General features: G+C 54.0%; 213 protein-coding genes, 1 tRNA gene and 1 riboswitch (2 of these 215 cut by a window edge). Of the genes, 116 read left to right on the forward strand and 98 right to left on the reverse strand.

The features are described 5' to 3' along the window. The 4 genes from GN111_RS05875 to GN111_RS05890 form a co-directional block, all read right to left on the reverse strand. Positions 1 to 319: the 5' end (the start) of an Mrp/NBP35 family ATP-binding protein gene (locus GN111_RS05875; protein WP_231715683.1), read on the reverse strand. It extends 530 nt beyond the left edge of the window; only the first 319 of its 849 coding nucleotides appear in the window; the start codon lies at positions 317 to 319; its stop codon lies beyond the left edge, outside the window. Between the two features lie 121 nt (positions 320 to 440). Continuing rightward, complete coding sequence (locus GN111_RS05880; RefSeq protein WP_155302862.1) at positions 441 to 860, reverse strand: DUF134 domain-containing protein; 420 nt, start codon at positions 858 to 860, stop codon at positions 441 to 443. A gap of 107 nt (positions 861 to 967) precedes the next feature. After that, positions 968 to 1,417, reverse strand: coding sequence for a hypothetical protein (locus GN111_RS05885; RefSeq protein WP_155302863.1), 450 nt, complete (start codon positions 1,415 to 1,417; stop codon positions 968 to 970). Between the two features lie 44 nt (positions 1,418 to 1,461). Beyond that, positions 1,462 to 2,145: a LysM peptidoglycan-binding domain-containing protein gene (locus tag GN111_RS05890; RefSeq protein WP_155302864.1), complete on the reverse strand. Its 684-nt coding sequence runs from the start codon at positions 2,143 to 2,145 to the stop codon at positions 1,462 to 1,464. Positions 2,146 to 2,458: 313 nt separating this feature from the next. Between GN111_RS05890 and GN111_RS33325 the strand changes: the two genes are divergently transcribed. Both GN111_RS33325 and GN111_RS05900 read left to right on the forward strand, forming a co-directional pair. Further along, on the forward strand, positions 2,459 to 2,710 hold the full coding sequence (locus tag GN111_RS33325; protein WP_170302153.1) for a cytoplasmic protein: 252 nt from the start codon (positions 2,459 to 2,461) through the stop codon (positions 2,708 to 2,710). Between the two features lie 140 nt (positions 2,711 to 2,850). After that, the gene (locus GN111_RS05900) at positions 2,851 to 4,050 is read left to right on the forward strand and encodes an aminopeptidase (protein WP_155302865.1); all 1,200 of its coding nucleotides are present in this window, start codon (positions 2,851 to 2,853) and stop codon (positions 4,048 to 4,050) included. Here the strand turns inward: GN111_RS05900 and GN111_RS05905 are convergent. The 4 genes from GN111_RS05905 to GN111_RS05920 all read right to left on the reverse strand — a co-directional run bounded on the left by GN111_RS05905 (position 4,040) and on the right by GN111_RS05920 (position 6,925). After that, positions 4,040 to 4,456, reverse strand: a complete 417-nt coding sequence (locus tag GN111_RS05905) for a response regulator (protein ID WP_155302866.1) — start codon at positions 4,454 to 4,456, stop codon at positions 4,040 to 4,042. The two genes, GN111_RS05900 and GN111_RS05905, sit on opposite strands and share 11 nt — an antisense overlap. A gap of 254 nt (positions 4,457 to 4,710) precedes the next feature. Further along, complete coding sequence (locus GN111_RS05910; protein WP_155302867.1) at positions 4,711 to 5,208, reverse strand: bifunctional nuclease family protein; 498 nt, start codon at positions 5,206 to 5,208, stop codon at positions 4,711 to 4,713. A 16-nt stretch (positions 5,209 to 5,224) separates the two neighbouring features. Continuing rightward, the gene (gene miaB, locus GN111_RS05915) at positions 5,225 to 6,619 is read right to left on the reverse strand and encodes a tRNA (N6-isopentenyl adenosine(37)-C2)-methylthiotransferase MiaB (protein WP_155302868.1); all 1,395 of its coding nucleotides are present in this window, start codon (positions 6,617 to 6,619) and stop codon (positions 5,225 to 5,227) included. A gap of 18 nt (positions 6,620 to 6,637) precedes the next feature. Next, positions 6,638 to 6,925 (reverse strand): DUF4911 domain-containing protein, encoded by a 288-nt coding sequence (locus tag GN111_RS05920; protein WP_231715684.1) that lies wholly within the window; start codon positions 6,923 to 6,925, stop codon positions 6,638 to 6,640. A gap of 98 nt (positions 6,926 to 7,023) precedes the next feature. On the opposite strand from GN111_RS05920, the gene recJ reads away from it, so the two are divergent. From recJ to GN111_RS05935, 3 genes are all read left to right on the forward strand, one after another. Beyond that, the gene (gene recJ, locus GN111_RS05925) at positions 7,024 to 8,742 is read left to right on the forward strand and encodes a single-stranded-DNA-specific exonuclease RecJ (RefSeq protein WP_155302870.1); all 1,719 of its coding nucleotides are present in this window, start codon (positions 7,024 to 7,026) and stop codon (positions 8,740 to 8,742) included. Between the two features lie 158 nt (positions 8,743 to 8,900). After that, on the forward strand, positions 8,901 to 9,320 hold the full coding sequence (locus GN111_RS05930) for a hypothetical protein (RefSeq protein ID WP_155302871.1): 420 nt from the start codon (positions 8,901 to 8,903) through the stop codon (positions 9,318 to 9,320). Positions 9,321 to 9,328: 8 nt separating this feature from the next. Then, positions 9,329 to 10,330: a ribonuclease Z gene (locus GN111_RS05935; RefSeq protein WP_155302872.1), complete on the forward strand. Its 1,002-nt coding sequence runs from the start codon at positions 9,329 to 9,331 to the stop codon at positions 10,328 to 10,330. A gap of 235 nt (positions 10,331 to 10,565) precedes the next feature. Here the strand turns inward: GN111_RS05935 and GN111_RS05940 are convergent, their stop codons facing one another. From GN111_RS05940 to GN111_RS05960, 5 genes are all read right to left on the reverse strand, one after another. Next, positions 10,566 to 11,339 carry a class I SAM-dependent methyltransferase gene (locus tag GN111_RS05940; RefSeq protein WP_155302873.1) on the reverse strand — a complete coding sequence of 258 codons (774 nt, stop codon included), beginning with the start codon at positions 11,337 to 11,339 and terminating at the stop codon, positions 10,566 to 10,568. 2 nt (positions 11,340 to 11,341) lie between these two features. After that, complete coding sequence (locus GN111_RS05945; RefSeq protein WP_155302874.1) at positions 11,342 to 12,088, reverse strand: alpha/beta fold hydrolase; 747 nt, start codon at positions 12,086 to 12,088, stop codon at positions 11,342 to 11,344. Between the two features lie 9 nt (positions 12,089 to 12,097). Next, entirely contained in the window at positions 12,098 to 12,832 is a 735-nt protein-coding gene (locus GN111_RS05950; protein ID WP_170302154.1) for an alpha/beta hydrolase, read from the reverse strand. 439 nt (positions 12,833 to 13,271) lie between these two features. Then, entirely contained in the window at positions 13,272 to 14,924 is a 1,653-nt protein-coding gene (locus GN111_RS05955) for a DUF6178 family protein (protein ID WP_155302876.1), read from the reverse strand. Continuing rightward, positions 14,924 to 15,460, reverse strand: coding sequence for a GNAT family N-acetyltransferase (locus tag GN111_RS05960; protein WP_155302877.1), 537 nt, complete (start codon positions 15,458 to 15,460; stop codon positions 14,924 to 14,926). The genes GN111_RS05955 and GN111_RS05960 overlap by 1 nt, the downstream gene beginning before the upstream one ends. A gap of 713 nt (positions 15,461 to 16,173) precedes the next feature. Between GN111_RS05960 and GN111_RS05965 the strand changes: the two genes are divergently transcribed. From GN111_RS05965 to GN111_RS05985, 5 genes are all read left to right on the forward strand, one after another. Then, on the forward strand, positions 16,174 to 17,130 hold the full coding sequence (locus GN111_RS05965) for a methionine ABC transporter ATP-binding protein (RefSeq protein ID WP_231715685.1): 957 nt from the start codon (positions 16,174 to 16,176) through the stop codon (positions 17,128 to 17,130). Beyond that, on the forward strand, positions 17,120 to 17,791 hold the full coding sequence (locus GN111_RS05970) for a methionine ABC transporter permease (RefSeq protein WP_155302879.1): 672 nt from the start codon (positions 17,120 to 17,122) through the stop codon (positions 17,789 to 17,791). Before GN111_RS05965 ends, GN111_RS05970 begins: the two co-directional genes overlap by 11 nt. A gap of 4 nt (positions 17,792 to 17,795) precedes the next feature. Next, a complete protein-coding gene (locus GN111_RS05975) occupies positions 17,796 to 18,602 on the forward strand; it encodes a DUF169 domain-containing protein (protein ID WP_155302880.1) in 807 nt (268 codons plus the stop codon). 97 nt (positions 18,603 to 18,699) lie between these two features. Further along, positions 18,700 to 19,452 carry a MetQ/NlpA family ABC transporter substrate-binding protein gene (locus tag GN111_RS05980; RefSeq protein WP_170302155.1) on the forward strand — a complete coding sequence of 251 codons (753 nt, stop codon included), beginning with the start codon at positions 18,700 to 18,702 and terminating at the stop codon, positions 19,450 to 19,452. Positions 19,453 to 20,059: 607 nt separating this feature from the next. Then, positions 20,060 to 20,824, forward strand: a complete 765-nt coding sequence (locus tag GN111_RS05985; protein ID WP_155302882.1) for a hypothetical protein — start codon at positions 20,060 to 20,062, stop codon at positions 20,822 to 20,824. A gap of 56 nt (positions 20,825 to 20,880) precedes the next feature. On the opposite strand, the gene mqnC is transcribed toward GN111_RS05985, so the two are convergent. The 10 genes from mqnC to guaB form a co-directional block, all read right to left on the reverse strand. Continuing rightward, positions 20,881 to 21,999, reverse strand: coding sequence for a cyclic dehypoxanthinyl futalosine synthase (gene mqnC / locus GN111_RS05990; RefSeq protein ID WP_155302883.1), 1,119 nt, complete (start codon positions 21,997 to 21,999; stop codon positions 20,881 to 20,883). A 221-nt stretch (positions 22,000 to 22,220) separates the two neighbouring features. After that, complete coding sequence (locus GN111_RS05995) at positions 22,221 to 22,997, reverse strand: menaquinone biosynthetic enzyme MqnA/MqnD family protein (protein WP_155302884.1); 777 nt, start codon at positions 22,995 to 22,997, stop codon at positions 22,221 to 22,223. Beyond that, the gene (locus GN111_RS06000) at positions 22,994 to 24,076 is read right to left on the reverse strand and encodes a radical SAM protein (RefSeq protein WP_155302885.1); all 1,083 of its coding nucleotides are present in this window, start codon (positions 24,074 to 24,076) and stop codon (positions 22,994 to 22,996) included. The genes GN111_RS05995 and GN111_RS06000 overlap by 4 nt, the downstream gene beginning before the upstream one ends. Positions 24,077 to 24,244: 168 nt before the next feature. After that, positions 24,245 to 26,017 (reverse strand): UbiD family decarboxylase, encoded by a 1,773-nt coding sequence (locus GN111_RS06005; protein ID WP_231715778.1) that lies wholly within the window; start codon positions 26,015 to 26,017, stop codon positions 24,245 to 24,247. Positions 26,018 to 26,022: 5 nt separating this feature from the next. After that, positions 26,023 to 26,601: a UbiX family flavin prenyltransferase gene (locus GN111_RS06010; RefSeq protein WP_170302157.1), complete on the reverse strand. Its 579-nt coding sequence runs from the start codon at positions 26,599 to 26,601 to the stop codon at positions 26,023 to 26,025. A gap of 25 nt (positions 26,602 to 26,626) precedes the next feature. Continuing rightward, positions 26,627 to 27,469 carry a 4-hydroxybenzoate octaprenyltransferase gene (locus tag GN111_RS06015; RefSeq protein WP_155302888.1) on the reverse strand — a complete coding sequence of 281 codons (843 nt, stop codon included), beginning with the start codon at positions 27,467 to 27,469 and terminating at the stop codon, positions 26,627 to 26,629. After that, positions 27,466 to 28,101: a 5'-methylthioadenosine/S-adenosylhomocysteine nucleosidase family protein gene (locus GN111_RS06020; protein ID WP_155302889.1), complete on the reverse strand. Its 636-nt coding sequence runs from the start codon at positions 28,099 to 28,101 to the stop codon at positions 27,466 to 27,468. The genes GN111_RS06015 and GN111_RS06020 overlap by 4 nt, the downstream gene beginning before the upstream one ends. A gap of 2 nt (positions 28,102 to 28,103) precedes the next feature. Continuing rightward, positions 28,104 to 28,913, reverse strand: coding sequence for a 1,4-dihydroxy-6-naphtoate synthase (locus GN111_RS06025; RefSeq protein ID WP_197740501.1), 810 nt, complete (start codon positions 28,911 to 28,913; stop codon positions 28,104 to 28,106). Positions 28,914 to 29,071: 158 nt separating this feature from the next. Beyond that, a complete protein-coding gene (gene dnaE, locus GN111_RS06030) occupies positions 29,072 to 32,614 on the reverse strand; it encodes a DNA polymerase III subunit alpha (protein ID WP_155302891.1) in 3,543 nt (1,180 codons plus the stop codon). Further along, positions 32,614 to 34,080: an IMP dehydrogenase gene (gene guaB, locus GN111_RS06035; protein ID WP_155302892.1), complete on the reverse strand. Its 1,467-nt coding sequence runs from the start codon at positions 34,078 to 34,080 to the stop codon at positions 32,614 to 32,616. The genes dnaE and guaB overlap by 1 nt, the downstream gene beginning before the upstream one ends. A 393-nt stretch (positions 34,081 to 34,473) precedes the next feature. Here guaB and GN111_RS06040 point away from each other — a divergent pair, with 393 nt between their 5' ends. Then, positions 34,474 to 35,079: an L-threonylcarbamoyladenylate synthase gene (locus GN111_RS06040; RefSeq protein ID WP_155302893.1), complete on the forward strand. Its 606-nt coding sequence runs from the start codon at positions 34,474 to 34,476 to the stop codon at positions 35,077 to 35,079. 239 nt (positions 35,080 to 35,318) lie between these two features. On the opposite strand, the gene GN111_RS06045 is transcribed toward GN111_RS06040, so the two are convergent. From GN111_RS06045 to GN111_RS06095, 11 genes are all read right to left on the reverse strand, one after another. Beyond that, complete coding sequence (locus GN111_RS06045) at positions 35,319 to 35,615, reverse strand: hypothetical protein (RefSeq protein ID WP_155302894.1); 297 nt, start codon at positions 35,613 to 35,615, stop codon at positions 35,319 to 35,321. After that, positions 35,575 to 36,375: a ParA family protein gene (locus GN111_RS06050; RefSeq protein WP_155302895.1), complete on the reverse strand. Its 801-nt coding sequence runs from the start codon at positions 36,373 to 36,375 to the stop codon at positions 35,575 to 35,577. The genes GN111_RS06045 and GN111_RS06050 overlap by 41 nt, the downstream gene beginning before the upstream one ends. 6 nt (positions 36,376 to 36,381) lie before the next feature. Further along, entirely contained in the window at positions 36,382 to 37,278 is an 897-nt protein-coding gene (gene sppA, locus GN111_RS06055; RefSeq protein WP_155302896.1) for a signal peptide peptidase SppA, read from the reverse strand. A 95-nt stretch (positions 37,279 to 37,373) separates the two neighbouring features. Next, positions 37,374 to 39,116, reverse strand: coding sequence for a 30S ribosomal protein S1 (locus tag GN111_RS06060; RefSeq protein ID WP_155302897.1), 1,743 nt, complete (start codon positions 39,114 to 39,116; stop codon positions 37,374 to 37,376). Positions 39,117 to 39,228: 112 nt separating this feature from the next. Beyond that, a complete protein-coding gene (cmk, locus tag GN111_RS06065) occupies positions 39,229 to 39,894 on the reverse strand; it encodes a (d)CMP kinase (RefSeq protein ID WP_155302898.1) in 666 nt (221 codons plus the stop codon). Between the two features lie 20 nt (positions 39,895 to 39,914). After that, positions 39,915 to 41,006, reverse strand: coding sequence for a histidinol-phosphate transaminase (hisC, locus tag GN111_RS06070; protein ID WP_155302899.1), 1,092 nt, complete (start codon positions 41,004 to 41,006; stop codon positions 39,915 to 39,917). A 98-nt stretch (positions 41,007 to 41,104) separates the two neighbouring features. Further along, positions 41,105 to 41,641, reverse strand: a complete 537-nt coding sequence (locus tag GN111_RS06075; RefSeq protein ID WP_155302900.1) for a 2-oxoacid:ferredoxin oxidoreductase subunit gamma family protein — start codon at positions 41,639 to 41,641, stop codon at positions 41,105 to 41,107. A 17-nt stretch (positions 41,642 to 41,658) separates the two neighbouring features. Continuing rightward, complete coding sequence (locus GN111_RS06080; RefSeq protein WP_155302901.1) at positions 41,659 to 42,396, reverse strand: thiamine pyrophosphate-dependent enzyme; 738 nt, start codon at positions 42,394 to 42,396, stop codon at positions 41,659 to 41,661. A 56-nt stretch (positions 42,397 to 42,452) separates the two neighbouring features. Beyond that, positions 42,453 to 43,523: a 3-methyl-2-oxobutanoate dehydrogenase subunit VorB gene (vorB, locus tag GN111_RS06085; protein WP_155302902.1), complete on the reverse strand. Its 1,071-nt coding sequence runs from the start codon at positions 43,521 to 43,523 to the stop codon at positions 42,453 to 42,455. 22 nt (positions 43,524 to 43,545) lie between these two features. Beyond that, complete coding sequence (locus GN111_RS06090) at positions 43,546 to 43,770, reverse strand: 4Fe-4S dicluster domain-containing protein (RefSeq protein WP_155302903.1); 225 nt, start codon at positions 43,768 to 43,770, stop codon at positions 43,546 to 43,548. A gap of 28 nt (positions 43,771 to 43,798) precedes the next feature. Then, a complete protein-coding gene (locus GN111_RS06095) occupies positions 43,799 to 44,509 on the reverse strand; it encodes a cobalamin biosynthesis protein CbiA (protein ID WP_155302904.1) in 711 nt (236 codons plus the stop codon). A 243-nt stretch (positions 44,510 to 44,752) separates the two neighbouring features. Here GN111_RS06095 and GN111_RS06100 point away from each other — a divergent pair, with 243 nt between their 5' ends. Next, entirely contained in the window at positions 44,753 to 45,925 is a 1,173-nt protein-coding gene (locus GN111_RS06100) for an exo-beta-N-acetylmuramidase NamZ family protein (protein ID WP_155302905.1), read from the forward strand. A 24-nt stretch (positions 45,926 to 45,949) separates the two neighbouring features. Here GN111_RS06100 and GN111_RS06105 read toward each other — a convergent pair whose 3' ends face one another. Then, complete coding sequence (locus tag GN111_RS06105) at positions 45,950 to 46,267, reverse strand: hypothetical protein (protein WP_155302906.1); 318 nt, start codon at positions 46,265 to 46,267, stop codon at positions 45,950 to 45,952. A 353-nt stretch (positions 46,268 to 46,620) separates the two neighbouring features. After that, the gene (locus GN111_RS06110; protein WP_155302907.1) at positions 46,621 to 46,902 is read right to left on the reverse strand and encodes a hypothetical protein; all 282 of its coding nucleotides are present in this window, start codon (positions 46,900 to 46,902) and stop codon (positions 46,621 to 46,623) included. Positions 46,903 to 47,065: 163 nt separating this feature from the next. On the opposite strand from GN111_RS06110, the gene GN111_RS06115 reads away from it, so the two are divergent. The 5 genes from GN111_RS06115 (at position 47,066) to GN111_RS06135 (ending at position 53,139) form a co-directional block, all read left to right on the forward strand. Then, a complete protein-coding gene (locus tag GN111_RS06115) occupies positions 47,066 to 47,248 on the forward strand; it encodes a hypothetical protein (RefSeq protein ID WP_155302908.1) in 183 nt (60 codons plus the stop codon). Positions 47,249 to 47,417: 169 nt separating this feature from the next. Then, positions 47,418 to 49,892, forward strand: coding sequence for a 1-acyl-sn-glycerol-3-phosphate acyltransferase (locus GN111_RS06120; RefSeq protein WP_170302158.1), 2,475 nt, complete (start codon positions 47,418 to 47,420; stop codon positions 49,890 to 49,892). Then, positions 49,889 to 51,613: a sugar phosphate nucleotidyltransferase gene (locus GN111_RS06125; protein WP_155302910.1), complete on the forward strand. Its 1,725-nt coding sequence runs from the start codon at positions 49,889 to 49,891 to the stop codon at positions 51,611 to 51,613. Before GN111_RS06120 ends, GN111_RS06125 begins: the two co-directional genes overlap by 4 nt. Before the next feature lie 69 nt (positions 51,614 to 51,682). Further along, positions 51,683 to 52,513, forward strand: coding sequence for a dihydrodipicolinate reductase (gene dapB / locus GN111_RS06130; RefSeq protein ID WP_155302911.1), 831 nt, complete (start codon positions 51,683 to 51,685; stop codon positions 52,511 to 52,513). A 164-nt stretch (positions 52,514 to 52,677) separates the two neighbouring features. Further along, complete coding sequence (locus tag GN111_RS06135) at positions 52,678 to 53,139, forward strand: chemotaxis protein CheX (RefSeq protein WP_155302912.1); 462 nt, start codon at positions 52,678 to 52,680, stop codon at positions 53,137 to 53,139. 3 nt (positions 53,140 to 53,142) lie between these two features. Here GN111_RS06135 and alaS read toward each other — a convergent pair whose 3' ends face one another. From alaS to GN111_RS06160, 5 genes are all read right to left on the reverse strand, one after another. Then, entirely contained in the window at positions 53,143 to 55,767 is a 2,625-nt protein-coding gene (alaS, locus tag GN111_RS06140) for an alanine--tRNA ligase (RefSeq protein ID WP_155302913.1), read from the reverse strand. A 62-nt stretch (positions 55,768 to 55,829) separates the two neighbouring features. Further along, positions 55,830 to 56,873: a recombinase RecA gene (gene recA, locus GN111_RS06145; protein ID WP_155302914.1), complete on the reverse strand. Its 1,044-nt coding sequence runs from the start codon at positions 56,871 to 56,873 to the stop codon at positions 55,830 to 55,832. Between the two features lie 79 nt (positions 56,874 to 56,952). Further along, positions 56,953 to 57,525 (reverse strand): RNA 2',3'-cyclic phosphodiesterase, encoded by a 573-nt coding sequence (gene thpR / locus GN111_RS06150; protein ID WP_155302915.1) that lies wholly within the window; start codon positions 57,523 to 57,525, stop codon positions 56,953 to 56,955. Between the two features lie 37 nt (positions 57,526 to 57,562). Continuing rightward, positions 57,563 to 58,732 (reverse strand): homocysteine biosynthesis protein, encoded by a 1,170-nt coding sequence (locus GN111_RS06155; protein ID WP_155302916.1) that lies wholly within the window; start codon positions 58,730 to 58,732, stop codon positions 57,563 to 57,565. Between the two features lie 17 nt (positions 58,733 to 58,749). Beyond that, positions 58,750 to 60,120, reverse strand: a complete 1,371-nt coding sequence (locus GN111_RS06160; RefSeq protein ID WP_155302917.1) for a M23 family metallopeptidase — start codon at positions 60,118 to 60,120, stop codon at positions 58,750 to 58,752. 164 nt (positions 60,121 to 60,284) lie between these two features. Here GN111_RS06160 and kdsA point away from each other — a divergent pair, with 164 nt between their 5' ends. The 14 genes from kdsA (at position 60,285) to GN111_RS06230 (ending at position 69,926) form a co-directional block, all read left to right on the forward strand. After that, the gene (kdsA, locus tag GN111_RS06165) at positions 60,285 to 61,073 is read left to right on the forward strand and encodes a 3-deoxy-8-phosphooctulonate synthase (RefSeq protein ID WP_155302918.1); all 789 of its coding nucleotides are present in this window, start codon (positions 60,285 to 60,287) and stop codon (positions 61,071 to 61,073) included. 9 nt (positions 61,074 to 61,082) lie between these two features. Then, positions 61,083 to 61,601 (forward strand): KdsC family phosphatase, encoded by a 519-nt coding sequence (locus GN111_RS06170; RefSeq protein WP_155302919.1) that lies wholly within the window; start codon positions 61,083 to 61,085, stop codon positions 61,599 to 61,601. After that, positions 61,598 to 62,167, forward strand: coding sequence for an LPS export ABC transporter periplasmic protein LptC (gene lptC / locus GN111_RS06175; protein WP_155302920.1), 570 nt, complete (start codon positions 61,598 to 61,600; stop codon positions 62,165 to 62,167). The genes GN111_RS06170 and lptC overlap by 4 nt, the downstream gene beginning before the upstream one ends. After that, entirely contained in the window at positions 62,148 to 62,717 is a 570-nt protein-coding gene (lptA, locus tag GN111_RS06180) for a lipopolysaccharide transport periplasmic protein LptA (RefSeq protein WP_170302159.1), read from the forward strand. Before lptC ends, lptA begins: the two co-directional genes overlap by 20 nt. 33 nt (positions 62,718 to 62,750) lie before the next feature. Continuing rightward, positions 62,751 to 63,473 carry an LPS export ABC transporter ATP-binding protein gene (gene lptB / locus GN111_RS06185; RefSeq protein ID WP_155302922.1) on the forward strand — a complete coding sequence of 241 codons (723 nt, stop codon included), beginning with the start codon at positions 62,751 to 62,753 and terminating at the stop codon, positions 63,471 to 63,473. Position 63,474: 1 nt separating this feature from the next. Next, positions 63,475 to 64,905: an RNA polymerase factor sigma-54 gene (gene rpoN, locus GN111_RS06190; RefSeq protein ID WP_155302923.1), complete on the forward strand. Its 1,431-nt coding sequence runs from the start codon at positions 63,475 to 63,477 to the stop codon at positions 64,903 to 64,905. Between the two features lie 122 nt (positions 64,906 to 65,027). Then, positions 65,028 to 65,552 carry a ribosome hibernation-promoting factor, HPF/YfiA family gene (gene hpf / locus GN111_RS06195; protein ID WP_155302924.1) on the forward strand — a complete coding sequence of 175 codons (525 nt, stop codon included), beginning with the start codon at positions 65,028 to 65,030 and terminating at the stop codon, positions 65,550 to 65,552. Positions 65,553 to 65,631: 79 nt separating this feature from the next. After that, complete coding sequence (locus GN111_RS06200) at positions 65,632 to 66,090, forward strand: PTS sugar transporter subunit IIA (protein WP_155302925.1); 459 nt, start codon at positions 65,632 to 65,634, stop codon at positions 66,088 to 66,090. A gap of 63 nt (positions 66,091 to 66,153) precedes the next feature. After that, the gene (gene rapZ, locus GN111_RS06205; RefSeq protein ID WP_155302926.1) at positions 66,154 to 67,020 is read left to right on the forward strand and encodes an RNase adapter RapZ; all 867 of its coding nucleotides are present in this window, start codon (positions 66,154 to 66,156) and stop codon (positions 67,018 to 67,020) included. Positions 67,021 to 67,074: 54 nt separating this feature from the next. Continuing rightward, complete coding sequence (locus tag GN111_RS06210; RefSeq protein WP_155302927.1) at positions 67,075 to 67,488, forward strand: PTS sugar transporter subunit IIA; 414 nt, start codon at positions 67,075 to 67,077, stop codon at positions 67,486 to 67,488. 197 nt (positions 67,489 to 67,685) lie between these two features. Then, positions 67,686 to 68,690 (forward strand): type I glyceraldehyde-3-phosphate dehydrogenase, encoded by a 1,005-nt coding sequence (gene gap / locus GN111_RS06215; RefSeq protein WP_155302928.1) that lies wholly within the window; start codon positions 67,686 to 67,688, stop codon positions 68,688 to 68,690. 16 nt (positions 68,691 to 68,706) lie between these two features. Next, positions 68,707 to 69,471, forward strand: a complete 765-nt coding sequence (tpiA, locus tag GN111_RS06220) for a triose-phosphate isomerase (RefSeq protein WP_155302929.1) — start codon at positions 68,707 to 68,709, stop codon at positions 69,469 to 69,471. Between the two features lie 24 nt (positions 69,472 to 69,495). Then, a complete protein-coding gene (gene secG / locus GN111_RS06225) occupies positions 69,496 to 69,822 on the forward strand; it encodes a preprotein translocase subunit SecG (RefSeq protein ID WP_155302930.1) in 327 nt (108 codons plus the stop codon). A gap of 17 nt (positions 69,823 to 69,839) precedes the next feature. Next, positions 69,840 to 69,926 (forward strand) — tRNA-Leu (locus tag GN111_RS06230). A 129-nt stretch (positions 69,927 to 70,055) separates the two neighbouring features. On the opposite strand, the gene GN111_RS06235 is transcribed toward GN111_RS06230, so the two are convergent. Beyond that, positions 70,056 to 70,706 (reverse strand): site-specific integrase, encoded by a 651-nt coding sequence (locus tag GN111_RS06235; RefSeq protein ID WP_197740502.1) that lies wholly within the window; start codon positions 70,704 to 70,706, stop codon positions 70,056 to 70,058. Between the two features lie 102 nt (positions 70,707 to 70,808). Here GN111_RS06235 and GN111_RS06240 point away from each other — a divergent pair, with 102 nt between their 5' ends. Beyond that, positions 70,809 to 71,948 carry an AAA family ATPase gene (locus GN111_RS06240; RefSeq protein WP_170302160.1) on the forward strand — a complete coding sequence of 380 codons (1,140 nt, stop codon included), beginning with the start codon at positions 70,809 to 70,811 and terminating at the stop codon, positions 71,946 to 71,948. 296 nt (positions 71,949 to 72,244) lie between these two features. Here GN111_RS06240 and GN111_RS06245 read toward each other — a convergent pair whose 3' ends face one another. Beyond that, entirely contained in the window at positions 72,245 to 73,456 is a 1,212-nt protein-coding gene (locus tag GN111_RS06245) for a hypothetical protein (protein WP_155302933.1), read from the reverse strand. A 515-nt stretch (positions 73,457 to 73,971) separates the two neighbouring features. On the opposite strand from GN111_RS06245, the gene GN111_RS06250 reads away from it, so the two are divergent. The 3 genes from GN111_RS06250 (at position 73,972) to GN111_RS06260 (ending at position 78,130) form a co-directional block, all read left to right on the forward strand. Then, positions 73,972 to 74,400, forward strand: a complete 429-nt coding sequence (locus tag GN111_RS06250; protein WP_155302934.1) for a hypothetical protein — start codon at positions 73,972 to 73,974, stop codon at positions 74,398 to 74,400. Positions 74,401 to 74,656: 256 nt separating this feature from the next. After that, complete coding sequence (locus GN111_RS06255; RefSeq protein ID WP_155302935.1) at positions 74,657 to 76,312, forward strand: hypothetical protein; 1,656 nt, start codon at positions 74,657 to 74,659, stop codon at positions 76,310 to 76,312. Positions 76,313 to 76,498: 186 nt separating this feature from the next. Further along, a complete protein-coding gene (locus GN111_RS06260; RefSeq protein ID WP_155302936.1) occupies positions 76,499 to 78,130 on the forward strand; it encodes a tetratricopeptide repeat protein in 1,632 nt (543 codons plus the stop codon). Between the two features lie 61 nt (positions 78,131 to 78,191). Here the strand turns inward: GN111_RS06260 and GN111_RS06265 are convergent, their stop codons facing one another. Further along, entirely contained in the window at positions 78,192 to 78,431 is a 240-nt protein-coding gene (locus tag GN111_RS06265) for a hypothetical protein (protein ID WP_155302937.1), read from the reverse strand. A 23-nt stretch (positions 78,432 to 78,454) separates the two neighbouring features. Here GN111_RS06265 and GN111_RS06270 point away from each other — a divergent pair, with 23 nt between their 5' ends. The 9 genes from GN111_RS06270 (at position 78,455) to GN111_RS06310 (ending at position 84,554) form a co-directional block, all read left to right on the forward strand. After that, positions 78,455 to 78,676 (forward strand): hypothetical protein, encoded by a 222-nt coding sequence (locus GN111_RS06270; RefSeq protein WP_155302938.1) that lies wholly within the window; start codon positions 78,455 to 78,457, stop codon positions 78,674 to 78,676. A 120-nt stretch (positions 78,677 to 78,796) separates the two neighbouring features. Further along, positions 78,797 to 80,155 (forward strand): ISNCY family transposase, encoded by a 1,359-nt coding sequence (locus GN111_RS06275; protein ID WP_155302183.1) that lies wholly within the window; start codon positions 78,797 to 78,799, stop codon positions 80,153 to 80,155. Positions 80,156 to 80,247: 92 nt separating this feature from the next. Next, on the forward strand, positions 80,248 to 81,468 hold the full coding sequence (locus GN111_RS06280; RefSeq protein WP_155302939.1) for a hypothetical protein: 1,221 nt from the start codon (positions 80,248 to 80,250) through the stop codon (positions 81,466 to 81,468). 15 nt (positions 81,469 to 81,483) lie between these two features. Then, a complete protein-coding gene (locus tag GN111_RS06285) occupies positions 81,484 to 81,906 on the forward strand; it encodes a hypothetical protein (protein ID WP_155302940.1) in 423 nt (140 codons plus the stop codon). A gap of 8 nt (positions 81,907 to 81,914) precedes the next feature. Then, complete coding sequence (locus tag GN111_RS06290) at positions 81,915 to 82,826, forward strand: major capsid protein (RefSeq protein WP_155302941.1); 912 nt, start codon at positions 81,915 to 81,917, stop codon at positions 82,824 to 82,826. Between the two features lie 66 nt (positions 82,827 to 82,892). After that, positions 82,893 to 83,300, forward strand: a complete 408-nt coding sequence (locus GN111_RS06295; protein WP_155302942.1) for a hypothetical protein — start codon at positions 82,893 to 82,895, stop codon at positions 83,298 to 83,300. A gap of 191 nt (positions 83,301 to 83,491) precedes the next feature. Then, positions 83,492 to 83,824, forward strand: a complete 333-nt coding sequence (locus GN111_RS06300) for a hypothetical protein (protein WP_155302943.1) — start codon at positions 83,492 to 83,494, stop codon at positions 83,822 to 83,824. Next, complete coding sequence (locus GN111_RS06305; RefSeq protein ID WP_155302944.1) at positions 83,821 to 84,198, forward strand: hypothetical protein; 378 nt, start codon at positions 83,821 to 83,823, stop codon at positions 84,196 to 84,198. Before GN111_RS06300 ends, GN111_RS06305 begins: the two co-directional genes overlap by 4 nt. Beyond that, positions 84,195 to 84,554 carry a hypothetical protein gene (locus GN111_RS06310; RefSeq protein ID WP_155302945.1) on the forward strand — a complete coding sequence of 120 codons (360 nt, stop codon included), beginning with the start codon at positions 84,195 to 84,197 and terminating at the stop codon, positions 84,552 to 84,554. Before GN111_RS06305 ends, GN111_RS06310 begins: the two co-directional genes overlap by 4 nt. Before the next feature lie 202 nt (positions 84,555 to 84,756). Here the strand turns inward: GN111_RS06310 and GN111_RS06315 are convergent, their stop codons facing one another. Together GN111_RS06315 and GN111_RS06320 are read right to left on the reverse strand one after the other, a co-directional pair. Beyond that, positions 84,757 to 86,295: a hypothetical protein gene (locus GN111_RS06315; RefSeq protein ID WP_155302946.1), complete on the reverse strand. Its 1,539-nt coding sequence runs from the start codon at positions 86,293 to 86,295 to the stop codon at positions 84,757 to 84,759. A gap of 635 nt (positions 86,296 to 86,930) precedes the next feature. Then, positions 86,931 to 87,128, reverse strand: a complete 198-nt coding sequence (locus GN111_RS06320; protein ID WP_155302947.1) for a hypothetical protein — start codon at positions 87,126 to 87,128, stop codon at positions 86,931 to 86,933. 13 nt (positions 87,129 to 87,141) lie between these two features. Here GN111_RS06320 and GN111_RS34585 point away from each other — a divergent pair, with 13 nt between their 5' ends. The 8 genes from GN111_RS34585 (at position 87,142) to GN111_RS06360 (ending at position 94,985) form a co-directional block, all read left to right on the forward strand. After that, positions 87,142 to 87,495: an SEC-C metal-binding domain-containing protein gene (locus tag GN111_RS34585; RefSeq protein ID WP_155302948.1), complete on the forward strand. Its 354-nt coding sequence runs from the start codon at positions 87,142 to 87,144 to the stop codon at positions 87,493 to 87,495. Positions 87,496 to 87,903: 408 nt separating this feature from the next. Continuing rightward, entirely contained in the window at positions 87,904 to 88,848 is a 945-nt protein-coding gene (locus GN111_RS06330; protein ID WP_155302949.1) for a threo-3-hydroxy-L-aspartate ammonia-lyase, read from the forward strand. A gap of 400 nt (positions 88,849 to 89,248) precedes the next feature. Then, positions 89,249 to 89,821, forward strand: coding sequence for a type IV toxin-antitoxin system AbiEi family antitoxin domain-containing protein (locus tag GN111_RS06335; protein WP_269433847.1), 573 nt, complete (start codon positions 89,249 to 89,251; stop codon positions 89,819 to 89,821). After that, entirely contained in the window at positions 89,821 to 90,732 is a 912-nt protein-coding gene (locus GN111_RS06340) for a nucleotidyl transferase AbiEii/AbiGii toxin family protein (RefSeq protein WP_155302951.1), read from the forward strand. Before GN111_RS06335 ends, GN111_RS06340 begins: the two co-directional genes overlap by 1 nt. 771 nt (positions 90,733 to 91,503) lie before the next feature. Beyond that, positions 91,504 to 91,830 (forward strand): PilZ domain-containing protein, encoded by a 327-nt coding sequence (locus tag GN111_RS06345; protein ID WP_170302161.1) that lies wholly within the window; start codon positions 91,504 to 91,506, stop codon positions 91,828 to 91,830. Positions 91,831 to 91,854: 24 nt separating this feature from the next. After that, positions 91,855 to 92,526 carry an SOS response-associated peptidase gene (locus GN111_RS06350; RefSeq protein ID WP_155302953.1) on the forward strand — a complete coding sequence of 224 codons (672 nt, stop codon included), beginning with the start codon at positions 91,855 to 91,857 and terminating at the stop codon, positions 92,524 to 92,526. 639 nt (positions 92,527 to 93,165) lie between these two features. Further along, on the forward strand, positions 93,166 to 94,032 hold the full coding sequence (locus tag GN111_RS06355) for an HNH endonuclease (protein WP_197740503.1): 867 nt from the start codon (positions 93,166 to 93,168) through the stop codon (positions 94,030 to 94,032). A gap of 455 nt (positions 94,033 to 94,487) precedes the next feature. Continuing rightward, positions 94,488 to 94,985: a hypothetical protein gene (locus GN111_RS06360; protein ID WP_155302954.1), complete on the forward strand. Its 498-nt coding sequence runs from the start codon at positions 94,488 to 94,490 to the stop codon at positions 94,983 to 94,985. On the opposite strand, the gene GN111_RS06365 is transcribed toward GN111_RS06360, so the two are convergent. From GN111_RS06365 to GN111_RS06395, 7 genes are all read right to left on the reverse strand, one after another. Beyond that, the gene (locus GN111_RS06365; RefSeq protein WP_170302162.1) at positions 94,969 to 95,850 is read right to left on the reverse strand and encodes a phosphate/phosphite/phosphonate ABC transporter substrate-binding protein; all 882 of its coding nucleotides are present in this window, start codon (positions 95,848 to 95,850) and stop codon (positions 94,969 to 94,971) included. The two genes, GN111_RS06360 and GN111_RS06365, sit on opposite strands and share 17 nt — an antisense overlap. A 422-nt stretch (positions 95,851 to 96,272) precedes the next feature. Then, positions 96,273 to 97,844, reverse strand: a complete 1,572-nt coding sequence (hisF, locus tag GN111_RS06370) for an imidazole glycerol phosphate synthase subunit HisF (protein WP_155302956.1) — start codon at positions 97,842 to 97,844, stop codon at positions 96,273 to 96,275. Between the two features lie 118 nt (positions 97,845 to 97,962). Further along, positions 97,963 to 98,853 carry a CBS domain-containing protein gene (locus tag GN111_RS06375; RefSeq protein ID WP_155302957.1) on the reverse strand — a complete coding sequence of 297 codons (891 nt, stop codon included), beginning with the start codon at positions 98,851 to 98,853 and terminating at the stop codon, positions 97,963 to 97,965. Positions 98,854 to 98,876: 23 nt separating this feature from the next. Further along, entirely contained in the window at positions 98,877 to 99,344 is a 468-nt protein-coding gene (locus GN111_RS06380; RefSeq protein ID WP_155302958.1) for a CBS domain-containing protein, read from the reverse strand. Positions 99,345 to 99,486: 142 nt separating this feature from the next. Continuing rightward, positions 99,487 to 100,170, reverse strand: a complete 684-nt coding sequence (locus GN111_RS06385; protein WP_170302163.1) for a Smr/MutS family protein — start codon at positions 100,168 to 100,170, stop codon at positions 99,487 to 99,489. A gap of 45 nt (positions 100,171 to 100,215) precedes the next feature. After that, complete coding sequence (locus GN111_RS06390) at positions 100,216 to 100,671, reverse strand: NUDIX domain-containing protein (protein ID WP_155302960.1); 456 nt, start codon at positions 100,669 to 100,671, stop codon at positions 100,216 to 100,218. 1 nt (position 100,672) lies between these two features. Continuing rightward, the gene (locus tag GN111_RS06395) at positions 100,673 to 101,023 is read right to left on the reverse strand and encodes a cupin domain-containing protein (protein WP_155302961.1); all 351 of its coding nucleotides are present in this window, start codon (positions 101,021 to 101,023) and stop codon (positions 100,673 to 100,675) included. Positions 101,024 to 101,301: 278 nt separating this feature from the next. Here GN111_RS06395 and GN111_RS06400 point away from each other — a divergent pair, with 278 nt between their 5' ends. After that, positions 101,302 to 103,242, forward strand: coding sequence for a GNAT family N-acetyltransferase (locus tag GN111_RS06400; RefSeq protein WP_155302962.1), 1,941 nt, complete (start codon positions 101,302 to 101,304; stop codon positions 103,240 to 103,242). A gap of 10 nt (positions 103,243 to 103,252) precedes the next feature. Here the strand turns inward: GN111_RS06400 and gtfA are convergent, their stop codons facing one another. The 6 genes from gtfA to GN111_RS06425 form a co-directional block, all read right to left on the reverse strand. Next, complete coding sequence (gtfA, locus tag GN111_RS06405; RefSeq protein WP_155302963.1) at positions 103,253 to 104,701, reverse strand: sucrose phosphorylase; 1,449 nt, start codon at positions 104,699 to 104,701, stop codon at positions 103,253 to 103,255. Between the two features lie 3 nt (positions 104,702 to 104,704). Continuing rightward, the gene (locus GN111_RS06410) at positions 104,705 to 106,894 is read right to left on the reverse strand and encodes an HAD-IIB family hydrolase (RefSeq protein ID WP_155302964.1); all 2,190 of its coding nucleotides are present in this window, start codon (positions 106,892 to 106,894) and stop codon (positions 104,705 to 104,707) included. Next, a complete protein-coding gene (locus tag GN111_RS06415; RefSeq protein WP_155302965.1) occupies positions 106,884 to 107,789 on the reverse strand; it encodes a carbohydrate kinase family protein in 906 nt (301 codons plus the stop codon). Before GN111_RS06415 ends, GN111_RS06410 begins: the two co-directional genes overlap by 11 nt. Beyond that, the gene (locus GN111_RS34140; protein ID WP_269433816.1) at positions 107,786 to 107,911 is read right to left on the reverse strand and encodes a hypothetical protein; all 126 of its coding nucleotides are present in this window, start codon (positions 107,909 to 107,911) and stop codon (positions 107,786 to 107,788) included. Before GN111_RS34140 ends, GN111_RS06415 begins: the two co-directional genes overlap by 4 nt. Before the next feature lie 17 nt (positions 107,912 to 107,928). Continuing rightward, positions 107,929 to 108,261, reverse strand: coding sequence for an inorganic pyrophosphatase Ppa (locus tag GN111_RS06420; RefSeq protein ID WP_155302966.1), 333 nt, complete (start codon positions 108,259 to 108,261; stop codon positions 107,929 to 107,931). Between the two features lie 65 nt (positions 108,262 to 108,326). Continuing rightward, on the reverse strand, positions 108,327 to 108,608 hold the full coding sequence (locus GN111_RS06425) for an acylphosphatase (protein ID WP_155302967.1): 282 nt from the start codon (positions 108,606 to 108,608) through the stop codon (positions 108,327 to 108,329). 376 nt (positions 108,609 to 108,984) lie between these two features. Here GN111_RS06425 and GN111_RS06430 point away from each other — a divergent pair, with 376 nt between their 5' ends. The 3 genes from GN111_RS06430 to GN111_RS06440 are packed head-to-tail and all read left to right on the forward strand — an operon-like array spanning position 108,985 to position 112,748. Continuing rightward, complete coding sequence (locus tag GN111_RS06430) at positions 108,985 to 110,235, forward strand: arginine deiminase (protein WP_197740504.1); 1,251 nt, start codon at positions 108,985 to 108,987, stop codon at positions 110,233 to 110,235. Positions 110,236 to 110,280: 45 nt separating this feature from the next. After that, on the forward strand, positions 110,281 to 112,173 hold the full coding sequence (locus tag GN111_RS06435) for a thiamine pyrophosphate-dependent enzyme (RefSeq protein ID WP_155302968.1): 1,893 nt from the start codon (positions 110,281 to 110,283) through the stop codon (positions 112,171 to 112,173). Further along, a complete protein-coding gene (locus GN111_RS06440; protein ID WP_155302969.1) occupies positions 112,170 to 112,748 on the forward strand; it encodes a 2-oxoacid:acceptor oxidoreductase family protein in 579 nt (192 codons plus the stop codon). The genes GN111_RS06435 and GN111_RS06440 overlap by 4 nt, the downstream gene beginning before the upstream one ends. A gap of 81 nt (positions 112,749 to 112,829) precedes the next feature. Here the strand turns inward: GN111_RS06440 and GN111_RS06445 are convergent, their stop codons facing one another. Further along, complete coding sequence (locus GN111_RS06445) at positions 112,830 to 114,206, reverse strand: aspartate ammonia-lyase (protein ID WP_155302970.1); 1,377 nt, start codon at positions 114,204 to 114,206, stop codon at positions 112,830 to 112,832. Positions 114,207 to 114,432: 226 nt separating this feature from the next. On the opposite strand from GN111_RS06445, the gene GN111_RS06450 reads away from it, so the two are divergent. From GN111_RS06450 to lpxB, 12 genes are all read left to right on the forward strand, one after another. Beyond that, complete coding sequence (locus tag GN111_RS06450; protein ID WP_155302971.1) at positions 114,433 to 114,930, forward strand: FKBP-type peptidyl-prolyl cis-trans isomerase; 498 nt, start codon at positions 114,433 to 114,435, stop codon at positions 114,928 to 114,930. Positions 114,931 to 115,272: 342 nt separating this feature from the next. Beyond that, positions 115,273 to 116,772 (forward strand): lysine--tRNA ligase, encoded by a 1,500-nt coding sequence (gene lysS / locus GN111_RS06455; protein WP_155302972.1) that lies wholly within the window; start codon positions 115,273 to 115,275, stop codon positions 116,770 to 116,772. A gap of 67 nt (positions 116,773 to 116,839) precedes the next feature. Next, a complete protein-coding gene (locus GN111_RS06460) occupies positions 116,840 to 118,078 on the forward strand; it encodes a lipoprotein-releasing ABC transporter permease subunit (RefSeq protein ID WP_155302973.1) in 1,239 nt (412 codons plus the stop codon). After that, on the forward strand, positions 118,071 to 118,808 hold the full coding sequence (locus tag GN111_RS06465; RefSeq protein WP_155302974.1) for an ABC transporter ATP-binding protein: 738 nt from the start codon (positions 118,071 to 118,073) through the stop codon (positions 118,806 to 118,808). The genes GN111_RS06460 and GN111_RS06465 overlap by 8 nt, the downstream gene beginning before the upstream one ends. 148 nt (positions 118,809 to 118,956) lie before the next feature. Beyond that, positions 118,957 to 121,608, forward strand: coding sequence for an outer membrane protein assembly factor BamA (gene bamA / locus GN111_RS06470; protein ID WP_155302975.1), 2,652 nt, complete (start codon positions 118,957 to 118,959; stop codon positions 121,606 to 121,608). Positions 121,609 to 121,747: 139 nt separating this feature from the next. Further along, a complete protein-coding gene (locus tag GN111_RS06475; RefSeq protein WP_170302165.1) occupies positions 121,748 to 122,284 on the forward strand; it encodes an OmpH/Skp family outer membrane protein in 537 nt (178 codons plus the stop codon). Positions 122,285 to 122,298: 14 nt separating this feature from the next. Beyond that, entirely contained in the window at positions 122,299 to 123,348 is a 1,050-nt protein-coding gene (gene lpxD / locus GN111_RS06480; RefSeq protein ID WP_231715687.1) for a UDP-3-O-(3-hydroxymyristoyl)glucosamine N-acyltransferase, read from the forward strand. 15 nt (positions 123,349 to 123,363) lie between these two features. After that, on the forward strand, positions 123,364 to 123,804 hold the full coding sequence (gene fabZ / locus GN111_RS06485; RefSeq protein WP_155302977.1) for a 3-hydroxyacyl-ACP dehydratase FabZ: 441 nt from the start codon (positions 123,364 to 123,366) through the stop codon (positions 123,802 to 123,804). Position 123,805: 1 nt separating this feature from the next. Beyond that, positions 123,806 to 124,576 carry an acyl-ACP--UDP-N-acetylglucosamine O-acyltransferase gene (gene lpxA, locus GN111_RS06490; RefSeq protein WP_155302978.1) on the forward strand — a complete coding sequence of 257 codons (771 nt, stop codon included), beginning with the start codon at positions 123,806 to 123,808 and terminating at the stop codon, positions 124,574 to 124,576. A gap of 31 nt (positions 124,577 to 124,607) precedes the next feature. Beyond that, on the forward strand, positions 124,608 to 125,426 hold the full coding sequence (locus GN111_RS06495; RefSeq protein ID WP_155302979.1) for an LpxI family protein: 819 nt from the start codon (positions 124,608 to 124,610) through the stop codon (positions 125,424 to 125,426). A gap of 42 nt (positions 125,427 to 125,468) precedes the next feature. Further along, positions 125,469 to 126,425 (forward strand): Gfo/Idh/MocA family protein, encoded by a 957-nt coding sequence (locus GN111_RS06500; RefSeq protein ID WP_155302980.1) that lies wholly within the window; start codon positions 125,469 to 125,471, stop codon positions 126,423 to 126,425. Positions 126,426 to 126,443: 18 nt separating this feature from the next. Beyond that, positions 126,444 to 127,589, forward strand: a complete 1,146-nt coding sequence (lpxB, locus tag GN111_RS06505; RefSeq protein WP_155302981.1) for a lipid-A-disaccharide synthase — start codon at positions 126,444 to 126,446, stop codon at positions 127,587 to 127,589. Between the two features lie 113 nt (positions 127,590 to 127,702). Here lpxB and GN111_RS06510 read toward each other — a convergent pair whose 3' ends face one another. From GN111_RS06510 to GN111_RS06525, 4 genes are all read right to left on the reverse strand, one after another. Next, on the reverse strand, positions 127,703 to 129,589 hold the full coding sequence (locus GN111_RS06510) for a fibronectin type III domain-containing protein (protein WP_155302982.1): 1,887 nt from the start codon (positions 129,587 to 129,589) through the stop codon (positions 127,703 to 127,705). 61 nt (positions 129,590 to 129,650) lie between these two features. Beyond that, positions 129,651 to 129,740: riboswitch (cyclic di-GMP riboswitch) on the reverse strand. A gap of 269 nt (positions 129,741 to 130,009) precedes the next feature. Next, entirely contained in the window at positions 130,010 to 131,338 is a 1,329-nt protein-coding gene (locus tag GN111_RS06515; protein WP_155302983.1) for a two-component system sensor histidine kinase NtrB, read from the reverse strand. Between the two features lie 145 nt (positions 131,339 to 131,483). Further along, positions 131,484 to 132,689 carry a type II secretion system F family protein gene (locus tag GN111_RS06520; RefSeq protein WP_155302984.1) on the reverse strand — a complete coding sequence of 402 codons (1,206 nt, stop codon included), beginning with the start codon at positions 132,687 to 132,689 and terminating at the stop codon, positions 131,484 to 131,486. A gap of 81 nt (positions 132,690 to 132,770) precedes the next feature. Beyond that, on the reverse strand, positions 132,771 to 133,634 hold the full coding sequence (locus GN111_RS06525) for a radical SAM protein (RefSeq protein WP_170302166.1): 864 nt from the start codon (positions 133,632 to 133,634) through the stop codon (positions 132,771 to 132,773). A 289-nt stretch (positions 133,635 to 133,923) separates the two neighbouring features. Here GN111_RS06525 and GN111_RS06530 point away from each other — a divergent pair, with 289 nt between their 5' ends. Further along, positions 133,924 to 136,614: a CBS domain-containing protein gene (locus tag GN111_RS06530; protein ID WP_155302986.1), complete on the forward strand. Its 2,691-nt coding sequence runs from the start codon at positions 133,924 to 133,926 to the stop codon at positions 136,612 to 136,614. Between the two features lie 184 nt (positions 136,615 to 136,798). Beyond that, positions 136,799 to 137,791, forward strand: coding sequence for a tryptophan--tRNA ligase (trpS, locus tag GN111_RS06535; RefSeq protein ID WP_155302987.1), 993 nt, complete (start codon positions 136,799 to 136,801; stop codon positions 137,789 to 137,791). Between the two features lie 64 nt (positions 137,792 to 137,855). On the opposite strand, the gene GN111_RS06540 is transcribed toward trpS, so the two are convergent. Then, entirely contained in the window at positions 137,856 to 138,032 is a 177-nt protein-coding gene (locus GN111_RS06540; RefSeq protein WP_155302988.1) for a hypothetical protein, read from the reverse strand. Here GN111_RS06540 and GN111_RS06545 point away from each other — a divergent pair. The 10 genes from GN111_RS06545 (at position 138,019) to GN111_RS06590 (ending at position 153,654) form a co-directional block, all read left to right on the forward strand. Further along, positions 138,019 to 138,777 (forward strand): segregation and condensation protein A, encoded by a 759-nt coding sequence (locus GN111_RS06545; protein WP_231715688.1) that lies wholly within the window; start codon positions 138,019 to 138,021, stop codon positions 138,775 to 138,777. The genes GN111_RS06540 and GN111_RS06545 overlap by 14 nt on opposite strands. Continuing rightward, entirely contained in the window at positions 138,777 to 139,427 is a 651-nt protein-coding gene (gene scpB / locus GN111_RS06550) for an SMC-Scp complex subunit ScpB (RefSeq protein WP_155302989.1), read from the forward strand. The genes GN111_RS06545 and scpB overlap by 1 nt, the downstream gene beginning before the upstream one ends. A 351-nt stretch (positions 139,428 to 139,778) precedes the next feature. Next, positions 139,779 to 140,024, forward strand: a complete 246-nt coding sequence (locus tag GN111_RS06555; protein WP_155302990.1) for a hypothetical protein — start codon at positions 139,779 to 139,781, stop codon at positions 140,022 to 140,024. A gap of 50 nt (positions 140,025 to 140,074) precedes the next feature. After that, a complete protein-coding gene (locus GN111_RS06560; RefSeq protein ID WP_155302991.1) occupies positions 140,075 to 140,335 on the forward strand; it encodes an SMC-Scp complex subunit ScpB in 261 nt (86 codons plus the stop codon). A 286-nt stretch (positions 140,336 to 140,621) separates the two neighbouring features. After that, on the forward strand, positions 140,622 to 141,188 hold the full coding sequence (locus GN111_RS06565) for a PEP-CTERM sorting domain-containing protein (protein WP_155302992.1): 567 nt from the start codon (positions 140,622 to 140,624) through the stop codon (positions 141,186 to 141,188). A gap of 234 nt (positions 141,189 to 141,422) precedes the next feature. After that, on the forward strand, positions 141,423 to 143,357 hold the full coding sequence (gene parE, locus GN111_RS06570) for a DNA topoisomerase IV subunit B (protein ID WP_155302993.1): 1,935 nt from the start codon (positions 141,423 to 141,425) through the stop codon (positions 143,355 to 143,357). Positions 143,358 to 143,780: 423 nt separating this feature from the next. Next, positions 143,781 to 146,081, forward strand: coding sequence for a DNA topoisomerase IV subunit A (gene parC, locus GN111_RS06575; protein ID WP_155302994.1), 2,301 nt, complete (start codon positions 143,781 to 143,783; stop codon positions 146,079 to 146,081). Positions 146,082 to 146,655: 574 nt separating this feature from the next. Next, a complete protein-coding gene (locus GN111_RS06580; RefSeq protein WP_155302995.1) occupies positions 146,656 to 148,083 on the forward strand; it encodes an MBOAT family O-acyltransferase in 1,428 nt (475 codons plus the stop codon). 79 nt (positions 148,084 to 148,162) lie between these two features. Further along, positions 148,163 to 151,003: a sialate O-acetylesterase gene (locus tag GN111_RS06585; RefSeq protein WP_170302167.1), complete on the forward strand. Its 2,841-nt coding sequence runs from the start codon at positions 148,163 to 148,165 to the stop codon at positions 151,001 to 151,003. A gap of 38 nt (positions 151,004 to 151,041) precedes the next feature. After that, a complete protein-coding gene (locus GN111_RS06590) occupies positions 151,042 to 153,654 on the forward strand; it encodes a 1-acyl-sn-glycerol-3-phosphate acyltransferase (RefSeq protein ID WP_155302997.1) in 2,613 nt (870 codons plus the stop codon). 167 nt (positions 153,655 to 153,821) lie between these two features. Here the strand turns inward: GN111_RS06590 and GN111_RS06595 are convergent, their stop codons facing one another. Together GN111_RS06595 and GN111_RS06600 are read right to left on the reverse strand one after the other, a co-directional pair. After that, positions 153,822 to 154,694: an SAM-dependent methyltransferase gene (locus tag GN111_RS06595; protein WP_155302998.1), complete on the reverse strand. Its 873-nt coding sequence runs from the start codon at positions 154,692 to 154,694 to the stop codon at positions 153,822 to 153,824. Positions 154,695 to 154,720: 26 nt separating this feature from the next. Continuing rightward, positions 154,721 to 155,299 carry a TetR/AcrR family transcriptional regulator gene (locus GN111_RS06600; protein ID WP_155302999.1) on the reverse strand — a complete coding sequence of 193 codons (579 nt, stop codon included), beginning with the start codon at positions 155,297 to 155,299 and terminating at the stop codon, positions 154,721 to 154,723. 269 nt (positions 155,300 to 155,568) lie between these two features. Here GN111_RS06600 and GN111_RS06605 point away from each other — a divergent pair, with 269 nt between their 5' ends. Then, positions 155,569 to 156,114: a hypothetical protein gene (locus GN111_RS06605; RefSeq protein ID WP_155303000.1), complete on the forward strand. Its 546-nt coding sequence runs from the start codon at positions 155,569 to 155,571 to the stop codon at positions 156,112 to 156,114. 188 nt (positions 156,115 to 156,302) lie between these two features. Then, positions 156,303 to 157,784: a protein adenylyltransferase SelO gene (locus GN111_RS06610; RefSeq protein WP_197740505.1), complete on the forward strand. Its 1,482-nt coding sequence runs from the start codon at positions 156,303 to 156,305 to the stop codon at positions 157,782 to 157,784. 142 nt (positions 157,785 to 157,926) lie between these two features. On the opposite strand, the gene GN111_RS06615 is transcribed toward GN111_RS06610, so the two are convergent. Further along, positions 157,927 to 159,411 carry a sensor domain-containing diguanylate cyclase gene (locus GN111_RS06615; protein WP_155303001.1) on the reverse strand — a complete coding sequence of 495 codons (1,485 nt, stop codon included), beginning with the start codon at positions 159,409 to 159,411 and terminating at the stop codon, positions 157,927 to 157,929. A 152-nt stretch (positions 159,412 to 159,563) separates the two neighbouring features. Then, complete coding sequence (locus tag GN111_RS06620; protein ID WP_155303002.1) at positions 159,564 to 160,271, reverse strand: HNH endonuclease; 708 nt, start codon at positions 160,269 to 160,271, stop codon at positions 159,564 to 159,566. A 755-nt stretch (positions 160,272 to 161,026) separates the two neighbouring features. Here GN111_RS06620 and GN111_RS06625 point away from each other — a divergent pair. After that, on the forward strand, positions 161,027 to 162,520 hold the full coding sequence (locus tag GN111_RS06625) for a hypothetical protein (RefSeq protein ID WP_155303003.1): 1,494 nt from the start codon (positions 161,027 to 161,029) through the stop codon (positions 162,518 to 162,520). Continuing rightward, a complete protein-coding gene (locus GN111_RS06630) occupies positions 162,499 to 163,170 on the forward strand; it encodes a VWA domain-containing protein (protein ID WP_155303004.1) in 672 nt (223 codons plus the stop codon). Before GN111_RS06625 ends, GN111_RS06630 begins: the two co-directional genes overlap by 22 nt. 51 nt (positions 163,171 to 163,221) lie before the next feature. Here GN111_RS06630 and GN111_RS06635 read toward each other — a convergent pair whose 3' ends face one another. Next, positions 163,222 to 164,664: a trimethylamine methyltransferase family protein gene (locus GN111_RS06635; protein WP_155303005.1), complete on the reverse strand. Its 1,443-nt coding sequence runs from the start codon at positions 164,662 to 164,664 to the stop codon at positions 163,222 to 163,224. Between the two features lie 247 nt (positions 164,665 to 164,911). Here GN111_RS06635 and GN111_RS06640 point away from each other — a divergent pair, with 247 nt between their 5' ends. The 7 genes from GN111_RS06640 (at position 164,912) to GN111_RS06670 (ending at position 172,564) form a co-directional block, all read left to right on the forward strand. Next, entirely contained in the window at positions 164,912 to 166,033 is a 1,122-nt protein-coding gene (locus GN111_RS06640; protein WP_170302168.1) for a trans-sulfuration enzyme family protein, read from the forward strand. A gap of 64 nt (positions 166,034 to 166,097) precedes the next feature. Further along, the gene (locus GN111_RS06645) at positions 166,098 to 167,294 is read left to right on the forward strand and encodes an MFS transporter (protein ID WP_155303007.1); all 1,197 of its coding nucleotides are present in this window, start codon (positions 166,098 to 166,100) and stop codon (positions 167,292 to 167,294) included. Between the two features lie 221 nt (positions 167,295 to 167,515). Beyond that, the gene (locus tag GN111_RS06650; protein WP_170302169.1) at positions 167,516 to 169,294 is read left to right on the forward strand and encodes an ATP-binding protein; all 1,779 of its coding nucleotides are present in this window, start codon (positions 167,516 to 167,518) and stop codon (positions 169,292 to 169,294) included. Continuing rightward, entirely contained in the window at positions 169,275 to 170,654 is a 1,380-nt protein-coding gene (locus tag GN111_RS06655) for a sigma-54-dependent transcriptional regulator (RefSeq protein ID WP_155303009.1), read from the forward strand. Before GN111_RS06650 ends, GN111_RS06655 begins: the two co-directional genes overlap by 20 nt. 297 nt (positions 170,655 to 170,951) lie before the next feature. Further along, a complete protein-coding gene (locus GN111_RS06660) occupies positions 170,952 to 171,476 on the forward strand; it encodes a Spy/CpxP family protein refolding chaperone (protein ID WP_170302170.1) in 525 nt (174 codons plus the stop codon). 71 nt (positions 171,477 to 171,547) lie between these two features. Then, a complete protein-coding gene (locus GN111_RS06665; RefSeq protein ID WP_197740506.1) occupies positions 171,548 to 171,910 on the forward strand; it encodes an SHOCT domain-containing protein in 363 nt (120 codons plus the stop codon). A gap of 126 nt (positions 171,911 to 172,036) precedes the next feature. After that, positions 172,037 to 172,564, forward strand: coding sequence for a SoxR reducing system RseC family protein (locus tag GN111_RS06670; protein ID WP_170302171.1), 528 nt, complete (start codon positions 172,037 to 172,039; stop codon positions 172,562 to 172,564). Positions 172,565 to 173,314: 750 nt separating this feature from the next. On the opposite strand, the gene GN111_RS06675 is transcribed toward GN111_RS06670, so the two are convergent. The 4 genes from GN111_RS06675 to GN111_RS06690 form a co-directional block, all read right to left on the reverse strand. Continuing rightward, on the reverse strand, positions 173,315 to 174,112 hold the full coding sequence (locus GN111_RS06675; RefSeq protein WP_155303011.1) for a substrate-binding periplasmic protein: 798 nt from the start codon (positions 174,110 to 174,112) through the stop codon (positions 173,315 to 173,317). Between the two features lie 207 nt (positions 174,113 to 174,319). Beyond that, positions 174,320 to 174,907, reverse strand: a complete 588-nt coding sequence (locus GN111_RS06680; protein ID WP_155303012.1) for a YkgJ family cysteine cluster protein — start codon at positions 174,905 to 174,907, stop codon at positions 174,320 to 174,322. A gap of 97 nt (positions 174,908 to 175,004) precedes the next feature. Continuing rightward, entirely contained in the window at positions 175,005 to 176,918 is a 1,914-nt protein-coding gene (locus tag GN111_RS06685; protein ID WP_155303013.1) for a sensor histidine kinase, read from the reverse strand. Beyond that, a complete protein-coding gene (locus GN111_RS06690; protein WP_155303014.1) occupies positions 176,915 to 177,613 on the reverse strand; it encodes a response regulator transcription factor in 699 nt (232 codons plus the stop codon). Before GN111_RS06690 ends, GN111_RS06685 begins: the two co-directional genes overlap by 4 nt. Before the next feature lie 195 nt (positions 177,614 to 177,808). On the opposite strand from GN111_RS06690, the gene GN111_RS06695 reads away from it, so the two are divergent. The 5 genes from GN111_RS06695 to GN111_RS33840 all read left to right on the forward strand — a co-directional run bounded on the left by GN111_RS06695 (position 177,809) and on the right by GN111_RS33840 (position 183,688). Then, positions 177,809 to 179,233, forward strand: a complete 1,425-nt coding sequence (locus GN111_RS06695; RefSeq protein ID WP_155303015.1) for a vWA domain-containing protein — start codon at positions 177,809 to 177,811, stop codon at positions 179,231 to 179,233. A gap of 16 nt (positions 179,234 to 179,249) precedes the next feature. Further along, a complete protein-coding gene (locus GN111_RS06700; protein ID WP_155303016.1) occupies positions 179,250 to 179,810 on the forward strand; it encodes a PspA/IM30 family protein in 561 nt (186 codons plus the stop codon). Next, entirely contained in the window at positions 179,807 to 180,352 is a 546-nt protein-coding gene (locus GN111_RS06705) for a hypothetical protein (protein WP_155303017.1), read from the forward strand. The genes GN111_RS06700 and GN111_RS06705 overlap by 4 nt, the downstream gene beginning before the upstream one ends. 57 nt (positions 180,353 to 180,409) lie before the next feature. Continuing rightward, complete coding sequence (locus GN111_RS06710; protein ID WP_155303018.1) at positions 180,410 to 180,898, forward strand: L,D-transpeptidase family protein; 489 nt, start codon at positions 180,410 to 180,412, stop codon at positions 180,896 to 180,898. Positions 180,899 to 181,063: 165 nt separating this feature from the next. Beyond that, positions 181,064 to 183,688, forward strand: coding sequence for a mechanosensitive ion channel family protein (locus GN111_RS33840; RefSeq protein ID WP_231715689.1), 2,625 nt, complete (start codon positions 181,064 to 181,066; stop codon positions 183,686 to 183,688). A 130-nt stretch (positions 183,689 to 183,818) separates the two neighbouring features. On the opposite strand, the gene GN111_RS06720 is transcribed toward GN111_RS33840, so the two are convergent. The 4 genes from GN111_RS06720 to GN111_RS06735 all read right to left on the reverse strand — a co-directional run bounded on the left by GN111_RS06720 (position 183,819) and on the right by GN111_RS06735 (position 187,890). Then, a complete protein-coding gene (locus GN111_RS06720; protein WP_155303019.1) occupies positions 183,819 to 184,637 on the reverse strand; it encodes an NTP transferase domain-containing protein in 819 nt (272 codons plus the stop codon). An 81-nt stretch (positions 184,638 to 184,718) separates the two neighbouring features. Beyond that, positions 184,719 to 186,737: a CHASE2 domain-containing protein gene (locus GN111_RS06725; RefSeq protein WP_155303020.1), complete on the reverse strand. Its 2,019-nt coding sequence runs from the start codon at positions 186,735 to 186,737 to the stop codon at positions 184,719 to 184,721. 8 nt (positions 186,738 to 186,745) lie between these two features. Then, positions 186,746 to 187,366, reverse strand: coding sequence for an OmpA family protein (locus GN111_RS06730; RefSeq protein WP_170302172.1), 621 nt, complete (start codon positions 187,364 to 187,366; stop codon positions 186,746 to 186,748). Positions 187,367 to 187,449: 83 nt separating this feature from the next. After that, positions 187,450 to 187,890 carry a FecR family protein gene (locus GN111_RS06735; RefSeq protein WP_170302173.1) on the reverse strand — a complete coding sequence of 147 codons (441 nt, stop codon included), beginning with the start codon at positions 187,888 to 187,890 and terminating at the stop codon, positions 187,450 to 187,452. A gap of 534 nt (positions 187,891 to 188,424) precedes the next feature. Here GN111_RS06735 and GN111_RS06740 point away from each other — a divergent pair. Continuing rightward, positions 188,425 to 188,784: a Dabb family protein gene (locus GN111_RS06740; RefSeq protein ID WP_155303023.1), complete on the forward strand. Its 360-nt coding sequence runs from the start codon at positions 188,425 to 188,427 to the stop codon at positions 188,782 to 188,784. 203 nt (positions 188,785 to 188,987) lie between these two features. Here GN111_RS06740 and GN111_RS06745 read toward each other — a convergent pair whose 3' ends face one another. Together GN111_RS06745 and GN111_RS06750 are read right to left on the reverse strand one after the other, a co-directional pair. Further along, positions 188,988 to 191,246, reverse strand: a complete 2,259-nt coding sequence (locus GN111_RS06745; protein WP_170302174.1) for a hybrid sensor histidine kinase/response regulator — start codon at positions 191,244 to 191,246, stop codon at positions 188,988 to 188,990. 112 nt (positions 191,247 to 191,358) lie between these two features. Continuing rightward, positions 191,359 to 192,705, reverse strand: a complete 1,347-nt coding sequence (locus tag GN111_RS06750; RefSeq protein WP_155303025.1) for an NAD(P)/FAD-dependent oxidoreductase — start codon at positions 192,703 to 192,705, stop codon at positions 191,359 to 191,361. A 293-nt stretch (positions 192,706 to 192,998) separates the two neighbouring features. Between GN111_RS06750 and GN111_RS06755 the strand changes: the two genes are divergently transcribed. The 14 genes from GN111_RS06755 (at position 192,999) to GN111_RS06820 (ending at position 207,333) form a co-directional block, all read left to right on the forward strand. Beyond that, positions 192,999 to 193,793, forward strand: a complete 795-nt coding sequence (locus tag GN111_RS06755; RefSeq protein WP_155303026.1) for an IclR family transcriptional regulator — start codon at positions 192,999 to 193,001, stop codon at positions 193,791 to 193,793. A 33-nt stretch (positions 193,794 to 193,826) separates the two neighbouring features. Next, positions 193,827 to 194,678 carry a 3-methyl-2-oxobutanoate hydroxymethyltransferase gene (gene panB, locus GN111_RS06760; RefSeq protein ID WP_155303027.1) on the forward strand — a complete coding sequence of 284 codons (852 nt, stop codon included), beginning with the start codon at positions 193,827 to 193,829 and terminating at the stop codon, positions 194,676 to 194,678. Positions 194,679 to 194,738: 60 nt separating this feature from the next. Continuing rightward, positions 194,739 to 195,689: a hypothetical protein gene (locus GN111_RS06765; protein WP_155303028.1), complete on the forward strand. Its 951-nt coding sequence runs from the start codon at positions 194,739 to 194,741 to the stop codon at positions 195,687 to 195,689. A 48-nt stretch (positions 195,690 to 195,737) separates the two neighbouring features. Further along, a complete protein-coding gene (locus GN111_RS06770; protein ID WP_155303029.1) occupies positions 195,738 to 196,910 on the forward strand; it encodes a pyridoxal phosphate-dependent aminotransferase in 1,173 nt (390 codons plus the stop codon). A 28-nt stretch (positions 196,911 to 196,938) separates the two neighbouring features. Next, on the forward strand, positions 196,939 to 198,114 hold the full coding sequence (locus tag GN111_RS06775) for a M24 family metallopeptidase (protein ID WP_155303030.1): 1,176 nt from the start codon (positions 196,939 to 196,941) through the stop codon (positions 198,112 to 198,114). 13 nt (positions 198,115 to 198,127) lie between these two features. Continuing rightward, on the forward strand, positions 198,128 to 198,859 hold the full coding sequence (locus GN111_RS06780; protein ID WP_155303031.1) for an aspartate/glutamate racemase family protein: 732 nt from the start codon (positions 198,128 to 198,130) through the stop codon (positions 198,857 to 198,859). Positions 198,860 to 198,922: 63 nt separating this feature from the next. Next, entirely contained in the window at positions 198,923 to 200,152 is a 1,230-nt protein-coding gene (locus tag GN111_RS06785; protein WP_155303032.1) for a M20 metallopeptidase family protein, read from the forward strand. 53 nt (positions 200,153 to 200,205) lie between these two features. Beyond that, positions 200,206 to 201,240: a TRAP transporter substrate-binding protein DctP gene (gene dctP, locus GN111_RS06790; protein ID WP_155303033.1), complete on the forward strand. Its 1,035-nt coding sequence runs from the start codon at positions 200,206 to 200,208 to the stop codon at positions 201,238 to 201,240. A 99-nt stretch (positions 201,241 to 201,339) separates the two neighbouring features. Continuing rightward, on the forward strand, positions 201,340 to 201,918 hold the full coding sequence (locus GN111_RS06795; RefSeq protein WP_155303034.1) for a TRAP transporter small permease: 579 nt from the start codon (positions 201,340 to 201,342) through the stop codon (positions 201,916 to 201,918). Between the two features lie 75 nt (positions 201,919 to 201,993). Further along, positions 201,994 to 203,613, forward strand: a complete 1,620-nt coding sequence (locus tag GN111_RS06800) for a TRAP transporter large permease (RefSeq protein WP_231715690.1) — start codon at positions 201,994 to 201,996, stop codon at positions 203,611 to 203,613. 9 nt (positions 203,614 to 203,622) lie between these two features. Further along, positions 203,623 to 204,060 carry a universal stress protein gene (locus tag GN111_RS06805; protein ID WP_155303035.1) on the forward strand — a complete coding sequence of 146 codons (438 nt, stop codon included), beginning with the start codon at positions 203,623 to 203,625 and terminating at the stop codon, positions 204,058 to 204,060. Positions 204,061 to 204,119: 59 nt separating this feature from the next. Further along, on the forward strand, positions 204,120 to 205,115 hold the full coding sequence (locus GN111_RS06810) for a threonine/serine dehydratase (protein ID WP_155303036.1): 996 nt from the start codon (positions 204,120 to 204,122) through the stop codon (positions 205,113 to 205,115). Next, entirely contained in the window at positions 205,112 to 206,101 is a 990-nt protein-coding gene (locus tag GN111_RS06815; protein WP_155303037.1) for a cyclodeaminase, read from the forward strand. Before GN111_RS06810 ends, GN111_RS06815 begins: the two co-directional genes overlap by 4 nt. A gap of 47 nt (positions 206,102 to 206,148) precedes the next feature. Beyond that, positions 206,149 to 207,333 (forward strand): M24 family metallopeptidase, encoded by a 1,185-nt coding sequence (locus tag GN111_RS06820; protein WP_155303038.1) that lies wholly within the window; start codon positions 206,149 to 206,151, stop codon positions 207,331 to 207,333. A gap of 129 nt (positions 207,334 to 207,462) precedes the next feature. Here GN111_RS06820 and GN111_RS06825 read toward each other — a convergent pair whose 3' ends face one another. Beyond that, positions 207,463 to 208,536: an Lrp/AsnC ligand binding domain-containing protein gene (locus GN111_RS06825; RefSeq protein WP_155303039.1), complete on the reverse strand. Its 1,074-nt coding sequence runs from the start codon at positions 208,534 to 208,536 to the stop codon at positions 207,463 to 207,465. After that, a complete protein-coding gene (locus GN111_RS06830; protein ID WP_155303040.1) occupies positions 208,529 to 209,128 on the reverse strand; it encodes a metallophosphoesterase family protein in 600 nt (199 codons plus the stop codon). The genes GN111_RS06825 and GN111_RS06830 overlap by 8 nt, the downstream gene beginning before the upstream one ends. Positions 209,129 to 209,301: 173 nt before the next feature. On the opposite strand from GN111_RS06830, the gene GN111_RS06835 reads away from it, so the two are divergent. Then, positions 209,302 to 210,108, forward strand: a complete 807-nt coding sequence (locus GN111_RS06835; RefSeq protein WP_155303041.1) for an alpha/beta hydrolase — start codon at positions 209,302 to 209,304, stop codon at positions 210,106 to 210,108. Between the two features lie 83 nt (positions 210,109 to 210,191). Here the strand turns inward: GN111_RS06835 and GN111_RS06840 are convergent, their stop codons facing one another. The 9 genes from GN111_RS06840 to GN111_RS06880 form a co-directional block, all read right to left on the reverse strand. Continuing rightward, complete coding sequence (locus GN111_RS06840) at positions 210,192 to 210,380, reverse strand: hypothetical protein (protein ID WP_155303042.1); 189 nt, start codon at positions 210,378 to 210,380, stop codon at positions 210,192 to 210,194. Positions 210,381 to 210,749: 369 nt separating this feature from the next. Then, the gene (locus GN111_RS06845; RefSeq protein WP_170302175.1) at positions 210,750 to 213,974 is read right to left on the reverse strand and encodes an MMPL family transporter; all 3,225 of its coding nucleotides are present in this window, start codon (positions 213,972 to 213,974) and stop codon (positions 210,750 to 210,752) included. 244 nt (positions 213,975 to 214,218) lie between these two features. Continuing rightward, positions 214,219 to 215,646, reverse strand: a complete 1,428-nt coding sequence (locus GN111_RS06850) for a helix-turn-helix domain-containing protein (RefSeq protein ID WP_170302176.1) — start codon at positions 215,644 to 215,646, stop codon at positions 214,219 to 214,221. A gap of 68 nt (positions 215,647 to 215,714) precedes the next feature. After that, entirely contained in the window at positions 215,715 to 216,233 is a 519-nt protein-coding gene (locus GN111_RS06855; protein WP_155303045.1) for a gamma carbonic anhydrase family protein, read from the reverse strand. Positions 216,234 to 216,264: 31 nt separating this feature from the next. Beyond that, positions 216,265 to 217,035 (reverse strand): DUF169 domain-containing protein, encoded by a 771-nt coding sequence (locus tag GN111_RS06860; RefSeq protein ID WP_155303046.1) that lies wholly within the window; start codon positions 217,033 to 217,035, stop codon positions 216,265 to 216,267. A 154-nt stretch (positions 217,036 to 217,189) separates the two neighbouring features. Continuing rightward, the gene (locus GN111_RS06865) at positions 217,190 to 217,696 is read right to left on the reverse strand and encodes a CBS domain-containing protein (RefSeq protein ID WP_155303047.1); all 507 of its coding nucleotides are present in this window, start codon (positions 217,694 to 217,696) and stop codon (positions 217,190 to 217,192) included. A 354-nt stretch (positions 217,697 to 218,050) separates the two neighbouring features. Further along, complete coding sequence (locus GN111_RS06870; RefSeq protein ID WP_155303048.1) at positions 218,051 to 218,830, reverse strand: substrate-binding periplasmic protein; 780 nt, start codon at positions 218,828 to 218,830, stop codon at positions 218,051 to 218,053. A 674-nt stretch (positions 218,831 to 219,504) separates the two neighbouring features. Beyond that, complete coding sequence (locus GN111_RS06875) at positions 219,505 to 220,074, reverse strand: nitroreductase family protein (protein WP_155303049.1); 570 nt, start codon at positions 220,072 to 220,074, stop codon at positions 219,505 to 219,507. 50 nt (positions 220,075 to 220,124) lie between these two features. After that, positions 220,125 to 221,006, reverse strand: a complete 882-nt coding sequence (locus GN111_RS06880; RefSeq protein WP_155303050.1) for an alpha/beta fold hydrolase — start codon at positions 221,004 to 221,006, stop codon at positions 220,125 to 220,127. Between the two features lie 988 nt (positions 221,007 to 221,994). Here GN111_RS06880 and GN111_RS06885 point away from each other — a divergent pair. The 3 genes from GN111_RS06885 to GN111_RS06895 all read left to right on the forward strand — a co-directional run bounded on the left by GN111_RS06885 (position 221,995) and on the right by GN111_RS06895 (position 223,681). Continuing rightward, complete coding sequence (locus GN111_RS06885) at positions 221,995 to 222,537, forward strand: DUF2975 domain-containing protein (protein ID WP_155303051.1); 543 nt, start codon at positions 221,995 to 221,997, stop codon at positions 222,535 to 222,537. Between the two features lie 11 nt (positions 222,538 to 222,548). After that, positions 222,549 to 222,758 carry a helix-turn-helix domain-containing protein gene (locus tag GN111_RS06890; RefSeq protein WP_155303052.1) on the forward strand — a complete coding sequence of 70 codons (210 nt, stop codon included), beginning with the start codon at positions 222,549 to 222,551 and terminating at the stop codon, positions 222,756 to 222,758. A 296-nt stretch (positions 222,759 to 223,054) separates the two neighbouring features. Next, positions 223,055 to 223,681, forward strand: coding sequence for a PAS domain-containing protein (locus GN111_RS06895; protein ID WP_155303053.1), 627 nt, complete (start codon positions 223,055 to 223,057; stop codon positions 223,679 to 223,681). Positions 223,682 to 223,779: 98 nt separating this feature from the next. Here GN111_RS06895 and GN111_RS06900 read toward each other — a convergent pair whose 3' ends face one another. The 6 genes from GN111_RS06900 to GN111_RS06925 form a co-directional block, all read right to left on the reverse strand. Then, positions 223,780 to 224,328 carry a GNAT family N-acetyltransferase gene (locus GN111_RS06900; RefSeq protein ID WP_155303054.1) on the reverse strand — a complete coding sequence of 183 codons (549 nt, stop codon included), beginning with the start codon at positions 224,326 to 224,328 and terminating at the stop codon, positions 223,780 to 223,782. A 122-nt stretch (positions 224,329 to 224,450) separates the two neighbouring features. Beyond that, positions 224,451 to 224,765, reverse strand: coding sequence for a DUF2845 domain-containing protein (locus GN111_RS06905; RefSeq protein WP_155303055.1), 315 nt, complete (start codon positions 224,763 to 224,765; stop codon positions 224,451 to 224,453). 51 nt (positions 224,766 to 224,816) lie between these two features. Beyond that, positions 224,817 to 225,614 (reverse strand): transglutaminase-like domain-containing protein, encoded by a 798-nt coding sequence (locus GN111_RS06910; RefSeq protein ID WP_155303056.1) that lies wholly within the window; start codon positions 225,612 to 225,614, stop codon positions 224,817 to 224,819. Positions 225,615 to 225,883: 269 nt separating this feature from the next. After that, positions 225,884 to 226,516, reverse strand: a complete 633-nt coding sequence (locus tag GN111_RS06915; protein ID WP_155303057.1) for a LysE family translocator — start codon at positions 226,514 to 226,516, stop codon at positions 225,884 to 225,886. A 70-nt stretch (positions 226,517 to 226,586) separates the two neighbouring features. After that, positions 226,587 to 226,979 carry a DUF488 domain-containing protein gene (locus GN111_RS06920; protein WP_155303058.1) on the reverse strand — a complete coding sequence of 131 codons (393 nt, stop codon included), beginning with the start codon at positions 226,977 to 226,979 and terminating at the stop codon, positions 226,587 to 226,589. A 21-nt stretch (positions 226,980 to 227,000) separates the two neighbouring features. Beyond that, positions 227,001 to 227,549 carry a DUF2846 domain-containing protein gene (locus tag GN111_RS06925; protein ID WP_155303059.1) on the reverse strand — a complete coding sequence of 183 codons (549 nt, stop codon included), beginning with the start codon at positions 227,547 to 227,549 and terminating at the stop codon, positions 227,001 to 227,003. Between the two features lie 1,124 nt (positions 227,550 to 228,673). On the opposite strand from GN111_RS06925, the gene GN111_RS06930 reads away from it, so the two are divergent. Next, on the forward strand, positions 228,674 to 229,885 hold the full coding sequence (locus GN111_RS06930) for an MFS transporter (RefSeq protein WP_231715691.1): 1,212 nt from the start codon (positions 228,674 to 228,676) through the stop codon (positions 229,883 to 229,885). An 89-nt stretch (positions 229,886 to 229,974) separates the two neighbouring features. On the opposite strand, the gene GN111_RS06935 is transcribed toward GN111_RS06930, so the two are convergent. Continuing rightward, on the reverse strand, positions 229,975 to 230,686 hold the 3' portion of the coding sequence (locus GN111_RS06935) for a 4Fe-4S binding protein (RefSeq protein ID WP_155303060.1). It continues 143 nt past the right edge of the window; 712 of the gene's 855 nt are visible here — the last part of the coding sequence; the start codon falls outside the window, past its right edge; the stop codon is at positions 229,975 to 229,977.

The following is a 230,686-nucleotide window of genomic DNA, read 5'->3' on the forward strand; positions in this document are numbered from 1 at the left end:
CCGCACTCAGGTTCTTCGAATAGGGCATAGGGTTGAGTTTACGATTGGGGCCTAGGTCCAGCATTCCGGACAGTCCCAGCATCCTGGGTATATCCGGCCCGTGAAGATCGACATCCATAATGCCCACACGATGTCCCAGTTCCGACAGCGCCAGGGATAGATTCACCGAGGTGCTGGTTTTTCCGACGCCGCCTTTGCCGCTCATGACGATGAATTTATGTTTGATGCGCCCTAAGGTGCTCTTGATTTCTTTGTCTCTTTCTTCTTGTGGATTGGCCTGTTTTTTGGCCGAGTCCATGCTGCTTTGAATCTGTACCATGGTATCCTTGAACCGATCCTCTCGTTGTGCAGTCAGGCGTCCGCCTTCATTTCAACCTTGCAGATAATCGCTCGAACGGGTCCAGCCCGTCGAAATTTACGGTATCGGGCCGACTGTATTTTTATTCTTCGCTCAAAAAGCGGTAGAAGTCATCCATACCACATTCCGGGCATGCTTCCGGGCGCCCTGTTCCCAAGGGCTCTTCCCATTGGTACTGGCATTTACGGCAGGCGAACCGGCGTTTCTCTTTCACCATTTTATAGTTTCCGCCGTCTATTTTAATGGCCTTGCCATTGATCAGGGCATTGGCCACGGTCTGGCGCGCCTTGTGCAGAATGCGACCGAAAGTGGCCCTCGAAACGCCCATGCACTGCCCGGATTCTTCGTGCGACAGGCCATCTAAATCTGCCAGACGCAACGCTTCCCGTTCATCCACAGTAATGCATACCTCGGAAAGGTCAACCATGGGGATGCCCCGTGGTTTGAAATAGCTGATTTTCGGATTAACCGCCACCAAACGATCTTTTCTAGGTCTTCCCATGACTCCTCCAACATAGCATATGCTCTTTAATTAGCCCTTCTTTTCTATGCCCACTTTCCTCGATTGACCCTTGCATCCCGATTTTTTATGGGTTGCAACCGATGCCATCATTTTGGAAGGTCGGAACCTGCCTTTGGATCCAAAGGATCTTTCGATTCATCTTTTGGATTGACCTGGCTGAAATACGTGCGCGAATCTTTCGCAAAGAGCCAGTAGGTGCCGAAAATCGCAAACAACACCACGCCGACACACAGGAGGCTCAGCACTTTGTTTGAAGGTGAAATTGCAAGGACAAAGATATCGTAAACGACGATGAAGCAGTTGCCCATCACCACCAGGGCCCTGGCCCATTTTTTGATAAGGAACAAAAGCAAAGCCAGGCATCCGCTGACGACCGCCATCCGTAAAATGACGCCTTCCGCCTGAGTAACCGCCTGATTGAAAAAAAAGAAGGCATAAATATAGATCGGGTGGATCGCCCAGGCGACGACCAGCATTGTAAAGCCTTTTTTAAAACTTGCTGGAGCGTTCGTGAAACGGGCAAAATAATCGTTCATAAAGGCACGCTATATTTCCTGATTACAAGCCAAACGTTGGCTTTTTATTCGGCCGGTGCACTTACGGTCAGCTTCTGTCCGACATGGATCACCGCCCCTTCGGACAGTTTATTGAGCGCTTTGAGTTTATCGACGGGCAGGTTATAGCGCCGGCTGATGCTGAACAGGGTGTCTCCGGCAACCACGGTGTGGATCTTGACGGTCCCTTTTCCACCGGCCGCCGGTTTGGCGGCAACGACTTTTTTAGCCGGCTGTTTTTCAAGAGCATCCACTTTTGCGAGCGTTTCATCGGTTTTTTTCTGCAGCGCATCCAGGCTCATGGCCAGATGGTCCATTCTCAGGGACATGGAAGCCTCGGAGCGATCGAAGCGGGTCTTGAATTTTTCGAAAGCTTTGGCCTGTTCCCATATTCGGGTGACTTTTTCGTCAATGCCTTCGTACTTGCTCAGCCGTTGCTCTAATTTCTGGATGGTTTCTTCCATCTCTTTGATACGGGTCAGATCGGCGGACTCGTTGATGTTGGAAAACAGCAGCACCACCAGCAGGACCACACCGGCGACGACGGCGATGCCCAGCCCCCAGTACAAATAGCGAACCGGATTGCCGGATAGAATAGTCGCTTTAGGGCCTCCTTTTTCCTTGAACGACGCGTAGCCGTCATTCTCGTAGTAGGGATCGTTCGTGTCCGGATCTTTACCGTTTGCGCTTTCCGTGTCTTTCCACTTCATATTCGTGCCTCCATCCCGTGCGGCACCCGGTTGAATAAACTTGTTGAATGCTCAATGAATTTACTCTTCTATAAACTAAAAGGGCGATTGACATCAAGCCCAAAACCGGTGTTTTTCCATATGCGGGCGTCGTTGGCTATCGTTCGGCAGCGCACCGGGCCTAACAGTGGACTTTTTACGGGTCTCCAAACAAATGGGTTTTTGTCGGATTGCAGGTCGGCGTTGGGCGCTCCGGTTGGCCATCGTATTGACCCGGTCTTGCATTTCATTTATTGTGCAAGCATCTTTTCCAATACCCTGGCAGGTGAAATATATGAACAGCCATTCGCACCGCTTTATCGAAGAATTTGACGGATTCGTAGGATTCGGGCTCAACCGCGAGTCCGACAGCGATACAGTGATTTACTATCTTCAAAAATTTTCCGATGACGATTTGATGGCCGTTTTGCGAAAGCGCCTGACCGACGAAGATCGTCAGGCAATTTTCGATTTGCTGTCGGGCCTTTTGCGAAAGCATCTCAGTGAACCGGAGTATCATCGCTACTTTCTTAAAACCGATCATTAACAGCGTCGTAAAAAGTTCGAGATCAAGGATTGCGAGTCCCGAGGAACGGAGACGTAATTATAGCTACTCCGTATTGACGAGGCACGAAGCGTAACGCAGGTACCGGGCTTTTTACGACGCTGTTCAAAAATGGAGGGTGTATGCTCAACGAGACCCAACTGGAACGTTACGCCGAAGTCCTGCTGTGGGGGCTGAAAACGGCACGCAACCAACCCTTTAAAAAAGGCGATGTGGTCCTGGTGCGCTTCAACCTGGACGCCGTCCGTCTGGCCGAAATTCTTGAAAGCCGCTTGCTGGAGATGGGAATGAATCCGGTTCGCCGCCTGAACCCGACCCCCTTGATGGAAAAAAATTTTTTCCAGCAGGCCAATCGCAATCAGCTAGTCTTCGATCCACCGGGAGAAGAGGCGCTCTACCGCAGCCTCAACGGCTCCATTTTTCTGCACGCCCCGGCATCGATCACCCATCTGAGCGCCATCGATCCCAAAAAAATCGGTCGCTTCACCCTGTCCAAAAAGCACCTTCGGGATATCCTCGACCAGCGCGAACAGGCCGGTGAATTTGGCTGGACCCTCTGCATGCTGCCTACGGCCGAACTGGCCCGCCATGCCGGTCTGGACGAAGCGGACTACGCCAAGCAAATTGTAAAGGCCTGCTTTTTAAACCGGCGCGATCCCGTGGCACAATGGAAAACCGTTTTTAAAAATGCCGCCTCCATCAAACGCTGGCTCAACGGCATGGACGTCAAACACTACCAGGTCGAATCCGCCAACGTCGACCTGAAAATCACCCCGGGAAAGCAGCGGCAATGGATCGGCATCTCGGGGCACAACATCCCCAGTTTCGAACTTTTTGTCTCGCCCGATTGGCGCGGCACCAGTGGAACCTATTATGCGGATCAGCCTTCCTACCGAAGCGGCAACCTGGTCCGCAGGGTACGTCTGGAGTTTAAAAAGGGCGTTGCCGTCGACATCCGGGCCGATGAAGGGGTCGACTTCGTCAAAAAACAGTTGAAGATGGACCGCGGTGCCTCGCGTCTCGGCGAATTCTCCCTGACCGACAAACGCTTTTCCAAGATCGATCGGTTCATGGCCAACACGCTGTTCGACGAGAATTACGGGGGGCGCTGGGGAAACTGCCACGTGGCGCTGGGTGCCAGCTATGCGGACACCTTCAGCGGCGACGGCAAGACGCTCACCAAAGCGCTCAAGACCCGCCTGGGGTTCAACGACTCGGCGCTTCATTGGGATCTGGTCAACACGGAGAAAAAACGCGTCGTGGCCCATCTGCAAGATGGCCGTCGAGAGACGATTTACGAAAATGGTCGGTTTAAGTGCTGAGCCTCGGTTTGACGGAATCTTCGGAAAGGGCTGCAACGTAGGACGAGCCGGGTTGGCACCGGCCGGCAGTTAACGATCTGGTGGTTTTCATGAGTTGGTCGATGCCGAAAGGTTTGGACAGCACCTCGTCGAAACGATGATTGTTCAGGTTCCAGGGGGTGCCAGACATCCCGATCACCGGCGTTCCCCTGTGCTCCGAATTTCTGATGTGGTTCACGACCTGGTGACCGTCCGCCTCGGGCATGCAGACGTCCGTAATGACAAGATCGTAACGGTCCGTATCGAATTTGGCGATGCCGGCCATTCCGTCCTGCGCCGTCTCCACGGCGTAGTCCAACATTTGGAGGGCTTGTTTGACGAGATTGCGGATCATCCCCTCGTCATCGATCACCAAAACTTTGCACATGAAATTCACCTGGGAAGAATGTCTTGCAGTTGTGGATCTGATACCTCAATCGAAGACTTGTGTCAACACCATCTGGTAGTTCTTCCCACAAAAAACCACCATATGTGGTAAACCACTTGTATTTCTGGAAATTTCGATTCAGTGTCGTTGCAGCCCATGCCAACGGGTTCACCGCTGCCAAAAAACAGATCAGGCCCGGCGCTTTACCGTCGGGCCTGCTGTGTTTTTTCGCGTTGTCGATCAGGGGCTTTTACTTAAACTTTGTACTTGCCAAAATCTTCAGGGGAAAGCTTTTCAAGATACTCGGCCCACTTTTTCCCTTCCTCGCTTTCGTCAAGCGCTTCTCCGGGTTCCTGTCCGAGCTGGGACTTTTCGATCACGCGGTCGTCCACAAAAATCGGCGCCTGGTATCTCAGGGCCAGGGCAATGGCGTCGCTGGGCCGGGCATCCATGGTGAACGATTTTTCTTCGGAGGCAAAATGGATTTCGGCGAAAAAAGTGTTGTCCCGCAGGTCGCAGATATCCACCCGATTGATCTGAATGTTCAACATCTGAGTCAGATTTTTGAACAGGTCGTGGGTCATGGGGCGGTCGAACTGAATGTCCTGCAGGGCCGACGCAATGGAAGTGGCCTCCAGCAAACCGATCCAGATGGGAAGGGTTTTCTCCCCCTCCTCGGTTTTGAGAAGGATGATCGGGGTATTGGATGCCGGGTCCATGGCCAGGCCTGCGATGTTAACCTTATGCAGCAAAATCGGGTTCTCCTTTTTACGGTTCGGCGCCCATCGATCCCTGGACGCGTCGGCCCCACAGCGAGTGGGCGTAAGCTCCTTCTATCATGATATCCGCAAACTCCCCTGTCAATATTTCTTTGTTTGCCGAATGTGCGTCCGAGGCGCTGAAATGGACGATATGGTTGGACGAGGCCCGACCGCTCCACCGTATCTTGGGACTGCCGCCTGCGCCGGTCGAATCGTCAAGGCCCCGACTGGGTCCTTCGACCAGCACGGTGCGGACCCGGCCCACCATGGCTTCGTGTTTTTCCCGGGTAATGGTCTGCTGCAGATCCAGCAGCGCCTGAAGCCGCTCTTTTTTTACGCTTTCGGAAACCTTGCCGGAAAACTTGGCCGCCGGCGCGTTGGGCCGGTCTGAGTACATAAAGGCGAAAAGCCCGTCGTAGCGAACGGCTTCGATCAGTTCCAGGGTCCGCTGAAACTGCCTGTCGGTTTCGCCGGGAAAGCCCACGATAAAATCCGAAGTAACGGCGATGTCCGGACAGACCTGTCTGAGCCGTGCAAGTTTTTCCAGGTAAGCCGAACTCGAATACCTGCGGTTCATGCGGCTGAGGATGTCGTCGTCGCCGGACTGCACTGGCAGATGAATATGGCGGCACAGTTTGTCCAGTTTCCCGAAAGCCTGAATCAGTTCATCGGATAAGTCTTTGGGGTGCGAGGTCGTAAATCGAATCCGTCCCAATCCTTCGATGGCGTTTACCCGCTCCAGCAGCTCGGCGAAGCTGCAAAGCCCCTCCTTGTTCCCATAGCTGTTCACGTTCTGCCCCAGCAGGGTCACTTCGCGGATTCCCCGGTCCACGCGCATGCGAATCTCTTCTATGATGCGGTCCGGGTGGCGGCTGGCCTCCCGGCCGCGAACGTGAGGCACCACGCAATAGGTGCAGTAATTGTCGCAGCCGCGCATGATGGTGACAAACGCCGAGACCTGGCCTTCGTTAAGGGGTCCGTCGACCGGCCGATCCGTTTCGATGGTTTCCGACAGACGGACATCCACGATGCGACAGTGCGAAGACTCGATGCGTCGGACCATCTCCGGCAGACGAAAAATGGCATGGGTGCCGAAAACCAGGTCCACATGGGGCATGCGCTTTAATACCGCCTCGCCTTCCTGCTGGGCCACGCACCCGCCCATGGCGACGATCAGCGAAGGCCTGGCGGCCTTGATTTTTGCCAGGCGCCCGAGAAAACTGAAGGCTTTCTGCTCGGCTTTCTCCCGGATGGTGCAGGTGTTGACAACGACCATGTCCGCCGATTCTATGGCATCGGTTTGCGTATATCCCAATGGCGCCAGAACACCGGCAATCTGGCCGGCATCGTAAACGTTCATCTGGCAGCCGATGGTATTGATATAAAGCCGTTTCACTTTCATGTCTGACGAAAAACCCTTCTAATCCGAATTCGATCCTTTTTTTCCTGCGTCACAGGCGCAGTGCTCCGACTCTGCCAAAACCGTGGCAGCGGCGTCATCGACCACGGTCATTTCGAACTCACGGGAAAGATCGGCCACGATGCCGTCCACAAGCGTTTCACAGCCTGGTGCAATACGAAGCTGTACCAGTCCACGACGGGCATCCACGGTGGACAGCACGGCCACGTTGTCGTAGGCTTCGAGAATGAACTTGACGAAGCTGATCCGGCTTCGGTCCACTCGATAGCAGCGACTGCTTGTTTCCAATTTCACCTATCACCGGACCTTTCCCGTTTACAACCCCAACTTGCGTCGCAGTCGGTTTGGCTCTTGTTCCATTCTTTATAATAAGATATGCCCCCTGAATGGAAAAACAATGGCAGATGCTGCATCCCGACGAGAAAACCGTTCGCCTTCTGGAGCGTGAGGCAGGCTGCCCTCCCCTGATGGCCAGGCTTTTGGCCATTCGCGGCATTCGCACCCGCCGCCAGGCCAGACGATTTTTGAATCCCCTACTGCGTGATCTCACTTCGCCGCTGGAAATGACCGGAATGCCCGCGGCGGTGGACCGGATCCGACGCGCACTGACGGCCCGGGAAAAAATCCTCGTCTTCGGCGACTACGATGCCGACGGGGTTACCGCCACCGCGGTACTGGTCTCTTTTTTAAGACAATGCGGTGCGCAGGTCGTATATCACATCCCCTATCGCATGGCGGAAGGGTATGGACTGGGAACCGATTTTATCCGCGGACGGGCCCGCAGCATCGGCGCGGACCTGATCGTTACCGCGGACTGCGGGTCGAGCAGCCATGAAGCCGTTCACCTTGCCAGCGAACTCGGCATCGATACCATTGTTACCGATCACCACCCCGTTGACCGGGCGCCGGAATCGGCCGTTGCCGTAGTCAATCCATCCAGCCCGGAGGGTCAGACCGATTTGGCGCACCTGGCCGGCGTCGGCGTGGCCTTTTACCTGGTCGTCGCCCTGCGGGCCCATCTGCGAGAAAAAGGCTTTTGGAAAACCCGCCCGGAGCCCAACCTGAAGCAATTGTGCGACCTGGTGGCCCTGGGTACGGTTGCCGATGTCTCCCCCCTGATTCTCGACAACCGGACATTGACGGCAACCGGTCTTGAGCAGATCAACGCCGGTTTGCGTCCCGGCATCCGGGCGTTGATGCGCACCAGTGGTGCGCCCCAGGCATCGGCGGATGCGGAAACCATTGCCTTTAAATTGGCCCCCCGAATCAACGCCGCCGGACGCGTGGCCCACGCCCGCATCGCATGCGAACTGCTGCTGACCGACGACCACCGCAGGGCCAATCGCCTGGCGGCAGCCCTGGGCAGGCTTAACGGCCGCAGGCAGGCCATGGAGAGCGACGTGCTGCAATCGATCCTGTCCCGGTTTGATCGTCGTCCTGAACTGCTCGACCGCCCGGCTCTGGTGGTCCACGGAAACGGCTGGCACGAGGGCGTTCTGGGCATTGTCGCATCGCGCCTCGCCAGGCAGTTTCACCGTCCCTCGATCGTGCTGGCAACGGGCAACGGAACCGCCAAGGGTTCGGCCCGCAGTGTCGAAGGCATCGACATATCGGTGGCCCTGAATCGCTGTGAAGATCTGCTGGATCGTTTCGGCGGCCATCCGTTGGCCGCCGGTCTCAGTCTGGGCACCGACCGCCTGGCGGATTTCGCCGCCTGTCTTGAAACCGCGGTTGAAGCGTTGGCGGCCCGGCGTGAAGCGACGCCGACGCTTTCCATCGACGCCCGTCTGCCGCTGGACGATGTAACGCCCGAACTGATGGACGGATTGGCGCGTCTGGGCCCCTTTGGCCAGGGCAATCCTCACCCGCTGTTCGTGGATACCGGCATCCGGGTGAAAGACTGCCGGATCGTGGGGGATAACCACCGCAAAATGGTTCTTGAAAGCGGTTCGAGCGGCAACGGTGCCCGGCCAGCCATCCAATTCAATGTGCCCGGCGATCTGCCGGTCGCCGATCGCTTCGAAAAAATCGCCTATCGTCCCCAGTGGAATCACTGGAACGGCAAAAAACATCTGCAGATCGTCATTGAAGACGTGGTTCGGTGACCATGAGGGTTCAAATGCATCGGCGCGCTCCGCTGTTTCCCTTCCTGCAAATTCTTCGCCTCAACCCTCTTTTTAACTTGCATTGCCCGGCCTATCTTTCCTATATAGAGCCATAACAGATGGACTGGTAAAAGCGACCCAAAGACAGGTGAACCTCCATGGCCAAAGTTTTCAGACCCAGCAACCGGGAATCGAGCATTCTGTCCAGAATCGAATCCTCTAAAGAACACGCACGGCGGACAGCCATCAACATGGTAAGGGAAGACCCGGTTCGGTTCGCCAATCCCATCGCCATGAAACTCGTGGAGGAGCACCTGGTGGAAACCACCAACAAGAACACGTTGGAGGAGCAGATCGCCAAGTGCTTGGAAACCCTTACCCACGCCGATGAATTCGACGTGGATTACCAGATTGCGCCCTTTCGCAACCTGGTCCAGCAGCCCAACGTCGTCAGTCTCTACGTTACCGCCTTCGTCATCGAGAAATTGATCGACCACAAGTGCGTGGTGGACATTTACGGATCGGATGCCGACATCTACCTGTGCATCCACAAACAGGTCGCCAAGCTCCTGCCCTGAGCTGCGGCATGGGCCCGACGTTTCTCCCCCGGCTGGTCAACGGGCCCTTTGACGACCCGGCCCTGTTCATTCCCCTGCGAAACGAGAAGCGGGCCCTGCTCTTCGACCTGGGCGATATCACGGCCCTGGCCTCCCGGGAAGTTCTCAAGCTCAGCCACATCTTCGTCACCCACACCCATGTGGACCATTTCATCGGTTTCGACCGTGTCCTGCGCCTGCTTCTGGGCCGCGACAAGGATCTTTACCTGTATGGTCCCCAGGGGTTTCTGGACAACCTGGCGGGAAAGCTGGCCGGCTACTGCTGGAACCTGGTGGAGAACTACGAAAACCGGTTCACCCTGCATGCCGTGGAATTGCATCCCGACCGGGCGCTTTGCCGCAGCTACACCTGCCACAAACGGTTTGTCGCCGAAGGCGTTCGGGAGATCCCCTTTGACGGGGTTGTGCTCGACGAGGCGTCCCTGTGCATCCGGGCCATTCACCTCGACCACGGAATTCCCGTGCTGGCCTTTCGCCTGGACGAACGCTTTCACATCAACATCATCAAAACGGCGCTGGTAGAAATGGACCTTGCCCCCGGCCCCTGGTTGAACCGGTTTAAGAAAATGCTCTATGAGGGTGTGGATTTGGATGCGACCATTGAGATTCCAGGCCCTGCGCCGGGAGCGCTACCCAGACGATTATCTGTGGGGGTCTTGAAAACACGCATCGTTCGCATCTCTCCCGGCCAGCGATTAGCCTACGTTGCCGACGCGGCCGGCACCCCGGACAACCTGGAGAAAATCGCGTCGTTCTGCCGCGATGTCGACCACCTTTTCGTGGAGGCGGCTTTCTCTGACCGGCATCGGGACGTCGCCTTGCAGAAACTGCATCTCACCGCCCGCCAGGCCGGCGAACTGGCGCGGGCCTGCCGGGTAAAACAGTATAGCCTTTTCCACTATTCACCGCGCTATTCGGATTGTCCGGAATTATTGGAAGAAGAAGCGGCCCGTTCGTTTCTCAACGAGTAATGGGCCGCCATCGTGGGTTTCCCGATTCCGCTGCGCAGATGGGTTGGATGAACAGCAAGATACTCAGAAGCTATCTTAAAAATAAGATTGCGGTTCAAGATCAAGGCGGATTCGCGTTTCGAACCGCAGGTGCCCGAAGGAAATGCCCTTGGGGTGCATATTAGCAATATGTTGAGGATTTGAAACGCTAATCCAACACCGATATTGAGCTGGAAGATATTTTTAAGATGGCTTCTCAGATTTTCTTTCCTATATAAAATACATATCCGTAGTAATGCTTATATTTGCTATACAGCACAGCTTCATAGCGTTGGTATTCGATAAAGTCTTCGGCCGCTTTATTGCCGGCATATTTTTTTAAGAAGTTTTCCTGTACAGAACGTTGTGGCGTATAAAAACGATCCGTCCAACAGTTTTCAGGCAGGACAAAAGTAGCGACTGGAATATATCCGGCCTTTTGAATCTGTCTCACTTTTTGCGGAATCGTGTCGATCTCCGGATAGGCGTTTACCCAGAAATCTTCGATTTCGGCAGGCCGCTCATCCGTGAACCACGATGCCTCCGAAACGGCGATAAAGGCTCCGGTCTTCAGGAACTTGCGCCATTCGTTGATGCCTCGTTCAAACCCGATGTTGTAGATGGCGCCTTCGGACCAGATCAGATCCAGTTCTTCATCCCGAAAATGAAGATTATCCATTGAGCCAACGACGCCAGTCACCTTGTCCTGAAGGTTCAGTTTCTGACATCTCGCATTGAAGATGTCGATGAACGTTGGAAACAGATCGACACCTGTAATTTGGCTGGGGGTGTTATTTGCCAGCACCATCGTCTGGCCGCCGGTTCCGCAGCCGATGTCGGCAATTTTCGATTCGGCCGTTAGATTTTCAACAAAGCTCAAGGCCTTAACCGTCACGTTCGGACTTCCGGGGCCTTGCCGCTCCATGTTTGAAAAATACTCACAGATTAAATTACGTTCGAACTCATGGATAGACGTGTTTTCACCACTCATTATTAAAATCCTTTTTTTAAAAAGTGCCCGGAAACAGACCGAAAATCGTCGGGGCAGGTCCACATGAAAGGGTGGTCACCATCATTGCTTAAAAAGGTGCTGCTGCCCTGAATCTGTTCAGCCATATGAATGTTCTGCTTGCCGATGTCAGGAATAAAGGAATCTTTCAGACTGCCGGTAAAAAGAACAGGGCACATTATGGCGCCCAGTCTTCCCTTGAAAAGATCCCCTCCCCTGTCCGCAAAATCCATCAACAGGTTGCTGTCCTGGTTCACGACCTCTTCCCAGTCATCCCCGTTTGCGTATTTCCAGAACGCGATCTGTTCTTGCGTACGCACTTCCCGGTTCGCAACTTCGCTACGCAGATTCTCCGGAGCAAACCGCTCGGCACAGCTGTCGGCAATGACGCCCGAGACTTTTTCCGGATACTTGATCGCGAGAAGCAGTGCGATACTCGCGCCGCCGCTTGTTCCCATAACAAAGCAGCGCCGCCGGTCCAAATGGTCGATGAGCGCTGCGGCATCATCGGCGCATTTTTCCCACCAGTCATCCGGCCATGATGCCAACCGCTGGGACCGACCCGTCCCCCGGAAATCCAAAGACACGGCGTGAAAATCTTTTCCAAAATATTCCAACTCTCCCGCATGACATGCACAAGAAGCTGTATTTCCGGGAAGTATCAGCAAAAGCGGCCCGGAGCCTGTTTCATCGTAAAAAAGAGACAGATCGTCATTTATAAATGTCGGCATAAAACCCTCTCATTGTATATTTAACTGCTTTTTTACAAATCCGCATATCTCTCGCATCGCCATTTTGGCCTCTGGAAACAGCGGTGACAATACGGGAAATGCGTGAACCATTTTCAGCCACTGGCTGAACGTTACGTCGACCCCGTGCGCTTTTGCCTTTGCGGCAACGTCTGCACAATCATCGTAGTGGATTTCGTGCGTGCCCACACAGATGTGCAGCGGCGGAAGGCCTTTATAGTCGCCCATCAGGGGCGATAACAGGGGGGACACAGGGTCATTGCGCCCGACATAATAACTTGTCCACACAGCCGAAGCGTTGATCGGTGCGATGTCATTTTTGGCGTTATATTCGAACGACGCGGCCTGACATCGCAAGTCCGTGACCGGAGAAATGGAAAAGGCCGCTTTAGGCAACGGGATCTTTTTCTCTTTCAACGCCAGCAGCAGCGAAAGGGTCAGGGTACCGCCGGCCGATTCCCCGCCGACGACAATGTCATCCGACCTGTATCCCTCTTCCAGCAGCCAGCGATATGCGGCAACACAGTCATCGAGTCCAGCCGGGAAAGGGTGTTCGGGGGCAAGCCGGTAGTCAAACACCAATGCTTTTAACCGGCAGCCCAGGGCGAACTTGGCAACGATGGCACGGTGCGTCCGGCAGGAACCTGAAATAAAACCGCCGCCATGAATATACAGCAGCACTTTACCTTCCGTTGGGTTTGCCGGAATAATCCATTCCGCGGCCATGGCGTTCACGTTTTGTTTTTTTGTGGTTACCCCTTTGGGCATTTTGAATTTCGATGACGCCCGAGCCACTTCTTTTCTGAAATTGGCCACTGAAAAACTGTCGTCAATCACTTCGGGTTTCAGCTTCATCTTGAACAGATGCCTGTTTTTTATCAGCCCGATGATGATTCTGCTTCGAATCCTCTGCATGTTAATAGTTCCTCCACGGCGTGCGTCGGGGCGATCGGCCGGTCGCCCCTACTGCGGCAGCTGCCTTCAATCTGCGGCAAGCTGACCATCGCCTGATTCAGGTTAATTGGTTAAATTTGACAGACTCGCAAAAAATCGCAAGACATGTCATTCCCGCGCAGGCGGGAATCTATAACTCCATGGAAATACGAGGTTCCCGCTTGTGTGGAAACGTCACCAATGGGCCAAATTTGACTATTTTGCGACTTCGTCAAACTTCCTCCTCCGCATCGAAATGTAAAATTTGTTTCAAAAATTCTCGTATGGTTCGGATATGCGCCCGGGACCCGACAAAAGCGGAATGGGGGTGCCGGCCCTGTTTGCAAAGCGCTTCGGGCAGGATTGGGCATTCTCGCAGCAGTGCCGTCAGTGCTGCCATGGTTTCCGAGTCCAGGCAGGCATAAAGTTGATCCAGTTGACCATTAAATTCCCAGGGCCTGCCGGATGAGATATCGGTTTGCAGTACATTGGCCATCCGGCCCATTGCTTGTGCCTGCCCGTCATCATGCAACTCGGCCCGTTGACGATCGAGGAATTGCAGCAGGGCCTTGGCAGCGTACCGCACAACATCGTCATTCAACACTTTCCAGCCCACCTGGAAACATTTGGCAAGACCCTGTTCCGCCAAAAGATCTGACAGGGTTTGAACGGACGGGCTGTCCGCTTCCCCCGTCCGGGGTTCCAGGAGATACTCGCTGCCGAGGTTGCACACCGATATTGCCGCTTCCGCTGCTTCCGCCGGCCTGAACGAACGCCCTTGAAACCCCCATCCTGAAATCAGGATGTTGGAGAGGCAGGTCAGTTCCGTCAAATATTTCGAGGCTATCGTGGGTTCCGTCCGTTTTATGGTGCGCAGGGCATTGACAAGCGGCAGATGATCATCAACCGATCCCTCCAATTCGCCCAGTCTCTGTTGATATGGCCCTGGCAGGACCGCTGCGGCTCGCAGGGTTTGAAGAAAAGGCATGACTTTTTCAGCGGCCCGTTCCCGGGATGCGTTACCGGTAGGTCTGTCATCTTCCGACACCTGTCCATTATGACGCCCCTTCTCACCTGTCGATCTGAAGATGGCGCGCGTTACCGGTTCCAGCGTCTTTGCGCGCACAATTTTGCCAAGATCGGTCAATCGCACCCAATTCAGGAAATAGCGCGCATTGGAAGGCGCAACGAACCCCTCGGCTTCCCGACGGGTCTCGCGATCGGCCGCGAGATCGGATTCGAGCATCTCTTCGGAGGTGAGAACATCGAAAAGGCCTCCATTATCCTCTATATACTCGAAGGAAATCCGGTGGCAGCGATCCAGCAGACGGCTAAGCGTCGTATGATCCAATTCGTCGAGTTCCACCAGAAGCGCCTGGACGGCATCCCAGTGCCAATCGCTTTTCGCGAGCACCAGATAGTCATCGAATTCCTGGCTGAGGGTACTTTCGAGAATTTTGTCCAGCATATCGTCCCGGATCGAGCGCTGCGGATTGCTCAAATTAAGTGCAAGCTCATCCAGGTTCACCACCAGAATGAGCTTGCACAAGCCCAGGGTCAGCAAGCCTTCATCCAGCTCGATAACTTTGCGGGCGGCGAACGCGGCGTTGGTTTCAAGCAGAATCTCCAGCCACAGGCCAAAACGGTCGGCATCAAACACTTCATCCTGACCGGGAGCATCGCTATGCCAGAGGTCTTCATCCAAAATGCATTTCAACTGGTCTGCATTCGCGAGAGAAATAATTTCCGCCGAATCTTCCAGACCGATATGGCGAATCAGCCGGATCAGCACGCCGGCATCCAGACTTCGAATGATGGCTGGCAATTCTGGCTGATCGAGAATGCTGTTGAGCAAGTCATGGGTTTGTTTTCGTTCAAGTCTCATTACTCTCTCCAATGCTCGGGTTTGTTCAGCGCATCCGCGCAAACAACCTTTCCGCTCACGCCGCCAATCACTCCCGGCCGAAGCGCCTGGACCATCCATGCGTTCGCATGTTCCTCCGGTATGGGATATGGGGCGTCAAATCCGAGACATCCGGCTGGTGCGAATCCAAAGCGGGGATAGTAGTCCGGGTGTCCGAGCACGAATACCAGATCGACCTTCGATCCGGACAACAGCGACAGTCCGTGCCGGATGAGCTTACCGCCGATTCCCTGCTGTTGCGTATCGGGGACGATGGCCAGGGGTGCCAAAATTACGATGGAAACCGCATCCTTGGTCCCGGACAGTCGCGCCGCGGTGAATAAAATGTGTCCCACCGCACGATCCTTTTTGAAAGCGAGCAGAGACAGAAGTGGTTTTGCACTGGGATCGCGCAAAAGTTCGCCCACCAGGTTCGCCTCTTTATCGTAGCCGAACGCCAGGCGTTCGATGGCCAATACGTCGTTCAGGTCTGTTTTCAATGCCTCTCGTATTTGCATTTTCTATCTTCCTTGTATTTTCAATGGCTTTACCGGCATTGCCTGGTAAAGGGCCATAGGAACAGCCAAAGAGCCTGCCGGCAAAATTTTGAATATAGGGGTATTTAATCGATAAAATTGCTACTGACGGAGGGAACAGTTCTAACGGCGGAGTCTCAAGAAGGAGTCTGCGGAGATGAAGATTTTGCTTATTGCAGAACCGCTTGCGATCAATCAGCCACCGTAGGGCTAATCCCCTGGCCGGTAACGATTGACACAATATCCATTGATTTTCTGGACAAAAAAACCTCTTTCACATGGTTTGATAAAAGAAGCGCTCTGATATTATAGCCAACCTGTTGCTGTCAAGTTATTTACGAAACGCCTCAAGGATTTTTTTCAAAATCTCATTGAATTACTTCAATTTTGGCTCGCTCAGTTCCATATCGAATATTTAAATTTGAGAAATATTTTTGATAAATATAATCAATTTGACTTTCCTTTGCCCTTCTCAATGATGGCCACGTTTGTCTGTAGATGTTTCGCGGTTTTTCGCGGCTTGAGCTATCAGTATAAAAAGATATGATTACCGCTCGTTTTTCTCAGGTTGATCATTTAGATCGGAGCGAAACGGTAGTTCTGATCGGAGCGTTTAAGGTTCATGATGGAAGCGTGTACGGGGTATTTTGGTGATTGAGATTCGGGGACTGACCAAACGCTTTGGTGAAGATACGGTGCTTGATTCTGTAAGTCTTACCGTTGAAGAAGGAAAAATTTTGGGCTTGGTCGGGAGAAGCGGCGCGGGAAAATCCACGCTGCTTAGATGCATCAACCGTCTTATCCCGATAGACGGGGGTGAAGTTCTCGTTGACCGGGTGAACATAGCCTCTCTGTCAAAACCTGCAATCAAGGAACTCCGGAGAAATATCGGAATGATTTTTCAGAGTTTCTCCCTTCTTAACCGGTTGACGGTTTATGAAAATATCGCCCTTCCCCTGAAATGCTGGAAATACTCCAAAAAGCATATTCGCCACAAAGCTAGTGAATTGATGGAAATGGTCGGGATAAAGGGGAAAGCGAACGCGAGGCCCATGGAATTGTCCGGAGGACAGAAGCAAAGGGTTGCCATCGCCAGAGCCCTGACAATGAATCCCAAGATTCTTCTGTGTGACGAAGCAACGTCGGCCCTGGACCCCCAAACAGCGAATTCCATCCTTTCTCTTCTCTGTGATATCAATGAAAACCTGGGGATCACCATGGTTATCGTAACCCACCAGATGGAGGTACTTACCGCAGTCTGCGGAGATATGGCAATTCTTGAAAAAGGTAAAGTTACAACGGCCGGAAAGGTGAAAGATATCTTCATGGAGAAGCCTCCCGCCCTTCGCAGTCTCATAGGCAATCGGGACATCGTTGAACTGGAAGATGGGGTCAATATAGAAATCTTTCTGGAGCAGGAGACCTTTTCCTATCCGGTCGTTTCAAGGTTGACCCGTGACTTGGGGATAGACTGCAGGATCGTTGGCGGGGATCTTATCAATTACAGAAAGACCCCCATTATTTCTTTATTGATCAATGTCCCGGAGAAGGATGTCAACCGGGTGACTGCCTTTTGCAGAGCCGGCGACGTCCGATGGATTCTCAGAAAGATGAAGGCGTCACAATCGGGAGGTGCGTGCAATGGAATATGAGTTTCTTGACTTATTGATCAAGTACTTTGACCGGCTGATTCTGCCAGCCACGATAGCTACACTGAGGATGGTGATGTTCACTATGGCCTTTGGATCTCTTTTTGGTTTTGGAATGGCCGTTCTGTTAACGCTCTATGGTCCAAAGGGGCTTGATCCCCATGACAGAATATACCGGATTCTTGATTTTGTCATTAATACCATCCGTTCATTTCCAACGCTGATTCTCATTGTGGCCATGATTCCGGTGACTCGGGCTCTGGTTGGTTCCATTATCGGCGAGAAGGCTGCAATCGTGCCCCTGGTCGTCGTCGCAACGGCCCTCATCGGAAGGCTTCTGGAAAACAACTTCAAAGAGGTGAATCCCCAGCTTATCGAAGCAGCCCGTTCCTTCGGGGCCTCCAATTTTCAGATCATGTTCAAGGTGATCATCCGGGAATCCATTCCAGCCATGGTTTCGTCTCTCACATTTACCACCATCATCATCATATCCGGTACCACCATAGCTGGCGTGGTCGGAGGGGGCGGTTTGGGCTCCATTGCAATCAATTACGGTTATCAAAGCTTCAACAACTACATCCTATACAGTTGCGTAGTCATCCTGGTGATCATGGTCATTGCTACCGAGTACACGGGAAAATTTTTTTACAGGAGGCTCAAATAGAACCATGGACAACCAAGAAAAGGCCTCACTCCTGCTTGACGCCCTGCTCCAGATGAAGCGGAAACCGGTAGGCATCAAATTTCTTTTAGACGCCGAAAGCTATGAAACCTCTCCGTTAACACCCACATCGCGGATGGCTTCTTACTGCACCTTTGTAAAGCAGGCTTGCAAGGGCAGGGTCGTCAAACTAACGCTCGACAATTTATCCTGCATGGGTGGCGCCATGGCGCTGGGTTTTGTGAAGCCCCGCAGTTCTGTAGTTTCCGGCCAGAGACGTTACGCCAACGGATCGTATAAAGACCTATGTATCAGCCGGAACATTTCCAGGAACATGCTCTACTGCCAGCAGGAGCTTTATGGCGTGGCCGTCGCTCCCCTGGAATCCTACCGGGAGCCACCTGATATCGTCATACTCGTGACAAATGCCGTTGATGCCATGCGGGTTCTTCAGGGAAATGCCTATCATAACGGTAATGACACCAGACCCAGGCTGGTGGGAATGCAGGCGATTTGCCATGAGTGCACTTCTTATCCCTTTGAGACCAATACCATCAACCTCTCCATGATGTGCCCCGGGACCAGGATGCTGGCCAACTGGGACGACGATGAACTGGGCATAGGCATCCCTTTTAATAAATTGGATACATTGATCGACGGCATCAGGAGCACGGTAAATCCTTTTGAGCGCAACAGGGCCAAAGCACGCATCGAGGAACGGCTGGCCCGAAGCAACCTCCAGGATGTACTGACCATCGTGTATGACAAGAATTATGATGACGGTGCGTACACGGGTATTTCAAAACAAAAATGAAACGACGTCCGTTTAATTATAAACAATAAAAACAGGAGAAAGAGAAAAAATGATTAAGAAAAGGGCACTTATATTTTTTGCGGTGGTTGTGATAGTAATGATTGGGGCGATTGGCCAGACCCAGGCCGGTTCCAGCAAGACCAAGTTCACCTTGGGGTGCATGCCCTTGAACCTTCCCACCGTGGAGTTGATCAAGGAATTTTTAATTCCTCCTTATGAGATGGAGATCGTGGTTTTCGATGCCAACCACCTGCCTGCAATGGCGCTAATAAACGGTGAAATCGATTCCCTGATTTTGAACCACAATGTCTGGATCGATACCTTCAACGAACAGAAGCATACCAATCTGACAATGGTGAAACCCTATTTTTACCATTCCATTTTTGGTATTTACTCCCTGGCCTGCAAAGATATCTCCGAATTGCCCCAAGCCGGTATAATCGCTATTCCAGGGGATCCGTCGAATATGGACAAGGCCCTGCGTCTGATGAATACCAGCGGCCTGATTCAACTTGGAAAGAAATCCGGTGCCTTTTATTCCCTTCTGGATGTGGACGCCAATCCAAAAAATTTCAAGTTCCACGAGATGGAGGTAACAGCCACCATAAGGGCCATACGTGATTGCTCGGCAATCCTCTCCTACTCCAGCCAGTTGAAACAGGCAGGGTTCATTCCGGAGAAATTCAGGATCTATGAGGACCCCGATCACTATGACACTGGTATCGTGGTCATGCCGGAGTCGGAAGACGCGGCTTGGGTCAAAGCTGTCGTTGAGACCGTGGGACTCGAAAGCTTTAAAAAGCGGTTCAATGATTTCTGGCAGGGAGCCTATGTGCTTGTCAATCCTTAAACGACTGGTTCCTTGAGCCGGTTCGCGTTCGCGGTTGCAGCATGTTCGTGGGCAGACTGGCGACAGCCGGTTACAAAATAACTCCCTGCTTTTAAACGCATAACGCCAGTCCAACCATTCATTGGCTTGGGCGAGTAAGAATAAGTCTGCCCCTGACTCATGACATGAGTTAGGGATAGATTTGATCCCGTATCAGCCGTTCCAGGCCTTCGGCAACCCCGTCCACGCTGATGCTTTTCAACAGCGCGATAATCGTTTGCAAGTTTCTGTATGAACGGCATGACTCTGGTCACCAAGCAACGGACCGTCAATTTCCAACATTAGACAAAAAGTGCTGATAGCAGCCACTTTCCATGCATCACCTCCTTGACATCAATTTATCGCTCACTGTAAACTTAATTTATTCCTACTCCACATGACGCTTTTAGTGGCAAATCAATTCATATCCAACGTGATATCAGAACCTTCCTGAAGTGCTGTTTCTTTTCTAGACATCTACGCGCATCCTCTTTAGCTGAAACGCCGGTAATGGTTTTCATTCACAGCGAATGATGCCTGCCAAGCAAGGCGAAACAATAACTACATACTTACAGACAGGAGGAGAAGCGTGAAAAAATTTTTCTTTTCATCATTGGTGATCGTATTTGGGTTGTTGGTTTCCATATCGATTGTACATGCTGAAACTTTTATCGATACGACCCATGACAGCCGGGTAATCGTCGCTTTCAAGGTGGCTGAGAAAACTGTCCAGCCATGGCTGCCGGATGGGTGGTCCGTCGTGCCGTTCGGAAAAGGCCCACTTGCAGGCAGTAATCTGCTGGTTGTTTTCCACGACCGTCATCTGATCCTCGACCCTGAAGGCAAGCCTTCAGCGATCCCACATTTTCGCGATGTCGCACTGGCAACTCTGGCGAGCCAAGCCAACTCTGATAAGATTCGGATGTATGCAACGCGGGTCTATGCCACCGATTCAAGCCTGAACCCTTACAAGAACTCCGTCAGCGCCATGATCAGCCGCACGTCCGAACTTTCAGCCGAGGGTAATGCCGCAGCGTCAGGTTCAGAGGAATGGACGGTGAAGACAAGTGACGGTGGCACGCTCTCGTTCCGCATGAAGTACATCGGCAATACCCCTTCCTATGGCGAAAGCGAGTCTTTCATCTATTCGAATGTCGAGCCTGACTTTTATCGCATCTACCGCCAGAAGCATCTTACAGAACTGGTTAAGAGCGTATCCGCCAAAGTTGACCGGACCACGGAACATGCATTCTCGACAACAATACCTGAGATGGCATCGATGTTCGACGGCAGCGAGGAGTTGATCGGTATCTTAAACGTTCCGATCTACTGGCGCCAGACCTATCTACCTTGAACCAGATAGTCCTGCCGAAAACGCCATGGGGTTAAGGCTTGTAGGTTTTAAAAGGGTCAATCGATGGATGGCGATTCCTGATTTCCCGTTCCGACTGGCATTGGCGGATCGAAGGTCTCAAGGACGCGATAGTAGGAGTCGCGCCTGGCCGGGGTGAATCCCGCCCGGCGGATGATGGTGACCACGTTGTCCAGTGTGGCCTGGCGGTCGTGGCCGGCCTCCTTGTGGACGTGCTCCTCCACCAGCACCCCGCCGAAATCGTCGGCACCGGCCAGAAGCCCCAGTTGACCGGCGCCGATGCTCTCCGAGAACCAGGAGGACTGGATGTGCTCGAAATTGTCCAGCACCAGCCGGGCCGTGGCGATGATACGCACGTACCGGGCCGGATGGGCCGTCTGTTCGACCTGTCCGGCCAGAGCGGTTTTGCCCGGTTTGAAAGACCAGGGAATAAAGCTGGTGAAGCCGCCGGTGCGGTCCTGCAGTTCCCGCAGCCGGAGAAGATGATCGACGATGTCTTCGTCTTTTTCCACGTGACCGTACATCATGGTGGCGGTGGTTTTAAAGCCGATGCCATGGGCCGCTTCGCAAACATCCAGCCATTGCTGCGTTGAGGCCTTGTGGGGCGCGATGATCCTTCGGACCGGTTCGGTGAGAATTTCCGCCCCGCCGCCGGGAACGGTGCGAATACCCGCATTCCATAGGGTTTGCAGAACTTCGTTTATGGAACATTTCTCACGCTCGGCCATGAAGGCGATTTCGGCCGGGCTGAAAGGGTGGATGTGAATATCGGGACAGGCCGCCTGGATGGTGGAGATATAAGCCTGCCAGTCCGCCAGTCCGACCTTGGGATTGTGTCCGCCCTGCAGCAATACGGTGGTGGCGCCTTTGGCGGCCGCCGTCCCGATTTTCCCGGCCAGCTCCTCCGGGCTGAGCAGGTAGGCATCGGTATCCGTCGCTTTGCGGTAGAATGCGCAAAAGGCGCATCCGGTGACGCAGACATTGGTGTAGTTGGGATTGGTATCCACCACGAAGGTGACCGTATTTTCCGGAAACCGTTGCATCCGCTCCCGATGGGCCAGGTTCATCAGTTCGCCCATGGGCAGTTGGCTTAGCAGTTCCAGGGCCTGGGGGCGGTCGTAACGATGTTTTTTCTGGGTTGATATGCTTGTTCTCATAGGTTTGTTCTATCGGATCGTTCTATTAACCTTGTAACGAAATATGGAATATTTCGTCATGCCGGACTTGATCCGGCATCCAGGGAGTTACTGGATTCCGGCTTCCGCCGGAATGACGGACGCCTGGGGTATTTAACCGCCATTTCGAATGTAGGGGCGACCGGCCGGTCGCCCCTACTGAGGCGGCCTTGAATCTGCGGCAAGCTTGAACATCGCCTGCTTCAGGTTTCAAACAGCGGTTCGCGTCCGAACCGTTGGAAATCTTCCATAAACAGCCGCTGGCCTTTAAGATCGTCGTCGTCCAGGCATCGCCGAATGACCCCGCAATACCGTTCGACAACGTTTTCATCCAGTTCCAGCCGCCCTGCCGTTTGGTGGATTGATCGGGCAACCAGTTCATCCTCATTGGCTTTGAAGGTGTCCAGCCATGCGGCAACGGCGTTCTTGACCGCGTCGGGAGCGGCTTTTCTCACCACCCAGCGCGCGAACACGAACGGCAGACCGTGCAATTCGAACCATTTCTGTGAGAGATCGGTTTTGTATGGCCAGACCTTGGCCGAGACGTTTCCCACCAAGGCGCGGTCACCGATCAACAGGTGGGCGTCGGGCTGCCGACCTTCACCCACAAGGGTCGGCAGGCGCTCAAAGCCCAGAGCCGTGCCCATGAGCAGGTAGAGCAGCCGGATGCTGGTGGCCGATTCGGTTGTCAGGCGCAGGGTTCTGGGTACGTGTATCTGCTCGAAAGGATATTGAGAAAAGAGAAGAACGCTCATGGACGGCCCCCTGGCGGCAATGCCGAACCGGCCAACGGTTTCCACCAGACCGGAAAGCCTGGCCAATCCGCCCACGGGAACGGCCGCCGCGTCCACGGTGCCAGCAATCAGTGCATCGATGCTGGCGCTGGGCACCAGGGGAACGAAATGACAGCCCTCGGGTTCTCCCAACTGACGGTAGGGTGCCATGTTGGCGTAGGGGATCATGGCAATCGGCGCGGTCATCGAACCGCCTTTCTGGGAGAAAAGGCACCGTCGCGCTCCACGGGCGTGAACCCGGCCGTGGCAATGGTTTCTTCCATCTTCTCCCGGGCCAGCCCCACCGGAGTAGGCGCTCCGGCCAGATGGGCGATCTTCTCCTCGCTGATGGTGCCGTCCATGTCATCGGCGCCCCAACTCAGCCCGGCGGCTCCCGTCTCCAGCCCGGTCATGGGCCAGTAGGATTTCAAGTGGGGAATGTTGTCCAGGACCAGGCGGGAAATGGCCAGCACGGCCAGGGTTTCCAGCGGCGTGGGTCCTTTTTCGATAAAGTGTCCGGCTCCCGGCTGAAATGGCAGCGGGATAAAGCAGGAAAACCCTCCCGAGCGTTCCTGGGCCTGCCGGAGGATCAGCAGGTGCTCGATGCGCTCGTTCCAGGTATCGCCGAAGCCGAACAGCATGGTGGCGTTGGTGGGGATCCCTTTTTCGTGTGCCAACTGGTGGATGCGCACCCAGCCTTCGGGGCTGGTTTTGTTTTTCCAATGCAGCCGATACAGCCGGTCGGAAAAAATCTCGGCGCCGCCGCCGGGCATGGCATCCAGCCCGGCCTCCAGGAGTTGATCCAGAACATCGCTTTCTGCAAGGCCGCTGGTACGGGCAAAGTAGTCGATTTCCACGGCCGTGTAGCCCTTGATATGCAGATCCGGGAAGGTAGTCCGCAGGGATCGCACCAGTTCCAGATTGCGCGAATAGGGCCAGATCTGGTTCAGCCCACCGACGATATGGGCCTCGGTAGCCTGCAGGCGCCGCACCTTGTCAATGATACCCGGCTCTTCCAGCACATAGGCATGGGGCGCGTTGCGGGAAGCCGCATAGTTGCAGAAAGTGCACCCGCTGCCGCAGATGTTGGTGGGATTGATCTGCAGGTTGAACACGTAGGTGGCGTTTCGGCCGTAACGCTTTTTCCGGTTGGCCAGGGCCGCCCGGCCCAGGCGATGCAGCCGGTCCGGGGTTATTTCTTCGGCCAGGCTGTACGCTTCCTCGCGGGAAAGCTGCTCACAACGGGCGCCTTTTTCCAGGGCCCGGTCGAACACGGGGTTGTGCATGACTATGATTTCATCCTTCGTTCTTCAACGGGCGTATCAATTGGTTTTCCGCCCCTCAATGCTCGCTCGTGAGGACGAAAAATCTTTCGCCCCTACCCTACCTTTACGGGAATGACATGTCTGGTAACTTCTTGCGAGGCTGTCAAATTTGAAGACTCAATTTGGGTCTCACTCGTCGGGCAGCCCCAGCCTGGGCCACATCCGGTCCACCCGCTTTTCCACACCCGGGTCGAATTCAACGGGCTTGGGATACCCTGTTTTCCAGCGGGCGTCAATGGCGATGGGAAAATCGAAAAGCAGCCGGTTCCCCTCAACCTTTCGACCGGCGGGATAAAGGTCGGCCAGGGGATCGAAACGGGTGAACCACCCCCAGAGCATCATGATGCGGTCGGTCAGCGGGACGTCTTTTGAAACGATCACATGAAACAGATATTCCCGGGAGGCCGCATGATGGGCCAGGGCCTGGCGCAATGGCTCGATCTCCTTGATGGAATCGTCCACCTGGACTATCAGAAAGGCCGGCCCCAGGGCCGCGGTGGCGCTCACACCGGCAGGCAGATCCGCGGGTCGGGGCACGTGCTGGGGCGGTGTTCCACGAACCGGCCCGCTTCCGTCGTCGGCGGCCAGGAGGATCAGGCGACTGCCGGTGTTCATGGCAGGACCGGTAAAATCCAGGGTATCCTGGGCTGTGGGGGCCAGCAGATGGATGCCGCTTTTTGCATCCAGGTGGCGCCACAGGGCTTGGCTTACGTCGACGATATCCCGCGCGTTGACCCGATGGTCCACGGTGATCAGGACTTTGGTCAGGGATACCTGCCCTTCCCCCAGCATGCCCAGGGTGTGCTTGAGCGCTTCTTTGGGGTAGCGTTCGTTCACTGACAACACCGCCAGGGCGTGAAAGCCGGTTTCCGGGTAGGCCCAGAAATCGACCACCGTCGGCCTGATCATCTTCAGCAACGGCAGGGTCATCTCCTGCAAGGCCTCGCCGAGGTAGTAATCCTCCTGGACCGGTTTGCCCACGACCGTGGCCGGGTAGATGGCATCCTTGCGTGCCAGGATGCGGTCCACCCGGAAGACCGGATAGTCGGCGGCATGGGAGTAATGGCCGAAATGATCACCGAAAGGACCCTCCCAACGAAGGTCGCCAGGTGACACGCTGCCTTCCAGAACGAATTCGGCCCGAGCGGGAATCCGGTGGCCGGTGGTCCTGCGGGCGATCACCTCCAGCGGCCGGTTCATCATGTAGGCCGCCAGCAGGCGCTCGTCGATACCTTCGGGCAGCGGGGCCACCGCCGCCGGTATCAGGGCCGGCGGCCCTCCCAAAACCACACTGACCGGCATCGGGCGCTTTTTGGCAACGGCCTTGTGGAAATGAAAGCCGCCGCCCTTTTCGATCTGCCAGTGCATGCCCGTGCTGCGGCTGTCGAAGCGCTGCAGTCGGTACATGCCAAGGTTGCCGGTGCCGTTTTCCGGATCGGTGGTATGCACCAGAGGCAGGGTAAAAAACGGGCCGCCATCCTCCGGCCAGCAGGTGAGCACCGGCAAACGGTTCAGATCGGGTGTCGTCTGGATGGTTTCCAGAACCGGACCTTGCCGAACCGTGCGCATTCGTGCCGAGGAAAGGGCCATCAGGTCGCGGCGGGAACGAAAGATACCGCGCAATCCCGGCGGCATCAGGTTGCGCGACAGCCGGAAGACCCGCTCTCCCAGCAGGGCCGGATCGCCGCCAAAAGCCAGGCTCGTGCGCTGCCGGGTGCCGAACAGATTGCTGACCACACGGTAGTTGGAGCCGACAACGTTTTCGAAGAGCAGCGCCGGCCCTCCTCTGGCGATGACCCGGTGCTGGATAACGGTGATCTCCTGATCCGGATCGACCGGAACCCGGATGCGGGCCAGTTCGCCGTTTCGTTCGAGATGTTCCAGAAATGCGCGCAAATCCACAAAGCTCAACGGACATCCTCCCAGGTTCGTTCGGAGGGTTGGCCCAAAACGGCCAGTACCCGGTCTGCAAAGGCATCCATGAGGTCGTGATAGGTCACCGTTTGCGGATCACGGCCGGCAAACATGAAAAACGGCGGGCTCATGGGCATAATCACGGCGCCGGCCTGGCCGAGACGCCGGGCGTTTTCCAGATCGATCAAGGTCAGGGGCGCTTCCCTCAGGCACAGGATCAGCGGCCTTCGCTCCTTGAGCTGACAGTGGGCCGCCCGGGTGATCAAGCTGTCACCCAGACCGGCGGCCATCTGGGCCATGGTGTGGGCCGAACAGGGCAGCACCACCATACCGACGGTGGGCACCGACCCCGATGAAAGCGGGGCATACAGATCATCGGCGGCATACACCTGCCGGGCAAAAGATTCGATCTCCTCGAGCCCGCCGCACTCGGTACCGGCCACCGCCCTGCCCCACCGGCTTGCCACCAGGTTCACCGGCCATCTGGATTTTTCCACCAGCCTTCGGGCCGCGTAAATGCCCGATGCGCCGGTAACACCTAAAATGAGATGGGCAGATTCGGTCTTACTCATGATTTTCTCCGTTAACGGCTGTCTTTCATGCAACCATGGGGACCAGAGCGCCGGCGATGCCCGCCAGGGTGGAAATGGGAAAAAAGCGTTTGGGAACGGGAATGGCCGGAACATACATCAACGCGAAAAAAACGGCTGCCACGGCCAGCACGATCCAGGCCGTCAAACCGCCGTTCAAGGTCCGTACCACGGCAATCAGAATTCCCAATGCGGTCAGGTGGACCGCACCAGCCACGCGCAAGGCACCGTCGAACCCCAACCGGGCCGGTAAGGAATGGATATCGTGGCTTCGGTCATGGTCGATGTCCATGAGCGCATAGATAATGTCGGCCCCGCTCAGCCAGAAAAAAACGAACCCGGAGAAAAGCAGGACCGGCCAGGTAAACCGGGTATGGCCCGATGCGGCCACGAAAGCCCCCAAAGGAGCCAGGGCAAGGCACAAACCGATGCCGAAATGACACAGCGGGGTGAATCGTTTGAGCAGCGAATAGCCCAGCAGCGGGACCAGCGGAATCGGAGCGAGAATCGGGCACCAGCCGCCAAGGGCCCAGCAGGCAGCCAGATAAAGCAGCAGGCCGCCGCCGGCAACGGCCGAGGCCTGGGTCAGGTCCATTTTCCCGGCGGGCAGTTCTCGATTGGCCGTGCGTGGATTGAGGCGGTCGATGTGGCGGTCGAAGATCCGGTTCATGGACATGCCGAAGACCCGGGCACCCACCGCGGCCACAACGATGAGAATGATCACATCCAGGGCCGGTGGCCGGTTGCCGGCACCCAGCCAGGCACCCGTGAAAATCAGCGGCAGGCTGAAGGCGGTGTGCTCTATTTTGGTGAAATTGAGTATGTTTTTCAGCGTCGTTTCCGGTTTCATGGTCGTTCTTTGTTCGCTTGTCGTTTCAGTTCCAGCATCAGGGTTGCGGCAGTGTTTTCCGAGACCGCGGCGAGATTGCGGGCAATGTCCTGCCGACCGTTCGTATCGGCGCAGTCGCTGATGCCTTTGACCATGGCGCAGGGAATACCGTAAAAAAGGGCCGTGCGAGCCACGGCCGCCCCTTCCATGTCGGCCACCTCGCCAAGGCCGGCAAGTTGCCTGCGCCAATCGGCTTCAAATACTGGACGGTCGCAGGTGACCAGGCGGGCTGCTTTTAAATCGGAGAACCAGTTTAAATCGCATGTCACGGCCGCTTCAGGGCTGCCGAATCGGTCGCAGTCGCCTTCCACGGCGCTTTCGATGCGCAACCGATCGCCGATAGTCCAGTTTTTATCCGCGGTCAGTCGGCCGCACAACCCGGCACTGAGCAAAAGGGTCACCCGATGCTTTTGCACCAGATGTGCGGCGGCCAGGGCGGCCGCCACTTTGCCCATGCCGCTAACGGCCACGACACAGCTCGGATGAATCATTTCCGGCAACCTGAACAGCGGCAGCGGGCCGGCAAGGGGTGTTGCCGCGGAAAGGGCCAGAAAGGGATCGGCCTCCTGCCGGGTCGCGTATAAAAGACCCACGGTCACAGGGCGCCGGCCGCTTTGGCCATGGATTCGAGGACGTCCAGTGCTTTTCGCCCTGTTGCCTCCAAATCCAGGCTGAAATCGTTCACAAAAGTATGAATGTGGGCCTTGAGCACGGCGGCATCCATCTCCTGGGCGTGTTGTCGGATGTAAGGCAGGGCCGCTTCGGGATCGGCCATGGCCTGCCTGATGCTGGCGTTGACCACCCCATCGATCCGTTCGATGAGCCCGTCTCCCAAACTCTTTCTGACGGCAATGCCGCCCAGGGGAATGGGCAGGCCGGTCCGCTCTTCCCACCAGGCCCCCAGATCGACGATGGTCAGAAAGCCCGCATCTTCGAAGGTGAAGCGGCTCTCGTGAATGATCACGCCGCAGTCCGCCTGCCCGGAGTCAACGGCCTCGAAGATCCGGTCGTAGGGCACAAAAAAGCGCTGGTCCGCATCCGGCGCCCACAGGCGAAAAAGAAGGTGGGCCGTGGTCCACGCACCGGGCAGCACCACCCGGCAGTCCCGGATCTGCTCGTGCTTCAAGGGCTTGCGGGCGACCAGCACCGGACCGCATCCAAAGCCCATGGCACCGCCGCTGCTCAGCAACCGGTAAGTATCCTTGACCGCCATCCAGGCGTAAAAAGAGAGCTTGCTGATGTCCAGGGCCGCTTCCATGGCCAGGGTGTTGAGGGTCTGGACATCGTGCAGCACCGGATTGATCCGCACCCCCTCGATCTCCACGGCACGCCGCACAATCGCGTCGAACATGAAGGTGTCGTTGGGGCAGGGAGAAAAGCCGAATGTCAGTCGTTTGGGTGCCACGGTCGGGAGTTCATCCTTATGCAAATATTGAAAAGGGCTTGAATCACCCATCACCCGCTTAACGGGTTATTTGGCGAAGTCCCCCTTCGAGGGGGCTGAAATCCATACCCGTGAACGTCGAACATCGAACGTCCAACTTCGAATTTCGAATAAGGCAATCAATTCCTGGCGTATTGGCGCCCGTTGTTGCGGCGGCCGTTGAGATCGCTGTTGCGCATGGCGCTGGCCGCGTCGCTGACCCGAGTCTGCACGGCCCCGCGCCCCAAGATGCCATCGACCTCCCGGGCCATGGCGTCGCAGTAGCGAATCCCCATTCCTTCATCCATGGAGACGACGGCTTCGGCCTGACCGTCGAGACAGATGTGAATGAATCCCTTGCAGGGGCCGGGATAGCGCTTTAAAACCGATCGCAGCCGGGTCATTTTCTCCCGGTCGGTTTTGTTCGGGTCAACCATCAACCGAACCTGAATGGTCCAGGTCGCCTCGGCCTGATCCATGGGAATGATCTGGTCGGCGAGAATTTTCACACCGCTCTCTTCCACCTGGGCCGCTCCCTGGACCAGTACGGCGGTATCCGCGGCGAGAAGATCGGCGCAATTCGCGTAGATGGACGGAAAGACCACCACTTCCACACTGCCGTGCAAATCCTCGACGGTGGCAAAACCCATCAAATCGTCCTTGCGGGTGCGGATCACCTTGGCGGCGCTGATGGTACCGCCGATGCGCACGGCGCTCTTGTCGGCCACTTCCCTAAGACTCAAAGCATCGACATTGGTGAATTTCTCAATAATCTCCTTGTAGCGATCCAATGGATGGCCGGTGACGAAGAAGCCCAGCGTCTCTTTCTCCTGCTGCAACTTCTCGTGATCGTCCCATTCGTCGATAGCTGGAACGGCGGGCAGGTTTATGGCCGCATCTTCTCCACTCCCGGTATCGAACAGACTCATCTGGGCGCTGTTTCTCTCCCGCTGGATGCGCTGTCCGTAATCCAGGGCCTCTTCGAGCACCGCCATGAGGCGTGATCGGTATACGCCAGTGGAATCGAAGGCGCCGCAGCGGATCAGGCTTTCCAGGACGCGTTTGTTCACCTTGGTCAGGTCCACCCGCTGGCAGAAATCGAACAGGGAAGCAAACGGCCCGTTGGCTTCACGCTCGGCGATAATCAGATCGACGGCCGCTCCGCCCACGTTTTTCACCGCTGCCAGACCGAACCGGATGCGGTCGTCGACGGCGGTAAACAGGGTGCTGCTCTCGTTGATGTCCGGCGGCAGCACTTCGATGTCGTGGGCCCGGCACTCGTTGATGAATTTTACCACCCCGTCGATAGTGTCGATTTCGCTGGTCAGCAGAGCCGCCATGAATTCCACCGGGAAGTGGGCCTTGAGGTATGCCGTCTGGTAGGCAATCAGCGCATAGGCCGCGCTGTGGGATTTGTTGAATCCATAGCCGCCGAACTTTTCAATCAGATCGAACAGTTCCGTGGCCACGGCCTTGTCCACGCCGTTTTTCACGGCGCCCGTGACAAACTTCTCCCGATGCTTGGCCATCAAATCGGCGATCTTCTTGCCGATGGCCTTTCGCAGGCTGTCCGCATCGGCCATGGTGTAGCCGGCCAGTGCACCGGCCACCTGCATGACCTGCTCCTGGTAAACCATCACCCCGTAGGTTTCCTGGAGGATCGGCTCCAGGGAAGCCACCGGATAGACCACTTCCTTGCGGCCGTGTTTGCGGTCCACGAAATCGTCCACCATCCCGCTGTCCAGGGGGCCGGGCCGATACAGGGCCACCAGGGCGGTAAGATCTTCAAAGGATTCCGGGTGCAGGCGCACCATCAGGTTTTTCATGCCGGAGGATTCCAGTTGAAAAACGCCGGTGGTGTCTCCCGACTGGAGCAGTACGAAGGTCTTCTCGTCGTCCATGGGCAGGTTGGCCAGATCCGGCACTGTTTTGCCCTGATCGGCAATGCTTTTCAGGGCATGGTCGATCACCGTCAGGTTGCGCAGCCCCAGAAAATCGAACTTCACCAGGCCGATGTCCTCGACCTTCTTCATGTCGAACTGGGTGACGACCTCTCCCTTTTTTCCCTTGTACAGCGGCAGATATTCCACCAGGGGTTTGTCGCCGATCACCACGCCGGCGGCATGGGTCGAGGCGTGCCGGGACAGCCCTTCCAGGGCGCGGCTGATTTCGATCAACTCGGCGATGCGCGGGTCCGTTTTGACCATTTCAGCCAGTTTGGGCTCCTCTTTCAGCGCCTTGTCGATGGTCATCTTGAGGCTGTCGGGAATCAGCTTGGCGATGGTGTCCACCTCCGCCAGAGGCAGCCCCAGCGCCCTTCCCACGTCCCGGATCACCAGCTTGGCCTTCATTTTGCCGTAGGTGATGATCTGGGCCACGTAGTCTCCTCCGCCGTAGCGCTCGACCACGTAGTTGTAAACCCGCTCCCGTCCGTGGATGCAAAAATCCACATCGATGTCAGGCATGCTGATGCGAGACGGATTCAGGAAACGTTCGAAAATCAGACCATGCTCGATGGGATCCAGGTCGGTGATGGACATCGCATAAGAGACAAGACTGCCGGCAGCCGAACCGCGGCCGGGCCCCACAGGAATTCCGTTTTCCTTTGCATAGCGGATGAAATCGGCCACAATGAGAAAATAGCCGGGAAATCCCATATCCTTGATGGTTGAAAGTTCGTACTCCAGCCGTTCCCGGTACACGGTTTCGTCCAGATCGGGGTTTTTACGGCGTACCGGTTCCATGCGGCGTTCATAGCCTTCGCGCACCTGAGCCTCGAACAGCTCGTCCGCGGTTTTTCCGGATTCGGCGTCGAACTGCGGGAAATGGTAGGTCTTGAAATCGAACTCGACATAGCAGCGGTCGGCAATGGCCACGGTGTTTTCGATGGCACCGGGATATCCGGCAAAGTGGCGCTTCATCTCCTCGGGAGGTTTGAAATAGAGCTGATCGGAATCGAAAACGAAGCGGTCCTCGTCGGCCATGGTCTTCTGGGTCTGGATGCACAAAAGAACCTCATGGGCCTTGGCATCTTTTTGATCCAGGTAGTGGCAGTCGTTGGTGGCCACAAGCGGGATGTCCAGCTTGCGGCTCAGTTCGACCAACCCCTGGTTGACCTTTTCCTGGGCCGCAATACCATTATACTGCAGTTCCAGAAAAAAGTTGCCCTCGCCGAACATGGCGAGATAGTTAAGGGCCGCCTCTTCGGCCTTGTCCATCTTTCCGGCCAGGATGTGTTGAGGAACCTCCCCTTTGAGGCAGGCGGACAGCGCGATAATACCTTCAGCATGCTCGGCCAGCGCCGCTTTGTCGATGCGGGGTTTGTAGTAAAAGCCTTCCAACTGCCCGATGGTGGCAAGTTTGCACAGATTTCGGTAGCCCTGCTGGTTTTCTGCCAGCAGCACCAGGTGACGCGCTCCCGCCTTGTCCAGCGGCGTTTTATCTTTCAGCGTGCGGGGTGCCAGGTAGCATTCGCAGCCGATGATGGGCTTGATTCCGTTGGAAAGGGCCTGCTGATAAAAGTCCAGGGCGCCGAACATGGTGCCGTGGTCGGTGAGCGCCACCGCCGGCATGTGAAATTCCTTGGCCCTTTTGAACAGATCCCCCAGGCGAATGGCGCCGTCCAGCAGGCTGTACTGGGTGTGGACGTGTAGGTGGACGAAATCGGAAGTTTCCTGGGACACTAGTTGTCTACCCTATAGTTGGGCGCCTCCTTCGTAATAATCACATCATGCACATGGCTTTCGCGCATGCCGGCGGCACTGATTCTAACGAAGCGGGCTCTTTCCCGCAGTTCCTCAATGGAGCTGCATCCCACGTATCCCATCCCGGCCTTGAGTCCGCCGATGAGCTGGTGGATGTTCCCCGAAAGGGTGCCCCGGTAGGGAACGCGGCCGACAATGCCTTCGGGAACCAGTTTGTCGTCGCTTTCCTGTTCGGTCTGATAGTAGCGGTCCTTGCTGCCTTTTTTCATGGCCTCCAGAGAGCCCATGCCGCGATAGACCTTGTAGCTGCGCCCCTGAAACAGGATGGTCTCGCCCGGACTCTCTTCGGTGCCGGCAAACAGACCCCCGATCATTATCGTATGGGCACCGGCCCCGATGGCCTTGGTAATGTCGCCCGAAAACTTGATGCCACCGTCGGCAATCAGGGGTATACCGGTTTTTTCCGACACCTCCCGGCAGTTCATGATGGCGGAAACCTGGGGAACGCCGATGCCGGCCACGATGCGGGTGGTACAGATGGAACCAGGACCGATTCCGATCTTGACGCCATCCACCCCGGCGTCAATCAACGCCTGGGCGCCTTCGCCGGTGCCCACGTTGCCGGCGACAAGCTGCATCTCCGGGAAATCCCCCTTCAAACGCTGCACCGCCCGGATGACGTTGCCGGAATGGCCGTGGGAGGTATCGATCACCAGGACGTCGGCTCCGGCTTTTAGCAGGGCCTGGGCGCGATCCATCATATCTTCGCCCACCCCGATGGCCGCCCCCACCCGCAGCCGCCCCATGGCGTCTTTGCAGGCATTGGGGTATTTTTTGATCTTCTCGATATCCTTGATGGTGATCATGCCCGTCAGGCGGCCGTTCTTGTCCACCACCAGCAGTTTTTCGATGCGGTGTTCGTGGAGCAGTTTCTTGGATTCTTCCAGGGAAATTCCCTCGCTGACCGTCACCAGTTTTTCACTGGTCATGACATCGCTGACCTTCTTGGTCATGTCCGTCTCGAACCGCAGATCCCGGTTGGTTACAATGCCCACCAGTTGATCGCCGCGGGTGACCGGTACGCCGGAGATGCGGTAACGGGCCATCAGCTTCATCACTTCCTCGATGGGCCGATCCGGATCGATGGTCAGCGGATCTACAATCATGCCGCTTTCCGATTTTTTCACCTGGTCCACTTCCATGGCCTGGCTCTTGACGCTCATGTTGCGATGGATGAACCCGATGCCGCCTTCCCGGGCCATGGTGATGGCAGTTTGCGCTTCGGTGACCGTATCCATGGCGGCGCTGACGATGGGAATGTTCAGGTCCAGTTTACGGGTCAGACGGGTTCGGGTGTCGACATCCTTGGGCAGAACGTCGGAATAGCTGGGCATGAGCAGAACGTCATCGAAAGAATACGCTTCTGCTATTATCTGGTCGGTCATGAAATCCTCCGCATTCGTATGGAAGTTTGCCGGTTCGGCGGTGGCGATTAACGGTGACATCCCTCAATGATCGGTCCGGGCCGGGAAACGGGCAGAGTTGCGGGCCGGCAAGCGAGGGTCCCGAAGGCTTCGGTGTACAGGCGATGGATCTGTTGAAAAGAGCATCCTTTCCGCATCGGTTCCGAAACCGATTAATCCGTCAAACTACCAAATGAGATGGGCTTTATCAATCTTTATTTGGTCGCTTGACACCCCTTGCGGCCCGTAATAAGTTAGCGCGTCCGCGTATCGCAGCACGGCCATGGCCGGGTGCAGCGCTACCCCGATTTTGAGAGGGATCGGCGTTTGATGCACCCTTGAAGTCTTTGTTTTCCCAGGGATCGGACAACCGTCATGCTGTTTAGCATCAATCCGGAAAATCCACACCAGCGACTGATTGAGCGGGTGGTGGACATCTTGAAAGCCGGGGGCCTGATCGCCTATCCGACCGACACCTATTACGGCATCGGCTGCGACATCATGAACAAACGGGCCATCGAAAAAATCTACCAGCTCAAACAGCGCAACAAAAACCAGCCCTTCAGCTTCATCTGCGCCGATTTGAAAAACATCAGCCGCTACGCCAAGGTTTCCAACTACGCTTACAAAACCATGCGGCGGCTGCTGCCGGGACCCTACACGTTCATCCTCACAGGTTCCAAGCTGGTCCCCAAGATCATGCTCACCAAACGCAAGACCGCCGGCATCCGGGTTCCGGCCAACAACATCTGCCATGCGCTGGTCGAAAGCCTGGGCAACCCGATCATCTCAACCTCCGCGACCCTGCCGGACGGGGAAGTCTTTCACGATGCGTCTCTGATCCATGACCATTTCGGACCACGGCTGGATGCTGTCATCGACGGCGGGCCGGTGGCGGGAATGCCCTCCAGTGTTGTTTCCCTTGAAGACGATGTCCCGGAGATCATCCGGGAAGGGTTGGGAGATGTGAGTCTGTTGTAAACGAAGGGTTCGGACCTTCCCGTTCAGCTTTTTTTCAACCTGAAGTAGGCGATTGTCGAGCTTGCCGCAGGTTCAAGGCAGCCGTCGTGGCGCTATAGTCGGCTATGCGCCTCGGCGGCTAACGTCGAAGATGCGGTGAGATCGGCAATCCCGTAGCGGTTTCGCCTTTTGAGAAGCAAAACTGTAAACAACCCCCTGAAATCATGACCTTCGTCGATATTTCGAAAAAGGAGAAACGCCTACTTTAGGTTAAACTTTGTGAGCAAATGGCTGGCCTTTCCCCGATCCATGTCGTCCAGGGCGAAAGCAAGCGCCATCTCGGCCAGCATCGATTTGTTTTCCACGGGCACCCCGTCGAGCTTCAACTGGTGGAATTTTCGGTTGAAGCGGTCCAGCAGCGCCTCGGAAACATAGAAACCGACCTTTTTCTTGGGCAGGTCCGGTTTTGGAATGCGACGCCCGGTTGCCACGGAAACCGGATCCACGCGGCGCTCGTCAAAAAAGTCCGGGATGGTCTTGTCGTCTGATGGCATCATCGATCAATCTTTCTGCCAATTTGCGGTAATCTTTGGCACCCGTCGCATTATTGTCATATTCAAAAATGCTCTTGCCGTTGCCCGGTGCTTCGCACAGCCGGACATTGTGGTAAATGGGGCTGCAGATCTGTTTGCGAAAAAGCCGGCGAAGCTGGTTGTAGATGTCGCGGCTCTGGCGGGTACGGCGGTCGAACATGGTTGGCAGGATGTATTTGAGGCGCAGCGACTGATTCAACTGCTGTACCGAAATCAGATAGCCAAAGAACGTTTTCAGCCCCTCTACTGCCGGTCCCTGCAGCGCCACGGGGCAAAGAACTTCTTGGACGGCCATAAGGATGTTTACGCTGAGCACGTCCCAGCCGGGCGCACAGTCGAAGATCAGATAGTCCAGCCCGTTGTTTTTGGGCGTCAGGCTGTGGCGCAGGACAGCGTGCCGCTGGTCCCGGGGCTGCTCGCCCAGCCAGTGCTTCAATTCCACCAATTGGATGCCGCCGGCCAGCACCCACAAATTCTGGCGGGCCGGGAAAATGGCTTCTTTTTTCAGCACTGTCTTGCCGTTGCCGTCGCGCCCGGTGATGAACTCATAAAGCCCATGGGGCGGAGAGACGCCAAGAAAAGTGGTGGTCTGGGCCTGGGTGTCGCAGTCCACGAGCAGCACCCGTTTACCGGCCAGGGCCAGTCCATGAGCAAGGTTGACGGCTGTCGTCGTTTTCCCAACGCCGCCCTTGGCCATTGCCACAGCGATCTTACGCATTCCCATGGCCTTTTAGCTCCCATTCGGAGAGTAGCGGTATTCTGCAAATATGCCGGGATGAATCATTTTCGAGAACCACTCGGTCACAGAGGACGACAGCAGGTAGCGCAACATGGAAAGTTCCTTGTCGCGGGCATACACCGGAACCACCGGCCCCTCTAAACCGCCCAGTTCGCCGGCCCAAGCCAGCGCATCCTGAAAATTGCCCAGGCGGTCGACCAAACCTTTCGCCTTGGCGTCTTCCCCGGTGAAAATGCGTCCGTCGGCGGCGGCTTCTACCTGCCCCCGCTCCATATTTCTGCCCTCGGCGATGGCGGTGACAAACTGCTGATGAATGCCGTCGGTAATGGCCTGTAGAATCTCGCGCTCATCGTCGCGCATCTCCCGCGTGGGAGAACCGGTATCCTTGTAAGGACCGCTTTTGATCACCACCGGAACCATGCCGATCTTGTCCAGCAATTGACGGAAATTGGTGTATCCCATGATCACCCCGATGCTGCCGGTGATGGTGCCCGGATTGGCCACGATCCCGTCCGCGGCACAGGCCACGTAATACCCGCCGGATGCAGCCACGGCGCCCATGGAGGCGATCACCTTTTTGGTGGATATGGTTTTGCGGATCTCCCGATAAATTTCCTGGGAAGGGCCGACGGCACCGCCTGGCGAATTGATGCGAACCACGATGGCCTTGATGTCATCGTCTTCCCGAAACTCGCGAATCTGTTCGATGGTGTTCCTGGCATCGGCAATGGCGCCTTCGATTTCCACCACGCCGACCCCTTCGCCATCGAAATCCCCCGCACCCTGGCCGATCCAGGCGGCCATTCCCACAACACCAAGGATCAGGACGGAAAAAATGGAAAAGGATACCAGCAGAAAAAAAAGGTAAGGGTGGCGGCGGGTGAACATTACAAGTTCCTTTGTTCTAAACCATGGCGGCTGACGAAAAATGCCGGCGGGGCCCTGTCAGGCAAACCGCCGGCATTGATGGTCGTAACGAGGGTCTATTGTTCGTCGTTATTCAGTTTTTCCTGCAGATTCTCGCGAAGGATTTCACCGAAACTGGAGGTAACCGGCCCCATGTTGTTGACGTACTCGGTCAGCAGTTCCTGATCGTCTTCCATGTCGAGGCGCTTGATGGAAAGTCCGATCCGCCGTTCTTCACTGTTGATGTTCATTACCTTGGCGGTCAGCATCTGACCGACTTCGAACTGGCCGACCGGCGTCTTGATCTTCTCTTTGCTGATCTCGGAAACGTGCACCAGTCCCTCGATGCCCTCTTCCAGTTCGACGAACACGCCGAAGTCGGTCACATTGGTCACCGTGCCTGTAATTTCCTTGCCCACTTCGTAGCGTTCGGCAACGGTATCCCACGGATCGGCCTGCAGTTGCTTGACACCCAGGGAGAAGCGTTCCTGATCCTTGTCGATTTCAAGAACGATGGCCTGAATGACGTCTCCCTTTTTATAGATTTCGGAAGGGTGTTTGATGCGCTTGGTCCAGGAGATGTCGGAAATGTGAACCAGGCCGTCGATGCCCTCGTCGATGCCGATGAACAGGCCGAAATCGGTAATATTCTTGATTTTACCTTCAATGGTGGTGCCCACCGGGTATTTGTCGCTGATCACGTCCCAGGGATTGGGTGCGGCCTGCTTCATGCCCAGGGAAATCCGCCGGTTCTCAGGCTTGATGTCCAGCACGATGGCGTCCACAATTTCGCCCACGGAGACCACCTTGGAGGGATGGCGGATCTTGCGCGTCCAGGACATTTCGGAAACATGGATCAGGCCTTCGATACCCTCTTCCAGTTCGACGAAGGCACCGTAATCGGTCAGGCTGACCACCTTTCCGCTGATGCGGGAACCCACCGGATATTTGTCGATGGCCGTGGCCCATGGATCCTCGGTAAGCTGCTTCATGCCCAAGGAGACCCGTTCCCGTTCCAGGTCCAGGCTGAGAATCTTGACGTTGATCTCGTCGCCCACGGTGAACAGCTCGGAGGGGTGCTTGACCCGCCCCCAGGAGATGTCGGTAATGTGCAACAGCCCGTCCACACCGCCGAGATCGACAAACACACCATATTCGGTGAGATTTTTGACGATGCCGGGCACGACCTTGCCTTCGTGAATGGAGGCCAGGGTTTCGGACCGTTTCTTCTCGCGTTCTTCTTCCAGAAGGACTCTACGGGAAAGAACGATGTTGCTGCGCTTGCGGTTGTATTTCAGGATCTTGAAATCGAATTCCTTACCGACCATTTCGTCCAGATTGCGAATGGGACGAAGGTCGGCCTGGGAGCCGGGCAAAAATGCCTGCACGCCGATATCCACGGAGAATCCGCCCTTGACCCGGTTGGTGATCGTGCCGGCGATGGTTTCATCGGCTTCGTGGCGTTTCTTGATGTCGTCCCAGACCTTGACTTTCTCGGCTTTCTCCTTGGACAGGACCACGACTTCATTCTCGTCGTCCCACCATTCGACCATCACCTCGACGGTGTCGCCCACTTTGGCGGTAACTTCACCGTCCACCTCGAATTCCCGGATGCGGATCTGGCCTTCGGATTTGTACCCGATGTCTACCAGGACGTGGTCCTTGTCCACGGAAATGATTTTTCCGTTGACCACTTCCCCTTCGGCAAAGCGTTTGAAGCTCTCCTCATACAGGTCCATGAGTTCGGCCATGCTTTCGCCGGTGACGCTGTCCTTCTCGACTTCTTCTTCGGTTGATTCGTTGTCTAAAAAGTTGTCCATTGACTGATGATTACCCCCTTAGCCTCATTAATTTTACGTGCAAGCGTCAACGCTTGCAGTATAGCCAAAAGACCATACAGAAACGTGTATCAAAATGCAATGGTTTATTTTGTTAGGATATTAAAGAGGCAACATGCTCCATCATCTTCGCGACGACATGGCGGACGTCCATGGCTGTCGAATCGATCGTCACGGCATCGTCGGCCGGCTTGAGCGGGGCGACATCCCGGCTGCTGTCGTTGGCGTCCCGCTGGCGGATCTCCTGTTCGATCCGCTCCAGCGTCTGCTTCCCCGCCTCGCCGTATTGCTCAAACCGGCGCAGGGCGCGTTGACGGACCGAGGCGTCCAGGAAAAATTTGAGATCGGCGTCCGGAAAGACGACCGTCCCCATGTCTCTTCCTTCGGCGACGAGCGCTTTGGCCCGACCCAAGCTTCTCTGCAGATCCAGCAGCGCCTGCCTAACCACCGGGCGGGCCGAGACGGCCGATGCCAGCATGGTAATCTCCGGTATACGAATGCACCCGCTGATGTCTACACCGTTGGAAATCAGCCGGCTGTCACGAAATTCAAGCTGCAGCGTTTGACACACGCGTTCGAGCCCCGCATCGTCATCGGCGGCAACCCCGGCGGCGCGGACTTCGTAGGCAACACCCCGATACAGGGCGCCGGTATCCAGATACCGGTATCCCAGATCCCGTGCAAGCATCTTGCTGACCGTGGTCTTTCCGGCGCCGGCCGGACCGTCGATGGCGATCAGCAATGGATGGGGTTTCTTCATGTGGCCGCTGCACTGAAAAGCTATAGGTTAAGAACCGTCTCGAGCGCCTGTACAAAACGCCGGTTTTCTTCTTCCAGTCCCACGTTGATGCGGATGTAATGAGGATATCCGTAAGACCGCATGGATCTGACGATTACGCCCTGTCTCAACATCTTCTCGAAAAGCTCATCCGCCGGCTGTCCCACATCGATGAGAAAAAAGTTGGATTCGGTCTTAAAGTAGACCAGACCCAACCGATCCAGTTCGGCGTAAAGGCGTTCCAACCCGTCATGGACCAGCCGGATCGAACGCAACAGAAAGTCCCGGTCGTCCAGAGCCGCCAAGGCTGCCGCCTGTGCCAGGGAATTGACATTAAAGGGCTGTCTCACCCGATGGAGCATTCCGGCCAGTTCGGCGGGCATGATCCCGTACCCCACCCGAAGTCCGGCAAGCCCGTAAGCCTTGGAAAAGGTCCGCAGGGTAACCAGCGGGCGGGTCAAATCCGCCGGGATTCCGGTTTTCAGGCAATCGGCATTTTTGGCAAACTCGATATAGGCTTCGTCGACGACGACGACCACATGGTTCGGCAGCCGCGCCATGAAGTTGTCGAAGGCGGTTCGGGTGATCACCGTTCCCGTCGGATTGTTGGGATTGCAGACGAATATCAGGCGCGTATCATCCGTCACCCGATCGGCCATGGCCTCAAGGTCCATCCCCAGACCGTCGAGGGGGACGCGATCGACGACGGCCCCGGCGGCCGTGGCTGCAATATCGTACATGAGAAAAGAAGGCTGCGGTACGACCACCCGATTACCGGGGCGGATCAACGCCTGGACGAGCATGGCGATAATGTCGTCCGAACCGTTGCCGATGACGACATTCTCCGGGGCCAGATCGTTGACCCGGGCGATTTTCTGGATCAGATCGTGGCCGGCGCCATCCGGATAGCGGTGCAGGGACGACAGTCCGCGTCCGATGGCTTCCAGGGCCCTTGGACTGGGGCCCAGGGGATTTTCGTTTGACGCCAGCTTGATGGAATCCCGGATGCCGTATTCGCGTTCAAGCTCCTCCAGCGGTTTGCCGGGAACATAGGGGGAGATGGCCCGGATGTGATCGGGGATCATCAGTTTCATCGGTTTGCCCTTGCAATCAAACGGCCGGGCAGCGTGGCCCGGCCATCGTAAATCGTAGTCAATGTGTTTCGACACACCATTTGAAACATGGCGTCAATCTATTTTTGGGCGGCCTTTACACCGGCATCCACGGCATCCATATTCAATGGTATCAGTTTGGGCTTTTTGCTGAACTCTTCCTTGACGCACGCCTTGATCGTTTCCAGCGGGACAATTTTGCTGCGGGCCACGAATGCGCCCAGGGCCACGATGTTGGCGGCTTTGACGCTGCCCAGTTTTTTGGCTATACCCACCACGTCGACCCGCAGTTCATCCACATCGTCCCTGTTCGCCCCGAAAGAAATTAGCGAACTGTTGACGAAGATAATGCCATTGGGTTTGACCGTGGGCGCAAACTTTTCCAGCGACGGCCCGTTCATGGCCACCAGATGAAGCGGATTTTTGATGATGGGCGAACCGATGGGACGGTCGCTGATCACCACCGTACAATATGCGGTTCCGCCGCGCATTTCCGGACCGTAGGAGGGAATCCAGGCCACCTCGTAGCCCTCCTCCATGGCCGCATGAGCCAGAACTTTACCGATTAACAAGATACCCTGTCCACCGAATCCGGCGAACATGATTTCGCTCTGCATGGTGCCTCCTTCAGGGATCAGGCCGGGACTTTAAAGTCGCCCAGTTGGTAGTACTTCAACAGCGTGTTTTCCGTCCACTCCACGGCCTCCATGGGCGTCATCCCCCAGTTGGTGGGGCAGGTGCTGACCACCTCCACCAGGCTGAAGCAACGGTTTTCCATCTGATAGGTAAACGCCTGTTTAATCGCCTTTTTCGCCTTGTTGATGTATTTCGGCCGGATCACGGTCTGTCGGGTAATGTAGGCCGGGGTCTGCAGGGCCGCCAGAAGATCGGCCATTTTGATCGGCATGCCAACCTCTTCCACATTCCTGCCGAAGGGCGCGGTGGTGGCGCGCTGACCGGGCATGGTGGTGGGGGCCATCTGCCCGCCGGTCATCCCGTAAATCGCATTGTTGACGAAAATCGTGGTGAACTTCTCTCCGCGGTTGGCGGCGTGGATGATCTCTCCCATGCCGATGCTGGCCAGGTCGCCGTCCCCCTGGTAGGTGAAAACCATCAAATCGGGCCGCACCCGCTTGATGCCCGTAGCCATAGCCGGGGCCCGGCCGTGGGCGGCTTCCTGGAAATCGCAGTCAAAATAGTTATAGGCCAATACCGCGCAGCCCACCGGAGCGATCCCCACAACGCGCCGGCGAATTCCCAGATCGTCGATGGCCTCGGCGACCAGACGATGGATGACGCCGTGGGTGCATCCGGGGCAATAGTGGGTGTGGGCATCCGTAAGGGATCTCGGTTTTGAAAAGGTTTTTCCCATCGTTATCTACTCCTTGCGTTGGTGCCTGACAACGGTCGAAAGTGGTTGCTTGACCGTCAGCCGATGCGCTCTTTGACCACCTCGATGATCTCTTCCGGCGTGGGGATTTCACCGCCGCACTTTCCGTACCAGCTCACCGGACGTCGGCCCTGGATACTGCGCTCGACATCTTCCACCATCTGGCCCATACTCATCTCGATGCTGATCACATGGGTGCACGATGGGGAATCGGCCGCATCGGAAACGGCCTTTTCGGGAAACGGGAACAGGGTCTGCGGGCGAATCATGCCGACCTCGATTCCCTCGGCCTTGAGCATGTCGATGGACGTGCGGCACACCCGGCTCATGGTCCCGTAGCTGACAATCAGCAGACGGTAAGGCCCATCCGTATTGTAGGCCTCGAAACGCACCTCTTCGGCCCGCATGCGGTCGTATTTGGCTTTGAGCTGAAGGTTGTTGTCGTTGAGCTGGACCGGATCCAGAAAAAGCGACTTGACCAGATTGCGGCTGTCGCTGCCCCGATGTTCCATTCCGTTGCTGGCCCAGTCATCCTTATTGCTCGGTTCCGTTTTCAGATGGTCGGGAAATTCCACCGGCTCCATCATCTGGCCGATGAGTCCGTCGCCGATCACCATGACCGGATTGCGGTATTTCTCGGCCAGGGGGAAGGCTGTCATCACCATTTCGACCGCCTCCTGGACACTGGCCGGCGCCATGACCAGCAGCCGGCAGTCACCATGGCCGATCCCCTTGGTGGCCTGAAAATAGTCCCCCTGTGAAGGCAGGATGCCGCCCAGACCGGGTCCGCCGCGCACGATATTCACGAACACCGCCGGACACTGGGCGGCGGCGATGTAGCTGATGGCTTCGCTCATCAGGCTGATGCCCGGGCTGGAAGAGGTGGTGAACACTCGCGCACCGGCTCCGGCGGCGCCGAAAAGCATGTAGCCCACGGCCACTTCGCTCTCCCCTTGCAGAAAGACGCCGCCCACCTCGGGCATACGTCGGGCCAGATACTCGGCCACTTCGGACTGGGGCGTGATCGGATAGGCGAAGTAGTTCAGGCAGCCGGCCCGGATCGCCGCTTCACCGATGGCCTCGTTTCCCTTCATCAATACCTTTGCCATGGTACTCCTCCGTTAACCGCAGTCAGGCGGCGGGTTCTTCGGTTTCGGTGATGGTGATGGCCACGTCCGGGCACATGATGCAGCACATCGTGCAGTGAATGCAGTCATCCGGACGCGCCTGAAAGGCCGGAAAATATCCCTTCGCATTGACATCGGGGGAAATTTCGAGAACGTTTTTGGGACATACGGTGATGCACAGGCCGCAGCCTTTGCACCGGTCCCGCTCGATATGGTGTTGATATGCCATACATTGCTCCTTCATCGCATTTGAGATTTCAAATTTGGGATTTGAAATCCAATGATTCCGCCTTCATCCAGGGTGGTACCAACTGCCGTTTTATGGCCAGCACCGGACATTGAATACTCCTTTTGTCCATTCGGGTCAACAGGGCCGCCGGAACGGTAACGAACCGCAAAGGAATGCCTGCGGCCTCGGCCACCCGGCGCGCAAAATCGTATCCGTCAAGGATGTCCTGCGCCTGTGTCGCTTCCATCAGATTGGCATTGCCGACGATTCCGGTAATTCTAATTTTGGCGCTCTTTTCGATTTCCCGGCGCATTTTCAGGCAGCCGTCCACCGTATCGGTATGGGGGCGGTTGGGGTTGATTACCTGCAACACTTCAGGGGTTTTGCCTTTCAAAAAGTCCGCCAGGGCCGCCAGCACCGTTGCACCGACGTCATCGCCGCCGACATCCAACAGAGTCAGTCCCGCGGGCATTTTCAGCATGCCGGATACCTCCGGAGTCAGGATGGGCAGATCGGCGTGCATGTACTGGTCCGCCGGCAGAACGACGTCAATTCCCCGGCTTCTTAAAACATAGCGGGCTTCACGGGTTCTGAAATAGGGATTCACCAAGTCCAGGTCGGCCAGCCGGACCTCGGTTCCCCGCTGTTTCATGGCAAGGGCGAGATTGATTGCAACTTCGGTTTTGCCGCTGCCATAGGCGCCGACGATGATGACAATACCATGGTAATCCAGTTCCACCGGTAAACGGATCCTTTTCAATTGAACAATGCCGGCCGGCAATGGCGAAAACCTGTTGGAAGATGTCGCGGGGGTGCGGCCTGTTGTCGGAAGTTTTATCGAAAACGTCTTTCATATTTTTTATTTACTGTCGTGTCAAGGCGTTTGACGCGTCGCTTTGTACTTTTTCTGCCTTTGACACTGTGGTAAACCATTTATTGAAAAAAATCGGATAAACCAGCAGCCTGCGAGGGAAACCCAAGAATGAGAGAAGTGAAAACCGGACTCGAGGTATTTTTGGATGCACCGCCCGAAGCGATGAGGGGAAAACGGCTGGGGCTCTTATGCAATCCGGCATCGGTGGACAGCCGGTACACCCACGCCCGCCATCGAATTGCCGAAGCGTTTTGCGGACAGCTTGCCGCACTGTATTCTCCCCAGCACGGCTTTTATGCCGAAAAACAGGACAATATGATCGAATCCGACCATGGAAAGGATCCGGCCACCGGCCTGCCGGTGTTCTCCCTGTATGGAGAAACCCGCCAACCCACACGGGCCATGCTGGACCCAGTAGACATCCTGCTGGTCGATCTTCAGGACGTAGGTACCCGCGTATACACCTTCATTTACACCCTTTCGTACTGCATGGAAGCGGCGCGGCAAACCGGAAAGAAAGTCATCGTGCTGGACCGTCCCAATCCGGTGGGGGGAAGCCGGATCGAAGGCAACCTGCTGAACACGGATTTTTCATCCTTCGTGGGGCGCTATCCCATTCCCATGCGTCACGGCCTGACCATCGGCGAGTTGGCCATCTTGTTCAACACCGCTTTTGGAATCGGCTGCGACCTTGAGGTGGTCGCCATGCAGGGATGGAAAAGGGAAATGACCTTCGAGCGCACCGGCCTGCCCTGGGTCGCCCCATCGCCCAACCTGCCCACGCCCGCATCGGCCCTGGTCTACCCCGGCCAGGTAATCTGGGAAGGCACCAATATCTCGGAAGGAAGGGGCACCACCCAGCCATTCGAGATTTTCGGGGCGCCGTTTATCTCCTGCGATCGACTGCTGCAGACCATGGACGATCGGCTGCTGCAGGGCGTCGTTCTTCGACCCGTCGTATTCGAACCGACCGCCAATAAATGGTCGGACCGACCGTGCCGGGGATTTCAAATCCACGTTACCGACGAAGCGCTCTATTCGCCCTACGCACTTTCCTTGGGGCTCTACCAGGCCATTTATCGGTTGTACCCCGAAGCGTTTGCCTACAAGCAGCCGCCTTACGAGTACGAATTTACGCGTCTTCCCATGGACCTCATCCTGGGCGACGTAGAAATCCGCTCTCAAATCGAAGCCGGCAGACCCATCGCGCAAATCGCCGCACAATGGGCAAACGGTTTGTCCGCCTATGAAAAAATGATTCGGAAGGTGAAATTGTATTGAACGCGGCTTGCCGAGGCCGGGAAATTATTTGACCAACCGCAGCACGTGGGTATCCTGCAGCTTTGCCCACATGGCACGGACAATCACCATGGTCGGATCGGCGTCTTCATCTCCGTTTTGCTCGCTAACCGCCATACAGTCGCGCAAAAGATCGGTGTTGCCGCTCCACAACTTGAAATCCCTGGCAATCTGAAGCCCCACCATGCGGTTGATCAGATCCAGCTCTTTTGCAGTGAGACAGGCCAGTCGCGACCGATCCAGCAATGGCAAGTCGTCGAGCAGGATATCGACGGCCTCGTCGATCGTCGACGGCAGTTTGATGTCAATCATTTTTGGGAACATGGTGCTTTGCTTTCGGGGCATCCAACAGCGTAAAAAAATCCGGCCCCTTTTCCTTTCATTCTTTTCCCCCGAAACCAAAATTTCAGCGGTTGTCGAACTCAGCGCCGCTTCGTTCTTCAGGCAACAGGCGATCCAAAACGACCTGATATCGAATATCGGCATCCTTACCCTTCGGCTTTAGTCGTGTATGACGGTATAATGGTTACGATCGGAAAATAGCGGGGGGCCGAACATGGGAGGAAACCTGTCAGAAGGGGCGGACCATCGCGAAACAACGCTATTCAAAGAAAACAAAAGCCCCGGCCGACGATTCGGTCGGGGCACAGTTTTCTAATTCGGAAGAAAAGATCGACTTACTTATCGGCTTTCAGGGTTTCGATCTCTTTTTTGAGGTCGTCGATTTCTTGTTTGTATTTCTCGGAATCGTCATCGGCAGCGCCGGTATCGGCAACGCCTTCATCTTTTTTCCAGGTATCCTTGAGTTCATCGAATCCCAGATAAAGCGCAAGCCCGCCGCCGAGGAGCAACATCACCGGAATCGCACCAGCCAGAAGCTGAAGGAATTCACCGAACCATACCGACAGGCCGATCAGGCCGAGGACTGCTGCCACCGCTCCACCAATTAACGTTTTCATAAAAAATCATCCTCCTTCGTAACCTAGATTTTTAAGTTAGACAGACGAAATAATTTTCGGTCGAACCGTCTATGGGCGTGTTACCGGCGCGGTTCAACTTCTTTAGCGATTCTCATCATGGGTGCCGGTGTGGACCGGCTGACGCTTATGTTATGGGATATCGATGGAATTTCAATTAGATAGCCCACTAACAAGTAAAGCTATCGAATTATTTGGAGATAACATAGAAGCCGGACCAGCGCAAGCATATTTTTCTCCGATGAATATGGCGTTGCAATGGATTGAGGCATCTGTTATTTTTCCGTTAAAAACGAGAACCCCATCTTCATTCAATATAAGAATTTGATATAATGACAAATAATAAAAGACATCGGTTTCCTCCCATAGGGTCGAAAATTCGCCGGTGGATAGACAGACTGCTGAAAAATTCCCACGATCACTTTTTCTGCTTTCTGCCCTCGCCCACCGGCAGGCTCTCGGCTTTCCTCCTCGATCGCCTGTTCCAAGGCGTGTTTATGGGCGCTGAACAGGCAGACATCGTCAAAAATATTCCCGAAAAAGCCATTATCGTCTACACCACCAAGTACAAAAGCGGATTCGATTTTCTCTTCGCCCATACCCGCTACCGGCAACAGCGCCTGCCCGTTCCCCAACTCGTCTTCGATGCCGAAATTTACCTATGGCAGCCGCTTTCAAGGGCACTGCGCATCTGTCTGGCCTACCTGGATGAACTAGTTCAGCGGCACCGGATACACAATCCCTATCGAAGCGGTTATTATGAACGGGCCCTGCTTTCCTCAAGCTGCGCCCTGCTTTCGCTGGTCGAGAAAAAAGGCTTTTATCGCCGATTCGTCAAGGATAAAATCGATCCGTTGCGCTACCTCATCGAAATCCAGAACAAGACGGATCGCCCCATCTATCTGGTGCCCCAATTGATATTTTACGGCAAAAAACCGTTGCCGGCGGTACCCAGCCTGGTGGATTCGTTTTTCGGCACATCCCATCGCCCCGGTAAAATCAGGAAAGTCGTAACCCTGATCCGTCACCCCGGAAAAATATTCGTTGAACTTTCCCAGCCGCTGAATCTGCGGCAATGGCTCAACCAGCCCGCCTACACCGACAAGACCGACGATTATAAAGCCCTTCAACTGCGCCGCGAGCTTCTACTCCAGCACAATCGTCATCGTCAGAGCATCACCGGCCCCGTGCTGAAATCCAGCGAAGAAATCAAAGAGGCCATCCTCACCGGCGAAACGATGCAGCGTTTCATGAAAAAACATGCTGCCTCCCGCAAGGAACCGATCCACAAGATCAAAAAGAAAGCCGACGGCTACATAGACGAAATCGCAGCACGCTACAGTCCTTTTGCCATCCGCATGCTTTCCTATGTCGTGGGTTGGATCGTCAATTCCATGTTCGACGGCGCTGTCATCGACAAAACCGGCCTGGCAAAAGTCAAGGCCATGTCGCAAAAAGGCCCGTTGATTCTGATTCCCTGTCACAAAAGCCACATCGACTACCTGATCCTTTCCTATGTGCTCTACCATAATAACATGCCCTGCCCCCACATTGCCGCCGGCAAGAATCTCTCTTTCTGGCCGTTGGGACCCATTTTCAGAGCCGGCGGGGCGTTTTTCCTGAGGCGCACCTTCAAAGGTGCGATTCTGTATTCCCGCGTCTTTTCGGCCTATATCCACAAGCTGCTCGAGGAAGGCTTTAATATCGAACTGTTTATCGAGGGCGGGAGAAGCCGCACCGGCAAACTGCTTTCGCCCAAACTGGGCCTGATCTCGATTCTTTTGGACGCTTACCGCAACGGCGCCTGCGAGGACATGATTTTCGTACCCGTTTACATCGGCTATGATCGCATCATCGAAGAGCATGCCTACATCCATGAGGTGGAAGGAGGCAAAAAGGAGAGCGAGAATCTGAGCCAGGTCATCCGCGCCAGGCGTTTTCTGAAAAAACGCTATGGAAAAATCTATATCAATTACCACGAGCCCATCGCGGTCAGCGAATTTCTGGCCGGCCAGCCGACCCCCTTCGACCGCATGCCCGCCAAGGAAGTGAACGCCTTGTGCCGACAGCTTGGCTGGCGAATCGTCAACGCCATCGACAAGCAGACCGTGGCCACCCCCCACGGCCTGGTAGCGGCGGCAATTCTCAATATTGCCCGGCCACGCTTCACCCATGAAGAACTCATGGAAACGGCCAACACCTACCTGACGTTTGCCATGTCCCAGGACGTCAAGCTGGCCGACACTTTTGTTCTCAACCCGGACCTGGCGATGAATTATGCCGTCGATCATTACCTGTCGCGAAAACTGCTGGAAGACGCTTCGAATGAAAAAGGCCATCCGGTGGATCAGACCGAATATACGGTCAATACTGCCAAGCGATCTTTGCTGGAGTTTTACAAGAACAACTGCATTTCCTATTTTGTTCCGGCCGCCTTCAGCGCGCTGGCCATCTTAAAAAAGGATGCCTTTCAGTTCAATGCCAACGATCTGCACGAAGAGCACCAATTTATGAGGAACTTTTTCAAATACGAATTCGCTTTCGACCTGGATCGGCCGTCCACTTACGAAGTGAGAAAAACGATCAAGGCGTTCATCGACGACGCCATACTCATGCCGCACCCCACCATCCCGGACCGATATCAGATTACCTCCTCGGGATATCGCAAGCTGAAACTGTTCGCCGCATTTTTGAAGCCCTACTTCGAATCTTATCGGGTTGTTCTCGCGTTTATCCGCGCCAACCGCAAAGAGAACTTTGAAACCAAAGACAAGTTGAAAAAGATCCAAAGTCTGGGCCTTCAAATGGTCAAGAAAAAGGAGATCGAACTGGTCGAATCGGTATCCAAAATCAACTATTCCAACGGGCTGCAATATTTTGCCAACAAAGGCATCCGCAATCATGAAGACACCGAAGCGATCTCCCGCTACGAATCACTCATTTTGAACTACCTGGCCGTATTGGGACAATGAAGGCGCTGATACTGGCAGCGGGATTCGGCACCCGTCTGGCACCGTACACCAACCATTTGCCCAAAGCACTGTTTCCGGTTGGCGGTACGCCTCTGCTCGGGCGAACGATCGCGGCGTTAAAAGCCGCCGGATGCAGGGACATCGCCGTGAACACCCATCATCTGGCAGAACAGATCCGGGTCTACCTGGCGGCAAACGATTTTGGACTTCCCGTCCATTTGAGCCACGAATCAAATATTCTGGGCACCGGCGGAGCCATTCGCAGGTTGGCCGATTTCTGGGACAACACGCCTTTTCTGGTCGTCAATGCGGACATCCTCACGGACATCGATCTGGGAGAAGTCTATCGCAGCCACTGCGCCCGGAGCGCACCGGTGACCCTGGTCATGCAAGATCACGAAAAATTCAACCAGGTCTGGGTGGATCAGGAGAACCGGGTGGTGGGATTCGAACGTTTTTCCGACCCGCCGCCGCCGGATCGGCACCGGAAACTGGCCTTTACCGGCATCCACGTCATCGACCCCGACATTGTCGGGCGCATCCCCGAAGAAAAATTCTGCGATATCATATCGATTTACAGGGAACTGCTCGCCGAAGGCCATTCCATCAACGCCAATGTTGTCCGCAACCACTACTGGCAGGATGTGGGAACGCCGCAGCGCTTCCGCGATGCGGTGATAGATGCCCTGGCGCCGGATGTATTCCGGACGGCCTTTCCCGGCGACGTGCCGGAAGCCATCGATTTTCTGCTGCTTGCCGGCGACGGCAGCGATAGAAAATGGTACCGCCTGTCCGACGGCCGCAATAGTATCGTCATGGCCGACCATGGCATAACCCCCGATCCGGAAGGCAGCGAGATTCGGTCCTTCGTTGCCATTGGCACCCACCTGCACAACCGCGGATTGCCTGTTCCTCGGATATATCGGCACGACGAATTCAGCGGGCTGGTTTTCATGGAGGATCTGGGAAACAATCACCTGCAGCAGGCAATCCGGCAGGATGCCGACGGCGGATTGATAAAGCAACGCTATTGCAAGGTCATCGACACCCTGCTGGACCTTTCGACCCGGGCGGCCGAAGGTTTCGATCCGCACTGGACCTGCCAGAGCGAGGCCTACGATCGCAACCTGATTTTGAACAACGAGTGCCGCTACTTTTTAGACGCTTTTGTCAACGGATACCTGAATCTGGCCGTCGAATACGAGGATCTGGCCGCATCGTTCGAGACCTTGGCCAGTCGCACCCTTGAAAACGGGCTCACGGGATTGATCCATCGCGATTTTCAATCGCGCAACGTCATGATCCGTGACGACCGGCACTATCTCATCGACTTTCAGGGAGCCCGCATCGGACCGATCCAATACGACCTGGCCTCTTTGTTGATCGATCCCTATGCCCGGTTGCACCCGGACCTCCAACACGAATTGTTGAACTATGCCGTCGAGCAGGCAAAAAAACGTCTGAAATGCGACCCGGAGCGATTCGTTTACGGCTACCGCCACTGCGCCGTAACCCGCAACCTTCAGATGCTGGGCGCATTCGGTTTCCTGAGCCGGGTCAAGGGCAAACGGCTTTTCGAACGCTGGATTCCGACTGCTGGCAACATGCTGGCCGATCATCTTCGCGCCGCTGGGGACAGCGATCTTCCAGAACTCGCCGCTCTTTTCGAAACGATCCGCCGTGAGCTTTCGCAAAGCCGGCCTCGGCCCTCCGATCACTGACACCGATGCGGTTGGGCCGCACGAAAAGCCAAGTCCGCCGATAAAAACGAAAAACCAGGGGAAAAAACGATGAAACCAGTCAACATCATGCTCAACGGTCTTCCGGGAAACGTCGCATCCACCATTGCCGCCCATGCCATCAAGGATGAGCGGGTCAACCTTTTACCTTACTCGCTGACCGGTCCGGAAATCGATGCGCAAACGTGCACCATTGGAACTGTTGCCGTCGAATTGATCCAACCGGCTTTGCGCAGTGAGCGCATCCGGGCCATTGTAGAAAAACACGGAAGGTTTGTCAGCGTGGATTTCACGCATCCCAACGCGGTGAACGACAATGCAGACTTTTACTGCCAGCAGGATTTGCCTTTCGTGATGGGGACCACCGGCGGGGACCGCGAGAAATTGAACCAAGCGGTGGCCCGGTCCTCGGTCTGCGCCGTCATCGCACCCAACATGGCCAAGCAGATCGTCGGTTTCCAGGCCATGATGGAGTATGCGGCCACCAACTTTCCCGGAATCTTTAAAGGTTATACGCTCGATGTTCGCGAAAGCCATCAGGCCGGCAAGGCCGACACCAGCGGCACGGCCAAAGCCGTGGTGGCAAGCTTCCAACACATGGGCATCGATTTTTCACCGGAGAACATCGTCATGGAAAGGAATCCCGAAGCGCAGCGGGACAAGTGGGGCATCCCGGAAAAGTACCTGTCCGGCCACGGATGGCACACCTACCGGCTGACCTCGGCAGATGGGACGGTGATGTTTGAATTTCAGCACAATGTCAACGGGCGCGACATATACGCCGAAGGTACCATGGATGCGGTCTGTTTTTTAAACGAAAAGATCGGTAAAGGTCGGACGGGTCGAGTGTACACCATGATCGACGTGCTGCAATCTCCGTAAACCGGCAAACCGAACGTCGCAAGTTCCAAACGCGTCAACGGCTTTTTATTTTCAATATGGGGTAAAGTTGCCGAAAAAGCGACCGATGTTACCTCTGTACACAGTTAGGAGCAGCTTCAAATTCGCCGTGAAGAGAGAAAAACCAACCATTTGGTGGGGGGAAAATGGACGTTCAATACATCAACCCATTTGTGAACGCTGTAAAAAATCTTTTCAACACCATGATCGAAGTGCCTTTCAAGCTGGGCAAACCGAGTCTGAAGAAAGGCAATGTACCGTCATATGAAATCAGCAGCATTATCGGCCTTTCCGGCACGGTGACCGGCTGCGTGGTCATCAATCTCTCCAAGGAAATCGCACTTCAACTTGTGTCGGCGCTGATCGGCGATGAGGTCACCGAACTGGACGACGATTGCACCGACGCCATCGGCGAGATTGCCAACATGATCGCCGGCAACGCCAAAACCGACTTTCCCTCCGAGGGTACCAGTATCAGCGTCCCCAGTGTAGTGGTGGGCAAGCACAAAGTTTCTTATCCGTCCGGGCTGCCCATCATTTCCATTCCCTGTATCACCGATAAAGGGGAACTGGTGATCGACATTGCGTTGAAAAAAAACAACAAGTAGTTTTTATCCTTCCTGAATTAACTCCCGGGCTTTGTCCAATGCCTTTTCCAGGTGCTGCGGTTGCGTCCCGCCGGCCTGGGCCATATCGGGCCGTCCGCCGCCGCCGCCGCCCACTACTCCGGCAATGGTTTTGATCATGTTTCCGGCATGGAACCGGTTGACGAGGTCTTTGGTCACCACAACGATCAAAAGTGCCTTGCCGCCGGCTTCGCAGCCCAGAACCACGATCCCGGATCCGATGCGGTCCTTGAACCGATCGGCCAGTTCGCGAAGGGCAGCCGGTTTTTCCACCGTCACCAGTTGGACAACGGTCTTGACGCCGTTGATCTCAGCCACTTGTCCACCCTCGTCGGCTTGCATCTCGGCCATCTTGGTTTTGAGCCTTTCGGTCTCTTTTTCCGCCGCTTTCATCGCAGCCTGGATGGATGCGACCCGCGTGACCAGGTTGTCGGGCTTGTCTTTGACCATCTGGCTCAACTGCTGCACGATCCGGTTGGTTTGCTGGACGTGAGCCAGGGCGACTTTTCCCGTGAGGGCTTCGATCCGGCGCACGCCGGAGGCCACGGAAGCTTCGGAAACGATTTTAAACAATCCGATATTGCCGGTCCGGCCGGTGTGGGTCCCCCCGCACAGTTCCCGGCTGAATGTTTCCAGGTTGATGACCCGCACACGGTCTCCGTACTTTTCCTCGAACAGCGCCGTGGCCCCCGACGCCATGGCCTGATCCATGTCCATCTCCTCGACGTCGACGGGAACGTTTTGCCGGATGCGGTCATTGACGAACATTTCGATGCGCTCCAGGGCGTCCGGAGCGATCTGTGAAAAATGTGTAAAATCGAAGCGCAGCCGATCGGCTGAAACCAGGGAGCCAGCCTGCTTGACATGGTCTCCCAATTCGTTGCGCAGGGCCGCATGCAGGATATGCGTGGCGGTATGGTTCAGGGCCACGGCACCGCGGTGGTCGCCGTCTACGGTCAGCATTACCGTCTGGCCGTTTTCCAGGCGTCCGCTTTGCACCCGGCCCTTGTGGATGATGATGCCCGTGGGGTCCTTGATCGTGTCTGTAACCGCCATTTCCATGTCCGGCGCCGTGATGGTTCCGCGGTCACCCACCTGGCCCCCGGCTTCGCCGTAAAAGGGCGTGGCCGTAGTCACCACTTCGACTTCGCTTCCGGAATCGGCGCCGTCCACCCCGTTGCCGTCCTGGACCAGCAGCACCACCTGGGCTTCGCAGGTCAGGGTGCCGTAGCCTACGAATTCCGGCTTTTCACCGGCCGCGCTCAACTGGCGGTAGGCATCGGAAATGCCGGAAAAGGCGATTTTGGAACGGGACTGCTTGCGTTGATGCTCCATGCGCGCATCGAACCCTTTTGTATCCAAGGTCAGCCCCTCGTCGCGCACCACGTCCCGGACGATGTCCACGGGAAAACCGAAGGTGTCGTAGAGTTTGAATATCAGATCGCCGGGAACCCGTGTCTCGCCTTTGGCACGGATGTCCGCCAAAGCGTCGTTGAGCACCCGCAGCCCATTGTCCAAGGTTTCGGAAAACCGTACCTCTTCGTTTTCGATCACGTTGGTAATAAAGGCCGAGGCTTCCTTGAGTTCCGGGTAGGCCGGCGCCATGATGTCGAACACCACCCGGGCAGTCTCGTGAAGAAACGGTCGGTTCAGCCCCAGGTTGCGTCCGTAGCGGATGGCCCGTCGCATGATCCGCCGAAGGACATAGCCGCGGCCTTCGTTAGATGGCAGGACGCCGTCGCCGATGAGAAAGGCGGCGGCCCGGCTGTGATCCGCAATCACTTTCATGGCGACGTCGTCGGTCTCGCTTTCGCCGTAGGGCTTTTCGGCCAACGCTTCGGCGCGCTGAATAATGGGGTAGATCAGATCGGTTTCGAAATTGGTCTTTGTCCCCTGAATGACCGAGGCCATACGCTCCAACCCCAGCCCCGTGTCGATGCTCGGTTTAGGCAGCGGTGTCATGACACCGGCCTCGTCCCGGTTGAACTGCATGAAAACCAGATTCCAGATCTCCAGAAACCGGTCGCAGTCGCAGGCCACATCACAGTCCGGACGGCCGCAACCGTGTTCTTCGCCACGGTCGAGGTGAATCTCGCTGCACGGGCCGCAGGGACCGGTGTCGCCCATGGCCCAGAAATTTTCTTCCTCTCCCAGACGGATCATCCTCGATTCGGGAATCCCGATGCGCTTGTGCCACAAATCGTACGCTTCGTCATCGTCCAGGTAAACCGATGCCCATAGCTTTTCCGCAGGCAGACCGTACCCGTTGGTCAGAAGATCCCAGGCGAAATCCACCGCCTTTTCCTTGAAATAGTCACCGAAGGAGAAATTGCCAAGCATTTCGAAAAAGGTGTGGTGGCGGGCCGTGTAGCCGACATTCTCCAGATCGTTATGCTTGCCCCCCGCCCTTACGCATTTTTGCGACGTGGTCGCGCGCAGGTAATCCCTTTTCTCTTCTCCCAGAAACGTCCGTTTGAACTGAACCATCCCGGCATTGGTGAAAAGAAGCGTCGGATCGTCCTGGGGGATCAACGATGAACTGCGGACCACCCGGTGCCCGTGTTTCTGAAAGAAGTCAAGGTATAGCTGTCGAATTTCGTTACCGGTCATAACCGTCTCCTTAAGGCTGAATTGGGGTACCGGGGCCAGCCTTTGACCCTGCTACCCCATGCTTATGGCTTGGCTGATTTTTCTTTTTTCTCTTCTTTCTTCTCTTCCGGCGGTAAAAGCCCAACCGCCTGACGAACCTTCACCGTCACCTTTTCGAAAAGATCGGGATTCTCGTAGAAAAACTTCTTTACGTTTTCACGTCCCTGACCGATCCGCTCGCCGTCGTAGGAGTACCAGCTTCCGCTTTTGTCGACGATGCCGTTATCCACCCCGACATCCAGAAGATCGCCGGCCCGGGAGATGCCTTCCCCGTACATGATGTCGAATTCCGCCTCCTTGAACGGCGGAGCCATCTTGTTCTTGACCACCTTGACCCGGGTGCGGTTGCCCACGACCTCCTGACCGTCCTTGATCGCGCCGATCCGCCGGATATCCAGACGCACCGAAGAATAGAATTTGAGCGCATTGCCGCCGGTGGTGGTCTCGGGATTGCCGAACATGACGCCGATCTTCATACGGATCTGGTTGATGAAAATCACCGATGTCATGGTCTTGCCGATTGTGGCGGTCAGTTTCCTCAAGGCCTGGGACATCAATCGGGCCTGGAGCCCCATATGGGCGTCGCCCATTTCACCCTCGATTTCGGCGCGCGGCACCAGGGCGGCGACGGAATCGATCACCATCACGTCGATCGCGCCGCTGCGCACCAGCATGTCCGCAATTTCAAGGGCCTGTTCACCGGTATCGGGCTGGGAGACCAGCAGTTCGTCGCAGTTCACCCCCAGCTTGCGGGCGTAGGTAATGTCCAGGGCGTGCTCGGCATCGATGAAAGCGGCGATGCCGCCCTGTTTCTGGGCCTGGGCCACGGCGTGAAGGGCCAGCGTGGTTTTTCCCGAAGACTCGGGACCGAATATTTCGATGACACGGCCGCGCGGCAACCCCCCGATACCCAGAGCGCGGTCCAGGGCGATGGCCCCCGTTGGGATCACCGGGATGTTTTCGATGGGGCGGGCGCCCAGTTTCATGATGGCGCCTTTGCCGAACTGGCGCTCGATCTGCCCCATGGCGGTATCGACCGCCTTGACTTTATCCATATTTGTGGTCATGCAATCCTCCCATGGTTGGTTGGCATTAATGCAAATTGTTGCTGCACGGTTCGGGCCGACAAAATGGTCACGTATTTGGTCAACCGGCAAGATAAGAGGCATGCAGCCGGGTATACTCGGCTCCACCGGGCTTAAGGACGCTGGCAAACAGGCATATCCGATCCACCCGGAATGCCTCGGACGCATGCTGCGCCCGGGATGCATCCAACAGACCGAACCGACCGCCATCCACCCGTTGCCGCGTCCGGGCAAGGGTTAGATGCGGATGAAACCGTCGGCGCTCTTTTTTATGGCCAAGGGTCTCAAGCTCGGATTCGATGCTGCGCTGGAGCGTTTCCAAACGCCGGGTGTCGCCATCCACACCCACCCACAGCACCCGGAAACTGCGAAGATTCGGAAAACCGCCCACGCCCCCGGCAATCAATTCAAAGGGTGCGTTGGCCCCGGCCGTTGCGTCCATTCGTTCGGCAACCGGATGGACACTCGCGGCATCGACATCGCCTAAAAATTTCAACGTCAGATGGATATTTTCAACGGGCACCCATCGGATGTTCAGCCCCGTTTGGCCGAGCTCGGTCTGTGTACTTTTTAAAAAACGGGTCACTGCATCCGGAATCGGAACGGCAATAAAAAGGCGCAGCTTATTTTTCATCGCGTTTTACCGGGTGCACTGAATCCGTGACGCATCTTCATACGGATGGGAGGGTGAACTGAGGTTCGCCCAACTCGAAGTTCCCCGCACGGATCCACTTTTTGAGCGTATCGGCGATCTGTCGCGCTTTGACCATGCTGGAAAGGGGCACCGTGGGAACGCTTTTCCCGTTGACACGAATTTCTCCGCTTTTCAGCTCGGCATAGCTCACCTGTCCCAGGTCGCTGGACCTGCCTTTGGGATAGTCATTGCCGTAGTCAACGATCTGGGTAAAGATGTCCGCGTCCGACACCGCCGTGAAGCGGGCCATCTCTTCGTCCAGGATCGGGATGGGAACGCCCAGACCGACGGCCAGCGAGCACCCGTACCCCTGAATGGAAACGCCCACCAGCCAGTCCGGATGCATCTGTTTCATGTCCCCCATCACCCACAACGTACCTGCCGGCGTCAACGGTGTTCCGTTTGGCGCCCGTTTAACGTCCGGGCGGTGCTGGGTGCCGTGCCAGGTGACATAGCCGATGCCGCCGCCCAGAAAAATGCGGGTTCCCAGCCCGATGGTGCGATAGTAAGGATCGTTGAACAGCGGGCTCAACTGGCCGGCGGAGCAGTAGTTGGCATTGCCCCCTTTTGGCTTTAAGGCCCCCATGTAGGTGTAGACGGTTTTTTTGGTGAGGTTGATGGCGCAGTTGTAATTCTGATATCCGTTTCTGGGATTGCACAAGGTCGCCTGGGGCAGTTTGTCCAGGGTTATCGTTTTTTCGTATTCACGGCTGGGGTAACAGTCGGTGCCATAGGCCGTGGCCTTCATATGCACTTTTCTGCCGGCCAACAGATCCTGAATGACGTGGCCGCCTCCGTAGTTGAATTCCCCCGGGTAGACCTTGTTCAACGGATCGTCTTCGCAGGGTTCGGTGGCGCCGAGGTAACAGTCCACCGCAGCGATGCCGCCGTAGGCCGGCACATTGTTGAACCAGATCTTGGACGCCTTGGTTCCTGGCGCCGAATGGCCGAAGTTGATAAACGCTCCCGACGAGCACATGGGCGCAAAGGTTCCCGTGGTCACCACGTCGACCTGCTGAGCAGCCCCTGCGGCCCCCTCCCGGTCGACGATATCGATCATCTCCTCGGCCGTAACCACGACCACATCGCCGGAGCGGATCTTTTCGTTGATCTGCCGAACCGTTTTCTTAACGCGCTTGCTTGCCATATCGCTGCCTGCTCCTGTCAGGGGATTGAGCCGTCGATCTTGTCGCTGACGTTGTTCTTGATCCAGTTTTTGTCCCACCATTCGACGGGATTGACATAGGTCTGGTGAATCAAGGTACCGTAATGCAGATGGTCCCCACCGGCCAGCCCGGTCATGCCCGTTTTCCCGATGATCTCTCCTTTTTCGACGATGCTGCCCTTAACCGCCTGGATCTGGCTCAGGTGCGCGTAAAGGGTGAAAAGTCCATAGCCATGGTCGAGAATCACGGTATTGCCGTAAATACCCTGATTGCCGGTGAACGCCACTTTTCCGCGATTGGCCGCGGGTACCGGGGCGTGTTTCGTCGAAGCCAGGTCGATCCCCATGTGCACCTGACGGTCGATCACCTTTCCGCCGTAAAAGTACGTTCGGTGATCGGCGAACCGGGCACGGTTGGCCGATCCGGGCAATCGCGAAAAGGCCCCCTCCCATAGAATTTTTTTCTCGGTTTCGGCCGTAACGCCGTAGAAAGCTTCGTTGTCCTGCCGGCGCAGTTCGCGGTTGACCTTAAGAAAGAGCTCCAGAGGATTTTCCTGGGAAGATTCCGGGAAATGTCCATCGAAATCTGGCATTTTGGCATTAAAAAAGCGGTCGGAGAGATTGATGGCGTCTTTTCGGAAAGACCGCGCATTGATGTGATAAACCATTTTGGCGACACCGGAGTTGCCGGCGTAATCCTTGGCGGTGGCGGCAATCTGCGTATCGCTGCCCTGCTGGTAATTCAAGGCAAAAAAGGCCACGTGGACCGCAGGATCGTCAGAAAGCCCCGCATACCCGGGAAAAAAGGAATCGCCGACCGTTATGCCGCTGACGGGACACGCTTCGGAAAGTCGGTAAACCGCAACGCCGCTGCCGCCCTGGGCCACATTGTGAGATCGGCTGAGCATCTCGATGGCCGGCGGTTGGGTGTCGATATGAATCTCTTTTTCCAGGTAAGCCTGGTTCCCCTTGCCCCATTTGCGCAGCGAGTAGTCCCAGACGACCGTCCGGATGACGCCCTTGCCGTCGGCCAGTCCCAGTGTTTTGGGCGAAACCGTCGCTTTTACCCGCACCGATTTTTCCTTGCCGCCGGCAAAAAAACCGGCCGAGGGAAAGGTGCGCTGCAGGATCTCGACCTCCCGGCCGTTCACCAAAAGCCCCATCCAGATTCTGCGGATACCGCTGCCGGCGTCTTCCACGGAAACGCCGATGGATTTTGAAGCACCAATAAATGGGGAATCGAGTTCGATCTCAACGGACGGTGGCTTTCCCTCCATTCGGATGATCGTCAGCCAGACGGCGGGAATGCTGATCAGCAGCACAACGATGACCACCAGAATCGGTTTGAATGAACTTGCTTTATTACTCAACGAAAAAATCCCTTCCGATACGGACTTCCGACCTGTTTTTAAAGCGACTACAATACCAGCTCGACCACGGGTAATCAAGGATCATTTTTTCGTTCCTTGACATTTTAACCGCCCGAGGATACATAGGAAAATATGAATTTAATTCCTCCGAAAGATGATTTTCAATGAAATCGGAAAGTCCCTTTTTCCTGATCAGCGGCCCCTGCGTCATTGAAGATGAGGCGGTCACACTACGTATCGCCGCGCGACTCAAGGAGCTGACGGACAGCCTTGGCATCCCCTTCACATTCAAGGCATCCTACGACAAGGCCAACCGCACCTCCATCGGCTCGTTCAGGGGGCCGGGCATCGCAAAAGGCCTTGAACTGCTTGCAAAGGTCAAAGCGGAGCTGGATGTTCCCATCATATCCGACGTCCACCGCATCAGCGATGTTGATGCGGCCGCCGAAGTTCTCGATGTGATCCAGATACCGGCGTTTCTCTGCCGCCAGACCGACCTTATCCTGGCGGTCGCCCGCACCGGAAAGCCGGTCAACATCAAAAAGGGTCAGTTTCTGGCCCCCTGGGACATCGTCAACATTGTCGAAAAGATACGATCGGTTTCCAGTGTGACGCCGATGATTACCGAGCGCGGCGTCATGTTCGGCTACAACAATCTGGTGGTCGATTTCAGGGGCATTGGCATCATGCAGCAGACGGGTTGCCCGGTGGTTTTCGACGCCACCCACAGCGTGCAGTTGCCCGGGGGCGCCGGCAACAGTTCGGGCGGTCAGCGGGAATTTGCCCCGGTACTCGCCCGGTCGGCTGTTGCGGCCGGTGCCGACGGTGTGTTTCTGGAGGTCCACGAAAACCCGGACGAAGCCCTTTGCGATGGGCCCAACTCCCTTTATCTGGACCAACTGCCCGCCCTTCTCACCCAACTCAAGGCCATTAAAGCTGCCCTGGCCGCCTGACATCTTCCCATGACCGACGACCGCCTCAAACAACTTTCGATGGTGCTGCTGGACGTGGACGGGGTGCTGACCACCGGCCAGGTGATCTACGACGATTCGGGCCGCGAGACCAAAGTGTTCAGCGTGCGTGACGGTCTGGGTATTCGTCTGCTCATGGAGGCGGGCATCCGGGTGGGCATCGTCACCGGACGAAGCTCCATGGCGCTGAAGCACCGCTGTGACAATCTGGGCATCGAGCTGCTGAAAGACGGCATTCGCGACAAAGCCGCCGCTCTGGCAAGCATCCTGAAAGAAACCGGCATTCCAGCGGAAAAAACGGCCTTCGTGGGCGACGATTTGCCGGATCTTCCCATCATGCGACGGGTGGGCGTGCCCATTGCCGTCGGAGACGCCCACGAGCAGGTCAAGCGACTCGCCGTATGGACAACCCTTGCCAAAGGCGGATGCGGTGCGATACGTGAAGTCAGCGAACGCATATTGAAAGCCAGGGGCGATTGGGAACCGCTGCTGAAGAAACTTTTCCCATGAACAAATCGAAACTGATACGCCGTCTTCTGCTGGCCACGTCCGCCTTGGCGCTGATCGCAACTATTGGCGTGTTCATCGGCTACCGCCACCTGACACGCCATCCCGAAGCGCTGGTGGAATTGATCGCCAAAGACGCCGACATGCAGCTGAGCAAAATTCACCAGACGGCGTCGAAAAACGGAGTTCGGGAGTGGCGCCTGGATGCAGAATCAGCCACGCTCATGGAAAAACAGCAGATCATGGTCCTGGCCAGGCCGGAGGTCGAGTTTTTCATGGAGGATGGGGACAATCTTCACCTGACCGCCGACCAGGGAACCATCCACACGGGATCCAGCCGGATGGAGGTTTCCGGTCGGGTGTCGGCCAGCACCAGCCGCTATCGCTTTCGCACCGAAACGCTCGACTACGACCCGAAAGCAAGAGAACTCCGGGCGAAAACGCCGGTGGCACTTTCCGGCGAGGCATTCACCCTGCAAGCCAACAGCATGGCCATGAATCTGGAAACGAACATTACCCGGTTCGAGGGCAATGTCGAAGGAACGATCCGTGAAGACCTGCAACTGTAAAACCGCTATGGGATGGCTGCTGTTGCTTCTGCTGGCCTGCCTTGGTCCGGGACTGATGACCCCCGGCCGCTGTATGGCCGCTGCGGACAGCCCGGCAGCGGAAACGACGAAAAAGGAAGCCAAACGGATCCGGATCACTTCCCAGCGCCTCATCTCGGATCAGTCTGGCAATGTCGCCGAGTTCATCGGCGATGTGCATGCCATCCAGGGCGACACCTCGATTCAGGCGGACAGCCTTAAAATTTTCTTTTCGAAAAAGTCCGACGGTGGCGAAGCCTCTGCGGCCCAGTCGCTGGACAAGCTGGTGGCCACCGGAAATGTGGAAATTAAATTCGACAATAGGCTTGCCGTTGCCCGGCAGGCAGTATATATAACAGCTGAGCGTGTTTTGACGCTGCATGGCCCCGGGGCCAGCGTAACCAGCGGAGAAAACACCATTACCGGCGAAACCATCACTTTTTACCGGGCAGATGGACGCTTTACCGTAGAGGGCGGGACCAACGGCCGCGTCAACGCCGTCATCCTCCCCAAGGAATCGGGGCTGGAGTAGCATGCGGATCGCCTGGCCCATGGGAAATAGCTGATGGCCACCCTGTCCGTGAGCAAACTCGTTAAGATCTACCGGGGCCGCAAAGTGGTGGATCAGGTCAGCCTGGGCGTGGACAGCGGGCAGGTAATCGGTCTTTTGGGCCCCAACGGCGCCGGTAAAACAACGACTTTTTACATGACCGTAGGCCTGGTCAAACCGGACAGCGGACGGATATTTCTCGACGATGTCGAAATCACGGAATATCCCATGCACATCCGGGCGCGAAAGGGCGTCGGATATCTTCCCCAGGAGGCATCCGTCTTTCGGAAACTGACCGTCAGGCAAAACATCCTGGCGATCCTGGAAACGCTGCCGCTTTCCCGCAGGCAACGGATCGAACGTACGGACAGCCTTTTGGCCGAACTGGGGATTGCCCATGTGGCGGATTCCAGAGCGGCGGTCCTTTCCGGCGGCGAACGAAGGCGGCTGGAAATCAGTCGGGCCCTGGCCACGGAGCCGGCTTTCATGCTGCTGGACGAACCGTTTGCCGGCATCGATCCACTGGCGGTGATCGACATCAAAAAAATCATCGCCCATTTGAAAAAGCGTAACATCGGCATTTTGATTTCGGACCACAATGTCAGAGAAACCCTGGAGGCATGCGATTCGGCATTCATCCTGAGCGACGGCAAGGTGATTGAAGCCGGCACCCCCGAGCAGATCGCGGCAAGCAAGATCGCTCGACGAATTTACCTAGGAGACGAATTCAAACTCTAAGATGGCTATCGAACTCAGACAACAACTCAAACTGACCCAGCAGCTGATCATGACGCCCCAGCTCCAGATGGCGATCAAGCTGTTGCAGCTATCCAGACTTGAACTCGTGGATACGATCCGGCAGGAGCTGGAAGAGAATCCCACCCTGGAAGAAGTTCAGGAAACACCTGAAAAAAACAAGGAGAACGAACCCGAGGAGGTTTCTGCCGCTTCCGAGGAGGCACGCGAAGTCACGATCGAAGAGAAGATCAATGACGAGATCGACTGGAGCAACTACATCGACGAGTACAACTCGCCGGGAAAAGTCAATTTCGAATCCGAGAACCGTGAAGCCCCCCAGTACGAAGCGTTTGTCTCGTCCAAGGAGTCTCTTAGCGACCATCTGTTGTGGCAGCTTCTGATGCTTTCGCCCACCGATATCGAAAAGCAGGTTGGCAGCCTGATCATCGGCAATCTCAATAAGGACGGATACCTGCAGCTTTCCGTCGAGGAACTTTGTGAACAGAGCGGAATTTCCATCGAAATGGTGGAGGACGTGCTCGAAACCATGCAGTCTTTCGATCCCGTGGGCGTCTGTGCCAGGGACCTGCGCGAGTGCCTTCTGCTCCAGGCGAATCTTCTCAACCTGGAAGACAGCCTCGTCACCGACATCATTTCCGACCACCTGAAAAATCTGGAAAACAAGAACTACAAGCTCATCTGCAAGGCCCTCAAGGTCAAGCTCAAGGATGTCATTGCCGCAGTCAATGTCATCAAGGCGCTGGAACCCAAACCCGGGCGCCAGTTCAACGAGGAAACCCCGCACTATATCATTCCGGATATCTACGTGTACAAAAGCGAAGGCGAGTTCGTCATCGTCCTCAACGACGACGGCATGCCCAAACTGCGGGTCAATCCCTTTTACAAAAGGGCCATCACCCGCAAAAACGAGGTCAGCACCAACGCCAAGGATTACATCCGGGAAAAGATGCGCTCCGCCGCCTGGCTGATCCGTAGCATTCATCAGCGTCAAAAAACCATTTACAAAGTCATGGAAAGCATCCTCAAATTCCAGCAGGACTTTTTCGAAAAAGGGGTGGTGCACTTAAAACCCATGGTTCTCAGGGACGTTGCCGAAGACATCGGCATGCACGAATCCACCATCAGTCGGGTGACGACCAACAAGTACGTCCATACGCCCCAGGGCATTTACGAACTCAAGTATTTTTTCAACAGCTCCATCAAGCGGGTGCATGGAGAGGATATCGCTTCGGCCAGCGTACAGGCCAAAATCAAAAAGCTCATCGAGGGGGAAAATCCCAAAAAACCTTACAGTGACAGTAAAATGGCCGAACTGCTGAAAACGGATAATATCAACATCGCCCGTCGTACAGTGGCCAAATACCGAGAAATGATGGGTATTTTGTCCTCCAGCAAAAGAAAGCAGTTTTAGGAGCGGTTGAATCAACCGGCCGGCTGGATGTCATTTTTCCTGTCCATCGACCGGAATCGAAGTTTCGTTTCAACCGGTCGATTTTCCATGAAGGGATTTACCATACAAGGAGGCCACCTCGCATGAACACTTCCGTAAGATTTAAAAACCTCGAATCCTCCGACGCCCTCAGATCCTACGTCAGCGAAAAACTGAACCGCCTCGATAAATATTTCAGCGGCCCGACCGAAGCCAACGTGGTTCTCTCCATCGAAAAATTCCGTCACAGTGCAGAAATCAACATTACCGGTGACCGACTGGCCATAAACGGCAAGGAAGAGACCGAGGAGATGTACGCGGCCATCGATATGGTGCTGGACAAACTCGAGGTCCAGATCAAAAAAAATAAGCAGAAAAGCCGGAAATTCCGATCCAAGGCAAAAGCAGGCTCAATGGCCCCCGAAACGGCCATCGACGAGGAAACGGAACCGCCTCGGGTAAGGGTCCAGCATATCGACTACAAGCCCATGGATGTTGACGAGGCGATCATGCAGATGGATCTGATCAACAACAGCTTCCTGGTTTTCACCAATGCCCGCACCGAAACGGTCAATGTGCTTTACCGGCAAAAAGACGGAAACTATGGGTTGATCCAGCCCAGGTCCTGACACCTCTATCGGAAATTGAACGTTTACATACGATTAGCGACACTGGATTTTACAGCTCTTCCGATCGGATAAACCAACAATGAAAATTCTGGATGTCCTCGACAAAGACGCGATCCTGATTGATCTGAAATCCAAGGATAAAATCGGCATTCTCAACGAACTGGTGGAGCCTGCCTCCCGGATTACGGGCATTGACCATAAACAGATGGTACAGGTGTTAATGGAGCGGGAACGCCTGGGCAGCACGGGTATCGGTGGCGGTATCGGCATTCCCCATGGAAAATTGAAAAACCTGGACAAACTGGTTCTGGGATTCGGTTTGAGCCGCGATGGGGTGGATTTCGAGTCCATGGACGGCCGCCCGACCCACATTTTCTTTCTGCTCATCACGCCGGAACACTCCACCGATCTGCATCTCAAACTCCTGGCCCGGGTGTCCCGACTGCTTAAGAAAGAGCCCTTGAAAGAGATGATGATGAAGGCAAAAAGTGCGGAAGAAATCGTTTCCATCATCAGTGAGGACGATGACGATTTCTAACTTGTGCCGATCCAGAAATGGCCAATTTGCCATCTCTTTCCTCATCAATTCGAAAATGGCGCCGTGAAACGTCCACCCATCGTCATTGTAACCGGAAGATCCGGTTCCGGAAAAAGCACCGCACTGGCCGCATTCGAAGATTCCGGTTTCTATTGCGTCGACAACATGCCCATTGCGCTGCTTCCGGTATTTCTGGAACAATCGCCGGGTCGTGCCGACGCATTCACCGGCCTGGCCTTCGGCATGGATCTCCGGGACAAAGACTTTATCCACCGCGTAGACCCCGTCCTGGACAAACTGAAAGATGGACCATTTGCATTTCGAATCCTGTTTCTCGAAGCCGACGAAAGGACGTTGCTCAAGCGCTACAGCCAGACCCGTCGCAAACACCCGCTGGCACGAAATAAAAGCCTGCATGAGGCCATTTCCGCGGAAAATCCCATTTTAGACCCCCTGCGCAGCAAAGCCGATCAAATCATTGACACCTCGGATCTCACCGTTCACGATCTGAAAGCGATCATCCGGACCATGGCTGCTGACGGCCAGGCGAAAATGTCGGTCCAGGTGATCTCCTTCGGGTTCAAACACGGCCTGCCGGCGGTGGCCGACCTGGTCATGGATGTCCGGTTTCTGAAAAATCCGTATTTCGTGGATTCGCTCAGGCCGCTGAGTGGTAAATCGGAAAAAATTCGTTCTTTTGTCTTGAATAATGATCAAACCTGTTTATTTTTACACAAATATTTTGAACTACTGGACATTTTGATTCCCCAATATGAAAATGAAGGAAAATCGTACCTCACCATTGCCATCGGTTGCACGGGCGGTCGTCACCGCAGTGTGGTCATTGCCGAGCAATTGCGTGAACATATCGCGTCATCGGGCCACAACGTATCGCTGACCCATCGCGATATAGACAAAGTTTTATCGTGACTCTTAATGAGACGCGGACCAACCCCCCAATGCAACGATGAAAGACAGGCTGATATGATTGGCGTTTTAGTGGTTACTCACTGCCGGCTCGGAGATGCACTGATCGAGGCGGCTGAATTTATACTGGGCCAGCGTCCCGAAGCCATGGAGGCGGTCTCCATCGACCTCAACGAAAACGCGGACAAACTTCGCAACAAAATCGTCGATGGCATCAAAAAGTTGAAAAGCGACGAAGGGGTTCTGATCCTTACGGACATGTTCGGCGGCACTCCGTCCAATCTGAGCTACTCCTTTCTGGAAGAAGGGCGCATTGAAGTGATCTCCGGAGTCAACCTGCCCATCCTGATCCGGGCTGCCAGCGCCCGTAAGACGCAAGCCCTGTCCGAACTGGCCGCTAATATCGAGGCTTTCGGTAAAAAAAGCATATCGCTGGCCAGTGGCATCCTGAAGGGCAACAAAAGGGCCTGAGCCTGCCATACCAGCAGCCGGATCGGTGATCCCCTTCTTGCATATACACGGTTATCGGTACCGGTCCGGGACGCCAACCGCTCCGCAGCGCAAGGTTTCGCAAAAGGCATGCGGAGCGGATCACCGGCCCTGCAAACGGTCATTTTCCTGCAAAACACCCGCAAGCGATTTCCGGGGTTAACCGCAAAGGAGGCAAAATGAGCATAAAAATCGGTATCAACGGCTTTGGCAGAATCGGACGCGTGGTATTTCGGGCCGCCCTGAACCATCCGGATCTGGAGGTGGTGGCCATCAACGATTTGACCGACGCGGCCACCATGGCCCATCTGCTGCAATACGATTCGGTTCACGCCCGCCTGGATATGGACATCCAGGCCAAGGACGGCGCCATCGAAGTGGATGGTAAATCGATCGCCTACACCGCCATCCGGGACCCCGAAAAACTGGCCTGGAAGGATTTCGGCGTGGACATCGCCTGCGAATGTACCGGTCTTTTCCGGGACCGCGAAAACGCGGCCAAGCACCTCACCGCCGGCGCCCGCAAGGTGATCATCTCCGCCCCGGCCAAAGAGCCGGACATTACCATCGTCATGGGGGTCAACGCCAACAAGTATAATCCCAAACAGCACAACGTCATTTCCAATGCGTCCTGCACCACGAACTGCCTGGCACCTGTGGCCAAGGTGCTATTGGAAAACTTCGGCATCAAAAACGGACTGATGACCACCATCCACTCCTATACGGGTGACCAGCGGCTGCTGGACTTTCCCCACAAGGATCTTCGCCGGGCCCGGGCCGCCGCGCTGTCCATGATCCCGACCACGACCGGGGCCGCCAAAGCCGTGGCCTTGGTGCTGCCCGAACTGGAGGGCAAACTCAACGGGCTGGCCATACGTGTGCCCACACCCAATGTTTCCATCGTCGATGTGGTGGTCAATGTGGAAAAAGACGGCGTCACCAAATCCGATGTCAATGCCGCCCTGAAAGAAGCGTCCGAAGGCTCCCTCAAAGGGATTCTGGGTTACAGCGAACTGCCCTTGGTATCGACCGATTACAATGGCTGCGCCCTCTCTTCGACCGTTGATGCACCGACCACCTATGTAGTGGAAAACATGGTTAAGGTGCTGTCCTGGTACGACAACGAGACTGGATACTCCAACCGTATGGTCGATCTGGCCGCCATGATCGGCAAGCAATTGTAACCAAGGAGCCCTTGCAATGAGCAGCCATCGAATCCCGCTGATCGCGGGCAATTGGAAAATGCACAAAACCGGTACCGAGGCAGTGGCAGCCGCCGGGCAGTTGAAGGACCTGGTCGACAAAGCCTCGGGCGTGGAGGTGATGATCGCCCCCACTTTCACCGCTCTTTATCAGGTGTCCCAGGTGCTTAAAGGCAGCAGTATCGCCCTGGCTGCACAAAACCTGCATTGGGAGCCCAAAGGAGCTTTCACCGGCGAGATATCGACGGAGATGCTGGTGGATGCCGGCTGCAGCCAGGTGATCATCGGCCACTCCGAACGCCGCCAGCTCTTCGGAGAAACCGACGAAACCGTCAATCGAAAAATTCAAGCGGCCGCTGCCGCAGGCCTGCTGCCCGTTTTCTGCATCGGCGAAACGGAAGCCCAGCGTGAGGCCGGCGAAACCTTTTCCGTACTTGACAAACAGGTCCGAGATGGTCTAAAAGGCTTTGTTTTTGATGGATCCACCAACTTGGTCGTTGCCTACGAACCGGTTTGGGCCATCGGCACCGGAAAAACTGCTACCCGGGAACAGGCGCAGGAGGCTCACGCGTACATTCGGTCCCTGCTGAAAACCCTCTTCGGAAAAACGGTGGCCGAGTCGGTTCGTATCCTTTACGGAGGGAGCGTGAAACCGGACAACGTGAAGGCCCTGATGGCCATGCCCGATGTTGACGGTGCCTTGGTGGGCGGCGCCAGCCTGGATCCGGAAACATTCAGCAAGCTGGTATTTTTTAACGATTGATCGGACCTTAAAAAACAAAAACTTATGTCAATACTATTGATTGTAATACATGTCGTCGTGTGCATTGCCCTGATTATGATCGTACTTCTTCAGACCGGCAAAGGTGCAGACATGGGGGCCGCTTTCGGCGGCGGATCGAGCCAGACATTGTTTGGCAGCACCGGGGCTTCGACCTTCTTGAGTAAGGCAACCACGGCAGCGGCCATCGTTTTCATGCTCACATCCCTGATTCTGGCCTACATGTCCGGCGGAAAGGTTACGAAATCGGTGGTCAGCGACGCACCGGTGCCCATCGAGCAGCCGGCCCAGCCGACTGACGGCTCAGCCGGCTCCGGAACGGCAGCGGATTAGCACAAAGACACAAAAATGCCGAGGTGGTGGAATTTGGTAGACACGCTATCTTGAGGGGGTAGTGGCCAACGGTCGTGCGGGTTCAAATCCCGCCCTCGGCACCATAGATAAATCAAGGGTTTGCAGAGATTTTACTCTGCGAGCCCTTTTTATTTGGGTGTTTACGAGGATGCCGCTAACCAAAATACTATTTGGAAAGGATTTAGAGGGTGTTATCGTGAAAGCTATTTTCATCAAACGGCCTCTTGGGTAACCGTTTGGGTAACATTTTCCAAGTAGCCTTCAAGTTGGGTAACGGCCACCTTGGTATCTTCATCATCGATCCGGTTGTACCGATCGAACATTTCCCGGGTGCTGTGCCCAGTGATGGCCATAATCACAGATTCGGCAACGCCGGCCTTCCGCATGTTGGTGTTGAAGGTGTGCCGCAGATCGTGAAAAATAAATCCGCCTTCCTCGAACCGGCCGTACACAATGCCGGCCTCTTTGCAGGCCTTTCTCAAGGCGGTCCGGACACATGTGATCGGCTTTCCGCGAAACAGAAAAACATATGATTTGTGCAGCGCCCTGGGGATCGCCTTCAGTTCGTCATGCAGAGCGTCACAGATCGGAATCGTCCGGGCTTCCCCATCCTTGGTCATGTCGGCCGTCAACCGGATCGCCCTACCCTTCAGATCGACCCTGTCCCATGTGAGCCCCAGGATCTCCCCCCGCCTCATGCCGGTATAGTATCCGGTCGCAAGGATCGGCCGCAAATGTCTGGGCGCCTTGGCCAGCAGCGCCTTGAATTCATCTTTTGATAGAATTCGATCCCGTATATCAGAACCGGGCTTCAAGGTTTTTTTACAGCGAGTGAAAACCTTGAGCACGTCCCCACCAACCATATCATTCTCAAAAGCCTTGATGATCATGGTACGGGTTTTACCGATCTCATGGTCTACCGTCCCTGGTGCCTTCCCACGTCCAACGCAATTGAGGACGAACTCTTGGCCGACAAAGTTGATCTGCTGATCAGTGATTTATGCGACAAATGGCCGGATCCACCGACCGTGAAAAATGAACCTCCAACCGTTGATCAGCCTTCAAGCAAAACCCGTTTTCGATTCGTCCACATTGCAGACCTGCGGTTAAAGCCTCCTGAATTTCTGATCAAGCCATGGCTGGAAAAGGATACCCTGTCACTTTCATTCGGTGATCCTGGCTGCGGGAAATCGTTCTTTGCCATCGATATCGCTGCCTCTGTGGCCACAGGTTCAGACTTTCACGGCATGACGGTCAATCAGGGACCGGTGATCTACATAGCCGGGGAAGGCCAGAACGGCATCGGCCGGCGGTTTATGGCTTGGTCAATTGTTCATGGCGCCGATCTTAAAACGGCCCCGCTTTACCTTTCCACGGTCCCATTAGGCCTGTGCGATGCCGATCAGATGCAAGCTGCTATGGATGCAGTTGAAGAAATCGCCCAAATAGCCGGCCCTTCCCTGCTGATCGTCATTGATACCGTTGCTCGAAACTTCGGCCCGGGTGACGAAAACTCAACGGCTGACATGGGCCGGTTTATAGCGGCGGCCGATCAGATCAGATCCCTGTACCACTCGGCCGTTCATCTGGTTCATCACACAGGGCACGGTGACAAAAAACGTGCAAGGGGATCCATGGCCCTGAAAGGCGCCATCGATGCAGAATATCGCCTGGACAAGGATCAGGACGCAATCGTCCGGGTGAAGGCCACAAAGATGAAGGATGCCGGCCTGCCCGAGCCCATGGCTTTTGAAATCCGCGGTGTGGATCTCCCCCTGAAGGATGCGGACGGTGACACAGTAAATAGCGCTGTGCTGCATCGGGTGGAATACACTCAGCCGGCGGCAACAACGAGAAAGACAGGACATGCCCTGGGCATTAATCAGCGCAAAGCTCTGGAAATTCTGGAACGCCTCTATGTTGCCGAGAGAAAAAGCCTCATGAGGCAGGGTATCAGGCCAGAAACGGCCCGGGTGTCAATCGAGAGATGGGGATCAAAGTGCAAAGAGGCCGGCATGAACCGGCAGACGGTTCACAGGATCAAAGCATCTTTGGAGTCTGGTGGGTTGATTGAAATAGAAGATTCACATGTGATCCCCTTGTGACCGTCACGTCATCGTACCAGCGTCATCATTGTCATCATGTCTATAGACACATGATGACATGATGATGACGGTAGATCTGGTACAGGCGTCATCATTTGATGACGAATGATTACATGATGATGACGCTGGTTTATAGGAGCATTCATTGCAAGTTGAAATGGAGGCATTTAACCCTACGGTGTTTACACCATTTTGAAATGAATAAGATTACAGAGATTTATCGTTCTTTGACAATTTATTGTTGACTTGAAGGGTTGGTATTTCGAAACCAAATCTTATTTAGAATTAACCACCGATTACTTTTCTTTTGATAGAAACTTAAAATCATGAGCGATTTTAAAAATGCAATTTTCATTTCTAAACAATAAGCCTTGTGAACTAAAATTTTCGGATCCTGGATACCTTTTCACTCTTTCCTCCGAACTGAATGAGATTCCAGCAATATGAGACAGGTCATTTTTATCTAACAAATAATTAGACATTATTTGAAGCCCACTGTCACTAGCTAAATTTGTTAAGTCATCAATATCCTCTAAAAAGCATGAAATTAATCCCGGTTTATCAGGAGGTAATTGTTTAATTGCTGCGTCTTTAACTTTATCTTTAATTCCTAAAAGAACCTTATCCGATTTTTTGGATTTTAACGTTATCTCGATAGGATTTATTGGCATACCATTTTTTTCACCTGCATAAAAAGCTCCATGAGCTTCATGCGGCTTTCGTTCAAACAATTCTCGACAAAGTTCTTTTATGTTAACACCTTTATCATCAGATTCTTTTAGATTTAGGGTGGCATATCCAAGTTTAAATTCGAAAGCTCCATTGATTTGGTTGGCATAAATAAGTTCGATAATTTGACGAGATAAACTTTCTAGATGGTGGTCGCTGCTATGCAATCGGTCATTCAACTCAATATCTATTTTCCCCATGTATTTTAGTTTCTCGATTTCTGGAATCAATTTCTCTATTAGTCTATAAAAATCCTTTCTCCAGACTTTTCTAGATCCATCGACAGTGATTCTCTTACACTCAACATTAAAATCGAAATCTTGAGTATTAACTATAAAATCAGGGCAATTATTATCTTCGTACCAATCGATTCCATGGCCATTTAATAGATAATGCCACGCCATATCTAGTTCAAAAAGAAAGTCAGAAGCCCTATTATCATCAAGTAAATCTTTTTTAAATTTATTTCTAACTGAATCAGGCATCATTTTTTGTAATATTGAAATTTTCTTTCCATCTGCAGCAAGTACTTTTAATCCTAAATCCAAGTTCTTCTTTATAGATTTTCCTTTACTTTCCAATTCATAAAAACTAATTAGTGAGTTCCACCATGGGTGTCTATGCTTAAGATAATATCTTTTATAAATGGGCCCAGCGTAATTTAATGATTTTTTATATTTATTAAGACGCTTTTCTATCTCAAAGCTGCCAAAGAAGTTAATCAAACTAAGGATATATTTGCGTGCCTCTTTGTCATATATCGCATTCAATTTATTCATTTTATTGTTTTGATCGTCATTGTTTATTTGTTGGTTTAAGACGCAGTTAAACTATCGAATAATAATTATACTGATAAAAGGCATAAGTACCTATGAAGATTTCATATTGGATCATGATGTTAAAATCTTCGTACATCGTATTTTCCCTATGTGGGATTGATGATGAGTAGCTGTAAAGTCATTTTCAATTATGCTGAAAAACATGATTGTCTGTCAAGGGTGGCCACGCTCAAAACTACCGTGTGTTCGTATCTTGAAGAAAGGTCTGTAATCCAAATAAAAGCTTTGGTGCCGCGCCCAAACGGCACTTCACCTGCGTACGTGTATCATATTGGAGACACTCCATCCCTTTATGTCTCATTTTAATCTTGCTTGGTGAGACACTTTTTGCAATAACAGTTTCAGATCCTCGAAAGCGTCTTAAACACGCTATGCTGGTATGATAGTTGATCGATTTTTTGCCTATTATTTACAACAGGTTAAACCCTGTTGGGTAACATCGGGGTAACCGATCCATGAGTAACAACCAAACTCCAAGCAAATCGGATTCAGATCAGGAACAGCCGGTTTTCGTCCCTGATCTGTTCAAGGGTGCTGTGAATGGTGACGGTACGGTCAATATGCGTTCGACCTGGGGCCGGTCAATCCGGGCCGTGAAGGATGCTCTTAAGGATGATCAGTTCGAAGCTGCCCGGGCTATTCTTGAGGATCAGATTGCACAGACAATGACTCTTGAACGGGCAATCATGGAATTCATGTTGGGCAATCCCGCTGCCTTCTTTGTGGACGGCAAACTCAACGAGATGATCAGCAAGGATCTCATGAACTTTCAGGAGCAGACGAGAAAGGCGCTGTATTTACTATTGGATCTCGACCGCAAAAAGAAAATCACCCAACCGAAGGGCAGCGCCGGCCGGGATCTCAGCGCCATAAGTTTTGATTAACCGGTGAAATATTTCGGGCAGGCCGTGAGCCCCAACGGGCGCCGGGCGGCCAAGGGTGGGGGGTGCCCCCGCGCAAAATTTTCAAAATTAAAAATTTTGAATCCCGCTAAACCAAAGCCATTGCTTCAGAGGCGGCAATGATGAGCAGGAGAAATGTTGATGTGAAAAGTAAAAATTTCATGCGAGCCCTCTCCAGTATTTAATGGTGGCCTTTAGATAACCCCTCGGATAGTAAGTCAAAAACTTTAATAAATTTATGACTTTCAAAGAAAAGCTCAAAACCTGGCAAAGCGGCCTAACCGGCTTCAACGCTTGGCTCCAAGACATCGAACCGCGGATCCTCGGCCGCAACAACCGCTACCAACCATTCACCCACACACCAAAACAGAAAAAATTCATCAAGCAAGTGCTGGCCACCGACCGGGCCGGCCGGTTCAAGCACTCGATCAGCCTGAACATCGAACCTCGGCGCCATGGGAAGAGCACCGTTTTTGCCCTGATCGTGCTGTGGTTTTTCACCAGCCGGCAAAACTTCACAATTCAGCTGTTAGGATCTTCTGAGGACCACTGCCGGCGGGTGCAGTTCAACACTCTGAAAAAGATCATCAACGCCTCTCCCAAGCTCGCCCAGCTGATCCCCGAGCAAAACCAGTTTGCATACACCATCCAGTTTCCGGAACTGAGAAATGTGACCCAGTATTCCGCCAGCAACACGGCCACAGCCTTCGGTGATCGAATAAATCTCATGTGGTGTTCGGATCTACACGCCTTTGTCGACCTGGCGCCTTTCAATGCCCTACAGGCCTCTCTGCTGGACAGTGAGGATTCTCTTCTGTTCATCGACAGCAACGTTGACGATACGGACGGTCATGTGCACGGCCTGCAGAAAGAGGCTGTTTCGGATCCGGATATGCTTTGTCAGTTCACCAGCTATCGGGATTTTGAACACTACGCCAAGGCGGCGCCGGCCTGGATCGACCGGAAGAAGGCAGCACGCCTGCAGAAAACCACTTTCGAGCCCGATTTCAAACGTGACATCCTGGGGCAGCGGTCGGACGCTAAAAATGCCCTTTTCACTTCAGAAATCATCCAGCTGTGTAAGTCTCGGTACCACGCACCTGTGGATGACAGTGCCACGCTCACTCAGGGCCGGGCGTATAAGATCGGCGCCGGCCTGGATCGGGCCAAATCTCTCATTGCCGGCCCCAGGGGAGATTTCACGGTCTGGACTGTGATTCTGAAGGTTGCCACCCAGGGCGGTGAGCCGAAATTCTACATTCTGAACCAGCACCGGTTCTTGATCAACAGCACGAAGGCAATTAAGGCCGTCATTCTGGAAGATCACAAGCGGTACGGTCTGGATAATGTTATCCTCGAAAACTACGAGGTGTCGGACCTGCATTCCTGGATGCTGGAAAATAATATCAACTGTGAATTGATCAGCGCTCACGATACGAATCAGAATGCCAGCTTTCCGGAATTCTACCGGATCGCCAAAGAGGGCCGATTTCATTTCCCTGCAGAGTTGGCAACGCTCGAGTCTGAGCTTTCGACGTTCACCTATACCCACAGGAAAAACAACACTTACAGCTTCGGGCATTCGAGCACGAAATTTCACGATGATACGGTTTATTCAACAAACTGGGCTATTTTCTCCCTGCGGCGGGAAGTGCTGAATCTGTTCGAGATTGCCGATATCAACTGTTTTAACCGATCCAGGAATCGGCACCACTGCTTTTTGATGGGTGGGAATTTAGAACTGCACTGCAAGAAGGATTGCCCGGCATACGATCAGGTGGCTATTATGTGGCGGCAGTACCGATCATTTCAGGTTGAATCGGAGATCACGCTGCCTGATTTCTTTCATTCGTTTGTGAAGGTGAGCGGAGCGGTGTTTTATCAGTCAGCGTAGGCTCTTATACCTTCAGGAGCTAAAAACCCGCGCTATATAATTCTTTCCTTGTTCATTGAGAATTCATCAGATAATTCATTAAGAATTGTTGGAGAGAATTAGATTGACATTTTAGGCAGTATTGATAAGTTTAATAAGATAGTACCCTGCCTAACTATTACGTTCAAAGTGAAATTAATTGTTAAAATGAATACTTTTTTTTGGGCGATATATTTTTCTTTTTTTTTAGCCGCTGGTTTTTTTCTCATTAAAAAAAATACTTCTACAGTTCGCCTCATTGTTCTTTTGCTAATTTTTATGCCTTTCCTAATTGTTATTATAGATGATCAATATGAGAGAGACTTAATAAAGAAAACTAAACCAAATATCGCTTTCCACATTATGACAAATGAGGAAATTTTCGGCGACATGGTGATCGAGAATGACGCAGTTATTTCAAAGTATGACTATCCACTTCAAGAATACATATTTTCAATTGAAAATAAGAATTCAGATTCAGTAACTTTAAAAAATTTCTCAATCCAATTTAACTTTCAAAACACTATCCAGACACTAAATGGCAGATTCGTTTTGGAAAAAAGTGATGGTGCCCATTTCTATAGTGCTTTAATCGCAGAAAATGATGCAATAAGTGTATATAATGAAATCGATAACACTTTAAACGAATCATTCTCTTTCGATATTCGAAAATTAGTACAAGATAATGAATCAATCAAATTGAACATTGCAGATTTAATTTTAAAAAAATTACCAACCAATCGAATATTTTATGGAGAAATAGTAATAGATATGATTGATAAGCCTCCCCTAACAATTAATAATGAACTTATTGACCTGTGTTTAGTTAACTACTCTTATGAAATCGCTGGGAATGTATTTAAAGAGAGTATAGAAAACAAAATTCCACGACCTGCCATAGAACTTAAACTTGCTGTGCATCATTATAAAAATAGCAAGAAATTTTTTAAAGAAGGCAATTATAACGGCGCCTTATTCGAACTCAATAATGCAATATATTTAATGCCTAATTATGTAAGTGCTTATATATTGAGAGGGAGAACGTATTCAAAGCTTAGACATTACGATGATGCAGAATCTGATTTTAAAAAAGTTATAGAAATTAGAAACGATTCAATTTATGCTTTCTATTATAGTTCGATAAATTTTGCAGTCAAAGGAGACTTAGATAAGGCATATAATGATTATCTAAATGTTAAAGATATTAATCCTGAAATCGCAAAATCATTAGCTCATGAATTATTTATAATAGGATACGATTATGGCGATGAGCAAATGAGTATGGGGAATTTTTTAGATGCGATTTTAAGCTATGATTTTGCTTTCTCTTTTAAACCTGAGTTCAATAGTTCAAAAAGTAAAAGAGAATTTTGTTGGAATCAAATTGGAAACCTAAATAGCATAAAAGAAAAATTTGGCCAAAAATGTAAATTAGGTAGCAAGTATGCATGTAAGTATCAGAAATTTCTAGAAAAATTAGATGATATTCTTTATAGTGATGTCGGAACCTTCGCTTTCCCTCTATCTCTTGATAAATTCATGAACGAACATAGATATATTGAATATATTCCTCATATTTATTTAAAAAACTTTGAGATACATTGCTACAGAAACCAGGACATGGAATTAAAATTTCAGTTCCGTAATTACAATATACCATTGGTGACATTAAGTTTCTCTGACTTTGATTCTATTCGAAAACTGTCAAATCGTTCTAAGTTATATATCAGCATATCTTGGAAAGAACATACAATAGAATTAGGATTAAATAGTAAAGTCGTTGATAGATACCCACAGTAACAAACTTAGATTCGTTGATGCTGGTAATTAAAAATTGTTACAGAACGTCTGAACCAGGCTATCACCAAGGAAACCCGAAGGACGGACCAAGTCGGGTATCATCTTTTTTTCTCCCCATTTTTGGATTATTATTTGGCATATTGGTTTTAGGACAAATTAATTCTTGGATAACAATATTTCGACCTGTTGCCATATTTCGATTTGCTATATCAACGTTCATAGTTACCGGAACTAATAAGCCAATATATCCTAACCGAAATTTCTTATCAGGTAGTCTCAAATTAACATTTGACAGAGACATAATTGTATCATAAAGAATGTCTCATGTTATTCCAATCCCAAGTCCCGACCCTTTTTCAAAAGCTGAACATGCAGCTTGACCAGCAGGCCAACCAAGCCCGCAAAGCCGATACTGTTAAGCGTTTAGCGTTCTATGAAGATCAGCAGTTGGATTACGTTCTCGCCCGGCTTGCCGAGATTTTCAGCGAACCGGAAAAGCTGACTCCAGCTTTCTGCAATGTAGTTAGTGCTCATCCACAGGAATAACTACCTGTAATAAATAAGAAACGCGCATTTTGTAGTGGTTTTTCTCTTCTCTTTGTAGTATATTGAAAGTCGCCAAACAACCAATATCACTACAAAAGAAAGAAAGGAGCCGATCACAAAATGCGCGAAAAATGGCAAAAACAGATGCCCCTGATGCCTCAGATCAAAGACCACGCCCAAGCAAAAGAACTTACAGCTATCAGTGGTATCATCGATGCTCACCCTATCATCTGTGATCGCGTTCTTCAAGATTTGAACAAGGGCAAGCTGGTGGCCTATCGAACTGGGGCTGACGGCATGAGCGCCGACCAGGTACTGCGTTGTGCTATCGTCAAAATCCTTTTCGGTTTTACGTATGATGAACTGGCATTTCATATTGTCGATTCGCAGGCATTGAGTTGGTTCTGCCGGATCGGTATCGCCGACAAGGGATACAAAAAATCCGCCCTGAACAAAAATATCAAAGGCATATCGGACGCCACCTGGGAACTGATCAATGCGGATCTTTTGGGATATGCGAAGCAAAAGGGCATTGAAAAGGGCCGACAGGTCCGGGTCGATTGCACGTGCGTTGAAACTCACATCCATCATCCCACCGACTCCAACCTGCTGTGGGATGGTGTTCGCGTGTTGACGAGGCTGCTGAAGCGCTTCCGGGATGAATCGGGGATCACAGTTCCTGACTTCCATAACCATACCCGTGTTGCCAAACGACGGATGCTGGCGGTGATGAATGCCAAACGGAAAAACAAGCGTAAGGTTGCCTATGTGGACCTGCTCAAAACCAGTCGCAAAGTGGTTGGGTACGCTCATAAGGCAGTCGCTGCGATCAATGCCGGTGCGACCTGCGACCCGCTGGTCATGACGATTGGCTTCCAGATCGAACATTTTGTCGATCTGACCCGCAGGGTGATCCACCAGACCGAACGCCGGGTTCTTCATGGAGAAACGGTCGATGCCAAAGACAAAGTAGTATCGTTGTTCGAGCCACATACCGATATCATCGTCAAGGATAGGCGCGATACGCTGTTTGGTCACAAAATCTGTCTGACCGGAGGCGCGTCGAACCTTATTTTGGACTGTGTCATCACCGAAGGCAATCCGGCCGACGCCGACCTGACGATACCGATGCTTGAGCGGCAAAAACAAATTTATGGCCGCTATCCCCTCAAGGCCAGCTTCGACGGCGGTTTTGCATCCAAGGAAAACTTGAAGCGAGCCCAATCGCGTAAGATCAAAGACGTCTGCTTTGCCAAGAAACGAGGTCTATCTGAAACCGACATGTGCCGCAGCCAATATGTGTATCGTCGATTGCGCCGCTTTCGAGCGGGTATTGAATCCGGTATCTCCTGGCTGAAGCGTTGCCTTGGCCTGACCCGCTGTACCTGGAAAGGATGGGACTCGTTTAAATCCTATGTTTGGTCTTCGATTGTGGCCGCCAACCTGCTGACCATCGCCAGGGGAAAAACAGCCACTTGAGACCTTAATCGATTCCGCATCGTGAAAACTGGTTGAACAAGTGCGCTTGCATTAAGCCGATTTCGGTAAATTAGCCACAAACCGATGTAGCGATGGTGAGAAAAATCCTGCCGAGGATTTTACCACTCTATTTTTTTTGCGACTCGGCTCTGAAAATTACCATTTATGGATCGACACTAGTTAAAAAGGTGATCAACAACCTGGCCGCTGTTTACGGAATGCCGGCCATTCGAAACGTTGAAGGCACCAAACAGGATCAGGCGATTTTTCAAGAAATCAGCACCAGCGCCGGGTTGCCCGTAAAGCTCAAAGCCGCCAGCAGGTACACGAAACTGTTAAAGACCATCCTTATCCGTCCGGTTTGGCGCAACGGCAAGATGGATATGGATGTTTTGACCGGTGATATTCTCGACGTGACAACCGGTGATTGCCCGGAGGATTTGCGCTCTGTTTTAATCACACATTATCCCGAGAGTGGCAAGCAGGATGAAGTTGAATTTTCATATTGGACAGGCGAGGTTTTCCAGCGCCTGGACTATCAGGGAAATGTGATTCTGGAAGAGCCCAACCCCTATCATGTGGTTCCCTATGTTCCTTGTTGGGACCGTTGTCCTTTGAATGATTTTTGGTTGGCCGGCGGTGACGATCTGATCAATATCCAAGAGGCAATCAACGAAAAGCTGACGGACCTTCTTTATGTAATCCGGATGCAGGGTTTCGGTGTTGGCTGGATTCGCAAAAAGAATCAGGCCGGCGGGCAGATCGGAGTGAACCCGGGAACACTGGTTGAACTCCCAGAAGATGGCGCTTTAGGATTTGAAAGCCAACAGGCGCCCATTAAGGAGATTCTGGAAGCCATTTCATTTTTAATCACCCAGGCCGCCGTTTCAAACGGCCTTTCCGTTTCAACTCTTTCCACAAAGGTTGTTCGAGAATCGGGATTGGCCAAGGTTCAAGGGCAGCGCGAACTCGAGGAATTGAGGCGCGACGATATCATCTTGTGGAAGCGATACGAGGAACAACTTTTCCAGATGATCCGCACCGTTTGGAACGTTCACAACCCTGCACGGAAAATCATCGCCAGCGCAGTTCTAAAAACTGATTTCTCAGATCCGAAACCCGAGATTTCCGCAAAAGATCAAGCCGAGACGTGGGAAAAGGAAATCGGATTAGGAGTCATTTCACCGATCGATGTGGTCATGATGAAAAATCAGGATCTGAGAACCCGGGAAGAGGCGGCCACCTGGTTGGAGAAAATTAAAGCTGAAAACGCAAAATTTAGAAACACAGAAACCTCGCCCACCCAGACGTAAAACGGAGGACACGCAATGGTTTTAGCAATGACTTTGGACACACTGGACAATCTCGACGATACCATCAAGCCCCTTTACATCGAAAAGGACGGAAAATTTCACCTGGACGTGGACGGCCACGATAAAAACGATACCGGTGATCGAATCCCGAAGGCCCGGCTTGATCAGGAGATAGAGAAACGAAAAGCATCTGACGCGAGCTTGAAAGAGATCGCAGACGGCTTTGTGGAGAACGTCCCGGAGGATATGCGGGACATCATTCCGGACTTGCCGCCGGCAGCCAAAATCAAATGGATTCAATCGGCCCAGAAAAAAGGGCTCTTCGATCCGAAGCCGACGGACGGTATCGACACCAAGCGCCCCGGCGGAAAAGCGCCGGAGAATTTCAGAGGTATGGATCCCCGGGCGATCATGGCCACGGGGTACAAAACGAAGTGAGGTAAATCATGCTGACTTTATTGGAAGCTGCAAAATTGGTTCAAGATCCCCTTGCAAGGGGAGTGATCGAGATCTTCCCCCGTTCCTCTGCCGTGCTGCAGTATCTGCCCTTTTTCGACGTGAACGGGCAGGCCTATAAATACAACCGTGAGGAAACCTTGCCGGGTATCGCTTTTCGTGGGATCAATGAATCCTATGTAGAAAGCACCGGGGTTGTAAATCCTCAAGTAGAGCCCCTTTTCATCATGGGTGGCATCTCCAAGGTTGACCGGGCTCTGGTAAAGACCCAAGGCAAAGTCAACGACCTCCGATCCATCTATGACGCCATGAAGGCCAAGGCCGCAGCCCTGACTTTCACCAAGAATTTCTTCAAGGGTGACAACGCCGATGATCCCAACGAGTTCGACGGCCTGGAAGAAAGACTGACCGGTTCTCAGAAAATTGCTGCCGGTGATACCAGCGGCGGCGACACCCTGACCCTGGACATGCTGGACATCCTGATTGATGCCGTGCAGGGCGGGCCGGATGTCCTGTTTATGAATAAAACCATGCGGCGGAAGGTCAACAAACTGATCCGGGCCGCTGGGCAGGCCACCGAGACGGTTTCCGATGTGTTCGGTCGGCAGATCAACGCCTATGCCGGGATTCCCATTGGCGTGATCGAAGAGGACAAAGACGGCAACGCCATTTTGCCGTTTACCGAAGACAACCCCGGCGGCGGGACTGCAGCCAGCACCAGCATCTATGCGGTCAAGTTCGGTGTTGCCGAGAAGGTGAGCGGTCTGCAGGCCGGCGGAATGGACGTATTGGATCTGGGTTTGAACCGGACCTTTTACGAAACGCTCATTGAGTGGATTTGTGGCCTGGGTGTTTTCCATCCCAAGGCAGCGGCCCGGCTCCATGGTGTGAAAAACGCATAACCCTGTGTTGGCGGGCCGCCTTGGCATCGTGCCGGGCGGCATCGCCACTGAATAGGAGATTTTCTCATGATCGATGTTGAACATATTTTGAAAGACGCCGGCCTGGTGGCCGCCGATGCCGCCGGGCAGGTGGACGGTGAAGACGTGATCGTCAACCTTGGCACCGGCCTGGTGACCGGAAACCTTGTGGTCGACGTGACGGCCATCGAGATCGCCGATGATGATGAACTCTACAAGATCAGTCTGCAGGGCTCGAGTTCTGCCACATTTGCCAGCACCATTGTTGACCTTGCCGAGATTACCTTGGGCGCTGCCGAGGTGATCGGGGGAGATCAGGACAGCGCAATCGGCCGATATATCGTACCCTTCCGCACCGAAAAGAACGGTACTATCTGGCCGTATGTCCGGCTTTACACCGATGTAGATGGCACCATCGCCACCGGTATCAATTTCAGCGCCTTTTTGTCCAAATAGCCATCTCCAGGGGCAGCGGAATCGTACACCGCTGTCACTCCTCCTGGCCTGTTGGCAGCGGCCTGGCTGTTACCTGGTAAATTCTCTCCGATCGATGACCTGGAACAGCGGCCTAAAAGGCCGGCCCGGCTCCAAGGGGTAGCCGTAAAAACTGGCAAACAGTACCCCATTTTTCACAATGAGAGGCCTCTATGACTTTTCATGAGCATGTTTATTTGGGTTTGAATAACACAATTGATCTACAATTGAAGGCGGATGGCATAGCGTTAACCGCCGAGCAAATGCAGAGCATCACCAAAATTGTATTGGTATTCAAAGAGCTTTCGATTTCCTCTGACGAACATCCAGATTCATTTGATTGGACCACTCGAGAGGATGAAGGGGTTGTTATTATGGCCCTTGGAACATTACCGATTCTCCCCGCTGGCACCGACCCGTTGGCATATCTAAAAATTTACGACTCAGAAAATCCCAATGGTGTGTATTGGGGAAACTTTATACTAACAGTTGAGGAAAACAAATGATCGTATATCCGGCCACTGGATACAATTCGTTCATCAGCACGGACGACGCTGAAAACTATTTCGAGGGCAGGTTGTACTCTGAGGAATTCATCACGTCTCCCGCCCAGGAGGCGGCCCTGATCACAGCCTTTCATGCAATCAACGCCTTGGATGTGACCATTGACGCCACTGACACGGCCCAGCTGCAGGCTCTGAAAAATGCGCAGTGTGAGCAGGCCCTCCATGAACTGCGGACGGATCTGGATGCCCAGGTGAAAACCCTCGGCCTGCCGGATCTGAAAATTCAGCAGCCGGAGCGGCCTCGGTATTCTGAGCGGGCCATGGACTTTTTACGGCCCTACATGACGGTGCGCACAATTGAGGTGTTGCGTTGAGCATCAAATCCACTGCCGAAAAAGGCGTCGAAGCCGCTTTCAAAACCCTGGGGCCCCTAGTGCAGGATGCAACGTATAAACGCATTGCATCCGAATCCCGGGACGGTCCCGATTTGGTTTACCTGTATGCCACAACCCCGATCAAGGCCGTGGTGACATCAGCCGGCGGCAGGGAGGATAAAGAGGCCTACGGCATGACCTACCACAACCACAGAAAGATTCTGGTGCCCCGGAAAGATTTAACAGTGATGATCCGGCCCCGCGACCTGATCATCATCGGCGGCACAGAATACAGGATCATCGATGTCCGCACAGATCCAACCGAGTCCATGTATATCGTCTACGCCAAGCTTTAATGAATACCATTATCATCTCAATTACTCACTTCAACGTTATCAGAAATGATACAAAAATATTAGAGGTATTTGTAAATCCCATTTACAAATAAACTATTTTTACTCATATATGAATCAAATTATTCTATTTTAAGTTGAAGTATGCTTAATATTTCTGCGTTATTAGTAATAAACCGAATGAGATAGAAAACGGCAATTTTTGTTAATCATTTCTCTTTTCTATGGTTATATTATTTTCACTATAAAACATAATTCCGTTTTCATAAAAACTCCATTTTAGTCCGTTCATTTTTGCTAATTCTGCAAGTATTTTTCCCCATCTTTTTTTAGGAATTATGATACCATCTTGTCTTAGAAATCTATATGTACCATAAAACTTTAGCCCATCTGTTTCTTTTTGTACTCGTTCAATTAGGTTTACAATATCTTGATGAGTGAAATTTGGCAGATGGATACCAAACTCTTCGCCTATATCTTCTAACCGGTTTGATTTATATTTACGAAAAACCTTTGTTAATAAATCTTCTTTAAATCTTTCAAAAGAACCTCTCGGCATGTATATATAAGTTTCAATGTTACTTATAGAATAATTGCCTAAATTTGTATAAACATTTATAGAATATTTGTGAGTAGATGATTTTTTTGCTGACAACTTCACATTAAATCTATCAGTATCTCCTTTTTTAATCGATTGTGATATTGGCAAATTTATTTGATATTTATTTCTCGAGTCAGCGTCAAATAAAATCTCATAGAAATAATTTATTGGCATAGCAGCACCGGTTGCCCAAGAGCCGCAAACTAATTCATCATAAAAGTTGAATTTTGTACTATTAGCATAGAATTTACCATATCTATCTTTTCCGGAATAAAAGATTTCTCCTGATATTTCAATTTCATCTGGAACCTGACTTCCAAATATATGCTTTTTTAATTTTTGCCAACTTTCAACCTCTAACCTAAACCTATTACTCGGATCATTCCATGTTTTATCTTCTATTATTGGTATCTTTTCATCTTTAAAAGATTCAATTAGAGTGGGTTTATGTATACTTTGACTTTCTTTTAAAAATTGAATATTAATTTCGTAGTATGGTTTATCTCCTTGGTATTCTTTGAGCACTATACTTCTCAAAAATTTTTTCCATGAATCAGAGATCCATGAATCTTCTATCTGTTTTTGTATATTTAGACTAAATTCCTCAGTAATATCCTGAATTTTATAGCTATGCTTGCTGATAACATCCTGATTGTTTTTAATTTTGATATCTACAGTAGGATCAATAGCTTTGCCCCATCCAAGATTTTTAAATAATAATTTATTTTCGGAACAATAACCAAATTCTATTATTGGGGTGGGGTCGATTTCGGATCGAATTTCATCAAACGATATTTTATGGATTAATAATGTTTTATCAGTATTATTTACAATTTTAAAATCTAATGTATTTCCTTTTACTCCTTCGTTCAATTGTTCCAATGAAATAGTATAATCATTATTACCATTTTTTTCTATATTTGATTTTATATTTATGCTTATCAGCCATGCGATAATTCCAAATATTGTTATGATCGAAACTACGATAATTATATGGTTTAATATGTTATATGATTGCTTTTTTGTTAGTTTAGAAAAAATATTTTTACTAATTACGTCTCGGAAAATGAAAAGACAGAATACAATTGATAACCCTCCTAATCCAGCGATAGAACCGGCAATCTTAAATATTTCCCACTTCATCTTTACCACCATCAATCCTGTGTAATTAATATGCGAAAATCCTTAATTATATTGATTAAATGAAATAAAATTATATTTTAGATAGCTAATAATTGCCATGCAAGTATTATATCATTATGGTTAAGTAGCAGAAGAGGTAGGAACAAATAAAAAAACGTATCTATGGTTACCTTCATACAGTGTATATTGTCAAGCACGTTGAAAACAAAAAAAAAGGAAAAGCAATTAATCATCATGCAGACTAACACCACGAAACCATTGTATTTGATTCAAAAATCCAAAGTTCCTACTTTCTATCATCAAAAGTGATAGTTTAACATTACAGTTTCTTTAAAATTTCAGATAGATTGTAGTTCTTAAGACGATGCTTTCTCAAAATAGAGGTACTATTAGCAGTATTTGGGTAACATAAGGGTAACAATGGCCGGAAATCACCCCTGTGATTCCCGACCATTGTAATTTTTTTTCTTTGAGTGTAACCTATTTGAATGCCACTCAATTTTTTCCCTAACAACCCCCTAAATCATTACAAAAATTGCCATATTTCTGGCTTGAGGGGGTAGTGGCCAACGGTCGTGCGGGTTCAAATCCCGCCCTCGGCACCAAAGATACTTAAAGGGTTGTAATCATTATGGTTACAACCCTTTCTTTTTGGAATATGCGATTATATGCGATTTTTCGTTCGTTTTTCGCACCCGCCCGCGCAGCGCCCCCTCCAGATCCCCCCGTCCTTCTCCGGGAAACCAGTGACAGTATCGGTCCACCGTAATGGCGATGGAACTGTGCCCGAGCTGGCGCTGGACATAGGCTGGACTGATATGGGCCATCAGCATAATGGTCGCATAGGTGTACGGTGAATATGATCATGGTTTCGATGGCATCATTCAATCATATAAAGACCTTTTCGAGAGCACTTCAGATATTGTCGTTCTGAAGCTTTTGAGGATACTTGCCGAGGGCAATTATCGTGGGCACCTGCCATGCCCATGTGATAGTGGGCAACGGCTTCGAAATTGCCACGGTCTCATTCTTTTAGAAGTATCCAAGGGTACCAACAGAGAATCATTTTTATATGATTTCCTACAATATCTTTTTTTTAAATACGAGTCTGTGGAAAAAATACCGCCTGGAATGATTAGCAAAAGAATACAAAAATATTTGAAAAAGGTGTTAAAAGCGACAGAAAAAATGGGGAAATAATTAAGACGCTGAATTGTTGTTTTTTAACAACAGTATGTTAGCAACTATTAAAAGGCTCCACAAGAGAGCCTTTCATTACTGCCTAAAATGATGTATTTGGAACTTTCGCTGGGTCAGTGGGAGGTGAATATTACCCTGGCTTTATCCTACTTGGAGCTTGCCGCTTAAACGTTGGGGATCGGTACATGTTGGGCCGGATTGCTTCATGGTGCGCTTAGATCATGGCAGCCATTGAAGGATGCTGTGGCATTGCCGGAAGGGCATAACCATCAATATGGCCTGATGGTAGAGTATGCCAAACCCAAATATTTCCGGTTGCCTGAGAGAAAAACGCCCTTCATCCATTGGAGATGAGATTGGACATCGAACCACTAAACCCCAGCATTGCATAAAAAATGAGAAAAGACCATGTTTGAACACATTTTGGCCGCCAAAGAAAGAATAGGCAACCACGCCAATAAAACGCCGGTAATGACTTCAAGGACGCTCAACAAGATCGTCGGTGCCGATGTCTTCCTGAAGTGTGAGAATTTTCAGCGAATCGGTGCGTTCAAGTTTCGCGGTGCCTTCAACAGCATCTCCAAGCTTACGAAGAAAGAGAAAGCACGGGGGGTCATCACCTATTCCTCCGGTAACCATGCCCAGGCCGTCGCTCTGGTGGGGCGGTTACTGAACATACAAACTACCGTGGTCATGCCAAACAATGCACCCTCGACCAAACTGGCAGCGACCAGAGATTACGGTGCAACAGTAATTGGTTATGATCCCACAACAGGTAATCGGGACGAGATTGCCATGGAACTTGAACGCGAGCATGGCTATGTAATGATTCCGCCATATGACCACCCGGATGTGGTTGCCGGTCAGGGAACTGCAGCATTGGAGTTGTTCGAGGCGGTTGAACATATCGATACCCTACTGGTGCCCTGCGGCGGTGGCGGACTGTTGAGCGGCTGTGCGATCGCGGCGACAGGTGCTGCCAAAAATTGTAAAACCATAGGTATCGAACCCGAGCTTGCAGATGATGCAACTCGATCCTTTCACACCAAAAAGCTGCACCGCGTGCACAACCCGCCGACGATTGCCGATGGCACCCGTACGCCGTCGCTGGGCGAGATCACCTTCCCTCTGGTACTCGAATATGTCGATGACATGAAAACAGTTGCTGAGCAGGCGATTATCGATGCGGTGAAATTTCTCTTCTATCGAATGAAGCTGGTCGTCGAACCGTCGGGAGCACTCGGTCTGGCGGCTTTGCTCAGTGGAACGATCAAACCGAAGGGTAAAATTGGAATCATATTGAGCGGCGGCAACATTGATTCCGATACGATGGAAATGATTTTGTCATCCTGATCCTGAAACGATACCGCATCAATCCTGCCAGAAGCTTGGCCGGAGGGCTTTCGAACTACTCTTCCTTGGGTGTCAGTGGGAGGTGGGTATTCCCCCGGGATTACCCCGAAATTGAAATTGGTAGAAATTATTGCTATTATTTCAGTTGGATATGGACGTCGCATAGGGTTCTATTCCCATACACTGAACTCATATCCAGCCCTTTCAACTCCAGATGTAAATCAGAGTTACCACAACCAACATAACGACTTGATAATATATCATTATAGATAGCTGTTCCTCTTGACATGTCCTCTAAATTTGATAAAATTACCGACACAACTTAGCAAGTGAAGGTGATATTATCAAAGCGCCATCAAAGACAGATAAAAAGAACGCCCGATTTGACAAGGCGGTCGCTATTTTCAGAAAACACAGCGGTATCATGCACACGGCTCAAGCACTACGGGCTGGCATCCATCCCAGCACACTTTACACCATGCGTGATGACGGCACCCTGGAGACGATCAGTCGTGGTGTCTATCGTCTTGCCGAGAGCGAACCGCTTGGTAATCCTGATCTGGTAACCGTAGCGACACGAGTTCAGAATGGTGTTATCTGTCTGATTTCTGCACTTGCTTTTCATGAAATCACGACACAGATACCCCATGAGGTCCATGTCGCGCTACAACGTGGAGCAGAGATACCCCGACTGAACTATCCGCCAATTAAAATCTATTGGTTTTCAGGTCGGGCGTTCACTGATGGTGTAGCGGTTCATGAGATTGACGGCGTAAACGTACATATCTACAACGAGGAAAAAACCTTGGTGGACTGTTTCAAGTTCCGCAATAAAATCGGTCTCGATACGGCGGTAGAAGCGGTTCGTTTTTATCGTGAACGAAAAAGTGTCAATGTCGACGCTCTCATGCACTTTGCGAAAATATGTCGGGTTGAAAAGGTGATGCGCCCATATCTGGAGGCGATTCTTTAATGGTCAAAGGAACAAAAAACATAGCTGCATCGGTACATCAGCGACTTCTTGACAAAGCAAGGCAATCATCCCGGCCTTTTAACGAGCTGCTGCAATATTTTGCCATTGAGCGGTTTATTTACCGCATCGCCAAGAGTTCGTATGCAAACAGATTCATCCTCAAGGGTGCATTGATGTTTTCTGCATGGTCCGGCGCCCTATCTCGACCCACGATGGACATAGACCTGCTGGGTAAAATCGACAACCAGCTCGATACCATCACAGCTGCCATAAAGGAAGCTTGCCTGATGGAGGTAGAGGAAGACGGCATTTGTTTTGACGCCGAAACAGTGAATGCCGTCAGGATAACTGAGGATGCCGAATACGAGGGTGTACGTGTCCGCGTTCACGGAAACATGGGTAAGACACGAATCTCCATACAAATCGATATTGGGTTCGGTGATGTGGTCGTTCCAAGTCCCGAACGGGTTTCCTACCCTACCCTGCTTGACTTTCCAGCACCAGAATTGAACGGCTACACCATGGAAAGCACAATAGCCGAAAAATTCCAGGCCATGGTGAAGCTTGGCGTTGTGAACAGCCGTATGAAAGATTTTTACGACATCTGGGTGTTATCCCGCACATTCAATTTCACCGGCGAGATTCTTGCTGAGGCGATTGAAAAAACATTTGAGAACCGAAAAACGACGCTTAACCGGAACAGTGTGATCTTCGATCCATCATTCGGGAAAGACAAGGCCAAAAATGTTCAATGGCAGGGGTTCATCAGGAAGGCAAAACTGGATAACGCTCCTGATTCGTTTCAGGACGTGATTGCCGATCTGAAGATTTTTCTTGAACCAATTGCATCATCAATCGACATGGGACAGGCGTTTACCAGTACGTGGACCGCGCCAGGTCCATGGCACTGATCACAGTGCCGCCATCTTTTTTGGCCTCATTATGAGGGGATCGAAAATATGCGATAAATATGCGATTGTGCAGCAGGAACCGTTCCAAAACTCGTTTAAACTCGCATAAACTAACATTTAAATCAATAACTTATTGAAATCATTCACTATCTGGCTATTCCCGCCCTCGGCACCATCTTATTGAAATTATTCATAATTACTTAGGGCACTTACCATTGACAGCTTTTTGACAGCTGAATGGAGGTGCCCTTTGTCTTTTTTGGTGAAGAAAAATCGGATATACCATCTGCAGGTCAGGGGATAACCCGACGAATTGGCAGGGGCCAGTTCAACTACATGCAAGGGATCTTTTCTGAGGATAAGGTTATGAGTTTGCTGAGGTGTCAGTCGGAAAAGTGGGTCGATCTACAGCAACCTATTGTAATATTTCGGAAAGAACTGAAAAAAGGAATCCAAATGACATTAATCGATTCTTTTTGATGCCGAAAACGTGAGGTTCGGGCTTATCGTTGCGGATCCCATAATAGCGTATTATCAGCTTCGAAAAAATCGGCCGATCCACAGAGAGTCAGTGCTTCCCGAAGATCAGAGGCATCTCCAATCTGGCGGATTTTTCGCCTTCTCGCCCTGAAACGGAAGTTTTTAAGGTAAAAACAGTGGATTAAGCTTGTTTTATAGCCTCTATTGAGCTACTAACCGTTTAATGTCAATCGGTTAGCGTGGCCCGCCCTTACGCCACATAATGTTCTGGCATACTCAGGGATGAGATCAATGGAAAATGACAAGCGGCAATACCCTCGCAGCAGTTCATACATAATTGCCCAATACAAGGTGCTCGAAGGGACATTCCGGGACGTGATCAAGAACATAGGTGCTGGTGGATTATCAGTAAGAACCCAGAGAAAGGTCGCAATCGGCCAACCGATCTCGATTGCATTCCCATTGTTTGAATTTGACAACCTCGTAGAAGTTGCCGGTCGGGTAGTCCGTATTGATCCTTGCGGATTCGCAGTTACATTCAATGAGCCAATTCATGGTTTGATCTGTAAAGAGGGGCACTTCCCGGAAATTATTCATGAGAGAGACCGGTTAAATTAGAAAGATCGTTGCAGGAGTCCAATCATGTGTGGTCGCTTCGCTGGCTTCAGACCTCTTGAAGAGTTGATCGACCGCTTCCCTATCGATGTATCCAAAGTGAAAGCCACGGAAAACTATAACGTGGCTCCCGTTCAGGAAGTCCTTGCCATTGCCTGGTACGAAGATCAAAATCATCTGGTGAAATTCAATTGGGGACTGGTTCCGTACTGGGCCAAAGACAAAGCCGTTGGCAACAGGATGATTAATGCAAGATCTGAGACCGTGGCCGCCAAGCCCAGCTTCCGTGATGCATTCAGGAAACGAAGGTGCCTGATACTCGCTGATGGTTTTTACGAATGGAAAAGAGACAAAGGGAACAAGCAGCCGATGTTCCTGACGCTGCCTGACGGCAGTCCATTCGCTTTCGCAGGCATTTGGGAAACTTGGGACAAAGAAGAACCCCCATTTCTATCCTGTACGATTCTTACCCGTGAAGCCAGTGAGTCAGTCAGGCCGATCCACCATCGGATGCCGGTTATACTGAAGCCAGAGGCGTATAATGACTGGCTGAATCCAGCAAACCAGGACGTCAGGATTTTGCAGGACATCATTGAGAACCAGATATACACGGAACTGGCAAGCAGACCGGTTTCCAAACAGGTCAATTCCGTGCGGAACAACCGCCCGGAGAACATGCACCAGATCGAACTATTCTGAATGGAGATACTGTCGAGAGGCATCCTGACGGTCGGTCCGAATACCCCGTGCAGCACAATCCACCTTCCTACCCATTCGACTGACCAGGAATTCCATATACACAGCAACTGCATGCAGGTGTATATGCGAAACGATCACAATACCATATTTGGTAGCTCAGTTACGGGCAATGCAGAACTGCGCCTCCACTTCCATCTATGCCAACCTATTCCTAATCCGGGTCCAGGAAAAATATTTTGGCGGGATGTATTTATTCCGATCACGCCTCGTTTACGTCGTCCTGTCTACCGGGGAGCCTGCTACCACGACCGTCGGAATCTTTCCCAGCAATAACAATTCAATTTTCGAGGTTCCCACGGGCCGTGGATGCCGCGATAAATTTTTTCTTTGCCTATCAAGAAAGCGCCGGATGATGATTGGCGAATGGCAGATAATCCGCCTTACACATATTAAAGAAGATGCCGCAGTTTAAATCATTTTACCTTTCTTAAAATACCTCTCCACCTTGACAACCTGACCGGCGAAAGATAAAGCACATTCATCCGGTTCCGACATTTTTAGACGCAATCGAATCGGTTTTTTCACCCCTGTCCTTTTAAACCCCATTTGCTTGGATGCCAGAAGGTTAGGAGGGAACCTGTGACCTTCCAAAACGGTCTGAAAGCCGGTGATACGATCACCAACGCCGCCCTTGCCCGAATGTTCAAGTGTGCGACCCAGGGCGGCATGCGGCGTTCCCATCGTACGAACAGCTTGGTTATCATTTCAGACCACACCAAGCACATCCACCAGGATCGCTGGGTTTCCAGCAACCTAATCCATTATACGGGCATGGGGCTAAAAGGCGACCAGTCGCTGGATTATCTGCAGAACAAAACGCTCCTGGAAACGCCGGCAAACGGCGTAACCCCCTATCTTTTCGAAGTGTATCATCCAAGGCAGTACCTTTTTCGAGGCCTGGTGAAATTGTCAGGGCCCCCTTTTAAGGAGTGCCGGCCGGATGTTGACGGAAAACCGCGGTCCGTATGGATTTTTCCCTTACAGGTGGTTGGAGACGATGCGAGTTTTGTTGTGCCGGAGAACCTGGTTGTGAGGAAACAGGATCGCGACCGCCGGTGGGCACAGCATCTATCCGATCAGGATCTTTTCTCCTTGGTAGTGCATTCCAGTCGGAAATCGGAAGCAGGTCATGCCCATCCCGTAGACGGCGAACAAAACGCCTGCGTTGCCGAATTTGCCAAGCGCAGGGCCAATGGCGTCTGCCAGCTATGTGATCGTGCGGCACCATTTTGCAACAAATTGAACGAACCCTACCTCGAGCTTCATCACATCCGGGCGCTGGCCCAAGGCGGTGCAGACATGATCGCCAATACAGTGGCCCTGTGCCCCAACTGCCACAAAAAAATGCATATCCTCAATCTCCGGGAAGATCGCAAAAAACTGAAACGGGAAGCGCTAAAAAATTGCTGCCAGTTGACCATCGATGGCGGGATCACCTACATATAAAACGCAAGAAAATTCCCGGTATGAATTTCAGGCGGTGAACAATTGAAAACAAAATCATTGTACTGACAATTGTTCATTAAATGATTTTACAACATTTGTCGCATCATTCGCCAAAAAATGGCACCAGATAAAAGAAAAGCCAGGGAAAACCCTTGATCAAAGTCGCTCATTTCTTCCCGGTATCGACCGCCTTCAATCCCGACCGGGACTTTCCCTCCCTACCCTGGCCAGGCCATCCTGCCAGTCCATCTTTCTTCCGGCATCCTAATCTTTTCTCAGCGGAATTCGGTCTTTTTGACCGACTCGAATTGCTATTGTACAATTTACTATAGTTGTAGTAAAAAAGACTACAATCAATCTGTTGTGTTTTTTCTCTTAAAAACGATGGAGATGCCCACTGATGAGGGTTTTGCCTTGAATCCTCCCAAACATCCCAAACGGAAAGGCCAGCGTCGATGAACAGACAAAAATCGGCTTACGATGCTTCGCAACTCGGTCAGGAAAATTTTGGTTCTTTTGAAACAGCGGATATTTTGGGGGTAAAAAGGAGCATGATCAACAACGACATGAAGCAGGGCTATCTCCCCTATGGAAAAAAAATAAAACGGGGTCGGAGCGCACGCACGCTCTTTTCCCAACGCGATATATATCTGTTATCGCTTTTCTACGAACTTCATTTCGCTGGGCTAACCAAACGGCAGGCATTCAAAATCGTTCAAAGCATAGCAAACGAACCCCATGACTTCATCATTCTCAAAACGCCCGGAAAGCCCGACGGTCCGGCAAACCGGCTTTTTTTCAAAGATTACCTGTCTGTCCAGGTACTGGAGGAAATAAAAAAAAATGGCGCCACGCTGATCGTCAACTATAAAAAGATAAAACAGGACGTTGACAACCGCCTACATGGCGCCACTTCGTTCAGACATCCGATGGATCTTACAGCATCCCGATGACTCGCAAACATTCGGTAACGTCGGCGTAGTTTGACGGGTAGGTCCATTTATAAACTTTTGATGCAGCCATGGCTTCATGTGTAAAATTCAGCAACATTAAATACTTGGCTACTTTCTTGGCCAGTTTGGGATCCGTTGTGGCACAAGCCGCAAACGGCCATTCGGGATACAAACGGGTGCTGTGGACAAAGGGGTAGCTGTCCTCCATTTTATTGATAATCCTGAAATCCTGCATACGGATAATTCCTTCGGATTCCATCCGCTCCAGGGTATCGGAACGAACGGTGCCCACATCGGCCATTCCCTGCTTGATCGCCAGCACAACCTTGTCATGGGTTCCACCCTGGACGAATGTCGAGCAGTCTTTCTTGGGATTGACACCCTGTTCCAGCAAAAGTCTCCAGGCCATCTGGGCACCGCCGAATGACGAATATTTAACGCACATCAATTTCTTGCCTTTGATATCCTGAATGCTTTTGACAGAACTGTCGTTGCGCACGAACAGGACGCCGCCGAACTCCTTTAAGGCGATATCCTTTTTGCGATTGATCATCGTACTGATTGCCGTGAGACCATATTGGTCCTTGAAACGGGCATAAAAAGCGGAGTTAGCTAAAAGAAAATCGATTTCCTTGTTTTTGAGAGCCGGTTCGATTTCAACGAATTTCAGGGGGACCAGGACACATCTGGTCTTCAGCCTTTTTCCCAGGTAATCGGCGGTAGGCCCCCATTTTTCCTGGGCTTTTGCCACCCCTCGTTTTGCCAGGACGCCAAATCGAATGTCCTGCTGAGCATAAGCAGAAGCCAGACCTGTTAAAAGAAAGGCAATTGTTACAACAAATGTAATAACTGTCCGTTTTCGCATGCGTTGTTCCTCCATTTTCGTGCGGGCTGTAGTTATTTAATGTCTTGAGCACCTACCGCTTGCAAATGAAACAAATTTTCCTGCAGATTTCCGATATGGAGTGTTTCGGCATCAAACCGAAAAAACTCAATTTAAATTTGGAATGCAAATAGCGTGACAAATTTTACACACCGTTTTCATCTGCTTGGTGAAATCAATTTTTTGTGAGAGGCAATTAGGCCGGATGAAAAAAAATGCAGCTCAAACAGGTGGATCGGGAAAGATTGCAGGAGGGGTGCGAAGATCTGGTGAAGGCGTAAACAGTACCGATCGCGTCATGCGGATTTTATAAACCTGCCCCGGACGAGATCCGGGGCATCCAGAACCTCTGAAATGAAAGAAAATTTGGTTTTTTACGAGGTCATCAAGCCTGACCTGTGTGATCAAAGCCTGACCTCTACCTTGTCTTTGAGGTAATTTTTGACAGCGGCGATGGGAACTTCACGCCGGTGGAAGATTCCCGCCGCCAATGCCGACTCGGCATCGGTATTCCGGAAGACCTCTGCAAAATGGGCCTCGCAGCCAGCCCCGCTGGAGGCGATCACGGGAATGGTCACCGCCTTTTTGACGGCGTTGATCAGTTCGATATCGAACCCTTGATTGGTGCCGTCACGATCGATGCAGTTGAGCAGAATCTCTCCCGCCCCGAGTTCCTCGCAGGACCGCGCCAGGGTTACGGCGTCCACATCCCGCCCTTCCCTTCCGCCTTTTATCGTGCATTGAAACCAGCAGTAGCGCTCTCCTGCGGGTCCCGGGATGGCGGTTTCGACGGTAAGGTGGGAAGTTACGTCCGGAGATTGTACATACACGCGGCGGGGATCGATGGATATCACCACGGCCTGGTTTCCGTAGACGAAAGAAATCTGCTCAATGGCGCTTTTTCCGCTCTTTTTGCCGCTTTTCAGGTACTCTTCCACGATAAGAACGGCATCGGAACCGATGGAAATTTTATCCGCACCGGATCGAAAGTATTCGTCGGCCACCTCCAGAGCGGTGTAGGAGCGGCCGTTCTTGTCAGTAAAATCACGGATGCCGCCGCCAATGGTCAGCGGGACAAACACATTTTTCGATGTCTCCTTGAGAACTTGAATCATGGGCATATCCGCCAGGGGAAAATCGCGGAATCCGGTAATGTTGAGAAATGTCACCTCGTCGGCGCCTTCTTCGAAATATCGTCCGGCCAGTTCCACGGGTTTTCCGAGATTGCGCACGTTGCCCGCCTCCCTGACGTCGTACTGGTCCCCCTTGGTGACCACCAGATCGCCCCGGTCATTGGCCCGCACATCGAGGCAGGCGATGATGCGCTTGGCCAGACGGGTCTGCTCGGGACACTTCTCGGGTATCGATATCCGGCGTTCCTCACGGATAAAATTCTCCAACAGCTTCAATCCCGTTGCCCCACTCTTCTCTGGATGAAACTGTGTCCCCAAAATATTGCCCTTCTGGACCGCACTGACAAAAGGGTATCCGTAATCGGTAAGGGTGAGCACCGTTGCAGGATCATCGGCCACGGCATGGTAGGAGTGGACGAAATAGAGCTTCTCGTCCCCATCGAGGCCGTCGAACAGATGGGTGGGTTGCTGCACGCGGATTCCGTTCCAGCCGATGTGCGGGACGGACAGGTCCACCGTAAACCGCCGCACCCGCCCGGGCAGCACGCCCAGCCCCTTGACTTCGGGGGATTCCTCGCTGCCCTCGAACAGGGCCTGCATGCCGACGCAGATCCCCAGAAACGGCCGTCCGGAATCCAGGAAAGTCAACAGCGGTTCAACGAACCGCTTCTCGTGCAAAATGGTCATCATGCTGCCGAAGCTGCCAACACCGGGAAAAACCAGTTTCTCGGCGTTCACGATATCCCGATCCGATGCGGCCACACGAACCGTCTCACCCAGTTTCTCGATGGCGTTGATCACGCTGCGAACATTCCCTGCGCCATAATCCAGCAAGGTAATCATTGGTCTGCATCCTCTGTAAATTGAACGATTTCGGTACCCGTTGACGCGCGGTACTCCAAGAGAACCCCGTTTCTTACACCATCGACCCACTGAGCTCAACCGGTTTTTGGCATATCGATCATGTGACCATTCGGCTGGAAACGCAGGCCCGGCAGGTGCCGGACCGATGATTGGCGGCATCGGAGAGGGAAAGCACACCGATGATGCGCTGGGGATCCGCGTCGTGCACGAAAATGCGGCTCATGTCTCCTAAAAGCATGATCGTCATGGCCTGATTGACGGAAGCCGTTTGATCGCAGGAGACCACCGGCCGGCTCATGACCGAAGCGGCGTCGGCATCCGGGGCAACGCCATGGCGCCAGGCCACAATCAGGTCGGTTTTGGAAATGACGCCGGCGGGATGGCCCGTTCCTTCCGTCACCAGAACCGCGCTCATCCGGTGACTTGTAAGGGCCTCGATTACGGCAAATAAGGTGTCGTCCCTACGACTGTCGATCACTCGGGGCGTCATCACCTCCGCCACGGTGGATTCGGCCGGTGCTGGGACATCCAAAAGATCCGCGGGTTGATGTGACCGGCTTTTGCGGCACTTGCGGCAAATCTGAAATACCAGTCCAAGGATGTCGCCATAATTGAGCATGCCCTCGTAGCGGTCGGCATGGGCTCCGACCACAAAAAGCTGATGAATGCCGCTGCTTCGCATGCTGTCTAACGCATGGTCCAGCCCATCGTCCGAAAAACAGGTCTGCAGCGGAGCGACCATGATTGCTTCCAGCGGCGTATCCACGGGCAGGTCGGCATAATAGGCGCCGACCATATCGGTTTTGGCCACAATCCCGGTCGGTGCCCCTTCGCCGTCCGTAACCAGTAGGGCATCGGCTTTGTATTTGATCATCCGCCCAACGCCGGTGGCAATGGATGCCGTCCCCTCCAAAGAAACGATCTGACGCCGCATGGCCTCTTTGACCCGCATACCGCTCAGTACACTTCGGGTTGTGGCGGTGGTCATGAGCCTGTCCTTTCCATTGGCGGTCAGTCGACCAGGTAACGCTGCAGCAGGTGGTAAAACAGGTCGGAAATGTAAACGATGCCGACAACCTGCCCATCACTGACCACGGGAAGCCGTCGGACATGGCGCTTGATCATGATGTCCACAATGGTCATCAGATGGGTACGCGGTTCGATGGTCAGCACATCCGGGGTCATCAGATCGCCCACTTGAATCGATTTGACCCGGCCCAGCAGATCGCCGAATGCCCGGGCCTGATCGGTTTCGGTCAATTCCTGCCATACATTGGCATGGCGCGGCTGGACGAAAAGCAGGATATCGTACATGGAGAGCATGCCCACCAGTTTATCGGCATCGTCGGTGACCATCAGACCGAAAACCTTCTTGCCCTGCTGTTGGCTGGCCTCCTTGAAACGCTTGACCGCTTCGGCGATGGTATTGTCCGGTTTCAAGGTCGTAAAGCTTGTGGCCATTACATCGCTGGCAAGCATGGTCGAAACTCCTTTGGGAATTTTACCGTGGTGTTCTTTCCATCGCCGAATGTAAACGCCACGGCCGTGACACCTTCGGCCTGAATGACTGCAGGTCTGGCGGCGGAAAGTTCGAAATGCAGCGTTTCGGTGGGCCCACCGTTTATGATCGCCGGCCCGATCTGGGGGTTCGCCTCAAAAGCACCACGGTGGCGCCCGTCCCTCCGTCGCAAGGCCTGGCGCTGGTGAAGGCGATGACCCAGCGCTTCCACTCCCCCCGGGTCAGCCAATCGAACACCCGGCGTTTGATTACCGGAGGTCCCGGGCTGCAGCGCCCCCGGCCGTGGACCACCAGCACCGTACGCTTTCCGGCAGCGATGACCCGGCGCATGAATTCGTTGAAGTCGTCCCGGGCTGCGGAAACGTTCAGGCCGTGCAGATCCACATGGGCTTCGATAGAGAAATGCCCGCCGTGAATGCGCCGAAACAGTTCCGGCGGCATCCATTCCGGCCCGCCTTCCACATATTCGGCGGTGTGCCGAACCACGAACCCCTCGCCGGTTTCCACCAGCCGCCTGAGCTTTTCCATGGCTTCGGCATCGGGGTCTTCGCAGTCCTGTCGACCGGCGGAATACCGCCGCTGAAACAGCTCGGCCTCTTTCCTGACGGCCAGGGGAACCACGTCGGCCATGGCATTTTTGAACAACCGGTACTCTTCTGCGGGCGTAAGGGGTCTGGCTGGCAGTTCCGGCAGGCTGACCTCGGGCAGTTGGATCTTTTCACGGGCCAGAAGGTCGCCCAGGGAGGCAAAGGGTCGGTTTCCGATGGATAAGCGACGGTGTGCCATGGTCTCTCCAGCGGATGTTGCCATTTGTTCGGCGGGTTGTTCAGCCTATGTTAACCCCAACGTTGCAAAATGGCGTTGAAAGATTCGTTTGCGATCCACACCGCTTTTGTACTGAAAGTAGTCCGCCAGAATGGCGGCATGGTCGAAAACCAGCGGTTCGGGCAAAGATTCCGGGCCGAAAACGCCGGCGGCTTTGGCATCGTCCGCGGCAACGGGCTGTCCTTCGGCCGTTGCCAGAAATACCGTGGTCAGGGTGTGGTGCCTGGGGTCCCGATCCGGCCGACTGTACACATAGAGCAGATCCGTCAGATGGACGTCAAGGCTGGTCTCCTCGCTGGCCTCCCTGACGGCGCAGGTTTCGACGGATTCGCCGTAATCCACGAAACCACCGGGTATGGCCCAGCCAAACGGTGGATTGCGGCGTTCGATCAATACGATGCCGCCTTCGACTTCGATGATGATGTCGACGGTGGGCAGCGGGTTGCGGTAAGGACCGGTCATGTCACAGCTCCGGAGCTCCCGATGGAATCAGGCAGACGAAGGTCAGCTTCTCTTCCCCGACATTTCTGATCTGATGCTCCACGTTGCCGGGAATGAAGGCCACACTGCCGTTTGCCACCGGTAGCCAGTGGTCTCCCTGCCACACTTCGCCCCTGCCGGCATGAAAAAAGATCTCGTGCTCCCAGTCGTGTTGATGTCTGGGGCTATGCCCGCCTTTGTCCAATTCAAACACGCGCATGCAAAAATTGCCGGCACCGTCATCCTTGCCGATGACCACCCTGCCGGACACCCCTTTGGCCAATTCATTGTCGAAGCGGGTTTCCGGCACGGTGTTGTATTCGATTACTTTCATGGTGAATTTCCTTTCATGGATAGCGCACAATCAATCTTAGAAAATTAGGCGCCTGCCCGATGGCTGTCAACCGTTTTGTCTGTGCCCTCCACAAGACCATTGCTGGGTTCCCCCAAGACAGCCGGTTTGAAAAACCGCGGACAGGGTCAACTGTCCGCTTGACTATCCTGTGAATTTACGGTGGAATGGCGCCGTTTTGCTTAACCCGATGCCCCGCGGCAATGAATCGCCTGCGATGCATCGAACGGGAAATGGATAATAACGATACCGAGGAAAATATGGATTTAGAAACAGCCTGTCCGGATAAACTGGTGGACGCCGAAGCCGCCGTATCCAAAATTAAAAACGGCTGCCGGGTGTTCATCGGCACCGGATGCGGTGAACCCCAGCATCTGATTCGAACCATGGTGGAAGACCTGAACATGCAGGACATCATGGTCTATCAGATGCTGTCTTCAACCTTTGCCCGCTACGTGGACGATCCCCGATTCCTGCGTCGCTTCTCGCTCAAACTCTTTTTCATCAGCAGTACCATGCGAAAAGCGGCTTTCGAGGGCAAAATCGACTATATCCCCACCTACCTGTCCCAGATTCCCCGATATTTCGCCAACAGGCGAATCGGCCTTGATGTGGCCCTGATCCAGGTGAGCCCGCCGGATCGTTTCGGCTACTGCAGTTTGGGCGTTTCCGTGGACATAACCCGGGCAGGCATGCAGAACGCCAAGCTGGTGATCGCCCAGGTCAACCCCCGCATGCCCCGAACCGGCGGCGACAGTTACGTGCACATCGACGACATCAATTATTTCGTAAAATACGAAGAACCCCTGGTCGAAGCCCTGCCTAGCATCAAGAACAAAGAGACCGCCAGCCGGATCGGGTTTTACGTCAACCAGCTGGTGGACGACGGCGCCACCCTGCAGATCGGTTTCGGCCATCTGCCCTATGCCATTTTGCAGACCCTGACCAACAAAAACGACCTTGGCATCCACACACAGCTGATCACCGACGGTTTTCTGCCCCTGTTCGAAAATAAAGTCATCAACAACAAGAAAAAAACCCTGCTGCCCGGACGAACCGTGGCCTCTTTGGCCATGGGATCGGAAAAGCTGTACCGGTATCTGGACAAAAACCCTATCTTCTATTTCCGGTCGTCGGAGTTCGTCAACGATCCCACGGTGATCGCCCGGAACGACAACCTGATCTCCATCAGTTCGGCCCTGGAGGTAGACCTGACCGGCCAGGTGTGCAGCGACTCCATGGGGCACCTGTTTTACAGCGGCATCGGCGACCAAGTCGATTTTCTGCGCGGCAGTGCCATGTCCAAGGGAGGATTTTCCGTCATCGCCCTGCCCTCCACGGCCCAGAACGGCACGGTATCGAGAATCGTTCCCCATCTGAGCGAAGGCGCCGGCGTGGCCACCACCCGCGGCGACGTCAACTTTGTCGTCACCGAATACGGGATCGCCGAACTTTCCGGTAAAAGCATCTACCAGCGCGTGATGGAGCTGGCCCAGATCGCCCACCCCAAGTTCAGGGAGGAACTCATCGATGTAGCCAAGAGCCGCCACTACATCTTCGCCGACCAGCTGCCGCCGTCCCAGGACGACCTGATTTTCATCGAAGGCTATAAAAACAGCATGACCCTGAGAGACGGCAAGACCGTGGAATTCCGCCCGCTGCTGCCGTCGGACGAGTTCGCCTACCGCAATTTTTTTTACTCCCTTCGAGAAGAGACCATTTACTTCCGGTTCTTTTACAAAATGAAGCTGTTTTCCCACGAGGTCGTCCAAAAGCAGTGGGCCAGCGTGGACTATCGCAAGAACATGTCCATGATCGGCCAGGTGCGTATCGGCGGCCACCAGGAACTCGTGGCCATCGGATCCTATGCTGAGGAAAGCGACACCTGCGCGGAGGTGGCCTTCGTCGTCCGTGAAGACTTTCAGGGAAGGGGCATCGCATCTTTCCTGCTGGCGGATCTGGAGCGCATCGCTAAAGAAAACCACTTCACCTCGTTTTCGGCTTCCGTGCTGCGGGAGAATACTGCCATGATTCACGTCTTTAAAAAGCGCTACCCCAATGCCAAAACCAGCGTCAGCGGCGGCAGTGACGTGAATATCCACATGGACTTCAGCGATGCCGTGGAGTATGACCCCACAAAATCCTCAAACCCGGACGATGCGGATGCCTGCGTCTGTCAGGAGCCCGCTAAGGATTCATAAAAAAGAGAACTCAAACACTGAATTCGGTCATTACCCCCGCCTTCTCATCGTAATGGGAGATCCGGGTAACATAGGTCCGCAAATCGATGTGTAGAATCGCCCGATAGGAATCCTGGCGCCAGGAAAGTCGGATCTCGTCGTCGGGCGCATCTTCGATGGCAAATTGTCCGTCGAAGGCCGGGTAGTTGCTCCGAAACTCCATGAGCCTCAGCAGACGCCCGACCACCGGTTTTTGCATTTCACTGCGGATCTCGTCGAGCGTGTAGTTGTGCCGGTTGATGTCGCGGCCATTTTTGGTCAGCTGTACCAAATCGATGTCATTTTCACCGGCCAGCAGTCCTACATAGTACACCTGAGGAATCCCCGGAGTAAAAAATTGAATGGCCCGGGCCGCGATATAGGCGTCTTCGTTGCACTCCAAAGCAGAGAAATAAGTACAGTTGACCTGGTAGACATCCAAATTCTCATATTCGGGTCCGGAAAAAATTTTGCGGGTGTTGGCGCCCTTTTCGTCCAGACCCTCCAGAGTCCGCTGGAGTTCTTCGGGCGTCAGCAAATCCGCAACGTCCACCACCCCGATGCCGTCGTGGGTATCCAGGGTGGTGACCTGTTTGCGGGGGCAGATGGCCAGCCATTGCCTCAGGGAACGGCTGGTATGATGATACAGGGTGTGCAGGACCAGCATGGGCAAAGAGAAATCGTAGGTCCAGTATCCATGATCGGATATTTTGCGATGGTAACTGTAGTGCTCGTGAACTTCGGGAAGGATCTCCACGTCGAAGGGGGAGACATAGTCCTGCAGCCATTCCAGAAGCTCCCACACCTGGGGTTCCAGGAAAAAACAGTTGGTCCCCAGCTTTATGGTGGAATACGCAAAGGCGTCCATGCGAATCATCTTAGCCGGCGTTCTTGACAGATTGATCAGGTAGCGCCGCATCACCTCGCGCGTTTTGGGGGAGTCCCAGTCCAGATCGATCTGCTCGTAGTCGAAGGTGCACCAGACCTTTTCTTTGGAACCGTCGGCCCGCTGGATGACCGTGTAGGGCGGCCTGGGTTTACGGGTGTACACCCGGGCCAGGTCTTCCTCGCTGATTTCGCCGTCGGGACTGAGCTTGTTGAAGCTTAAAAACATGTCGGCATATTCCGATTCCGCCCCCTTTTCGAAATAATCCTGGAAATAGTCTGACATCCGGGAGATGTGGTTGACCATAAAGTCGATAATGAGATCGAACTCCCTGCCGATGAGATTGACGTCGCGCCAGGTGCCGAAGGCCGGATCGACTGCATCGTAGGTCAGGGGTGCAAATCCCCGGTCGGCGGAAGAAGGATAAAACGGCAGCAGGTGAATGCCCCCGATGGCGTTGCTCAGATATCGCCGCAGCACATAGTGCAGTTCGACAAGGTCTTTGCCCAGGCTGTCGGGATAGACAATCAGTTGGATTTGATTTTTAAGGGACATGGCTCATTCTCCAAGGCTTTCATCGATAAACCGGTAGTGTTTCAGGCCCTCGATGATCCCGCCTGCACAGGGTTTGTCGGCAAAATACACGTTCCGGCTACCCTTTAGTACGCCCAGTTCATGGCTGTAATTGCTCACCACAACGGCTCTGGGCTCACCGCGCAACATCTCTTCGTCGTTGCCCGAATCGCCGCAGACCAGGAAATTTCTCAAGGGAATTTCCCAACGGTAGCTCAGGTAGCGGATGGCTTTGCCCTTGGATGCCCGGAACGGCAGGATATCCAGGTAGCGGTCGTGGCTGTAGATCAGGTTATAGCGGCAGCGCTGCCCTAAAAGTCGGTCGTGGACGGCGGCCAGACGGTCCTTGCCCGGATCCATGTAGTAGCTGACCTTGAACCGCTTTTGATTCTCCTCTTCCTGGAATTCCAGAAAATCGATGTCGTCCAGCAGTTCGATAACTTTCTCCCGATTCCAGCGGTTGGCAATATGACTGGCCCATCCGGGATTGGGTTTGGTTTTGTCGCCGTAAAACAGCGCGCTACCCACCGAGCAGATGATCACGTCAGGCTGGGGAACGCCATATTTTTTTAAAATCGCCCGTGTCGAATCGGAGGTTCGGCCCGTCGCCACCCCGAAGCCGATCCGTTCACGGTACTTTGTTAAAAGCTCGATCAGCGCATCCAAGTGAGTATTGTCGTCGCCGATCAGCGTATTGTCGATATCGGTAATCAAAAAGCGATCCAGGTGGAGCAGCCGTTTTCCCAGGGCATCGGTGGGTTTGGCCGTTTTCAGATCAGTTTTTTTGCCTTCGCCGATCAGCTTATGGATCGTTTCGGCATAGGTGCCGGCGTGGCTCTGCCAAGTGTAATGCTTGCGCACGTTCATGATGCCGTTTTTCGAATAGCGGTCCCACAGCGCCCGGTCGGCGATGATTTTCCGCAGGGCGCCGCTGATCCGGGACAAATCGCGGACATCCACGAGAATACCGTTTTCGCAGTTGCGAACGATATCGTTGGGCCCTCCATCGTTGGTTGCAACGATGGGTACGCCGCTGGCCGAGGCCTCGAGCAGGGTCAGGCCGAACGGTTCGGTCAGCGCCGGATTGATGAAGACGCCGCCTTTTTCGGCGGCAATTCGATACAGGGCCGGCACTTCGTATTCGAAGTCGTGCTTTTTGGGAATGGCCATTTTACCGTACAGATCGTATTTGTCCATGTCCAGGAGCATCTGGGTGAGAACTTCTTTCTCGTTTTCCGCCATGGCGTCGATGTCTTTTCGCAATCCGGCAAATATGGCCAGATTGGCCATGCTTTGAAGCTCCAGATCCCTGCCGTAGGCTTCCACCAGTCCATCGATGTTCTTGCGTTTGTCCGGTCGGCTAAGCGCCAGAATCAGGGGCTTTTCCGGATTCATGAAAAACCGGTTCAGCTCCTTGAGCATGGAGGCTCGAGCATAGCGGCTCATCTCCGAGCGCTCGGTATCGTCCTCCGTGTCGTGGTAGTATGGGTAGAAGGTATCGATATCGATGCCGGGCGGAATCACCTGATATTCAGGAACATCCTTGTTGTGATACAGGCCGTACTGTTCGTCGATCTCGTGCCGGGTACTGGTGACGACCCGATCCGCCCGGACCAGGATCTGCTCTTCGGCGTCAATGCGCTGATCGATCTTGAAGCGGCGAATCATTTCGGTCTCACTCATCCCCTGGTCCGACAGGCGGGCTTTTTTGGCCCGGCCGAGGGAGTGTCCGGTGTAAACGAAGGGAAGGCCCAGGATGTCGGCCAGCTGCATGGCCACGTAACCGGCATCGGGATAGTGGCCGTGGACGATATCCGGGATCGCACCATTGCGCTTGATAAACTTGATGGTCTTGTCCACATACTCTTCCAGATGCGGCCAGAGCCGTTCCTTGCGAAGGTATTTGCGTCCGCCGCACTGGATGCGCACGATGCGAAACTTGTCGTTGACCGCTTCGATGGGGGCGCTGTAATCCGACGAAACCCGCTTGTCGGCAATCAAACGGGTGAACAGGTCCACGCGCCCGATATCTTCCCGCTGGCTGAGATGCTCTGCCAGTTCCATGACATATTTGACCTGGCCGCCGGTATCGGCATCCCGGCCCATTTCCAGGTTGTTGGACCGGATCAGGCCATGCAGGCTGAAAAGCTGGACATACGGTCGCTTAGCTGCCATCTCGTTTTCCCTCCATTACTACTTTCAACTCATTGTAAAATTCTGCATCGTCGGGAACGGCACCGGGGATCGAGCAGATGCGGGATGCGAACCGCGATGCCAGATCGACGGTCTTCTCCCAGGGCAGGCTGCGAAGATAACCGGCCGCCAGAACCGCGGCAAAGCCGTCGCCGGCACCGACTGTATCGATGACGGTTTCGGCCGCCTGGGCCGGGGCTTCCACCCGGCCGCCGTCGAAACGCAATCGGCTGCCGCGGCTGCCGCGGGTCAGGGCCACGGCCCGGATATCGAAGGTTTCCATCAGCCAGGACAGGGGGGCATCCCCAGCCTCTTGGTTTTTATAATCCCCCTGAATTACAGCCAATTCGTCCTCGTTGAGCTTCAGGATGTCGGCATGGCCAAGGGATTGGGACAACGCTTCGAAATTGACGTGGGGGGGACGCATGTTGATATCGCAGAAAGCGGCAACCCCTTTGCCTCTTTTCGCAAGCAGGTTTTGGACCTCACGGCGTCCGAACTCGCTGCGCTGGACCAGGCTTCCGAAATAGATCATTTCCGCGTCCTCGGCTGCAGCAGCCCGGCAAGCGTCAAGGTCGAGGTGGTCCCAGGCCACATTTTCACAGATATCGAAATGGGGCACCCCGCTTTCATCGAGCAGCACGTTGACGGTTCCCGTGGGGTGAACGGGGTCGATCTGGACATCGTCAAGGTCGAAACCGGTCGATCGCAGCCGATCGAGAATGCGCTTTGCATGGCGATCTTTACCCACACGGGTGAAAAACCGCACCGGGAATCCCATTTTCTTGAGATGATAGGCAAAGTTGAAAGGCGCACCGCCGATGCGCTCATAATGCGGAAAGATATCGATTAAAATTTCTCCGATAACAACGATCACAACTCCTCGCTTTCCCAGTTGATCTTCAATCCCAGTTGATCTTCAATTGTCACGGGACCGGTAGTTTGAAGGATCGCCCGCCCGGCGATCAATGACGGGCCGAAAAGGAGGCGAAAACGCAAGCGGCCCGATCCTGATCCTAAAGGGAAGATACCTGAAAAGGCGTACACTGAATGGCCAGGCTGCCCTTTTTTACCCAGACGCGTGCCATGGAAACCGTCTCACCTTCCATGTTGACGACATTGGCCAGTTTCTCGACGTGGGTAATGTCATTTCGGCCGAATTCCAGATAAGGGCTTTTGTCATTGTATGGATCCGGAATGAGAATGATCTGATCCGGATTCAAAGGATGCTTTCTCGGAGCGCCGGTATAGGCAACGTGGGTTTTCGAAAGAGACCGGGCATCCTTGGGGGCCTTGTATTTCTCAATTTCAAGGGGAACGGCTTTTTGAAGCGACATGATCGCGGTCATGTTTTCCTCCAATCGTACACTCTCGATAGTGTTCATCCAGAAATAGATAAATTTCTGGATGGATACTAGAACCGGACCTCGAAGGTATCCAACGAACCCTGATAATTCTCCCAACGGACATCCACCCTGTCCACCCTGGAAAGGGGAGACCCGCTTTTGCACCAATCGATCAGGGCCATCACATTTTTTTTGGCACCTTCCACATCGGCCTCCACGGTGCCGTCGCGTTTGTTTCTAACCCAGCCGGTCACCCCCAGGCGCAGGGCCGCTCGCTGGGTTTCCGCTCTGAAATAGACACCCTGGACCTTTCCGGAAATAATCAAGTGCGCCTTTGCATTGTCTTCCATTGCCTTTCTCCTGCACATCTATTTTTTTCAGGTTTTCAGGCCACGCCATCAAACCAGAATCAGTTGGGATTTCGCATGTCCATCTGTAGCGTACTGATTTTTAAGGATACGTTTCGAAAAGGGGGATGTCAACCCGACCCATTTGAATCGCCATAGGACCATTTTGGAACTCCCTGTCCCGGACGGTTGGCCCTGAAAATTCTTAGCACTTTCATGGAACGCCGATTTCCAATTTTCGGTTTTTCTGGTAAATATTGATATTCGAAGCGTTTGTCGAATCTGCCCCAGCGAAACATCGTGAAACCGACGACGGAACCCAAGATAGCTGCCGATAGGGCTCCTCATCTCAACCATTATGCCAATGGACCAATGCGCCATGAAGATCAATATCGAATCGGAAATCGGAACGCTCGAGGGAGTGATCCTGCACACACCCGGAGCGGAAGTGGAAAACATGACGCCCAAAAACGCGGAACGGGCCTTGTACAGCGACATCCTCAACCTCTCCATCGCCCAGAAAGAGTATAACCAGCTTTGTTGCCTGCTCGACAAGGTAACGACGACATTTCAGGTGCGGGAGCTGCTGGAATCCGTGCTGGCGCTGCCCAAAGCCAGGGCTGCCCTGATATCGAAAATCTGCGAGACGGAAGCGTGCCCGGACCTGTACGACGAACTGCTGGCCCTGCCGGAAGCTCCACTTGCCCGGCATCTCATCGAGGGTGTGCTGCTGACCCGCGACAACCTGACCCGTTTTCTTTCCGAAGAGCGCTTTGCCCTGCCTCCGCTGCATAATTTTTTCTTCACGCGGGATGCGGCCATGGCCATCATGAACGAAATTCTCATCGGCCGCATGGCCAAACCGGTCCGATCCCGTGAATCCATTATTATGCAAGCCATTTTCAACCACTGCCCGCAACTCACGGTGAAGACTGTAACCCCCCTCGAAGCAAAGCGCTTCGAACCGCTGGCCACCATCGAAGGTGGCGATGTGCTCGTCGCCCGAAAAGACATTGCGGTGATTGGCAACGGCAGCCGCACATCTTCCCAGGGAATCGACTTCGTCATCGAAATGCTCAAACTTAAAAAGGACCGTGAGCGGCACATTCTGGTCCAGGAGCTGCCCCACCGTCCCGAATCCTTTATCCACCTGGATATGGTGTTTACTTTCCTGGGCAAAAGCCACTGCATGGTCTTTGAACCGCTGATGCTTAAACCCAGCAAATACCAGACGATTCATATCTGTATCGAAAACGGTCGAGTGACCCGCATTGTGGAGGAAAAAAGCCTCATTCATGCTTTACGCGCCCTGAAAATGGAGGTGACGCCAGTTTGCTGCGGCGGAAAAGATTCCTGGGACCAGGAGCGGGAGCAATGGCATTCCGGGGCAAACTTTTTTGCCCTGGCGCCGGATAAAGTGGTGGGCTACGCCCGCAATGTTCACACCATGGAAGCACTGAACCATCAGGGTTTTGAGATCATTGGGGCCGAAGAGATCATTTCCGGCCGCCGTGACCTGGCAGATATCGATCGCTGTGCCATTGCCCTGGACGGCTCGGAACTGCCCCGCGGCGGAGGCGGCGCCCGCTGCATGACTCTGCCCATCCGCCGTCAGCGGGTGGACGGGTGAATTCAGTGTGAGGTCTTTGCATCCCTGCCGTAAAGGAGACATGCCATGAAAAAAATGGGAGAAATGCTGCTCAGGCGGAAGGCGTTTTCAGAAATTGTCATGGGCAACACCGCCCTGGTCCGGGCCATGGTAGAGGCCGGCACTCGCGTGGTCAGCTCCTATCCGGGATCGCCGACGCCGGAAATTGCAGCGGCCATTCAATCCATTCCCAAAGCTGACCGGCCCTTTTACTTCGAATTTTCGACCAATGAAAAAGTGGCCACGGAACTGGCCTACGGGGCAGCCGTCAACGGTCATCTCTCTACGGTATTTTTCAAAAGCGTGGGACTCAATGTCGCCGCGGACACCTTCGTTCAGCTAGGTTTGATGAACATTATCGGCGGCATGGTGGTGGTGCTCGGTGACGATCCGGGCGCCAATTCATCCCAGAACGAACAGGACAACCGACATTATGCGCAGATGAGCTACATGCCGGTTCTCGAGCCGGCCGATCCTGGCGAGGTGTACCGGTTCTACCTGGAGGCAGCCCGATTGTCCCTGCGGCACGGCATGCCGGTGATCCTGCGGCTCACCACCCACGTGTGCCATGCCAAAGAGAAGGTTGCATTCAAAAAATGGCAGCCCGCCAAGCCTGACAATTCGCCCCGCTTCGATCCGGCCAACGGACCATATATTCCCCTCACGACCCTGGCCATCGAGAAAAAGCGCATCGCACTGGCGCGTCTGGAAGTCGTTCGCGGACATGCAGAGCGGACAGAATTGAACCGGACCGTCGATCACGGCAACCCTCAACGGGGTGTCATTGCCATGGGGCTGCCGTTTCTTTCTCTGATGGAAATATTGGAGGACACGCCAACGCCCCCCGACATCCTCAAACCGGCCTTCGTTCACCCCCTGCCCAAAGATCGGATCGCCCGTTTTCTATCCAGCCATAAAGAGGTTAAAATTCTCGAAGAACTGGACGACGTGCTGGAAACCCAAATCAAGGCCCTGGCCTTCGAGCGGAAGCTTTCGGTGACCATCGTCGGGAAAACCCAATCGGAGGACTGGATCGGCGAGTACACTCCGGAAAAGGTCCATCAGGTGCTTTACTCCTGCTGGCCTGACCTGTTTGAAGGGCCGCCGTCCGCACAGGCCGTCGACCCGGCGCCTGCCCGGCCGGCCCAGATGTGCCCGGGATGCGGCCATCGCAGCGCCTTTTACGCCATCAAGCAGGCTCTGGCGCCAACGGACATTACCGTTGCAGACATCGGATGCCACACCCTGGGATTCATGCCGCCGTACGAAATGGGGCAATTGCTCATGTGCATGGGCGCATCGACGGCCATGGGCAGCGGATTACGCCTGTTCAATACCCGTCGCAAGGTGGTGGCCTTTATGGGGGATTCGACCTTTTTTCACGCCGCATTGCCCGGAGTCGTCAACGCCGTGTTCAATGCCCACCCCATCACCCTGATTCTCATGGAAAACGGGACAACCGCCATGACCGGTCACCAGGATCACGCCGCCAGCGGGCGCAATTTCAATGAAGTCACCGACAAAATTCCCGTCCGGCAGGTGCTGGAGGGTCTCGGGGTCAAACATATCTTCGAGGTGGATACTTATCAGCAGGCCAGGCTGAAGGACCTGGTCATCCAGGCAACAGCCATGGACGAATTCAGCGTGGTCATCGCACGCCATCCCTGCATGCTCAAATTCACCCGCGAACAACGCAGGAAATCCGGTTACCGGCAACAGCAGGTGCAAATCGATCAGGATCACTGCGAGCACGTGCACGCCTGCATCGAACGGTTCGGCTGCCCCACTTTCTCACGGGATGCAAAAGGTGGAGTCAGCATCAATACCGACCTTTGCATCGGTGACGGTTCCTGCATTCAGACATGTCCGACCCGTGCCATCCTCCCGGCCGGTGGAAAGAAAAAAAGAGGTGCCGCATGAAAGCCTTCAACATCTATCTGACCGGCGTGGGGGGTCAGGGCATCGGCCTGATCAGCGAAATCGTCCTGCGGGCGGTGGATCATTCCGGCCAACGGGTTAAAAGCGTGGATACCCACGGTTTGGCCCAACGCGGCGGTATCGTCGTTTCCCAGATCCGCCTGGGAGATTTGGTTCACTCCCCTCTCATTCCGGCAGGCCGTGCGGATCTTGCGATTTCCCTCGAGCGCCACGAAGCTTTGCGGGCCGCGGCAACGGCGTTGCGGGAGGGCGGCTGCCTGGTTTATTACGATACCGTCTGGCAGCCACTTACCGTGCGCCTCGGCGACGCCGCAGCGGTTACTATCCGGGACATCGACCATCTTTGCCGGAAACAAGGCATCCGGGTGATCCCCGTATTCCATCCGGACCTGCCGGACATCCGCATGCAGAACATGGTTGTATTGGGCGCCATCGCCGGCAACGGCCTGATCCCCGGTGTCGGGTTGGACCATTACCGGTCGGCCATGGGGGATCTTATGTCGGGAACCATGCTGGAGCGAAACCGGGCACTGTTCGATCAGAGAGCAGGCAAATAGTTCTTAGCTCAAAGCTCAAGGCAAGAAAATGGGCCTGGATTTTATATCAATCAAAAACGAAAGTTTTCTGAAGCAAGTACGCTATAGGTTGGGTTCGAACGCTTTGGATAACAGCCGTTCCAGTTCCGGCTCGGACATCAGCTTCTTTTCCAGCACCAGGGTTTTCAAATTTTTGCCGCTGGCCAGCCCCTCTTTGACCAGCACGGCCACCCGGTCGTAGCCGACGGCCGGATTGAGAAGGGTCGCCAGACCGGCACTGTTTTCGAAGTTGTTGCGGCAGCGCTGTTCGTCCGCCTGGATGCCGAGGACACATTTTTTCTCCAGCATCCGGCTGGTCCGGATCAGGATATTGAAGGCCTTGACCAGGTTGGCCCCGATGAGCGGCAGATGGGTGTTGAGTTCGAGCTGGCCCAGCCCGCAGGCCATGGCAATGGCGGCATCGCAGCCGACCACCTGGACACAGGCCATGTTGGCCGCCTCGCAGATGCTGGGGTTGATCTTGCCCGGCATGATCGACGAGCCCGGCTCCACCGCCGGCAGTCGGATTTCCCCCAGGCCGGTATTGGGCCCCGAAGCCATCAGGCGCAGGTCATTGGTAATCTTCAGCAGATCCAGGGCCAGCAAACGCAGCGCAGCCGAAACCTGCCCCATGTCCGACATGAACTGAGTGATCTCGATTCCGTTTTCGGCAACCGTGAACGAAAAACCGGTGGCATCGTTCAGGCTCCGGACGATGGTTTCCCGGAAGGACGGCTTGGTATTGATTCCGGTCCCCACGGCATTGCCGCCCACACCGATCTCCCGCAGATTCTCTGCCGCCATGGCTATCCGGCACCCGGCTTTTTGCATTGCCCGGGCATAGGCGCCGAACTCCTGGCCCAGGGTGACGGGCACGGCATCCTGCAGATGGGTGCGACCGCTTTTGGCAACATTGGCAAATTCTTCCGCTTTCTTTTCGAATGCGGCCACCAGCGGCTCCAGCGCCCCTTGCAGTCCCCGGTGAAGCTGCAGGCAGGCCAGCCGAATGGCCGAGGGAAAGACATTGTTGGTGGACTGCCCCTTGTTGACATGATCGTTGGGATGAACCGTGGTTCGATCCCCGGGCTTTCCCCCCAGTTCAACGGCTGCCAAATTCGCGATGACCTCGTTGACGTTCATATGGGATGAGGTGCCGGAGCCGGATTGAAAGATATCGATGGGAAACTGATCGTCGTGCCTGCCGGCCAGGATTTGCTCGCAAGCCCGGTGAATCGCCTGGCAGCGGTCTTTGTCCAGCAGTCCGAGCCGTTCGTTGGCCGCAGCGCAGGCAGCTTTCAGCCGAACGATGGCGTGGACGATCTCCAGCGGCAACGTTTCACCGGCGGCATCGAAGTTATCCAGAGAACGGGACGTATGAATTCCATACCAGGCCTCCTCGGGAATCTCTATTGGACCCATGCTGTCTTTTTCGATGCGCATCGTTCGCCTCCCGGGCAAAAATTTGGATGCCATTCATATAGAACAAAAAAGTGCCACTTGGCCATCTTCAAACTACGGCAAGTCTTGCAATAGTCAAGGATAATGCAGCCGGTTTCGTCCCGCAAATGGCGCGGATCCGAAGCGAAGCATGGGAATCATGCCTTGACTTTAGTGGATTCATCGTCATGTTGTCCTGAACGTATTCATTTTAAACAAGGAGTCTATAATGGAAAAAGTTGAAAGCGGACTGTTCGTAAGCGTCGAATACACGGGAACGCTGGACAACGGCGAGGTGTTCGATTCCAGCAAGGGGCGCCAGCCCCTGGAAGTCCAGATGGGCGCCGGAAACCTGATTCCCGGGTTCGAATCGGCCCTTATGGGCATGGCGATCAACGAGACGAAGACCTTCACCCTTCCTCCGGAAGAAGCATACGGCCAGAGGGACGAAAGCCGGATGCACGAGTTCCCCAAATCCGAAATCCCGCAAGGTGTGACACCCGAGGTGGGACAGACCCTGATGCTGAGCACGCCCCAGGGACAGCAGATTCCGGCCCGGGTGGACAGCATCAACGACGAGAAAATCGTCTTCGACCTCAACCATCCCCTGGCCGGCCAGGCCCTGACCTTCGATATCGAAGTTGTCGGCATTAACGCAACAGCTACCCAGCAACCGGCAAGCTGCGGCTCGGACTGTGCCGGCTGCGGCGAGACCGGCTGCTGCTGAATACACCATCGCCCCAACGATCCCCTGTTTTTGGCAGGGGATCGCCATTTCCATTTCTGTACGCGAAAAAACGGCTGCCGCCTGCCCCAGAACCGAGTCGGAACAACCATCGCACCGGTGATGGACAATTCCTTTAATTGCGGTTGCCCGTTTACCGGCAACGCCCCGACCGCCGCGGGTTACCGCCTGGTAATGCCGGTTCACGCGCCTTGACACCATCTACCAAATAAGATAGCAGAAGTAGTTTACGATTTTCCGGCCGCAGGTCTGGCAGGGGCTTGTCTCGCCTGGGCAGCGGCAGGGTGACCGACACAAACGAGATGCAAACAATGTGGAGCTTCCATGGATAACGCGAAGGACCTGCTGAGCAAGCGCAAAGAAAAGGCCGACGGCCTGAAGGCGGACGGAATCAATCTGTTCCCCAACGGATTTGCCATCGACCATACGATAGGAGAAATCGCAGAGCATATTCAAACCCTGCCGGAGGACCTGCACGAAGATGCCACTTTCTTTACCGTGGCAGGTCGGATGATGGCCATCAACCGCTTCGGAAAGTCCGCTTTCATCCGGTTCAAAGACCGTACCGGCCTCATGCAGGCCTATATCCGCAAGGACAAAGTGGGCGATGCGGCCTATGCGCTGTTCAAACGCCTGGATGTGGGCGATTTCGTAAAAATATCCGGTGGTCTCTTTCGGACCAAAACCGGCGAGTGGACCCTGCTGGCCGAAGCCGTCGATCTGGTGTGCAAGTCCACCCGGCCGCTGCCCGAAAAATTCCATGGCCTCAAAGATCCGGAGAAACGGTACCGGCAGCGCTACATCGATTTGATCATGAATCCGGATGTTCAGGAGATTTTCATCAAACGAAGCCGGATCATCCAATCCATGCGCTCTTTTTTTCTCTCCCGGGATTTTCTCGAGGTGGAAACGCCAATGATGCAGCCCATTCCCGGCGGCGCCGAGGCGACGCCCTTTGTCACCCACCACAATGCGCTGGACATGGACCTTTTTTTGCGCATTGCCCCGGAGCTTTACTTAAAGCGCCTGGTGGTGGGGGGCTTGGAGCGGGTATTTGAAATCAATCGCAACTTCAGGAACGAAGGCGTCTCCACCCGGCACAACCCGGAATTTACCATGGTGGAATTCTACCAGGCCTACGCCACCTATGAAGACCTGATGGATATGACCGAACGGATGTTCGCCCACATCGCTGAAGAAGTGAACGGCAGCACCAGCATCACCTATCAGGGCGACCGGGTCGAACTGGGAGGGAAATGGCAGCGCATATCCTTGTTCGACGCACTCGAAACAATCGGCGGTGTCGATCCGTCTCTGCTGACCGATAAGGACCGCCTGCTTGAATTTGCTGCAGCGCAGGGAATTACGGTCACCAAAACCGGCCGCCTGGCCAAAATCATCACCAAGCTGTTCGACATTCTGGTGGAACCCAAATTGATTCAGCCGACGTTCATCACAGGATACCCGGCCGAAGTTTCACCGCTTTCCAGAAGAAGCGACACGCATCCGGATCTGACCGAAAGGTTCGAACTGTTCATCGCCGGTCGTGAAATCGCCAACGGATTTTCGGAGCTTAACGATCCCGAGGACCAGCGAAGAAGATTTGTGCAGCAGGTGGAGGACCGTGAGGCCGGGGACGAAGAAGCCCACTGCATGGACGACGATTACATCGAAGCCCTGGAATACGGAATGCCGCCAACCGCCGGCCAGGGAATCGGAATCGACCGTCTGGTCATGCTGCTGACGGACGCTGCGTCCATTCGCGAAGTCATCCTGTTTCCTCACATGAAGCCCAAGGGGTCAATTTCCAAGACTGACAATTAATCCGTCCAATGAGGCCAGGCAAGAGCCGTAAAAGTAAAAAACAATCTCCGCCACTATTGGAACCGCCATGTCGTTTGTGACATTCGTATCCGGGCGATACTTAAGGACCCGCCAGAAGCGGGCCTTCATTTCGCTGATCACCGCCCTTTCCGTCGCCGGGGTTGCGGTGGGGGTAATGGCGCTGATCGTGGTCATTGCCGTCATGGCCGGGTTCGAAGCCGATCTCAAATCGCGCATCATGGGTATTCGCCCGCACTTGGTGATCACCCAAAAAGAAGACGCCCTGACCGATTATGACCGAATCGTTGAAAAGGTGGCCGGCATCCGGGGGATCGAAAGCACCTCGGCGTATATCTCTACCCAGGTGGTCCTTCGTACCGCCAACCGGGCAGCGGGAGCGCTGCTGAAAGGCATTGTCCCCACAAGGGGAAAAGCCGGGATTCCCGGCGTCGATACCGGCAGTCTGATGGCGCCGAATTCCGCGGCAAAAAATACGCACGCAGGCGCTCGTATCACTCCGGGCATCATATTGGGCAAGCAGCTGGCCGCCAGCCTGGGCGTAATTCGCGGTGACAGCATCCACATGATTACACCAAGGGGCATGCTTTCTCCGGCCGGCCACATTCCTGCCATGGTCAAATACAAAGTTGTCGATCTGTTCGAATCCGGTATGTACGAATTCGACGGGGCGCTGTCTTTCGTAACCTTGAACCAGGCCCAGAAGATGCTGCGCATGCCCGCATCGGTTACCGGCATCGAAATCCGGCTGGCGAATCTCGATCAAACCGACAGGTTCCAGAAAAAGATTCAGCAGATAGTGGGCAGCAATTATAAAGTGGAGAACTGGAAACAGATCAACCGCAATCTGTTTTCGGCCCTGCGACTGGAAAAAACCGTCATGTTCATCATCCTCGCGCTGATCGTTCTGGTGGCCGCATTCAATATTGCCGGTTCGCTGGTCATGATGGTTATGGAAAAACGCAGAGACATCGCCATTTTGAAAACCATGGGGGCGACAGCCAAATCCATTGGTCGGATTTTTGTTGTCAAAGGCGTAACGATCGGGCTTGCCGGAACGACGCTGGGGACATCGGCGGGGTTGATCCTGTGCACCCTGCTGGAACGCTACGAATTCATTCATCTGCCCGCGGATGTCTACTACATCACCAGTTTACCGGTTAACCTGAAAACAACGGACGTTTTTATGATCGCGTTTTGTGCGATATTGATCTGTTTTGCCGCGACCCTGTATCCGGCCCGCCAGGCCGCGGCCATTGACCCTGTGGAGGCCATCCGCCATGGCTGATCGAGAAAATCAGGTCCCGGCGACGACGCCCCGGGGGCCGAACGAAACCGCTGGGCCGTTGATTCAAGCCTCGGGGATCAACAAGACTTACAACCACAGAAAGTCCCCCATCGTGGTGCTGGACCGTTTGGCTTTCGCACTGGGATTCGGGGAAACCCTGGGAATCGTGGGGGCGTCGGGAATCGGCAAATCCACCCTGCTTCACATCCTGGGGACCCTGGACCGGCCGGATGCCGGGGAATTGAACTATTCGGGAACCGATGTACTGCGCTTGGACGACGCCCAATTGGCGCGCTTTCGCAATAAAACCATCGGGTTCGTGTTCCAATTCCACCACCTGCTGCCCGAATTCTCGGCCCTTGAAAACACCATGATGCCGGCTTTGGTCGGAGGGATGGATAAAAAATCGGCCCGAGAAAAAGCGGAATCGATTCTGGTCCGTGTCGGCCTTGAAGAAAGATTAAGCCATCGACCGAACGAACTTTCCGGAGGCGAACAACAGCGTGTCGCCCTGGCCCGGGCGCTGGTTCAAAGACCGGCCATTCTTCTCGCCGACGAACCCACGGGGAATCTGGATCGCCGCAACAGCGATATCATTCATACCCTTTTGATGGAACTGAACCAGGAAATGGGCATGGCGCTCGTTGTGGTTACCCACAATATGGAACTGGCGGCCCTTGTATCGCGCCGGGTCACCATCGTCAACGGCGCCCTGCAGGAATTTCGTTGACCGTTGCAAACAATATTTTCTCAAAGCCGTCATTAATGCGAAAAACAAAGAGGAGCGGATTGAAAACCGTCCAAGGATTGGCCCCAATGGCTGTAGATGCTGAAATGAAACCATTGATGAAGAGACCGATACGCTTAAAGGGGGTTCGATGTTGAGGCGATGTTTGTTCGTGCTGTTCTTTTCCCTATATCTTCTGGCCGGGTCCGTCGCCGCGGAGGAAACGGTCCATGTTCTGGTGCTGCCATTTGAAATAAACGCCAGCCAGGATCTATCTTACCTGAGGCGGGATATCCCCAAAGCGATCCAAGAATATCTGCAACCGGAAGGTGCTGTCTTTGTCCCCCTGGATCAGGGCACCTCCGACACGGCAGCGGAAAAAATCTCGGATATCCAGGCCATCCGGAAAATGGGCCTTTCGGCGGGGGCCGATAGCGTGATCTGGGGGAGTATGACACGCATCGGCAACAACATCAGCCTGGACATCAATATGGTGGAATCGATGGGCAGCGCCCCTGCTGTATCCGTTTTCGAGGCCGGCACCGGTATGGAAAACCTGCTCACGGTCGTCAAAAAATCGACCGAGAAACTGGCCCGAAACCTGTTTCGGAGGGAACTCATTACCGAGATTCAAGTCTCCGGGAACAAACGCATCGAAGCCGATGCCATCCAACGGGTGATCCGGGTGAAGCCCGGCGATGTGCTGCGTGCCGGCGACATCTCCAGAGACATGAAAAATATCTACAAAATGGGCTATTTCGAAGACATCCGGGTTGAATCCCAGGATAGCGACGGCGGAAAGATCATTGTCTTTCACGTTGCGGAAAAGCCCACCATCAGACGAATCTCGTTCAGCGGCAACCGCGTCTTCAAAGATGAAAAGCTGCGCGAAAATTTAAGCATCAGTACGGGCTCCATTCTCAACATCTTTACGGTCAAGTCAAATATTGACCAGCTCGAACTCATGTATAAGGAGAAAAACTATCACAATATAAAAATCGAATATACCGTCCATGATCGCGACAACAATCAGGCGGACATCGAATTTACCATCGATGAAGGCGAGAAAATCAAAATCAAGAAGATCACCTTTCAGGGCAATAAGACCTTTTCCGACAAAGAACTCAAGAAACTGCTCAGTACGTCGGAAAAGGGGTTTTTCTCATGGCTCACGTCCTCCGGAGAATTGAACCGGGAAGATTTGAGCCAGGACGCCGCCCGCCTGATGGGTTACTACAATATTAATGGATTCATCCATGCCAAGGTGGCCGATCCCGTGGTCGAGTTCGAAGAACAATGGATCTACATCACCTTCAAGATCGAGGAGGGAGAACGCTATAAGGTCGGTACCATCGACATGGACGGAGATCTCCTCGTCCCCAAAGACAAATTGATGCCCGGTTTGAATATTGCCAGGGAGCCTTTTTTCAATCGGGAAGCGGTCCGCAAGGACATCCTGTGGCTGACCGATTTGCATGCCAATGCCGGTTTTGCCAACGCCGATGTTTCCCCGAGGACCCAAGAGGACCCGGTGAACCATCTGGTCGATATTACCTACTCGGTGACAAAGGGAGAAAAGGTCTATTTCGAAGCCATCGAAATCTCGGGAAACGTCCGTACCCGCGACAAAGTCATCCGGCGGGAACTGCGTATTCACGAACGAGAAGTCTACAGCAGCAGCCGCCTTAAAAGAAGTGTGCGCAATCTTCACCGTCTGGACTTTTTTGAAGATGTAAAGGTGGATACGGTCGAGGGCAGCGCTAAAGACAAAATGAACGTCAAGGTGGATGTGGTTGAAAAGGCCACGGGAACCTTCACCTTCGGCGCAGGGTACAGCACAGTGGACGATTTTTTCGTGACCGGTTCCGTTTCCCAGAGAAACTTGTTCGGCCGTGGGCAGATCATTAAATTGGGAGGCCAGGTCGGGGGATCTTCCGATCTGTACAACCTGAGTTTCACCGAGCCGTGGCTGTTCGACATTCCACTGTCCGGCACCGCCAATCTCTACCGCAGCAAACGGGAATACGACACTTACGACAGAACCAGCATGGGAGGCGGCATCGGTTTCAGTTATCCCATATGGGATTTCACCCGCGTCTCTTTGTCGTACCGGTATGACATCACTGACATTTCGGAAGTGACGGACGACGCGTCGGACAATGTGAAAGATCTTGAAGGCGAGAACGCCACCAGTTCGATCACCACGGGATTGAGCTACGATTCGAGGGACCGGGCCTTCAACACCACGCAAGGCCAGGATCACAGTCTTCGGTACACTTATGCAGGGTTGGGGGGCGATCACGGTTTTCAGAAGGTCGTCGGCGAGCTGGGGTGGTACATCCCGGTTTACAAAGGCCTGGTAACGTTTTTCCATGGTGAATCGGGTTGGGTGGAGCAGCTCCCCGGATACACCTTGCCGGATTATGAAAAATTCTATCTGGGCGGCATGAACTCCGTCCGCGGTTTCGAATTCCAGGACATCCACATCAAAGGCATCAACAGCGACGGTGAGGAAACCGAGGAAGGCGGCGAAACCTATGTTCAATTCAACTTCGAATTGAGCTATCCCTTGTTCAAGGATCTGGGTATCGTAGGAGTGATCTTTTACGACACGGGCAATGTGTACGGTCCGGACGATACCATCGACCTGGGAAATCTCCGTCAGGCGGCCGGATACGGCATTCGATGGTATTCCCCCATCGGACCGATTCGCATCGAAGGCGGCCACATCTTGGATCCTATCGAAGAAAACGGCGAGGATTCGGGTGTCAACTGGGAATTTTCGATGGGAGGCGCTTTCTAAAGGCCAAAGCGTTGGCTGTTGCCGCCGGATCTCAGCGAAAAAGAACCGATGGCGGCCATACGATCAACCATTTGATTAAAACAGCGGTTTAATGATACACAAAAACAAACAACTACGGATGATGAGGAAAGGGGAACTTATGCAATTGCGCAACCAATGGCTCATCCTGACAATGCTGACTGTCTTTTTGACTGCCGGATCGGCGCTGGGTGCCGATGTCGCTAAAATCGGCGTGGTGGAGTTTCAGCGCCTGTTCGAAAATTCGGATGCCGGAAAAGAAATCAAGGCTGAAATCACCGAAAAAGGTAAAAAGATGGAGGCCGAATTAAAGGAGAAAGGCGCCGAAATCGAGGAACTGAAAAAACGTCTGGAACGTGAAGCCCTCGTGATGAGCAAGGAAATGCGGGAAGAAAAAGAACGGGAATTCAGAATTAAGGTCAACGATATCAAGACGTTGCAGAAAAAATACGAGGCCGAACTGCAGGGAATACAGAAAAGACTGATGAAAGACCTTCAGGAGGAAACGCTGGAAGTCATCGACGAAATCGGTAAATCAGGAGGCTATTTGATGATCATGGACAAGCGGGGCGTTCTTTACTCGCCGAGCACCATTGACATCACCGACGAAGTCATTAAAAAATTCAACCAGCGATACGCCAAAAAAGAAAAGAAATAAGGCAGGTACGAATCGTGCCCATCGAATATACGCTTCAGGAAATTGCCCGCCGAATCAACGGCGAAACGTCAGGTGACAAGGAAAAGCGAATCGATGGCGTCGCGCCTTTTGACGCCGCTGGTGCCACTCAGATCACCTTTGCCGGAAGCAGCAAATTTTTAAAGCGGATGGACACCTGCCGCGCTGGGGCGATTATCGTTCCCGAAAAAGCTTCGGTTCCCGGCAAAAACCTGATCCATGTCAGCAACCCGCAACTGGCATTTACTGAAGTTGTGGGATTATATCATCCGCAGCCTTCACCGCCTGCAGGCATCGATGAAAAGGCGGTCATCGGCAGGGACGCTCGTATCGGCGAAGGCGTATTTGTCGGACCATTGGCCCATATCGGCAACCGGGCAACCATCGGCTCCGCCACCAACGTGCATGCCGGCGCCTTTATCGGCGATGCGGTCACGATCGGCGAGCAATGCGTCATTCATCCCAACGCAACCATTATGAACGGATGCCGCATCGGCAATCGGGTCACCATCCATTCGGGGACCGTGATCGGGAGCGACGGATATGGATTCGTGCCCGATGACGGCCGTTACTATAAAATTCCCCAGATCGGCATCGTGCAGATCGATGACGATGTCGAGATCGGTGCCTGCAACACCATCGACCGGGCCACCTTCGGTCGGACATGGATTCAACGGGGAGTAAAAACGGATAATCTGGTCCACATTGCCCACAATGTCGTCATCGGAGAGGACAGCGTGATCGTCGCCCAAGTGGGAATCGCCGGCAGCACCAAAATTGGGCATCACGCGATTCTGGCCGGGCAGGCAGGTATCTCCGGCCACCTGGAACTCGGTAATCACGTTACGGTCGGCCCCATGACCGGCGTCGGCAAGTCCATTCCGGACGGAGAAGTGGTGTCATCGGGTACCAACGCCATGCCCCACAGAACCTGGCTAAGGGTCCAACACATCATTCCGTCCCTGCCCGACATGAAGAAAAAGCTCGCCGATCTGGAAAAAAAACTCGCCGATCTGGAAAATTCCGTTAAAAAGGAATCGAACTGAAGCGGAGATCTTCTCATGGATAACAAATTTGACATCCGATCGATCATGGAGGCCCTTCCCCATCGATATCCCTTCTTGTTAGTGGACCGGGTTATAGAATTCGAGAAAGACAAACGAATCGTTGCCATAAAAAATGTCACCATTAATGAGCCATTTTTTCAGGGACATTTTCCCGATGCCCCCATCATGCCCGGCGTTCTAATCGTTGAGGCCATGGGACAGGCCGGTGGGGTGCTGGTCATCCAATCGCTGCCCCCCGATACCCAAGTAAAAAAAATTTATTTCATGGGCTTTGACAACGTCCGTTTCAGAAAACCGGTCGTTCCCGGCGATCAGTTGATACTGGAACTGGAAATGCTGAAAGCCCGATCCAAAGCCGTAAAATTGGCCGGGATCGCCAAGGTTGACGGTCAAACCGTCGCCGAAGCGAAGCTGCTGGCCGCTTATGGAGATTGACATGATACACCCGACAGCGATCATCAGCCCCGACGCCGATATCGACGAAAACGTACAAATCGGTGCCTACTCAGTTATCGGCGAGGACGTTACCATCGGCAAGGGGACCTTTATCGGTCCGCATGTGGTCATCGATCCCCAGGTGGACATTGGTCCCGGATGCCGAATTTTTCAATTCGCAGCCATCGGCGCCATCCCCCAGGATCTGAAGTTCGGCGGAGAAAAAAGCCGTGTAAAAATTGGACCGGACGTAACCATCAGGGAGTTCGTCACCATTCACCGCGGAACGGAACCCGGCGGCGGCCTGACAGAGGTGGGAGAAAAATCCTTTCTGATGGCATACACGCATGTTGCCCATGATTGCCGAATCGGAAAAATGGTAGTACTGGCCAACAACACGACGCTGGCCGGCCATATCACCATTGGCGATCACGCCACCGTTGGCGGTCTTGTGGCGATCCATCAATTCGTCCGAATTGGCGATTATGCCTTTGTCGGCGGCAAATCCGCCGTGGTCAAGGACGTTCCGCCGTACGTCATTGCAGCGGGCGACCGCGCCATATTGCATGGCCTTAACCGTGTCGGTCTCAAACGTCATGGTTTCTCGGATCGCAGCATGTCCGCTCTGAAAAAAACATACCGGATTCTGTTCCGTTATGGACTGACCCTGAACGAAGCGATCCAGCGTGTTCATGCCGAAGTGGAAATCGTTCCGGAAGTCGAAAGGTTCATCGGGTTTATCAAAGCTTCCTCCAGAGGGGTGACCCGATAGTTTCCATGGACGTTCGATTGGACAAGTAATCGTGCCCGACCATTTTTCTCAAAAAAGAATTGGCCTCATTGCCGGCAGCGGCCAGTTCCCCCTGCTTTTTTCCAAAACCGCCATAGAAAAGGGATATAGCCTGTTCACGGCAGCCTATGTCAACGAAGCCGATCCCGATTTGGCCCGGTGGTCGGAAAAAATCCAATGGCTTCATCTGGGCCAGGTCAAACGCCTGATCCGATTTTTCAAACAGAACGAGGTCAGGCGGGCCGTTATGCTGGGCGCCGTTCGCAAGACACGTCTGTTCACCGACGTGAAACCGGATATGAAGGCCATCGCCATCATCGCCGGGATGCGGCATACGCACGACGATGCCATCATGTGTGCGTTTGCGGACAGCCTCGAAAAAGAAGGCATCAAGGTGGAACCGTCCACATTTCTCCTTCCCGAGCTGCTGGCGAAAAAAGGTGTCTGGACAAAACGCAAACCGAGCCGGTCGGAAAAAAAAGACATTGTCATGGGTTTTTCCATCGCCCGGGAAATCGGTCGACTGGACATCGGTCAGAGCGTCGTCGTCGGTGGTGGTTCCACTTTGGCCGTGGAAGCCATCGACGGTACCGATGCCACCATCGAGCGCGGGGGCAGATTGGGCAACGGTGAAGCCGTATTGGTAAAAGTATGCAAACCCAATCAGGATTTTCGTTTCGACGTTCCATCGGTAGGGAAAAAAACCATTGAAACCATGATCCGAAACCGTGTTCGAGCATTGGCCATCGAAGCGCAAAGAACCGTCGTTTTCGATCGCCCGGAAATGATCCGTCTGGCGGATGAGAATGGTATTGCCATTGTTTGCGAATAGACATCGGAAAAAATGCATCCAATTGAATCGTCGGGGCTATCAATGAAACAACTGCGAGTCGGCGTTGTCGGCGTCGGATACCTGGGAAAATTCCACGCACAAAAATATCGTTTTATGCCGGATGTGGATCTGGTTGGAGTGGTGGATACGGATCCCGTTCAAGGGGAAAAGGTTGCCGAAGACAATGCCACGGCCTACTACCAGGACCATAGATCCCTCTTCGGAAAAGTCGATGCCATCAGCGTTGCGGCACCGACACCGGCCCATTTCTCCATCGCCAGGGATTTTTTGAGACAGAATATCGATGTCCTGATTGAAAAACCGATGACCAGCCGTATAGAAGATGCCGATGAATTGATTCGGATCGCCGAATCCAATGGATCGATTATCCAGGTGGGGCATCTGGAGCGCTTCAATCCTGCGGTGGTCGCGCTGCGCGGCAAGGTTGACCAACCGCGTTTCATTGAATCCCATCGGCTCAGTATTTATCAAGGACGCTGCACCGACGTCAGCGTGGTATTGGACCTGATGATCCATGACATCGATTTAATTCTGAACCTGGTAGGATCGAAAATCAAAAGTGTTCATGCCGCCGGCATCGAGGTTGTATCCGAAAACATCGACATTGCCAATGCCCGCCTGGAGTTTGACAACGGCGCCGTGGCCAATGTGACTGCCAGCCGGATTTCTGCAAAGAACGAGCGAAAACTGAGACTTTTTCAGAAGGATGCCTACATCTCGATCGATTTTGCCGAACATAAAATTACCCTTGTCCGTCCGGAATCGAATCACGGAGACGACCTCATTCCCGGCATGAAAATCGAGGAACTGCAATTCGACAAGGGCGACGCGCTGGACGATGAGTTGAAATCCTTCATTCAATCTGTAAAACATCGACGTCAACCCTTGGTAACGGGCCAGATGGGACGCGATGCCCTGAAGACCGCCCTGTCCATCATGGCCCAGATCAAAAAAACCAGTCAGCATCTTGTGAATTGACATCAACCAACGGATCGAATGTCTTCAAAACGGTTCATGATCATTGCCGGCGAAGCGTCCGGCGACATGCATGGCGCCAGGCTGGTCCGGGCCATCAGGAAACGCTCCCCGGATGCCTTCGTTTTTGGCGTGGGGGCCAATGCCATGCAGGGCGAGGGGACCCGGATCATCGTCGATTCCAGGGAACTGTCCGTCGTTGGCCTTACGGAGGTAATCTCCAAACTGCCAACGATTTATCGGGCCATGGGTTTGGTAAAAAAGTCACTGCACCGCCTCAGACCGGATCTGCTGATTCTGATCGATTTCCCCGATTTCAATTTTCGCGTCGCTGCCGTGGCAAAAAAATTGAAGATCCCGGTTCTGTACTATATCAGCCCCCAAATCTGGGCCTGGCGGCAAAATCGGGTGAAAAAAATCAAACGTCTGGTCGATCACATGGCGGTAATCCTGCCCTTCGAAGCCTCCTTTTACCGCAAGCATGGGGTACCGGTAACCTTTGTGGGGCATCCGCTGCTGGACAGAATTCCACCAGCGATAGGCCATGATTCCAACCGTTACAATTCGGAAAAACCGGTTATCGGTCTGCTTCCCGGATCAAGGGAAAAAGAGGTTACGACGCTGTTGCCGGTTATCCTCCAGGCGGCCCAACGGATCGACAACGGCCTGCCGGCCGTAAAATTCCTGGTTTCCTGTTCGACCTCCATCAAAGAAGACCTGCTGGAAGACATTTTCCGGCAATACGCAGGCTCCCTTGACGTGTCCATCGTAAAAGGGCCTGTTGAACCGATATTCAAGGAAAGCTGTGTTCTGGTCGGCGCCTCGGGCACCGTGACATTGGAAGCGGCCCTCCACGGTACGCCAACGGTTATCGTCTACAAGGTCTCCCCCTTGAGTTACTGGCTGGGAAAAAGACTGATCAAGGTCGATTTTATCGGCCTCGTCAACCTGATTGCGAAAAAGCCGCTGATGCCGGAGTTGATTCAGGAGGATGCATCACCGCAAACCATTGCCGAAACGGTGATCCGTATGGTTTCTGAACCGGAGAAATTGAGACAACTCGAAAAAGAGTTGCTGGGCGTGCGGGAACTTCTCGGTGGGGCTGGGGCATCGGACCGGGTTGCCAAAATCGCTTTCGACCTTATCCATCGATCCGAAAGAAATTAGTTCTCCAGAACGAACCGTGCTGATATGAAAACACCCCCTGACGATGATTCATCAGGGGGTGTTTGCGTTATTAACTTTTTATCGTTTCAATTTCAAGCGAATCGAACCCAAACTTACTTTTTAACCGAACCGAAGACGGCGGCAAGTAGCGCTCCCATTCCCAGCAGGATCATACTCATCCATGCAGCGGGTCCGGAAACCGTGTTGGAGCCGGTTGCGGTGCCGATGAAACAGCCGCCGCCGCTGCCGGAGGAGGAGGCGCCCGTGGACAGCGAGGCGCTGTCGGATTCGGTGGATTCAGTCGTATAGGAAATGCCGGAGGGATCCACGATCACGCCGTTGACCACACCGTCCTCATCGCCCGCGCCACCGTCTTCCAGCAACAGGGTCACCGATTTGCGGTTGGCCGCGAACACGGCATTGGCGTATACCTGCCAGCCGTTTTCCTCGGTGTACTTGTACAGCTGGGCATCGGCGGGCACGCGGGTGTTAAAGGAGATCTTCACCGTGGCCGTGGTCACGCCGTCGGCCAGGTACAACCGGAATCCGATCAGCCCGAAACCCATCTTCACCGACTGGTCGGAGATCGTATCGGAAGCGATGGATTCCACCGAAACCAGGGTGATCCCGTCGGAGGACGGTTCCACACCCACCATGGTCTGGCCTTCCACCGTATTGAGGCTCATGATGTCGCCTTCCAGGCTGTCGGCCACGCCGTCTTCATTGACGTCCGCGGCGGCATCCACTTCCTGGCTGTCGGGGATGCCGTCGAGGTCCGCATCGCCGGCCGTCTCCGGGGCAATGGTGGTGAAGGTGGCGGTCTCGGACCACTCGGAGACGCCGTTGTCCGTGTCGATGAAGCGCACCCGCCAGTAGTAGACCGTATCGACGTCCAGCACCATCTTGCCGACTTCGTAGGCGGTCAGCTGAACCTTGCTGGTCTTGTCCAGGATCAGGGTGGCGAAATCGCTGTCCGTGCTGATCTGCCACTGGGATTTGAAGTGGGCGTCGTTGTCGGCATCGAAGTAGGCCGCGGTCACCAGTACCGGGGTCAGCGAAACCGTTTCGGCCGGAGAGACCTCTTCGATGGTCGGTGCATCGGGTGCGGTGTTGCCCGGCACGGTTGTCGGATCGCTGTCCGCGCTGTACTCGTCCAGGTTGGTCACGCCGTCGCCGTCGGCATCCAGATCGGCGTCGTCGGTCAGCGGATCCAGGCCGTAATTTTCTTCCCAGGTGTCGCTCATGCCGTCGTTGTCGTCGTCGGTATCGGCGTTGTCGCCGATGCCGTCGCCGTCATTGTCGGCCCATTCCGCAGGATCGTTGGGGAAAAGGTCCAGCACGTCGGGTACGTTGTCACCGTCCACGTCGGTGCTCGAGGACTTGAGTACGCTGACCGTGACGGTATCCGTGTCGCTTTCGCCTTCGTCGTCGGTTACCGTCAGGCTGAAGGTCAGGGTTTCTCCGGCAAGGTCGACGATGGGGGCGGTAAAGGAAGCCTGGGCCGTTGCGGCACTGCTCAGCGCAACCGCGGTTCCGCCAGTCTGCGCCCACAGGTAGCTCGCGATGCTGCCGTCGGCGTCGCTGGAAGCCGAGCCGTCCAGGGTTATGGCCGCTTCTTCGTAGACGCTCTGGCTGCCGCCGGCTTCGGCCACCGGTGCCTGGTTAACCGCGGCGGCGGCCGGCGTGTAGCTCACTTCTTCGGAGTCGGCGCTTTCCAGATCGCCTTCATAGGCCCGAACCACAAAATAGTAGGTCGTGCCTTCGGTCAGGCCGATCAGGGTGCAGGTGGTCTCGCTGGCCGCATCGCTTTCCCAGATGGGGTTGGCGTAGTTGTAGCTGGCGCCGCTTTCCCGTACGAAGACCCGGTAGCCTTCGGGTTCGGGGTCGTTGGCGTCCCACTGCAGGGTGACGTTGGCGCCCAGCGCCAACGTCGCACTGAAAAGTAAAGTCGCGATGGTACGAAACAGGATCGTGAAGGTGGATCGTAAGGTTGCTTTCATGTTGCATCTCCCGTGTATTTTTCCGTGCGACCAGCAGCGGATTCGGAAGATGCTGTGTTCGCTCGGCAGCCCTGCCGCCTTTCCCTGATTCCAGGGGGTGAGGCCGTTGGCTTTGCGTCGCACCCTTTCGGGTGGTTTGCCTTTGTCAAGCTATTTCAAAAAGCGTTGCCTTCTTTTTAAGCACGACCCGTGCCATATTTTTACGCCCTGATGTTTTCCATCACCGCCAGGGCGTTGAGATCGGTATCCCACTGTTTTCAATGATGTTCTTCTGCCTGTTGGTTTCGATTCATTCCATACGCACTACCCTGCCCCCTGGACCGGCAGCCTTCCTTCGTAAACGTGTTTAAAAATGCACAAATCACCCCGAATAAAATGTGCAGTAATGTGAACGGAAAGATCGAAAAGGCCTATGACGGCTTATGCAGGAGAGGCGATTGCGGCGGGATCGGTCGGATTGAAATAGAGTGTAAAAACTGTGCCTTGGCCGGGCGTGCTCTGCACGTCCAGACGATATCCATAGGTTTCCAAAATTCGGTATACAATCGAAAGACCTAGACCGGTTCCATCTGGTTTTGTCGTAAAAAAAGGATTGAAAATGGCCTGTACTGTTTTGTCGTCCATGCCACAACCACTGTCGGCGATTTCAACCGCGATCCATTTATTTTTTATTGCCTTCACGTTTATATCAAGCGTACCTTCGCCATCGATGGACTCCGCACCGTTCAACAACAGATTCCATACGACCTGTCGAAGCTGTAAGGGGTCGATTTCTATATAGGTATCGTCAAAATCCGTTAGCGTAACCTTGATTCGCTGATCGATGGAGCTATCTTTTTCAAACAAGGTAACGATTTCCGCCAGGGCCGCATTCAGATTAACCGTTTTTGCCTGGCCTGCGGAAGGTCTTGCGAACGTCAGAAAGTTATTGACCAGACTGCTCAACCGGTCTGTTTCGCGAAGAACGATATGCATCAGGCGCATGTTGTCCGCGTCCTGCTCCAATTCGCCTTTCAGAATCTGAATGGCGCCGGACAACGATGCCAGGGGATTTTTAATCTCATGGGCCAGGCCGGCGGCCATCTCGCCGATTTGGGCAAGACTCTGAACCCTGTCGAGATGGGCTTCCATGGCCACCAGTTCCGCTTTCGACTTACGCTCCTGATCGGCGAGGTAACCGCTCAAAAAAGCGACAGAAAAACACGCGACGGCCATAATAGCACTTTTCTGGAAGACTTGCACCCCGGTCAAGGTTACAGCACGCCAGACTCCCCCATACCCGAATGGATCGATATACCCGTAAAGCTCGAGAACAAGCAGCATGGCAAACTGAAGACTGCAAAACAAGGCAACCATGAGGGTGCCCCGTTTGAATACGAACACACTGGAATAGATGACGATCAATAAATATAAAAATGAGAATACGCTGGAATAGCCCCCTGTTATGAAAACAACGAGAGAAATGCAAATGGCATCGATACAGATCTGAATGTTGACAAAAAAAATCTGGCGCCTTTTTACGATGGGCGCTATCAGACCGTAAAAAGCGGACAAGAGAACAATCGTCCCGCAAAGAACGTACAGCAATAGGGTCGGAATTTCTAATTTATAATTGCGGTAGGCAATTTGTACGACGATGGTCGATCCCAGCAACAGCAAAGCGAATAAGAACCGCAGCGACATCAACCAGTTGAGTTTTCTGCTGAAGGTCTCTTGATCGTGCTGGGAATTGGGCAGCAATTCAGTCAAATCGGGCAGCCGGTTTTTTACGTGTCACGTCTTTCGTGAAGGGTGGATTTCTCTGTGATCGTTAATACATGGGCGGATATCCGCGGGCCGGTTTATATTGTAAAAGGAACCGCGGAATTTCCCATACGCGTGGTCGAATCGTCCTTTACAGATTGCCAGCCATTTTAAACACGGGCAGGTACATGGAAATGACCAGACCGCCAATGACAACACCCAGAAAGACGAGCATGAACGGTTCGATCAGGGATGTCATGTTTTCTACGGCCTGATCCACCTCTTCCTCGTAAAAATCGGCAATTTTCTGGAGCATGGCATCCAGGGCACCGGTCGATTCGCCCACGGAGATCATCTGGCACACCATTGCCGGAAAAACGCCGGTCTCGGCCAGTGGGTCCGCCATGGTGCGGCCTTCGGCAATGCCACTCCTGACGGTGTAAATGGCCTGCTCTATGGTTTTATTCCCTGCGGTCTTGGCGACGATATCCAGGGCTTCCAAAATGGCGACGCCGCTGGAAAGCATGGTTCCCATGGTTCGGGTAAATTTTGCGACCGCCACCTTGCGGAGCAGAAGCCCGAATACCGGCAATTTCAGCATGGTGGCATCGACCATTTTTCGTCCACGTTCGGTCTTGTAATACTTTCTGAACGCAAAAATGAAAAGAGCAACACCGATAATGATCCAGTGGATTTTCGATTTCGCGAAGTCGCTCATGGCGATGACGATGAGTGTAGGTCCGGGAAGCGTCCCTCCCATGTCGGCAAACATCTCTTCGAATACAGGGATAACGAACACCAGAATGATGGCAACGACCAGCACGGCGATGATCAAGGTGACAATCGGGTAGGTCATCGCACCTTTGACCTGGCTTTTCAGTTTGGCGGCCTTTTCCATGTAGGCAGAAAGCCGCCTCAGGATGGTGTCCAGGATACCGCCGGCCTCACCGGCGGCAACCATATTTACGAACAGATCGTCGAATTGTTTGGGATACTTTTTCAGCGAATCGGCCAGCGTGGATCCACTTTCCACCTGCTCCTTGATGGCTTTCAACATCTTTTTGAAAGTGGCGTTTTCCTGCTGGGCGTGCAGAATGTCCATGCACTGGATGATGGGAAGCCCCGCATCGATCATGGTCGAAAACTGCCTACAAAACAGGATGACATCCTTTTGGGTGACATTCGGCTGGAGAAAAGAAACGTTCTCGAAAAGATCTTTGGGTTTTTTCTTTATCTTGGTCGGCGTTATCCGAAGTCTGTTGAGATTGGAGCGCACCACGTCATCACTGGATGCTTCCATCTCGCCTTTTTGAACGACATTGTTCCTGTTCTTTCCTTCCCACAGATAAATCGGCATAACATCCCCCTGTGTCCTAAAATGAGTCGCCGCCGTTATGTGCAAAAGTAGTCAACGGTATTTTCATCACAGCCAATCCGTTCATGCTGCCAAATAGAACAGGCCACGGTCCATCCGTTTCGATACCAGTCGATTGGAGGCAACCAGTCGATCCAGCATCGGCTTCACTGTTTCAACATCGAGTCCCATGATCTGCGAAACGTCCCGGGCCGTGTACGGACGCCTTCTGACCGTATCGACCAAACGGGCCATCAAGTCGCCATGCCGTCTCTCGCCGACAGGTTGGTTGCATGATGGATATTTTACAACTTCGGCATTTCCGAGAAATTCTGAAATGATTCGAAGACGATTGGATTCCACCGGGCGAACCCATCCTTGGGTTCCCGGACGATCGAGGGTGTTCACAACGATGCCTTTCGAATCGATGCGCCGTAAAATTTCCTTCAACCGATACAGGTCATCATCCGAATCGTTGACGTTTCGGACGGCGAAATATTCCAGGATCAAACGGCCGTCAAACATTTTTCCGAAGGCTGAAACACCATCGACGATCCCTTTCAGATCGAGTTGCGGATGGGGACGGTTAATCTGTCTGAAACGATCGTCTGTCCCGGCGTCTAAAGATGCCATGACCACGTCGGCATTCTTTACCTGTTCTCTGACTGAACGCTGATCGAACAGGGTGCTGTTGGTCAGCACCGCCACCTTGAATTCGGGATAATCCGATTTGAGAAATTGAATGATCTCGCCGATACCGTCATTCAAGGTCGGTTCTCCGGAACCGGAGAAAGTAATGTAATCGATCTTTTCATTGTGCGAGAGATACCTGTGCAGTTCGGCCATGACCCGGTCTACGGAAACGTATTCTTTCCGCCGCAATGTCAGATGGGTCGTGGCGCCGCATTCACAATACACGCAATCCAGCGTACATGTCTTATGGGGCACGAGGTCCACACCGAGGGACACCCCCAAGCGTCGCGATAAGACGGGACCGAACAGGGTCCTGTATGGATATGGACAATCCGTATTCATCATCCGATTCTTGTATTTTTGTTGCTCTCTTGCTATCACAAAGCTCCTGAAACAACAATAACTTTATTAATATCGGGGGATTGGTGACAATGTCACCGGGCCCTGAAAATCCAGATACACGATCCTGTCAACTTGCAAAAATGAAACCAAAAGCGTATCATTCATTTGTTTTCCTCAAAAAAAGGCGAAGACACCCTACCTCATGACCGCTACCGACAAGCAGGTAAAAAAACCGCTGACGATCATCACCAGCCACATCAATGCCGATTTCGACGCCGTGGCATCGATGCTCGCCGCCCAGAAACTTTACCCGGAGGCGCTGGCGGTATTTCCCGGTTCCCAGGAAAAAAACCTGCGGAATTTTTTCATTCAGTCCATGGTGTATCTTTTTAACATCATCGAACTCAATCGCATCGACTTCTCGGCGGTCACCCGTCTCGTTCTGGTCGATACCCGGCGGCGGAGCCGGATCGGCGAACTGAGCCGGGTTCTGGACAACCCGGGGTTGGAGATCCACATCTACGACCACCATCCCAAAAAACAGGACGACATCCCTGCGGACAGAGAATACCATATGCTAACGGGCGCCACGGTAACGATTTTGTCGGGAATCCTGCACAAAAAGAAAATCCCTATCTCACCCGAGGAAGCCACCATTATGTGCCTGGGCATTTATGAGGACACCGGTTCCTTTACCTTTCCTTCCACGACCGAGCACGATTTCAAGGCCGCCGCCTTTCTGCTTTCAAAAGGCGCCAATCTCAATGCCATCTCCGGCATGATTACCCGAGAATTCAATCCGGAACAGATCGGCCTGCTCAACGATATGATTCAAGCCGCAAAACGCTGCACAATCAACGGCGTCGATATCGTTTTGACCAGCATAGCGACGGACAACTACTTCCCCGACTTCTCTTTTTTGGTACAGAAAATGGCCAAAATGGAGAACATCGATGCCATTTTTGCTCTGGGACTGATGGAAAACAAGGTCTACATCGTGGCCAGAAGCAGAACTGAAGAAATCGACGTCGGCGACATACTGAGCCGGATCGGCGGCGGTGGGCACCCTTCCGCTGCATCGGCGACGGTCAAAGGAAAAACAGTCGCCCAGACCGAACAACTGCTTTTCGAAATCCTGTACGATAAAATCAACCCCCGGCACCTGGCCCGGCATTTGATGTCCTCACCGGCGATCATGGCTGACGAACAAACCACCTGCAGTGCAGCCAAAGCCCTGCTGACCCGCTATAACATCAACGCCCTGCTGGTTGTAAAGATAGACAACGGTGACGAGTGCATCACCGGCTGCATTACCCGCCAGGTGATCGAAAAAGCCCTGTTTCACGATCTTGGCGACATCGAGATCCGCGAATATATGAACACGGAGATCTCCCAGGTCGGGCCGGACGCGGATCTGTTGGAAATCCAGGAAAAAATCATCGGAAACAAACTGCGGATCCTTCCCGTGGTCGAAGGCACAAAAGTGCACGGCGTGATCACCCGTACAGATCTTCTCAACACCCTGGTTCAACGAAACCGGACGGCCAAGTACGAGTTTCCCAATCCTTCAAGCGAAACCAGCAATAAACGCTCCCGCGTGGTTCACAATTTCATGCGTGAACGACTCTCCAGGAACATTTTGAAAATGTTGGCACAACTGGGCGAAACCGCAGCCGAATTGGACTGCCGGGCCTATGTAGTGGGGGGATTCGTTCGGGATCTGTTCCTGTTTCGGAAAAATGAAGACATCGATGTTGTCATCGAGGGCGATGGAATCGCTTTCGCCAAAACATTCGCCAATGCCCATGGAGCAAGAACGCACACCCACGAGAAGTTCGGGACTGCCGTCATCACCTTTCCCGACGACTTTAAAATCGATGTGGCCTCTGCACGCATGGAATATTATCAGTTTCCGGCGTCATTGCCGGTCGTTGAGATGAGTTCCATCAAAATGGACATGTTTCGAAGGGACTTTACCATCAACACGCTGGCCATCGAACTCAATCCCGATAAATTCGGAAGGCTGCTCGATTTTTTCTCGGCCCAGAAGGACATCAAGGACAAGGTGCTGCGTGTGCTTCACAACCTGAGCTTCGTCGAGGATCCTACCCGGGTGTTCAGGGCGCTGCGATTCGAACAGCGTTTTGGTTTCACCATCGGCAAACTTACCTCGAGTCTTATCGACAACGCCGTCAAAATGGACTTTTTCAAGCGGGTTGCCGGCAAACGGATCTACACGGAGTTGAAACTGATCCTGAAGGAGGAGCACCCTGCACCGATTCTGCTGCGCCTTCTGGATTACGACCTGCTGCGCATCATTCACCCACTGATAAAAATCGAGAACGACCTGCAGCGTCTGCTTGAAACCGCCCAGAAAGTAACCGACTGGCACGATCTCCTCTTCATCGATGAATCCTATGAGCGCTGGGCCGTTTATTTCATGACTCTGCTCTGCCATTGCGACCTTGACGCCACCCTTGAAATCTGCAACCACCTCACGATCGCCCCGCGCTACAGAAAGATGTTCGGCGAAACCCGCATCATGATGGCCGAGCACCTCACACGTCTGGAGCGCCGCAAACGGATGGACAACGCCCAGGTCTACAATCTGCTCAAGGGGCTGAGAACCGAACTGATTCTTTATATGATGATATGCACGACCTCGGACACGGCCATCAAACGAATCTCCAAATATCATACCCAACTTCGCCATGCCGCCATCACCCTTTCCGGGAAAGACCTCCTGGATATGGGGCTGCCCCCGGGCCCCCTGTTCAGCCGGACGCTGCAGGCGGTCTTAGAAGCCAAACTCAACGGGCGCGTCCGAAACCGGGAAGAAGAGATTGCCTTCGCCCGACAAACGATTAAAAAGCAGGGTAAAAAAAGCCGTTGATCCCCACAGAATCGAAACCCGTGACCGCCATGGTTTTTTTTCTTGATTGCAGCATCCCTTCTGTTTAGAATAGCAAGTTTTATTGATGCGTGCCCTGCCATAAATTTGTCTCGGGCACCCAACTCAGGGCTGGATGCAACCGTTATAGCGGCGCATGCTGAACCTGCAATCGGGAGATGGTTTGATGAGTGAAAAGAAACGAATATTGAGTGGCATGCGGCCCACCGGACCGCTTCATCTGGGCAACCTTCACGGGGCGTTGGCCAACTGGGTGGATATGCAGGACCCGTACGACTGTTTCTTCTTTATTGCCGACTGGCATGCCCTGACCAGCAACTACGAGGATCCGAGCGCCACCACCGGCTACGTAGAGGAAATGATGATCGACTGGCTCAGTGCCGGTCTCGATCCCGAAAAGAGTACCTTGTTCGTTCAATCGCTGGTTCCGGAGCACGCCGAATTGTTTCTTTATCTTTCCATGATCACGCCGGTTCCGTGGCTGGAGCGAAACCCCACCTACAAGGATCAAATTGTCCAGCTCGACAACAAGGATCTGTCAACTTTCGGTTTTCTGGGGTACCCGGTGCTTCAGGCAGCGGATATCATCATGTACAAGGCCAACGGTGTTCCGGTGGGTGTCGATCAGGTGCCTCACGTGGAGATTACCCGGGAAATCGCCCGTCGTTTCAATTTCCTTTACGGAGATGTCTTTCCCGAACCGGATGCCATCTTGACCAAGACCTCCAAGATCCTTGGCTTGGATCGACGCAAGATGAGCAAATCTTACAACAACGCCATCTATCTTTCCGACACGCCGGACGAGATTGCCAAAAAAGTGTCCCAGATGATCACCGACCCCCAGCGCATGCGCCGGGACGACCCGGGCAACCCGGACATCTGTAATGTATTTGAATTTCATAAAATTTATTCGGACAAAGAAACGTGGCAAGCCATCGATCCCCAGTGCCGCAATGCGGAAATCGGCTGCGTGGAATGCAAAAAAATCATGGCGAAAAGCCTGATCGAAGCCATGAAGCCGCTCCACGAACGACGCGTGCATTTCAAGGCCAGGCCGGACCGGGTCAGGGAAATCATTGCCTTTGGCAGCGAAAAAGCACGCACGGTGGCTAAAAAAACCATGGAGGAGGTCAGGCAGGCAGTGAAAATCAGGGCATAATTCGGTGTCTGCCCAGAAACGGCATCTTGGGATCCATATCGGCGTTCTCAGGTGATCGAAATCCTCAACGTAGCGCTGCTACGCCTGCGGTTTCGATAACCCTGCGGCCTTGATCTGAATCCCAATCTACCATTTCTGAACGGACACCGGGCAGGGATTTGGCAAGATGTCCGTTGCTTCCACCTGGGAAAACAAGAAACAAATCATTATCAATCTTGAATGAATCGATGCCATTGACCATGGACAATTCGCCGGACAACGGTCACGATGAGCCAACGGGTGATCGCTACCGGGTGCGGCTTCAGAATGTTTTCGAAGGCCCCATGGATCTTCTGATCCACCTGATCCGAAAGGCCGAGGTGGACATCTACGACATTCCCATTGCCCAGATTACCAATCAGTACCTGGAGTATCTGGAATGGATGAAGCAGATGAACATCGATTTTGCCGGCGATTTCGTCCTCATGGCCTCTACCCTGACCCATATCAAGTCCAGGATGCTGCTCCCGGTCCAACTGGGTGAGGAAGAAGAGGAAGATCCCCGTCTGGAGATCACCCGGCCGCTGCTGGAATACCTGCGGATCAAATCGGCTGCCGAACAGTTGGCCGAACGCGACCTTTTAGGTGACAAAACGTTTACCCGCAAGCCGGATGCCGACACCCTGAAAAGCGCCCAGGAAGATCAGGTGATCCGCATCGGACTGTTCGAACTGATCGATGCATTTCAAAACATTTTAGACAAAGTTTCCCCGGAGCATCGGGTCGACCTTTCCCGTGACCGGGTGTCGGTCCGCGAGCGCATTGCCCAGTTGACGGAACTGTTGGAAAAACAGGAGAGCATGACCTTCGACGAGTTGTTTGTCGACAGCCGTGAACGCTCCGATATTATCGTCACCTTCCTGGCGATTCTGGAGATGGCCAAGCTCAGCCTGATTCGCATCGCCCAGCATGTGCCCACGGGGATCATCCGGATATTTTATCAGTAATGACGGAAGACCTTAAATATATCATCGAAAGCCTGCTTTTCGTCTCGGAAACGCCGCTGACGATGGATCAGCTCAAAAACATCCTCGAGGGCGAGGAAACCGCTGCTATCCGGGATGCCGTCGATGACCTCATCGCGGAATACGGACAGCGCAACGGCGGCTTCGTGCTCAAGCAGGTCGCCGGTGGCTATCAGTTCCGCACCCAGGGCCGCTACAACGAGTGGATCAAGCGCCTGATCCGCCCCAATGCCCCCCGTCTGAGCAAAGCCGCTTTGGAAACCCTGGCCATCATCGCCTACAACCAGCCCATCATCCGCAGCGACATCGAACACATCCGCGGGGTGGACAGCGGCGGCGTAATCCGCATGCTCATGGATCGCAAATTGATCCGTGTGCTGGGCCGCAAGGAAATCCCCGGGCGCCCATTGATTTACGCCACCACCAAACACTTTCTGGAGGTGTTCGAACTCAAGGACCTCAAGGATCTGCCTACTCCCAAGGAAATCGAGGAGCTCAGCCATTCGCGGCTGGATGAAGAATCCGAAAACCAAGCCCTGACAGATGAGAACCGCGACGTGTCATCTCCGTCTGACGATGGCAGCGTCGCCGAAGAAGAGGATTCCCCACCCCCTTCGCCAGATAATTCCTGAACATTCAACGGTCCCACCAAGCTGCCTGCCAGCCCATCTCGATAACAACGTGCAACCCGATGGTATGGACGGGGGCACCCCGTGAAATCGCCGCCCGGCCAGTGAACCAGGACCACGCTGCCCCATGTTTTCCCATCCCCGTGAAGGTATGAAATTAAAGTCATAATACGATTGAATTCCATAAACAATTAGGAACTTTTTTTCACAACCCGCTGATCCCGCAGGGGTCGAAGTCCGCGCGTAAAATTTCAACTATTTGTTATTTTTATATTTTTTATCGTATCGCCGCAGACCTAAATCTTGGCAGCTATTTTGCTGTATGCTTTCTAACGATTGAAAAGAAAGGTCCATATGAAAAAGTCACTCCTGACATTCCTGATTGTCTTCAGCCTGCTTGGCAGCATGTCGTCCAGTGCCAGCGACGGCCTGATTCAGGAGGTCTCCCTTTCGGAATCCAGCGCAGTTGCTGTAGCGGCGGACAATCCACCCGCAAAGGAGAAGGCATCGTCAAGCTCCATGCCCGGCTCGGCCGTCATGTTGTTGATCGCCACCGGACTGGTGGGATTGGCCGGCGTCAGCCGCAAAAACAACCGTTGAATATCGATTAGAGCTGAACCCTCTATTGCAAAAACCCAAAGGCGGGACGAATGGTCGTCTTGCCTTTGGGTTTTTTGTCCCACCTGCATTTATGCGATCGAGCACCGCATCGTAATGCAAAATATGAGCTTCGCAAGGGCGGCTTCGTGCTCAAACCGATGGCCGGCGGCGACCTGTTCCGTACCCAGGGCCGCCACGACCCTTGGATCAAGGTGATGGTCCACTCCAGGTTGAGCAAAGCCGCCCTGGGAACCCTGGCCATCGTCGCCTGCGACCCACCCGCCATATGCAGCGACATCGAACATGTCTAAACAGGAAATAATTCCACATATATAGTTTTTTCTATATCATTTTTTTCTTAATTCATTTTTTTCAATCCATGATGGCACCGTGCGTAAAAGTTTTTTAATATTTATTTCAATTTGTTACATTTTTTCGAAAAATGAAAAGGGCTTGGATATAAATTTGCATATACGAATGGAAAGCCTTTCATGAGGGATTTTTTTCCCATTATTTGCCAGAAAGAAAGCAACTGAATCCTTCTTTATTTGGCTTTTCAACTGGATATAACTTTTTTTCAGAAAAAAGGATAAGCTCATGAAAAAAATTCTATCGATTGCGGTTTTGTTGCTGTTATTTGGAAGTACTTCCTGGGCACTTTGGATAGATGGCCCTGTTAATGTTGGCTCTATTGATTCTTATACTGGTATTCATGATAGTGTTGGGAATTCTTATGCAGAAGAATTAGCATGGCTTCAGAGTATTAATCTCATTGGCGATGACGTTACACTAACAAAGTATGACCCCCCTGCTCTATATGATACATATGAAACGTCTGCTCTTAACACAAAAGTAGATTACACTTATGCAATGCAACTAACGGGAGAAGCACAGTATTTTTATGTCAAACTTGGCCAAGGCCAAATCGGACCAGTGGACCATTTTCTATTCGAAAACACTGCTCTTTCCTTTGATTGGGGAGTTATTGATTTAAGTGAGGTGTTGAAGGACATAGATTCTCTTGATTTTACTGTAACAATCGGATTAATCAGTCATGGTGGCGGGACTGGTGCCGCCCCCGTTCCCGAACCCGCAACCATGCTCCTGCTGGGAACCGGACTGCTCGGACTGGCTGTTACAGGCCGTAAGAAATTCAAGAAATAACCTTCTAAATTAATTCTGTTCAATTAACCTACTGAAAGGCAGGGCGGATTTCCGCCCTGCCTTTTTTCCTTTCCGTCCCACCCTCTTTCCCCGTCCCTCCGATCCACGGGTCAACACCTCGCATTTTCCAGGCTTACCACCATATACCGTATTGATTTTTTACCCCGTATCCATCATAACGGGGACCAAATAAAAACGAACGTCGAACATCGAACGCTGAACATCGAACGTCGAATGGTGAGGTACCCCATCAAAACCGAAATCCTTTTCAACAACGGCAACAACAAACGCGACTACAACGCCGCCTCCCTGGAAGTCCTCAAAGGACTGGATCCTGTGCGGCGGCGTCCGGGCATGTACACCGATACCCAGCGCCCCAACCACCTGGCCCAGGAGGTAATCGATAACAGCGTGGACGAGGCCATCGCCGGGTTTGCCAAGCGCATCGACGTGATCCTGCACGAAGACGGGTCCCTGAGCGTGGCCGACGACGGCCGCGGCATGCCCACGGACATCCACCCCGAGGAAGGGATCACCGGTGTGGAGGTGATCCTGCTCAAGCTGCACGCCGGCGCCAAGTTTTCCAACAAGGATTACCAGTTTTCCGGCGGCCTGCACGGCGTCGGCGTGTCGGTGGTCAATGCCCTTTCCTCGCGCCTGGAGGTCGAAATCAAGCGCGACGGCAACAAGCACTTCATCCGCTTTGCCGGCGGGCACAAGCAGCAGGACCTGGAGATCACCGGCACGGTGGGTCAGCGCAACACCGGCACCTACATCCGCTTCTGGCCGGACGAGACCTATTTCGACACCGTCCGCTTCTCCGTCCCGCGCCTGCGCCACACCCTGCGCGCCAAGGCCGTGCTGTGCCCGGGGCTTACGGTAACCTTTACCGACGAAACCAGCGGGGAAAAGGACCAGTGGTTTTACGAGGACGGGCTGCAGGAATACCTGGTTGACGGACTCAAGGGATGCGAAACGGTTCCCGACGAACCCTTCGTGGGAAAAATAGACGGCGACGGCGAAGCGGTGTCCTGGGCCGTTGTGTGGCTGCCGGAAAGCGGCGAAACCATCATGGAAAGCTATGTCAACCTGATCCCCACCTCCCAGGGCGGCACCCACGTCAATGGATTTCGCTCCGGTCTGCTGGCCGCCATTCGCGAGTTCTGCGAATTTCGTAAACTGATTCCCCGGGGCATCAAACTGGCGCCGGATGACATCTGGGACCGCTGCGCCTATGTGCTCTCCGCCAAAATGACCGACCCGCGGTTTTCCGGCCAGACCAAGGAGCGCCTCTCTTCGCGCCAGTGCGCCTCGTTCGTCAACGGCGTGGTCAAAGATGCATTCAGCCTGTGGCTCAATCACCACACTGAAGCCGGAGAACGGCTGGCGGAGATGGCCATCGAAAGCGCCCGCAATCGCATCCGGGCCAGTAAGAAAATCGTGCGCAAAAAAATCACCGCCGGCCCTGCCCTGCCCGGCAAACTGGCCGACTGCGTCAGCCAGGATCCCATGCGCAGCGAGCTGTTTCTGGTGGAAGGGGATTCGGCGGGCGGTTCGGCCAAACAGGCCAGGGACCGGCAGACCCAGGCGGTCATGCCCCTGCGGGGCAAGATCCTCAACACCTGGGAAGTGGAGTCCGGCCAGATCCTGGCATCCAAAGAGGTTCACGACATTTCCGTGGCCATCGGCGTGGATCCCGGATCGCAGAACCTCGACGGCCTGCGCTATGGCAAAATCTGCGTCCTGGCCGATGCGGATTCGGACGGTCTGCACATCGCCACCCTGCTCTGCGCCCTGTTTTTGCAGCACTTCACCCCACTGGTCAAATCCGGACATGTCTTTGTTGCCATGCCGCCGCTCTACCGCATCGACATCGCCAAAGAGGTGCGCTATGCCCTGGACGAGGCCGAAAAAAGCGCCATCATCCGCCGTCTGGAAAAGAAAAAGCCCAAAGCGAAAATCAACGTGCAGCGATTCAAGGGGCTGGGCGAGATGAATCCCGTGCAGCTGCGTGAAACGACCATGGCACCGGACACCCGCCGCCTGGTCCAATTGACCGTCGACGAAGACGAGGCCACCTTTGCCACCCTGGACATGCTGCTGGGCAAAAAAAGGGCCTCCGACCGCCGCCGATGGATCGAAGAGAGCGGGGATATGGCAGAGGTGTAGGGGATTCGGGTTCAAAGGTTCAAGGGTTTGAGGGTTCGAGGGTTTTCAGGCTTTGCCGATGAACGTCGAACATTGAACGTCCAATAGGGAATTCTGTCATTTTTTATTGTTTATGGTTACTAAAAATGAGAAGGCGTTCCATTTTCGTCATTCCCGCGCAGGCGGGAATCCATAACTGCCTAATAAGACAGGTTTCCCGCCTGCGCGGAAATGACATGCCTGGCGACTTTTTGCGAGCCTGCCAATGGTTAGGGCAACGAATGGAACGATGGTTCGTTTATTCGTTCGAATGATGGAGCGAAGCGATCTCATCATTCCTCATTGGATGTTCGACGTTCGATGTTCGACGTTCACCGCCCTTGAATCCTTTGTTCTTGCAGTACTTTATTAAATATAAACTTACCCATTGAAATTTTAATTAATATGACCACAACAACACACTTTGACACTGAACGCATTCCCCTGCAGCAGTTCTCCCGGCAGGCTTATCTCGATTATGCCATGTACGTGATCATGGACCGCGCCCTGCCCCACATCGGCGACGGGCTCAAGCCGGTGCAGCGCCGCATTATTTACGCCATGAGCGAACTGGGGCTCAAGGCCACGTCCAAACACAAGAAGTCGGCCCGCACCGTGGGAGACGTGCTGGGCAAATTTCACCCCCACGGAGATACGGCCTGCTATGAAGCCATGGTTCACATGGCCCAGGACTTTTCCTACCGCTACCCGTTGATCGACGGCCAGGGAAACTGGGGGGCGCCGGACGACCCCAAATCCTTTGCTGCCATGCGCTACACCGAAGCGCGCCTCTCCCCGTTTGCCGAAGTTCTGCTGGCGGAGATCGCCATGGGAACGGTCCAGTGGGTGCCCAATTTCGACGGCACCCTGAAAGAACCGCGCCTGCTGCCGGCCCGCCTGCCCAATATTCTGCTCAACGGCTCCACCGGAATCGCCGTGGGCATGGCCACCGATATTCCGCCCCACAACCTGAACGAAGTGGTCGATGCCTGCATCCACCTGATCGACCATCCGAAAGCCGATACCCAAGCCCTGTGCAGTTATATCCAGGGCCCCGACTACCCGTCCGGTGCCGAAATCATTACGCCGCGGGAAGAGATCGAACAAATCTACCAAGCGGGCAAAGGCATCATCCGCATGCGGGCCACCCATGAACTGGAAAACGGCGACATCGTCATTAACGCCCTGCCCCACCAGGTCTCCCCAGCCAGAATTCTGGAGCAGATCGCCGGTCAGATGGCTAAGAAAAAGCTGCCCATGGTCGCCGACCTCAGGGACGAATCGGACCATGAAGAACCCATCCGCCTGGTGATCGTTCCGCGTTCCAACCGGGTGGACAAAGAGGCCCTCATGGCCCATCTTTTCGCCACCACGGATTTGGAAAAGACCTTCCGCGTCAACCTCAACCTCATCGGCCTGGACCGCAAACCGGGAGTAAAGGGTCTGACGACACTGCTGTCAGAGTGGATCGAATTCCGAACCCAAACGGTAAAAGACCGCCTGGGACACCGGCTGGAAAAGGTCAACCAGCGCCTGCATATCCTCGAAGGTCTGCTGACCGCCTACCTGAATATCGACGAGGTGATCCGCATCATCCGCAGCGAGGACCAGCCCAAACCGGTACTGATGGCCCGTTTCAGCCTTTCCGACGAGCAGGCCGAGGCGATCCTTCAGCTTCGCCTGCGTCACCTGGCAAAACTGGAAGAGATGAAAATCCGCGGCGAACAGGAGGATCTGGACAAAGAACGTCAGCAACTGGAAAAAATCCTGGGCTCCGAGGCCCGTCTCAAGACCCTGATCAAAAAGGAGTTGCGTGCCGACGCCAAGACCTACGGAGACCAGCGGCGCACGGCCATCGTCCAGCGTGAAGAGGCCCAGGCCATCTCCGAAGAGCAACTGGCCCCGGTGGAACCGGTGACCGTCATTCTCTCGGCCAACGGCTGGGTGCGCGCCGCCAAGGGACATGAAATCGAACCCGAGGAAGCCAGCTACCGTCCGGGTGATCGCTATCTGGACGCCGCCCGGGGCAAAAGCAACCAGCCGGTGGTCTTTTTGGACACCACCGGCCGGAGTTACGGCCTCTCGGCGCACACCTTGCCCTCGGCCCGGGGATACGGCGAACCGCTCACCGGCCGTTTCGTCCTGCCGCCGGGAGCCACTATCACCGCCGTTCTGATGGCACCATCGAATCGCAAGCTGCTGATGGCCAGTGACGCCGGCTACGGATTCATCACCCGCTTCGAAGACCTGGTCACCCGCAACACCAAGGGCAAAGCGATTCTGACCCTGCCCAAAGGCGCCCAGCCGCTTCGACCCATCCTGTTTGACGACGCATCCGGCAATCTGCTTGCAGCGGTGACCAACGAAGGGCGCATGCTGGTCTTTCCGCTGAATAAACTGCCGGCCCTGGCCAAGGGAAAAGGCAATAAAATCATTCAGATTCCTCCCAAACGGGCCAGATCGAGGGAGGAGCTGCTGACCCATCTGATTCTGGTTCCCGTGGAGGGCACCCTGGTGATCCACGCCGGCAAGCGGTTTTTCAAGCTGACCTATGGCAACCTTTCCCAGTACATGGGCGAACGCGGCCGCCGCGGCAAGAAGCTGCCCCGCGGGTTTCAGAACGTGGACTGGCTGGAGAGTCAGGCGCCGGTTCAAGCGCCTTTGGATTTGGGCGATACGACAGATGGACAGGAGACTGAATCCTGAGGCTGGAAGAAAGATATCCTAAAACAAAGTTGATGAGCTCGCAAAAAGTCGTTGGTTCGTCATGCCGGACTTGATCCGGCATCCAGAACATATTGGAATGACTGGATTCCGGCCTACGCTGGAATGACGCCAGACTGGAATTTTGGACTTTTTGCAATTTCATCAAGATTCATTCTAAGTGCACCTATTCATAAATACGATGGCATTCGCCGCTGCATCCCGGCTCGCGAAGTTGCTCGGCGCGTAAATAGGCTTTGGCTATTCACGCTTCTCGCGCCTTGCGATCCGGGCGCAGCAACAATCTCGATACGTCACCGTATTTACGAACAGGTACACTAAGTCGGAGCCCAAGCTGCCATCATCCCGTGATGCGGAAGGGTTCGTGAAGAAAAAAACAAAACATGAATGTCAAAACCCGAATGCCAATTGAAGGATGGAGATTCGATTTTATACAAATCGGCCTCATGCCTTCATTTGGCATTTACCATTGGGCCTTTGACATTGATCGCGCGTTTATATTCAAGCGCCTGGGGAAATCCATGTAAGGGTACAGAAGCAATCTGAAACGACTCCCATGATCTTTTCGAGCCTCTTTTTTCTCTTCGCCTTTCTCCCGGCGGTGATCCTGGCCTACTACGGCCAATACCTGCTGGCAAAAAATCGCCTGCGAAACCTGATTCTGCTGCTTTTTTCGTACCTTTTTTATCTTTTCGGGGCGCCGGACTTTATTCTGTTTCTGGCCGGATCGACCCTCCTCGACTATGCCGTCGGACGCTTCATGGACCGCTTTCCGGGCCACAAACGTCTTTGGCTGATCCTCTCCATCGTCGTCAATCTGGGTCTGCTGGCCTGGTTCAAATACGCCAATTTCATGGTGGATCAAACCGCCGATGCGCTTGGGCGGCTGGGCCTTGACCTGTCTGGCTGGGAAACGGTGATCCTTCCCATTGGCATCTCCTTTTTCACCTTTCAGAAACTCAGCTACACCATCGATGTTTATCGCGGGCGCTGCCGCTCCGTTGCCAATGTCATCGATTTTGCCATGTATGTGGCCCTGTTTCCCCAGTTGGTGGCCGGCCCCATCGTACGCTTTGTGGATATTCGACAGCAGATCGAAAACCGCGTTGAAACCTGGGATCGCTTTTACGCTGGTGCGCTCCGTTTCAGCTGGGGGCTGAGCAAGAAAGTGATTCTGGCAGACACCTGCGGCCGCTTTGCCGACCTGGCATTCGGTTATCCTGCCGCATCTCTGGATACGATCAGTGCCTGGGTCGGCGCCTTGGCCTACACCCTGCAGATTTACCTCGATTTTTCAGCCTATTCGGACATGGCCATCGGCCTGGGCATGCTGTTCGGCTTTCGTTTCCTGGAAAACTTCAACCGTCCATACAGTTCATTCAGCCTGACCGATTTCTGGCGCCGGTGGCACATCTCGCTGAGCCGCTGGTTTCGGGATTATCTGTACATTCCTTTGGGCGGGAACCGAAAGGGAGCAGCGCGCACCTACCTGAACCTGACCCTCGTATTTCTTCTATGCGGATTCTGGCACGGGGCCAACTGGACCTTTGTCGCCTGGGGCGCCTATCACGGTCTTTTTCTGGTGGCCGAACGCATCACCGGCCTGCGAAGGCTTCCAGAAAACCGCCTGCGCGGATTGCGCCGGTTTTTGACGTTGACGATTGTCGTCTGCGGATGGGTCATCTTCCGGTCTGACAATCTTTCCCACGCGGCTGGCTATTTTTCGGCCATGTTCAGCCTGGACGTTGCCGGCCCTGCCCCATGGCTGCTGGACCTGTTCGACCTGAAGAACACCGTGCTGCTTCTTTGCGCAGCCACGGCGCTGTTCCTGCCGTCGGGTAATCTGGGGGCCGACGGCCAATTGCAAAAAAGAAAGCTGCTGCCCGCCGCCGCGGGTATCGTTGTGTTTACGATCCTGTTGCCCTGGTGCGTAGTCATCATGGCCTCTGGAAATTTAAACCCCTTTATATATTACAGATTTTAGAAATCCGTTGAAAAAATTCCTCTCCCTGCTTTTTGCGGTCCTGTTGATGGCACCAGTATCCCTGTGGTTGCTCGGTAGCATGAACGGCAACACCGACAACACCGTCGGCCAAGGCTTCCCCATGCCGGAAGCCTCCTTGTTGTTGGACAAGGAGTACTACCGGGCGGTCGAAGGCTGGTTCCGGAACGCCCTGCCCATGGGCAGGCCCATGCAGCGGATCAACCATTGGCTGGATTACCATTTGTTCGACACCACCTCCTCAAAAACGGTGCACATCGGCACCCATGGCTGGCTCTACCCGGCGAGAACCGTTCCCGAAAGCGATGAATCGACCGTCTCCGATGAAGCCGGCCGACGCCTTTTTCTGGATCTTCACGCCGTTGAGAAAATCACCGCCGCTGCCGGGCGCCGGTTTGTATTTGCAGCGGTTCCTGCCAAAGCCGCCATCTATCCGGAGTACATCGGCTCCGGCAACACGCTTGGCACCCATTCGATCTACCGCACCCTGATCGAGTCCCAAAATCGTCATCCCCTTTCCGGATTCGTCGATCTGGAGACGCCGCTCAAGAAGGCCAAGCTCGGTGGCGTCGATGTCTACAATAAACGCTCAAAGCTTTGGAATTGTGCCGGCGCCGCCGCTGCGGCCGAACGGATTCTGGAGGCCCAGAGACTGTCCCGACCGGCTGCTGCTGCACGGCCAAACCCCGGCTGTCCGCCACCTGACACCATCCTCTACCGGCAGATTCTTGGCGAAACGCCAAGGGAAGTAAGGCCAGCGGTTTCCAGCCACGTCTCCGGCCCCCATTCCGTGCTGGGGCCAAAGGCGATCATTTATGGCGATGCGTATCTGAACCAGTTAATGCCGTTTCTTACCCACGCCTTCAAGGGCATGGAAGTGATCGATTCATCTTTGGAAACTACTTTTGGCGGCAGAATGATCGCCTCGGACGGCGATATGGTTTTACTGGAGTGCGGCGGCGATCATCTCCGGCGGCTGCACCTGGACTTGGAGTCTTTATATGCCGCGGCCAAAAAGAGGTTTCAAGGAGTCATAAAACGGGATATCGCCCTGGAAACGGCCACGCCGGTCTCCCGATGCGCCCTGGACGCCACCGAGAACGGCCTTGAAATCCGTTCATCGGGCCCAGAAGCCTTCTTTGCTCTTCCGGCACTTCCCGGTTCGACCGGCAGCGTGTTCAGAATGCTGAAACTGGCCTTTTCTCCTGACCATCCGGGCAGCGTATCCATTCTTATCCATCCGGATGCGGGCGGTGCGATCCGCAAAACACCCGGCCATGGGAGCCGGGATTTGATCGTGCCCCTGCCTTTCGCCGATCGGATCGCCATACAAATCAACCCCAGCGAGCATCCCGGAGTTTTTATACTGGAAAGCGCCCAACTGTTCAGCTTTTACGGCACCTCTCCGGCTTCCGTTCGCAACGCCTCCCGGCAATCGGATGCGGGCGGCGACATTTACAGCGGCATTTCCATCCGACCCACCGAGACTCCGCCTGCAAGAACAAAGACCTCTCCCGATATCAAAACCAAACCTCGTGCCAGGGCCGCAGCCCATCCCACGGATGCGTTACCCGAAATCACACTGACCGATATTGCCGAAGGCCGCATCTTTCAGCGGCAGGGTAAGAGTGGGGATATTGCCGTTACGGGAACCTACAGTGGCGCAATCGGTCCCGTGGCGGCTCGGGTGATCTCCGCGGATGACGGGGCAGTGATGGTGCCGTGGACCGTGGTGGACGACTCGCCTGAAAATGGGCTTTTCACCGGTATTTTGCATCATGTCCCCCAGGGAGGATGGTACCGCCTGCAGGTGCGCAGCGGCCTTACACCCTGGGTTGTTGAAAAAGGCCGCAACCGCTGGGGCGTGGGGATGCTGGTGGCCTGCATCGGACAGTCCAACATGCGCGAGTGGTTTTACACCGGAAAGGAGCATCTCCCCGCGGCCACGCTCATGCTGCACCGCGGGGGTGAATGGGTCCCGCCCGGAAGAATCGGCAACGGCGCATTGGCGCTGGGCAACCGTTTGACCGCGGCTCTGAAAATCCCCATCGGGCTGCTGGACTATTCGGTCAACGGAACCGGACTGACAGCCAAGGCCGAATGGGGGAAAGGCTTCTGGCTCGATACCGGCCCGGACAGTATTTACCGACGTCTGATCGACGGCGTCAACGCTGCCGGCGGGTCGGTGGAAACCGTGCTCTGGATGCAGGGTGAGGCCGATGCGGCCCGGGGAACCGTATCCCGTGAGGAGTACCGGCAAGCCCTGGAACGTTTCGTCAACGATCAGATCCGGGTGGACATCCGCAACGGGTCTTCCCGTTCCCACCTGCCCTTTTTGATGATTCCCCTGGTCAAGCGTCCCACGGGAAGGGATCGGTCCTGCCAGTGGATTCGCGATGCCCAGATGGACGCCCTTAAAACCATTGCCGAATGCCACCTGGCGGCCATAAGCATGGATCTGGAAAACCGCGGCCGCCAGCACCTGACAGCGGCATCCTACACGACCCTGGGCATCCGCACGGCCCAGACCATCCTCTATTTGCTGGATAAGGTCCCCTATCACCGAGGTCCGTTTGTCCGCAACGTCACCCGACCGTCGGCCCAGACCATAGACATCGAAATCGAACACCGGGGCGGCACCGACTTCACTCCCTGGACCGATATCACCGGATTCGAGGTGCTGGTCGACGGGCAGCAGCAGGCCATCGATTCGGTCAGCCGTCAAAACGGCCATACCATCCGCATCGAACTGGAGGAACAGGTCCCAAGGACGATCCGTGTGCGCTACCTGTACGGTGCGCATCCCGACACCGACCATCCGGTGCGCGACAACTCCGACCTGCGCCTGCCGCTGGAGCCGTTTTCAATCAATACTCGGTACCCGGAAGGTGCGGATATTTAGACGGTGGCCTTTTTCTGATAATTTGATATAACCGTCCCATGAAATCCCCATCGCCTATTACAAACCGCATTGGAAATCTGCTGAAAGACACCGGGAACCTGTTCACCTGCTGGCTGCCCGAGCGCACCGGCTTCTTCTCCATGTTCATCCTACGCCGAATTTTCTCGGGTATTCGCATCAACGAGGAAATCAGGAAGATCGTCGAAAATCTTCCCGAAAACGCCGTCGTCGTCTACACGTCCAAAAACAAAAGTTACCTCGAATTTCTCTGCTACTACACCCGCTACATGCAAGCCAGGCTGCCCTATCCACAGCTTGGCTTCGATTGCAGCGTGCGCATCTGGCAGCCCCTTTCGCGCCTGGTGCGAATCATTTTCGCCCAGATGCATTTTTTCATGCGCCATTTCTCTTTTCGGGACCCGTATCGCAGCGGCTTCGTCCGCGATGAAATCGACAAAAGGACCACCGGTTTTTTACCTCTGGTGGAAAAGCGGGACTTTTATCGCCGCTTCATCAAATCCAAGACCGATCCCATCCGTCATCTCATTGAAATCCAGCAGACCCTGGAAAGCCCCATCTGCATCATTCCGCAGCTCATGTTTTTCAGCAAAAACCCGGCATCCACCCAGCCCACGCTGACGGATATCTTTTTCGGATCACCCCAGAAACCGGGTATCCTGCGCCGCCTGGCGACCTTGTTCAGGAAACCGGGCAACATCTTTATCGAGGTCTCCGATCCGATCAACCTGAAGCAGTTCGTCTCGTCGCCGGAAAACTGCGGACGCACCAGCAGGTACCTGGCCTTAAAGCTGCGCCGCGATCTACTCAGCCAGATCAATGCCCATCGCAGAAGCATCACCGGGCCGACCATCAAGATGCCCGAGGAAATCAAGCAGGAAATTCTCATGGGCGAAGAGCTGAGACAGTTCATCGATGCCTATGCCGCACGCAGGAAGCTGACCCGTCTGCAGGCCCACCGCGAGGCCATGGGGTATGTGGATGAAATTGCGGCCCACTACAGCCCTTCTTTCATCAGCATCGTCCATCGGATCATGCGGCGTTTTTTGAACACCCTTTTCGAGTCGGTGACTCACAGCAGCGAGGCTCTGGCGGCCGTCAAAAAGGCCTCGCGCAACGGGCCAGTCATCTTTATGCCGGCGCATAAAAGCCACATGGACTCGATCCTGCTTTCCTTCACCCTGTATGACAGCCACATGCCTTGCCCCCATGTTTTTGCCGGCCGGAACCTGGCATTCTGGCCCATGGCCCCGATATTTCGTCGGGTGGGGGCATTTTTCGTACGGCGCAGTTTCAAAGGCGCAGTGTTTTACGCCAAGGTCTTTTCGGCCTATATTTACCAGGTGCTCAAGGAAGGATTCAACATCGCCGTGTACATCGAGGGCACGCGCAGCCGCAGCGGAAAGCTGCTGCAGCCCCAGTTGGGCATGTTGTCTATCCTGCTGCATGCCTATTTCGAAGGCGCCTGCCCGGACCTGACATTCGTTCCGGTTTTCATCGCCTACGACCGCATTCCCGACGAGAGCGCCTATCTGCATGAAATCAGCGGCGGAAAAAAATCCCCGGAGAACTTCCGCCAGATGCTCAAAGCCAAGAACATCCTGCGCAACCGCTACGGAAGGGTTCATCTGAATTTCGGCAAGCCCATGGCATTGAGCGACGTGCTGGCCGAGCAGGAGCTGACCGGGACGGTGCTCTCATCCAAACAGCAAAATGTCCTGTGCCGAACGATCGGCGACCGGGTGATGCACGCCATCGACGGCCAGACCGTGGTCACCCCCCAATCCCTGGTGGCCGGCGCCCTGCTTTCCGGCGGCCGTGAAGTGGTTTCCCGGGAGGAACTGGACTTTCGCGTCAACGCCGCCATGGACCTGTTTTGCGCCCAGGGAGCCTGTCTGTCGGACAACCTCGCCGACGGGCATTCCACCGCCGTGGAGAACGTTCTTTTCCATTACCAGCGGCGCAAATTCATCCAAGCAGTGGATGAAAAATCCAACGAACAATTTCGGCAGGAGCCCTTCCGCATCCCGGAAAACCGCCGTAGCGCACTGGACTATTACAAAAACATCAGCATCTGCAATTTCATCCCGCCAGCGTTTACCGCCCTGGCCATTTTGGAAAAGGATGCCTTTCAGTTCTCGGCCGCCGACCTTCACGACACATACCGGCGGCTGCAGGAACTGTTTTCCGAGGACTTCAATGCCGATCCCGACCACCCGCCGGCTTACATCGTGCGCAAAACGGTCAAGGCTTTCATCGACAACGCCATCCTGGTACCTCACCCCACCATGCCGGATACCTACAACCTTTCTTCGGAAGGGTACCGCAAGCTGGTTTTCTTTGCTGGATTTGTGGAACCGTTTTTGGAATCTTACCGCACGGCCCTGGTCTACTTTGCCAAAAACCGACGCGGCCAGCACCATAAGGCAAAAATGCTCAAAAAGATGCTGGCCATCGGCAACCGTATGATCCGGCAAGGCGAGATCCATCTCCGGGAGTCCATCTCCAAGGCCAACTATGAAAACGCCATCGCTTTCTTTACGAAAAACAAGGTGAGAGGCTCCGAAGACGAGGAACAGGTGTGGCAGTGGAACCGGGTTTTGACGCACTATCAGAACCTGATTTCACGATGATGCCGGCTCGATCCGGCAGACATCCGTCTTATGTCGCGATTACGGTATCCAAATGACGACGAACGACCGCTGTCTGTTTCTTCCGTTGAAGTCCATCTTAATCGGTAACCGGAAATTCTCGGGATTTTCCAGCACTCTTTACCGGACCCTGTACATTGATTTTCCGGTCAGGTGGCAGCATATACGAATTGGAACATGGGCGAGACGTTGCGGTCTCGGCTGGCGGCACTGAAATAGCTTTTCTTGCATTGTGCGGGGGTGGTCATTCTTACTGTCTTGAATCCACGCTGTTTGAAAAAGGTTTCGACAGTTCCATCCGGTATGCCAAACCGCAGGGGAGAGCCTTCGGTTGCCACGAAAGACCGCAGCACTTGGGCCTCTTTCAATGGACTGGTGCCATCCACGACGGTGGTGTCGAAAACGTCAGCGACCAGTGAACTTCCTGCAGCCGAGTTGCTTCGGATAAACATCAGCAACCCGTCAACGGCCGGAGGCGGAATATACATCAGCAAACCTTCAGCGACGAACAGGGTTTTCTGCATGCTGTCGTAGCCCGCCTCAAACAGCTTTTCATCGAACCGATCTTCTCCGAACACCATCGGTACATAGGCCACATGGGCCGGCAGGTCTCCGAAAATCTCCCGGATGACTTCCGTTTTCACCCGCTGGGTGACGGGATGATCGACTTCGTACACCTTAAATTTCTCGCTGATACCTCGAATGCGATAGGCACGGGTGTCATAACCGGCGCCGATGACGACCATTTGCCCGAATCCGGACCGAACGGCATCGGAAACCCTCTCGTCAATGTATCGAATGCGCGCGACGAGGGCGCCGTTGACGCCGGGCATGATGGCCTCGTACTTGGCCCTCTCGGCTTTTACCCAGTCAATATTTCTGGCCATCTTGCGGACCTCTTCCGGGAAAAAGTACTCTGCATACGGATCTTCAAACACCCGCTCATTTTCCCGAAGATGAGTTTCATTGGCCCGCAACCCTGCGATCTGTAGCGCCATTTTTCTCGGATCTCTTTTTCGCATGTCGACCTCTTTCTGTTCATGGGGTTTTACGTCGAGGATCGGAACTGGTCGAGCAATCCCGTATAAATCGCCTGACTACCGGATTGCATGACCGCCACAATGTTGTCCGGCGTCCACGTTTCCGGCGGTGGATTGGAAGCCGAAAAGGCGAGGCCGTGGGCAAACAGCCAGCGGTGCATCTGTATCCGGTAAATCTGATCCGATGTCAGCCCCTGAAAGGGAGCATAATTGGAAAGGGATTCGGTCAACGCGTCCCAGATGGCATCGCCGTATTTTTTAAAGAGGGTGATGTGAGCTTCGTCGGTGATGCTCCTGAAAAGCGATTTTTCCTCCATGGCGAAAAGGACATAGCCGATACCATGGTCGTGCCAGGGATTACCGGTCCTTTTTAGGATCATGTAAGCATGGAGTGAATCCACAGCCTTTTTGACGATCTCTTCTTCCAACTCTTTTATGGAGTTGAAAAACGAATAAATCGGCCTTGAAGATGTGCCGAGTTCAGCAGCGAGCGAGCGCGTCGACAATGCATTCCACCCTTTACACCTTACGATGGTAAATGCGGATTCGATGATTTCTTCTTTTGTGAATTTAAATTTCGGCGGCATTTATCCCTCATTTTTAAGCATCATATGTTATGCATCACATGGTGCATAACAAAAATCACTCCTGCCTGCAACCCCAAAAAGATTCGAATATGCATAAGGTCCCTTCCTCTTCAGGGCAGCGAGGCTGATGCCTTGAATCGTCCTGGCACCGTAATTGCTGTTTTTTGGGACGCGACTTCCGGAGAAAATGATGGAATCGTAAAATTGCCATTTTCCCTCCGGTTTCTGGGTTCGGTTAACGACTCCGTCACCATCACTTAGGATTGTCCATGTTCAAGTTGTTCCGCTACAAGAAGAACGGCCTGCCCTTTGGCTTGATCACGATTCATGAACATTTGGCCCGTGATATGTTCAGCTATTTTGAAACCGGCCGCTTCGTCAAAAAACAGGTCCGCAAAGCCCGCAAATCACTTAAGGACGCCCTTCGATTCGCGAAAAAAAAGCAGACCTATCCCAGCAACAAAACCACCGAGCTGCTGAATGCTTTAGCGCAAATCGATGATGAAATAACATACACCCGGAAAGCCATCCGAACCGCCTTCGAGGAGGCGGAAGCCATCGTCACGACGATCCGGCAAGAAAAAGTCGGAGACATCCTTCCCCTGGTCGAAAATGCCCGCGAATGCTTTAAGAAGCGTGATCTTCAGGCCGGCATGGACATGCTGAAAGAGGCGCAGTCAAAACTGAGCAATCCATATCTCCCCCAAAGCCGCAATGCCCTGCTCGGCGGTCTGGACAGCGAGGTCAAGCAGCTCAAAAGGGAACTCCTGCAAAGGGTAAACGTCCGCTCGAAGAAACAGGGAGCTCAGATCTGACCATTTTTTGCTGTCCTTGAGCCACCAGGACGTTCAAAGCACAAAAACAGTATTCAGGCGCAACGCATCTGCGGAAGGGCATCATACCGACAGTCCCGATGGTTTTGTGCACCGCTTCTCTTGACCGCCGGATGTCCCGGCACAATGTTTATCCAAGAGACTTTTCATCTGATCGTCGGGAGAATGCCATGATGCCCAGCAATACAAAAAATCCCTCGGACTCCGGGTGGCAATTCGACAACAGCTATGCACGGCTGCCGCATGCCTTTTATGTCCGGCTGAATCCCGTAACGGTACGCACGCCGAAACTCGTGGTTTTCAACGCAGGGCTGGCGAAATTTTTGGGCCTGAATCCCGACGCCCTGAAGGATGACGAGGGCGCCGCCCTTTTTTCGGGCAACCGGATCCCCGAGGGTGCCGATCCGATCGCCCAGGCCTATGCAGGACATCAATTCGGATCTTTCACCATGCTGGGCGATGGGCGGGCGATATTGCTCGGCGAGCAATTGACACCCGATGGTGAGCGCTTCGACATTCAGTTCAAAGGATCCGGCAGGACCCCTTTTTCGCGAAACGGGGACGGACGGGCAGCCCTGGGTCCGATGCTTCGTGAGTATATCATCAGCGAGGCGCTTTTTGCCCTGGGCATTCCAACGACCCGCAGCCTCGCAGTAGTGACCACCGGTGAACCGGTGTTCCGTGAAACCGTATTGCAGGGGGCGATTCTCACCCGCACGGCGGCCAGCCACATTCGCGTGGGAACCTTCGAGTATGCGGCGGCAAGGGACAAGCCCGACGATCTCCGGGCGCTGGCCGATTATACCATCCAGCGCCACTTTCCCGATCTGACCGCCGAGGAAAATCCATATCTCGCCCTGCTTGGCGACGTTATGGATCGACAGGCTTCCCTGGTGGCCCGCTGGATGCTGGTTGGCTTCATTCACGGTGTTATGAACACGGACAACACGACCCTTTGCGGCGAAACCATCGACTATGGCCCCTGTGCATTCATGGACGCCTATGATCCGAATACCGTCTTCAGTTCCATCGATCACAATGGTCGCTACGCCTACGGTCGGCAGCCGCAGATCGTCCAGTGGAATCTTGCCCGTTTTGCCGAGGCCCTGCTGCCATTGATTCACGATGATCCGCAAGAGGCGGTATCGATGGCCAAGGAGACCCTCTCAAACTTTCCAGACACCTTCCGCGACAGCTGGCTGTCGGGCATGCAATCCAAACTGGGTCTGTCGAACCAGGAGGCGGATGATGCCGTCTTGGTGGAGGACCTGCTCGACTGCATGTATCGGCACAAAGCGGATTTTACCAACACCTTCCGAGACCTGGCATCCGGGGAATCGACACAAACCCCCTTGTTCCGGGCTCAGGATTTTAAACAGTGGTTCGAACGCTGGAAGGCCAGGATAAAGCGGCAGCCGGATTCCTGGAAGACCGCCCGCCGGCTCATGAACACGCACAATCCCGCGGTCATCCCACGCAACCACCGGGTGGAGGAGGCCCTGGCAGCGGCCGTCCAACGGGCCGATTATACGGTCATGGAAAAGCTGCTGGAAGTGCTCTCCCAACCCTTTCAGAATCTGCCCGAAGGCGCCGACTATCATCTGCCCCCGCCTCCTTCAGCAAAACCTTACCGAACCTTTTGCGGGACGTGATCCCGTCGGCAGCCTTTACAAGCAAAAAGCGTTCGATAGAAGAAGAAATCCGGGGGAAAACCTTGCTGGTCGGGGAGAAAAAAAGGGAGGCGGCGAATCGGCCGGCCAAACCGAATTGGAACCGGGCGACCTCATCGGGCATTCACAGGCCCTTAAAACTAGTCTTGTCTCGTCCCTTCTTTTTTGACTGGTACAATGCGTTGTCGGCAGCGCTGATCATATTTTCCTTGTTGGTATGCGGCATCCCCTTTTCCCAGAGGGTTACCCCGAAACTCGCCGTAACATCGACATTCTTCCCGTCGAGTTCCATCCGCATTGAAGCGATCTGCTTACGAATACGCTCGGCAAGTGTGACAACGCCTTTCATCTCGGTCTCGGGGAGGATGATCGCAAACTCTTCACCCCCATAACGGGCGACCATATCGGATTCTCTTACGGTCAGCAGTGCGATTTCCGCGACTTTTTTAAGAACCCTGTCGCCCACCAGATGACCATGCACGTCATTGATTTTTTTAAAATGATCCAAATCGAATATGATCAGCGAAAGAGCGCGTTGGTAACGCATTGCCCGATTGACTTCCTTTTCCAGTTGCTCCTGAAAATAACGATGATTATAGAGCGCCGTTAATCCGTCACGGAACGCCATCTCACTGAGTTGGTTATTTGCCTTTTTCAGTTCAGACTTGGCCAGTTCCAACTCGCGCACCAACTGTTCGTAGGATAAATTGACCTTTCCCAGCTCCTCCTTGGCCTCGTAAAGGATCTCGGATAGCGGTTGCATGTCGCCGGGGTCGATATCGAAAAACGATATGATCTCAATGCTATGGGAGGCCACCTGATCCACCAGATCATTGATTTCGGCGGATTCGATGCCATAAAGGGCTCTGAAGGCGGATTTCACCTGATTCAATTTTTTTGAACTTTGGTCCCCATGGTAAAGCGATGAAAGCTTGTCCGAAAGGTTGAGGATTTCCGCAGCCGAGCCCTTGCCGTTGCCACCGACGCCGTTGAGGTGGTGACGGCCGATCGGTTCGTAAATGCTGCCCGGAAGTCCCCAATGGTTGAGCACTTCCATGCCGATTTCCTGGTGATCGAACCCGAAGATCTTTTTTTCAAGCTCGATTGCGGTCAATTCCGAATGCTTCTTTTCCTCCAGCACGATTAGATAATCTTTCGGGCTGCTCAAATACATGATGACGACACCGATATCCTGCAGCAACCCTGTGACAAAAATGTCGTCGCTTTTCTTTCCGACCAGGGATGCTATCAATTCCGCACTGACCGCTGCTGTCACGGATCTTTTCCAAAAGAAGTCAAAATCGAAGGAATCGTCGGAATCTGCATTCAACTCGTTGGCAATGACAAAAGAAAGAGCGATATTTTTCAATGCATTGAAGCCAAGAACGGTCAGCGCCCGTTGAATGGTATCGATCTTCGAAGGAATGGCGTACATGGGCGAGTTTGCCGCTTTCAACACTTTGGAAGTCAGCGCCGGATCTGCCATGATGATCCTCGACAACTCGTCGAATGACGTTTCTTCTTTCTTTACGGCCTCGATAATACGGACAGCAATTGCTGGCGGCGATGGTAGCTTGATATTACCGAAATCCTTATTCACAGCCGTCATGCTTTAGGTCCTTAAAATCTCGTCGGATACACGGGGTCACAAATGGGTTAACCGTAATGGAAGATCGAATTGCACAGAAGGTCGAAATGCCTATTGGTGAATATCGGTAGAAGTTACCACTTCTTTAAAAAAAACCTGCCGACCCTGTTTGTCTACCGCAGACGGCCTGAATGCCGCCGCCGGCCGCGAACCTTCTTTTTCCGAACCACTTCCAGGGAATCGTAAATCTTGACGCGGGCTTTGCGTTTCAAGTCCTTGATCGTCTTGGGATCCGGATCGTCTTGCATGGCCGTCAGACAGTCGGGACAAAGGGCTACCACGTTTTTGATGGAGTGTTCACCGCCGTGTTCCAGGGGGATGATGTGAAATGGATGCATTTCCGTCTGGCCGGACGCTGCGTTGCAATCCTTGCCGCAGTTCTCGCAGCGCATGCGGGATCGCCGCAGAACCGTTTCGAACACCTTTTTCTTGCGGTTAAAAGGTTCGGTGCCGTTGGCGGCCTCCTTCCACGGTTTTCCGGGAGCCGGTTTTTCGATGGAGTGCCGGGGGGCTGCCGGTTGGCGTCTAAAAGCACGCGCAGCATCGGAACGGGATGAAGATTTTCTTTGCGTTCGAAGATTGTCGGGTTCTGCCGATGCGTCTGAAGGGGACTTTTGGAGATCGGGTTCTTTTCTGCGCTTGCGGACAACGACCCTTTTGGAGCTGTCGCCTTGCGTACGGTTTTCGGACACCGATTTGAGCCACAAACTTTGGTTTTCTTTCTGCAAACGCTGTTTGAGGTCCTCGTAGGTTTCATCCGCGCTGAACTTGACGTTCATCTCGCGCAGCATCTGCTGAATTTCCAGTTTGCTCAGTTCCATCTTTGCTGTCACTCACTTTTTAAAATAACGGCGCTTTTTTATCAGCGTTGGAACCATGGGGACGCTGCCCCGCCGATCTCTTTTGACAAAGGGAAAAGTAACTACAACAACTGAATCCCGGATGCAATTCCTTTTTCGCGTTCCTTTCTAAAAGGTCCGCCACTGCATCGATTTTTAGGACATTGGTGCCTTCATACCTAACCCGCCAGAGATCCCATGTAAAGGCACGGCGCGCCGTGCGCTTATGAGAACCATTGATGCAAATATGAGACGGACGGCAAAGCTCACGGGAAACAGCATTACCCTACTCTCGATCATTCTGGCAGTCGAAAAATCCGCATTGCCGTTAAAGGATAACTCGAAAGACCATTGCGAAATCGATTGTATAAAAAAATGCACATATGCGAAAGCGCAGGGATGACAGGACGGGCGACTTTCCTCGGTTTCATCGGAATGATCTGGTCTCTTTTTCCCCTACCCCTAAAACAGTATTTTATTTTATAACAAAAAGTTAAACGCATATTCGCATAATTCCGGGTGGTGCCATCGCACCGTCTGGAAATTCAAAGAGATGTTCAAAAATCCCGGCGGCATGCGAATTGCTGCATTCGAATAAGGAAACGTCGATTTTCAGGTGCCTTCTTTTCAGAGTGCCTGCCGGAAGCGATCCTTTTCGGGATGTAGCGGCTGCAGGCGGCCCCGGAACCACCTGGTTCGTCAAATCGATGCAACACCATGAATGATTGGAGGATCTCATGCCAGATGCAACGATCTTGTTCAATATCACGCCGGTACCGTTTTTATCCGTGCTGGTGTGGATTTTTTTGAGCATCGCGGCCATGTATTTTGCCCGCCGTCCTTTTCACGACGCTATGGCCTCGCTGGGCCGGTTGATCCACAACGCCATGCGCTTGGCCGCCGCTTCGGTCAGGAGCGCCCAGGAGCGCCTGGACATCCGCAACCGGGAGGTGCTTCTGGCTGCGGGCATGGAACAGGCCGAACGCCGCACCGAACGTGAATTCGAGCGCATCGGCACGGCGGTTGATCGCAACCTGAAGGCGTATCCCCAGCTTCAGCGCCAACTGCGGGAAAACCTGCTCAAGCTGGAGGACGACTACAAGCAGAGCGCCGAAATCCCCCAGGGCCTCTCGGACTGGGTCAAGGTGATCGACGCCATCGCCGCCATCAAGCCCTCGGGCGATCCCATGGTGGCCAACATTCTCGAAGACATTCACAACACCCTGAAGGAGCAACACAAGATCGCCCTGGAGGGGCACCGCAAGGCGGTTTCCCAGCGTCACGGAATTCTCTCCCGCATGGTCCCCCAATGGCGTGCAACGGACAAGACCCTCAGCGGACTGGAAAAAGCCATCACCGATCTGACCGCCCGTTCCCAGGCGGTGGACCGCTGCATGGTCGACTATGAAACCGTTCGCACCCAAAGCGACGCCGCCGAACGTCAGCTTTCCTCCTCCTCGCTGACCCAGTTTTTCACCTCCGGCCTGGTATTGGGCGTGTTCATCATCGGCGCCATCATCAACTTCAACCTGGTGGCTCTGCCCATGTCCGAAATGGTGGGCGGCGCCAGCTATATCGGCTCCTTTCGCACCTCCGATGTGGCCGGCATGTTCATCGTCTGCCTGGAAGTGGTTGTGGGTATCTTTCTCATGGACGCCCTGCGCTTTACCCGTCTGTTTTCCGTCATCGGCTGTCTGGACGACAAGAAGCGAACCTGGTTCTTCTGGATCCTGCTGATCATGCTGACCATTCTGGCCGGTGTGGAATCCTCCCTGGCTTTCATGCGCGACCGCATCGCCGCTGACATGGAGGCTCTGCGCCAGAGCCTGGCCGGGATCGAACCGTCCGCCGTTGCGGCCAGCAAGATCCCCACCATCGGCCAGATGATCCTGGGTTTCATCCTGCCGTTTATTCTCACCACGGTGGCCATGCCCTTCGAAACCTTCATCTCGTCTTCACGGACGGTGCTGGGCATGGCCGCTTCCTGGGGATTGCGTGCCCTGGCCTTTTTTCTGCGGCTGGCGGGCAACCTGGGCTTTTACCTGGGCCGGCTGGTGGTCAACGTTTACGACCTGGTGATCTTCCCGGCCCTCTGGCTGGAGGCGCTGATCGCCCGCAAGATCGCTTCCACATCTGCTGAGAAGCATGCCGAACAGGATGAATCGGACAACCGGAAAACGCCCATGACCATGCTCGAGGAGGCTGCACCATGCAAAAAAACAAACGACTGATGCGTCTATCGCTGCTCGTTGTCGCCCTGGCGGCCATGGTGACGGCTGTGGCCGGATGCACCCAGAAAACCAATCATACCCGAGGGGTTTATATGCTGGTGGACACATCCGGCACCTATACGGACGAGTTGAACAAGGCCCGGGCCATCATCAACTACCTGCTGGGGACCCTCACTCCGGGGGACACCATGGCCATCGGCCGCATCGACACGGGCAGCTTCAGCGAAAAGGACATTGTCGCCAAGGTGACCTTCGACCAGCGGCCCTCTGTGGCCAACACCCAGAAACGCGCTTTCCAGAAAAAGGTGGCCGACTTCGTATCGAAGGTGAAAAGCAGCAGCCATACGGACATTTCCGGCGGCCTGCTCCAGGCGGTGGAGTATTTAAACGAGTCCGGATCCGGAGAAAAGTACATCCTGATCTTCTCCGATTTGAAAGAAGAGCTGGCCAAAGGCCATGTGCGCGACGTTCCCTTTCAACTGGACGAGTTCAATATCATCGCCCTGAATGTGACCAAACTGCGGGACGATATCCGCGACCCCAAACAATACATGCAGCGTGTGGAACAATGGCGGGCAAAAACGGAAGGCGGCGGCGGGAATTGGCGATTGATCAACGACCTGGAGCGGCTGGACAATATCTTTTCCTGATCGAAAAATAGCGTTCATCGATAAAAAAAAGCGCCCCATAGGGCGCTTTTTTTAAAAGACGAACTTTTTCTCCATCAGCTTCTTCTTCTGCTGGATGACGTATTCTTCCAATTCCTGTTCCAACACCGGATCGATGGGCGGCTTTTCATACCCTTCCAAACGTTTTTCCAGTATGCTCCGGGTTTGATCGGCCACACGGCGGGCGCCCTGGGTCGCCCAGGTCTGATAGTCGTCGCGGGTAAACAGGTACGGCTGATAGAGGCTGCGGCAGTGTTTGAAGGTGGTCGGATGGGTCAGGTAATTGCCGTCGCTGCCCATGCTCTTGATGGTATCGACATCAATGGATTCCACGTTGATGTCCATGGCCTTGAGCACACGCCGCAAGGTGCGGCACACCTCTTCGTCCATAATCCATTTTTCGAAGCTCATGGAGATGTAGGAGCCCAACTGGCCGCAGGCATGCAGGATGAAATTGGCCCCGTTTCTCACGGCGGTACTCATCATCAGGGTGCCTTCTGCAGCAGCCTGGGAGTCCAGGCAATGGGAATTGGTCAGCATGCCCCCGGTTCGGCAGGGGACCTTGTAGTGCCGGGCCAGTTGAATCACCGCAGAGGCCAACACCACAGCCTCGGGAGCGCCCACGGCCGAGGCCACGGTGCGCATATCCGACGGGGCCGACACCGATCCGTACACCACCGGCGTACCCTGACCGGCCAATTGGGCCAGAACAATCCCGCTCAATATCTCGGCGTTGGCCATAGCCAAAAGCCCCGGCAGCGACACCGGCCCGCTGGTGCCGGCCAGTACCATGTCCGTGATCACCAGCGGCTGACCCAACCGGGCCATGTCAATGATGATCTCGGCCATTTCCGGGCTGTATTTGAGCGGCGAAGCCGCATGCACGATGGCGGGCATGACCGGCTGCTTTTTCAATTGATCCAGGCCACCCCAGGCCAGGGCTGCCATGGCCACCGAATCCAGGGCCGCCTGACGAAACGTACTGGCCGCCAGAAAGGCTTTGTCGCACATCGTCAGGGTGGCCATCATCATGTCCAGATGGGCAATCTGGGAAGGCACGTCGTTGGGCTGAATCGTGAGGTAGCCATTCATGTCCAGCTGATCGGAGGTCTGTACGAGTTTGCAGCAGGTCAAGTAGTCTTCCATGACCGCAGGACGCCGCATTCCATCCGCATCTGAAACATTGGGCGCCCCTGCCGTGGGCAGAAAAACGAAATCGTCTTCTCCGATGGACACATTGTACTCGGGATTGCGGGCATGCACGACAAATCGCGACGGCACCGTCTCCAGGGCGCGCATCACCTCCTTTTCGGTGATGAACACCCGGGGATTGGTGACCGTGAAGCCATTGTCTCGAAATAGATCCAGGGCCTCCGGTGAATTGAATTTAACCCCGGTTTCCGCAAGGATCTCCATGGACGCATCGTGGATCAGATTGATCTCGTCACGGGAAAACACCTGCATGCGATCGCTCATCTGCACGTCTCCAATCGTCCCAAAAAATTTGCCACAATTTTTGCCATCTGCCTTTTTTTGCAGTGAAAGTCAATGCAATTCATTGCCGACCCAGCGTGATTCGTACATCATCGTCATAACAACCGGTTTTTCATCCAAGAAGCCAATTTGTCAGTTGAAATATCCCGCCAATTCAATTAGCTTAACGGCTTTAATGTTTATCGCTGCTGGGAAACCATTTAGGGCAAGTCGGAAAGGAAATCGCAAAATGAAAGGCAAACCGGTCGTTTCACCAATATACATGACAGCCACCTACAAATTTGACCAATCCGACGATCTGATCGATGTGGTGCAGAACCAAAGCGGGTACATCTACTCCCGCTGGGACAATCCTTCGGTGGTCGAGGTGGAAACCGCCCTGGCCGCTCTGGAAGGTTACGAACGCGCCCTTGGGTTCGGATCCGGCATGGCCGCCATCACCACCGCTATCATGTCCCATGTGAAGGCCGGCGACCGCATTGTCTCCACCCGGGAAATCTACGGGGGCAGTTTCGAACTGATGGACTCGATCCTGCCGCGCTTCGGCGTCGATGTCACCCTGGTCAATTGCTCCGACGTCGATACGATCCTGGCTGAAATCGACAAAGGATTGACCCTTTTGTACCTGGAGTCGCCCACCAACCCGTTGCTGCGGGTCGTGGACGTCCCCCGGCTGGCGGCTGCGGCCAAAGCCAAAGGCGCAACCGTTTTGCTGGATGGAACATTTGCCTCACCGGTAAACCAGCATCCGGCAGACTGGGGAGTGGACGTGCTGATCCACAGCGGAACCAAATACCTGGGCGGCCACCACGACGTGACCGCGGGATTCGTCTGCGGCAATTCGCCCTTCTCCGACCGAATCTGGGAATTGAGGAAACATTTCGGCGGGGTCATGGACCCCATGTCCGCCTTTCTCACACTTCGCGGCATGCAGACCCTGGAATTGCGCATCGCGCGGCAAAACGATAACGCCATGGCCGTGGCCCGATTCCTGGACTCGCATCCCAAAATCTCTACCGTGCACTACCCGGGACTCGCCTCGCATCCGGACCATGCCATCGCCGAAAAGCTCCTTTCTGGCTTCGGTGGCATGCTCAGCTTCGAGGTGGCCGCAGACTTCGACGGCACCAAAAGGGTCATGGACCGTCTGAAAGTCATCAAACTTGCCACCAGCCTGGGCGGCGTCACCAGCCTGGCCAATCAGCCCATGACCAACACCCACGTCTCCCTGAGCCCCGAAAACCGCGATAAGGCCGGGGTCAAGGAAAACCTGGTACGTCTTTCCGTGGGTGTCGAAGCGGCAAAACTTCTCATCGACGACCTGAACCAGGCCCTGGGCGCCATCGGATGATCCCTACAGAACGGTCGTTCCATTTTTCTGCGGGTAGCGAGTAGCAAATTGGAGAGAATTTTCCATGACACCGTCCGGCGACAGGCCACGAAAGCCATTCTGGATCCTGCCGGTAATCGTCTTTTCCCAGTTTGCCGGCACGTCCATCTGGTTTTCCGGTAATGCGGTCCTGACAGAACTGGTCCAGGCAGGGTCAGCGGGTTCTTCGCTTTCCGGATGGATTACCGGTGCCGTCCAGATAGGCTTCATCACCGGCACCCTGGTCTTCGCCTTTTTCTCCATTTCCGACCGATTCTCTCCCCGCCTGGTATTCCTGCTGTGTACGGTTGCCGGCGCCTTGTTTAATCTGTCGATCATTATTGCATGCACCAGCCTCGTCACTCTTTTACTCCTGCGTTTTGCTGCCGGATTTTTTTTGGCTGGAATCTACCCCGTGGGTATGAAGATCGCCGCCGGCTGGTATGAAAAAGGGCTTGGCAACGCCCTTGGATTTCTCATCGGCGCTCTGGTCCTGGGAACGGCCTTCCCTCACCTGCTGAAAGGCGGCTTTTCAGCCCTTTCCTGGCAGGCGGTCATGGCCGTCTCTTCAGGCGTTTGCCTTTTCGGCGGCCTGCTGATGGCCCTTTTGGTTCCGGACGGTCCATATCTTAAAACCGCCCCGGTCTTCGATCCCAGAGCGCTGACAGCCCTGTTCCGCCGCCGGTTGCTGCGCGCCGCGGCCTTGGGCTACTTCGGCCACATGTGGGAATTGTATACCCTCTGGGCCTTCGTTCCCGTTTTTCTGGGCGCCTACGCATCCCAGAACCCCGATGTCTTCTTGAATCTCCCGGTGTGGAGTTTTGCGATCATCGGCATCGGCAGTCTGGGCTGCATCGTCGGCGGAATGCTGTCCATACGCCATGGCAGTGCGGTGGTGGCCGCCGTACAGCTGGCCGTTTCCGGCCTCTGCTGCCTGCTCTCTCCTTTAATCTTTGCCCTTTCTCCGCAACTTTTCCTCTCCCTCATGCTGCTCTGGGGAATCACTGTTGTGGGCGATTCGCCGCAATTCTCGGCCATGGTGGCCCGCACTGCTCCCGGGGAACTGGTGGGCAGCGCCCTGACCCTGGTGAACTGCATCGGTTTCTCCATCACCGTGGTCAGTCTGGCCGTCGTTCAATGGCTGGCCACCGCCGTGCCGCTGCAATACCTGCTGATGGTTCTGGCAGTAGGCCCTGCGGCCGGCCTGATAGCAATGCGGCCGCTGTCTCGAAATAAAAAGTAGCGAGATTGGCGGGCGGCCTATTTTTCCAGCAATCCTTCACACCGCACTTCCACCCGACTCGGGATGTGTATTTTTTACCCGCATATTCATTTGAATAGGGAATATGTTTACAAATTACCCATCAATGGATAATTTTCAGGTAAGCTTTTTTAAAACCATACCCGCAGCCAAAGGGGGGAGTGTAACCAATGCGTCCATCCAAGGGGAGGGTCGGTGCCGGCATGCAAACGTCCCCGTGGATCATCCTGGGATCGACGATCATCCTGCTCGTTGCCGTGATCGTTTTCGCCGTCCAGAATTCTCATCGTGAGAAGCAGTATATGTCAGAAATCCTTACGGCAAAAGGCGCAGCACTGATTCGTGCCGTGGAGGCGGGAGCCCGCGCCGGCATGATGGGTATGATGTGGGGGGGAGAGCAGTTTCAGCTTCTGTTGGAAGAAACCGGTCGACTGCCCGACGTCCTGTATATGGCGGTCGTTGATCCCGACGGCATGGTGGTCGCCCACAGCGACCCGTCTAAAATCGGCACTTCGTTTCGCAAAGACCGAAAACTGATCCACCTGGGACCGGATCTGAAAGAGAACTGGGAACTGGTGGATCTGGATACCGGCGAAAAATCCTTCGAAGTCCATCGCCACTTCCGGCCCCTGTTCACGGAAAACGGCGCCGAATACAGCCACATGCGCCAAATGATGCACCGGCATCGGATGATGCCTGTTCCTCAGGACGATTGGCTGGCTTCGAACAAACAAGAGCAACGGCTTATCGTCGTCGGACTGGATGTGGAACCGTTTGAATCGGCCATGCGTGAGGACATTCGAACAACCGTGGTCATGTCTGCGATTGTCCTGCTCACCGGTTTCGCCGGCTTTGTTTCGTTCTTCTGGAGACGCAGCTATCGTGCGGCCAGACGATCACTGCAGGATACCAGCGCCTTTGCTGACGAGCTGGTCACCCACCTCCCCATTGGTCTTGTCGCCACGGATCAAAGCGGCCGCATCACCTTTTTCAATGCGGCCGCCGAAACCATCACAGGCTTGACGGCGGCGACGGTACGCGGGCGGCCGGCGCAAGATTTTCTGCCTGCCCATCTGTGCGGCCTGGATCAATGGTTCGACGAAGGAGAGCCCGTCAACGAGCGGGAAACCGAGTGCACGTTTGCCGATGGCCGTACCGTGCCGCTGAGCATCAGTGCGGCGCGGATCGTGAACGAAGTCGGTAAATTCGTGGGCGAGGTCCTGATTCTCAAGGATCTGCGGGAGGTGCGACGCCTGGAGGCCGAGGTCCGGCGCCAGGACAAATTGGCCGCCCTGGGCAAACTGGCCGCCGGTGTGGCCCATGAGATCCGCAATCCTCTGAGTTCCATCAAGGGCTTGACCACTTTTTTTGGTGATCAATTCTCCGAAGGCAGCGAAGCCAAATCCGCCGCCGGGGTGATGGTCCAGGAAGTGGATCGGCTCAATCGGGCCATTTCCGAACTGCTGGACTTTGCCCGGCCGACCGATCTGAAGCGCCAACCCACCGATATTGCACCCCTGCTGACCCGCTCCATCCAATTGGTCAACCAGGACGCCGCCAACCAGAAGGTACAGGTCGAGTTGGATCTCGCCGACGACATCTGCCAGGTCAGTGTCGATCCGGACCGGCTCAACCAGTGTCTGCTCAACCTCTACCTCAATGCGATCCAGGCCATGAGCAGCGGCGGCACGTTGCGGATTGGCTGCGACATGGAAGACGGCCGCAGCGTGCGCATCCGGATCAGCGACACGGGGCCGGGCATCGACGCCGACCATCTCGGAAAAATCTTCGATCCCTATTTCACCACCAAGAACAAAGGCACCGGACTGGGACTGGCCGTGGTGCATAAAATTATCGACGCCCATCAGGCCCATCTCCATGTGGAAAGCATCCCCGGCAAAGGGACGACTATGACCATCCGGCTTGCCTGTATCTCCGGCCTTGTCGAAAAGGAAGAAAGCCATGACCGCAAACCGGCTTAGCCGCATTCTGATTGTGGATGACGACCCTGGCCACCTGACCACCTTAAAGACGATCACCCGCAGTTGGGGATATGCCGTTGAAACCGCCGATGACGGTGATAGGGCCGTGGAACGGGTGACGACCGATCCGTTCGACCTGGTATTGATGGATGTTCGCATGGCCAAAATGGGCGGCATCGAAGCACTGGAACAGATCAGGTCGTACAACCCTTCCATCCCGGTCATTATCATGACAGCCTATTCATCAGTCGAATCGGCGGTAGACGCCCTGAAGGCCGGCGCCTACGACTACCTGATCAAGCCGCTGGACTTCGAAGTGTTGAAGCTGACGCTGGAACGGGCCCGGGAGCACGCCGGACTGAAGGCGGAAAACGAACTGCTCAAAAGGAAATTGCGGGCCGATCCGGACACCCCCAATATCATCGGCAAGAGCGCGGCCATGAGGGCGCTGCTGGAGATGCTGGCCATGACCGCACCGTCCGAGGCCACCGTCCTGGTCAACGGGGAAAGCGGCACCGGCAAAGAGTTGATCGCACGCTCGCTGCATGTCAACAGCCCCCGCAAGGATCAGCCCCTGGTGATCGTCAACTGTGCGGCCATCACCGAAACCCTTCTGGAGTCGGAGCTGTTCGGGCACGAAAAGGGCGCATTCACCGGGGCTGACAGGCGCCGCGAAGGCAAATTCATGCAGGCCGACCGCGGCACCATCTTTCTGGACGAGATCGCCGAGACGACACCGACCATGCAGGCCAAGCTGCTGCGGGTGCTTCAGCAAAAGGAAATTCAACGGGTGGGCGGTGAGGCGGTCATTCCGGTGGATGTGCGCATCGTGGCCGCCACCAATCGCGACCTCGAGGTCGAGGTGGCCGAGGGACGCTTCCGGGAGGACCTGTTTTATCGCCTCAACGTCATGCCCCTGAACGTGCCGCCTCTCCGGGAGCGCCTGGACGATATCCCCCTGCTGGCCGATTATTTTCTGAAACGTTATGCCGAGAAAAACCGCAAGCCCGTTAAGGGCTTTACCCCTCTGTCGATGGATATGCTGCTCAAGTATGACTGGCCCGGAAACGTGCGGGAACTGGAAAACGCCGTCGAGCGGGCTGTCATCCTCCTGACCGGCGACCACATCACCGAGAAGCAGTTGCCCTTGAATATCGTCAGGAAATACCCTGAACTGGATCGATCCGGGGCATCGGCGTCCCCACCGCCGGACGGCACCCGCTCGCTGGAAGAGATCGAGAGGGAGGCCATTACGGCCACCCTGCAGGCCACGGACGGCAATAAAAGCGAGGCCGCCCGGCGCCTGGGCATCACGCGCAAGACCCTGCACAACAAGTTGAAAAGCTATGGCATCGGATGACGGAGCCGACAGTCTATAGACGCCATCGACGGGCTGGCTATTTTTTACCCACCACTAATGGGTGTCCGGCCCAAGACTGTTTCTTTTTTACACGGTAAGTACCGATCCGGTCCGGACCATTATCATTTCCAAACCTCCCTCGAGAGCAGAAAAACCCTATAAAATCAATGCCTAATAACGAGAATGGGAAACCCTTCCGTCGTCTGGCACATGCCTTGCCATTACCATAACCAGAAATATGGTACCGCCTTGGCGGTGCGGATTCAAAGCTTAACGAACCTTGAAAGGAGAACGTCAATGAATATCAACAAAAAATCTACTTTTGGTTTGGCGGCTGTGCTTACCCTGGCAATCGCTGCTGTCGCTTTTGCGCACGGAAGTTCGGGGTATGGATCGCATATGGGCGGCTACGGCGGCCACATGATGGGACCGGGCTACGACGGCGGATACATGATGGGACCAGGCTACGGTAACCACATGAGGGGATGGGATTCCGATGACGGCCCGTATTGCCGCGGTCATGCCGCATGGGGCAACCTGTCCGACGAGAATGCGGCCAAACTGGAGGCATCCCAGGAGAAGTTCTACAGGGATACTCGGGAACTGCGCGATCGAATGGAAGATAAAGAAATCGCCCTGCGCAGTGAAATGAACAGGGATAATCCAGACCATGCCAAGGTCTATGAACTGCAAAAAGAGATTTCCTCTCTGCGCGCCGACTTCGACCAGAAGGCCCTGGCCCATCGACTGGAGGTCCGCAAGCTGCTGCCGGACAACTACCGGGGAAGCGGTTATGGCCATGGCCGCGGATATTGCTGGTAGGCTGCAAAGCTGCTCCGGGGTGGTCCATCCGCCCCGGACAGTCGATCTTTCGAGAAGAAAAGGAGGCTTCAATGAGCAGAAAAACCAGCACATTGTTGAGTCTGGGAATCTCCATCGCACTGATCGCGGGTACCATCTGGTTTCTGTTCGATCACCAGAACAGCTTCGGCTACGGCAATGGTCGCTGGATCATGCCGCATCACATGACCATAGGAGGTACTGGCATGGGAATCATCATGATTCTATTCTGGCTGGCCGTAATCGCAGCCATCGCGATGGCTGTTTCAGGCGCCGTTTCCGGCAGACAATCCTCGGACAGTCCCCGGAACCAGCGGCTGCCCGATGCGATGGAAATTCTTAAACGTCGATATGCCAACGGTGAGATCGATAAGCTGCAATACCAGGCCATGAAAAAAGAGCTGCAACACGACTGACGGCAGCGTGGGTTGATGCAAACGAAAGATGTCCCCGGACCTCCCACAGCCAGTCGACTGACGATGCCGTCCGACGATCGCATGAGACCATGTGAAAAAGACAAACCGACCCAGCGAGGTGTTCTTATGGCTGAACAAGTGGGTATCGTTATCAAACAGGAATCGAGCAAGGTTGCTTGGGTGGCAACCGAGCGGAAAGGCGGCTGCGGCGGGTGCCACGCTTCCCCCCATGGCTGCCGGCGCTGCCAGTCACCGGCAAAGATGGAAAGCCGGGTGGCCAATCCCGTGGGGGCGAAACCCGGCGACCGGGTCAGGATCCAGCTTTCATCGGAGAACCTATACCTCGGTGCGGCGATCTTATATCTGCTCCCGGTCTTCGGGCTTCTTTTAGGGGCGTTTACGGGAGGCTGGCTGTCGCCGACATTTGGCCTGGCGGCAACGACCGGCACCATCGGCGGCACCGCTGCCGGTTTTGGTTTCGGCTTTGCCGCCGTCATGGTTCTGGACCGCACATCCGTGATCCGTCGGCGGACCACGCCGACCATTACGACGGTCCTGTCCCGGCCCGCGGGAATTCCGCACAGGAAAATTACATCCTGTGTCGGTCAGCCGGGGGTGTGTACCCGAGAAGATCCTTTGCTGCATTCTCTTTGAAGCGTAAAATCCAACCGGCAGCCTACCCATAAAAAGGCGGCTCAATAACGGCGGTACTGCCGGCAAATCAATTGGTCACCTGATTTCCTGTAGGCAATGGGCGGGATAGCGTTAAGGAATGATGATCGATAAACGCCAAACGAAGCGGAGAAACCACCTGTCTTTTGGTCTGCTATCCGGGAATTTTTCTACTTTATTCTGCCGTGGATGTCACCGTTGTCGGTGATTCAACGCAGTCATGGTCGATCGCACTTCCCCTGGCAAACTGGTGGCAGCGACCGGATCATAGTCAACTGCCTCAGATTTTCCATCACCGTGGTCAGTCTATCCGTTGTTCAATGGTTGACTGCCCTGCTGCCGGCGCTTTATCTGCTCCTTGTGCTGGGTTGCTAGTCCTATCGTTGGGATTGCTCGCCATGAAACCCTTATCGCCAGATAGCGTTCCAATTGAAAAAGATTAAAGGAAAAAATGAAGGGAAACAGAGACAAATAGAATTGGCCGCCAACACATCCCAAAATGTAGGCTGCTTTATGGCTCGCAACTCTATAGCGTTTGTACCCAATTAAAATAAAAAAGCCGGGTTCGATCCGGTTTCATCGCTCTTTGACAATTTGTGGTGGTACATCGATCTCATCTGATGCATTTAATGTTCGGTTGGAGTCGCTTGTTCAGCTTTGACATCTGAGTTAACCACCGGGTTATTTTTCCTTTCACCGATAATGTTTTGACAATCGCATTATAATTATCTGTTATTTCTTGCGTAATACACTCATACAATTTATCTTTTTTCCATATTGTTTAAGCAGTTCTTCATACAAATTTTCCTTGTAAATATCTTCAACGATTCGTTTAAGAATTATCCGGATTTTCTGCGGGAGATCTTTTCTCACAAAGATCCATTGCTTTTTGTTGCACTCAATCAAGATAACTTTCCCAAAATCGGCAGGTGTGAATCGTGCTTCTTGCATCCAGTAATAATAGGCTGGCTCGGAAAAGACGGCTCCGTCATATGGGCGACTATACAACATTTTGAGACTCTGTTGGTAACTACTCACCCGATTGATCTCTTTTGGCGGCAGTCTATCGAGTTTTGGGTAAGAGGCAGAATGATGATAAATTAATTTTTTCCCTTTAAAATCCTCAATTTTTTCAATTCCGGAGCCTTTTTTGGCAACGACAATCACATTAATTTTAAATTGAATGGACAGCTTATCGCCGGCATCCAGAGCAGCTTGATGAGCCTGAGACGAGATCAGATCAATCTTTCCATGTTTTAGCATCTGGTACATTCTGTTATGAGGCAAAATTTTATTTTCAAACGGAAGCCCTGACCTAATGCCGATTTCCTGATTCAGTTCATAGATAATTCCATGCTTTTCGTGCTGTGAATCTTCCCACCCGTAGGGAGGAAGATCCATCGTGCCGATTTTCAGGATGGTGGGTTCCGCAGCTGATTGTTGCGCTTCAGTGACGGTAACACCGCATGTCCATATGACAAAACACCATAGGCATATCGCGCACAGTCTCATCCGGTTGAATTTTGTCATTACTCCCTCTTTATCAGGATGTTAGATCGAAATAATGATCGCACTTTCACGCTTCAAAAAGCAACGTTAAATTTTTAAAGCCTGTTTCCGGTAGAGAAGATTAAGCGCCACTTTTCCGATGAACGAGATTCAGTGCGCCACCACAGATTTTAAAGAGGGTATTTAATTACAAGGACTAAGAAACACATCATCTTAGATAAACATGAATCAGCCATTCATCTCTATAGCCATCCGGTTAATCACGATCCCGTGGCTTTTGCCAAACTGCATGATTGCTTCAGGCTGGTAATCTCCGACGAGATAAGTTTCCAGAAAGGCGGGCGTATTCAGCATGTGCAGAATATAAGAAAGGTGGCCGCTGTAGCCGTTGTCGTCCAATTGCTGCAGGGCTTTGATGGCCTCATCCCCAAGGCCCATCACCTGTTTGCTGAGTACCGGATGCTGACTTGGGCTGCATGTTTTAAGGGAGTAGATCCTTCGACAGGCAAAGGGACGGTGATCGTAAATCATGCAGGCCCTGTTTTTCATCAGCAGCGGGCAGGCGGAAGGCTGATTGCGTTCCCGGCGCTTCATATCGGCAGCCAGGGCCTTTTTGACGGCCACCTGCCGGCTACGCGGCAGCCGCTGGATGCAGTTTTGAATTACCCTGCCCTCCAGAGTGGTGATGTGAATACTGCCCGCATCGGTGCAGCAGAAGGCACAGCCTTTGGCACAGGCGGCCTCGGCCTTGTAAGATGCTGCAGCTTTTTCAAAATCCTCGTAGATGGCTTGCATTTGTTTAATTTTTTCTTCCATAGAATCCATCATAATCCCCGGATAGAATAATCGCGGCAGGAAGCCGCTCCTACGATCACCCTTCCCTCGTCCCTCATCCGACCTCAGCCCTCCGACTTCAGTCCTCCGCCCCTCCGGGCAAAATAATACTAACCGTACACCCCGCCCCATCGTTATTCTCCGCCTTGACCCGTCCACCCATGGCAACCACGAATTTCTTAACTAGGGCCAGGCCAATGCCGGTTCCACCGGTGGTACGGTTCAGGTCGTTGTCCACCCGGTAGAAATCGTCGAATACCCGTCTGAGCGCCCGTTTGGGAATACCCGGCCCGGTGTCGGACACCTTCAGCGTGACTCCGTCGTTACCGGTGCCGGCAGCAATGGTGATGCGCTTTTCCGGCAGATGCCGTCCGAACTTGATGCTGTTTTCCATGAGGTTGATCAACACCTGAACCAGCACCTCCCGGTCATAGGTGCAGGTCTGAATACCACCGGCAATTACGGTCAGTTCGAATCCCTCTCGCGCCAGGCTTTCGCCCATGACCGCCTGCACCTCGTCGAGCACATCGCTCAAGTCCCCTTGCCTGAGATCGAATCGCCGGGTCTGCTTCTCCAGTCTGGACAATTCGAGGACATTGTTGATCAGTCCGGACAACCGGGCGCTCTCCGAAGCCAGGATGCCAAAATACTCCTGCTCGCGCTCGGGCGTGGCGGCGATGCCCTGGTCCAGCATTTCGATATACATGCGAATGTTGGTCAGCGGCGTCTTGAGTTCATGGGTCACCGCGGATACGAACCGTGAACGCCGCTCCGACAAGTCCAGAACGGCCCGCGCACTGTGGTAAATGGCCACCAGTCCGGCCACCATCACGACGCCCAGGATAAACAGCGCCAGGGTGAGGGTTTGCCGGGCCGGCGAGGAAGGAAGAGACACGGCAACCATTTCGGCGCTGAGAAATCCAAAGGGAGCGGGAAACGTCCTTGCGGCCACCCAATCTTCTTCCTGGAGCATCGCTTGACCGGCGGACGGACGGCCCATGGCGCTTCGACCGGCAGCATTCAACACCAGGCGGGTATAGCCGGAGATGGGTTGGGTCGTATAATAGGTTGCCAGCAGGTGGTCCAGAAACGGTCGCAGTTCTATAACGAACCCCTGCCGATAGATCTGCCCCTGGATGCCGATCCGCCGGAAGATGAACACCCGCTCTTCGTCGATGGCGACGGCCTGCAGAGGGGCCACCTCGGCCTGGAACCTCTCGACGGATGGTTTCGAATGTCCTTGAACCGCCCCCCTTCGCTCCAGCAAAGGTACGGGCGCCGAAGAAGGGGGTGCTGCCGCGCGGTATTCGGGCGCTGCCTCGGCGTCCAACGCCTCGTCGACCTCGGCTTCGTAGTCCCACGGTCGTTTATAAGCCTGGACTTCCTGCCGGGCCAGGTTCTGGGCCTGGTCGGCGGTGATCTCTTCCACCCGGGACTTTTTCTGGCCGAGGACGGTTTTGGATTTGCTGCCTACGGGCGCCTTGATAAAGCGGTCGGCGAATGCGGAAGACTCTTTTTTAGCCACCGTTTTCTCCTTCTGCTTCTTCTCGGAAGGTTCGGTTCGTGGAGCCTGTGCAACGAACTTGCGCTGGTTGAAAACCGAGTTGATAGCTTTAAGCTGCCGCAAGCGCGGGGCATATGCATCCGTTACCTGTCCGGAATCCGCGGCCAGGGGCGTCTGAAAGGTTCCATCCGGATTGTTCTGAAAATAGCCCAGGATATAGGTCTCTTTGGGAATGCCTGCCAGAGGCGATGTGACCCTTCTGCCCTCCTGCACCAGGGTATGGCTGTATTCGTCCACGGCGCGGCTTTCTTCCCGCCGGACCAGTTCGCTGAGTTCGGCTTCGATTTCGTCCAGCAGTTGCCCCGCAAAGAACCGCACCTGGGACCGGGCCTCCCGGTTCAGTGTGATGTAAGTCCGCCAAGCGACGAATGCCAAAGGCAAAGAGATCAGCAGGCAGAAAACGATCATGTATAGACGCAGTTTTCTCAAGACTCCGACTCCAGACGGTACCCTTCGCCCCGGACGGTCTCGATTAATCCCGATCCATTGGTCAGCGAAGCGATCTTTTTTCTCAGTTTGAGCATGTGAATGTCCACGGTGCGGGTCTCGATCCCGGGGTCTTTGTAATGCCAGACCTCGGTAAGCAGTTCGGCCTTGGAAACGATGCGCTCCCTGTGGCGGAAAAGATAGACAACGATGTCCATCTCTCTGCGGGTCAGTGCTGCAGTGCGATCATCGCAGGTGGCCTGAAGGTTGAGGCCGTCGAAGAGAACGTCGCCGCATCGTATCCGCTCGTCCCCCATGGTTTTGCCGCTGCGTCTGAGAACGGCTTCCACCCGTACCATCAACTCGCGCAGCGAAAAGGGTTTGCTCACGTAATCGTCCGCGCCGGCGGTAAACCCGGTAACGATATCGTCTTCGGAGCCTTTGGCGGTGAGCATGATGACCGGCTGGGTCGGCCGCTTGCGGCGAATTTCACGACAGATGGAAAAGCCGTCGATACCGGGAAGCATCACGTCCAGCAGGATGAGGTCCCAGGCCCCCTCCAACGCCGATTCACATCCCCGGTTTCCGTCGGCCACGGTTTCGGCGTGGTATCCGTTGAACACGAGCACATCGCAAAGTCCTCTGGCGATGGCCGGATCGTCTTCCACGACCAAGACGCTGGTTTTGGCCGGTTCCATAATGGTTTCCTTTCCTCGGATGTCGTTGGACGTCAGGTTCATCCCTACCATCAATCGAACCGCTTTCAAAGTAAAACTTATGCAAAAACATGGGGCTAACCTTTTGCATTTGTTTGAATTGTAATCGCCGCCCACCACGTTACAATCCACTTCAACAACAAAGCGCCACCTTCGAATAACAAAAGGAGAACCGTTATGCTCACCAAGAAAAAAAGCCTGCTGGCCATCGTCGCATTGATCCTGATTACCACCGCCGCCCTGGCCGCATTGGGAAACAGGCAATCGCCCCTTATTTCATCGTCCGTTGTCGTTTCCGGCAGCGGCAACGGCCCCGTGACCCTGTCCGCCGAGACGGTTCAGGACAAGATCCTCAAAGACGGCGACGGACAGGTGACCGTGGCCCTGAATCTGACCGCGGCCTCCTTACCCGTCGAGGATGGGCAGCCGGCACCGGCCGCTGACCTGGTGATCGTTCTGGACCGTAGCGGTTCCATGGAAGGTCAAAAGCTTGCGGACGCCCGTATGGCCGTCGTCGGGTTGCTGGAACACCTGGGACCGGACGACCGCCTGGCCCTGGTGACCTATTCCAACGGGGTCCGGACGTCATCACCCTTGATGGAGATGACCGGGGCCAACCGGCGGCAGATGGAAACCCTCGTCAACCAGATTCGGGCCGGCGGGGGGACCCATCTGAGCGCCGGTCTGCAACGGGGAATCGATTGCCTGTTGAACGCCTCTGGTGACGGCCGTCAACGCAAAGTGGTCCTGATTTCTGATGGGCTTGCCAACCAGGGCATCACCAGCACCAAGGCCTTGGGCCGCATGGCTTCCGTCGCCGTCGAAAACCAATTTTCCGTCAGCACGGTGGGTGTGGGCCTTGATTTTAACGAAATCGTGATGACGGCCATCGCGGACCACGGCGCCGGCCAGTATCACTTTCTGGAAAATCCCAGGGTGCTGGCCCAGGTTTTCGAAACCGAATTACAGACCTCCCGTCAGGTGGCTGCTGCCGATGTCGGCGTCCGCATTCCCCTGGGGGCCGGTGTGCGCCTGGTTCGGGCAGGTGGGTATCCCATTTCCATCGACAATGGGACCGCGGTAATCCACCCCGGAAATCTTCTCTCCGGACAGAGCAAAACCCTCTACCTGACCTTCCAGGCACCAACGGACAAGGAGAAAATCGTTGAACTGGGGCAGATCGAGCTTGCGTACCGCCATGGGGATCGGACTCGCAAGCTTGCCGCCGCCCGTCCCCTTACCGTGGCCTGCGTCAAGGACCCGGCGTCGGTTGTTGCCAGCATTAAGAAGGAGAACTGGGCCGATCAGGTGGTTCAGGAGGAGTTCAGCCGGTTGAAAGAGGCGGTGGCCGCTGACATCCGCGACGGCAATAGGACACACGCCCAGCAGCGCATCCGGGAATACGAGGATCGGCAGTCAGCCATCAATACTGTGGTGGGTTCGAAAAAGGTGGCCAGGAATCTGGAAACCGACGTCCACGAGTTGAGCCGGCAGGTCGACGAAACATTTGCCGGAGCACCGGCTGTGGTGGCAGAGAAGAAAAAGCAGGTTTCCAAAGCCATGCAGTACGAGAGTTATAAAGTAAGAAGGAACAAACAATAATGAAAGGAGCACTACCATGGGAATCATGACCCGCATGTTGCGACTTTGCAAAGCCGATGTACACGGTGTGATGGATCAACTCGAGGACAAGGGCCTGCTGCTCAAACAATACCTCAGGGAAATGGAGGACAGCCTCGAAAACAAGGAGAGGCAGCTCCATGGCATGACCCGCAATGCCGAGCAATTGCAGCGCCAGTTCCTCCGTCACGGCGAAGAGATGGAAAAGCTCGAAGCCGATCTTAACCTGGCCCTGTCAAAGGAAAAAGACGACATCGCCCGTATGCTGATCCGCCGACGCCGCTGTCTGGAAACCGCCTGTCGATGCTTAAAGGACCAGCACGAAGCGGCCACTCAGGAGAGATCCCAACTGTCGGCCACACTGGCCGACCAGCGCCTGCAATACGAAACCCTCAAGGCCAGGGCCGATGCCTACTGCCGGCAGGCCGACCAGCGGTTGTGGGCCGAGGAAAGCGGTGTTCGAACCGGAGAACGGGGCCCCATCGACCCCAAGGAGGAGGATGTCGAACTGGAACTTCTCCAGCGCAAAGAAGCCCTTCAGAAAGGAGGCCACGCATGAAATCTCCCATACGGACAACGCTGGTCTACGGTCTGATCTGCGCGTTGATCGCCATGCCGGCTACGATCGGCCTGGCGGGGATTGTCGGCGGTTCCATCGCCTATAAGCTGGTGTTGTGGACGATCCTTTTGGGTTACTCACTTCTGCTGGCCCGATGGAGCGGCAAGCGCCCGGTAGTAGTGCTCTTTCCCCTGATCCTGCTCTTGGGGACCGCCGTGTGGCCCGGAATCGACGCAGTTTTCTTTTTTATGGGACTGGGCGTGCTCTGCTGGCTGCGCAGCGGCATCTGCTTCAGTCACTTTCCCTTGCGGGCCATAATCGCCGAAACCGTTACCACCGCCGGAGGTGTCGCGCTGGTCGCCCTGCTTGGACCGGGCAACGCCGTCACCTGGGTCATCAGCATCTGGCTGTTCTTCCTGGTGCAGGCGCTTTACTTCTTCATCGTCCCCCATCGCGGTTCGACAACTATCGACCGGCAAAACGTTGATCCCTTCGACCATGCCCAGCGTGAGGCCCAGCGAATCCTGGAGAGCGCCAGTTGAAAAGGAAGGAGCCGGAAAACGGGGCGAACTGTTGAATTTCAAAGGATCGGGGTGAAAATGAAGTCCATCGTTATCCTGTGCCTGCTGCTCCTGCTGTGCCCTCCTTTCGGGTTGGCCATCCAAAAAGCCGACAGGGTACTGGTCGTCAAATCCGAAAAAAAACTGTACCTCGAAAATAATGGTAAGGTCATTCGATCCTACCCTGTTGCCTTGGGTGGCAACCCGAAAGGGCATAAGCAGCGCCAGGGCGATCGGCGCACGCCTGAGGGCCGCTATATCCTGGACCTCAAAAATCCGAACAGCGCTTATTACAAATCCATTCGCATCTCCTACCCCAATGCCGCCGACCGGATGCGTGCCCGACGTGAGGGCGTGCATCCGGGCGGATGGATCATGATCCACGGCCAGAAAAACGGTTATGGGCACCTGGCACCAATTACCCAGCGCTACGATTGGACCACCGGCTGTATTGCCGTCACCAATGCTGAAATGGACGAGATCTGGCAGGCCGTCGATATCGGCACACCCATTGAAATCCGCCCGTAACGAGGATCGCACCGGGTTTCAACCGTGCCTTTTTCCATCGGTTGCATCCTGTGGATCGCCCTAAATGCCTGAAGCAGCCCGGTTGGAATGAGCTGTTTACATTTTCCATTATCTTTTCTAAAAACGATACAAGTCTTTCCAACCCCTGAAGTCGATGGTGGTGTCATGGTTTTCTCTCGACGCATGATCCGGACATTTCGCTGCACTGCTGTTTTCCTGAGCCTTGTCGCGCTGATGGGCATGCTTTTCTGCCCGATGGTTTCGGCCGCCGAACCAACGGAAACGACGCCCACAGATAATTCCGCATCTCAGGAAGCGGTCAGAGCTTTGCTCGAAAGTGCGCTGGCAGCCGAACGATCGGACCCCAACGGCCTGGAACAGACACTCAACCGTTGGGATCGGCTCAAGGCGACGATCAAAGACGAGCTTGAAGCATACCGCATTCAGAATATTGCGCACAGCAACCTTCTGCTCGTTTTGCAGGCCCGGATCGAGGATCTGGAAAACGCCCTCAACAGCAACCGTCTGGCCATCAAAAACCTTTCCGAACGCATGGCGGAATTCGAAAAAATTGGAGCCATCGCTTCCGAGAGGACGACCCAGCTTGCGGACCGAATTTCAATTGCCGAAAAACAGTTGGCCGAACTGCTGCAAAAAGCGCCGGCATCCGCCGAAAAGACGGAGCTGAGGGGAAAGCTCAACAATCTGCTGGGACTTCTTCGTGAAAAAGAAAAGCAGGGGGAAGTCTTTCTCAAGGCGCACACCCTGCTCTTCGACCAGATGAAGGGCCGAATGGCCGATCTGATCGAGATCCGCAACCAGCTTGAAGAGCGGCTCCAGACGCAATTCAAATCCGATCTGTATGAACGCACCCTCCAGCCGTTCGCACGCCTGCGCGTCCAGCATCTGCGCACGGAACTGGCCGTCCTGCGGGATCAGTCCGGCCATCTTCTCAAAGCCGATTTCTGGCGACGTCAGTGGTCCAACCTGAGGCGCAGCGGCGGGGGCACCCAAACCGCTTTTCTGGTTCTTTTTCTCTCGGCGGTTCTCTTCAGGAAAAAGGTGCGCCGGTACCTGCAGTCCGTCGAGCAGAAACTGGAGGGACCCGGATGGCGGATGCGCCGACTGGCCCTTCGCCTGCTGCGACGATCCTTCGTGATTGTTTGCGCCGCCGTACTTTTCGGGTTGTATGACCTGCTGAAACTTCCCCACGTGAATTTTAGCCTGGGCCGTTTTTTGAACCAGATGGTCTTTACCCTGCTTTTCGTGCGTTGGGGAATCGACTTTTTCCAGGACCGCATCGGCGATTTCGACTCGCAGGTCTCCATCTATGTCCGGGGTCGCATGCTGCGCTTTTTCCAGCTCCTGCGCGGACTGGTCCTCTTTCTTCTATTCCTCGTGGGCCTGTTTGGCAGGTCGAGCGATCTGACCTGGACCGTCCGTCTGGGTCTCGAAATCGCTTTGCTCATCTGGATGATTTCGTTCTGGCACCGTCTGCAAATGGTCATCGCCCAAGCCGTCCGTAAAGGAGAGAAGCCCCCGACTAACAGCCGCTTGGCTCCGATCCGGAGCTGGACATATTTCGTGGCGGGCGGAACCCTGCTGCTGGAACTAATCGGCTACGACGCCCTGGCGGTCCACTTCATGGTGGGCTGGGCCAAAACCGCGCTGCTGGCCATGTGGGCCAATATCGGTTGGCTGAGCATCGGTGAATGGGCCGCTTTCCAAAAGGCTGGAGCCGGGACCGAGCCTTCCCCGGCAGGGTCCGGGGTCTCTGCACCGATCGGATGGTTCATGGTTCAAATGACCCGCCTGGCGTGGTTTCTGGCGCTTCTGGCGGGAGGGATCCTGGTATGGTCCGATACCGACGTCATGAGCGCAGGCATAAAGCAGATCTTCAATCTGAGCGTCTCGGTGGGCAGCCTGGTTGTCAGCGTAAAGGGAGTGTTGCTGGCATTGATTATCTTCTGCCTGACCCACGCGTCCGCACGGATCGGAAAAAGAGTGTTGAACGAAAAAGTACTCGATGCCAGGAACTTCGAGCACGGCCTCAAGGAATCGATCGTCACCATCACGAGCTACGTTATCTGGGGCCTTGGTGTGCTGCTGGCATTAGGCGTTCTGGGGGTGAATACGACCTCCATGGCCGTTGTTTTCGGTGCGTTGAGCATCGGCATCGGCTTTGGACTGCAGAACATTTTCAACAATTTCATCAGCGGACTGATCTTGCTTTTCGAGCGGCCCATTCAGGTAGGGGATTACGTCGAAATCAACGGTATGTGGGCCGAGGTCAGGAAGATCAATGTCCGTTCCACCATCGTCCAGACCTTCGACAATGCCACCGTTATCATTCCCAATTCGGATTTTATCAGCCAGCAGGTGACCAACTGGAGCTTCAAGGACCCTCGCATGCGGCGCCACGTGGATGTGGGCGTGGCGTACGGTTCGGACATTCATCTGGTGCGCAGCACCCTGCTGGAGATCGCCGACGGCATACCGCAGATCCTGAAATATCCGCGGCCGGATGTTCTCTTCATGGATCACGGCGACAGCGCGCTGATTTTTCGACTGCGTTTCTGGGTCCATGTGGACAACTACTACAACTCCTCCACCGATGTGCGCTTCGAACTGGACAGTCGCTTTCGTGAACTGGGCATCGAGATCGCCTATCCCCAGCGGGACATCCATATCCGCAGCGTTCACGAAGATCATTCCTCGACCCCCACTCGAACCGATGAGAAGAACGACCGGCCGGAGGCCGAGACTCCATTTCACCCGGCGAAGCCATAGTCTCTGGGTGCAGGGGGGTAAGGCTTGGATTCAATGGCAATCATGAATCCAGGACAATCTCCGATTGCGATACTGATAGCGATAGCGACCCCGATGGAAGGAATTCTATCAAAGGAGTAATAATCGTTCATCAACCGGACAGATTGGAGTAAATGGCCTGCGCTTTCTCCAGCGCTGCGACGTCGTCCACCCCCATGGTTTCGAACTCGTCTTCGACCACATGATACCCTACCGGCCTGCCGTCTTTTACCATGAACTCGATCAGGTCGGTAAAAAAGTACTCTTTGATATCGGTCATTCTGCCGTCAACTTCCTTTTGCACGATCTGGGGACGAGAGGCCAAGATGGGGAGGTAATGCGCCAAAACCTTGCGGCGGGCCGCGTAGATGCCAGAGTTGCAGACCGTCAACCTTTCCTGCCGCTTCTCAGGATAGTCCTTCCAGTACTTCCACTCGGTGATTTTTTTGACCTGCCCCTCTTCGATTTCCAGCACGCCGTATTGCTTTTTATTTTTGGGAGAAAAGCCGAGGATCGTCAGTTCATGGTCGTCAAGACCGTCCACCAGCCGGGTGTAGGTGGATTGTTTCACGAAGGGAACGTCCCCCATTGTAATGATCACCCTGTCTGCGGACTGGGCGGCAACAAAATCACCTGCGGCCAGGATCGCCCCGCCCGTGCCATTGAGCACCGGCTGCTCATAATATTCGACCCCGGTACGGGCGGTGGCGGCCCGTACCTCTTTTTGGCAATGGTTGACGATCAGGGCTTTTGGGCCTTGGGGCAAGTTTTCCATCAGGTGCATTAAAATGGGATGACTGCCGTCGAACATGGATCTTTTCGGCTTTAAGGGAAGCAGGGTTTTGTTTCCATCATAGCCTTTCATGCGGCTGCCTCTGCCGGCCGCCATGATGATGGCAGCGACAAGGAGTTGCGAATCGGTCTGGTTCATATGGCCTCACATTCTTGCATTTCGAGATATAGCGCCAAATTTGTCTCTTGCGTCTGCATAAATCACTTCGTCTATAACACGTTAATCCCGATCTGTATATTTCTGTGAGATTTTTTTGAAATCATCGGCCAACCGGCTAAAGACGTCTACAATTTTCGGATCGAAGCTTTTTCCCGATTCGCTGCGAATCACCGCCACGGCCTTTTCGTGGGCAAATGCCGGCTTATAAACCCTTTTGCTGATCAAGGCATCATAGGCGTCTGCAAGCGCCATCAGACGACCGGAGAGCGGGATCTGTTCTCCTTTAAGTCCTTGGGGATATCCCGTACCGTCCCACTTCTCATGATGCGTGTAGACAATTTCATGAGCGATTTTCAAAAATGATTCGTTGCCCAATTTCCGGTTCGTGGCCGAAATGATATTTCGCCCGATAATTGTATGCCGCTTCATCTCCTCGAACTCTTTTTCGGAGAGCCGGCCCTGTTTTAAAAGAATCTTGTCGCTGATGCCCACTTTACCGATGTCATGCAAGGGTGCGGAGCGATAGAGCGAAGTCAGCAGGTCGTCGGTCAATATGGCGCTGTACCGCGGATCATTTTTCAATTCGTTGGACAGCAGCCGAACATACTCCCGGGTCCGCTGGATATGGCCTCCCGTGTCTGAATCACGGGTTTCCGTCATCGAAGCCATGCTTTCGATAATCGCCTCCTGGGCACGCGAGAGGTTTCGTATGCTCAGGCGCGCCTTGTTCTCTTCTTTCCAGAATCGAAGCAGGTTCACTGCCGTAAAGTTGGCGGCCAGTATGGAAACCGGAAGAATTGGAGAAAAAAAGGCGCCTGTTTTGGAAAAAATCAAAAAGGATGTCGCCGTCAGCCCTGCTGCACATGCGATAAAAAGCAGCAGACCGGTCGAAGCCCTGAGCTTGACATGGGCGATGACAAAAAAAATACCGCAAACAATGGCAACGAGGACCTCTATTCCTGCGGCCGGGTGGGGTCGGAAACGAACATCTCCTTTCAGCAGATTGTCGGCTACGGTCGCGTGAACGGCGATGGCGGGAAAAATCGGATCGCTGGGAGTGGATTGAAAATCCCAGAGCCCGACCGCAGACGTTCCGACAAAAACGATGGCCCCGTTCAATTTTTCTTTGTCGACCTTTTTTGCCAGAAGGTCGGCCGCCGAGATGTGGGCAAACGCCCTTTCCCTTTCCCTGTACCCATCCCTGTAATTAATCAGCATGGCGCCGGTCAGGTCGATGGGAATCGACTGGTCGCCAACCTGCAGCCAATTCTGGAGCCAACTGCTTCTCACTTCGAGGTCGGCGATGTTCAAGGTCTTCATCACCGCCGAAAGCGCCAGACTTGGATAGTATTGACCGTTATACCGGATCACCAAAGGTACATGGCGCAAAATGCCGTCCTGATCCGGCGACACATTGAAAAATCCAGAGCGATCCGTAGCCTGGCTGAAAATGGAAAGATTGCAGGCCACCTGTTCGGCCTTCCAGACAAAATCGTCCCATCCCGACGCGACGGCATCGTTTGTAATTTTCAACGGATGCAGTTGACAGCCGGTTGGGGCAGTCCCATCTGCGTCATCGAAAAGAAATTGGTAGCCCAGAACAACACGGCTATTCCGGATGGCAGCGGCGAAACGCCGGTCATTATCCGGCCAGTTTCCATTTTCCCAGCGGATGTCCACACCCAGATCGCGATGCAGATTTTCCTGGATCAGGACCGGCGAGGTCCGATCCCTTTCGGGAAAGACCATGTCGAAAACGATCACCGCGGCACCGGCTTCTTTCAACCGATCAACGACCGAAGCCAGCTTGTACCGCGGCCAGGGCCACTGCCCATGTCGATGTAGACTTTTCTCGTCGATGTCGATAATGACAATGTCATCGGGCGGCGAACTTGAGGCGGTTTGAAGCAAAAAGACATCGTACATCTTGTTGCTGGCATGCTGCAGGATAGACGGCGACCACCCACCCACCAGCGGGAGGAAAACGGAGAGAAACACCCCGGTGGCGATAATGGAATCGCCTTTGCCGAAAATTCCGGCAATCCGCCAGAAACCGTTATAGGGCATCGGAGTGGCCATGCGATGTTTCAATCCGATGTTTTGATCTGGCGTTTGACGACGATCCTGACCCGACGGTTCAACGGCTCTTCGACCTCGTCGTCGGTCTCGATCTGGGGATCGGTTTCACCCAGAAAGGAAACCAGGATGCGATCGGATGAAATTCCGCCTGCCACCAGCAGGTCTTTCATGGCCACCGCCCGTTTTCGGGACAATTTCCGGTTGTACCGTTTGCTGCCCAATCGATCTGCGTGGCCGACCACATAAATTCCGAGAATATCGGCCTGTTTCAGAGAGACAATGACGGCGTCCATGCTCCGGATGGAATCGGAGGTGAGTTCGACCGAGTCCGTTTGGTAATAGAGGGTGAAAAAGTCGATTCTCGAATGCATTTCCGGTTCTGCCGCCAGGGCATCGCCGAATCGGTTCACGAACTCCTGCTTTTGCATGGAAAAAGCCGATGGTCCCGGCTTGGACTGGGGATCGAACATAACGGATTGGTAGGCTTTATCCAGCTCAATCTCGCCTTCAGAGGAACAGACCCGAAGATCGCCGACCCGACCTTCCGCATCGGGGAGCAAAACCACCACACTCTTGGTGGGTGAACATCCGGCAAAGAAGATGGCGGCAAAAAAGGTGCAAAAAATCAACCATGCCTGTGCTCTTCTGTGCACAAAACCAACGGCGGAACGGCGGGGCCATTGTCGGTGGTATAATGCGTCCATATGGATTGTCAGCTCTTGATTTCTTCGACATGAACAGCGAAACGTGTGCCTCGGATACCGATAGAAGCCGTGGGGGTAATTAATTTCGTCGCTTTTGTGGACATTTTGGCGATGAGCCCGGATACGTAAACCGCCGTTCCCTTGAACAACCTGACGATGAATGAAAATTCGGACTTGCCGGGCTCGAAAATAAAATTCTCGATCTCCAACCGGCTATCGGGTCCCATGGACAGGCGGGTGTCATCGTCGAAGACCAGCCCCAGCGAGCCGTCAGACCCGGTCTCGAGGATATCGCCTGGCATCAGCCGGAATCCGATGGCGATGCGGTTTTCTCCTGATGAACGGTTGAGGTGGACGGTTCCGTCGATCGAGGTAATCGCTGCAACCGTATTGTCGGCCGCCAGGGCCGAATGCGGGGAAGTTACGATCACAGCCGAAAAAAACAACATAACTATCCAGATTAATTTCAGATTCATCATTATCAGCCCCATTTCCGATTCGAATTGCTTCACTGCCGAACAGCTCCCGCGACCATTCAGATTCACGCAAGATTCGTGCAATTTCCCATAAAAACGGCCAGCTTTTATGCAAAACCCCTTTTCCTTCTGAAAAATCGAACCGTTGCATGCATGGAGGTTCCGGGTGCGAAAAAAAGGCCGGGCCTTCCGGTTTCCATTTTTACCCGTTCGGTCGTTGAACCGGAAAATTTGGTTCAGCTTGCGCCGGGTCTGTGTTATGAACGAATGGATCAAGATGCGTTCATGATCCGTTTTTCCGCACCAGCCAATGATGATTAACTCGTAAAAAGTTGCTGTTCGGACGGATTCGTAAAAAGCCCGAGATCAAGGCTTGCGAATCCTGAGAATACCGCTATCGCGGGTGCCGTAGGCAGCGTATTTATGATACTCCGCAGTGACGAAGGATGAAGCGTAACGCCAATATCGGGCTTTTTGCGAATCCGTCAATGATAAAAAGGAAACCGTATGATTACCCACGTCGTGATGATGAAATTCAAACCCGAGGTCTGCGACAACGATATCGACGAACTGGAGGCCCTGCTAGATGGCCTGCCCGATAAAATCGATGAAATCCAGAGCTACGATTTCGGGCGGGATTTGGTCGGCTCCGACCGCTCTTACAATTTTGCCCTGGTGTCCGTATTTGCCAATCGCGACACCCTCAAACATTATCAGGAGCATCCTGCGCATCAAGTGGTGGTGAAAAAACTGGGCGGCATGTGCGAGCATATCGCGGTCGTGGACTACCGCAACGCCCCCTATCGTCAGCAGGACGAAAACGAACCCGATCCGCTGAAACGCAACGACCTGTTTCGACGGCCTTAGTGCTTCTGTTCGTAAATACGGTGACGTACTGAGATTACCGAGGCGCCCGGATCGTAAGGCGTGAGAAGCGGCCAATAGCCTTAGCTATTGGCGTGCCGAACAACGAAGCGAGCCGGGATACATCTGTAAGCAGGGAGAAATTATTTTTGCGGCAGGCGGGCGCTGGGGAAAATTCTTGTCGAACAGCTTTGCCCTTCGATATCTCACCGGTTGACCGGCCGATCCTCCAATGTCTTTGTGACCGCAGCGGCCAGACGATTCAAGGCAACCGGTTTCGGCAGCACGTGCCTGACGCCAACTTCCTTTAAATCGGTGTCGTCGATGGCCGCCGGCAATCCCGTACACAGAATGATGGGGATATCCGGCCGAATTTTTCTGACTTTGCGGGCCAGTTTTCCGCCGGTCATCTGCGGCATGGTCCAATCGGTAATCAGAAGATCGTACTTGAGCGGATTCAGGCGAAACGCCTCGATGGTGCCCATGGGATCGACCCGGGTTTCAACCAGGTATCCCAGACCTTCCAGCAGTTCGCTTCCGATATCTCTCAACTGCGCCTCGTCGTCGACAAACAGGATCACTCCCCTGCCCGGCGAAAAGGAGGCGGTATCGGCTCGGGACGGTTGGCCGGCACTTTCCGAAAGGGGTAAAAACACCTGGATGGTCGTTCCTACCCCCGGTTGGCTGTACACCTTGATGCTCCCGCCATGATCCTTTACGATGCCGTGCACGGTGGACAGTCCCATGCCGGTGCCTTCCCCGGTTTTCTTGGTGGTGAAGTAGGGATCGAAAATTCGATCCATGTCGGCACGCTCCATACCCTGTCCGGTATCGGCGACGACGAGTTTCAGGTATCTGCCGGGGCTGATGACCGGATAGCAGGAGGAATCGTAGGTGCCGACGGTTACCGCCGTAAGGCTCATTTCGAGCAGGCCGCCGTCCTTGCCCATGGCCTGGTAGGCATTGGCACACAGATTCATGACAACCTGGTGGATCTGGGTTTCGTCTGCCAGCACATCTCCCAGACCGGCGCTTATATCCTGCCGGATCTCGATGGTTGACGGAAATGTTGCCCGTATCAGGGTCAAGGCTTCCTCTACAACGCTGCTGACATCGATGATCCGTTTCTGGGTTTTGCCACGCCTGCTGAAGGTCAGGATCTGCTGCACCAGATTCTTGCCGCGGACACTTGCCGTGGTGATCTGTTCGACATAGTGCCTCAGCTTGGACTTTTCCGGGCATCGCAGTTGGGCCAGTTCCGCATAACCATAGATGGCCGCAATGATATTGTTGAAATCGTGGGCGATACCGCCGGCCAGGGTTCCCAGAGCCTCCATGCGCTGGGCCTGACGCAGGTGGCCTTCCATGACGGCTTCTTGTTTCTCATGATTCTTTTTCTCGGTAAGGTCCTGCACAAAAGAAATCGAATGGCGTTCCCCCTCGAACTCAAACAACTTGGCGGCAATATCTACTGGAATAAAAGTCCCGTCCTTGCAGCGAAGCTGAGCTTCGAAATTGACGGAACCGTTTTCAATCAGCTGCTGCCATAAATCGCTGCGGTTTACTTCGGACAGGCCGGGTTCAATGTCGTACAGGCTCATCCGGCACAATTCCTGTCGATCGTAACCAAGCAGTCGGCAGGCATGCGGGTTGGCATCCAGAATGCGGGCATCCTCTCCGGTCTGAAAGATCCCGATGGACGCCTTGTCGAACGAAAACCGGGTGAGGCGCAGGTCAGCTTCGATCTTTTTACGTTCGGCGACCCGTTCACTGATATCCCGGCACACGCAGAATATCAGCTTCTGCCCCCGGTACACGGCGCCATTGGTGCTGATTTCGACATCGTACAGGCTGCCGTCTTTGCGACGGTGGCGCGTTTCGAAATGATCGCCCCTTTCGTCGATGGTTCGCAGCATCTCCAGCAGTTCCTGCCTGTTCCACTGCGCATCCCAATCCCATACGTGCAGTTCGTGAACCTCTTCCAGGGAATAGCCGAGCATATGGGCAAACTCCAGGTTGGCTTCCAGGACTTTGCCGTTTTGTTCCAGGACGACAATTCCGTCACTGGACTGTTCCACCAGAATGCGTCGTCGGGAAATCTCCTCTTCGAGAAACCGCTCCGCCTGTTTGCGCTCGGTAATGTCCCTCACCTGTCCGATGGCACGAACTTGCCTGTCAACCGGCCCCTCGAAGCGTGTTACCGAGACTTCGAACCATCGGTTAGGGGTCGCCCCGTTGGGAATAGCCAACACCTCGATATGCGGCCGCTTCATTTGAATGGATCGGCGGCAAGGGCATTGCTGACAATCCTCGTGCCGGTTTTTCAGCACGACGTGGCACGGTTTGCCGACCAGCGGCATGGAGTCGGCATACATCTCTTCCATCCAGCGATTGACCTGCAGGATGTTCAGATCGTGGTCCAACAAAAATACGCCGTCTTGAATCGTGTCCAGGACACTTTCCAAAAAGCTTTGCTTATTTTTGGAACGTGGATCCACTGCATCCATTGGCGGTTTTCTCGATCTGCTTACAAATTTTTCCGATTGCGGTCGATTATCCCAAACAACTGCGCTGTCGTCAATTTGCGGTCGGTCCTGCCGGAGCATCGAAGCGCCGATCCTCCCAATGCATGTACCCCAGTATTGCTTTGATAGCGATATTGCGCAACGCACCCGGCGGCCATGGGATGGTTCGCCGGTTAACAAAAAAGACCTCGGTCCGTTCCGTTTGTTTCTCCAGGATCATGTCGCAAAGGGTCTTTCCGTTGAGGTGGGTCAGGCTGACGCCGTGGCCCACACAGCCTAAGCTGTACACCACGTTCTTGTCTCCCAAATAGCCCAGGGCCGGAGCCATGTCCAGCGGCACAGATACCGGACCGCCCCACTCGTGGGTGAAACGGATGTTCTTCAGGGCCGGAAAAAGCGCGCGTACATCGTCCTTTAGGCCGGCAAAGGTCGCCGGATTCAGATCCCTTTCCATGTCGGCACCCTCGGTAAGTGAGACATCCCTGCCCCCCATGAGCAGTCGATTGTCCGCGGTAAGCCGGTAGTAGTGCACCAGGTTGCGGGCATCCTCGATGCCCTGGCGGTTTTCCCATCCGATGGCCTCGAACTGCGCTGCGCTGAGCGGTTCGGTTAAAACGATATGGGTCCAGACGGGGATCTGTTTTCTGCTCAGTTCCGGGAAAAAATGGGACCAGGCATTGGTGGCCATGACCACTTTGTCGGCGACAACCGTTCCGTCAGGTGTATCCAAAATCACGTTGCCCCGACGTCGTGACATCTCGTTTACCGGCGTAAACTCATAGATCTCGACCCCCAACCCAATGAGAACGTCCCGCCAACTCCAGGCCAGCTTTGCCGGGTTCAGGATGCCGCAGCGCGGCTCCCGCCAGGCCCCTAAGTACATGGGGCTGCGGATTTGTTGGCATAGCTCCTCCTTTCCGATCCACTCGATGCCTTCAAGATCGAGTTTGTGGGCCAGTTCGATTTCCTCCATGATGCGGGCACGGTATTTCTCAGATGTGGCGACGCGCAAAAATCCGGGGTGTTCGTAGTCGCAGTCCAGTCCCAGGTCACCGACCAGATCGCGCAGCAGATCGACGGCCTTTTCCATGTAATGATGGGCCTGCTTGGCCTTTCTCTTCCCGAAGCGAATCGCCGTGATCCCCAGCGTAAGGCCAAAAAGCGTCATGTTGAAGCCACCGTTGCGTCCGCTGGCGCCGTAGCCGATCACCTGGCTTTCCAAAATAGCGATGTGCAGACCGGGCTGCGCTTTTTTTAGGTGATAGGCGGCCGACAAACCGGTAAATCCACCGCCGACGATGGCCACGTCCACTTTGACATCCTCCTGCAAGGCCCGGCCTGGAATGTAGTCTCGCGTGGAAAGCCAGAAACTTTTCTCCTTGAAGTGTCCGTTCTGCATGGGCTGCCTCCTTTTTATTTACCGGGATACCCTTCCTTCCCACTCGTTTCATTGAGAATCAAGTCCTAATATCTGAAGCCGCCGCCGGCCCTTCCGACAAGGCAAGGCCGACACGCTGTATCGTGGGTTTTCCAGAAGAAGAATTCGACTTTTTCGGACCCTGTTTGCTTTCAGGGGTTGACAAGGGCGGCTCGAAACCGTAGCATGTCACACATAGTGAGCTTTCGTCACGCATAGTGAGACAATCCGCCTGACCGCTTAAACCGCCAACCTGCGATCCATGGTACGATTCGATGTCGTCGAAAGGTGAAAAATATTACTTCGTCGCTTCCCTGGCCAAGGGTTTGCGAACCTTGGAAGTGCTGGCCGAAAACGGCGAGATGTCTGCTTCGAAAATGGCTGCACATCTGGAAACCAGTCGCGCGGCCAGCCATCGCTTTTTGACCACACTGCGCGACCTGGGCTACGTTGAAAAAACCGAGGATGGCCGATTTCGCCTGAGTTTCAAAGTTCTCGAACTGGGGATGAAAAAGCTGGAGGGATTCGAAATACGGCATACCGTTTATCCCTTCATGCAGGAAATCGCCATGGCCTTTGGCGAAACGGTCAATCTGGGCCACTGGGACGGCAGCGCGATCGTTCATCTGGACAAAGTGAACAGCAAGGAAATCTTGAGGCTGGATGTCGGCATGGGTGCTGCCGCACCGGCGTACTGCACCGGATTGGGCAAAGCGGTTCTGGCCTTTTTGAGCGACACCGAGCTTAACGCCTATCTCGAATCGGTAACGCTTACGGCCATGTCTCCGAAAACCATTATTTCGGTGAACCGCTTGAAGGCCGAAATCGCCCGCATCCGCCGCTGCGGGTATGCCGTGGACAACGAAGAACTGAGCCTGGGCCTGCGGTGCGTGGCAGCACCGATATTCGACTATACCGGCTGTCCCAACTATGCCCTGAGCATTTCCGGTCCGTCCCAGCGAATGACCAAAAAGAAAATCGACGCCATTCAAGCCAAACTGGTACCGCTCTGTCGGCAAATTTCCCGCCAGATCGGGGCGCCTCATAAATCAGACCCCAACCCCGGTTGACCATCGGCCGGAATCGAAAAAAGGAGAAGTATCATGAGCACAAAGAAAATGACCCGCTTCGATTTGCAGAAAATGAAGCAGGAGAACCAAAAGGCTGTCTGGGTTACCGCCTACGACTACTGGACCGCTTCTTTTGCCGAAGAGGCAGGGATGGACATGATTCTCGTCGGCGATTCGCTGGGCATGTGCATCTACGGCTACAGCGGCACGGTGCCGGTCACCATGGACCAGTGCATCTGGCACAGCGAGGCGGTTCGGCGCGGCGCTCCGAACACCTTTATCATCGGCGACATGCCCTTTTTGTCCTACCAGGTCAGCGTACCGGAGGCGGTCCGCAACGCTGGCCGTTTTCACAAGGAAGCCGGCGTCGATGCCATTAAACTGGAGGGCGGCGTCCGCGTATGCCCCCAGATTCAGGCCATTGCCGACGGCGGCATGCTGGTCATGGGCCACATCGGACTGACGCCTCAGAGTTCGGGCCAGCAGGGTGGCTTCAAGGCCCAGGGCCGCACGGCCGAAGCAGCCCGGGACCTGATTGCCGACGCCAAGGCCATCGAAGCGGCGGGCGCCTTCGCCCTGCTGGTGGAAGCGGTGCCGCCGGAGGTATGCGGGATTATCCGCAATACCTTACAGATCCCGGTCTACAGCATTGGGGCCGGATGGGAAGCCGACGGGCAGCTCATGATCTGCAGCGACGTCCTGGGCATCTTTCAGGCCTTCACCCCCAAATTCGTCAAAAAATACGAAAACCTGGGCGCCAAAACGGTTACGGCGTTCAAACAATATGTCGAGGATGCCCGCGGCGGACAATTTCCGGCCGAGGAGCATGCCTATAAGATGGTGGACGGCGAACTGGAAAAACTCAAGAACCTGCTCGAATCCTGATTAAACAAAAATCTGTCCACAAACGGACGAAAAAAAAATTTCAATCTAATGGAGGAAAACATGTCTGAAGTGCTAAAAACGATTCGCGACTATATGGAAAAACAAGGTATCCCCGGTCGGGATGCCTACGACCTGCCCACCTCGGCCAAATCCTTTCCCGACGGTGCCAACTATCGCATCGAGATTGCCGGGGTGGAGCGGGCCTCCACCATGGAAGCCATGATCGACGAAGCCCGCAAGCGCAATGTGACCATTCACCGCTGTATTGCCGCCGTTGGCGGATCCACCTACTGCGATTTCCAGGAACTCAAGGACATGGCCCAGATGGCCAGAGACGAGAAGATCGAAGTGGTCATGACCGTCGGCCACCGCAAAGGCTGGGACCCGGGCTCCAAGGAGATCTCCACGTCCGAAGGCGCCATGCAGGGATTCCGCCTGAGAGGATCGGACAACATCTCCTATCATATCGCCGATATCATGCGAAACATCGAAGCCGGCCACCGCGGTTTTCTGGTCTACGACGAGGGCGTTCTCTCCATCTTGAACGGCATGCGCGAAGAAGGCCTGATCCCGGCGGAAACGATTTTCAAGTTTTCCGTCTTCGGCGGATACTGCAGCGGCGCCGGCGCCAAGGTGATCGAGTCCATGGGCGCCAACTCCATGAACCCCATATCGGATGTCTCCCTGCCGATTCTGGGCTCCATCCGCCAGGCAGCCGACCTGCCGCTGGACGTTTACATGATCATCGTCGACTCTTTCGGCGGCATGTTCCGCGCCTATGAGGCTCCCGAAATCGCCCGTGTGGCCTCGCCGTGCTACTTCAAGTTCGAGCCGGGCACCTCGGAGGGGGACATCTACAAGCCGTGGATCACCGAAGACTGGCACAAGAACCTCATTCGCCAGAAAGTCAAAATCGCCTCCATTGTCATGGAGATCATGCAAAAGCACGCTCCTGAATTGAAAACGTCCCCCAAGGGACCGGCGGACCTGGTTCTGCCGGTGGTGGCTTAATAGCGTAAAAAAATGGTGCGCCCCCGCATATCGAAGAGGAATAGCTGAATGACAACGACCAACTATCTGTCCGATCGCACCCATGAAGTGGAGTGGTCGGGCATCCGCATCATGTTTGCCCTTGCCGAAGAGGTCCCCGATGTCGTCAACCTGGGCATCGGCCAGCCCGACTTCGACACGCCCGAGTTCATTCGTGACGCCGCCAAAAAGGCCTTGGACGAAGGATACACCCGCTATCCCCCGGCCAAGGGGTTTGCCGACCTGCGCCGGGCCATCGCCCGCAAGGTGAAGGAAGAAAACGGCCTCGATGCCGATCCGGGCACGGAGGTCTACGTGGCCGTGGGCGCCATGCAGGTGATCTTCAACACCTGCCTGCACCTGCTCAATGCCGGGGACGAGGTAATCGTCACCGATCCGGGATACGACTATTACTCCCAGATCCGCCTTTTCGGCGGAGTACCGGTGCCCGTGGCAACCCATGAATCCAACGGGTTCAAGGTCGATCCGGCCGATATCCGGGCCGCCATCACGAGCAAGACCAAGTTGATGATCCTCAACACCCCCTGCAACCCTACCGGGGCGATTTTCGACGAGGAAATCCTGCGGGAAATCGCCGATATGGCCATCGAAAACGACATCTGGGTGCTCTCGGACGAACCGTACGAGCACATCCTGTTCGACGGCCGCCGGCACACGAGCATCGGTTCCCTGGAAGGGATGGCCGAACGCACCATCTCGGCTTTCACGCTTTCCAAGTCTTACGCCATGACCGGTTGGCGGGTGGGGTACACGGTGGCCCCGAAGGCGGTCATCGACGAGATGGAAAAACTGATGGAACACATGGTCTCCGGTGTAACCGCCGTGGCACAGCGCGCAGCCCTGGCCGCCATCACCGCGCCCCAGGACTGTGTGCGAGAAATGGTCGCCACCTATGCCAAGCGGCGTGAACTGGTCTACGATGGCCTCAACGCCATCGACGGCATCGGGTGCATCAAACCGGAATCGACTTTTTACGCCTTTCCCAACATCTCCTCTTGCGGCCTCTCCTCCTGGGATTTTGCCAAGTACCTGGTCAAGGAACACCAGGTGGCCGTCGTTCCCGGCAGTATCTTCGGCAAGGCCGGCGAAGGCTATGTCCGGCTCTCTTTTGCCGCTAGTATGGAGCAGCTTCAGGAGGGCATCGACCGCATCGGACGTGGAGTAGCGGCCTTGAAGAAATGACGGTCCCGAAAGGATAAAGGAGAAAACCATGGCCCTGTTTGCCAACGAAGAATATATCGATCGCCTGAACCGGACCAAAGCGCGCATGGGCGAGGCCGGAATCGACGTGCTGGTATCCTCGGATCCGGCCAACATGAACTACCTGGCCGGCTACGACGGCTGGTCCTTCTACGTGCCCCAGTGCGTGGTGGTCAGCCTGGATGCCGACACCCCGATCTGGATCGGACGCAGCATGGACGTGGCCGGCGCCCGGCACACGACGTTCCTTCCCGAATCCGACATCATCGGGTATCCCGAGAACTACATCCAGACCCTGGAGCGGCACCCCATGAATTTCGTGGGAGACGTCATTGCCGAGCGTGGCTGGGGTCAAAAGACCGTGGGTGTGGAGATGGACGCCTATTACTTTTCGGCCAGGGGCTATGCGGAACTGCAGAAACACCTGCCCGACGCCCGTTTCGCCAACGCCGATCTTCTGGTCAACTGGGTCCGACTGGTCAAGTCGGACGCCGAGATCGCCCTGATGCGCGAAGCCGGCCAGATCGCCAACCGGGTCATGACCACGGCCATTGATCGATTGGAACCGGGCGTGCGCGAGTGCGACGCCGTGGCCGCCGTCTATCAGGCCCAGATGTCGGGAACCGCCGAATTCGGCGGCGACTACCCGGCCATCGTGCCCATGATGCCTACAGGCGAAAAGACATCGGCCCCCCATCTGACCTGGACGGACGCTGCCTATGAGAATGAGCAGATGGTCAACCTGGAACTGGCCGCCTGTCGGCACCGCTACCACTGCCCCATCGCCCGCACGGCCTACCTGGGAAAAAATCCGCCGGCCAAGCTGGTGGAACTGGCCGAGCGCACCGTGGAAGGACTCAACCTCACCCTGGAGGCCATCCGGCCAGACATGCTTGCCGAAGAGGTGGAACTGGTCTGGCGCAAACACATCGCCAAATTCGGCCTGGAAAAAGAGTCGCGCATCGGCTACGCCATGGGGCTCAATTATCCGCCGGATTGGGGAGAGCACACCGCCAGCCTGCGCCCTGGCGATCAAACCGTTCTGAAACCCAACATGACCTTTCACATGATATTGGGCATGTGGATGGACAACTACGGTTTCGAATGCAGCGAATCCTTTCGCGTCAGCGAAACCGGATACGAAACTTTTTCCTCCGTACCCCGGAAACTCTTCATCAAAGAGTAAAAGGGATGGGACCATGATCTACCGGGCCAGACCAGGACAGGCGAGCAGCGGTGAAGTCATCGGCATTTTGCTGCTGGACACCTCGGTGCCCTTCATACCGGGGGACGTGGCCAATGCCACGACCTACGATTTCCCGGTGCGCTTTCAAAAAGTCGAGGGCTTTTCCGTAGCGCGGGCCATCGGCAAGGATCCCGGGATTTACGACGCTTTGCTTGCCGCGGCCCGGGACCTGGTCGACCAGGGCGTTCGGGCGGTGACCGGCGACTGCGGCTTCATGGCCTTTCACCAGCGGCATCTGGCCAGGGATCTTTCGGTTCCGGTGTTTCTCTCCAGTCTGCTGCAGATTCCGTTCATCCTCTCCATCCTGGGAGGTGAGAAGAAAGTCGGCGTCATTACGGCCGACAGCCGCAGCCTGGACGCGGCGCTGATGGCCGCCATGGGCATAAACGATATCAGCCGGATCGTGGTCGAAGGACTACAGACCCGGAAAGCGTTTTACCGCTTTGCCATCGAAGAATCGGGCACCCTGGACCCGGCTGAGGTGGAAACCGAGATGGTCGATGCCGGCCTGAAACTGGCGTCCGGAGACGATGCCATCGGCGCCCTGCTGCTGGAGTGCAGCCTGCTGCCGCCCTATGCAGCGGCCGTGCAGGCGGCGGTTCACCTGCCGGTCTTCGACTATATTACGATGATCAACTTCGTATTTTCGGCCATAGTTAGACGGCCCTACGAGGGCTTTATCTGAATGGACACTGCATAGATCGAGCCTTCCAACCCTGAATGAAATAGAGGCCAGCAGCGAATGAAAATGCAGCAAATATCCGAACAGATCGAAGCCTGCCGGGACGAACTGATCGCGCTGCGCAGGGATTTCCACCGGCATCCCGAGCTGGGATTCGAAGAACATCGCACCGCACGGACCATCGAAGCCTACCTTCAGGACCTGGGGATGCGCACCCAACGGTTTGCCAAGACCGGGGTGGTGGCCCTGCTGGAAGGATCGGGTCCCGGTCCGGTGCTGATGCTCCGGGCCGATATGGACGCTTTGCCGGTGACCGAGGAGAACGAGGTCGAGTACCGGTCCAGGAATCCGGGGGTGATGCACGCCTGCGGCCACGATGCCCACATGGCCATGCTGCTGGTAGCGGCCAAGATTTTATCGCAGCACACAGACGCCTTTGCCGGAACGATCAAATTCGTCTTCCAGCCCAACGAGGAGATCGCCGGCGCCCTATGCATGATCGAAGAGGGCGTTCTTGACAGTCCTATGGTCGATGCGGTCATGGGCCTGCACGTCTGGACGCCGGTCCCCTCAGGACGGATCGGCATCACCGCCGGCCCGGTGATGGGGGGCCTGGACGTGTTCAAGATGACCATCTTCGGCAAAGGGGGCCACACCGGCGTTCCCGAAGATGCCGTGGATCCCATTGCTGCAGCCGCCAACCTGATCCAGACCGTCCAGATGATCCAGACCCGCGAGATCAGCAACCTCAAGTCCACCATCATCATGTTCGGCCGCATCTGCGGCGGGACCAAGAGCAACATCATCCCCGATCAGGTGGAGTTGGAAGGTTCCATCCGGTTTCTCTACAAAGGGGGGCCGGACAGCGAGGAGCAGCCCACCGAGCGGTTCGTCCGCATCGCCGAGCAGGTTTGCCGCACCCACCGCTGCACCTGCAACATCGAGATCGTCCACGAGAACGTCCCTTTGATCAACGATCTCCGAATGGCGACTATCGCCCGGAAGACCGCCGCCGACGTTTTTGGCCACCAGGCGGCCGTGATCGACAACGTCACCATGGCCAGCGAGGATTTTTCCGAGTTCAGCGAACGCGTCCCCGGCGTGTTCATGTTTCTTGGAACCGGCAATGCCCAAAAGGGCACGACCGTTTCCCACCACAACCCGCGCTTTGACATCGATGAAGACGTCCTACCCAACGGGGTCGCCATGCATGTGCACGGCGCCTTGAATTATTTCAACGCAACCGACAATGGAAAAGGAGGTGAACGCACAGCCCAACATTCATCCGACAGATAAACTCAACCGCCCCCAGGCTCGCCCGGCGAGCTGCAGATGAAAGGAGTTGGACCATGAAGAGAATGATGAATTTAAAAATGGTTAGGTCTCTGCTTACAGGAGTTTTCTTGATCGCAGCAACAAGCATCAGCCTGCATGCAGCGGAGTGGAAGTATGCCATGGGAGAAGGAGAAAGCGACCCCCAGGGCATCTATGCCACGGCATTTAAAGACTATATCGAAGAAAATTCCAGGCATACCATCAAAATCTATCCGGTCGGAAGCCTCGGCGAAGAGACCGATATGCTGGAGCAGACCCGAGCCGGGATCCTGCAGTTTTTAGGACAATCCACCGGTTATATGGGCGGTACGATTCCCGAGATGGATCTGTTTACCCTGCCCTACGTTATGCCGACCGACACGAAGCAGCTTGATTATTTTTTCAAAAATTCAAAAGTAATCAACGAAATGCTTCCTGAAATTTTCAGGGAACACGGGCTTGAGCTGCTGTCTATCTTCCCTGAAGGTGAGATGGCGGTCACAACTCTTGAGCCTTTTCACTCACCGGAAGATTTAAAGGGCAAAAAAATGCGCGTGATGCCGGGATCCCCCATCCTGGTCGAGACCTACGAAGCGTTCGGTGCTTCACCGGTTCCCATGAGCTGGGGCGATCTGATTGGCGCCCTTAAGACCAAAATGGTAGACGGCCAGGAGAACCCGACGGTATGGATCGAAGCGTATGATCTGGACAACTTGACTAACGTTTTGACATATACCGGACACGGACACTTCAATGCATCCGCGTCGGCAAACAAAAAGTTCTTTGATGGCCTGAGCACGAGAGATAAAAAGCTTGTTCGCGCAGCGGCGGAGCATGCTCATCAGACGATCCTGGAAGAGGCCCAGAAGCTTGATGCTTATGGCCTCGGCCGTATTGTCAGAACCAACCCGAGCTATAAAATCGTGACCCTTACCGAAGAAGAACGCGCGCCGTTTAAAAAAGCGGCAGAAGCGGTTCAAGCTTCATTCGCATCAAAAAGCGCTTCAAACAAAAAAGTCTTGGATCAGATGATGAAAGATCTGAAAGAAGCCGAGGCAAACGCCAAATAATATTCCCATCGATGCTCTGCCGCCCGTTTGAGCGGCAGAGCATCTTAAATGAATTGCCCCCTTTTCAGGCGCAATCTGTTCTGCTATTCGGGAGAAAAGATGGATGAAGTAGAAGCAAAGGCGACCAATCCGATCCTAAAGGCACTCGATTTTACCGATGTGCTCATCAGCAAGTTTGAAGGGATTATGCTGGCACTCGGGGTGATCGCGATGACGATCAACACCATTGCTGCGGTAATCAGCCGGTATGTTTTCAACAGTGCGATTACCTTCACCGATGAACTGAATATGATTTTCATCGTTGTGGTAACCTACGCCGGGCTGAGCTACGCAGCGCGCAATGGACGCCATATCCGAATGTCTGCCATTTACGATTCATTGTCTGCAAAGGCACGCAAGGTGTTAATGATTGTGATGGCTTCGGTCACGTCGGCGTTTATGTTCCTTCTCTCTTTTTATTCGTACTACTATATTGTTGAAGTATATGAGAGTGGACGCATTTTGCCGGCATTGGGACTGCCGGTATTTTATATCTACTTGTGGGCGCCAGTTGGTTTTTTTCTGACAGGATTGCAGTACGCGTTTACGGTGGTTAAAAACCTGACCGAAAGCGATGTCTATCTTTCTACTCATATCAAAGATGGATATTCCGACACAGCCAGCGACATTGAGATTTAAGGTATGATGATGAGACTTAAAATTGGGAAAATCCTACTGTTATGTGTTTTCAGTTGCCTTTTGGCCGCTCCTCTTTTGGCATCCGATCCTGTCACCATCGTCATTGAAGAGACTACCATCGAGCAAAAAACGAAACTTTTCGTGTATGGCTATGCCGAGGGTGTGGACAGACGACAAGAGGTAAGCATCACCTTAAGCGATCCTGACGCGAAGACGCTGGAACTGAAAGCGGAAACCAACAAAATCGGCAACTGGAGCGTTGAAGATATCGACATCGGTGCGCTCAGCGACGGCGAGATCGCCATCACGGCAGCGATTACGGATGAAGCGGGAAAAATATTAGCCCAGACCGATTCCATGGCTGTCCTGGATACCAGCTTTAATCTTTTTGAGTTCATGAACAAACATTTTGCAGCCACCATCTTTTTGCTGATGGTCACGCTGTTGCTGTTGGGGTTCCCCATGAAGATCCCATTGATCGCCGGAGCCACGCTGGGAGTGGTTCTGCTGTACGATGGCGATCTGTCACAGATGCAGTTTATGATTCAGCAGATGATGGCGGGGATTCGTCCGGCCGCACTCATTGCCGTGCCCATGTTTATCCTCTCGGCCGATATTATGACCCGAGGCAAATCGGCTGAAAAACTGATCGATCTGGTGATGGCATTTGTGCGGCACATCAAAGGCGGGCTGGCTGTGAGTACTGCCGGCGCGTGTGCGGTATTCGGTGCCGTTTCCGGTTCAACCCAAGCCACTGTTGTCGCCATCGGCTCCCCCCTGCGTCCCAGGCTTCAGGAAGGGGGATACAAAGACTCTTTCATTTTGGCACTCATCGTCAACTCCAGCGATATCGCCTTTTTGATTCCGCCCAGTATCGGGATGATTATTTATGGAATTGTTGCGAAAACCTCCATTCCTGAGCTTTTTATTGCCGGAATCGGTCCGGGGTTGTTGATCCTGCTGCTGTTTTCCATCTACAGCGTAGTCTATGCATATATAAACAAGATTCCCATCGAACCGAAAGCCTCATGGAGCGAGCGGGGAAAGGCGCTGTATCGCGCACTATGGCCGTTGGGATTCCCGGCGATAATTATCGGAGGCATCTTTGGCGGTATCTTCAGCCCCACGGAAGCAGCCGCCGTAAGCGTGGCCTATGCCATCCTGCTGGAAGGCTTTATTTTCAGAACGATGACGCTTGGGGATTTCTGGGCCACCTCTCTGTCCACCGGGCTGGTGACCGCCGTTGTTTTTATCCTGGTCGGTGCAGGGGCTGCATTTGCATGGGTATTGTCCTATGCCCAGGTGCCCCAACAGCTTTTGGGGACGATTGGCATTGCCGAAATGGGCAAATACGGCGTTCTTTTTGTTATTTCCATCGCCTTTTTTGTCGGATGCATGTTTGTTGATCCAATCGTGGTGATTTTGATCCTGGTACCCATTTTTGCGCCCAGTGTTCACAATGTAGGGCTCGACCCGGTTTTAGTGGGTACGATTATCACCCTTCAGGTTGCCATCGGTTCTGCAACACCGCCGTTCGGCTGCGATATCTTTACCGCGATTGCGGTATTCAAACGCCCTTACTTTGAAGTTGTCAGAGGCACACCCCCATTTATTTTAATTCTCTTAAGTGTAGCCGTTGCGATGATCTTCTTTCCCGATATTGCTCTTTTCTTAAGAGATGTAGCCTTCAGATAAAGGAGAGAGATGTTCCACAATATTTTAGTGCCGCTGGATGGTTCGGAAAATGCCTACCGAACCTTACCGTATGCAGCCAACCTGGCCAAACAGTTTGATTCCCAGATCAACGTATTGTCGGTCTTCAGACACCACAGCTATATCGAAGCATCGATCTCCATGGTCAGGCCCAAGGAGCCGGAAAACCTGGACGATGTACTGAGCGCTTATGCCAGAGAAGTCGTTGATCGCGGCAAAACCATATTAAGGGAACAAGGCGTCACGAAAATCAAAGGCTTTGTCAAAATGGGCACGGCCAGTAAAAAAATCCTGGAGTTTGCCAAAAAAAACGAAATCGATTTGATCATCATCAGTTCCAAAGGGAACGGGGATCTGACCGGATACCTTTTGGGCGGAGTGTCCCATAAGGTGGCGGGCCTCGCCAAATGTCCGGTCATGGTTATTTGACGAATACCGATCGCCGGTCCACTTTTAAAAATCGCCCGCCGCAAGAACCGGTTTTACACATGAAAAAAAAACCGACACTGCACGATGTCTATCGTGCCCGGGCACGCATCAAGCCCCTCGTCGTTGAGACGCCACTTCTGGAATCCGCCGAATTGGCGGACAGAACAGGTGCCCGAACGGTCCATTTGAAAATGGAATGCCTGCAGAATACCGGCGCTTTTAAAGTGCGGGGCGCCGCAAACAAAATTTTAAGTCTTTCCGAAGAAGAAAAACATAAGGGCGTCATCACCTTTTCCACCGGCAATCACGGCAAGGCGGTGGCCTATGTGGCCGGACGCACCGGCATCAAGGCGGTTGTCTGTTTGTCTGAACACGTCGCTGCATACAGGGCCGACACGATCGGAAAACTGGGCGCGGAAGTCTCCATCAAAGGGAATTCCCAGGATGAAGCCGAGAAAAATTATCGTCAACTGACAGCGTCCCGCGGGCTTGTCCCGGTGGTTCCGTTTGACGACCCCATGATTATCGCCGGTCAGGGAACCATTGCCCTCGAAATGATTGCAGCGCTTCCAGATACCGATGTATTGCTGGTTCAATTGTCCGGCGGCGGACTGCTGGCCGGAATTGCCATGGCCGCCAAATCGATCAATCCGGATATTCACATCGTGGGACTCTCCCTACAGCGGTCTCCGGCTATGCTGGAAAGTCTGAAAGCGGGCGCACCCGTTCAGGTGGAAGAAAAAAACTCTCTTGCCGATTCGCTTTTGGGCGGCATCGGCTTCGACAATCGATACACAATGCCTTTGGTGGAAAAATATACCGACGAACACGTGCTGGTTTCCGAAGAAGATATCAAGGCAGGCATGTATTTCCTGTTCGAAGCCCATCGAACCATTGCCGAAGGGGCCGCGGCCGTCGGTGTGGGGGCCTTGCTGAGCGGCCGGATCGATGTGACCGGCAAACGCGTGGCGACAGTGATTACCGGCGCCAGCGTGGAGTCGTCCACCTACCTGTCGGTCATCCGGCAACAGCATGAAAGGAATTGCCATCCATGATTCGAATCCTTGACGAAAAAGAGATCCGGCAGTTGGTTTCACTGGACCTGTCGGTGGTCGACGCCATCGAAACCGGCTTTAGCGAACTGGCCAAGGGAAACGCCTTGGTGCCCCCGATCATGATGATTCCGGTACCGGAGAAAAAGGGCGAAGTGGACATCAAGAGCGCCTATATCAAGGGCATCGACCAGTTGGCCATCAAGGTGGCATCCGGATTTTTCGAAAACAGCCGGCTTGACCTGCCCTCCCAGAGCGGCCAGATGCTGGTGCTCAGCGCTGAAACCGGATTTTTGCAGGGGGTTCTGTTGGACAACGGCTACCTGACCCAGGTGCGCACCGCAGCCGCCGGAGCAGTCGCAGCCAAATACCTGGCCCCGCAGACGGCCGATGCCGTGGGGGTGATCGGCTCGGGCGTTCAGGCGCGCTTCCAGATAGAAGCCCTGCACCTGATACGATCATTTTTCACCGTCCATATGTTCAGCCTGGACGCCGACGATCTGAAAGACCGCTACGTTAGCGACATGCAGCGACGTCTTCCGGACGTCACGGTCGTCAAGGCCCCCAGCTTGGAGGCGGTGGTCAGGGAAAGCAGCGTCGTGGTTACCACCACGCCGGCCCGCAGCGGTTTTCTCAAGGCGGACTGGCTGCATCCGGGGCTGCACATCACATCCATGGGAAGCGATACGGAAGAAAAGCAGGAACTGGAGGCCGAAGTGCTCACAAGGGCGGATCTGGTGGTCTGCGACCTCAAGGCCCAGAGCGTGCGCCTTGGAGAACTGCGCAGCGCCGTCGAGCAGGGCCTGATGCCGGCGGATGCACCCGTGGTCGAATTGGGGGCCATCGTCAACAAAAAGGCCCCGGGCCGCACAGCGGACGACCAGATTACCGTTTGCGACCTGACCGGTGTGGGCGTCCAGGATACCATGATTGCCATCAAAACGCTGGCCCTGGCAGAAAAGCGGGGTATCGGCCGCGTCATTTCCTGATAACATGACGCCACGCCGGCAGCGCATGGATCGAAAAGGGTGCGACAATGCCAAGCAAGCTTATTTTTTCTCAAGATGAGTATGCTCGCCGGATCAGGCGGGTCAAGGAAGCCATGGATCGGCAGGGCATGGAAACGCTGCTGGTGGTCGATCCGGCCAACATGAACTACCTGACCGGCTACGACGGCTGGTCCTTTTATGTTCATCAGGGGGTGATCCTCTCTGTGGACAGCGATGCGCCCCTGTGGTTCGGCAGGCAGCAGGACGCCAACGGCGCCCGCTTGACCACCTGGCTGCCCGATGACCGCATCTTCGGCTACCCGGACAAATACGTGCAGTCGCGGGTCACCCACACCATGCGCTACGTGGCCCGACTGATGCGCGATCAGGGCCTTGCGGAAAAACGCCTCGGCCTGGAGATGGACGCCTACTGGTTCAGTGCGCGCATGTATCTCATCCTTCAGGAAGAGATGCCCCAATCCGTTTTATTGGACGCCACCAACCTGGTCAACTGGGTCAAGACGGTCAAATCCGAAGCGGAAATCGGCTATATGCGCGAGGCGGCCAGAATCTGCGAACAGGTGATGCAGACGGCCGTCGACACCATTGCCCCCGGCGTTCGGGAAAAGGATGCGGCGGCTCGGGTAGCGGCGGCCCAGATTGCCGGCACCGACGAATACGGCGGCTCGTCCCCCGCCATTTTTCCCATCATGCCGTCGGCCGAACGCACCGCCACCGCCCATCTGACCTTCGATGCGGACCGGTCATATGCTGCCGGCGACGTGGTGCTGCTGGAGCTGGCCGGCGCCCGGCACCGGTACCATGCCCCCTTGTCGCGCACGGTGTATCTCGGCGACCCGCCCGAAGATCTGGCAAAAACCGCCGACGGGGTCGTCACCGGCCTGAAGGAAACCCTGGAAGATATGGGCCCCGGCATGACCGCCGAGGAGGTGGAAGCACGCTGGCGGGCGGCCATTGCCCACACCGGTGTGGTCAAACCCTCCCGGGTCGGTTACTCCTTCGGCTTGAACTATGTGCCGGACTGGGGGGAGCACACCGTGAGCCTGCGCCCCGGCGACAAGACGATTCTGGAGCCGGGCATGACCATTCACTTCATGCCCGGCATCTGGCTGGACACCTACGGGTTCGAATGCAGCGAGCCGGTGCTGATCACCGCAAGCGGATGCGAGAAGTTTATCGAGTTTCCGCAGCAATTGTTCGTCAAGGGTTGACGGATTTGTAGAAAGTACCAAACTCGTCATGCCGGACTTGATCCGGCATCCAGAAAATATTGAAACAACTGGATTCCGGCCTGCGCCGGAATGACGAAAATATTATAATCTTTATTTTTTACGTGTCCGTCATTCTTTAATCTTCGACGTTGCCGGGATCAACGTCTGCGTCGATATAATCCCGTCGATCAGGCGAACCTTGGAATGGGTGAACTGGCCGATGACCTCGGCGTCGGAGGAAAGCAGGTCGCGCGTCAGGACCACTTTGATCAAGATGTCGATGCTGCCGTGGATGGAGTGAACCTCCCTGACTTCCGGCAGCGCAAACAACTTGTCCACCACTTTCAATTCCCGTCGGGCTTCCACGTTGATCATGATAAAGGCCGTGATGCTGCGCAGCATTTCCGGGTACTCATTTTTGTCCATATTGGCCATTTTCTCTCTGAATGCCTCCATATCCTTGGGTATCCGTTCGTCGATGCCGATGCCGTAGTGGCGAGGGCGTCCCTTTTGCCAGTGGTGAAAGGAAACGTAGGCGTAAAGGTCGTCCAGGGTCCGTCCGGGAAAAGAGTCCAGCAGACCGCCCTTTTCGATGATGCCGATCATGGGCCGATAAATGGTCCGGTGCCAGTCCTCGGCGGCTTCCTGAAGCGTGGCTCCCGGCTTTTCGCCGCCGGCCAGGAAGGCCCGGTGGGATTCCACCTGTTCGAGCAGGATAACAAACTGGCCGACTTCCGAGATATCCAGGGAATGGGCCAGTCCGGTCTGCTCCATGAACTCTTTTTTCTCCCGGTAGATGATGTTCTCCAGGGTGTTGCTCGACGGGATGAATTCGACGATCCTGGCCATGATGTCGCTGCGGCCGAAATCCTTGGCAGCCGAGATGCGGTGGTTCCCGTCCAGGACGTAGTACTCGTCTTTAATCTGATACAACTTGACCGGCGGCAGGGTTTTGCCTTCCCGCATGGCCTGTTTGATGCTGATCAACCGGTCCGGCGGAACGTGGTCCTTGAGTTTGAACTGGCTGTCAAAATCCTGGTAGCGCCCCACGCTACCGACGATCTTTTCCAGAGGTACGCTGCAGATGCCGCGATCGACGTGATCGAAGGCCTCCTCGCATTCCTGATTCTCCCGGAAGCATTTGGCCTGGCTGTTTTTTTTGCCGGGCCAGATTTTTTTGACGAGATCCGTAAGGCTACCCATGGTCGACCTCCAGAAGATGCCAGGCAAATGCGTTGATCACCTGCGTTTCGCCCACCCGCGTCATCCGCTGGGACGGATCGGTAAAGTGGGCGTGAATGTGGCCGTGAACGAAATAGCGCGGCTTGAACCGGGCGATGAGTTTGAGGAAGCTTTTAAAGCCCCGATGGCATCGATCTTCGGCGTCGTTGATGTGACGGGGCGGGGCATGGGTGACCACAATATCCACGCCGCCGCCGAGCCAGAGCCCCGGCATCATGCGCCAGATCATTCGGCGCATCTGGTACTCCCGGTACTGAATCGGACCACCGTTGTACCATCGCGATCCTTCCAGCCCCATGAACCGGAGGCCGTTGAAAGAAATGCGCCGCTGATGAATGTTCAGGCACCCCACGGGAGGCGAGGACCGGTAGCGGATATCGTGGTTGCCGCGCACGTAAAACAACGGCACATCCAGTTTTTCACGGATGGCGGAAAGATATTCCGGCGGCAGGTCGCCGCAGCTGAGGATCAGTTCCACACTGCGAAAACGCCGGGCATCGATTCGATCGGACAGTTCCGGAACGACAATGTCGGATATGGCCAATATTTTCATAAAACGCTACCGTTTAGCGCCCACCAATGATCAACGCGGCGATCCGGCTATTGCATCAGTGGGCATTTTCTTCCTCTTTACCCTTTTCATAGAGGGTTGTAAACGAACTTGACGAGCCTGATGGCCTTCGCGATAATTGCTAAAAATTCCCTTTTCACGTCAGGAGGCAGGAGATGAACGACAAAATCCGGGCCGACTATTTCGCCCTGGACCGACCCGATGTAAGCATGTTTCTTTTTCATCCGCGAAAATCTTCCCCGAGTGCGGAAAACCGCGACAATTTTCAGGAGATCCGCATTCCCGTTGCCGAAGATATTGCCGTGGGCGCCCGCTTTCACCTGGCCGACGCCGGCGGGGCCACCCTGCTCTTCTTTCACGGCAACGGAGAAATCGTTGCCGACTACGACGACATCGCCCCGCTGTTCAATCGTCTTGGGATCAATTTTCTGGTCGTGGATTATCGGGGATACGGGATTTCGGACGGCGCACCCACGGCATCCTCCATGATGGCCGATTGTCATCGGATCTTCGATTTCACCGAAAACTGGAAAAGGGAAAAGGGGTTTTCCGGTCCCCTGATCGTCATGGGGCGTTCGTTGGGCAGTGCCTCGGCCCTGGAACTGGCTGCCAGTTACCCGGATCGGTTCGACGGGCTGATTATCGAAAGTGGATTTGCCTGGGCGGGACCGCTGCTGCGGCGTTTAGGGGTCGATCCGGAAGGTATTGGATGTGACGAGTCCGCAGGCTTTGCCAATGTGGACAAGATCGAACGCTTCGACAAGCCGACGGTAATCATCCATGCCGAGTTCGATCACATCATTCCTTTCAGCGACGGCGAGGCGCTCTACGATGCCAGCCCTGCCGTCGATAAAACGTTGGTCACCATTTACGGCGCCAACCACAACGACATCTTCCTGCGCGGCCTGGACCGCTATCTCGAGGCGGTCGGCAACCTCGCCCGCACGATCTCCAACCGGTGATCATGGCCCGTTGAAAACAATAAGGTCCGGGTGATTGCAGCGGCCACCCGGACCCGATGCCGTTTGTGTTCCCTCTTATACAATTACGCTTCGGTCTCTCTCACCAGCAGGCTGTCCAGACGCAGCCTGGCTGCCTGGCATACCCCTGGATCTTCGTCCTTCTCGGCGATCTGCCCGAGGAGTTTGACATCCTTGATGCGTTCCAACGCCCGGATACGCACCTCGGGGTTGGAATTTTGCCAGCGGGGAACGAAAATATCGGAAAATTTCACGATACACCTCCAAAATTGTTTGATTACACCATCTGCGGCCATTCGCCGGCGGCCGGCGGACGCACGTTTACGCCCCAACCATCCGGCAAGGTCGGCAGTTCCTCTACCTCAATCGGTGAATCATCTCCCGGAACGCGTCACAGCTTCCCGGGAGTCGGGTAGGCACATTTTGATGATGGTCTTCATTGCGTACGTCCTTCGGCGATACTGTCGCCGGTAAAAACGGGTATCGCAGGCAGTCTTGCAACAAGGGGCTGGCGGGTACGGCTACGACGATGCTCAATCGGCAGGTGGTTATTTTTGATTCAATTTTATTGTATAATTTTACATGCGATTCCACCGCCTGTCAAGTCATTATTGGCATATGTTCTATTCGGCGGCGGTCAGGGGGGAAGGATAAAGCAGTCGGCCGGAGTCCTGGACGATCGCGCCCTGGATGACCCCGGCGGCGTCAAACGTGCTGCCGGCCACCTGGCCATCGAGCCCCATGATCCGGCACCAGATGGAGGCTTCGATCTTCTTATCCAGGCGGTATCGATGATTGAATGCGGCTTTCAGACGCCGGTGGATGACGCGGGAGCTTTCCTCCGTCGTGCGGGACAGCACGGCAACCAGCGTGGAACTGTCAAAACGCCCCAGACGATCGATTTTGCGGAAGCTGATCGCCGCAATCCGTGCGACCTGCCGCAGGAACCGTTCCTCGTCCAACGGGTTTTCCAGGGGACCGGCATGGTGATTCTGAATTTTCAACAGACAAAACGCCAGCGGATCGCCGAATCGCCGGGAGCGCTGAATTTCCCTGTCCACGCATTCGAGCAATGCCTCCCGATTGAGCAGCCCGGTGTCTTCGTCCAGCCGGCATGAACGGGACAGACATTGGTCCGCCTGGATCAGCTTCTCAGTGAGAATGGAAGACAGGTTGGCATACAGGCGGCCTGCGGTTCTCGGATACACCCGTCTTAGACGATCCAGGTGGGCTTGACTCAGGGCGAGAACTTCTCCCGCGACCACGGAAATCACCGAAACACAGCGGTGGCCGGAAGTCATGATCCCCATTTCTCCGATGACGTCGCCAAGCTGCAGACGGTTGACCCGTGTACGGCAACCTTGCCTTCTTTCGAGACCACCGTGGGCTTCGACCATTTCGGCGTCAAAAATCCCGGAGATGACCACGAACAACCGGTCCGCCACATCGCCCTGGTCGAACAGGTGACTGCCGGCATCGATCTGAAGGATCTCGCCGGTCTTGAGAACGCGATGGACCTGCATTCGGGTCATTCCCCGCAGCAACGGCACGGCCTGCTGCAGCCGGTTTCCCCCGATGCGAATCTGAAACACTTCCTCGAGGGTAATGGGCGAGACCCTGGACAGCAGCGCCGGCAAAATGAGCAGCCCGCCGACCGGGGCCGATACCATGGCCAGCATCGTCAGCAGACCGAATACGGCCGTAGGCGTAAAGTTGGAAAGCATAAGTATGGAAAACCCGGAACAAATGGCCAGACTGGTGGCGACCATGGGCCGACCGACCTGGCCTAAAGTCACGCCCATGGCGGCAACGGCATCCATCTGTTCTGTATAAGCCCGTTTATAGCAGGCCAGATAGTGAATGGTATCGTCCACGGCCAGACCGACGACGATGCTGGCGACCAGGCAGGTTCCCATGGATAGATCGATTCCCAGCCACCCCATGGCCCCGAAACCGACCAGGATGGGAAACAGGTTTGCCGCCAGGGCGATGATCCCGATTCTCGCGGAAAGAAACATTCCGAAAATCAGTGCGAACACCACACCCATGGTGATCGCAAGGCTCCAGACCTGGCCGTGGACCAGGTGTCGGCTGCCAAGGGACATGACCATCCCGAATCCGGTCACGCGGCAGATTGTCTCCGATTTTTCCCGCAGCCGGCAGAAACCCATGATCCGCTTTTCCGCATCGGCAAAGGCTCTGGCGGTGGAAAGCCGGGTCAGCATGGTGATGTTGGCCTTGGCGAAATCCTCGCTGACATAACGGCGCAGAATATCCCTGCCCAGCAGCGATTTGAACTGGTTCACCAGCATGCCCACCTCGTAGTCTGCGCCGGGCAGCGCATAATAGTCCGGATCGAATCGATGGGTCACGTAGTTGACCAGCATCAGATAATCGGCCAGAGAGAGCGTCTTGTCCACGCCCGGGACGGTTGCGAGAAATTGCTGGTATTCGGCCAACTCCTCGATGGCCGGCCGTCTGAGGAAATAATCCTCCCGGTCGGCGCCGAGCACCAGATCCAGCGGGAAACTGCCCGACAGGTGGCGATAGATATCGTGGAAATGCATGCTGACGGCGGTGTTGCCCCGAAAGTACGCCAGCGGATTGGTTTCCACCCGGATCCGCATAATCCCGACGACGGCAAAAAGGGACAACAGGACCAGCAGGCCGAAAAGGGTCTTGCGCCGACGGACGATCAGACGGGTCAACCGGTCCACCCGATCAGGGGAAAAAAGCAGTGACATGGTGTCCGGCGGCCGTTTTCGAAGCATGGGCCAGGCCAGCGCCAGCAGGCATGGGAAAAAGGTCAGCACGACAACCAGCAGGGCCAGTACACCCAGGCAGGCAAAACCGCTGAATTCCCGGACGGCCTCGATAGGAGTCACCGCAAGGGAGGCGATGCCTGCGATGGTCGTGCAGACGGCGATAACAGTGGGAAACGTCGTACGTGAATAGGTGTCCTCCAGGGCTGGAATAAATTCACTGCTGACGGCAATGTGTTTTCTGAAGATGCAGTAGATGTATAGGCAATAAGCCGTACCCACGGCAATTTGCAGGATCGGCACCGCAACGGTCAGAATGTTCAGTGACACCCCGAACCAGGCCATGGCACCCAGGGTCCATACGGCGGCCACGGCAACGGAAACCAGAATCATGGCCATCTCCAGAAAACTTCTGAACATCGCCAGCAGAAGGATGGCGATAATCGCAAGGGTACACAGCGGCAAACGGATAAAATCCCGCTGCGCATAACGGGCCAGGGCAACACAAACCGGCGGCATGCCGATCTGATACGCCAGATGATGCGCCCGTTCGCTGCGCAGTTCCGCCCGAACGGCCAACGTCACCGCTTCCTGGTAGGCGCCGTCGTCCAGCACGAGAGTGATGCCTGAAACCTTGCGATCCGGCGAGATCAGGTACCGCTGAAATATGCGAACCGGCGCGGTCAACGCGGCAAACCGCTGCAGGGACCACTCGTCCCGAGGGTCCACCGACGATTTGATCCGGGGCAGGCTGATCACCCGCTGAACGCCGGGAATCTGCTCGAAGGCATCGGAAAGGGTTCGAAGACGATTGAAAAACGTCGGGGAGAAGATATTATCCCCTTTAAGGACAACATGAATAATTTCGTCGCTGCCAAAAAGGGCCTTGAATTCGTCATATTGCCGGCGTTCCGGCAGGCTGTCCACGACCAGGTCCCGCACGGAAACCGAAAAATCCAGCCAGGGAATGCGAGCCGCCATCACGCCAGTGAAAATCAGGATGACAATCAATACCGTTCGGGGTTGACCGGCAATCCGGTTCAGCCAACTGTTCAGCGAAAACGATCCGATGATCCGTTCCAGCATGACGTCCTCGAAGCCGACTGCACCCGGCAAGGCGCAGGTCATGGTGCACGGGAAGGAACGAAAATGGTTTTGGAGAATCCGGGCGGCGTGGGCGCATCGGCATTCCAAAAGTGTAAAGAGGCGGGAACGGCCACCGCCTCTTTACAGGATCAGGGAACAACAGGAGTTGGAGGTGCCATTGGCAAGTCTCCCGTAGAAACGAATCTACACGACGGCGTCAATTGTTACAATACTCAAACATCACCTAATTTTCCCTTACGTTGTCTAATGGTTTTTCCATGAACATGAGGCAGGTGCGCAGATTGATCCCCCTGCCGGTCAATCCGAGCTTTCGGCGAATGTTCAATCGGTGGGTTTCGACAGTCTTGTAAGCCAGGTTAAGGGCATCGGCGATCTGCCGGGTACTCTGGCCGGATTTGACCATGCTGGCCACATTGAGTTCCGCGGGGGTCAGATTGATGGCCGAAGATGTCAGATGGCGGCAAAAGGGGGAGACGATGGCCTTGAGATGATTTTCCATGATCGTGACCAGGGCGCGGGCTTCGCGGCTGTTCGATTTTTTGCCGAGCTTTTTCAGGTAGGGATGCACAAGGTCCCTTAAATCGGCAGCTATCTTTTCTTCCGTGGCCGCCTTCTCGCGGTCCAGTTTCTTGAGCAGGAAGCGCAGGGCCGTGTTCAAATCCTGCAGTTTGGCCGTTTTCGTTTTCAATTCGGCCTCGCGCCGTTTCAACGATTGTGTGCTGGCAACCTTTTCCCGTATGGCGGCGCGCAAAGTTTCGTTGGCCTCCTGCAACTCGCGGGTGCGCACATGGACGCGCTCTTCCAGCCGCTCCCTGGCCTGCTCCAGGGCCAGTTCCACTTCTCTGAGCCGGGTAATGTCGGTGGCGCTGCCGATCATGCGCTGCGCCCATCCGGAGCCGTCCCATTCGGCAGCGCCGCGCACCAGCAGCCACCGCACCCGCCTTAGTTTGTCCACCACGCGGACCCGGGCTTCGAAACGCGGAGTCCGGCCCTTGATATAGTCGCTGGAATGCTGCATCAAAACGGCCACGTCGTCGGGATGTATCAACGGTTTCCAGGCATCCCAGTGGGCGATCTCATCGGTTTGAAATCCCAACAGTTTTTTCAGGTTCGCGTCGATGACCATTTTTCCGCTTTGCAGATCGTGGTCCCAGACGCCGGTCAGGCCGGCCTCGGTGGCGATCCGGTAGCGGTTTTCCCATTCCCGCAGTTGGGAAACCATGGCATGGATGTGGGAGTTGTCGACGATAATTCCCAATACGCCCGTCGGCGCGTTGTCCCGGTACCGCACCGTCGTGTAGAACAGACCGGGAAACGTACTTCCGTCTTTGCGAAGGCAGGTGTACTCGCTGCGATAAACCGCTTTTCCGGAAAGCGCCCGGGCCAGGTTTTCTCCGGCCCGCTGGTGATCTTCGGGAACAATCATGTCAAAGGCGCTGGCCCCCGCTTCGAAATCCTCACGGCTGTACCCGAACTGCTCCAGGCCTTTTTCGTTGACATAGGTAAAACGCCCCTGGCAGTCCATTTCGAATACGGTTTCCGGAAGCAGCGCTGCCAGTTCGCGGAAGCGGCGCTCGCTCTCCTTCATTTTGTCCAGTTCCGCAGCCAGCGAAGTTACGTCTCTGGCTTCGGGCAGGTTCGTTTTTCTCATGGCAGCTTCCCGCATTTAAAGAGAAAGCCGATGCCGTCAGGAGAACAGGGTGAGAGTGAGCGCCGGGCTCAGATTTTTTGATCCAGATAGGTGCGGGATAGTTTGAGATACTGAGCGGACGAACGCTCGAAGCGCTCCATGGGCTGGTCGGCCATTTCCTTTTTTACCGTGGCCGGTGCTCCGGCCACCAGTTGCCGGGGACCGAACCGGGAACCTTCCTTTACGACGGCGCCGGCAGCCACCACCGTCTGTTCCCCGACTCGGGCGTCGTTAAGGACGATGGCGCCAATCCCCACAAGGCTGCCGTCCCCGATGGTGCACCCGTGAATTACCGCGTTGTGCCCGACGGTTACATGGTCGCCGATAATGGCCGGCTTGCCATGGTCGGTGTGCACCGTGCAATTGTCCTGAACATTTGAATTGACGCCGATGCGGATAGGCGCCATGTCTCCGCGCAGGACGGCGTTGAACCAGATGCTGGTGCCGTCGCCGATGGTCACGTCGCCGATGATGACGGCGGTGGGTGCAAGAAATACGTTGTTCCCGATGGTGGGAACGATTCCATTGTATTCGATGATATGGGCCATACCACTGGATACTGGAAAAACAGCAGCTGAGTCAATCGGAAAGCTTGTCCTCAAGATTTTTCATCGGCTTGAGGGTCGGCGGCTGATAGATCATGTAGCTTTGGACCGGATATCTCGTTCCCTTCTCCTGCGTTTTTTTCAAGCCGTCCAGAAGTGCGTCGCAAATGCCCGCCGGGAAGGTCAAAAACATTTCGCAGTCGTCTGTGCCCGCCAGTATCCGTTCTCCGCGTCCGGGCAGGACAAAAGCCGGTTTACCTGTAAAATGAGACTTTAGGGCCGAAAGGCAGGAGATGCCGAATCCGGTGGTTTTGGATTCGATCAACTCGCCATGGTGGTACAGGTACCCGGCCGCCAGCCGGGCCATTTGTGCCGGGGTTCCATAAATCAGGACAATGTCAGGATCGGCCGGCGCCATCTCAAGCGGAAAGATGGCAACCTTGCCGATCTCCCCCGGCGGAATCGGGTCCAGTTGCTTCGCCGCTTTCTCTGCCAGTTCGATCCTGTCCGCGTATCCCATCTCCAGAAAATACTGGGAAAGCGCGGTATGGTCCTGCATGCGCTTTAAGCCCAGCGCCGCCAGACACGGCGTGCAGTTGATGTCATTTGCCTCCACTCCGAGAACGCGCCCCCAGCGTCTTGCCGTGGTTGTCCACTGGCAAAGAGAAATCTTGATGCCGTACTTTGCTGGCCGCACCGCTTCCGGCGGAAGCGGATCACCCCCTTTAACCAATTTCACGCCGAGCGGATACGACTGCGGTCGCACCAGCCTGGCTATTTCTTCGGAAAAGGATTGATAATCCACCTCGTTGCTCCTTTCAGATGCGACCGATTATCCCATTTGGAGCTGCCTGAAATGACCGGCACGTTTTTCATGATACCATCCCTGCAGCATCCTTTCATTCGTGGCATGCACACAGGCGCCGTGGAGCGCCGAATGCCGTTTTCTCTGCGGCGCTTCAGCCGTGGGCAGCAATTTTGGGCAATTCCGACGACGCCAGGCGGCGGGTAAACAGATGGTGGTATATATCCTGAAGATAGACGACGCCGCTCAGGCGGTCATAGTTCAGAACAGGCATGCGGTAGCATTTTTTCTTGGCCATCCGGTCCAGCAGAACCATGATGTGGTCGTCCTCCGCCACGCCCACCACGTTGCGGGACATGATTTGCCGGACGCGTTTGTCCTGCAGGTTGCCGATCAGCAGATCCAGTTGCCCCTCCCACTTCAATGTCCGGCTGTCGATGTCCAGGTTGAGAAAATCCGGCCGCAGGTGATAGAGCAGGTCAAACATCGTCACCACGCCGCACAGCCGCTGCATTTCGTCGACCACCATCAAACTGATCGTTTTATAGCCGGTATCCCGCACCACACCATTGGAAATTTTGAAAATCGCGTCCTCAACAGGGGCATTTGGATGGATCGTTTCGAAATCCTGAACCATGATGTCTTTGGCGCGTAGAGTCATTGTTCCTCCCCTTTGGTGATATTAATGAATTTTTTAAGGCGTCGCCTTTTCATGCAATGGTCGGGTTCGAATCATTCGCTGCGCGGACAGGCGCATCTTCGCGTCCCGTTCGACCTGGACGGAAGACCATGGCTTGCAGCGTGGCGAAGACGGTGCCACTGGCAGAAAAAAGGCGGTCTGACTCGCCGCTGTCTGCGGGCCGGCTTTCTGCCGGCCTGGATCTGGGCAAATAAATATAAAGGGATGGAAGGACTGAACTTAGCTCAGTTAATTGAACGTCGTCAAGAGAAATTCGTGAGATTTGAAAAATCCTGCAATCGGGGTGCTTACCGGCACATCCCTTTGGAATTATGTTTAAAATCCATATTCCCCAAGAAGTTTCCGATAACGGCCATCTTTTTTCATTTCCTGAAGGCTTTTATCAAAGGCATGAAAAACCTTTGAGAGATAAGGTTTGTTTTCCATCGCTCTTTTTGAAAACACCGCATAATTTTTGTCCATGTCGACGGGTTTGTCATATATACCGACGGTGTTAAGGTCGTTTCCATTAAAGTAACCGTCTGTTAAGATCAGCTTTATGGTCGTTTCGGAAGCCAGGAGATATTTGTATCTGCCCACCACCAATTTCCTGAAGTTTTTTGCTACACTCGGTGTCGCCTCAACTTTCAGGCAACCTACTTTTTTCAGAAGACCTTGCAGATAAGAGCCTAGCATCACCCCCACTGTATCAGGGCATAACTCTTCCAGATTGCCCGTGAACGTTTGGATAACCTCCATTTTCTTGTTGTACAGGATGACTTTACGATCGACAAACAGCGTTTCATCGGGATATCTAAAAAACTCGGTACGTTCTTTCTTATACGAGACACCGATGGCGGCATCGACATCACCTTTTTCAGTCATACGGATAAGTCTCGGCCAGGGATAAAACGCAAAATCGATCTCATACCCGGCATTTGAAAACACCGCCTTGGTAATCCTCGGAATGATACCATAATTCGGCAGCTCTTCTGACATGTAGGGCTGCCACTCAGTCGCAGCAACTTTAACCCGCCTTTGTTCCGAAAATGCCGAACTGATGAATACCGCCGAAATGAGGAAAAAGAATATTGATACGAAAAAAATCTTTTTCATTCGATCCTCCAATCCTTAATGCCTGGAAATCCGAGTCCGAATGGCGACATCTCACCCCAAAAGGAACCGGATAAGCCAAGGCGGATGGTGTGCGCGCTCAGCAGGCGCGATCAAACGGTACGCCCGGCAAAAAAACGTATTTCTAATCGGCAGCAGCGGTGCAGGAGCAGGATTTCGGAGGAACTCGTTTCACCATAACGGAATGAGCAGCGGCGGAAATGGACTCTGATGGTTTAATTCTTACCACAGAAAACCAGCGCTGCAAATGCGGGCCATTCATTTTGAGGCAGCCTCAGTAGGGGCGACCGGCCGGTCGCCCTGTGATCGCCACGGCGGCTGACGCCGAAGATAACGCCAACTTTCGTTTTGATTGGCCTTGCCAGAAGGTGAAGCGACCGTGAAAGCGATCTTTGGATGCTTTAAATTCGATTGTCCCGTAAAAAGGGGCAGGGTCGTCATGCCGGGCTTGATCCGGCATCCGGAACCGTTTGAAATGACAGGATTCCAATCTAAGCCGGAATGACGAAAAGATGAGAATTTCGACTTCTAAGGAAGTGACATCTGCTCAGGCGCAGTTTTTCATTGGAGCGAAAAAGCTTTTACAAGCTCATCTAATTTAGGCAAAAATGTCCGGCATGGGCTAATGGTACCGGTTGACTTCGTCCTTGAAAGACTCAACCCGATTTTTGCAATTTCTTATGCAATTCCATTCGCGGCCTTTGTGGCAGGTCCTGCTGCGTTCCGATGCCAAAAGCCACTCCAGCCACGAGTTCGTCAGCGGTCTCCATGAGATCGCCGATCTCTTTGTCGGCAAACAGAATGTCGCAGATCCACAGGGATTGGATGTTTTTGGAATGGGCGGCAAGCAGCATGTTCTGGACACAGGCGCCGATGGACAGAATGTCCGCTTTCCAGCGGTTTTGGTTGTACCCCTGCTCCCGCCGGGAATATTGGTTGTAAACCAGAACAAGGTCCGAACATTCTTCAATGGCCCGCAGGCTGATCGGCAGGCTGCCGACAGTTGTCGATTCCGCCTGCATTTCAGCAATTTTATCTTGCAGGACATCGACAATCAGGCGTTTTCGGATCGGACCGCATAAATGAAAATACCATGGCTGACGGTTCTTGGGGGAAGGCGCTAAGATTCCGGCCTCGAGGATCTCCTTCATATCAATGGGGAAAACCTTTTTATCCGTATAACGCCGGTGGCTCCTTCTTTCCGAAATCGCTTTTTGCAGTTCCATTTTTGATTGATTCCCATTGCTGTACCGTTGTCGCAACTTCCGGTCCGGCTTTATATCAACGATAAGATGGCTTCGGCAAAATCCTGCGGCGCTTCCTGGGGCGGATTGTGGCCGACATCGGGGATCACCAGGCGCTCGTATTCGCCCGTGAAGAAACGATGGTGGTCCGCCGATCCTCCTGAAAGGGCAACACCGTCGTCGCGTCCATCGATAGCGATCGACGGCACGGATATCAACGGCTGCAAGGTCAGGCGCTGCTCGGTAGCCTCCACCTCTGGATCTCCCGGCACCAGCCCATAACGATGCCGGTAGGAATGGATGACCACATCCACAAAATCCGGGTTGTCAAAGGACACGGCCGTCCGGTCGAAGCTTTCATCGGAAAACTTCCAGGTGGGCGACCACAATCGCCATAAAAGCCGGCAAAACTCCCGGCGGTACCTGGCCAGGCCTTCCCGGCCCCGCTCCGAATGAAAATAGTACTGGTACCAGTAGCGATATTCATCCTCGGGCCTCACCGGAGCGGCAGCCCCCGGAATGTCCTGGATATTGTAGCCGCCGACCGAAACGAGAGCGTGCACCCGATCCGGCCAGAGGGCTGCCACGATGCACGCGGCACGACCGCCCCAATCATACCCGGCAAGCACGGCGCTGGAAATTCCCAGAGCGTCGAGAAGCGCAAGCAGATCATGGGCAAGTGCCGCTTGCTGGCCGGACCGCGGGGTACTCGCGGAAAAAAACTGCGTGGGTCCATAGCCGCGCAAATAAGGGGTGATTACCCGACAACTCTTTGAAGCCAGAAGCGGCCGCACCTGGTCGTATGCATGCACGTCATAAGGAAACCCATGCAGCAGGACCACCGGTGGGCCGGCAGGCGGTCCATCTTCGAAGTAAGCGACCTCGAGAACACCGGCCTGTATTTTTTTCAACATGGTATGATCGCCCCTTTACATGCTTGCTCATGAGATTGTCGTCCAGCGTTCTGCCGGCCAATGGCTGCTGACACGGTTCTACGCGAGTATAGCAAAATTTGGAAAATCTGGAAAACCTCGTGAAACGGGTACGCGTTCACTGGGGCATCGCATACGCTGCGCCCATCAGGAAAATGGGTCTGCCCTCTTCTGAGATTTCCCTGCACCACTTGACCGTCACAAAACTGATGGATCGTAAAAGACATTCTTTTCTATCGTTGCAGGAACATAGGTATTTACAATTCAGAGATTTAAATAAAATCGTAACGCCGGGACTGAGACGCTTCCTTGAATAAAAGCAGATTCCTTCTACGCTGCAATTGAGCACATGGGCATCGATCTCCATTGGCGTCCCAATGGCGGAATGCAGCGTTATCGGCCCCTCGACTAGATGACGCGGAGAGATGCGTTTTTCCAGATGATGATCCAACGTTACCTCCTTAAGCCACAGGACAGATACGGGGCCGGTTGGAATAAATAAAAGTTCAGCGTTACAGCTGAAAGCGGGTTACCGAAAATGGGATTGGCTTCGGTCGGCTTCCCAGAATAGAAAGGGCCGGGAAGTGACGGATTGTTGCCCGCGCGCCTTCTTGGCCCTGGTTATTAACAGATTGTAAATCGGTTAAGGAGAACACAGCGTTTTCATAATGCTGCCCGTCTGCTGCTGCAGACATTTTTTAATTTTACAATTGCATGTCCTTTTTTGTCAATATAGCAACGCAGTGTTAGACTTTTATTTGGGCCGGCAACGGGGAGGGCGGAGAAAAGCAGCCAATCGAACCATTACAAGGGGCCGGGGGCCGGCATTGCGCCAGGATTATTTGGGCGCCCGCAACGACCACCCTCATAAAATTATTGTTTTTCGATAATTATTTATTGACATACGGTTATTATTTCCGTAAGCATGCTGCACGCCTGTCTTCTAACTCTTTTCTAATTGGAGGCAATTTTGGATAATTTATCGAAAATCAAAAAACTCAGTAAGGGCTTTTACCTGCTTCTTTCCGTTCTCCTGTTCCTAGTCCCGCTGTACTATGTTCTATATTGGTCGCTGATCAACCATCTACCGGAAACGCTGATCACGGTAAACACGCTTTCCGAGCCGCTGATCCCCCACAACCTGCCGATGACGCTCCAGTTTACCGGCTTTCTGGTGAGCTTGCTCCCGCTCTCCGCCTTGACTTATGGACTGGTCAATATTCGCAAGATCTTTTCGTTTTACAAACGAGGCGTCATTTTTTCTTTCGAACACGTCAGCCTTTTCAAGAAAACCGCCAAAGCGCTCCTGTTGTGGGTCGTTTTCTCAATCGTCTACGAATCCGCCAAAAGTGTCCTTTTCACACTAGGCAACCCCCCTGGCAGCCGTATCATCAACGTGGGGCTAAGCTCGTCGGAAATCACGACGCTCATGGTAGGTGGAATCGTGTTTTTGATTGCATGGGTAATGGATGAAGGACGCATCCTGACCGAAGAAAACGAACTCACCGTATAGCCGGAGTCATTATGCCAATTATTGTAAAACTGGATGTGGTCCTGGCCATGCGAAAAATGAAATCGATGGAACTCGCCAGGCGGATTGGAATCACGGAGCAGAATCTGTCCATTTTAAAGACGGGCAAGGCAAAGGCGATCCGTCTGTCCACGCTGGAGGCCATTTGCAAACACCTGAATTGCCAGCCGGGAGATCTCCTCGAATATGAAAGTGAAGATTAATCTGGTATTTGGCTTTCCTCTATAAAAACCGCACTCCCCGTAGCCATCAAATTGTTTTGGGTTATATAAGCCAAAAGGCTTCAGCTACGTTGACAAATCCTATTGATTCTGATTAATTAACAATTGGGATGATTGTCCCACATTATTAATGATTCCGGTGCTGTTATGACCTTTAAGAATCATAAGCTCCATGGCATCTACCAATCTCTGGAGCGGCCTCCTTCCTTAGAGACTATAACAACCTACGCTAACGTACCGAAGTTCTCATGTTCTATAAATGGAGAAAAAAATAGCTAATGGTAGACTTGGACGACTACGATATTTATCATGACCGCGCTCTTGCTGCTGAACGATATAAAAGGTTAGTGGAAAATTCTCTTGATATCGTTTACATATTTTCAAATAAAAGAGGCGGGTTGTACTGGTCACCACGAGTAAAAGAAGTTCTCGGTTATGAACCTGCAGATCTCAAAAAAAACAGTTTTTTATGGTATGACTCAATCCACCCCGATTTCAAAGAAAATATAGATAGCTCAATCAATCAATTTTCAAAGGGAAGAGGCCATTCTATTGAATATAAAATTATAGATACTTCAGGAAAATGGCATTGGCTCCTTGATAGATTTATCGGCAAAGTGGAAAAAGGTGACGAAATAATCATTGAAGGGCTTGCGACTGATATTACAGTTCGAAAAAACCTTGAAATTGAATTGGAGGAAAAAAACGCTAAGTTAGAGAAAGCGATGGCTGAGGTGAAGACCCTGAGAGGAATTATTCCAATATGCTCAAATTGTAAAAAAATCAGAACAGACAAAGGAGCATGGGACGAAGTCGAGTTATATATAAGTCGCCATTCAGATGCTTTATTTAGCCACAGTATATGCCCAAAATGCAAAAAACTTCTATATCCAGATTTTGATTGAAATTGCAGATCTAAATATGAATCTTCTGCTGGAGGAGGAACGCAAATTCATACTGCTGAGACATGCATTTTCACCATAATTTTTCAAATATCGATTAATCACTTTCTAAAAATATATTCTTCCTTCAATAATCCGTAAATTACGTGGTCCTGGTGCTTGTCGTTAACCTTCGCTGTCCGGCGAATCGTTCCCTCTTCCCTGAACCCCAATCGCTCCGGGATTGCCCGGCTTACGGTGTTGTCGACCGCACAATGAATCTCCACCTTCTGGAGGGGCCAGCTTTCAAACCCGATATGGATTACCTCTTTCACGGCCTTTGTCATGACTCCATTGCCCGTGTATTCTTCGCCCAGCCAGTAGCCGATCATTCCCACGCCGTTGACGTGGTCCAATTGATTGAAGCCCACCACGCCAACGATTTGGTTGTTGTTGAAAACGGAAAGGTGCAGGGCTTCTTCTTTTGCGAATCTGATCAATTGATCCCGAATAAACATTTTTGTATCGCCGACCTCCTGAACGGTATCGAGCCAGGGCAGCCATACTTTCAGGTGCTCACGGTTTTGGTCGGTCAACGCGAACAACGGCTCTGCGAATTGCGGTACGGTCAAGGCGAGCCTCAGGTCTTTCTCAATTTCTCTGAAAAACATTGGCTTTTTCGATGCTTTCTGGAAGTTTTGCCAAATCCGGGTGGCTTCGTTCTTGAAGAACGCAACCGGGCTCCCGCAATTCTTCAGGTTATTCGGTTTCTTTTGGCCCCGGAAAAATCAATTCAATCTTCACCCGCGGGTTTGATCTCTTTGAGTTCATTCCCCTCGAAAACCAGGCTGTAATAATACGTTTTCCCGTAGGATGTAACGGCTACGATCCATTCCTCGATTTTCATCACCCGTATTCGTTCATCAGATACAATTCTGTCTATATATCCAATTGTTTCCTTTGATTTGGGCTCACCACATTTCAGCAAAACTTCATGTTTCAAATCGCCTACGGAAACGATTTCGTTTCCAACCGTAAAGCCAAATACATTGTTTCCAATCAATGTAAGAATCAAAAAAGCCAATCCTATAAAAATCAACTTTTTCATGTTAACCTCCTCTTCATCGATCAAAGTAGGGTCTGAGCCACTGTCTTGCCCTCAATAAGTCGGCCCGGGCATCCGTTCGACCTCAACGTGCATATTTATCAGTTCAACCGGGTCACCGAATTGTGTGTAGATGGCAACATCGGCAGCGTCGCGACCAAAGGCAATGGCGACGCGGCCTCCCTGCAAATCGGGTTGGGTTGGATCGAATGTGTACCAACGATTTCCAACATAGGCCTCGAACCAGGCGTGTAGATCCATCGGTTCAAGCCCCTCGAGGTAGCCCACTACCATTCGAGCCGGTATCGAAAGCGCTCGGCAACACGCTATGCCCAAATGGGCCATGTCTCGACAGACGCCATACCCCAATTGGTTCAGTTCGGATGCACTGATGATCTGCTGTCCACTTCCAGGCGTGTATCGTATCGTGTTGCGAACATAATCGACGATCGCGTCACATTGATCGTAGCCGGCGGCCCGGCCCGCTGATATGGAGGCGGCCATTTCAGTGAATCGATCCGATTCGCAATATCGGCTTGGATACAGGAACGGCAAGGTTTCATCGGGCAACTGTTGAACCTCGATGAAAGGCGCGCCGGGAGCCGTGTCGGAAACGTCAGCGGTTTCGATATTAACGGATGTGAGCACAGAGAAATGCCCGGCTGGTGCGACCAATCGCTGGCACAAGTTGCCGTAAATATCTGTGAATTCGACCGCCGGCACACTGGGAGACAGGACGTACTCTTCTCGCGCGATCCACTGCTGCCATCCACTCCGCGGACGCAACATGAGCAAAAAGGGAGTAGGAACCGGGATTTGAAACTCTAGAAAACAGGATGCACTTAACCACATGGTAATTCGTCACTTATTCTGATTGAGGGTTCACATTCGACGTTTTGAATGGCTTTTGGTGGATTTTCTATGTGACCGGCCGAAGCTCGCTGGGGACAGTGCCGAGTAATTTCATGCTTGAAAACCTCTAACGGGTTTCCGCAATCTTTGCAAGTGACATCGAAAATTGCGTCTGTCCCTTTTCCTGAATGTTATTTCCGGTACATTTTCAGATGGTTGAAACGTTTCTCGATTCGAATAATAAAGATCTGACCACGTGCAACCCCGGTTCAATCGGTATTTGAAAACGCCAGGTTCAAGCCAAGTGCAATAAAAATACTGCCTGAAATTTTATTTATTGTCCGAATCCAAAGTGGATTTTTCTTGAAAGCCATGGCGATCCCTGAAGAAAAGCCAGCGAAAATCAAATACCACAGTGTGCAGATAAAAACGTAGACAAGGCCAAGGAATGAAAAGGAAGCTACGTTGCCCTGGTTGGCGTCTATAAATTGTGGCAGGAAGGATAGAAAAAACAGCGCCACTTTTGGATTAAGAACATTGGTTAAAACGCCCTGACTGTAAATTTTCCAGAAACTGATTTCGGGTAAATTATTCTTGCTTAAAACATCGGTATGCTTTGACGCAAAAATCAGCGTTATTCCCAGGTAAATCAGATACGCGGCGCCAATCAGTTTAATAATTTTGAATACCATGGCCGAAGTAGCCAAAATTGTGGAAAGACCAATCGCTGCAGCAATGGTATGAACGAGAACGCCTGTACTGATGCCGAGCACAGAGGCATAGCCTGACTTTGTTCCCTGTGAAATTGTCCGCCCCAGGATGTAGAAAGTATCCGGTCCCGGTGTAACGCTTAAAACAATTGCCGAAAGGCAAAACAATTCAAAATTCTGGATTCCGTACATTCTAAGCACCTCTTTAAAAATAGCTGTTTAGCTGTACCGATAGTAAAGGTCCCCATATCCCCCCTGCTTATTACTGCGATGCGATCTTGGCTCCTCTTTCAGCTAACAACTCTTTTAATATGGATCTATGACAGCGTGATTCATTTTCGCAATAGCAGCCGACTGAAATGTTTGAATTGTGAGATAATGCTGCGAGCAAGTCGATGATTCTGCTTTTTTCCGGATTCTTCATCTCGGATCGGTATTTTCTGGCAAATGCAATCCAGTCTTTTTCTGTTTTTACTGCCTGACCGATTTTCATCAGCTCGTTTGTTGGCGCAACATTGGGGAGCCAGACATCATACCAGTTTTGAGTAGAAAATTCGCTTTTCGGAATGCCGCGTGGAGGCCGTCTCACTGTACCGATACGCAAACCTTCATTTTTATATCTGTCGGAACCAAGCCGGACAATTCGTATTGTCATTCTCTGCCTCCGAATAATTAATTATTCACCCTTATACTGAAGCATCTCCTTATAGGCGTCCGGATTGGTCTCGACATCAGCCTTGTATTCTTCGATGGCCGTTTTAAAGATTTCCGGATCCATATTTTTTAACTTGCCGTTGGGGTCTCGCTCCAGGTAGGTCAGGCCTTGAATGGATTTCATGGCCTCTTCGGCGCTGACCGGTGAAAAGCCCGATGTTCTGGCCCGCCACACCCCCATAGCGATTCCCTCACGAAGGAAGTATCTTTTTCCGGCCTCGAAAGTAAGATCTGCGACACACGTGTTTTCAGTCTCCACAACGACGTAATGCTGCCCCGGCTCCACATCGGTAATGAAATAGGTATTGCCCATTGTTTCGCCGATAAATTGATCGTCCAGATAATTCCAGAAAACAATGGCACCGCCAAAATAGGTATCCCGAAGGATAACCAATAACGCCTTATCCTCTTTGGCTACCAGTTCAGGAGGCTGTTCCGGTTTGAGCATTTGCGTGGTAGCGCAGCCGGATAATAGTGCGCCCAAGAGCATCAAGATTACAAAACGCTTCATCCATCCCTCCTTATTTAAAAACGAATCGTTCGATTTAAGAAAGCGCAATCCTTATGCACGATCAGACGCAACGCCAAACGAAAAACACCGCATGCCGAAACGGCAGCGGCGGTTCAGGAGCAGAATTTTGGTGGAACCTGTTTCACCATGGCGGAAGGAGCGAAAGCGGCGATGGAAGGTCGAGGGCCACCTGCCATGGAACTATTGGTTGCGATTTGGAAATTTGGTTTCATTGCCAACTCCGTTTACGGATGGTTCATCCGTTTTTAACCTAAATTAGGCGATTTTCGAGCTTGCCGCAGATTCAAGGCAGCCGTCGTGGCGCTATAGTGGGCTATGCGCCGCGGCGGCTAACGCCGAAGATGTGGTGAGATCGGCAATCCCGGAGGGTTTCGCCTTTTGAGGGAAAAATCAGTGCGTAAGCTAACGAAATTATGGTCTTCCCTTATTTTTCAAAAAAGGCGAAACGCCTGTTTCAGGTTTAAGAGATGGTCGTCAATGGTCGGTGTCTTACCATAGAAAACAGGATTTGCAAATGCGGGCCATGGATTTTTTCCATGAGCAATTGTAATTGGATTGGGGTGTCAAAATTTCACCTTACCCTGTCCCTCTCCCTAAGGGCGAGGGCACATTTGGATAAGGCTACGCGGCAAACAGCTCGGTTTGTGCAGCCATTGAGATTGCGCTCCAGGTGTCGATACCGATACCGATTGCGATCCCGATTGCGAGGGGGATATTGTAACGGATGTCAGACGACGATCCTCGGGAAACGATGCACCCGCCCTGTTTCGGTCATGTTCCCCTGCTATTCGGCGCTGCCTGACAAAATCGGTATCGGGATCGAATGGTTATGGATAGCGCTAAAGCCTCACTGCGGCGCCCGGCGCCGCGGGAATGACATGTCTTGAAACTTTTTGCGAAACCTTCAATCGTGCAGCCTTTTGCGGTAGTTTGTGATATAGGCATCCGTTTTGGATCGGGTTCTGTTCGGTATGAATCGAGAATATCATTCCCTGCGTCATTCCGGAATAAATCGGAACCCTGTTATTTCAATGTGTCCTGGATGTCCCCGGATCAGGTCCGGGGCAGGCTTATCAGGTCCGGTACGACGAGTTTGGAATTAAATGACCACTATGCAATCGAACGTCCCAAAAACCCAACAACCCGCCAACGGGTTTAAAGCGCACCTGTTCCCCATCCTTTTTTTGGCATCGATATTCTTTCTCAACTTTCTGTCGAGGATCATCCTGGCACCACTGTTGCCGACCATCGAGCAGGATCTTGGTATCAACCACGGCGAAGCCGGATCGCTCTTTCTATTGATCTCGGTCGGATATTTCGCGGCCCTGCTCGCATCCGGCTTTGTCTCGGCCCGAATTTTCCATCGACGGACCATCGTGCTTTCGGCGGTAGCCCTGGGGGTTGCCCTTTATCTCACCGCCTTCAGCCGCGGACTTTTCGGAATGCGGACCAGCCTGATCCTTGTGGGGATGGCCGCTGGCCTTTACCTGCCTTCGGGAATCGCGTCGATTACCCGACTGGTCGACGCCCGGCACTGGGGAAAGGCGCTGTCCATCCATGAGGTGGCCCCCAATCTGGCCTTTGTCGCGGCGCCTCTGCTTGCCGAGTTCATGCTGGGATGGATTTCATGGCGCAGTGTCCTGATCGTCCTTGGCAGCCTCACGCTGATCCTGTCGGTCGCCTTTTCGAAATTCGGCCGGGGCGGCGATTTTCCCGGAAGCGCACCCGGTTTCGGTGCCTGCAAGACGCTTTTCAGGCTGCCGGCCTTCTGGATCATGACGGTGCTTTTTATGGTGGGAATCAGTTCCACCATGGGAATCTACACGATGCTGCCGCTTTTCCTGGTAACGGAGCACGGGATGGACCGCAGCCTGGCCAACGAACTCGTCGGCCTGTCCCGTGTGCTGAGTATCGCCATGGCCCTGCTGGCCGGCGTGGTCAATGATCGCCTGGGTTCCAAACGCACCCTGATGATCGTATTGCTGCTGAGCGGCACGATGACGATCCTGCTCGGGGTGGTACCGGGATTCTGGACAATTTTCCTGGTTTTCCTGCAGCCCCTCATGGCGGTCAGCTTTTTCCCGCCCGCATTTGCCCTTCTTTCAACCGTCGGTCCGCCGGATGTGCGCAACGTCTCGGTTTCGCTGGCCGTGCCGGCGGGGTTTATGTTCGGAGGAGGCGTCATGCCCCTTTTTATCGGCTTTATGGGGGACAGGGGCAGCTTTGCCGGCGGCATCGTCATCGTGGGGGGATTGATTTTGTCAGGTGTCCTGCTGGCAACCTTTCTAAAGCCGAATCAGGGAGACGGAAGTTGATCGGTTCACCTTTAGCCATTATGGATTCCCGCCCTCGCGGGAATGACAAGTCTGGCGGCTTTTTGCGAATTCGTCGAATTTAACAAATATTAGCCCACAGCGAATTTCGTCTCGGCTTCCCTGGCAAACAAACGGACCGCCCTCGTCCAGAAAACCGCCTGGCTCCAGTTGGTCCCCAAAGCGCCGGATGGGCAGACATCGATGCATTGATAGCATTTATTGCATCTGCCTTTGTCGATGGCGATCTCTTTTTCCGATGTGCAAAGGATTGCCCCGGCATCGCAGGATTCGATGCATTGATGGCAGTTTTTGCACATCGCTGCATCGTAGTCGATATGCGGCATAAACCACATGCGTTCCCTGTTCGACGTGCAATACCCCATTAAAGACGCGAGCATTCCCCGGGTATGCAGTTTTTTCAGCTCCGCCAGTTCGATCCGGGCGGTGTTTTTCATATCGATCTTTTCGGCGATGCCCTGAACCACCGCTGTGAATTGGCTTGAGGCAGCGTCGTCGGGCTGTCCTCTTCCGAACGCAGCCTCCAGGTCTCCCAGGCGCTGCCGGCCGTCGACCTTGGCCGCATGGGGGGCAACGATCTGACCGCCGCCAACGATCGTGCAGCCTTTTTCAATCAATTCCTTCGCCAGAAGAAAGGGTACCGGGTTGATGACGCATTTGCCGAAGGTTGAAAACACGAAAGCGGAAGCGCCCTTGAATGGGGGAAGTTTTTGGATCAACCGCCTTGCGGAGTTGGGGACATCCCAGTATTGCACCGGCACGCCGAGTACGATCAGATCCGGA

Origin of the sequence: Desulfosarcina widdelii, assembly GCF_009688965.1 — a bacterium.
In the GTDB taxonomy this organism is placed as follows: Bacteria; Desulfobacterota; Desulfobacteria; order Desulfobacterales; family Desulfosarcinaceae; genus Desulfosarcina; species Desulfosarcina widdelii.

Excerpts from the sequence above, each read along its gene's own strand:
- GN111_RS06540 (WP_155302988.1), bottom strand. The coding sequence starts at position 138,032 with ATGGTCAATGGCATCGATTCATTCAAGATTGATAATGATTTGTTTCTT.
- tpiA (WP_155302929.1), top strand. The coding sequence starts at position 68,707 with ATGAGCAGCCATCGAATCCCGCTGATCGCGGGCAATTGGAAAATGCAC.
- rpoN (WP_155302923.1), top strand. The coding sequence starts at position 63,475 with ATGGCTATCGAACTCAGACAACAACTCAAACTGACCCAGCAGCTGATC.
- GN111_RS06705 (WP_155303017.1), top strand. The coding sequence starts at position 179,807 with ATGAAATCTCCCATACGGACAACGCTGGTCTACGGTCTGATCTGCGCG.
- GN111_RS05905 (WP_155302866.1), bottom strand. The coding sequence starts at position 4,456 with ATGTGCAAAGTTTTGGTGATCGATGACGAGGGGATGATCCGCAATCTC.
- GN111_RS05930 (WP_155302871.1), top strand. The coding sequence starts at position 8,901 with ATGGCCAAAGTTTTCAGACCCAGCAACCGGGAATCGAGCATTCTGTCC.
- GN111_RS06320 (WP_155302947.1), bottom strand. The coding sequence starts at position 87,128 with ATGCTGATGGCCCATATCAGTCCAGCCTATGTCCAGCGCCAGCTCGGG.
- GN111_RS06000 (WP_155302885.1), bottom strand. The coding sequence starts at position 24,076 with ATGCACAACCCCGTGTTCGACCGGGCCCTGGAAAAAGGCGCCCGTTGT.
- GN111_RS06155 (WP_155302916.1), bottom strand. The coding sequence starts at position 58,732 with ATGGCAAGCAAGCGCGTTAAGAAAACGGTTCGGCAGATCAACGAAAAG.
- vorB (WP_155302902.1), bottom strand. The coding sequence starts at position 43,523 with ATGGCAAAGGTATTGATGAAGGGAAACGAGGCCATCGGTGAAGCGGCG.
- GN111_RS06620 (WP_155303002.1), bottom strand. The coding sequence starts at position 160,271 with ATGGAACTGAGCAAACTGGAAATTCAGCAGATGCTGCGCGAGATGAAC.
- GN111_RS06600 (WP_155302999.1), bottom strand. The coding sequence starts at position 155,299 with ATGCCGCCGAAATTTAAATTCACAAAAGAAGAAATCATCGAATCCGCA.
- GN111_RS06690 (WP_155303014.1), bottom strand. The coding sequence starts at position 177,613 with ATGGAACCGGCCAAAACCAGCGTCTTGGTCGTGGAAGACGATCCGGCC.
- GN111_RS06330 (WP_155302949.1), top strand. The coding sequence starts at position 87,904 with ATGTTTGAACACATTTTGGCCGCCAAAGAAAGAATAGGCAACCACGCC.
- GN111_RS06560 (WP_155302991.1), top strand. The coding sequence starts at position 140,075 with ATGGTCGTCTTGCCTTTGGGTTTTTTGTCCCACCTGCATTTATGCGAT.
- GN111_RS05885 (WP_155302863.1), bottom strand. The coding sequence starts at position 1,417 with ATGAACGATTATTTTGCCCGTTTCACGAACGCTCCAGCAAGTTTTAAA.
- GN111_RS05955 (WP_155302876.1), bottom strand. The coding sequence starts at position 14,924 with ATGAGACTTGAACGAAAACAAACCCATGACTTGCTCAACAGCATTCTC.
- GN111_RS06665 (WP_197740506.1), top strand. The coding sequence starts at position 171,548 with ATGAGCAGAAAAACCAGCACATTGTTGAGTCTGGGAATCTCCATCGCA.
- GN111_RS06530 (WP_155302986.1), top strand. The coding sequence starts at position 133,924 with ATGACCGCTACCGACAAGCAGGTAAAAAAACCGCTGACGATCATCACC.
- GN111_RS06295 (WP_155302942.1), top strand. The coding sequence starts at position 82,893 with ATGATCGATGTTGAACATATTTTGAAAGACGCCGGCCTGGTGGCCGCC.
- GN111_RS06390 (WP_155302960.1), bottom strand. The coding sequence starts at position 100,671 with ATGACCGGTCCTTACCGCAACCCGCTGCCCACCGTCGACATCATCATC.
- GN111_RS06010 (WP_170302157.1), bottom strand. The coding sequence starts at position 26,601 with ATGAGTAAGACCGAATCTGCCCATCTCATTTTAGGTGTTACCGGCGCA.
- GN111_RS06125 (WP_155302910.1), top strand. The coding sequence starts at position 49,889 with ATGAAGGCGCTGATACTGGCAGCGGGATTCGGCACCCGTCTGGCACCG.
- GN111_RS06015 (WP_155302888.1), bottom strand. The coding sequence starts at position 27,469 with ATGAAACCGGAAACGACGCTGAAAAACATACTCAATTTCACCAAAATA.
- GN111_RS06555 (WP_155302990.1), top strand. The coding sequence starts at position 139,779 with ATGAAAAAGTCACTCCTGACATTCCTGATTGTCTTCAGCCTGCTTGGC.
- GN111_RS06865 (WP_155303047.1), bottom strand. The coding sequence starts at position 217,696 with ATGACTCTACGCGCCAAAGACATCATGGTTCAGGATTTCGAAACGATC.
- gap (WP_155302928.1), top strand. The coding sequence starts at position 67,686 with ATGAGCATAAAAATCGGTATCAACGGCTTTGGCAGAATCGGACGCGTG.
- GN111_RS06050 (WP_155302895.1), bottom strand. The coding sequence starts at position 36,375 with ATGGGAATGCGTAAGATCGCTGTGGCAATGGCCAAGGGCGGCGTTGGG.
- GN111_RS06440 (WP_155302969.1), top strand. The coding sequence starts at position 112,170 with ATGAAAGCCTTCAACATCTATCTGACCGGCGTGGGGGGTCAGGGCATC.
- GN111_RS06615 (WP_155303001.1), bottom strand. The coding sequence starts at position 159,411 with ATGACGGCTGTGAATAAGGATTTCGGTAATATCAAGCTACCATCGCCG.
- GN111_RS05945 (WP_155302874.1), bottom strand. The coding sequence starts at position 12,088 with ATGCCGACATTTATAAATGACGATCTGTCTCTTTTTTACGATGAAACA.
- GN111_RS06280 (WP_155302939.1), top strand. The coding sequence starts at position 80,248 with ATGGTGAGAAAAATCCTGCCGAGGATTTTACCACTCTATTTTTTTTGC.
- GN111_RS06375 (WP_155302957.1), bottom strand. The coding sequence starts at position 98,853 with ATGACCACCGCCACAACCCGAAGTGTACTGAGCGGTATGCGGGTCAAA.
- GN111_RS06675 (WP_155303011.1), bottom strand. The coding sequence starts at position 174,112 with ATGACAAAATTCAACCGGATGAGACTGTGCGCGATATGCCTATGGTGT.
- GN111_RS06880 (WP_155303050.1), bottom strand. The coding sequence starts at position 221,006 with ATGTTGAAAAAAATACAGGCCGGTGTTCTCGAGGTCGCTTACTTCGAA.
- GN111_RS06465 (WP_155302974.1), top strand. The coding sequence starts at position 118,071 with ATGGCTGATCGAGAAAATCAGGTCCCGGCGACGACGCCCCGGGGGCCG.
- GN111_RS06435 (WP_155302968.1), top strand. The coding sequence starts at position 110,281 with ATGAAAAAAATGGGAGAAATGCTGCTCAGGCGGAAGGCGTTTTCAGAA.
- GN111_RS06660 (WP_170302170.1), top strand. The coding sequence starts at position 170,952 with ATGAATATCAACAAAAAATCTACTTTTGGTTTGGCGGCTGTGCTTACC.
- GN111_RS06795 (WP_155303034.1), top strand. The coding sequence starts at position 201,340 with ATGGATGAAGTAGAAGCAAAGGCGACCAATCCGATCCTAAAGGCACTC.
- guaB (WP_155302892.1), bottom strand. The coding sequence starts at position 34,080 with ATGACCGACCAGATAATAGCAGAAGCGTATTCTTTCGATGACGTTCTG.
- GN111_RS06345 (WP_170302161.1), top strand. The coding sequence starts at position 91,504 with ATGGAAAATGACAAGCGGCAATACCCTCGCAGCAGTTCATACATAATT.
- GN111_RS06265 (WP_155302937.1), bottom strand. The coding sequence starts at position 78,431 with ATGTCTCTGTCAAATGTTAATTTGAGACTACCTGATAAGAAATTTCGG.
- GN111_RS06835 (WP_155303041.1), top strand. The coding sequence starts at position 209,302 with ATGAACGACAAAATCCGGGCCGACTATTTCGCCCTGGACCGACCCGAT.
- GN111_RS06450 (WP_155302971.1), top strand. The coding sequence starts at position 114,433 with ATGGAAAAAGTTGAAAGCGGACTGTTCGTAAGCGTCGAATACACGGGA.
- GN111_RS06340 (WP_155302951.1), top strand. The coding sequence starts at position 89,821 with ATGGTCAAAGGAACAAAAAACATAGCTGCATCGGTACATCAGCGACTT.
- GN111_RS06630 (WP_155303004.1), top strand. The coding sequence starts at position 162,499 with ATGCAAAAAAACAAACGACTGATGCGTCTATCGCTGCTCGTTGTCGCC.
- GN111_RS06855 (WP_155303045.1), bottom strand. The coding sequence starts at position 216,233 with ATGGCCCATATCATCGAATACAATGGAATCGTTCCCACCATCGGGAAC.
- GN111_RS06585 (WP_170302167.1), top strand. The coding sequence starts at position 148,163 with ATGAACGGCAACACCGACAACACCGTCGGCCAAGGCTTCCCCATGCCG.
- GN111_RS05935 (WP_155302872.1), top strand. The coding sequence starts at position 9,329 with ATGGGCCCGACGTTTCTCCCCCGGCTGGTCAACGGGCCCTTTGACGAC.
- GN111_RS06785 (WP_155303032.1), top strand. The coding sequence starts at position 198,923 with ATGCAGCAAATATCCGAACAGATCGAAGCCTGCCGGGACGAACTGATC.
- GN111_RS06925 (WP_155303059.1), bottom strand. The coding sequence starts at position 227,549 with ATGAAGCGTTTTGTAATCTTGATGCTCTTGGGCGCACTATTATCCGGC.
- GN111_RS06500 (WP_155302980.1), top strand. The coding sequence starts at position 125,469 with ATGAAACAACTGCGAGTCGGCGTTGTCGGCGTCGGATACCTGGGAAAA.
- parC (WP_155302994.1), top strand. The coding sequence starts at position 143,781 with ATGACCACAACAACACACTTTGACACTGAACGCATTCCCCTGCAGCAG.
- GN111_RS06305 (WP_155302944.1), top strand. The coding sequence starts at position 83,821 with ATGATCGTATATCCGGCCACTGGATACAATTCGTTCATCAGCACGGAC.
- GN111_RS05980 (WP_170302155.1), top strand. The coding sequence starts at position 18,700 with ATGATTGGGGCGATTGGCCAGACCCAGGCCGGTTCCAGCAAGACCAAG.
- GN111_RS06520 (WP_155302984.1), bottom strand. The coding sequence starts at position 132,689 with ATGCCGATTTATCTGTGGGAAGGAAAGAACAGGAACAATGTCGTTCAA.
- bamA (WP_155302975.1), top strand. The coding sequence starts at position 118,957 with ATGTTGAGGCGATGTTTGTTCGTGCTGTTCTTTTCCCTATATCTTCTG.
- GN111_RS06930 (WP_231715691.1), top strand. The coding sequence starts at position 228,674 with ATGACCACTATGCAATCGAACGTCCCAAAAACCCAACAACCCGCCAAC.
- GN111_RS06290 (WP_155302941.1), top strand. The coding sequence starts at position 81,915 with ATGCTGACTTTATTGGAAGCTGCAAAATTGGTTCAAGATCCCCTTGCA.
- GN111_RS06285 (WP_155302940.1), top strand. The coding sequence starts at position 81,484 with ATGGTTTTAGCAATGACTTTGGACACACTGGACAATCTCGACGATACC.
- GN111_RS06385 (WP_170302163.1), bottom strand. The coding sequence starts at position 100,170 with ATGGCACACCGTCGCTTATCCATCGGAAACCGACCCTTTGCCTCCCTG.
- GN111_RS06670 (WP_170302171.1), top strand. The coding sequence starts at position 172,037 with ATGGCTGAACAAGTGGGTATCGTTATCAAACAGGAATCGAGCAAGGTT.
- GN111_RS06105 (WP_155302906.1), bottom strand. The coding sequence starts at position 46,267 with ATGTTCCCAAAAATGATTGACATCAAACTGCCGTCGACGATCGACGAG.
- dctP (WP_155303033.1), top strand. The coding sequence starts at position 200,206 with ATGAAGAGAATGATGAATTTAAAAATGGTTAGGTCTCTGCTTACAGGA.
- GN111_RS06350 (WP_155302953.1), top strand. The coding sequence starts at position 91,855 with ATGTGTGGTCGCTTCGCTGGCTTCAGACCTCTTGAAGAGTTGATCGAC.
- GN111_RS06645 (WP_155303007.1), top strand. The coding sequence starts at position 166,098 with ATGACACCGTCCGGCGACAGGCCACGAAAGCCATTCTGGATCCTGCCG.
- GN111_RS06845 (WP_170302175.1), bottom strand. The coding sequence starts at position 213,974 with ATGCTGGAACGGATCATCGGATCGTTTTCGCTGAACAGTTGGCTGAAC.
- cmk (WP_155302898.1), bottom strand. The coding sequence starts at position 39,894 with ATGAAGAAACCCCATCCATTGCTGATCGCCATCGACGGTCCGGCCGGC.
- GN111_RS06640 (WP_170302168.1), top strand. The coding sequence starts at position 164,912 with ATGAAAGGCAAACCGGTCGTTTCACCAATATACATGACAGCCACCTAC.
- lptC (WP_155302920.1), top strand. The coding sequence starts at position 61,598 with ATGAACAAATCGAAACTGATACGCCGTCTTCTGCTGGCCACGTCCGCC.
- GN111_RS06815 (WP_155303037.1), top strand. The coding sequence starts at position 205,112 with ATGATTCGAATCCTTGACGAAAAAGAGATCCGGCAGTTGGTTTCACTG.
- GN111_RS06135 (WP_155302912.1), top strand. The coding sequence starts at position 52,678 with ATGGACGTTCAATACATCAACCCATTTGTGAACGCTGTAAAAAATCTT.
- GN111_RS06915 (WP_155303057.1), bottom strand. The coding sequence starts at position 226,516 with ATGTACGGAATCCAGAATTTTGAATTGTTTTGCCTTTCGGCAATTGTT.
- GN111_RS06565 (WP_155302992.1), top strand. The coding sequence starts at position 140,622 with ATGAAAAAAATTCTATCGATTGCGGTTTTGTTGCTGTTATTTGGAAGT.
- GN111_RS06400 (WP_155302962.1), top strand. The coding sequence starts at position 101,302 with ATGGATTTAGAAACAGCCTGTCCGGATAAACTGGTGGACGCCGAAGCC.
- GN111_RS06200 (WP_155302925.1), top strand. The coding sequence starts at position 65,632 with ATGAAAATTCTGGATGTCCTCGACAAAGACGCGATCCTGATTGATCTG.
- GN111_RS06365 (WP_170302162.1), bottom strand. The coding sequence starts at position 95,850 with ATGCGAAAACGGACAGTTATTACATTTGTTGTAACAATTGCCTTTCTT.
- GN111_RS06430 (WP_197740504.1), top strand. The coding sequence starts at position 108,985 with ATGAAGATCAATATCGAATCGGAAATCGGAACGCTCGAGGGAGTGATC.
- GN111_RS06090 (WP_155302903.1), bottom strand. The coding sequence starts at position 43,770 with ATGGCATATCAACACCATATCGAGCGGGACCGGTGCAAAGGCTGCGGC.
- GN111_RS06830 (WP_155303040.1), bottom strand. The coding sequence starts at position 209,128 with ATGAAAATATTGGCCATATCCGACATTGTCGTTCCGGAACTGTCCGAT.
- hisF (WP_155302956.1), bottom strand. The coding sequence starts at position 97,844 with ATGATTACCTTGCTGGATTATGGCGCAGGGAATGTTCGCAGCGTGATC.
- secG (WP_155302930.1), top strand. The coding sequence starts at position 69,496 with ATGTCAATACTATTGATTGTAATACATGTCGTCGTGTGCATTGCCCTG.
- GN111_RS06870 (WP_155303048.1), bottom strand. The coding sequence starts at position 218,830 with ATGAAAAAGATTTTTTTCGTATCAATATTCTTTTTCCTCATTTCGGCG.
- GN111_RS06680 (WP_155303012.1), bottom strand. The coding sequence starts at position 174,907 with ATGGAAGAAAAAATTAAACAAATGCAAGCCATCTACGAGGATTTTGAA.
- panB (WP_155303027.1), top strand. The coding sequence starts at position 193,827 with ATGAGCACAAAGAAAATGACCCGCTTCGATTTGCAGAAAATGAAGCAG.
- GN111_RS06770 (WP_155303029.1), top strand. The coding sequence starts at position 195,738 with ATGACAACGACCAACTATCTGTCCGATCGCACCCATGAAGTGGAGTGG.
- GN111_RS06590 (WP_155302997.1), top strand. The coding sequence starts at position 151,042 with ATGAAATCCCCATCGCCTATTACAAACCGCATTGGAAATCTGCTGAAA.
- thpR (WP_155302915.1), bottom strand. The coding sequence starts at position 57,525 with ATGAAAAATAAGCTGCGCCTTTTTATTGCCGTTCCGATTCCGGATGCA.
- GN111_RS06260 (WP_155302936.1), top strand. The coding sequence starts at position 76,499 with ATGAATACTTTTTTTTGGGCGATATATTTTTCTTTTTTTTTAGCCGCT.
- GN111_RS06765 (WP_155303028.1), top strand. The coding sequence starts at position 194,739 with ATGTCTGAAGTGCTAAAAACGATTCGCGACTATATGGAAAAACAAGGT.
- GN111_RS06655 (WP_155303009.1), top strand. The coding sequence starts at position 169,275 with ATGACCGCAAACCGGCTTAGCCGCATTCTGATTGTGGATGACGACCCT.
- GN111_RS06740 (WP_155303023.1), top strand. The coding sequence starts at position 188,425 with ATGATTACCCACGTCGTGATGATGAAATTCAAACCCGAGGTCTGCGAC.
- GN111_RS06300 (WP_155302943.1), top strand. The coding sequence starts at position 83,492 with ATGACTTTTCATGAGCATGTTTATTTGGGTTTGAATAACACAATTGAT.
- GN111_RS06315 (WP_155302946.1), bottom strand. The coding sequence starts at position 86,295 with ATGAAGTGGGAAATATTTAAGATTGCCGGTTCTATCGCTGGATTAGGA.
- GN111_RS06275 (WP_155302183.1), top strand. The coding sequence starts at position 78,797 with ATGCGCGAAAAATGGCAAAAACAGATGCCCCTGATGCCTCAGATCAAA.
- GN111_RS06650 (WP_170302169.1), top strand. The coding sequence starts at position 167,516 with ATGCAAACGTCCCCGTGGATCATCCTGGGATCGACGATCATCCTGCTC.
- GN111_RS06580 (WP_155302995.1), top strand. The coding sequence starts at position 146,656 with ATGATCTTTTCGAGCCTCTTTTTTCTCTTCGCCTTTCTCCCGGCGGTG.
- GN111_RS05960 (WP_155302877.1), bottom strand. The coding sequence starts at position 15,460 with ATGCAAATACGAGAGGCATTGAAAACAGACCTGAACGACGTATTGGCC.
- lysS (WP_155302972.1), top strand. The coding sequence starts at position 115,273 with ATGGATAACGCGAAGGACCTGCTGAGCAAGCGCAAAGAAAAGGCCGAC.
- lptB (WP_155302922.1), top strand. The coding sequence starts at position 62,751 with ATGGCCACCCTGTCCGTGAGCAAACTCGTTAAGATCTACCGGGGCCGC.
- lpxA (WP_155302978.1), top strand. The coding sequence starts at position 123,806 with ATGATACACCCGACAGCGATCATCAGCCCCGACGCCGATATCGACGAA.
- gtfA (WP_155302963.1), bottom strand. The coding sequence starts at position 104,701 with ATGTCCCTTAAAAATCAAATCCAACTGATTGTCTATCCCGACAGCCTG.
- GN111_RS06425 (WP_155302967.1), bottom strand. The coding sequence starts at position 108,608 with ATGGAAGACAATGCAAAGGCGCACTTGATTATTTCCGGAAAGGTCCAG.
- GN111_RS33325 (WP_170302153.1), top strand. The coding sequence starts at position 2,459 with ATGAACAGCCATTCGCACCGCTTTATCGAAGAATTTGACGGATTCGTA.
- GN111_RS06445 (WP_155302970.1), bottom strand. The coding sequence starts at position 114,206 with ATGCGCATCGAAAAAGACAGCATGGGTCCAATAGAGATTCCCGAGGAG.
- GN111_RS33840 (WP_231715689.1), top strand. The coding sequence starts at position 181,064 with ATGGTTTTCTCTCGACGCATGATCCGGACATTTCGCTGCACTGCTGTT.
- GN111_RS06635 (WP_155303005.1), bottom strand. The coding sequence starts at position 164,664 with ATGAGCGATCGCATGCAGGTGTTTTCCCGTGACGAGATCAATCTGATC.
- GN111_RS06420 (WP_155302966.1), bottom strand. The coding sequence starts at position 108,261 with ATGACCGCGATCATGTCGCTTCAAAAAGCCGTTCCCCTTGAAATTGAG.
- GN111_RS06625 (WP_155303003.1), top strand. The coding sequence starts at position 161,027 with ATGCCAGATGCAACGATCTTGTTCAATATCACGCCGGTACCGTTTTTA.
- GN111_RS06395 (WP_155302961.1), bottom strand. The coding sequence starts at position 101,023 with ATGAAAGTAATCGAATACAACACCGTGCCGGAAACCCGCTTCGACAAT.
- GN111_RS06410 (WP_155302964.1), bottom strand. The coding sequence starts at position 106,894 with ATGGCAGCTAAGCGACCGTATGTCCAGCTTTTCAGCCTGCATGGCCTG.
- GN111_RS06735 (WP_170302173.1), bottom strand. The coding sequence starts at position 187,890 with ATGTTGTTTTTTTCGGCTGTGATCGTAACTTCCCCGCATTCGGCCCTG.
- GN111_RS06775 (WP_155303030.1), top strand. The coding sequence starts at position 196,939 with ATGGCCCTGTTTGCCAACGAAGAATATATCGATCGCCTGAACCGGACC.
- miaB (WP_155302868.1), bottom strand. The coding sequence starts at position 6,619 with ATGAAAGTGAAACGGCTTTATATCAATACCATCGGCTGCCAGATGAAC.
- recJ (WP_155302870.1), top strand. The coding sequence starts at position 7,024 with ATGGAAAAACAATGGCAGATGCTGCATCCCGACGAGAAAACCGTTCGC.
- GN111_RS06605 (WP_155303000.1), top strand. The coding sequence starts at position 155,569 with ATGTTCAAGTTGTTCCGCTACAAGAAGAACGGCCTGCCCTTTGGCTTG.
- GN111_RS06900 (WP_155303054.1), bottom strand. The coding sequence starts at position 224,328 with ATGTTTTTCAGAGAAATTGAGAAAGACCTGAGGCTCGCCTTGACCGTA.
- GN111_RS06475 (WP_170302165.1), top strand. The coding sequence starts at position 121,748 with ATGCAATTGCGCAACCAATGGCTCATCCTGACAATGCTGACTGTCTTT.
- GN111_RS06755 (WP_155303026.1), top strand. The coding sequence starts at position 192,999 with ATGTCGTCGAAAGGTGAAAAATATTACTTCGTCGCTTCCCTGGCCAAG.
- GN111_RS06115 (WP_155302908.1), top strand. The coding sequence starts at position 47,066 with ATGGAATTTCAATTAGATAGCCCACTAACAAGTAAAGCTATCGAATTA.
- hpf (WP_155302924.1), top strand. The coding sequence starts at position 65,028 with ATGAACACTTCCGTAAGATTTAAAAACCTCGAATCCTCCGACGCCCTC.
- GN111_RS06910 (WP_155303056.1), bottom strand. The coding sequence starts at position 225,614 with ATGTGGTTAAGTGCATCCTGTTTTCTAGAGTTTCAAATCCCGGTTCCT.
- GN111_RS06810 (WP_155303036.1), top strand. The coding sequence starts at position 204,120 with ATGAAAAAAAAACCGACACTGCACGATGTCTATCGTGCCCGGGCACGC.
- GN111_RS06110 (WP_155302907.1), bottom strand. The coding sequence starts at position 46,902 with ATGAAAACGTTAATTGGTGGAGCGGTGGCAGCAGTCCTCGGCCTGATC.
- GN111_RS06080 (WP_155302901.1), bottom strand. The coding sequence starts at position 42,396 with ATGGGAAAAACCTTTTCAAAACCGAGATCCCTTACGGATGCCCACACC.
- GN111_RS06700 (WP_155303016.1), top strand. The coding sequence starts at position 179,250 with ATGGGAATCATGACCCGCATGTTGCGACTTTGCAAAGCCGATGTACAC.
- GN111_RS06040 (WP_155302893.1), top strand. The coding sequence starts at position 34,474 with ATGCTGTTTAGCATCAATCCGGAAAATCCACACCAGCGACTGATTGAG.
- lpxB (WP_155302981.1), top strand. The coding sequence starts at position 126,444 with ATGTCTTCAAAACGGTTCATGATCATTGCCGGCGAAGCGTCCGGCGAC.
- GN111_RS06825 (WP_155303039.1), bottom strand. The coding sequence starts at position 208,536 with ATGGGTAGCCTTACGGATCTCGTCAAAAAAATCTGGCCCGGCAAAAAA.
- GN111_RS05975 (WP_155302880.1), top strand. The coding sequence starts at position 17,796 with ATGGACAACCAAGAAAAGGCCTCACTCCTGCTTGACGCCCTGCTCCAG.
- GN111_RS05970 (WP_155302879.1), top strand. The coding sequence starts at position 17,120 with ATGGAATATGAGTTTCTTGACTTATTGATCAAGTACTTTGACCGGCTG.
- GN111_RS06805 (WP_155303035.1), top strand. The coding sequence starts at position 203,623 with ATGTTCCACAATATTTTAGTGCCGCTGGATGGTTCGGAAAATGCCTAC.
- GN111_RS06045 (WP_155302894.1), bottom strand. The coding sequence starts at position 35,615 with ATGATGCCATCAGACGACAAGACCATCCCGGACTTTTTTGACGAGCGC.
- GN111_RS06750 (WP_155303025.1), bottom strand. The coding sequence starts at position 192,705 with ATGCAGAACGGACACTTCAAGGAGAAAAGTTTCTGGCTTTCCACGCGA.
- GN111_RS06820 (WP_155303038.1), top strand. The coding sequence starts at position 206,149 with ATGCCAAGCAAGCTTATTTTTTCTCAAGATGAGTATGCTCGCCGGATC.
- GN111_RS05940 (WP_155302873.1), bottom strand. The coding sequence starts at position 11,339 with ATGAGTGGTGAAAACACGTCTATCCATGAGTTCGAACGTAATTTAATC.
- alaS (WP_155302913.1), bottom strand. The coding sequence starts at position 55,767 with ATGACCGGTAACGAAATTCGACAGCTATACCTTGACTTCTTTCAGAAA.
- recA (WP_155302914.1), bottom strand. The coding sequence starts at position 56,873 with ATGACCACAAATATGGATAAAGTCAAGGCGGTCGATACCGCCATGGGG.
- GN111_RS05890 (WP_155302864.1), bottom strand. The coding sequence starts at position 2,145 with ATGAAGTGGAAAGACACGGAAAGCGCAAACGGTAAAGATCCGGACACG.
- GN111_RS06545 (WP_231715688.1), top strand. The coding sequence starts at position 138,019 with ATGCCATTGACCATGGACAATTCGCCGGACAACGGTCACGATGAGCCA.
- GN111_RS05995 (WP_155302884.1), bottom strand. The coding sequence starts at position 22,997 with ATGACCGCGCCGATTGCCATGATCCCCTACGCCAACATGGCACCCTAC.
- GN111_RS06610 (WP_197740505.1), top strand. The coding sequence starts at position 156,303 with ATGATGCCCAGCAATACAAAAAATCCCTCGGACTCCGGGTGGCAATTC.
- GN111_RS06710 (WP_155303018.1), top strand. The coding sequence starts at position 180,410 with ATGAAGTCCATCGTTATCCTGTGCCTGCTGCTCCTGCTGTGCCCTCCT.
- GN111_RS06920 (WP_155303058.1), bottom strand. The coding sequence starts at position 226,979 with ATGACAATACGAATTGTCCGGCTTGGTTCCGACAGATATAAAAATGAA.
- parE (WP_155302993.1), top strand. The coding sequence starts at position 141,423 with ATGGTGAGGTACCCCATCAAAACCGAAATCCTTTTCAACAACGGCAAC.
- GN111_RS06895 (WP_155303053.1), top strand. The coding sequence starts at position 223,055 with ATGGTAGACTTGGACGACTACGATATTTATCATGACCGCGCTCTTGCT.
- hisC (WP_155302899.1), bottom strand. The coding sequence starts at position 41,006 with ATGAAACTGATGATCCCCGATCACATCCGGGCCATCTCCCCCTATGTT.
- GN111_RS05880 (WP_155302862.1), bottom strand. The coding sequence starts at position 860 with ATGGGAAGACCTAGAAAAGATCGTTTGGTGGCGGTTAATCCGAAAATC.
- GN111_RS06100 (WP_155302905.1), top strand. The coding sequence starts at position 44,753 with ATGAGAGAAGTGAAAACCGGACTCGAGGTATTTTTGGATGCACCGCCC.
- GN111_RS06460 (WP_155302973.1), top strand. The coding sequence starts at position 116,840 with ATGTCGTTTGTGACATTCGTATCCGGGCGATACTTAAGGACCCGCCAG.
- GN111_RS06210 (WP_155302927.1), top strand. The coding sequence starts at position 67,075 with ATGATTGGCGTTTTAGTGGTTACTCACTGCCGGCTCGGAGATGCACTG.
- fabZ (WP_155302977.1), top strand. The coding sequence starts at position 123,364 with ATGGATAACAAATTTGACATCCGATCGATCATGGAGGCCCTTCCCCAT.
- GN111_RS06725 (WP_155303020.1), bottom strand. The coding sequence starts at position 186,737 with ATGGCCACTCCGATGCCCTATAACGGTTTCTGGCGGATTGCCGGAATT.
- kdsA (WP_155302918.1), top strand. The coding sequence starts at position 60,285 with ATGAAATCGGAAAGTCCCTTTTTCCTGATCAGCGGCCCCTGCGTCATT.
- GN111_RS06245 (WP_155302933.1), bottom strand. The coding sequence starts at position 73,456 with ATGAATAAATTGAATGCGATATATGACAAAGAGGCACGCAAATATATC.
- GN111_RS06380 (WP_155302958.1), bottom strand. The coding sequence starts at position 99,344 with ATGCTTGCCAGCGATGTAATGGCCACAAGCTTTACGACCTTGAAACCG.
- GN111_RS06850 (WP_170302176.1), bottom strand. The coding sequence starts at position 215,646 with ATGAGAAAAACGAACCTGCCCGAAGCCAGAGACGTAACTTCGCTGGCT.
- GN111_RS06720 (WP_155303019.1), bottom strand. The coding sequence starts at position 184,637 with ATGAACCAGACCGATTCGCAACTCCTTGTCGCTGCCATCATCATGGCG.
- GN111_RS05950 (WP_170302154.1), bottom strand. The coding sequence starts at position 12,832 with ATGGCCGCGGAATGGATTATTCCGGCAAACCCAACGGAAGGTAAAGTG.
- scpB (WP_155302989.1), top strand. The coding sequence starts at position 138,777 with ATGACGGAAGACCTTAAATATATCATCGAAAGCCTGCTTTTCGTCTCG.
- GN111_RS06875 (WP_155303049.1), bottom strand. The coding sequence starts at position 220,074 with ATGGAACTGCAAAAAGCGATTTCGGAAAGAAGGAGCCACCGGCGTTAT.
- dapB (WP_155302911.1), top strand. The coding sequence starts at position 51,683 with ATGAAACCAGTCAACATCATGCTCAACGGTCTTCCGGGAAACGTCGCA.
- GN111_RS06075 (WP_155302900.1), bottom strand. The coding sequence starts at position 41,641 with ATGCAGAGCGAAATCATGTTCGCCGGATTCGGTGGACAGGGTATCTTG.
- GN111_RS06120 (WP_170302158.1), top strand. The coding sequence starts at position 47,418 with ATGGGCGCTGAACAGGCAGACATCGTCAAAAATATTCCCGAAAAAGCC.
- GN111_RS06060 (WP_155302897.1), bottom strand. The coding sequence starts at position 39,116 with ATGGACAACTTTTTAGACAACGAATCAACCGAAGAAGAAGTCGAGAAG.
- mqnC (WP_155302883.1), bottom strand. The coding sequence starts at position 21,999 with ATGAGAACAAGCATATCAACCCAGAAAAAACATCGTTACGACCGCCCC.
- GN111_RS06890 (WP_155303052.1), top strand. The coding sequence starts at position 222,549 with ATGCCAATTATTGTAAAACTGGATGTGGTCCTGGCCATGCGAAAAATG.
- GN111_RS06235 (WP_197740502.1), bottom strand. The coding sequence starts at position 70,706 with ATGGTTGGTGGGGACGTGCTCAAGGTTTTCACTCGCTGTAAAAAAACC.
- GN111_RS06780 (WP_155303031.1), top strand. The coding sequence starts at position 198,128 with ATGATCTACCGGGCCAGACCAGGACAGGCGAGCAGCGGTGAAGTCATC.
- sppA (WP_155302896.1), bottom strand. The coding sequence starts at position 37,278 with ATGTTCACCCGCCGCCACCCTTACCTTTTTTTTCTGCTGGTATCCTTT.
- GN111_RS06510 (WP_155302982.1), bottom strand. The coding sequence starts at position 129,589 with ATGAAAGCAACCTTACGATCCACCTTCACGATCCTGTTTCGTACCATC.
- GN111_RS06360 (WP_155302954.1), top strand. The coding sequence starts at position 94,488 with ATGAACAGACAAAAATCGGCTTACGATGCTTCGCAACTCGGTCAGGAA.
- GN111_RS06270 (WP_155302938.1), top strand. The coding sequence starts at position 78,455 with ATGTTATTCCAATCCCAAGTCCCGACCCTTTTTCAAAAGCTGAACATG.
- GN111_RS05900 (WP_155302865.1), top strand. The coding sequence starts at position 2,851 with ATGCTCAACGAGACCCAACTGGAACGTTACGCCGAAGTCCTGCTGTGG.
- trpS (WP_155302987.1), top strand. The coding sequence starts at position 136,799 with ATGAGTGAAAAGAAACGAATATTGAGTGGCATGCGGCCCACCGGACCG.
- GN111_RS06595 (WP_155302998.1), bottom strand. The coding sequence starts at position 154,694 with ATGCGAAAAAGAGATCCGAGAAAAATGGCGCTACAGATCGCAGGGTTG.
- GN111_RS06250 (WP_155302934.1), top strand. The coding sequence starts at position 73,972 with ATGAGTAACAACCAAACTCCAAGCAAATCGGATTCAGATCAGGAACAG.
- GN111_RS06905 (WP_155303055.1), bottom strand. The coding sequence starts at position 224,765 with ATGAAAAAGTTGATTTTTATAGGATTGGCTTTTTTGATTCTTACATTG.
- GN111_RS06255 (WP_155302935.1), top strand. The coding sequence starts at position 74,657 with ATGACTTTCAAAGAAAAGCTCAAAACCTGGCAAAGCGGCCTAACCGGC.
- GN111_RS06695 (WP_155303015.1), top strand. The coding sequence starts at position 177,809 with ATGCTCACCAAGAAAAAAAGCCTGCTGGCCATCGTCGCATTGATCCTG.
- GN111_RS06170 (WP_155302919.1), top strand. The coding sequence starts at position 61,083 with ATGACCGACGACCGCCTCAAACAACTTTCGATGGTGCTGCTGGACGTG.